Here is a 230,686-nt window from a genome sequence, read left to right as displayed (position 1 = left end):
ATTGGCGGCCCGGGCTTTGCTGGGTTACTTTCTCCCAGGAACTTTAGAATGAATCGGATTACACAATAGTGAGAAACGCCATGCAAAAACTCACCTGGGTTGTCGCCTGCCTGATGCTGGTTAGCGTTTGTGCAGACGCGCAAAAGCCGGAGACACCAACCTTTGCCATCGCCATTCACGGTGGCGCCGGCACCATTGAAAAATCGAAAATGACACCGGAAAAGGAACGCGACTACCGCGCCAAATTGGAGGAGGCAATCAATGCCGGCTACGGCGTGCTGGAAAAGGGCGGCTCTAGCCTGGACGCGGTAGTGGCGGCGATCAACATTCTTGAAGATTCACCCCTGTTCAATGCGGGCAAAGGGGCAGTATTTACCTATGAAGGCACCCACGAACTGGATGCCTCCATTATGGACGGTCGCGACCGCCAGGCAGGCGCCGTTGCCGGAGTACAGCACATCGCCAACCCCATCAACCTTGCGCGGATGGTGATGGAGGACTCGCCGTTTGTGATGCTTTCGGGGGAGGGGGCAGAAGCATTTGCCAAAAGTCGCGGTGTGCCTATGGTCGACAACCGGGATTTTGATACCCCGCAACGGCGGGAGCAGTTGGAGCGTGCCAGGGAAAAACTGAAAAAAGAAAACAAGCAGGACAAGGATTACCAAGCGGCGGTAGAGGCGTTACCGGCAGCGTTCAAAATGGGTACCGTGGGTGCGGTGGCGCTGGACAAACACGGGAACCTGGCTGCCGGTACTTCCACCGGCGGAATGACCGCCAAGCGTTACGGGCGTATCGGCGACTCCCCGGTAATCGGCGCCGGCACCTTCGCAGACAATAACTCCTGTGCCGTTTCTGCCACTGGCCACGGCGAGTACTTTATCCGCTACAACGTGGCGGCGGACATCTGTACCCGTGTTGCCTACCAGAACAAGTCCGTCGCGCAGGCGGCGGATGAAGTGATCAACCAGGTGTTGCTTCCGGTGGGGGGCACTGGCGGTGTCATCGTGCTGGATGCCAAGGGCAATATCGCATTGACCTTCAACACGTCGGGTATGTATCGGGGAAGCCGGGTGGCCGGACAGGCCGCCGAGGTGGCGATCTTCGGCAGCGACTGAGCACTGCATTGGTGCGGCTTGAAGGATGGCGTCCCCGGCCCGACTCGAACGGGCAGTCCGGACTTAGGAGGTCCGTGGTTTATCCGGTTAACCGACGGGGACGTGCTGCCCGAGTGGGCAGGGCGGCCATTCTAGCGCTTGGCGCGCCAGCTGTCATGGGCGCAAATCCAGACCCCACTCTTTGCTTTCAATCTCACCACTACTGCCAACTCCATCGGCTCGCCCAATATTGTGTAACCAGCGGTAACGCCGGAACAGTTTTGGTTACCGCAGTGCTCCGCTGACTGCCGGTGCTCTCCGGGATCATTCTGGGGAAAAACTGTCGCGAACTGGTAACAAATTGCAGGTATTTTTGCGCCAGTTGCGGTGCTTGTATGGAGACCTTTTCGCCGGTCCCTGATGCCTTTCCGGGGAACTATGTAACCCTGAGAAATGCCCCGTTTCCGCAACAAAAAAGTTGCTTGACCGGAAAAGCGATAGCTGGCTAATCTGCGATTGCACAACAAAAACAGACAAAGTGTTTCTGCCCTGGCAGATCGAGATTGTGGAGTTTTCTATGAGCGGCAACGTTATCGAAAATGACATGGATTTTGATGAATCCGAATCTTCTTTGGCAGAAGATGTTCTGCTGATTCCCAACAGTCCCAGGGATGCCCGCCGGATGGTCGAAGACAAGCTGGAGGAAATGCGTCTCAGAAGGGAGCTGATGGATTTTCAGTACGACTTCTAAGCCGGGTGGTTTTTTAATCAGGTCAATTTACACGCACCGGGTCCGGCCCGGGTACAGATGAAATTCTGTCGGGTAGCCTTCGGTAATACCACGACAGGTAGAAAAGGGTGCCATTGGCACCCTTTTCCAATTTGGGGGTTCTAATTTGGGGTGGAGGAGAGACTCTGCAACGGTGGTTGAATGTCCCCTGGGGTTCCACCCAAAGGACCGGTTTGCAGGTGTACCAGCGAGGTGTATATTGGTCGGGCCGATAACGGATTTCCGCATCGGTCGTCAACTGGATGAATTGGGAAGGGGCAGAAAAAGGACCTTCAGATGGTGGTTTCCGAGAGGTTTGAAAACCGGGTTACTTCGGAAGTTTCTGACAGCGGGGAAGCGCTGGTTATCCGTGTGGTCGGTAACTTTGACTTTAACTTGCACCGGGAATTTCAGCGGGCCTATCGCAATGTGGCACCGCCTCCCAAAGTTTTTCTGGTAGACCTTTCCGCAACCGATCATCTCGACAGTGCTGCCCTGGGTATGCTTCTGTTATTGCGTGACTACTGTGTGGAAATGGGTCGAGAAGGCTTTCAGCCCAGGGTTGAGCTGATGAATGCCAATGCCCATGTCTCCCACATTCTATCGGTGTCCAATTTCGACCGAATTTTTAGCATTCGCTGATCCCTTCCTACATGTCTGCGTTCCAGGTTCTCATAGTCGAAAGCGATGCCCGCGAGGGGGCAGCGCTGCGCCAGATCATCCACAACTGGCAATACACCAGCGCCAGCGGCAGCGCACTTCCAGCGTCGGTGCAGCTTGTCCCGGGTAGCATCGAGGCGCTGGAGATCTATGAAGAGTTTGCGCCCAATTTACTGATTTTTGGGCCGCGGGCAGCCAGAAATACCAGCAGTGACGAAATCCGGCAGTTGCGCCAGTGCACGGGGATTGAGCCGGTACCGATTCTCTTCGTTCTGGAGGAATCGGATGTCGGAGCCGAGGTAACCTTTTTACAGGATTGCGACGACATCCTCACCAAGCCATACAGCCCGGCGCTGGTGGAGCTCAAGCTGGCCTCCATTCGCCGGTTCTGCGAGTTCAGCCGCTCTCTGATGGCGCAGCGGGACCGGTTGCGTCGTCACCACGCCGACTTCCTTCAGGAGCAGGCCAACGCGCGGGAAATTTTCGGTAACCTCGGTAATGAGAGCTGCCTGGATGACACGCCCGCAATTCGCTATCACCTTTCTCCCCGCGCGGTTCTTAACGGCGATTTGCTGGCGGCCACACATGCGCCGGATGGCAAATTGGTGCTGATGTTGGGAGATTTTGCGGGTCACGGCCTTGCGGCAGCGGTGGGGGCGGTGCCCCTCACGTCAATTTTCTATTCGATGGTGCCGCGCGGCTTCTCCATGGCGCGGGTTCTGCGGGAGATCAACCGCAAACTCTACGGCATCCTGCCGCGGCAGATGTTCTGCTGCCTGGTCATGCTGGAACTGGATCCCCGACGCCAGCACTTGCGGATTTTGAATGCGGGCATGCCGAGCCCCTGCCTGAAGCGCCAAAGTGGTGAATTGCACCTGCTGGAGTCCCGCCACCTGCCATTTGGCGTGCTTTCTAGCGATCAGATCGATGCGGCAGTGGTCAACCTGCGGGTCCTTCCCGGTGACCGGCTGTACCTTTGGAGTGACGGCATTCACGAGGCACGCAACAGTAAAGGGGAGCACTTCGGTGAGTCGCGGTTGTTGCAGCTGCTGCAGGCCGATGGCGGGAATGGCTCTCAGGCATTCGATCAAATTCTGGTGGCGGTGAACGCGCATGCTGCTGAGCAGCATGACGATCTTTCCCTGGTCGAACTGGATCTGACGGATGCCTCCCTGCGGAGACGGGGTTACTCGGCAATGGATCCCTCTGGGGATCGCCGTGGCGGGCGTGTTGGACAGTGGTCGCTCAATTTCAGGCTCTCGCAGGAGGAGCTGCGCGCGGCCGATCCGCTGCCGCATCTTTTGAGTGTGGTCGGGCAGATGCCTGGCGCAGCCCGGTTTCAGGAGGACCTCGCCATTGCGTTGGGCGAGTTGTTCCGCAATGCACTGGAGCACGGCGTATTGGAGCTGGATTCCTCCATCAAGAGCACCGATGACGGTTTTATTCGCTATTACGACTTGCTGGCAGAGCGCCGCAGCCGCCTGAGTGACGGATGGGTGAGTATTTCGGTGCACTGTAGTGAGCACAAAACCGGCGGCCTCCTGACCTTGACGGTGGAAGACAGCGGCACGGGTTTTCCGGAGGTTCGTGCGCCGAGGGGCATCTATTCCGGGCGCGGTCTGGACTTATTGCAGACTGTTTGTCGTCAAGTGCACTACGCGCCGGGAAGCAGCCGGGTTGAGGCCGAGATCGCCTGGGGTGACGGTGATGGCAGTGCCAGTGACGACGGGAAAACCATGCAAAGCCCGTCAGTGCCGGTATAATACCGATTAGTTTTTCATCAGTTGCGGTGGGCAATGGCCTCAGAATCCCGAGAATACCCTGGTGGTTGTTGTCCCGCCGGGCAGTCGTTGATTGCGCGCGATCTCTCTTGCGAGCGGGACGGACGCCTGCTGTTTGCTGACCTCAATTTCACCCTGGCGCCGGGCACCGCCCTGCAGGTAGAGGGTGCCAATGGTGCCGGCAAAAGCACCCTGATCCGTACCTTGATCGGCAGCGCTAGCGACTTCCGGGGCGAAATTTGCTGGGGTGAACAAGCTTACCCGCGCGCGCTGACTGCCATGCGCGCCTCTCTTCTGTATATCGGGCACAACGCCGGCGTCCGCCGCGGACTCACGCCACTGGAAAACCTGGCCTGGTACGGTGCGACCCACGGTGATGCAATGGCGGCGCTCGAGCAGGTCGGGCTTTACGGCTTTGAAGATCTTCTCTGTCAGCAGCTGTCTGCCGGGCAAAACCGGCGGGTGGCTTTGGCGCGCTTGTATCTGCCAGGTGCTCAACCCCTGTGGATTCTGGATGAGCCACTGGCGGCGCTCGATGTTGCGGGTGTTGCCAGTCTGGAAGCGCAGATGAATCGACACCTTGAGCAGGGCGGGAGCCTGTTGCTGACATCGCACCAGCCGGTCGGGATTGCGCCACTGGCAAAGGTCAACCTGGCGGATTTCCAGCCCCAACAGAGCGATCTGGAGGTGGCCTATGGAGACTGAGCAGCTGGCGACGCCTTTATCGGCTTCCAAATCCTCTTCCACATCCAACCCTGCAGACACTGGGGCGTCCGGGATCAATTTGTCTTCCGCGAAATCAATACCGGTGGCGAATCCGGTACACGTTCCGGGGTTCCATACCCTGTTTCGAACCGAACTGACACTGGCGGTGCGGCGCCGCTCGGAAATCGTCAATCCGCTGCTGTTCTTCGTGACCGTTCTGGCGATGATGCCCCTGGGGATAGGGCCTGAGCCGGAAATGCTGGCGCGCATGGCGGCGGGGTTGATCTGGGTAATGGCTTTGCTGGCGACCCTGTTATCGCAGGAGTCACTATTTCGCGGTGATTATGAAGACGGTTCACTGGAGCAGTTGGCCCTGCAGGCTCAGCCGCTGTATTTCCCGGTACTGGCCAAGGTGCTGGTGCACTGGATGGTGACCGGTTTGCCGTTGGCGGTTCTGTCGCCGTTGCTGGGAATGATGTTGAACCTGGACGCCGCAGGTTACTGGCCCCTGATGGTCTCCCTGGCCCTGGGCACCGCCAGCCTCAGCCTGATTGGTGCCGTGGGCGCGGCACTCACGGTGGCATTGCGGCGGCCGGGCCTGTTGCTGGCGTTGATCATTATGCCCCTTTATGTGCCCGTGTTAATCTTTGGCACTGGAACAGTGCAGGCGGCGCTGGATGGCTACAGCTACGGCCCGCAACTGGCCATTCTCGGGGCCATACTGACCGCTGCGGCAGCACTGGCACCACTGGCTGCTGCGGGTGCTATCCGCATCAGCTTGGAAAACTGATTCTTTTCCGCACTTTATGGCGCCATGCGGTGCGCCATTTGGGTGAGAAAAGGACATAGGAGAAAGAAATTGTCCTGGCAATGGTTTCACAGATTAGGATCGCCGCGCTGGTTTTATCAGAAAACCAGTGCCTGGCTGCCGTGGTTGGGTGCTGTCAGCCTGCTATTACTGGCCGTAGGCTGCGTCTGGGGGCTCGGGTTTGCGCCGCAAGACGCTAAGCAGGGCAACAGCTACCGCATCATCTATATCCATGTGCCGGCGGCGTTCCTCGCCCTGGCCGGCTATTACATCATGGCAATCTGCGGTGCCATCGGCCTGATCTGGAAAATGAAGCTGTCGTTTGTGGTCATGCGTGCGGCGGCGCCTATCGGAGCGGCGCTGACCTTCATCTCGCTGTTCACCGGTGCCGTGTGGGGCAAGCCCACCTGGGGCACTTACTGGGTATGGGATGCGCGCATTACCTCCATGTTGCTGCTGTTCTTCCTCTACCTGGGGGTGATGGCCCTGTCCGGTGCTTTCAGCCGTGAGCAATCTGGCGATAAGGCCAGTGCACTGTTGGCACTGGTGGGCACGGTGAATATCCCGATCATTTACAAGTCTGTTGACTGGTGGTTCACCTTGCACCAGCCCGCCACCCTCAAGCTCACCGAAGCCAGCACCATCGATCCGAGTATGTTCTACCCGTTGATCACCATGATCGCCGGGTTTTACCTTTTTTATGCCTGGGTGCTGACCCTGCACACCCGCACCCTGATCCTGCAGCGCGAGTGGCGGACCCAGTGGGTGCGTGAGCTCATGGGGCAGCCCGCAGCGCAATCCAGCAGCGCAGCCAGGGCCTGAGGACGCAACCATGCAATTTCAATTTGATGGTTTGGCCAGTTTCCTGGCCATGAACGGACACGGCCCCTATGTCTGGGCCTCCTACGGAGTGGCCATTCTGGTACTGGGCACCCTGGCCGTCGCGCCTCTGCTGCGCCAGCGCAAGATGCGGCAGGAATTTGCCCGCCAGCTGCGCCAGGAAGAAGCCCGCCGCAGAGCCAAGGCGAGCCGCGAACAGCAGCCACAACCGGAACCGGCGGGCTGAACCCTTCCGCCAACCGAACTTTATTGATTAAGCAGGACAAGCATGCATCCAGCCCGTAAACAGCGCCTGATTCTGGTGCTCCTCCTGGTGGCACTCTCCAGTGCCGCTATTGGTTTTGTGACCTACGCCATGCGCTCGAACATGGACTATTTCTATGCGCCCAGCGCCTTTGCTGCCGGCGAAGTGCCATTTGAAAAGCGCATCCGGGCCGGTGGCTGCGTGGTACCCGGCAGTATCGTGCGCGACGGCAATTCACTCGATGTGAAATTTGCCATCACCGATGGCGAAGCCGAGCTGGAAGTGGTGTTCGACAAAATCCTGCCGGACCTTTTTGCCGAAGGTGAGGCTGCGGTTGTGACCGGCAAGCTTGAGCAGGGCGGTTATGTGCGCGCGGATCAGGTACTGGCGAAGCACGATGAGTCCTATACGCCACCGGAAGTGGCTGAGTCCATGCGCGGCGAAGTGACCTGTCAAGGGGGCGCCAAGATATGAGTCCTGAGCTGGGGCACTTCGCCCTGATTGTCGGCCTGTTGCTATCGGTGGCGCTGTCGTTAGTGCCAATCCTGGGCACCTATACCGGCCGGGTTTTGTGGATGGATACCGCTCGCCCCCTGTCATTGGGGGTGTTGACGTTTACCGCGCTGGCGTTTGTATGCCTGACGGTCGCCTTTGTGAACAGCGATTTTACCGTTGCCTACGTCGCCCAGAATTCCAACAGCATTCTGCCGATGGTGTACAAGGTGACGGCGGTCTGGGGTGGCCACGAGGGGTCAATCCTGCTGTGGTTGCTGATGCTCGCAGGCTGGACGGCGGCGGTGGCCCTGTTCAGCCGGCAGTTACCGGCGGTGCTGGTGGCTCGAGTGCTCTCGGTGCTGGGAATGCTGCTGATCGGTTTTTTCCTGTTCATCCTGCTTACATCCAATCCCTTTGACCGCATCCTGCCATTTCCGCCGGCGGATGGGGGCGACCTCAACCCGCTGCTGCAGGACCCGGGGATGATCATTCACCCGCCGCTTCTGTATATGGGGTATGTGGGTTTCTCGGTGGCTTTTGCCTTTGCCATCGCGGCACTGCTGGAGGGCAAACTCGATGCCGCCTGGGCCCGTTGGGCGCGCCCATGGACCGCGGTTGCCTGGTCTTTCCTCACCCTCGGTATCGCGTTGGGTAGCTGGTGGGCCTACTACGAGCTGGGTTGGGGCGGCTGGTGGTTCTGGGATCCAGTGGAGAATGCCTCCTTTATGCCCTGGCTGGTGGGCACCGCATTACTGCACTCACTGGCGGTTACCGAGAAGCGCGGACTCTTCCGCAGCTGGACCATTCTGCTGTCTATTTTTGCGTTCAGCCTGAGCCTGCTGGGAACCTTCCTGGTGCGCTCCGGTGTGCTGACCTCGGTGCACGCGTTTGCTACTGACCCGCTGCGCGGTGGTTTTATCCTGGCGTTCCTGGCCATCGTGGTGGGGGCTTCGCTACTTCTCTTTGCCCTGCGTGCACCCGCAGTAAGTGCCGGCAGCGTTTTTTCTTTCCGCGCGCGGGAGACTTTCCTGCTGGGTAATAACCTGGTGCTGGTGCTGATCATGGGGATGGTGCTCACGGGCACGCTCTACCCTCTGCTGGCGGACGCGCTTGGCTGGGGCAAAATCAGTGTTGGGCCGCCGTTCTTCAATCTGTTTTTTGTACCTCTGATGCTGGTGCTCTGCGTTTTGCTGGGCATGGGTATCCATGCAAACTGGAAAGACAGCCAGCTGCCCAAACTGGTGAAAGCCTGGAGTTTGCCGGCACTGGTCGCCGCAATCGGCGCTCCGCTGCTCACGCTGCTGGCCGGGGATTTTCACTGGGGCGCCATGCTCGGGTTGTTTGCCGGTTTGTGGGTCATTGCTGCCAGCGTGGCCGATATCCTGGCTAAGTCTCGCAATGCCGACTCCCTGTGGTCGGGCTTGAAGCGCCAGCGGGCCAGCTATTACGGTATGCATCTTGGCCATATTGGCCTCGCGCTTTCCGTGCTGGGCGTTGCGCTGACTTCCGTCTACAGCATTGAGAAAGACTTGCGGATGTCACCGGGGCAGAGCGCGGAAATGTCCGGTTTCGAATTCACCTTTGAGGGTGTGCGTCAGGTGAGGGGCCCCAATTACCGCGCTTCCGAAGGTGTGGTTGTGGTTCGCCGGAACGGTAAGGTTACCGCCGAGTTGCACCCGCAAAAACGCCAGTACCTGTCGGGTGGCAATGTGATGACCGAGGCAGCCATCGACACTACGCTGTTCCGCGACCTCTATGTCGCTCTGGGCGATCCGCTGGATAAAAGCCATATCGGTGGCGACTGGGCGGTGCGCCTGCAGTACAAAGCTTTCGTTGTCTGGATCTGGTTGGGTGCAGCGTTGATGGCTCTGGGTGGGGCAATCGCCGTTGCCGACAAGCGGTACCGCAAAGTGAAAGTAGCGCAGGCCAGCAAGGCGTCTGCGGTGGGCGGCCGCTCTCTCGCGGGAACTTGAGTCGCAGCAAGTCTGCGGCGTCTTATTCTGTCGGCTGCGCAGGCTTGCGTGGGTGTGGCCGGGAAGGCCGAAAAGAAGTAACTGGGAACACAAACCTGATGGCAAGGTTGAAACTTTTTTTACCGCTGATCATCTTCGCTGCGCTGGCAGTACTTTTCTGGCGTGGCCTGTCCCTGAACCCTCAGGATATGCCGTCGGCACTACTGAACAAGCCGGTGCCGGAGTTTGCGCTGCTGGATGTGGAGTCCAATCGTGAGCTGAAGAAGTCGGACCTCCCGCAAAAGCCGTTGCTGTTGAATGTGTGGGCGACCTGGTGTGTTTCCTGCCGGGTGGAGCATCCGTACCTGAACAAGCTGGCGGAAGAGGGGGTGCCGATCGTCGGTATCAATCTCAAAGACGAAAACGAAGCTGCGCAGAAATGGCTGGAAAAATTCCACAACCCCTACCTGTTTTCCGTGTCTGATGAGGAAGGGCGCCTGGCCATGGATCTCGGTGTTTTTGGCGCGCCGGAGACTTTCCTGGTGGACGCCGGCGGCACCATTCGCTGTAAACATGTGGGTGTAGTCGATGACCGCATCTGGCAGACCAAGCTACAGCCGTTGTACGAGCGCTTACAAACACAAGCCTGGGATGAGTTTTCCGGTGAGCTATCAGATTCCCTGCTCTCCCGTTGTCACTGAAACCGAAGAAAAGAAGAGCCGCTTTATCTGCTGGTTGGGGCCAGTAACCGATAAAGCGGCTTTTTTGCGTGTGCTGGAAAAAGTCCGCAGTGAGTATCCGGACGCCTCCCATCACTGTACCGCGCTGGTCATCGGTAATCCTTCCAACCCCGATACTATGCAGGCCGATGACGATGGTGAGCCCGGCGGAAGTGCCGGTCGGCCAATGCTGGAGCTATTGCTGAAGCAGGGGGTTGGCAATGTGGGCGCGATAGTGACTCGCTACTTTGGCGGCACCAAGCTAGGAGTAGGGGGCTTGATGCGGGCCTACCGCGGAGCGGTCGGCGCAGCCCTGCAGCAGGCGGAATTGAAAACATTTATCCCGTTGATCAATGCAGAGGTCTGTTGCGATTTTTCGGAAGAGTCGCGAGTGCGTTTTCTCACCTCTCAGCACCTGGGCAGCTGTAACGACGCCGCTTACAGTGACAAAGTGCAGTTGCCGATCCAGTTGCCCGCCGATCAGTGGCCCGCGCTCAAGGCACAGCTGCAGGCCGAAGGCATTGCGTGCAAGACGCTGGAGCCCCACTAGAAACCAGGCTGCCAGTAGCGATTCAGGCTGAAGTCTGGGTTGCTGTCGCCGATGCAATAATGTCTTCCGGTTTTACCCCTTCACTCAGTAATCTCGCGCCCCCCGGCAGCACCAGTGCTGATCCGGTGGCCATTGCCACCCGTTTGCCTTCTGCGTTCAGGATTTCGCAGGAGGAAACCCGCAGCTGCCGACCGCGGTGATGTACTTTGCCTGTCAGTGTTAATGGGCCCGAGTCAATATTGGCCGGGCGGGTAAAGCGAATATGCATGTCCAGGTTCGCGAAAATATCCCCGGCAGGCAGGGTCGAATAGACCGCAGCACCCATGGTGAAATCTGCCGCCCAGGCCAGCAGCCCGCCATTGATCGAGAAACTCCCGTTGGAAAACCAGGGTGACGAGGGGAGTGTTGATTGGCATACCCCATCATCAATTTGTGTGGCGCGATAGCCAGTGAAGTTCCAGATGGGATGTGAGCGCCCCTCGCGAATGGTCGCGCGCTGCAGTTCAATCGGGATGGCGTCCCCGAATTCACTCAAGGTACAGAAGTCCGATGGAGGCACGGGGCGGAGATAAGGGTCCTGCGGGTTGGTTGGTCCTAAATCTGGCGGCGGAAATTGTTCACTTTGATCCACCGGGAAGTCTGCAATCAGGCAGCGGGAACTTCCGAAGGCGAGGGTACGCCCCAGGTGGTCACTGATGCGCACCGTAGACAGGCCCACCTGGCTCCCCGAGTGCACGGTTTCTGCATGGCCAATAATGCTTGAGGTCTGCTCCGTTAGTGGACGCACATAACTGATATTGAGCTCCGATGTGGTCAATACCTTGGCGGGAGGAAGTGTGGTCCAGATCGCAGAGGCCAGCGGTGAATCCGCAAACAGTGCGTAAATTCCGCCCCAGTAAACCCCGGTGCCGTCCGCCAGCCAGGGGGTTACGGGCATGGAAAAAGTGGCCTTTCCCAGCCCGGCCTCGGTGGGGTGCATGCCGGTGATTCGCCAGATTGGTGGTAGGGGAAGGTCACCGTGTATGTAGCGCCTGAAGGTATCCAGCCCCGGTTGCTGCAGAGCCCGCAGATCGGCGATAGCGCCGCGGTAAGGTTCGTCGGTGATGTTCGCCATTACCATCTCCTTGAGTGACAACCTGATGTTAGGGTCCGCGATGCGCGGGCTCTACGCAAAATCCGGTGCCTTGCCTGCCACCGCACTGGCGTCCAATTTGTGCTCCTTTTGTGCGGCAGTGCATTCTCCGCAGATTTCTCGAAATTCCTGTCGCCAATCCCCTCTCCGTTGATTGACAGCGTTGTCAGCTCGGCGCAATTTTGACAGCGCTGTCGACCACGAGTTGAGAGTGTTATCTGTGCAATACGCCTCCAGAAGAGGCGACCGCCTCCGCTCCATCGAGCAAATTCTTTGCAGTACTGAATTCCCTAATCGGGGCCGGGTGGTGCACCCGGCTCTCCTCCGACTCTTCGACTGGGAGAAGAAGACAAGATGCAACAAACAACAATAAAAAGGATGTTGAAATCGGGCGCGCTGCTGTGTGGCTTGCTGGCCAGCACGGCGGTGGCGGCCTACGACTGCAGTCAAATTCCGGAATATCAGGACGGCGCCAGTTACAGCACTGGCAGCCAGGTGCAAAGTGAAGACACCGCTTACCAGTGTGATGTGGGCGGCTGGTGCAGCCAGGGCAGTGCTTATGCACCGGGAAGCGGTTGGGCCTGGAATCACGCCTGGAGTGACCTTGGTGCTTGTGACGCACCGGGCTCCAGCAGCAGTTCCAGCTCGGGAGGGACTGCGAGTAGTTCAGGTTCCAGTTCCGGCACCAGTAGCAGCTCGGGTAGCTCTTCCGGTGGAGGTGACTGTCCGCAGTATATAGCGGGTGCGGCCTACGCTGCCGGCGATGTGGTGGCGAATGCCAGCGGCTTCTATGCCTGCTCCGTCGCCGGTTGGTGTTCGTCCGGAAACAGTGCCTATGAGCCCGGAGTCGGCTGGGCCTGGGCGCAGGCGTGGAGCGCAACGACAGCAGAAGCCTGCGCCGGAGGCAGTAGTAGCGGTGGCGGCAGTGGTGGTGGCACAGTGCCGGACGCCTATTTCTGCGCGCCGGAATGGCAGACGGGCACCCTGTATACCGCCGGTAGTGTGGTTGCCTATCAGGGCGTCGCTTATCGCGCACTGGTGGATACTCACTCCATCGCCCCGGATAACACCGCCTACCCGGGTCAGTGGGAAACCGCGGGATACCCGGATGAAGCGCTTTGCCCGGTTCCGATTCCCAACACCATTGATTACGGTGAGCCACAGCCGGTTGAGGGCAACCTGAATGCCGGCGTGGTGAATGACACCGGATCCATTGCGGCAGCCCGTATTGCAGACAGTCAATCTACCCTCACGGGTACCCGGGGAGGGGTAAATCCATCCACCGACAATGGCGGCGATCATGGCGGCCTGGATGTCGACAACGGTGCGCGCGGTTCCAAGCTGGTTCCCGGTAACCTTGAGCTACAACACAATACCTACGACCTCAGTGCGGGAACCGAAATCGTTACCTATATCGGTGATTGGGCCATTTACGGTCGCCAGTACGATTTCACCAGGCTGCCCGCATCCAACCTCCACCGTATTGTGTACGGCTTTGCCGGTATCTGTTATCCCGATGCTAAAAATGAGCAGGACGGTGGATTCCCCACTTCGGCACCGGCCGCAGTCATGCGCACCTGCAACCAGAGCGGCCTGCCCGATGGTGCTGTGGCGGTAGCGGATTTTGAAGCTGCATTCCTGCGGGATGTCGGTGTCGCGCCCAATGGAGTGGTCGGCACCGAGAGCATGTACGAGCTCGACAAAGACAAGGTAGGTGGTGTTTTCGGTGTGCTTTATCAGCTGCGCCGGGAGAATCCGCAATTGAAGCTGGATCTTTCTGTGGGTGGCTGGACCCTGTCGGAAGGTTTTCCGTGGATGGCGCACGACCCGGAAAGACGCAAAGTGTTTGTGGATTCCGTGGTGCACTTCCTTGAGCGTTTTGATTTCGACGGCGTCGATATCGATTGGGAGTACCCCGGAAGTGATGGCGCCGTGGTCGGTATGGCGCGGGAGGACGACGGTGAAAATTACGTGACGCTTATTCGTGAGTTGCGCGCGGGCATGGACTGGCTGTCAGAAAAAACCGGTAAATCCTACCGCCTGTCTTCTGCTATTCCCGCAGGCCTCGGCCGTCTCGAAAAGATCGACTGGCCGCAGGTGCACCCCTATATGGATCGGCTATACGCCATGACCTACGACCTCACCGGTGCCTGGGAGCGGGAGCTGTCTCACCATACTCCGTTGTATACCAACCCGATGGCGGTCGGCTCGTCTGCAGGCACCTCTGCGGACTGGACGCTGAACTACCTGAAGAGCCTGGGCGTGCCCGCGAACAAATTGATGATCGGCGCCGCCAATTATCATCGCTCCAAAGCCACCAATCCCGGGGATATTTCCGAATACACCTACGGGCTGACGGGCTCCAGCAGTTACGGCGACAGCAACTGGACAGGGGCGGAGCTGATTCTTGGTGTGGCCGGTCTGGGCTCCTGGGAGGCCGGTGTAATCGAGGGATATGACCTCTACCAGAATTATCTGGATCGCACTATGGCGCCCCGCAATGGTTACTGGCTGTATACCGACAAAGAAGCCAATGCTGATTACCTGTTCAATGACAGTATCGGTGCGTTTATTTCGGTGGAAACGCCACGCACCGTTGCACTCAAGGCGCAGTACGCAAAAGACAATGGCCTCGCCGGTATCTTCTTCTGGATGGCAGAGCAAGACAATGGCTACAACCTGAATACGGTTAACCATGTGCTGAGCAATCCGCTGATCAGTAACAGCGCTGACGGCAACCCTGCGGACCAGATAGCGGTTTGCGGGCGTAATCTCACCGTGGCGGAATGTGAATCCCTGATCGCGCCACTCCAATAACAACCTCGTATTGATCAGGCACTGCGAAGATATTTTCGCAGTGCCTGGTTATTTTCATTGAATAAAAATAATGGTGAAGCTATGAAAACGGTTTTTACGACAGCCGCCCTTCGTTGGGGGTTGGGAATATTACTCTCCGCACTTGCCAGTGTTGCATCGGCAGTCGATTGCTCTGGTTTGTCTGCCTGGAACAGCGCGGATGCCTACGGCGGTGGCGCTCAGGTGCAGCATGATGGCATAGCCTATCAGTCGAACTGGTGGAGTCAGGGGAAAAATCCAGCGCAGTATTCCGGGCAGTGGCAGGAGTGGAGTGTTACCGGACAGTGCGATGGTGGCAGCTCATCCTCCAGTTCCTCATCCAGTTCTTCTTCAAGCTCTTCGTCGAGCTCTTCATCCAGTTCGTCATCTTCTTCCGGGTCCTCGTCTGGCGGTTCGTCCGGCGCCGGTAGTTGCACTGCGCCGGAATATGTCGCCGGCACTGCCTACGTGGCCGGGGAGCGGGTGCGGAATCTTGGCAATGAATATCAGTGTGATATTGCCGGCTGGTGCTCGTCGGCATCGGCCTGGGCCTATGCACCGGGAGAGGGAACCTATTGGGAGCACGCCTGGACCCAGGTGGCGAGCTGCGATGGTACGTCTAGTAGTTCATCCAGCAGTTCATCGGGTAGCTCTTCATCATCCGGTTCTTCGTCCGGTAGTTCTTCGGGAGGATCCAGCGGTGGTAATAGTGATCGGATCATCTCGGGTTACTGGCACAACTTTGACAATGGTTCTGGTGTGATTCCCATTGCCGAGGTGTCCGATGCCTTTGATGCAATCAATGTGTCATTTGCGGAGCCTACCGGTGCTGCGCCTGGCGAAATCGGCTTCACGCTGGATCCGCTGTTTGATGAGCAGCAGTTCAGGGCGGGGGTTCAGTCCAAGCAAGCGGCGGGCAAAAAAATCATTATTAGTATTGGCGGTGCCAATGGTCAGGTGCGACTGGAAACGGCTCAGGCGCGAGACAATTTTGTCCGCTCGATGATTGAAATCATCGATCGTTACGGATTTGATGGCCTGGACGTGGACTTTGAGGGGCATTCCCTTGAGTTGAATGCAGGTGATGTCGATTTCCGCAATCCGACAACGCCGGTGATCGTGCATTTGATCGAAGCACTTCAGGCATTGAAATCCCATTACGGTGAAGCATTCATGCTTACCATGGCTCCGGAAACCTTTTTCGTGCAGCTGGGCTACAGCTTTTATGGCGGCTCTTGTTCGGGCTGTGATCGGCGCGCGGGTGCATACCTGCCGGTGATTCACGCCATGCGCGATGATCTGGATTGGCTACAGGTGCAGCACTACAACTCCGGTGCCATCATCGGTCTTGATGATCAGTATCACACCATGGGCGTAGCGGATTTTCATATTGCCATGGCAGATATGGTGTTGACGGGCTTTAACGTCGGCGGCGATCCGAATTATTTCTTCCCGCCGCTGCGGCAAGATCAGGTTCTAATCGGGTTGCCGGCGAATGTGAACGCGGGTGGGGGATTTACCTCGGTGAGTGAAGTGCACATTGCACTCAATTGTTTGGTGAAGCTGCAGGGGTGCACCACCTACACACCGCATACCAGTACCGGTTGGACCGGACTGCGGGGGCTGATGACCTGGTCAATCAACTGGGATAAATTCAATAGCTTTGAATTTTCGACAGAGCACCGGGCGTATCTGGATTCGCTTTGAGTAAAGCATCCGTGTAAATGCAGTGTCCGCGTAAATATAAAAAGCTCACACCCCGGTGTGAGCTTTTTCTTGCTGCTCTGAGGCAGGAAGCACATACAAAAAAGGCCCACACTTTCGTGTGAGCCTTTTCTGTATGTGGCGGACCGGACGTCCGTCGAAAGGGGTATACCAATCCTTATAAATCCCTGCAAATCCCTGCAAGCTTGTCGCCATTTTACACTTCAAATATAGGCACGCTGCGGCCTTCAACCCTGCAAATCATTGCGCGGACCCTGCCAACCCCCTATATTCCCAGTCAACGCAATCGAGGTATACCCACAGGTATACCGGAAAGTACCAGCAAGGGGGAATCGTGGCCTACACAACCGACGCGCAGCGCAAGCAACTTTTGAAAGACGGCAAGCCGGGCATGTATAGCTTCGGGCAGAAACTTTTCCTGAAAGTATCCGGTGAAGGCAAAGGCAGTTGGGTATACCGATACCAGAAGGACGGCAAGCGCAAAAATCTGGGGTTAGGCGCCGCGGCACAGATCACGCTGGCGAAGGCCCGGGAACTGGTTGAGCAGTCAGCCGCCAAGGTAGCCGCCGGCACCGACATTGCCGCTGAACGAAAAGCGACCAGAGACGAAGAGAAGAAACAGCGGGCACTCGCCAGCGAACCCCCGTTCGAGAAACTGTATCTTGCGCACATTGAAGAGCAGGAAAGCAAGACCGACGAGCCATGGAACCCCTCGCACGCTCGCCAATGGCGTACCAGTTGGGAAATGTACATTGCACCAGTATTCGGCCAGAAGACCGCCCGCCAGATCACCCAGAAAGACGTGCTCGAAGTGCTGGACCACAAATGCGGGCGGAACTGCCCCGACGACTGCCCCCGTTCTCAGGTATGGATCAACAAGCACGAGAGCGGGCGCCGCACCCGGTCCCGCATGGACATCATTCTCACCGCGGCCCACCTGAAAGGCTTGCGCGACGATGAAAGCCCCGCCGCCAGTAAGACCATAGCCCCACTACTGCCGGAAGTGTCGAAGAAGAAGAAGGAAGGCGAGAACCACCCGGCACTCGCCTACAAAGACGCCGCCAAATTCTGGGCCGCGCTCGACCAGTGCACGGGCGCCGATGCCGCCTACCTGAAACTTCTGGTAATGACCGGCGTCCGCACCAAGGAAATTTGGTGGCTCAAGTGGGACGAGCTGGATTGGGACGATATGGTAATTCGTATCCCCGGCGTTGATCCGGTAATGAAGCAGCGCCGCACCAAAAACGGCAAACCCCACATTCTCCCGATCACCCCCGAAATGGAGCGCCTATTCAAGTCTCTCCCCCAGCGTAACAAGTGGGTACTGGCAGGCAGCAAGCGGGACCAGCCTGTAAACCATGACGCCGCCTATCTACTACAAAAGCGCCTACAGGAGTTTGGCCCGTGGGTAGATAAGAATATTCTCGACGAAAACGGCAAGCCAAAGCCGATCAGTATCCACGGATGGCGCTCCACCTTTTACGACTGGGCACTCGAAAAAACCGACGTGCCGGAAATCTGTGTGTCCCTGCAAGTGGGGCATGTCGTGGGCACCTCAGTACAGCGCCGCTACCGCCGCACCAACTTGGACGATAAGCGCCGGGAGTTGATGGAGAAGTGGGAGCGGCACCTAAAAAGCCGTGGCCGCCTGAAAGTGGTCGTTTAAACAAAATGGGCGCGGCAATCCGCGCCTTTTTTATTTCTAGAAAAATAAAATAAAAGGAAACAATTTAAATATCTCCCCTCTCAAAACTCCGCGCTATTCAAATGCCCAAGGCACGCCATTTGTTGTCAGATGATTGGGCCGCCTATTTATTTCTGTTTAAAACTGTTTACCCTTCGCACTTTTTCAGCGATCCCGCTGCAAAACGTGGCGCCATATTGTATTTGCGCAATCCCTGCAATTTGCTATCTATTGCTGCAAACCCTGTTTAAACGGTCTCACAGGACTACACCCCAAAGGAGCATGGACATGGAAGCGTCCCACCTTAAATTTCGCCGCAGGGCGAACAGAAAGCAAACCGCCGTACATTGCGGTGTGACAACCACAACGATTCGCAACTGGGAAAAAACAAACCCCCTATGGCCAAAGCCATACAAGCCTTCCGAGCAGCTTGTTCTATACGACTTGGATGAGGTGGATGAAGCCTTTGAAAAAATGCGTATGAAATAAAAAACCCGCTGCCTCGGGGGAAGCAGCGGGCCAAGCGTTTAAACACAAAACCAAAAAGATCAGGACGATCAGCGTTAGTTTAAACGCTCCCCGCACTTGCTTCCACCGTGGCGCCACTTTCCGCAAGGGAGGCGCACATGTCCTCAGACACTTCCACAAGTCGAGTGGAGCAATTTCTATCAGCGTTGCACGCGAGTGGCTATGCGCCTGTCGACGTGCAAGCCGATGGCCGCTGGCACCGATTCAAAACCAACGACGATAAGCACAAGCAGACCACCGGATTCTACAAAGTCGAGCCGGATTACAGTTGGGCTATCTATGGCGACTGGCGCCGCGACCCCGCGCATATTTCATGGAAGCCCGACGCGGATGAACTATCGCCGGAAGAGGCAAGGCGCAACCGTGAAGAGATCCGCAGGCACCGCCGAGAGCAGTTGCGACTAGAGCAGTTCAGACAGAGTGAAGCCGCAAGCGTTGCCAGCACTATCTGGAGCGCCGCACAGCCTTTATCCGCGTTTCCCTATGCACAGCGTAAGCGCATTCCCGTTCACGGCCTCAGATTGACGCAGAGCTACCCCAAACGGGATGGCTCTCCTACCCGCCGCGCTTATATGTTGATCCCGATCTTCGGGTTTGACGGAAAAATATGGTCGCTCCAATTTATCCCGGCCTTCGGTAATAAATTGTTTTTGCCAGACGGAAAGAAAAAAGGCTGTTATTTCCCCTTCGGGCCGATTGGCCAAACAGTAATTGTGGCCGAAGGCTATGCCACCGGCGCCACTATTCGAGCTGCAACAAAGCTCCCCGTGTTAGCGGCCTTCGATGCCGGAAATCTTCTCCCTGTTTGCCGAAATATACGCAAGCATTACCGCAGTACGAAAATAATCATTGCCGCCGATAACGATTGGGAAACAAAGGGGAACCCCGGTTTAAACAAAGCCCGAAATGCCGCAATGGACGTGGGTGCGAAAATTGTTTACCCGACGCAATCCGCGCTCCGCCCCGGTGAATCAGATTTTAACGACCTCTACCTTCAGTACGATAACCAGCGCCAAGGATTGGCCGAAATAAAAAAATGTTTCAAGGAGATTTGAAAGTGGAAGACAAGCACGAAACCGAAGACTATCAGGAAGATAAACCGCACAAGCTGGAAGGAAATTGTGACATTAAAGACTTTGTTTACTACGCCCCGGACAACAAATTTATCTACACCCCAAACAATTCACTATGGCCGCCAAGCGCTGTCAATGCGACCGTACCCCCTGTAGAGACTGGAATAGATGATGACGGGAACCCAATTTTTACCCCGGCGTCGAAGATCATTCCCGCCCAGCGAACGGCAGAGCAATTGACGTGGGCACCGGGCGAGCCTCAATTCATTAAAGGCAAATGGATGTTCGAGGGTGGATGGGATATAGATCCGAAAGCCCGCGTATACAACAGCTACCGCGACGGCCCCACTATTGATCCAAACCCAAAGACAGACGTGTCCAAGTGGCTGAAGCACTTGCAGCATATCTACCCGAACGACTGGCAACACATTCAGAGCTGGCTTGCATTCAAAACACAGAACCCCGGCGCGAAAATAAATCACGCTCTTGTGTTGGGCGGTCAACAGGGAATCGGCAAGGATACGATATTGCACCCGCTGCGATATGCCGTGGGCGACTGGAATTTTTCGGAAGCCTCACCGGAGAATATCGTGGGGAGGTTTAACCCCCACCTAAAGGCGGTGATTCTCCGTATCAATGAAGCCCGTGACCTTGGCGACGTGAACCGCTTCAAGTTTTACGAGCACATGAAACCGATTATCGCCGCACCGCCGGAAGTGTTGCGTTGTGACGAAAAGAACATGAAGCAATACGGAATCCCGAATGTAGTTGGCGTGATTATCACTACCAACCACCGCACCAACGGGCTTTACCTTCCAGCCGATGACCGCCGGCATTATGTGGCATGGTCCGAGACTCACCGCGATAACTTCAGTACCGCGTACTGGGATGAAATGTGGCGCTGGCTAGACGAACAAGGCGGGAAGCAAGCCGTCGCTGCGTATTTGAATAATCTCAACCTCTCCCAGTTTGACCACAAGGCGCCACCACCCCATACCGCCGCCTTCACCGCAATGATGGAGGCCGGCGTTAGCGCTGACAACGAAGACTTACAGGAGGTATTGGAAGCCCTCGACAAACCCAAGGCCGTGACCAAAGAGCAGCTTATTTCCCAAGCGGAGAAATCCCAGTTGCCGGAATTGGCCAGTTTCTTACGCGACCGACAAGCAGGCCGAAAGCTGGCCGTAGAGCTGGATGAGGCAGGCTACAGCCGTTGTAACAATCCGAACGCAGCTTCACACCGATGGTTAATCCGCGATCGGAAAGTAATTGTGTATACGCGCAATGACTTACCACCTCATGTTGCACTTGCGGCGGCAAAAGCATTACAGAACAGCCTCAATAAATTAGAAATTGTGCGGTAAATAGACCGCGCCACCTGACCATCGAGCCACCAACCCAGATGGCTCGATGACCCCGTGGCTCGATCTTTTTACCGCACATTTTTTTCCCGTAGCGTTTCAATCAACAAAAAGGAGGACATAACCGACAACTGTTAATCCTGATGCCAAGGAGGGCAATCATGGAATACCACCGCAGAAATTTGCGACTGGCCATCACCGCCGTGGAGGACGCCGCGGAAGTGACGCAGAAAGCCGCAAATACCCTAACCAGTCAATTCAGTGACAGGAGTTTGGTGCCTGAAGTGTACGCACTCCATGGCTCCATTGAGTTGCTTCAATCGCTGATTGATGACCTTAAAACAGCCGCCGATTACTACACGGCAGCATAACCACCGGCCCCCGCTTCAGGGGGCTGTTTAAACAGATTGGATTTACCGATAAGTGTTACAGATAACGAATCGCTGAAGGCCCCACCGCCCGTAGGTTTCCGGCATTTTGTGCCACAGAGTTATTTGCCACAGAGCGCTATCACCGCAGAGCGCAAACACATTGCCGATCCGGTCACAAATAGCGCTTTAAGGGGATATTCCCGCCAGATAGAATAGGCGCATAAATTGACACTGGGGTAAACCATGAAACGACTTTTCGCCGCCGCACTACTCGCGCTTTCTTCACTAGCAGCTAGTGCGTATGACCTCGATATTGGGCAACAGAAAGAACTCGATTACCGAGTATCCATTTTCAACACCGAAGGCTACCAGCCATTTAGCCAAAAGCTCCTAACCTCTCTTGTTGCGATTGAGTTGGATAAGTACGGAATTCGCGGAAAGGATGTGTCAGGGAAAAGCCCGACTCGCGCGACCCTAACTGTAATGATTCAAGTTATTGGTGATGAAAGTTTCAACACTGAATCAATAGAGCTGGCGCTGCTTCACCCCGCGACATATACCGTCGACGGAGAGGAGCGCAGCGGCGTAGTTCAAAGTGCAGTTTCCGTAAACGGCGCACAGAATGGCGACGCAGATCAAGGATTGTTTAATGAGGCAATCAGAAGCAGAGCCGAAGAGTTCATCCAAGAGATAGCGCGAAGTAACGGATTCCAGTCGGTAGAGTGACCGCAAGCCCGCCAAAGAGCGGGTTTTTTATTGCCTGTTTGTTTGTACAGTGGGATTTAGTTGCACACATTCCGTTTAAGGCGCATATTCCAGCAACTGGAACTTTTTATTGTGCAAGCAAGGATGCGAACACCATGACTAATGCCAGTGTTGAAAAGGGTGACTTGGCCCCGCCCCCCGGGAAAGGGCGCCCCGGCCTCAAGCCCGGCCAAACTACCAGCACCTCGTTTAAACCGGGTTTCGATTCCCGCCGCAATCTCAATGGCTGTTACGGCAAGTCTGGCCGTGATGCAGCACAGACCGCCATGAAGATTGCCCGCAAACATTCCATTGAACATATCCAAACCTTAAACGCCATTGCCAAAGACAGCTCAGAGCCTGCCGCTGCGCGTATCGCTGCGATTCGGGAGCTAGGGGCTATCGGTGGACTACAGAAGGCAATAGAGCGCTCAGAAGCCGCTACAGAAGCCGAGAACCCACAGGAGTTATCACGGGAGGCACTGTTGCGAATCCTGAATGAAGAGCTGGCGGAAAGAACCATAGAGGGGGAGTTGGCGGAGCTATCGTCCGCCGAATAGAGATAAAAAGCGCCTGTTTTAAAGGGCCGATATAGAACACAAAGCCCGGTATACCAATCCGTATACCTCCAATCAGGAGATCCGCCATGGAAGGCAGAACCCTAACCCAATCCATTGCAGCGCAATCGCGTTTAAACAGGCAATCGTTTATGGCTGCCTGCTTGCGCGAACAGGAGCGTCGCGAGTCCCGCACCGGAATGATGGCTGATGCGCTGCGAGGCCGTTTAAACGCTCCGACTGAAAAAATCGAAGAGGCCCCCCGGGTGCCTTTGAAGTCCGCGCCCGCTACTGGCGACTTAGCCCCCACCAAAATTTCCACAACTAAAACACCCACGGCGCATAAAACTTCATTTATCGACTGCCAAAAAACCCCGTTTAGTATCGCGACAATCCTGACCAAACGCGCCCCCAATGAACCGGTGGCCGACGTGTTGGAGTTTCCCACATGAACCGGGCGCAGATAGTCGCGCAGGAACTGCTAATCAGGGATGCGGCAAAAGAGTCGATTTATCCGTTTCTCGATTTGATGCGGGAAACCGGCCTGCCTGACTTCATTCACAAACCCGCCGAACATCACCGGCTGATGATTGAAGTTATTCACGACATGGTGAACGGCAAAGAGGACCGGGCAACGTTCGCCTTTCCTCCCGGTGCGGCAAAGTCGACATATACGTCAATCATTGCCCCCGTGTGGTTACTGGCAAAAGATCCGACTTTGCAGATTGTGTGTGTTTCCAACTCCCAATCCCTCGCAGAGTCATTCTCCCGCCGTCGACGGAACGCCATGCTTACAAAGCAATGGGAGCGCATTTCCGAAACGCAGTTGCTGGCCGACGCAAAGAGTCTGGAATATCAGGGAACGCCCGAAGGTGGTGGTATTCGCTGTTTGGGCGCAGGCTCTACCGTGACCGGCTTTCGTGCTGATTGGATTTTCGCTGATGACCTGATTGTCGGGCACGAACAGGCGTCCAGCCTTCAGCAGTTGGACAAGATTTGGAACTGGTTTCTCTCTGAACTCAGGAGCCGTTTAAAGCCAAATGGGCGACTCTTGATGGTCGGCACTCGATGGGCGCAGCTCGACCCCATTGGCCGCGCCTATGACCTGTACCACGACGAAATCGAAGAGTGGCGACATATCCGCGTGCCGATGCTCGCAGACCAGCCAAACGACCCGCTAGGGCGCCAAACAGGCGAGCGGTTATGGGCGGAATGGTTCACTGACAAGATGGTCCGAGACGCGCAGCGAGATCCCCAGATTTGGCAGTGTCTGTACCAGCAAACGCCGATGGACTACGAAGGCTCGTGGGTAGAGCCTGACAAGTTTCAGATAGTGCGCGCCCTCCCTGCCGGCCTGAAATATTACATTGGGATTGACCTTGCCTTGTCGATTCAAAAAGGGGATTACACCGTCATTGCGGTGGTGGCCATGGACGTGCAAAAAGGTTTGTACGTGGTCGATATGTTCCGCGACCAATGCAGCCCCGAAAAATCCGTACAGGCGTTGATTGCACTGGCGGACAAGTACGAACCTGCCGGCGTATTTATCGACAATGATGGCGCGTCAAAAGTCTGGGGCAACCTTGTCTGGCAAGCGACCCGCGACCGCGGCAAGGCCATACCGGTGCAGTTGATCCCGATGCAGAACAAAGACAAAGAGACCCGGGCCGCAGCGTTACGGGCATTCCTGTTAAACGGCGCGATTGCGTTTAAACAGGCTCTTTGGAATTCCGAGTGTTTTGATGAAATGGCGAAGTTTCCCGGTGGACGCCATGACGATATTGTCGACGCGATTGCCATAGTCTGCCGACAGTTTCCGAAACTATCCGCGCCCACAAACCCGGGCACCCGTGCGGCACAGATCCAGAGAATGCTAGTACCCCACCAAGGCGGATTTGCAATCAACAGCTCGCTTGATGAAATGTTCGAGGCTAGGGAAAAGCCCAGATATAACAGGAACAGAATATGAATATTTACGAACAGCGCCGCGCGTATGCACTTGAAACCGCAAAAACGTATGCACTTATTCGCAACGAAATTGCGAACCGTCAACGCTATGGTGAACAGGTGCCGCCGCAGCTTTACCAACAGCTTCAAAAACTGGAAACCGAAGCCCAGGAATTGTTGCCGCCGCAAATGTTGCAGCAAGCGGTACAGATTGCCAATGGTTTTGAATCGGAGTTAAACCGGCATTCTGAGCAGCAATATCAGGAGCTAGAGCAAGCGGAGATCACGAAAGCCGTAGACCGCGCCGCCGGTAAACTTTCCTCCACCATGAGCACAGAAAAGAAGCTCAACGGCGAACAATTCTCGAAGGTAATACGCGGCGAAAAGGTAAAACTTCCCACCGGAAAACCCACCTTCGACACCAAATCCATAGAGCAGATGATTCTCAAAGGTACGGGCAAGTCATTTGAAAAACGCGTTAAAGAATTAGACCACTTGGAGCAGATCAAGCGCAGCAGATCCGAGGAAGAATATCAGGCCGCGCTCGAAAGCTACAAAGCCACCCCCGAACAGGTGGACGTGTGGGAGCAGCACGGAATGCGGTTGTTAATGCTGAAACGTGAAGCCGAAAACCGCAAAGATGACCCCGAGTTTGAAGAGTGGCAGCCCGACGATAAATCCGTGCGGAAAGCTCAGGTTGCCGATTCATACATGGAGCACAATCACGAGATTCCAGTTTCTGAGGAAATCCACGATTCCTACCTGAACCACACCCAATTCAATGACAAGGGTGAAGAAGAACCGAGCCGGCTTGCAGACGTGGCCCGCGCCTTCGATTACCACGAAAAGGAGGCGCTCAATGGCTAGTCCTAAGAACCAGCTTTTAGACAACCAATTCGGCATTCCCCCGGAACTGTTCGACGCCCTCGCAGGTGGCGCCCGCGCAAAACAGGAAATGGGATTGGTACAGGGAAAGTATGACCAAGCGCAGAGCGATGCAAATGCCCAGCTCTCCGGCGTACAAGGGCGCGGAATGTCGGCAACGTCGCCAACGATAGCGCAAGCGATAGCCAATATTGCGCAGCGAAGCTCAGGAATTCAGAGAATGAAAAACCTAGAGGCGCAAGCGAAGCAATTAGGCGGCCAGATCAGCGAGGGGGATATTGCAAAACTCGGTTTGCAGCTTCGACAAAAACCGCAATCAAGCCAAGGCCGCTATAAGTATGACCGCAATGTCGGCACCTTCGACACTTGGACCGGCGAAACCGATGGCAGTACGGCAAGACCGGAAGAGACACCCGAGGAGAAGAGAAAGCGAGACTTGGATTCCGCAGTAGAAAAAGCGCTCGCTATTGACTCCGCCAAGCGCGACCGAGATTTAGCCGCGAAGCAGAAACAACAAACACAGGCTTTCAATACCTACAACACCGCTATCAGCGGATTGAAGGGCGCGCTCGCTGAAACTGCGCAAGGTCCAATTGCGGGAAACTTCCCGGCGTTTACAGCAAAGGCCCAGATTGCAGAGGGCGCACTTTCTGCAATGGCGCCGATTTTGAAAGACCTGTTTAGAAGTGCAGGCGAAGGCGTATTCACAAACGACGATCAACAGCGGTTAATGGCCATGCTACCAACCCGCGCCGATCAACCCTCAGCCGCCGTCGCAAAACTTCAGAATATTGATGCCATTGTGAAATCAAAACTAGGCATGAACTCTCCGCAACAATCCACCGGCGGCAAGTCATTGGAAGAGCGCGCCAAAAAATATGGGCTATAACCATGGCGGAATTACAAAGGCTCGAAAAACTATTGAAGGCTGCGCTCGATGCGGGCGACATGGATGACGCCAATTTTTTTCGGCGTGAACTGGTAACGCACCCAGACTATGCGCAACACCGAAAGGCAAAGCTCAACCAAATAGACGAGCAGTTAAACCCCGAAGCCGGCACCTACTTGCGCGATAACGCCCCAATGTTACAGAAGCCAGTTGGGGCAGTTCGCAGCGGATTGCAGGGGCTAACATTCGGCCTATCTGATGAAATTGCCGCAGGTATCACCGCGCCTTTTGTTGACGAATCGTATTCTGATATTCAAAAGGGATTCGATCAGGAGCAACGCCAATTTGCGGAAAAGAATCCGGTGCTTTCAACTACCGCGGAACTGGCCGGCGGCCTCGCTACAGGCGGAGCGGGTTTGGCAAAGTCTGGCGCAACCATGGCCGGTCGCAGCCCATTGGCTAGAGCGCTGGCCGCTACGGCAACCGGTGCCGCAGAGGGTGGCGTTTACGGCGCAGGCACGTCCCAGCAAGGCGAACGCCTACAAGGCGGCTTAGAGGGCGCAGCATTCGGCGCAGCAGCCGCACCAGTTGCAGGCGTAGCCGGGAAAGTTGCCGGTAAGGCTGGCGTCCCAGCGTTAGAGTGGATCAACAAAAATTTACTGGCCTCCCCGCAGCGTAACGCCGAGAAATTTCTGGCCCGCGGTTTGGCCACAGAGGGAACTAAACAGGGAATGTTAGCGCGAGCGCTGCGCGAAATGGGACCGAACGCCGTACTTGCCGATGTATCCACTTCTGCGCGCAATTCTCTTGAGGGAGTAATTCAGAAAGGCGACAACCCAAATATCGCCAACCAAGCCGAAGCGCTTTTGTTGAAACGCAATGCGGGACAACAGCCGCGACTGATTGGCGACCTTACAGAAAACTTAGGTATTCCCGAAAATGTCAGCATTCAACAAACGGTCGATAAATTGGGCAAGCAGCGTTCAAACACTGCCGGCCCGCTCTATCAGCAAGCCTACCAACAGCCACTACAACGCACGGAAAAACTCGATTCTCTTATGCGGGCACCGGCAGTACAAAGCGCGCTCAAGAGTGCCGAGACGATAGCCGCAAACCAGCGTATTGCAGGAGATCAAATTTCCCACATGCGTTTGTTTGATTTGGCCAAGCAGGATTTAGATGACCAGATAGGCCGTGCGTTAAATTCTGGCGAAAAAGGTAGAGCGCGTGACCTTATCCGCTTAAAGCAGGATCTAGTATCAGAACTCGATGAACAGGTTCCCGTATACAAAGAGGCCCGTGACATATTCGCCAATCATTCCGCCATGATCGACGCCGCCGAAATGGGCCGCCGTATTCTTAGGGAAGACGCGGATTACATGGACGAAGTGTTAAAGGGTATGGGTAACGCTGAAAAGGAAATGTTTCGTATAGGAGCCGGTCGCGCTATTCGGGATAAGTTGATGCAGGCCAGCACTTCAGGCGATGCAACCAAGCGCCTGAATTCCGGTTTGATTCGAGAGAGGATGCAACGTGCATTCCCTGACAAAGAATCATTTGACCAATTTATGAAAAAGGTGGAGGTGGAATCTAATATTTATTCCACCACAAATATTCTCGCCAATTCCGCTACTGCCCGTCGTCTAGCCGAGTTTAAACGACAAGAAGGCGTCGACCTTCCCGGTATCGAAGGCGGAGCTACCGGCGTAGCCATTGGCCTGTTTAAACGGCTTATGGGTGCGGGTTTGGATGATGAAGCAAAAGAAGAGCTGGCAAGACTCACCATGCAACGCCTTGGCGACGTCGACCTTGATGCACTGAATAAGGCAATCAATAAATCCACGTTGCGCGACTCGCAAAAGGAATGGCTCAGAACGCGCCTGCCAGAATTCGCAGCCGTGACCGCCGCGCCCTCAGCCAACATTTTGCACAATGCGCTTTCTGAGAATCCAACAGCTTCTAGGCAGCAAATGATGGCCGACGCACTCAGAGGAAACCGCCAGTGAAAATGGATATTGAACAGGTAGAGCAGATCCTTACCAGAGTGGTCGGTGGTTATCGCGAGCATTTTGAAGAGGGGCATGACTTAGATTTTGATGATTTTGCTTTCTCTTTGCCCGCCGTGATTGCGCAAGTATTGGAAAGCACCAATTGGAACCCCGACACCGTGGACGCCGCCCGGGACAAGTTTGTCGATCTATTCTCAGCCGGTGCAGAGAGATACCGCCACAGGTGCCGCCCCGGCAAGGACTTACACTGATGGCGAAGAACAGACCCTCAAACCTCCCGGCAGAACCGCGGCTCACCCCGCGAATGTCAGAGCTGGCGAATCCAACGCTGGCAGACCTGACCGATGGCGTGAACCCGGGCGGCTCCAACTCGAACGCCGATGGCGTGCACACCGGGAGCTATAACTTGCCGCAGGAACTCACCGCGGGATGGTGGCGCCAGATATATTTTGAAAATCTGTTCGGCCAGCATATCGGTATCGGGCAGAGTGCCCCGGAAGACGCCATATTGGTGCAAGGCGTTCAAACGCGATTCATACAGGCCAGCGCCGACATTCCCCCCGGGCAACCAGATCCCGCCACCGGCCTCTATAACGCCACCGGCCAGACCGTACCCGCCGGCGCATGGTTTTGGGGATTGGATGGCGTGCCGACTGCGCTGCGCGTGATTGGCGACCAGACCCCCAGAGTAACCGCCGATGGCACTTACCGAGTGGTGGCGTTGTGAGTGACGGATTGGAGGAGTGGACCCCGGACAATGCCAGCGGCTTCGGGAGAGCATGGAGACCCGGGGAGGAAGCCGTACCCTTACAGCGGCCCGATGACAGCCACAGGTACAAACTCAGGCCGCCCCGGAAGCCTACCTTTTATAGAGGGGAGATTGTTGGCCCGTACTGCCGGATAGATCGGGTATGGCTGACAGGAGAAGACAGACGGCAGAGTCGGCCCGCGCAGGGAATAGCGAAAGCCACCCCAATAGGACAGTGACCATGGCAGAGATTAAGCAGACCCCGATTGGCCACAAAGACGGCAAGCCAGTACCGCCACCAGTGAACATTGCTCGGGAAGGCAATCGCCACTACCCCCAAACTCCCGCCCAAAAGTCGGATTTGGGCAGATTTGGGCGCTGAATCGGCAAAAAAATTTCAGGCACAAAAAAACCGCCCCTGTCGGCGGTTTTGATGTACTGCAATCGAAGGTATACAGATTTGATACTGGGCAAAGCCCTTTGTAAAAAATCTAAGTAAATCAACGACTTACAGAGATAAATGGCGGACCGGACGGGACTCGAACCCGCGACCTCCGGCGTGACAGGCCGGCATTCTAACCAACTGAACTACCGGTCCGCATTCCTGTTTTCCCTTTGAAAAATCTGCCAAGCAGATGAAAGGGAAGTGGTGGGTGGTACAGGGGTCGAACCTGTGACCTACGGCTTGTAAGGCCGCCGCTCTCCCAACTGAGCTAACCACCCCGCGTCAGGAGCTGCGTATAGTAATGATTTTTTTTGGGGCGTCAACGCTTTCTGAAAATTTTTTTGAGATTCAAAGAGTTAAGCGGTTTGTGCGGCGGATGCGGGGGCTGTACCAAGTGGGCAGGAGCCAGTATTCACAACGGGTGTAGGGCTGTCGTGGCGCTGCTATAATCGGATCAATTTCCAAACGGCCACACTGTCCGCCGGAGAAAACCTGTGCCGAAAAAAATCACATATATGCCCCTGGCCACTGCGTTGACCTTGTTCATCCTCCTGGTCACCAAGGCTTCTCTCAGTCTGGCCTCGGTTGAAATCGAGCAGCTATCCACCCCGGAGTTGCAGGCGCGCTATCAGGTACTGATTGAGGAAATGCGTTGCCCTAAATGTCAGAACCAGAATCTTGCCGGCTCAGATTCCATGGTGGCGACGGATTTGCGACGGGAGATCCGCCGCCTGCTGGAGGAGGGCTTCAGCGATCAGGAAGTCAATGAATACATGGTGGCGCGCTATGGTGATTTTGTACTGTATCGGCCGCCGCTTCAGCGCAACACTCTGGCACTGTGGCTGGCACCAGGTGTGTTTGCGGCCCTTGGCTTGCTCACCCTGATTGTTATTGTGGTGCGTTCACGCAATGGTCGTGGCGGGCGCCAGGGTGACGAAACGGATACCTTGAGCCCTGAAGAGCAGCGGCGCTTGGCGCAGTTACTGGACGGCAGTGGGCACCGCGAGATAGAGAGCGGAATAGCGAACGGAATAGAGAGTGGAAGCAAGAACAATGATTGATCTCTGGTTGATGTTGGCGCTATTGCTGCTGCCTCTGGCCTTTTTTATTGCCTGGCCGATGTTTCGCCAGGGCAGGGGGCTCCCTGGTCCGGATCACAATCCAGAGGTATCTGCGCAGGCGGCGTTGTTCAAAGAGCACCTGGCAGAGCTGGACACCTCGCTAGCCACTGGTGCTATTGGCGATGCGCAATACCAGTCGTTAAAGGCGGAGCTTGCACGCAAGTTACTCGCGGAAGAGGGCGAAGGTTACCGTTTGCGTAAGCAGCATAGCGGCGGTCGCGGGCTGCTGTTCGGTCTGGCGTTTCTGTTGCCTTTCGCGGCGGTAGGCCTGTATTTCACCTGGGGCGCGCACAATGACCTGGCGCTTTACCGGGATATCGTCGCCAGCCAGGCGGGCGAGACCGATATGGTGGCCGAGGCGCGGATTACCCAGCATTTGCGAGATAGAGCCGAGACGCACCCGGAAGACCTCTCCAGTCGCTATGTACTTGCCCAGCGCCTTTTGGTCAGTAATGACATCAAGGGCGCGGTCGCGGAATACCGTTACATCGTTGCGCACGAGCCCCAGGCATCGAATATTCGTGCAGAGTTGGCTCAGGCGCTGTTCTTTGCCAGCGGCTCCCAGGTGACACCTGAGGTACTTAAAGAAGTCAGCCTGGTGCTGGAGGCTCAGCCCAACAACAGTACTGCACTGGGGCTGGCCGGGATCGCGGCTTTTGAGCAGAAGGACTACGCAGCGGCGAAAGCACACTGGCAGCGTGCCCTGTCGCAGATGTCGCCTGGCTCCAATGCCGCACAAGCCCTGTCTGCTGGTGTAGCCCGCGCGGAAAAAGCGCTGGCGGACGCCGGTGGCGCGGAGTCGGCCTCGGAAGCAGTTGTCGGCGCTGCGCCGGCACCGGCGGCTGACTCTGTGAAGGTGGCTGGAACCGCCGGGCAGGGCGCTGCGGAAGGTGGCGCTGGCGAAAACCGTATCTCGGTCAAAGTCACCCTCGCGAGCACCGTTCAGGCTGCTCCCGACACCCCGGTTTTCATCTATGCGCGCACCGCAGAAAGCCCTATGCCCCTTGCCATTGTGCGCATGAGTGCGGCGGATCTTCCGGCGGAGGTGGTGCTGGATGAGTCCCGGGCGATGATGCCCGGGCGCAGCCTCAAGACGGTAGATGAGGTGCAGGTGGTGGCGCGTCTCGCGGTAAGCGGCAATGCCCGGCCGGCACCTGGGGATTGGCAGGGAGAGGTGAAAGCTTTGCCGCGCAGTGACTGGTCCAAGCCGCTACATATTGCCATTGACCAGAAAATTTAACGAAATACTGGCCAATATCCCCGCTTTGCGGGGCTCTTTCCCTTCCCGGTTGCCAGACCGGGTTCCGGTGCTCAAGAAGCCGCCGGCGCGTACGGCCGGCCGGATCGGCGTCGGGTAAGCCCGGGTATCTGCTGAGCGCTATCGGGTGACCCGGTTAGCGCCCTTGAATGGTCCTGCGAATGGTCCTGCCCGGTCAAAAATAGCGCTGAAACCGCGCCCGCAGCCATGTACAATCGGCGGTTTGCAAAGATAAAACGGCGATTTGGCGGTCTTTTGGCCAGTTCGCCCCGGGTGGCTGGCAGAGTCCGTACTAGCGTCAGTACAGTTTTGTCGCGATCTAATCCTAATGACTACAACGAAGAGCGTTCGGCGGCCGTGAATGTTGGCTGTACGGGCGCCGGGTATTACCGAGTTTCAAGACCATGCGTTTGAAGTGCATCAAGCTGGCCGGGTTCAAGTCCTTTGTGGACCCGACCACCGTCTACTTCCCCTCCAACCTCAGCGCCGTGGTCGGCCCTAACGGTTGTGGTAAGTCGAATACCATTGACGCCGTGCGCTGGGTGATGGGTGAGTCGTCGGCCAAGAATCTGCGCGGCGACTCCATGACCGACGTTATTTTCAATGGTTCCAGTGGCCGTAAACCGGTGGGTCAGGCTTCCATTGAGCTGGTGTTCGATAACTCCGCCGGCAAGCTCACGGGCGAATACGCTGCATTCAGTGAAATCTCCATCAAGCGCAAAGTGACCCGCGACGGGCAGAATATTTATTACCTGAATGGTGAGAAGTGTCGCCGTCGGGATGTGACCGATCTGTTCCTCGGAACCGGTCTCGGCCCGCGCAGCTACGCCATCATCGAGCAGGGCATGATTTCCAAGCTGATTGAGGCCAAGCCCGAAGAGCTGCGGGTCTTTATTGAAGAAGCGGCGGGTATCTCCAAATACAAAGAGCGCCGCCGGGATACCGAAAACCGCATGCGCCGGACCCATGAGAACCTGGAGCGCCTCACCGATATTCGCGACGAGCTGGATCGCCAATTGTCGCGTCTGGAGCGACAGTCGGCGGCGGCGGAAAAGTACAGCCGTTTCAAGGAAGAGGAACGCACTCATAAGGCGCACCTGCAGGCGCTCAAATACCGCGATCTTGACGATCAGGCCAAAGCGAAGCAGCAGCAAATTGGCGAGCTGGAGCTGACCGTAGAAGAGCTGGTGACTCGCCAGGTGAGCTGCGATACCGGCATTGAAGAACGGCGCGTGGCCTATCACGACCTGTCCGACGCTTTCAACGAAGTGCAGGGGCGCTTCTACTCGGTAGGCGCTGATATTGCGCGCCTGGAGCAGAGCATTTCCCACGCCCGTGAGCGGAACGCCCAATTGCAGACGGACCTTTCTCGCACCGAGCAGGAGTACAGCGAGTCCCAGTCGCTGCTGGCGGCCGACCAGGAAAAGGCGGTGGAGTTCGATGCCGAGCTGGAAGTGATCGTACCGGATCTGGAAATGGTGCAGGCGGCGGAAGAAGAGTCTGCCCAGAGCCTGTTGACCGCCGAAGACCTGATGCGCGAATGGCAGAACGAGTGGGACCAGTTCAACCAGGGGGCCTCCGGTTCTCGCCAGAAGGCGGAAGTGGAGCAGTCTCGGATCCAGCACCTGGAAACCTCTACCCAGCGCCTGCAAGACCGTATCAGTAAACTGCAGAGTGAGCGCGAGAGTCTTGCCTGTAATGGTGACGACAGCGAGCTGGAGCAGCAAAACGAAGAATTGGCCGAGCTGGAAATGCAGCTGGCGGAGCTGCGCGAGTCTATTTCCGAGCAGACGGAACAGCAGTCAGAGTTGCGCCGTCGCGAAAGCGAAATTGCCTCGGACCTGGATAAAGAGCGTCTGCAGCTGCAAACCAGCCGCGGCCGCCAGGCCTCTCTGGAAGCGTTGCAGCAGGCGGCCATGGGGCAGGGCAAGTCCGTTGCCAGCTGGCTGGAACAGCAGAATTTACAGGATCGCCCGCGTCTGGCGGAGCAGATCAGTGCCCAGCCAGGCTGGGAATCTGCGGTGGAGACCGTGCTCGGTGCCCAGCTGCAGGCGGTATGCATCGATCAGCTTGAGTCATTGAGCGAATCCCTGGCAAGCCTCAAGGGTGGCCAGGCCGTGTTCGTGGATGGCCAGAGTGTAGCGGCGGCCGCTGCTGGCAGTCTGCCGAAACTGGCGGATGTGGTGCAGGGGCCGGCGTCCCTGATTGGCCTGATTGACGGTATCTACACCGCGCAAGATCTCACCAGTGCGCTGGCGCTGCGCAGTCAATTAAAGGGCGGCGAGTCCATAGTGACCCGCGATGGCCTCTGGTTGGGCCCCAACTGGCTGCGGGTCAGCCGTGGCACCGATGCCGAGTCCGGGGTTCTGGCGCGCAAACAGGAGCTGGAAGACCTTGAGCAATCCCTGGCGGTGTGTGAAGCACGTATCGAGGAACTGAGCGAGCAGCGCGAACAACTGCGTATCCGCGCCAGCGAACTGGAATCCGGGATTGAGCAGGCACGCAACAATGCAGAGCAGTTAAACCGCCGCACTGGTGATTTGCGCAGTCAGCTTTCTGCCCAGCGCGCCCGTCAGGAACAGATGGACGAGCGCCGCAACCGTATCGAGCAGGAAATCGCCGAAGTACGGGAGCAGAAAGACGCGGAAGCGGAGTCCATTTCCGAAGCGCGTATAGTGCTGCAAGAGGCCCTGGAGGCCATGAGCGACGATACCGATCGCCGTGAATCCCTGTTGGCGCGTCGCGAAGAGTTGCGGGAAACCCTCGACGCCGCCCGCCAGCGCGCCCGCGAAGACAAAGACCGCGCCCACGAACTGGCCATGCGCGAGCAGTCTGTGCGCACCCAGAAGGTCTCGCTTGAGCGCACTCTGCAGGTATTGCGGGAGCAGGTGGAGCGTCTGTCCGAACGCCGCGAACAGCTGCTACTGCAAATGGAAGAGGCTCAGGACCCATCCCAGGATTACCAGGGTGACCTGGAAGAGAAGCTGGGCCAGCGGATTGAAGTAGAAAACGAACTTTCCGAAGCGCGCAAGAAGCTCGAGGAAGTGGAAAGTGGCCTGCGCAATCAGGAGCAGGAGCGCCAGAAAGCCGAGTCTGCACTCCAGGGCGTGCGTGCCCAGCTGGAGCAGCAGCGCCTGGTGGCCCAGACCCTGGAAACCCAGCGCGGTGGCCTGGTTGAACAGTTGCACGAGTCCGACCACGATGTGGATACCCTGCTGGAGGAACTCCCGGAAGAGTTGACCATCGAAGCAGTACAGCAGGACATCGAGCTGGTGGCGGCGCGTATCTCTCGCCTTGGCCCCATCAACCTGGCGGCCATCGACGAATACAAGCAGGAGTCCGAGCGCAAGCATTACCTGGATCGCCAGCACGGTGACTTGACCGATGCGCTGGAAACGCTGGAAAACGCCATTCGTCGCATTGATAAGGAAACCCGCACCCGCTTCAAGGAGACCTTTGATCAGGTCAACAGCGGGCTGCAGGAACTGTTCCCGAAAGTCTTCGGTGGTGGTCACGCGTATCTGGAATTGACCGGCGATGATCTGCTGGATACCGGCATCGCGATCATGGCGCGTCCACCGGGCAAGCGAAACAGTACCATTCACCTGCTGTCCGGTGGGGAAAAGGCACTGACCGCGATTGCGCTGGTATTTTCCATCTTCCGCCTGAATCCGGCGCCCTTCTGTATGCTGGATGAGGTAGATGCACCTCTGGATGACGCCAACGTCGGGCGTTACGCGCGCATGGTGAAAGAGATGTCGGCGCATGTGCAGTTTATTTACATTACCCACAACAAGATTGCCATGGAGATGGCCGATCAGTTGCTCGGGGTAACCATGCACGAGCCGGGGGTGTCGCGCCTGGTATCGGTGGACGTGGAAGAGGCTGCGGAGCTGGCGTCTGCGTGATGAGTGTTGTGAAAAGCGCACCGAGTTGTGTTGATCGGAAGATCCCGGTGATATACAACCCGCGGAATGTGAGTGCACGGGTTCAATGGATGTGGGCGTAGGGAGAGGGGAGCACACATGGACAATTGGCTGATCAATTTGCTGGCACTGGTGCTGTTTGCAGTGGTGCTGGATGGCGCACGCCGTGCCTATCTCAAGCACCGGGACACGATGAAAGTGTCCCGCAACCTGTCTCGTTCCATGCGTCGGGATATGGGTGACGATTACGATGACGGTATTCTCTCGAGGCCGCGCTCCATAGAGCCGCCGGAGCAGGCCGTGAGAAAGCCACAGCAGCCAGCTGCTGCCGTTTCTACTGTCGGCCATGAAAGTACCGCGGCCCCTCAAGCGAGTGCATCCTTCACCGTCGAAAAAAAGCCATCGTTGCTGACAGATAGCGAACTCGAGCTGATCGATCCGGAAGAGGCCGAAAAGCGCCGTCAGATCGCCGCGGAATTGCCGGGTACCGTGCGCGTGGTACAGCGCCGCAAACCCGAGGATGCCAGCCAGGTAAACCGCCAGGTACAGCAGAATTTCCACTCTTCCCGCAAGCCGCTGGCCGGCAGCAAGCCAGAACGCAGGGACACGGACCCGGTTGATGCCCCAGTGGGCAAAGCGGCTCCGGTGAAACCGGCTCAGGCTTCTGTGCCGGAACAGGTTTCCCTCAACCTGGAAGAGCAGGTGCCGATGCTGATGGATTCGGTCGCGGACACCGAAGTAGAGCCTGCCGATGAATGGCCACCAGCGGAAGCGTCTGCGGTAGCGACCGCGTCTGCGGAAACACGCAACCCTGACCCAATGGCTGGTCTCGCCGATGAGCCCATACTGGCGGACCGGCGCGAGCCTTCCCTCGATGAGTCCGTTAGCCTGGAGTCGCTGCAACGAGTGTCCGCGCAGGACGACAGTGAGCAGTGGCGGGAGGCGGCGGACGAAGCCGGTGGGAAAGCTGGCGTGGTCGCTGCAGCGGCAGAAAAAGCGCGCGCGCTGAAACCCGGTTGGGCCAGTGCCGAGATCAAATTGCCGGAACTGAAGTTCCCCGAGCTGAAGAAAGGCCCGGCACAGGACTCCCGGACACCACAGGATGCGCCAGCCAAGGGTCGCAACAGCGGTCGCAACGGCAAGCGCGGCAGTGACGCGCGCAGCGAACGCCCGGTGGAAGAAGTGTTGATCCTGAATATCATGGCCCCCAAGGGCGATTACTTTGAGGGCAATGATCTTTTGCGGGTACTGCTTTCCAGTGGACTGCGCTTTGGTGACATGAACATCTTTCACTACCACTGCGGCGAGGCTGGAGAAGGCCCGGTGCTGTTCAGCTTGGCGAATATCGTCGTGCCGGGCACCTTTGACATGTCAGACATGGAAGATTTCACCACGCCGGGCGTCAGCCTGTTCCTGGCGCTGCCGGCGGAAGTGGAGGCGCTCAAGGCTTTCGATACCCTGCTAACCACCGCGCGGACGGTCTCCGAGCAGTTGGGTGGCGAGCTCAAGGATGAAAACCGCAGCGTGTTTACCGCGCAGACAGCGGAGCACTATCGCCAGCGGGTTATGGAATTCCAGCGCCGAAAAGCGTTGGCCAAAGCCCAGGCCTGAAATCCCCGGAACCATCGTAGGAGCCTGCGCTCAGGCTCCTAGATTCATGCTTTCGTAGAGCATGACCTCCTTTCCTGTGGCAAGAATTCCCCATTTTTGCGGATAAAAAATGACAAATACACTTCCCCCGGAAACACACAAGCGTGCTCTGGAACTGCACGATATTCTCAACCGTGCGAATTACCAGTATTACGTTCTGGATGCGCCGGAACTGCCAGACGCTGAATATGACCGCTGTCTGCGTGAGCTGCAGGCGCTGGAGCAGGAGTTCCCGCAACTTATCAGCGGTGACTCCCCCACGCAGCGGGTCGGCGCGGAGCCCCTGGCGGCGTTTACCCAGATACGTCATGAAATGCCGATGCTGTCGCTGGACAATGCCTTTAACGATGAGGAAATCGAGGATTTCGACCGCCGTATCCGCGACCGCCTGAACAACCAGGCACCGGTGGAATACGCCTGTGAGCCCAAGCTCGATGGTATCGCGGTCAGCCTGTTGTACCGCAACGGTGTACTGGAGCGGGCGGCCACCCGCGGTGACGGCACCGTGGGTGAAGATATCACGCAGAATGTGCGCACCATTTATTCGGTGCCATTGAAGCTGCTGGCGGACGACGTGCCAGCAGTGCTGGAAGTGCGCGGCGAAATTTATATGCCCAAGGCGGGCTTTGCGGCTCTGAACGAAAAAGCGCGCGCGGCGGGAGAAAAGGGATTTGTAAACCCGCGCAATGCCGCAGCCGGGAGTCTGCGGCAGCTGGATTCCCGCATTACCGCACAGCGTCCGCTGGAGCTCTGTACCTATAGTGTGGGGCTGGTGGAGGGGGGTGACCTGCCCGAGCGCCACTCGGATATTCTTGAACAATTAAACCGCTGGGGTTTTCGGATTAACAGCGAAATGGCCGTGGCCGAGGATATTCAAGGCTGTATCGATTACTACCGTAGACTGGGCGACAAGCGCGCACAGTTGCCCTACGACATTGACGGCATTGTTTTCAAGGTCAACAGCATACCGCTGCAGAAACGTCTCGGGTTTGTTGCCCGCGCGCCGCGCTGGGCAACCGCGTACAAGTTTCCCGCTCAGGAAGAAATGACCCAGTTGCTGGATGTGGAGTTCCAGGTGGGGCGCACCGGTGCAGTAACGCCGGTCGCGCGATTGCAGCCAGTATTTGTGGGCGGTGTGACCGTATCCAACGCGACTCTGCACAACCGGGATGAAATCGAGCGTCTGGGCGTGCGGGTTGGCGACACGGTGATCATCCGCCGCGCCGGTGACGTGATTCCCCAGGTGGTTTCAGTGGTGGAGAGCCGCCGCCCGGCGGATGCGCGGGAAATTGTGTTTCCCGACCACTGCCCGGTGTGTGATTCGCCGGTCGAAGCTACACCGGGTGAGGCGGTGGCCCGCTGTAGTGGCGGGCTGATTTGCAGCGCCCAGCGCAAGCAGGCGATCAAGCATTTTGCCTCCCGCAAGGCCATGGATATCGACGGGCTTGGCGACAAGATTGTCGAGCAACTGGTGGATGAAGGATTGCTCAATTCCGTGTCCGGGCTCTATCACCTGTCATTGGCGCCGCTGGTGGCGCTGGAGCGGATGGGCGAAAAATCGGCGCAGAACCTTCTGGATGCGCTCAAGAAAAGCAAAGCCACCACCCTGCCCAAGTTCCTGTATGCCCTTGGAATTCGTGAAGTGGGGGAGGCCACTGCGCGCAATCTGGCGCGGCACTTCGGGGACCTTGAGCAGTTGATGCAAGCAGATGTCGAGGCGCTGCAGCAGGTGGACGATGTGGGTCCGGTGGTTGCCCACTATGTCGCGGAGTTTTTTGAGCAGCCGCACAACCTGGAAGAAATTGAGGCGCTCAAACAGGCCGGTGTGCACTGGGATGCAGAGGTGCAGGAGGCGGGCTCGCAGCCACTGGCGGGCCAGACCTGGGTGCTGACCGGTAAGCTGGAGACACTCTCGCGCAGCGAGGCCAAGGATTACCTGCAGCGGCTCGGGGCCAAGGTGGCAGGCAGTGTTTCTGCCAATACCCATACGGTGGTGGCGGGGCCAGGCGCTGGTTCAAAATTGAACAAGGCGCGGGATCTGAATTTGCCGGTGCTGGATGAAGAGGGGTTAATTGCGATGCTGCGCGAGCAGGGTGTCGAAATTTAATCGCTCTGTCTGAAATGCGATCGGGTCGAAAATTTGGCGGCATCTGGCAGTAGAATTCTCCCGGTCGCGCCGTTACAGTTGGCGGAATAATTTTCGAATTGGCCCGCTGACAGCACTCATGGTGCTGCGGGATTAGCGTAGGGGTTAGCGCAGAGTGATTCAGGGCGATCAGGAATCCATTGTTTACGGTTGTATCAAAGACAGTAACAGCCTCACCGGCGGCAGCGACCGCCGCCGGGTTAATCGCGAAGCTGTTCTCGCCCTGCCGAGTGCCGACGAGTGGCCCTTTTTGTGCCGCGACATGTTCTCCATTCCCACCATTAAGGTGAAGCAATCCCAGTACCAGACCGATGTGATCCATTTCGGTGCTTCCTATCGCGCCGTGGAATATGAATGGAATCACTGGATCGAAAAATTCGAAGAGCTGCTGCGCAGCATGTACTGGGTGTCTGCCACCGTACACCTGGAGACCGAACTCTCCGGGACACACTCTTTCAACTGGGAAGCGGCCGGTCTCTATCACGAACCCGGCTGCGGCGACATGCAGGTACGCTGCGAGTGGACCCAGGAAGGGCGCGTCAGTATCTGAATCGCCGTTCATACGGCGCCCCTGCCAATTCCGCCTGGCACACGTTACCCTTGCGCTGATAGCAATTCCCCACCCCGTCTGTTGACCGACAGGATTTGCCTATGCCTGAAAAATCGCCCGGGACGCCCTCGGATAGCCATCCCCCCTCACCGGCAGAAAGCTTTCGTACCGAAAAAGACAGCCTGGGTGAAGTTCAGGTGCCCGTTAGCGCTTTCTATGGTGCCCAGACGCAGCGTGCGGTCGAAAATTTCCCTGTAAGTAATTACATCCTGCCTGAAAGTTTTTTGCGCGCGGTGGTTGCGATCAAAAAGGCAGCAGCCGAGACCAACCGCTGCCTGGGGCTGCTCGACGCCGAGCGGTCGCAGGCCATTGTGGCTGCCTGCGACCAGTTGACCGGGCAGGACTACCGCACACAGTTTCCGGTGGATGTATTCCAGACCGGCTCCGGTACCAGCACCAATATGAATGTGAACGAGGTGCTGGCGCACCTGGCGGCAGAGCAGGGGGGGCTCGCGATCAGTGCCAACGATCACGTCAACATGTGCCAGAGCAGTAACGATGTGATCCCCACTGCCATCCACCTTTCCGCCCAATTGGGTATACAGAACCGGTTGCTGCCGGCACTGGCACATTTGATTCTGGTGATTCGCGAGAAGGCGGCTGCGGTATCCGGCGTGGTCAAGACCGGGCGCACCCACTTGATGGACGCGGTACCCATTACCCTGGAGCAGGAATTGTTGGCCTGGGCAGTGCAGATCGAACACTGCAGTGAGCGTATTGAAGACTGCTTGCCACGCCTGTCGCAGCTGGCCCAAGGCGGGACAGCGGTAGGCACGGGGCTCAATGCCGAGGGTGAATTTGCATCCCTGTTCGCGCGCAAGCTGAGCAATAACTGCGGGGTTTCCCTGCGCCCGGCGGATAACCTGTTTACGGCGATCGCCAGCCAGGACACCGCGGTCGAGGTTTCCGGGCAGTTGAAAACGTTAGCGGTGGCGCTGATGAAAATTGCCAACGACCTGCGCTGGATGAACAGCGGACCCCTGGCGGGGTTCGGAGAGATAGCGCTGCCCTCATTACAGCCCGGTAGCAGTATCATGCCGGGCAAGGTCAACCCGGTAATCGCGGAATCCGTTGCCATGGTGGCGGCCAAGGTGATGGGAAATGACACCACGATTAGCGTGGCTGGGCAGAGTGGTAATTTTCAGCTCAATGTCATGTTGCCGGTGATTGCATTCAGCCTGTTGGAAAGTATCCAGATTCTGGCAGCCGCGGCACGTAACCTCGCCGATAAGGCCATCACCGGATTTACCGTAAACGAGGCGCGCATGCGCGAAATGTTGGGGCGCAATCCGATTCTGGTTACCGCACTCAATCCGGTCATCGGTTACAGCAAGGCCGCAGAAATTGCCAAAACGGCTTATGCCAGTGGCCGGCCGGTACTGGAGGTGGCGGTCGAGCTGACCGATCTTTCGCTGCAGGAGCTGGAGCAACTGCTGGATCCGGCACAGTTGAGCCGCGGCGGTATTCAGGGCAAGGAGTGAAGGCGCGTAGGGTGTAAGGGAACACAGGGTGTGAGGCAACGCAGGATGTGAAGGTGCAGGGCGTGCACCGGTGCGGCGGAAGCGGGATTAGCTCAGTAACAGAATGCCCAGCAGGACCGAGCCCGCAATCAGCATCATGCACTCCACCCACATTGCCAGTTTGCGCAACGTGCTCCTGTCTTCCCTTCGCAGCATATGTTTACGTTCACCCATAAGACTCATCTCCCTTACGCCCCGCGCCTGTTTCCTGAACAGTGGGTTCGTTGACAGCGGTGGGCCTATGCTGCACGATTCGGCGCCATCTGGGCCGGATACCGTGAGCGCCCACCGATTTCTATAGTATTAAGGGTAGTGTTGCCGTAAATCGTCGACCAGCCGTCCATTCGTTAGCAAAAGTGTTGTAGTTATGGCCATAAAACGCCGTCGTTCATTCGTCACCAGTGTGCTTGCCTGCGTCGCTTTTATTGCGGCGGCGATCTGGAGCTGGGATCTGCCGGTCGCAGATGTACTCAGTTATCTGGTGTTGATGCTGGTGTTTCTGGCAGTGATTGTCGCTGTTGCATTTGGATTCGGTGCATTGATCAATTGGCTGCGTAATCGCAAAGATAAGTAAAAGAGTTGTAATGGACCGCGACAACGATGATATCCGCATCCCCATTGCCTATGTTCAGCGCTTGCTGGACGAGGCCGCCCAGCACGGCTGCGACCGCGGCGAACTGCTGGCATCGGTGGATATTTCAGAGCAGGACCTTGAAGATACTGCGGCGTTTTCTGCGGTCAAATACGGGCGACTCTACCAGCGGGTAATGTGGCTATCCCAGGACGAGTGGTTCGGCATGCTCAGTGGCGGGCGGGTGCGTTCCGGGTCGTTTCGCCTGCTGTGCTTGACGGTAGTCAACTGCGCAACGGTTCGTCAGGCCATCACCCTCAGCGCAGAGTTTATGGAAATCTGTCGCGGATTCAGGGTCAAGCCGATTCTGCAGCCGCAGGGCGAACGCGACAAGGTGGTGATCCAGGGGATCAGCTCTCTGGCACCGGGCGAGTTCGAACAGCTTATTGCAGAGACTACTCCGGGAGTGATTCGCACCACCCTGGCGGTGTGGCATCGTTTCTATTGCTGGCTGGTTGGGCGGGAAATCCCCCTGGCCAAATTGCATTTTTCGTTTCCCTGCCCGGAAGAGTTTGCGGCTCTGGCACAAAGTGAGGCCGGAGAGTTGCTGTTCGATCAACCGGCCAATGCGCTGGAGTACGAGGGGCGCTACCTGGATTACCCGATCGTCCAGAGCCCCCAGACAGTGGAAGATTTTATCCGCACTGCGCCTTACCACCTGGTAATCAGTGACGGAAATGCCAACAGCATCAAGACCAAGGTGAAAACCATTCTGAACCGGGATGTGAGCGAGTCCATGCCCGCCGCAGAGGCGGTTGCCGAGCGCTTGAATATGTCGGTGACAACCCTGCGCCGAAAATTACAGCAGGAAAATACTTCTTACCAGAAGCTTAAAGACGAGTGCCGGATGGAAGCGGCGTTTCACTACCTGAGCTGCCCCGACCTCTCCAATACGCAGATTGCAGAGATGTTAGGGTTTGATGAGGCTAGCGCGTTTTTCCGCGCTTTTAAAAAGTGGACCGGGGTCACGCCGGGTGAATACCGCAAGAGCCCGCGTTCCACTTCAGTTGGTCTCTAGCGCCTTCCTAACATACATTAAAATACATGTATCTGGTGCGGCGGGGCCCATTGCCTCTCGCGTCGCACCGCATTTTTATGTCCAACTGGTCATGCCCATTTGACTGAATCATCAGTCAGTCAGCGTCCCATTTTTCTGTTTGTGTGACCCTGTCCTTATATTCGTTTTTGAATTCGTTCTGTTGCCAATTTCTATCCGGCGCCGCCGGATTTTGTTAGTGCTTTGGGCACTTTTCGCCATAGTGGCTATTGGGGAATTGGAACTAATATGAATAAAACCAAAAGTTGAGTCACAGGTTTGCGTGGCAGCTGTTGCCCCCTGGCTGAGACTCTCGGGCATAACAAACCCGATCCACAAAGTACAAATTGCGAAAGAGGGTACACAGAATGAGCGAGATCAAAATTCCGCTGCGCGACATGCGCTTTGCCATGCGCGAAATGTTGGGTTGGGATCAGCACTACGCGACTCTGGGCTATGAAGATGCCAGTCCGGACGTAGTGGACGCTATTCTGGAAGAGGGCGCCAAGTTCTGTGAGAACGTACTTGCCCCCCTGAATCAGATCGGTGATCAGCAGGGCTGTACCTGGAATGACGGTGAGGTCACCACTCCGGAAGGCTTCAAGGAAGCCTATCAGCAGTTCGTGGAAGCTGGCTGGCCGTCTCTGGCGCACAATGTGGATCACGGTGGCCAGGGTCTGCCGCCGTCTCTCGGCACCATTCTGAGTGAGATGGTGGGCACCGCCAACTGGTCCTGGGGCATGTACCCTGGCCTGTCCCATGGCGCCATGAACACCCTGGAAGCCCACGGTACTGACGAGCAAAAACACACCTACCTGACCAAGCTGGTCGAGGGTAGCTGGACCGGCACCATGTGCCTGACCGAGCCGCACTGTGGTACCGACCTGGGTATCCTGCGCACCAAGGCTGAGCCCAATGATGACGGGTCTTACGCCATCTCCGGTACCAAAATTTTCATTTCCGCCGGTGAACACGACATGGCGGAAAATATCGTCCATATCGTTCTCGCCCGCCTGCCGGATGCCCCTGCGGGCACCAAGGGCATCTCCCTGTTTATCGTACCCAAGTTCCTGCCCACCGCGGATGGCTCCGTGGGTGAGCGCAACGGTGTGAGCTGTGGCTCTCTGGAACACAAAATGGGTATCCATGGCAACGCCACCGCTGTGCTGAATTTCGACGGCGCCAAGGGTTACCTGATCGGCCCGCCGAACAAAGGTCTGAACTGCATGTTCACCTTTATGAACACCGCGCGTTTGGGTACGGCGCTGCAGGGCGTGGCACACGCGGAAGCGGGCTTCCAGAAGTCCCTGGCCTATGCCAAGGACCGCCTGCAGATGCGCTCCCTGAGCGGCCCCAAAAATCCGGAAGGCGCGGCCGACCCGATCATCGTGCACCCGGATGTGCGCCGTATGCTGTTGACCCAGAAGGCATTTGCCGAGGGCGGCCGTATGCTGGTGATGCTGTGTGCACAGCAAGTGGATCGCACCCAGGTAGGTTCTGACGAAGAGCGCAAAGACGCCGACGACCTGCTGGCGTTCCTGACGCCGATTGCCAAGGCATTCCTGACCGAAACCGGTTATGAATCTGCCAACCTGGGTATGCAGTGTTTTGGTGGTCACGGTTACATCGCCGAGTGGGGCATGGAACAGAACGTGCGCGACGCCCGTATCTCCACCATCTACGAAGGTACCACTGGTATTCAGGCGCTGGATCTGCTGGGCCGTAAAGTACTGATGAGCCAGGGCGAACTGCTGCGCAAGTTCACCAAAACCGTGCACAAGTTCTGTCAGGCGGAAGTGGACAATGAAGCACTGGCACCTTTCGTTAGCAAGCTGCAGGAAATCAACAAGCAGTGGGGCGAGCTGACCATGAACGTCGGTGTGAAAGCCATGGAAAACCCCGACGAAGTCGGCGCGGCTTCCGTGGATTACCTGATGTATTCCGGTTACGCCGTTCAGGCATACCTGTGGGCGCTGGCTGCCAAAGTGGCCAACGAGCAACTTGCAGCGGGTACCAGTGAAGAAGACTTCTACCGCGCCAAAATTGCGACCGCGCGTTTCTACTTCGACCGCATTCTGCCGCGTACCGCAACACACGCCAGCACCATGCTGAGCGGCGCCGACAACCTCATGAGTCTGGATGCGGAACACTTCGTATTCTGAACTTGATGTCAGCAAGACACCGCCACTGGCAACAGTGGCGGTGTTTTTGAATCTGGAGTCCACCAACGGCGGTGGAATCCGGCTCTAAGCAACAGCGGAGCTCCGATGCAATTACCGGCGCAAATCCTTGATCGGCTGCAGCGGCTAACTTGTTTGCCCAGTACCACTCGGGTACAGTTTCGATTGCCGGATGGCAGCGATTTTTACCTGCAGGTAAGCCCGCGCACCGGCGGCTCAGTCGCTTCTTGCGGCACCGCAGCGGCCGTTGAGGCGGTGCAGGCGATGGGGCTCACTGAGGCGCCTGACCTGGAACTGGAGATGTCGTACAAAACCTTGAACGACATTATCGATGGCGAATTGAGCGCGAGGCACGCGTTCCTCCTCGGAGATATTCGCTACACCGGTAACCGGGAGTTGGCAGCGGCGCTGGCGGACCTCTTTGCCGCCCATTGAAACTTTCAAAAATCGAAGCTTGCCAAGTTTGACGCTCGCAAAATTTAAGCTTTCAAAATTCACGGCTTCGAAATGACAAGCCGATTACCTCCGGCAGAATAGAAGCGCTACCGGATCAATGGTCCAATGACCTGCGGGGCTGGGAGCTACGGATCGGAATCGGCTACTAAAATTCAGGCGGGTTATTTGCCTAATTCGCTACTATTCATCGGATAACTAACAAAACTTACAATAATTGTCTGTCCGCAATGCCTGAGCCAGGGGATTTCAACTATATACGGACATGAAGATGTGACGCGGGTTAGTCCTGCGTGCTGCTAGCGCCTGCTTGTAGGTGACTGGTGTGCAGCGCTGTACTACCTGGAATTCAGGTTTGTCTGGCGCGCTTAACCCGTACATCCGTGCTTCTGGCGCTGGAAGCGTATCTTCAGTCTGTAACTTGAACGATAATCCCGGGTATCAGGTGTTGGTCGCGCTGGCGGACATCACCACAAAAACAACAGATTGGGAGAAATAAGTTGGACATCGATCGCAGTATTCTCGACGTGTTTACCAGTGCCACGGCCAAATACGCAGACCGGCCGGCATTTACCTGCCTGGGGCATACTCTGAGCCTTGGTGATATCGACCGACTCAGCGCCAACTTCGCCTCCTATCTCCAGAACAATACCAATCTGAAGCCCGGTGACCGCATCGCGGTGCAATTGCCAAATGTGCTGCAGTACCCGGTTGTCGTCTTCGGTGCGCTGCGCGCAGGTCTGACAGTCGTCAACACCAATCCGCTGTACACACAGCGGGAGCTCAAGCACCAGCTGAATGACTCCGGCGCCAAGGCACTGGTGGTGCTGGCGAACATTGCGGATACCGCATCGGCAGTCATTCCCGAGACCAGCGTAGAGCAGGTTATTGTTTCTGAAATTGCCGATTTACACCCGCCGGTCAAACGCCTGCTGATTAACAGCGTTGCCAAATACATCAAGAAAATGGTGCCGGAATTCAGCTTCGCCAATCGCGTTGATTTCCGCGAGGCCTTGTCTGCGGGCGCTGCCAAATCGCACCAGGATGTACAGCGTTCACCGGAAGATATCGCGGTACTCCAGTACACCGGTGGTACAACCGGCGTCGCCAAAGGTGCAATGCTGACCAACCGCAATCTGGTCGCGAACATGGAGCAGGTGCGTGAAGCGCTGGGTGATTCCATGAAGGAAGGCGAGGAGTACTATATTTCGCCTCTGCCGCTCTACCATATTTACGCCTTTACCATTCACTGCATGTGCTTACTCACCACCGGTAACCACTCGCTGCTGATTCCCAATCCGCGGGATATGCCGGGTTTCGTGAAATCCCTGAAGGGCAAGCGCTTCACCGGTTTTGTGGGGCTTAACACTCTGTTTAATGGCCTGATGCGCACGCCGGGTTTTGCCGATCTCGATTTCAGCAAACTGCACACTACCTGTTCCGGCGGCATGGCGTTGACTCGTGCAACGGCTGAAAAGTGGGAGCAGATGACCGGCTGCGTCGTGACCGAAGGTTACGGCATGACGGAAACCTCCCCGGTTGTCTCTTTCAACCCCGCCGATGCGGTTCAACTTGGCACCGTCGGTATTGCGGTACCCGGTACCGAGGTCAAGGTTACCGATGAGAATGGCAACGACTTGCCGAACAATACCCCGGGTGAGTTGTGTGTTCGCGGCCCGCAGGTAATGAAAGGTTACTGGGAGCGCCCGGAAGCCACTGCCGATACCATCGATTCCGAAGGCTGGCTGAAAACCGGCGATATGGCAGTGATCCAGGATGACGGCTACATCAAAATTGTCGATCGTAAGAAAGACATGATCATCGTTTCCGGCTTCAATGTTTACCCGAACGAAATCGAAGACATCGTCAGCGCCCACCCGAAAGTAACCGAGGCTGCGGCCGTCGGCATTCCCGATGAACGCAGTGGCGAGACCGTGAAGCTGTTTGTGGTGAAAGCCGACGACTCTCTTACTGCAGAAGAAGTGGTGAGCTACTGTCGCGAGAATATGACGGCCTACAAGGTGCCTAAAAATATCGAATTCCGCGAGGATCTGCCAAAAACCAACGTTGGCAAAATTCTCCGCCGCGAATTGCGCGACGAGGAACTGAAGAAAGTCGAGGCCACACCGGCCTGATAAGAAAAAGCCCGCAACTAGCGGGCTTTTTTGTGCCTGCTCGCAACGGCTCTGATTGCGCTATAAGTAACTGAGTTAATCAGAGGCGCGATATGGACGAAAAACACAATCCCCATGAGCTGATACACGACGAGCTGCCAAAGGAGCACGAGGATCCTCTGGTCCGCATGCTGCATGTGGCTATCAGAAGTTCGGTGCGAGTGCTGGCAATCCTGATGGCGCTGGTCATTTTGTGGGCTGTAGCGGATGTGGTGTTGGTGATGTACCAGCGCTTATCCACGCCACCGGTTTTCTTGCTGGATCACAATGACCTCTTTGATGTGTTCGGTGCCTTTATGCTGGTACTGATTGCGATCGAGATTTTCGTGAATATCCGGCTGTACCTGGGGACCAATGTCATACCGGTGCAGTTGGTGCTGGCTACGGCACTGATGGCAATTGCGCGGAAAGTGATTGTGATGGATCTGGACGATATCGACGTCATGTACATTCTCGGCATCGGCGTCGTCACCCTGTCTCTGGGGGTGACCTATTGGCTGGTGGCGAAAAAAGAACGACGGGAGCCGGCGAAGTAGGTAGTCTGTCTGGAATACACAAAAAAGCCCGGAAATTCCGGGCTTTTTTGTGTGCGGGTAGGGAGTTACTTGCGAGTGTTTGCGCTTTTGTCGCGAATCGCGCGGAACTCGTTACCCTGGTACCAGTTGGGCCAGTCGCGGCTGTTGGCGAGCGCCAGGCCGAGATCCAGGCCCAAGGCCAGGTCCAGCGCAGCCCCCTCCAGGTTCCACTGGGGGTCATACTCGTCACCGGGCTTGTGATAGGCGTGGGCAGTATATTCCTCACCTTTCTTTTGTGCCCACTCGCGGCCGTGTTCGAAGCTGTCGGTGCCGGAGTCAAAATACAGCATGGGCACGCCTTTCTTGGCCAGGCTGAAGTGATCTGAGCGGTAGAAGTAACCGCGCTCCGGGTGGTCTTCCGGTGCCAGGTAACGTCCCTGTTTGGCCGCAGCGGCTTCCAGCATTTTCTCGAGCTCACTGTTGCCGTAGCCCACCACAATCACATCGCGCATGGGGCCGAGCACGCCCATGGCATCGAAGTTGATACCGGCTACGGTTTTCTCCAGGGGGACTACCGGTTTTTCCGCGTAGTATTTGGAGCCCAGCAGACCGGATTCTTCGGCGGTTACCGCAACGAACACCATGGAGCGCTCGGGGGCCTGGGGCAGCTTGGCGACCTGGCGTGCCATGGCCAACAGGCCGGCAGTGCCGGTGGCGTTATCGACGGCGCCGTTAAACACGTGGTCCTGGCCTTCGGCGTTATCGTTTACACCGAGGTGATCCCAGTGCGCGGTGTAGATCACGGCTTCGTCGGGATATTTGCTGCCGGGCACCTTGGCCACCACATTGCGGGAGTTGGAGGTGCGCACCTTGCTTTTCAGGTCAATGCTGGCTGTCAGGTTAAGCGGCTTGGGTTGGAAGCCTTTCTGCTTGGCGGCGTTCATTTCCTGGGTCAGGTCCAGGCCAGCGGCGGAAAACAGTGCCTTGGCGGCATCGCCGGTAATCCAGGACTCAACCGCAACCCGGTCGGCATTCTTGTCGTCCGCCGCGAGGCTGATCTGGGCGCCGGACCAGCTGCCACTGACCACTTCCCAGGGATAACCAGCGGCGCCGGTTTCGTGGATGATGATGGCGCCTTCCGCACCCTGGCGCGCGGCTTCTTCGAACTTGTAGCTCCAGCGGCCGTAGTAGGTCATGGCGTTGCCATTGAACAGGTTCTTGTCCTGGGTGGCGTAACCGGGATCGTTCACCAGGATAACCGCGGTCTTGCCTTGCATATTCAGGCCCGCGTAATCGTTCCAGTCGTTTTCAGGGGCGACAATACCGTAACCCACAAAAACCAGAGGGCTGTCTTTCAGCTGGCTCTCGGGGATCTGATGCTGGGTAAACGCCACCATGTCGGTCAGCGGCTGCAGGGATTTGTCGAAGTTCTCGCCCTTGATCTCCAGCGGGGTGCTTTCGATCTGCATCTCGACCACCGGCACCTGCTGGAACCAGCTGGGCTGGCCCTGGTCGTCGGTCGCGCCTGGCTGCAGGCCGAGTTTCTTGAATTCGTCGGCCAGGTAATTGACCGTCAGTTCCTCACCCTCGGTGGCGGGGGCGCGGCCCTGGAATTTGTCGGAGGCCAGTACCGCGATGTGGCTGTGCAGATCTTTCGCCATCTCTGCCACTTCGGTTTGTTCCGCGTCGCTCAGGGTGGGCTTGTTGATCACCTCGGCGGTCGGCATGTCTTTTGCCGCCGGCGCTTCTCGTTCACTGGACTGCTCCACCGGAGTGGCGGTGGCAGGAGCCTGGGTGTTGCTGTCTTTGCTGCAGCCGCTGATGGCGGCCAGTCCGGAAAAGGCCAGCGGTAGCGCCAGTCTTCGCCAATGGGTTGGCAGGTGCATGGGGTTTCCTTTTGTTGGTTTTATATGTGTTGGTTGATTTCAGTGCGTCAGCGCTGCGTGCGTTAATCTGCCTTATTCATCACGCTGAGGGTTTCACGGATCGGGAACAGCATGTCCCGCGCAAGCTGGCGGCAGCGTGCCGGTGACCACCCTTCAACCGGGTCTGGCAGCTGGTCGTTATCCTTGAATGGCATTTCGAGTGTGAGGGCCAGGGTGCGGAACTGATGGCCACACCAGTTGGTTCCCACCGTCATATTGGCTTCGCCGGGTTTGTCCAGCGGGTAGCCGTGCTCGGTCTGGAAGTCCGGGCTGACTTTTTCAAACGCCTGCTTGAAGGTGTTTTCCAGTGCAGCATGTTTCTCGTCGTAGCCGGGAATGCCTTCACAGGCGGCGACAAAATTGAAGGGCAGGGCTTCGTCGCCGTGAATATCGAGGAACATATCGCCGCCGGTAGCGAGCATACGTTCCCGTACCAGGTAGACCTCCGGGCTGCGTTCCATGCTGGGCGATTGCCACTCCCGGTTCAGGTTGGCGCCAGCGGCGTTGGTGCGCAGGTGGCCTCGTACACTGCCGTCGGGGTTCATGTTCGGCACTACGTAAAATACCGTGTCTTGCAACAGGCTGAGCGCGTTGGGGTTGGATTCTTCCAGCAGGGTTTCCAGAAAGCCTTCAACAAACCACTCCGCCATGGATTCCCCGGGGTGCTGGCGGGCAATCATCCATACCTTGCGCTTGGCCATTTTCGGGTTGCCGATGGTGAGGAGGGTCATATCGCGCCCGTCCAGGGTCTGCCCCAGGGTCTCAACCGCTACCCGCTCGTCGGATTGGGCCCAGGCCAGCAGGTCCAGGTGGCGCTCCCAGGAGTAGGGCGCAAAGTATGCGAGGTAGATGCCTGGCTGATCCAGCTCAACGGTAAAATCGAGTACCTTGCCGTCATATTCGGCATCGATGCGGAACCAATTGTGGCGGTCGTAGGAAGCGCAAACCCGGTAGTTTTCCCAGCCTTCCGGATAGGCGGCCTTGCCAGCGTTGGCAATTCGCAGCGGATAGGATTTGCCTACTTCACCTTCGAGGCGAAAGTGGAACCACTGGTAAAAGTCCGACTGGTTGTCGATTCGGATGGCCAGTTCGATTGGGCTGCTGTTTTTATTGATGACTTTGATGTTGCCGCTGTCAAAGGCGCTGCTGATGTGCATGCGTGAGCTCCACAGTAATCTTGGGCGGAAGTGATTGAGAAAGTGGTTAACGTTGAAATCAGTGACGTTTGTGCTGGCTTTAGGATACAGCTTCGAGTCAAAAAAACAGGATAGTCCACGACAGCTTGAAGGAAATCACTGCTGGTTGCGACTTTATGAGAACAAAATTTTGACGCTGTGCGTTGTGAGAAGATTGGTGGCGCTGTATTTGTGGGTGTGTTTATCCGGCAGGGTGACAGCCAGAAAAAGCAGGAAATAACATGTCGGAAATTAAAAAGGCGCGACGCTCATACGAACGCCGCGCCTCTGCCATTCCATGGCGGCACCTGCTGAGACTACTGCTCCCTAAAATTTCTGGCGTCTGACCAATGACGACTTCTCACTGCCCCGGTCGCTGCGCGGTGCTTTCCACTACTGCACCAACAGAAACGTTTTACTGCTCCCTGACATTCCTCAGCAGGTGCTGTTTAAAGTTTAGGCAGGCATTTGCTGAGGCCGGGTCCAAAACAGAAACTTGGCGTAAAAACGATTACCTTTTAGACAGTTTATACAGGTAGTGCCAATGCGTGCCTGGGTGCGATTGGTGGTGGCTGAATCCGCGGTTCAATCCGCAGTTCACTCAGCGGTTCAATCAAAGTTCAGCTCACCATCTTTCCAGTACTTGGTACCTTTGAGGGTGGCCTGCAGTGCGACGCCGCTTTCTGTCAGCTGGTAGACACGCATGCCATCTGCCACTACTTCACCGCCAACGGCAACACCTTTGTCCTGTGCCTTGGCGGCGGCATCCGCATGGCCGCCGAAAGACCAGCCGTGTTCCACAAAACGGTTCATTACTTCGGGAGAATCGAAAACAAACAGAGCGCGGAAGTCCTTCACCCCGAGCCCGAGGCCGACACCCACTTCACCCATTTTCATATAGGTGCGTTCACCGGACTTGCCGACTGCGACCCCGTAGCCAGTGGAAGCGCTGGCAAACAACAGGTTGACGTTGACGTTGCTGAATACGGCATACCCCGGAGCGCGGGCGAGATCGCTGCGCAGGTCTGGCTTAAGGCGGTAGAGCTCGTCAAGCACCTGGCGTTCGGTCTGTTGGATGTGCTGACGCTGTTCATCGCGGGTCTGACCGGGAGCGGCGCAGGAGGCTAACAGCACGGCCTGCCCCAAAATAAGAACCAGGGCACTGAAGCGCAGGAAAGAAGGCATGATTGTTTCTCCGTTGGGCCCCAACTTGATTTCCTCTTGTGCAGTGGTGGATGAAAATCACCCGGGATTGCGCGGAGGTTATGGCTGGCCGGGGGCTGCTTCGCCAGATCACAGTGAGAATACCGGCGATATTCGGCAAAGCCTGCGACCTGGTGCACAAAGATACAATTGGCGCCACTTTCGGCGCTGATGGCAAATCGGGTATTCTTGCCGCCATCTATCGGAATACCTGAGGAATAAAAATTATGAAATCATCCATCAAACGCGGTATTGCCGCTTCCTGCCTGTTGACCCTGCTGTTGAACCTGACGGCCTGTGGCTATTTCCTTTACCCCGAGCGCAAAGGGCAGTCTGGTGGCCGGGTGGATCCGGTGGTGGTGATTCTGGACGGTGCCGGCCTGTTGTTCGGTATTCTGCCCGGTATAGTGGCCTTTGCGGTGGACTTCACTAACGGCACCATTTACCTGCCTGCCGGTGGTAGCTCAGCCATTGATCGCCACCTGACCGCGGTGGACGCGCCGGAAAGAGACGGCAAGCCGGTGATCGACCAGAACGGCCAGGCCTGGATTGAGCTGCCCCTGGAGGCGGTAACCGGTGAGCAGGGCTTTGACGCAAATGAGTCCGATGCGCAGAAACTGGATCAGGTCACCAGCGCCCTGGCCCGTGTTACCGGCCAGCGCGTGGCGGTAGCGGATATTTTGTGGCTGCAGGACCTGGCTGCGCTGCAACAGGCCCGCACGCAAGAGCAGGCTACAGTAGCCCGCTAACACACGCGATCGAGAAGAAGCCCTGTTCTGGGTGCTCATCTCTGCTGTCTGGGCTGGCGGCGCACGCAATGCGTCGCTACGCCCAGCTACGGAAGTCCCAGCCTCCGGCGGTGCCAAATTTAACGCAGTTTTTTCGTCGTCACGGCTAGCGTTTGCGCCCGGTGAGGGCGCCCATCAACCCCCGCATCAGCTCTCGTCCCACCTGACGCCCGAAGCTGGTGGCCATCCGGTTAAACGATTTCTCCAATGCACCTGGCGGCGTCGTTGCTTTCTTGGCGGGGCGGTTTTCCTTCTCTACGGATTTCCCGGCCTTTTCCAGCTGTGCGCGGCGTTGCTGCAACTGTTCATAGGCCGATTCCCGATCCAGTTTCTGGGCGTATTTCGGTTTCAGTGGTGAGGCTTTCAATAACGCGGCCCGTTCTCGCTCGTTGAGCGGTGACAGCCGGCTGGCCGGTGGGTGGATTAGCACTCGCGCTACCGGTGACGGCACGCCGTTGTCGTCCAGGCAGGATACCAGCGCTTCACCGACGCCTAACTCACCGATGATTTTCGCGGTATCCATGTGCGGCTTGGCGCGAAAGCTGTTAGCGGCGGCCTTGACTGCACGCTGCTCGTTGGGGGTGTAGGCGCGCAGGGCGTGCTGTATCCGGTTGCCGAGCTGGGCCAGTATGTCCTCGGGAATATCCAGGGGATTCTGGGTGATGAAAAAAATGCCCACGCCCTTGGAGCGGATGAGCTTGACGATTTGTTCCACTTCTCCGCGGAGTGTTTTCGGCAAGTCGTCAAACAGCAAATGCGCCTCGTCAAAAAACAGAACCAAACGCAGTGCGCTATCGCCGGTTTCCGGCAGGTTTTCGTAGAGCTCTGCCAGCAGCCAGAGCAGCAGAATGCTGTACACCGCGGGCTGCATATCACTGGCGTCCAGCAGGTGAATGTGATCGCTTTGGATCAGGTCGTTGAGATCCAGGGCCGGCTCTCCGAAGAGGGTGTCGGCGCCCTGGGTCTGCAGTGCCAGGAACTTGCGCTTTATCGCCCCTAGGCTGGCGGGAGAGATGGTGCCGTACTCCGGCAGTAGCGCTTTGCGATTCAGGTCGGCGTAGTTGATCAGCGCGAGCAGGTCTTTCCAGTCGAGTAGCAGTAATCCCTGCTGGTCGGCGATGTGAAATAGCAGCTGCAACAGTCCCTGCTGGTTTGCATTCAATTGCAGCATACGCCCGATCAATTCCGGCCCCAGTTCACTGGGTGTGGTACGCATGGGCAGGCCGCCGTGGCCCCAGAGGTTGAGAGGGAAGGCCCGGTAATAGTGTTGGTCCAGACCAAAGAGTGACAGGCGCTGCTGCACTTTGTCGCTGTCGCCGCCGGCCGCGCCGAGGCCGCTGAGGTCACCTTTGAGGTCGGTCACCAGGGTGGCGATGCCTCGCTCACGCAATTGTTCAACCAGATAGCGCAGGGTCACGGTTTTTCCGGTGCCGGTGGCACCGCAAATGATGCCGTGGCGGCTGAGCATTTGCGGCAGTAACACCGCTGGTGCCGGGCTGCCTGGGGCCGGGGTGTCTGGGGCCGGTGTGTTCGGGGGAAAGCTGGCTGCAGGGTCTAGCCCCAGTACTATTGGCGATTGTGCCTCCGGGGCCTGTTTGGACTGCTGGGACAGTTTGGCGTCGGGCGGCGCGGACATGGAATCTTCCTGTGGGCAGGTCTTGCCGGGTGTTCCCCCGGCGCTACCACCTAACTTTAGGTCAGCGATTCCTGGCGGGCCTGTCCCCAGGCGTTGACTCAGCGGTTTTTAAACGCCTTGGGGGAGAGGCCGGTCCAGCGCCGGAAGGCTTTGCCGAAGGCGCTTTCATCGCAATAGCCCAGCGCCGCCGCGATATCCACGTTGGTTTTCTCACCTTCCCGCAACCACTGGCAGGCGTAGTGGCTGCGCACCTCATCCTGTATGGCGCGGAAACTGGCGTTTTCTTCCAGTAGCTTGCGGCCCAGGTGTCGCGGGCTGATGCACAGCTGTTCTGCTACCTGTTCCCGGCTCAGCTGTGGCTCCTGTTGCAGTAAATGCGCCACCCGCAGCTGCAGGCTCTTGCTGGTGAGTGCCTTGAGGAGCGCGTCGGCTTCCGGCTTCAGTCTTGCCATTACCTGTCGGTCGGCGGCGACCAGGGGGATTTCCAGGTCCTGCGGACGCAGGCGGATACCGGATGCTTCCGCGTTGAACTGTACCGGCGCCTGTAATAATTGCTGGTACTGCTGTTGTACCGCCAGTGAGGGGGTGGGGTAGGCGAACTGTACGCTCTGGGGGTTGAATTCGCGGCCGGTCATGGCGCGGGCCTGGGCCAGGCAGATCGACAGCACGGTTTCCACCCGCAAACGTGCGCAGCGCAGATAGTTGGGTCGGTAACAGAGTTCTACATAAAAGCTGCCGCGGCGCATTTCAAACTGGCCACCTTCCCCCAGTAACGGGTGGTAGATCAGCAATTGCTCGAGGGCTGCACCGAGATTTTTCTGGGTCATCAGCAGGTAACCCACCAGTCCCATCTGGCTGCCCTGCATCGCCTGGCCGAGGCGAATGCCGAGGAGGGGGTCCGGGTGTGCCTCCTGGACTGCCAGCCAAATCTCCTCCTGCACCTGCATGGGTACCCGCTGCTCCTCGTTAATGGAGGTCAGGAGCTGCTTGGCCTCAGGTGGGAGTGTGAGCTGCAGGCGCTCGAGAGCGCTTATAATTGCCCGGGTATAGCTTAAAGTGACGCTTCTGCTGTCGGCTTTGTTCAAAATCGCTGTCCGAAATTAACCAGATACTGCCCGATTATGACGACGGTGCTTTCTGTTGTCACGTTATATTGAACGCCAACGTGAATTGGCAAGTGAGTCACGGGATTTTAATCCGGGAGCGCCGTGTGATTGACTGCGGCCGGCGATTAACGTCACTGTTGCTCAACCGGCAGACTCGAACTGGGAGAAGAATAATGAAACCCTTCGCCGTTATTGGTGCCGGCCCCATGGGGCTGTGCAGTGTACGCAATCTGAGCAAGCACGGAATCCCTTGTGTGGGCTTTGAGATCCACAGCGATGTGGGCGGCCTGTGGGATATCGACAGTCCCACCAGCACCATGTACGAATCCGCGCACCTGATCTCGTCCAAAAAAATGACCGAGTTTGCCGAATTCCCCATGGCAGACGAGGTGGCACTTTTCCCCCATCACAGTGAGCTGAAAGCATACTTTCAGGCCTACGCGCAGAAGTTCGACCTCTACCGTCACTACGAGTTTGGCACCGAGGTGCTGCACTGTGAGCGGTCAGGAGATGACTGGCAGATTACCACTCGCTGTAATGGAGAGGAACAGACCCGCACCTTCGGTGGCTTGCTGATCGCCAACGGGACTTTGCACCATCCGAATATGCCGAAACTGCCGGGGGATTTTGCCGGCGAGCTGTTGCACTCATCCGATTACCGCGATCCGACCATCTTTGACGGTAAAAGGGTGTTGTTGGTCGGCTGTGGCAACAGTGGAGCGGATATCGCCGTTGATGCGGCACACCGTGCGGCCAGCGTGGATATCAGCTTGCGCCGGGGCTATTACTTCCTGCCAAAGTTTATCGGCGGCAAGGCGACCGACGCTGTGGGCGGCAAGGTCAAGCTGCCGCGCTTTATCCAGCAGCGTATCAGTGCGGCCCTGTCGAAGTTCATGCTCGGGACACCGGAGCAGTACGGCCTGCCCAAGCCGGATTACAAAATGTTTGAATCCCATCCGGTGATCAACTCTCTGATCCTGCACCATATCGGTCATGGGGATATCAAGGCGCGCAAGGATATTTCGGAAGTCGACGGCCACAGGGTGACCTTCACCGATGGCAGCAGCGGCGAGTACGACCTGATTCTGATGGCGACCGGTTACAAGCTGCACTACCCGTTTATTGATCGCGACCAGTTGAACTGGGACGAATTTGCGCCGCGTCTGTACCTGAACGTCTTCCACCCGGAATACGACAATCTCTTCCTGATGGGCATGGTGGAGGCTGCGGGTCTCGGATGGGAAGGGCGTAACCGCCAGGCGGAAATGGTGGCCCTGTACATCAAGCAACTGGCGGCCGGTGCGGAATCCGCGCGCAAGCTCAAGCAGGTCAAGCGCGCCGAGGCCGGCAGCCGTGCCGACGGTGGCATGCAATACCTGAAGCTTGAGCGCATGGCGTATTACGTACACAAAGATACCTACCTGAAGGCACTGACCGGTCACACTCGGGACTTGCTGAAAGACTACTCGGTTGCGGATACTGAACGTTTTTCAGCCAATCCGGCCGCCGCGGCCCCTTGAGGTCGCCAGGACCATGAACGATTTGAACCCTGTAGTCACTGCTTCTCTCAGCAGCTCCCTGGACAGTTTCCAGATGTCGCCCGCTGCCCTGATCGCCCTGAACGCAATTCTGGCTTTTATGATGTTCGGGGTATCCCTGGGGCTGCGCACCGCGGATTTCCGCCGGGTACTGAGCCGTCCGGTGGCTCCGGTCACCGGCCTGGTGGCACAGTTTCTGCTGCTGCCGGCCATCACCTGCCTGGCCACCTGGGCGCTGGATATCAGTCCTGGCCTGGCTCTGGGCATGATTCTGGTGTCCTGCTGCCCCGGAGGGACCTTTTCCAATGTGATGACCTGGATTGGCCGCGCCAATGTGGCCACATCCGTCAGCATGACCGCCATTTCCAGCCTTGCCGCGGTGGTGATGACACCCTTCAATTTCGCCCTCTACGGCAGCCTCAACCCCCACACCCGTGAAGCCCTGCAGGCAATCGCCCTGCCGGCTGAAAATATGGTGCTGATGGTGGTATTGGTGCTGGCGCTGCCCATGGCGCTGGGGATGCTGGTTGGAGCGCGTTTTCCCCGCTTTGCCGAAGGCAGTGAACGCTACTTCCGTACCGCCTCACTACTGGTGTTCCTGCTATTTGTAGTGCTCTCTTTTAGCAAGCACTGGCAGACCGCGGTACAGATCGCGGGTTCGGTGCTGGTGCTGGTGATTGCGCACAATGCCCTGGCATTCCTGATTGGGGATCTTGCCAGTCGCGCCACGGGGTTGCCCCAGGGGGATCGCCGCGCCGTGACCATGGAGGTGGGGATCCAGAATTCGGGGTTGGCCCTGGCGATTCTGTTTACCTTCTATCCGGGCGCCGGTGAAATGCTGGTGATCGCCGGTTTCTGGGGCGTTTGGCACCTGGTGTCGGGGCTCTGCCTCGCGGGCTACTGGAACTTCAGCCAGCGCAAATCGATTGCGCCACTGGCCAGCCCCGCCGCGGGCGTTTCCAAATCGCAGTAGGCGAACATTCGCAGTGCCGCGGACAGTGCGGGCGCGTGCAAAATAATAAGAGCAGTAGTAATGAGTGATAAACGGGTATTGATTACCGGCGCAGCCGGTTACGTGGGGAGCCAGCTGGGGGCGTTGCTGAGCGAGGCGATGTCGGTTGTCGGCGTGGATATACAGCAGCGGGAAGTTGCCTTTCCGCTGTTTGTGATGGACATCTGTGATGCCGCGCTGGCGGAGCTGATGCGCGCCGAGCGGATTACCCATGTGGTGCACCTGGCGTCTGTCGTTTCGCCGGGACGTGACCGCGAGCGTGAATACCGCATCGACGTCGAGGGAACCCGCAACCTGCTGGATGCCTGTGTGAGTGCGGGCGTTGAGCACCTGACCCTGACCAGCAGTGGCGCCGCCTATGGTTACCACGCCGACAATGCACCCTGGCTCGAGGAAACCCACCTGTTGCGGGGCAACCCGGAATTCGCCTACTCCGACCACAAGCGCCTGGTCGAGGAGATGCTGGCGGAATACCGCCACAAGCATCCCCAGCTGAAGCAATTGATCTTCCGGCCCTGTTCCATTATCGGTGCAACGACCAACAGCAAAATCAGCGAGCTGTTTTCCGGGCGAGCCATTCTCGACCCCGGCGGCCACAATTCACCGTTTGTGTTCATCTGGGACCAGGATGTCATCCGGGCGATTGAGTTCGGTGTGGTACGCAGCGCGGCGGGCATATACAACCTGGCCGGCGACGGCGCACTGACACCGGCGCAAATCGCCCACTTGCTGGGCAAGCCGCGCCTCCGGCCACCGGTGTGGTTACTGAAGTTGTTGCTGGGTATCAGTTTCAAGTTGCGCCTTGGGAATGTGCAGCCGGCGCAGGTGATGTTCCTGCAGTATCGCCCGGTACTGTTAAACACCAGCCTCAAGGAAGACCTGGGCTACATACCGCAGAAAACGTCTGCGGAAACCTTCGCCTTTTTTGCGCGGGAAGCGCTGGGTGTCGACGTGGATTTGACCCGCTGTACTCCGCTGCAGGCCGAGCTGCCATTGGTGTCGGTCGCTGATTCGGCGGGAGTGGAGGTATGACGGTGCCATCTGAATGCCAGGCTCCCCCGGCGAATAGCGTGCGTGTATTCGTGGTCACTGGTGCCGCCGGCGGACTCGGTTGGGCGCTGGTGCAGGCGCTGGTGAAATCGCACCAGGGTGGCGGACCTATCCGCTTTGGCCTGGTGGACGTCGATGAAGAGGCGCTGGCGGCAAGGGCGAGAGAGCTGGAGGCACAGGATATTGATGCCGATATCTTTTTTGCCGATCTCTCCTGTGAGCAGTCCGTTGCTGCACTGTGCGATCGCTTGCGGGTGCTTTACCCGCGGGTGGATCTACTGGTGAATAACGCGGGTATCACCCACCGCAGCCTGTCGACGCAGACCGACAAAGCGGTCATCCGCCGTGTCATGGCCGTGGATTACCACGCGCCGGTGGAGCTGGCGCAAGGATTGATGCCGCAGTTGCGCGCGGCCGGTGGTTGCGTGGTCAATATCAGCTCTATGGCGGGCTGGATGCCGGTTTTGGGCCGGGCGGGTTACTGCGCCGCTAAAAGTGCACTGCACCAGTATTTTGAAACCTTTCGCGAAGAAGTGCGCGAGCAGGGCGTCAGGGTATTGATGGTTTACCCGAGCTTTGTGGCGACCAACATTGATAGCAACGCCCTTTCGGGGGATGGCGGCCGCGCGCAGCACGCCCAGAGCACTATCGGGCAGGTACGCAGTGCGGCCTGGATGGCGGGGAAGATTGTGCAGGCTTTGGCGGCAGGGAAAGAGCGATTGTTTCCCCGGGATAAGAGCCTGTTGGGGGCCTATCTCTACAAGCTGGCCCCGGGGCTGTTCCTGCGGCAGATGGTGAAAAACTTCCAGGTCGAGCTGGAAGAGGGTCGCAAGCTGGCCAACCAAGCCAATTGATGCGCTGACTAAATCGAGTGTGCTGCCCGCGGTCATACGGGCAGTGGCTGGTTTCCCATCGTTCTCCGCGTGTTCTCTGCGTGTTCTCTGCGCGGAGCGCTTTCCACACAGACAGTTCTGCTCTCTCCCCGCTGCTATTCACCCTCGCCATTCGCTGGTCAGCGAGTGGCGCCCATCGCAATTCTGCGATACTCGGCCTAAAATTCCCCTCAATTACTGGTTTGGAGAGTACTGTGCTTTCCTGCGGCCGTTTCGATGGATACATCGCGTCAACTGCGTCCCTTTTATGCCGTTAATCGACAGCCACTGTCATTTCGATTTCGATGCTTTTGCTGCTGACCGCCAGCAGGTTTGGGCACGATGCGAGGTGTTGGGGGTGCAGGGAATGGTGATCCCGGGGGTCAGTATCCCCCAGTGGCGACATCTGTTTGCGCTGGTGAACACCCAGACGGGCTGGTATGGCGCAGTGGGTGTCCACCCCTGGTGGGTGAAAGATCTGGCCATTGTGCCCGAGCGCCTGGCGTCTGCCATTGTCGAGCGGGTAGGGCGGGAGCGCTCGGGTGCCAATCGCTGTGTGGCGGTGGGTGAGTGCGGCCTGGATGCCAATATTGAAACACCGCTGGCAGAGCAGTTGCCGGTGTTTAAGGCCCAGATTGAGGCGGCCGCCGCGCTGAAATTGCCTCTGATTATTCACTGCGTGCGCGCGCACAATGAAATCATCCGGCTGTTGAAACAGTGTTACCTGCCGTGCGGTGGTGTGATCCATGCCTTTAGCGGCAGCCGGGAAATTGCCGAGGAATACTGGAAACTGGGTTTTTATCTGGGGGTGGGTGGCACCATCACCTATCCCCGTGCGGCCAAAACCCGTGCCGCGCTTGCGGCAATGCCGCTGGAATCCCTGCTGCTGGAATCCGATGCGCCCGATATGCCCCATGCGGGCCGCCAGGGGCAGCGCAATAGTCCGGAATATTTGCCGGCAGTGGCAGACACACTGGCAGATTTGCGCGGTATTACTTCTGCGGCGGTTATCGCTCAGACTGGTAACAATGCCCGGGCGCTGTTTGGTATATGAGGGGTGTGTGTGTTTCCGTTACCAGAAGTTTTGTTTTCCGTCATTGTTGCAGTAAGTCATTGCCTGTGAGTCATCGCCCGTGAGTTTCCCGCCCCAACGATTTTCACCAGAGAAATTCAAATCCCAATTTCCGCTGTTTAGTCAGGCGGAAAATCGTGACCTTGTGTATCTGGATAACGCGGCGACCACACAGAAACCAGCCTGTGTTATTGAGGCGATTACCGATTTTTATTGCCACAGTAACGCGAACACGCACCGCTCCAGTCACCGTCTCGCCCGCAAGGCCACGGCGATGGTCGAGCAGACCCGAAGCGCCGCAGCGGAATTTCTTGGCGCGCTCAGTGCCCGGGAAGTGATATTCACCCGGGGGGCAACCGAAGGCTTGAACCTGCTGGCGAACAGTCTTTGCGCTGGCTTACAGCCCGGTGATGAAATTGTGCTCACGACGGCCGAGCACCACGCGAATCTGGTGCCCTGGCAAATGATGGCGGAACGCTACCGGCTGGAAATCCGCTACTTGCCCGACGAGCGCGGTATCCCGCAGTTCCACCGCATGGCGGAAGTGTTGAATGAGCGCACGAAAATTGTCTCGGTTACCGCGGGGTCGAATGCGCTCGGTTTTCGGGTGGACCTGGAACGAGTGCGTAATACGCTTGCCTCCATGGATCTTGTGTGGGTGCTGGATGGTGCCCAGTTGGCGGCGCACGATCGTATTGATGTACAGGCGATCGGCTGCGATTTTTTTGTCTGTTCAGCGCACAAGTTTTATGGCCCCAGTGGTGTCGGGCTTTTATACGGGCGCGAGGCATTAATGCAACAGATGCCACCCTGGCAGGGGGGCGGTGAGATGATTGCAGATGTGGATCTCTACTCCAGTCATTACGCCGATCTTCCGCACAAATTTGAAGCCGGAACCTCCTCTCTGGCAGCGATCGCCGGACTGGGCGCCTGTATGGCGTTTCTCAGCGCGCAGGATCGCACGGCCATGGCCGTTCATGAGCAACAACTGCTGCGAGACTTACATGCAGGTTTGTCGCAGATTCCTGAATTGAACCTGCTGAGCATTGCGGAAAATAATCTCGGCATCGCCTCATTTACCCATCCGCGCTGTGCGGCAGTCGATCTGATGCAGTGGTTGGATGGGCGGGATATTGCGGTGCGTGTTGGGCACCACTGCGCGCAACCGCTGATGCGCGCCGCCGGTCACAGCGCGACCTTGCGGGCCTCGGTGGCCGCGTACAATAACGCGGAAGATGTCGCCAAGTTTGTTGCTGCGGTGGAAGAGTTTGTGCAGCAGCTCGACCGCGAAGACAGAAGTGCTCCGGCTGCGTTGGAAGTCCAAAATCTGGCGGAATCTGGCGCGTCGGAATGGGTAGTGGATGACCTCTCGATGCTGGATCTGGAATTGCTGCGCAGCCGCCAGAACTGGCAGGACAGGTACCGTACCCTGATGGCCTGGGGCAAGCAGATCTCCAGTAAAGCCAGTATTCGTAATGACGCCAATCTGGTGCGCGGTTGTGAATCTAGCGCCTGGCTGGTGCACCGCTGTGAGGCCGGTAAGCACTGGTTTGGCCTCGACAGTGACAGCCGGATCGTCAAAGGCCTGGGTGCGCTGCTGTTATCGCAGCTGAACGGGAAAGATCTCGCGGCACAAAATAAAGAGGAAGTGGAAGCGCTGTTTGTGGAGTTGGGGCTGGCGCAACAACTGAGCGAGTCCCGCAGCAACGGCTTTCGTGCGCTGCTGGAGCGCGCGTTTGCCTTGATGGCTTGAGGCTAGGGCTAGCGGACTAGGGCCTAGGATTTGATTGTTTCGCCGTATCCGGTTTAGCGCAAGATCCGCTCAATGGCCCGTGATGCAGCCACAAATCCAAAGGTTCCCGTCACCATGGTGGCCGCGCCAAAGCCGCCACTGCAGTCCAGTTTTACCCCGTTTTGCATGGCGCCTTTCTGCTGGCATACCTGGCCGTCCGGCTGCGGGTAAACCATCGGCTCCGCGGAATAGATCGCATCGATCCCGAATTGCCGTTTGCTGGATTTCTGGAAGTTGTGAAAGCGATACAGGTGCTGGCGCACCTTCGCCAGCATTGGGTCGCTGACCGTGCGTCCCAGATCCGCGCAGGTAATGCCCGCGGGGTTCTTTTTACCACCGGCAGAGCCGACGGTAATCAAACGGATTTTGCGCGCCTTGCAGTAGGCAATCAGGGCGGCTTTTACCCGCGCATTGTCAAACGCATCGATGACAACATCGATGGCCTCCCGTTCGGGTGCGAGAATTTCCGCAAAATTGTCGCTGGCAATAAAGTCTTCGCAGGTGTTCACGACAATTTCCGGATTGATCGCCTTCAACCGTTCCGCCATCACCGACACCTTGATATCGCCAACAGTATCCGCCAGTGCGTGAATCTGGCGATTGGTGTTGGTGATGCAAATGTCGTCCAGGTCGACGAGTGTCAATTTCCCGATACCACTGCGCGCCAGGGCCTCTGCAGTCCAGCTGCCCACCCCGCCAATACCGATGACGACCACATGAGCCGCGTGTAGTTTTGACAGCGCCTGTACACCATAAAGCCTGGCAATGCCACCAAACCGTTGCTGGTAGTCGTCGCTGAGGGGAGAGGTGGAGTCGCTGCTGGCTGGCGTGGAGAGAGGCATGGGGTGATGTCCGGAACTGCTTCCCGAGAAGGCTCCCGAGAAGGTAAAAGGCGATTGCGCCGCAGAGCTGGGATTGGCCGAGAGGGAGAGCGGGGCGCCGGTGGCGCCCCACCAGGTCTGCGTACTTAGTGTACGTGACCGTGGTCTACTTCTTCCGGAGTCGCTTCGCGCACGGAAACCACTTCGATATCAAAGTGCAGCTCGACACCCGCCAGCGGGTGGTTGCCATTAATGGTTACCTGGTCACCATCGACATCGATAACTTCCACTTCGATCGGCTGGCCGTCGGTGCTCTGGGCGCGGAAGGCCATGCCAACCTCCAGCTTCTCTACACCGCCAAAGGCGCTGCTGGGCAGGGTCTGGATCAGCTCTGGATTTTGCGGGCCGTAAGCTTCTTCCGGGGCAATCACGACGTTGAATTTGTCACCGGCGCTTTTGTCCAGCATTTCCTTCTCCAGCCCGGGGATGATGTTGCCCACACCCTGGAGGTACTTCAGCGGTTGACCACCCTCGGAGGAGTCAATCACGGTACCTTCGGCGTCTTTCAGGGTGTAGTTGATCTCCACCACACTGTGGTTAGCAATTTTCATTAGCAGTCTCTTGTATCTTGAGAGTGAGTTGTAGCGCTTACCGCTTACAGAAGGAAAAGCAAACGGGGATTAAAGGCTGTGTGAGGGTGCATTGTATGGGGCGACCCCAGCGCCCGCAACCGAAGGCGCGGGGCCGGGTTACCCGCGGCTGAGCCGTGGGAGGGGAGGGGTGGCTCAGGGGCGGATGACAGGAGTGGGGGCTGGCACGGGCCCCGGTGCCTCAACAGGCGATAGACAGGGGCGCTTCGCAGCTGTCGTACAGGTCGCTGGCGGTGGTTACCAGCTGCTGGCTGAAGCAGGGGGAAAAGCCCAGTTCCAGCAGCCGCGCCTCAAGGTATTCCAGCAGGGCTTCGAACAGTGCCGGGTTCAGGCCGCGCGCCAGGAAACTGGCGCGAGCGCTATGAATTGGTTCTGGCTGTGCGGAGAGTGCGTGGTTCAGGAACTGTGCCTGGCGATTGCGCTGCTTGCCGTGGTCTTCGGTATCCTGGGGCGCGAGATACTTGCCAATGGCCTGGTAGAACTCGCCGACGGTGTCATCGACAAACTGGCGGCCGCCGAGCTGTTGCAGAATACCCTGGCTGGCGCTGCCGGAATGATCGACCAGCGGCATCTGCGCTAGTTTTTGCGTACTGCTGGATACAACTCTCGGCATTGGTAGATCCCCCTGTGAGATGGTAAATCAGTGCGTTGCGGCGGCGCCCGTTTTGCCTCAATTCTTGACGTTCGCCGCAGTGTCCGGAGGTGTGAGACCGGTCTTCGGCGAGGGCTTGGGGCTGCCTGTCGCGATATGGGCGGCAAGATTACGGGAAGGACATACCCCTGCCAACGAATCTGCGTGAAATTGTCACAGTCTTCCACGGGTTGTTGAGAATGCGTTTAATTTGGTGCTATAGGGCGTTGTCTGTTGCTTCACTGGTACAGATTCTGCGGCCGCTGGTAGACTAGTTGGTTTCCGGTTCTTTACCCGCGGCCTCCGGTGGACGGCCAGGGTGTTTGTCCAGCTCTTATGTGAGGCATCCAATGGCGAGTATTTTCACCCAGATCATGAACGGCGACCTGCCAGGACATTTCGTGTGGCGCGACGAGCGCGTTGTGGCCTTTATGACCATAGCGCCGATCAAGCCCGGGCATTGCCTGGTGGTTCCGGTGGAGGAGATCAACCACTGGGACGATGTGCCGGCAGACACTTCCGCCCACCTGATGGCCGTGGCGAGCAAGGTGGCCAAGGCCCAGAAGCAGGTATACCAGCCCAAGCGGGTGGGGGTAATGGTGGCCGGTATCGAGGTGCCGCATACGCACTATCACCTGGTGCCCATCAACGAGATTGCGGATCTGGATTTTTCCCTGCAAAAGCCCGCGGAGCCCGCGGTGCTGGCGGCAGAGGCCGCCAAGTTGCGTGAAGCGCTGGTTGCACTGGGATACCGGGATAGTGCGGACTGAACGCGGGGTAGCACGGGGCAGCTCCGAGTGAGTTGTGGCCGCTGATCCGTTAAAAAAAAGGTGGTGGCTGCATCCAAATGCCGCGCTTCTGGCGTCACAGTAGCAATTAACATAAACAGGTATTCTGATCATGTTCTCCAGATTGTCGTTTTTTTCATCTCTTTTGCTCGCTCTTACACTGGGGGCGGGCGTTGCCCATGCGCAGGATGCCAGCCGGTCATTTGCGCTGGATGGTTTCACGGCCATCGCCCTCAAGGGAGGCGCTGACCTCAAGGTGGTGCAGGGCGCTACTTTCTCGGTGACCGCCCACGGTGTTGAAAAAGACCTGACCCACGCCAAAGCGGAGGTGGATGCCGATTCCGGTACTCTGGAGCTTTCGGTAGAGGCCAACAGCAAAAGCCTGCTGGGTGTGGTGACCGTGAGTACAGAGCCTGATGTGGAATTTCGCGTAACCCTTCCGGTGGTCAGCGCCATTCGTGTCACGGGCTCTGGTGATGCCCATGCGGACACCCTGGAGAGCGAAAAGCTCGACTTGCGAGTCACTGGTTCCGGCCTGATCCGCGTGGAGAAAGTGGCGGCAGAGTCCCTGAGCACAGGTGTGACGGGTTCTGGCGATATATTCCTGGCCACGGTGCTGGCGGTGAATGGTGCAGCGAACATCACCGGCTCTGGCGATATCAAAATGGAGAATTTTATCGGCGAAGATTTCTCCGCACAGATCAAGGGTTCCGGTGATATGGCCATTGGCGGCAAAGTGGCCAATCTGAACGTCACGGTGATGGGCTCCGGGGATTTCATGGGACGTACCCTAAGCGCGACCAAAGCCGGGGGTGCAGTGATGGGATCCGGCGATATCGTGCTCAAGCGTCCCGCCAGTGAATCCTTCTCCGTTATGGGTTCTGGGGATGTGGCGCTGGTGGATTGAAGCCCGGTAGACGTATAAGCCGCAAAAAAGCGCGAACCTTTCCGGTTCGCGCTTTTTTTTGGGGTGGCGAAGTGTGGCGGGCCCCGGAAAAGCGCCAGTGTGTAAACTTCAGGGTTGAAATGGTCGCGATCTAGCGCCATCTCCTGAGGGTGAAATACTTTATGTATGTCTCAATGTATGTCTCATCCGGTGGTGGGTAAATCTTGTTCGGAGTCAGGGAGCGGAATTGGTTAATTACAGATACATGCTGAGAGTTTCTCAAATTCGATGGGATCAGTTTCGAACAGCCTCAACCTGGGGGGATCAGCCTTGAGTGGTATTGATGAATCAGCCACAGGCGCTTCTCATGAAACTGGTCGCCTGCAGAAACTGCGGGATCAGTGGCGCCAGCTGCGCAAAGAGGCGCGCGATAAGTCCCACTGGGCCGCGGAGAGGCTGCTGGACAAGCGGATCTGTATCGGCATTACCGGCCTGAGTGGTGCGGGTAAATCTACCCTAATCACCAGTCTTATCTATCAATTGAGTCACCCCGACAGGGCCCAGTTGCCGGGGTTTGCCCCTGCGTTAAACGGCCGGCTGCTGGGCGCCGAGCTTCATCCGGCGCTGGATACCGGACTACCGCTGTTCGAGTACCCGCAATGCCTGGACGCCCTCACCGCCAACCCACCGCGCTGGCCAAAGTCCACCCGTGACCTATCGGCACTGGAATTACACGTCCACCTCCAGGGGCGCAGGCTGGGTCGGAATTATCGTCAAAAGCTTATCCTGGAATTTCGCGATTATCCCGGCGAGTGGTTGATGGACCTGCCACTGCTGCGGATGGATTTCGCCACCTGGTGCCGGCATCAGCGAGACCTTCTCGACAGCGCGCCGAGAGCGGATATTGCGCCAGAATTACTGGCGCAGCTTCGAGACCTGGCGCCAGATGCGACCGCGGACCCACGTCAGCTGGATAGCCTGTGGCAGAACTATCGGCAGTTTTTGCGCGACTGTCGCCGCGAGCGCAAATTGAGTTACCTGCAGCCGGGACGGGCGCTGCTGGACAATGACGAATATGGATTTTTTCCGCTACCGGCGCTTTCGCACCAGCCGTTGGCGGAACTGAACGCATTGCCGGAAGACAGCGTGTACAAGGTGCTCGCCCAACGGTATCAGGCGTATGTGGATGAGCAGGTATCGCCGTTTGTCGACAGCCACTTCCGGCACCTCGATCGCCAGTTGGTGCTGGTGGATTTGATCAGTACGCTGTTTGCCGGGGAAGAGTCTCTGGAGGATATGCGCAAGGCGTTTGGACATATTGCCGATACATTCCGTTACGGCAGCAATGGAATACTGCGCAAGCTGTGGCGGCCGCGCATCGATCGACTGGTCTTTGCGGCGACCAAAGTCGATCAGGTACTGGCCGCAGATCACGACGCGCTGCGCCAGTTACTGGGGCAGCAGCTACAACAGGTATTTTCCGGTGCGCGCCACCGTGGGTTGCCGCTGTACTGTGAGGCCATTGCCGCGGTGCGCTGTTCCAATGAAAGCGCTCGCGATGGCAGGCGCATGCTCGTGGGGCACGCCATGGACGGCAGTTATCTCGGGTTTGAAAATGCCGAAATCATGGCACACCTGCCGCAAGAGGGTGAATGGCAGCATTACTCCGGCGGTTTACCACCTCAATTGCGCCCGCCGATGGGGATCGGCCGTGAGGGTTATATGCCCCACATTCGCATCGATGCACTGCTGAATTTGCTGTTGGGAGATAAAGTGTGAAGTCAGACCCTGAATCAAAAGGTGGCAAGGTTCCGGAAGAGTCATCGACCTCCGCAGCCTCTGCGAGGATTGCCGGGGCCGAAAGTACAACCCGCCCGCGCCGCCAGACCCGTATCGAAAACCTGGACCTGGAAGAGCCACCGGCGCGGGATCGTGCCAGTACCCGGGTGGAATCTCTCGCAGAAGAGCCTGATCAGCTGCCGCGCTCTATTACGACGGGGGAATCCCTCCCCGACAAAATTTCGTTTTCCGAGCTGCGTCTGCCGGTATTTCGTTTACGCCTCTGGAAGCCCGCGTTGCTTGCGGCACTGGCGCTGGCGTTCGGAGCGGTATTCTGGGAGTTGCGCCAGTTTTTCTACTGGGCTGCCGAGATGCACTGGAGTCTTGGCGCCCTCGCAGGGGTGATTATTGGCGCTCTGGTGCTCACCATGGTCAGTGCAGTTTGGGAATATTTTCGTGCCGGCCGGCCGTTGCGGGAGCTGCAGAAAACCCAGGAGCTGGCGGCGCAGGTGCGCGATAGTCGCGCGACCGATGCGGTAGAGCCTCTGAACCGGCAGTTGCGAGAACTGTTCGCGGGCAAGCCGCAGGGTGCCTTGCTGTCCCGGGTACAGGCGGAAACACCAGATTACTACGACAATAGTGAGTTGCTTCGCCACCTGGAGCTGAATTTCTTCGAGGCCCTGGACCAGGAGGCGTTACGACGTATCGTTCGCCACGCTACGACCACCGGCGCGCTGGTGGGGCTCAGTCCCTTTACCACCCTGGATGTATTGGTGGCGCTGCGGCAGTCCATGCGGATGATTGATGATGTGGCGCAAATCTATGGCGTTCGCCCGTCTATCGTGGTGCGTTGGCGGCTGTTTAAAAAGATTCTGGCACTGGTCGCCTATAGTGGCGCCAGTGAATATGCCGTGAGCGAATTGTGGCCGGAGCTGGTCGGCGACAGTATGTTGAGTACCGTGTCTGCGCGGCTGGGGCAGGGTATGGGTGCCAGCCTGTTTATGGCGCGGATTGGTCTCGCCGCGGTGCACAGTTGCAGGCCTATTCCGTTTTCTGAAAAGCAGCGCCCGAAACTGGGGGCGCTTACCAAGCGAATTGCAGCGAGCCTGAAGGAGCGGTTTCTTGGGCGCAACCAGGTGCAGTGGCCTGAAGCTGGCTCCCCATTTACGGGAAATCCGGCGGATGTGGTGTCGGTAAACAAGCCCAAAAGTCCTAGAAAGTAGCCGTCTGCGCAGATTCGGAAATGAACTGGGCAGGGAGTGGCGGCTTAGGGTTCAACACCAGGGTGGTGTTTCAGCAGTGTTGAACCCCGAGCGAATGTAGCAGTAGGTGAGCGACGATATTCGTGGCGCTTACTGAAACTGCTTTTTCATCAGCATTCTGGTGTGGTGCTGGTCAACAAGTTTGGCCAGTGTCTCAAAGCGGCCTTTAACAAACGGGAGAGGGTTGTTGTTGCCAGCCCCGTCCGGGTACTCGACACCCTCGCGCACCAGTTGTAATTCCTTGGCCAGTGCGTTCATTGCATCAAAGATCGCCTTGGTGTTCTTTTCGTCGTGGAATACATAGTGTTGGTTGGTGTCGTTCAGGTAGTCGTTGCACTCGCCAAGCCATTCCGAGCGCTGGTTGAGAAAGTTGATGGTGTTACGAATACCACCCTTATATTCCGGCTTGAAGTTCTCGTTGATATATTTTCCCAGGCTACGCATGCCGGAGTCCACGAACTGCTCTACCAGACCATCGCAATAGCTGTCGGTAAGGTAAGACGGGTGGCTCTTGGCGTGAGCGGTGCTGCCAACAGCGAGTAAGCTCATCATCACTGCAGCTTTGAACGACAGCTTTCCGCGCTTGGCTGGGGAGGTTGTTTGATTGGAGTGTGTTGTTGAGAATACTGGCGTTTTCATTTTCAGCTGCCCTACTGTTGTTTTCGCTATCAGGCTTGTTATTGTGATAAACATCACATGAATATCGAAACGACGGTCTTATGTCAACGGCTTTTAAGCACCGTTTGTCACTAATGTGCTATTTGACGAACTGGTACACGTTTCTTGATGCGTTTTCGGTGTAGTAATCGAGCATTGATACACCTGCGGCTGAAAATTTGCACAGTTTGTACGCCCCTGTCTGCACTCGCGTTGCAGCAGGTAGCTGGGGGAATTTTGGTGGGGGCACAGTATATTTTGTGGGCGGCTTCGGTTGCGTTGCCAGCGAAAGGTCGGGAATTGAGATTGAGTGCCAGCCTTCGCAAAGTGCGCAGGCTGCCGGTAACAGGAGTGAATTTTGTCTGAGTTTGATTTTGATTTGTTTGTCATCGGTGCGGGCTCTGGCGGTGTGCGCGCAGCGCGTATGGCTGCTGCGGCGGGAATGCGGGTGGCGGTGGCCGAAGACCGCTATATGGGAGGGACCTGCGTCAATGTGGGCTGCGTGCCCAAAAAGCTATTCGTATATGCCAGCAGCTACAGTGAGGCCTTTGAAGACGCGGCGGCTTACGGTTGGGAAGGGCAGTCAGGTGCCAACTTTGTTTGGTCAAGATTGCGCGACAATAATGCGAAGGAAGTCGGTCGGCTTAACGGTATTTATCGCAACCTTCTCAATAATACCGGTGTGCAGATTATTGACGGCCGGGCAAAGCTTTCGGGGCGCCAGCAGGTGACGGTTGGTAGTGACAGCTATACCGCAGAGCGCATTCTGGTGGCGACTGGCGGTTGGCCGTTTGTGCCGGAATTTCCCGGTAGCGAACATGTCATCACCTCCAACGAGGTGTTTTCGATGGAGGATTTCCCGCGCCGGGTACTGGTCGTTGGCGGTGGTTATATCGCGGTAGAGTTCGCCGGTATTTTTGCCGGCCTCGGTGCAGAAACGCACCTGTCTTATCGACGCGAACTGTTTTTGCGGGGCTTTGATAAGGATGTGCGCAAATTTGTGCGCGACGAAGTCGGCAAAAAGTCTGTGCAGTTGCATTTCAACCACGACGTCACTGCGATTGAGAAGCAGGCGGATGGCAGCTTGAAGGTATGTGCTGCCGATGGCGGGGTCCTCGAAGTGGATACCGTGCTGTATGCCACCGGCCGCAAACCCAATACACAGGGGCTGGGCCTGGAGTCGCTGGGGGTGGTTGTACATAAAGATGGCACTATCGGGGTCGATGATAATTTTCGTAGTAGTGTGACTTCGATTTATGCCCTTGGTGATGTAACGGGAGGCCCTGAATTGACGCCGGTGGCACTGGCGGAGGCGATGGCGCTGGTGAAGCACTGGCAGAGTGGCAAAACGGCCGAAATTGACTACAACAATATTCCGACAGCGGTTTTCTGCCAGCCGAATATCGGTACGGTCGGTTTGACGGAGGAGGAAGCTCGGCAGGCAGGTATTCCGGTAGTGATCTTCAAATCGGACTTCCGGGCCATGCGTCACTCGGTCAGTGGGCGAGATGAGCGGACTTTGATGAAGCTGGTGGTGGATCGGGAAAGCGACAAGGTAATCGGGGTGCACATGGTGGGCCCTGATGCCGGGGAGATTATTCAGGGGTTGGCGGTGGCAATGAAGGCCGGGGCTACCAAAACCACGTTTGACCAAACGATCGGGATCCACCCTACGGCGGCCGAGGAGTTTGTCACCATGCGCACCCCGGTTGCGGAGTGACGTCTTAACGCACAGACGTTATGTCGCTGGAATAAAAAAAGGCTGTGACGGGTCGCCCGATCACAGCCTTTTGCGTTCTGGTTCCTCCTTGCTCGAGTGGCGTCGAGCATTGGGTCAGTTACCGGCGCTGGCTTCAGCGTGGGGCTGGAAGCTCCCGCTGAATGCCTTGGGTGAATTTTTAATCTCCCCCTGGTATTCAAAATGGCGTTTTTTGAATGTCCCGGTAAGGGACTCTCTAATAAGGGACTCTTGAATAACGGACTCTCAGAGTGCTAGCTCAAGATCGGCCCCAGACTAACTCCCACTTAACTCACTCGATAGACTCGTCGAGGGCGTCGGGGGTGTCGAGCACCGGCATCTGGTGTCGGCGGGTTTTGTGGCGGTCACCACGCTCTTTCAGGCAGCGCTCTGCGGAGCTGAACGCGGCGTTAACAGCGCGGTGGATGGAGTCGCTTTCGTTGGTAATGGTGACCGGATTGCCGCTCAGGGCAAGTTCCACGGAAGCTTTGTACTGCTTCCCTTTGTGCTTGTGTTGATGGGGGGCTTCGAGGACCACACGGCTTCGTATGATGTCGCCACAATAACGTTCCAGCTTGTTCAGCTTTTTAGATACGGTGTCCGCCAGGGCGGCAGATTTGTCGATATCACGGAACACGATGTTATCGTAAGGCGCAGATTTCATGGGCACATACCTCCGGTTATAAGGAATCCATGCAGGCCGCGATGCGCGGTTTGCTGAGATATAAGGTAGGGCGCCCTATAGGGAGAAGCCGCTCAGTTGGAACCGAATCACCAGAGGTCGCAGATCGGGTGGCTGCCTTGGCAGCGGAATTGGTGTTTTGCGCCCGGGTCGGTTTTCAACTGGGTCAGGATTAACTCCCTGTAACCCATAATGCGATTCTCAAAAAAAAAATCAAGCTCTCGAATCAATAAAATGTCATAAAAATTTGCTAGCCCCGGGGGAACTTTTTTGGAAGTGCGAATGTGCCGTTTTGCGGTGCCTGTCACTCTATGTTTCCCAAACTTGTTGGCATGGTCATTGCTGTGTTTTGGAGTCTGAGGTAAATTGGCAGCTCTTGCGCGAGTTACCGTGTGCCTGTTTTTATCAGGGCTGTACCTGCAGTGTGCGCAATGACTCTTTTATGCGCTTCTCGAAGTAAAAAAATCAAACAATGGACTTTTGACTATGGCGGTAAACCGTAGCTGCTCGCTGTTCTTTGCGGGCGTGTTGGGGGTAGTTGGCTGGTGTGCGTCGGTTCAGGCCGCGTCTTCTCTGACCGTGGAGCAGAACAAGCTTGCGCGTATGGAGCAGTCCATGGAAAACCGACTGGTAGAGCTCGAAGATGTCGAGAACGAAATGCTCGCGTACGACTACAAGTTGGAGCGTGCCCAGGAGTCTCTGTCTAAAGCCCGGGCTAACCACGAGCAGAGCCTGAAAGAGCTCAAGACGGCGGAGCGAGAGCACAAGTTGTCACCCAATACGGATACCGAGCGCGCCTTGCACAAGGCCAAGCATGCCTACGACATGGCGGAGCGCGGTGTTGACAGCCGCAATCGCCGCGTGGAAATCATCCAGTCGAACTTTGGCGAGCTGCAGACGCGGCTTCAGAAGTCCCGGTCCTCCGTAGCCGACGGCAAGTCCCGTCTCGCGTCACAGCAGGCTCTGGTGGATAAAATGGTTAAATCCATGCTGGACTCCGCGGAAGAGCAGAAGGTGGCGGCTGCAGCTAAGCCGGTGCGGAGCCCGGAGCCTCTCGCAAAACCCAGCATTCCCGAGCCTAGCCTGGCGGCCCTGACGCCGGCTGCGCCCCAAGTTAGTGCGCAGCCCCCGGTTGCAGATCCGGTGGCGCAGAGTGCCCCGGCGGTGGGCGCCGTTGAACGTGAAATAGACCCGGAGCTGGTTGAATATGTGCGCGGTGAGCGCGAGCGACTGGACAAGCTGCTCGGTGAATTGGCGGAAGGGGACGAAGGCAAGAAAACGTTCCGGCGCCTGATGCTGCGTGCCAGCGGTGAAGAAGATCTTGAGTTTGAATTTCTTGGTGAAAATCAGTACAAGCTGGTGGCGCCGGTGCACGCGGGCAGGGAAACCTATCGGGTGAACTCCTGGCGTTTCAGGCGCACCATCCCCGCCGAGGATGATGGTGAGCGCTACGTATTCATTTTTGACGCGCGCCGTCTGTCCCGCCCGCGACTGGTGATGTATCCCGAGTATGTGCTGTCCCAGCTCGACTGATTGACTCTGTATGTGACCTTATGGTCGCTGCCGAATGAAAGCCCGCATTGCGGGCTTTTTTTTGTCTGAAAATCGGCTTTTGGTCGACTCTGCACGCGAGTACAGAAGTGGCGGTTAATAGGGAGTTAGCTCGGGTAGTAGGGGGTTAGCTCGGGTAGTAGGGGGTTAGCCCTGAGGGCTTCCTTCCAGCGGTAGGGAGATCAGCGGGCGGTACTGGCTGCCACCCGGGGCAAGCAGGCTGTGGTAGAGGGTGAGGTTGCCCAATCGGCAGGCGAAGTCGGTGACTAGTGGTGGCAGCCGCGTGAAGCCGAGGTTGCTGCGGGCAAGGGTGAAGTGTGGGCGAAAGCTTTTGCGTTCGGGTTGCTTGCCAATTGCTGTCATCAGGTCGCGGCAATGTTGGTGTAAGGCGGACAGCTCCGGATTGGGTAAAAGCTCTGCGGCGAGTATTTTGGCGCGATCCCTGGGGAAGGGGTGGGTGCTGACGATCTGCCCATAGCTGGCTGCGGTGCTACTGGCGATGTCGCGAAGGATGGCTTCGATCGTGTCCAGTTGTTGGCAGCTGGTGTCGCCCAGAAACGCCAGGGTCAGATGGCGGTTGTTGTGGCTGATCCAGCGGTGATCCCTGGGGAGTCTCAGCTGCTGGCAGTGGCGGCAGGTGGCATCCAGAAAGCGCTGGGTGGCAATGTCTGGGGCAACACCGATAAACAAGCGTACGGTGTCGGTACTGTCTTTTTTTATTGCTTCCACTCAGGTATTCACCTCTGCTGTTGCAATGGGTGGCCGGATGTTCCTGTCGCGGGAACTGCCAACGGGCTGGCCCGTTTGAGTGCGTCCAAATGCAATTTTCATTTTTTTTGCTGAATGCCCTTGAAGGCGATGACGCTGGCCATATATCTATTCCTGAGGGCGGCAGGCTCGACAGAGGTGCCTCCCCGATTTCTGCAAAAAGCAGAACATCCAATGACCTGGTTTTTAGTACAGGTGTTAATTAAATATTGCTCTGAATTGAGGATATGACAATGCGTAATTTAGATCTTTCCCCCCTGTATCGCTCTGCTATTGGTTTTGACCGACTGGCAAGCCTGTTGGATTCCATGAATTCGACCGAGCAGAATCAACCGGCATACCCGCCCTACAATATCGAATTGACCGGGGACGACGCCTACAGAATTACGATGGCGGTAGCCGGTTTTGATCAGTCTGAACTGGATATCCAGGTGGAACAAAACCGCCTGACCGTCAGCGGTAAAAAACCAGCGGATTACGCTGGCCGTAATTTCCTGCACCGTGGTATTGCTGCGCGGAATTTCGAGCGCCGTTTCCAGTTGGCAGATCATGTGCGTGTTACCGATGCACAGCTGGTCAATGGCCTGTTGCATGTTGAGCTGGTGCGTGAGATTCCCGAGGCCATGAAGCCGCGCAAAGTGGAGATTTCCAGCGGTAACCTGCTGCAGTCTGAAAAAAGAGTCGAGCCCGAGTCGGCCGGCCAGAATACTGCGATTAACGCCGGGCGTGAACAAGCTGCCTGACGGTGAGCAAACACGTAAATGAGCAGTTGTCCCATGGCAACTGCCCACTGTGCCGCCATTCGGCGGCACAGTTGTATCATCGGGACAAGTTTCGCGACTATTACCAGTGCGCAAATTGCGCGCTGGTTTTCGTGCCTGCGACTTTCCATCTCTCTTCAGACGCTGAAAAAGCCTATTACGACCTGCACGAGAATAGCCTTGAGGACGCCGGGTACCAGCGCTTTCTGAATCGCTGTGCCGTGCCGTTAATTGAGCGTTTAGGCCCCGCATCGTTCGGGCTGGATTTTGGCTGCGGGCCGGCGCCATTACTTGCGAGGCTGCTGCAGCAGGCTGGCCACGAAGTTTCAACCTACGACCTTTACTATCGTGCGGATGCTGCAGCACTGGAGAAATCGTACGATTTTATTGTCAGCACCGAAGTCGTGGAGCACCTTTCCTCGCCGGACAGGGTGCTGGCGATGTTGTGGCGCCTACTAAACCCCGGGGGAATGTTGGCGTTGATGACCAAGCTGGTGGCGTCGCCTGAGCGCTTTGCCAATTGGCACTATATTCGCGATCCAACGCATATTGTGTTTTTCAGCAGGCAAACATTTTGCTGGTTGGCGGCATACTTCGAGGCCGAGCTGGAATTTGTGGCGTCCGATGTGATTATCTTGCGCAAACCAGCGTCGGCTTCAGGTGTTCACTTTGAATAATTTTGCGCGCACAGTTGTGCGGTATTCGCTGGGCGTTGTTGAGAGGAATTTTTTGAACAGGGCAGTGAAGTGCCCCATGTCCTGGTAGCCGACTTTCTCCGCTATTTCGTTCACCGACAGGTTGCTGGACTGCAGTAGTTCCCGCGCCATATCCACGCGGACATTTTGCAGGTATTGCAGGGGGGTCTGCCCGGTGGCGAGCTTGAAGCGGCGGTTGAACGAGCGCACGCTCATATCAAAGTACTTCGCCACTTCGCTCAACTTTACATCTTCACTGCTGTGCTGTTTCAGCCAGGTCTGCGCCTGAACGATTTCTTCATCGGGGTGCAGGTGTACGGCGCCCTCGGAATAAGCAATCTCCTCAAACGGTCGACGAATTTCATGCGAGAAATTTCGTTCAACATGACTGGCGATGGCGGGGCCATACAGTTGTCGGATCAGGTGCACGGTGACATCGGCGAGTGCGTTCACGCTGGCGGCGCAGAACAGCTTGTCTGCCTGAGTAATAAAATATTGCCGCTTGAGTTTTACCTGGGGGTAATCGGCGGCGAATCGTTCAAAGTAGTGCCAGTGCGTAGTGGCCGGTTTGCCATTGAGTAAACCGGCCTCCGCGAGAAAACAGACGCCGGTTCCAACAGCACTAATCGCTGCGCCTTTTTCTGCCTGGGTATTGAGCCAGTCCAGCAGAGCCTTGCTGCGGCGCAATGCCGGACGGGGGTTTCGCCAAAGGGCAGGCAGGTAAATGATGTCGCTGTCCGGAGCGTCGGCCAGGGCGGCATCCGGCGCCAGCTGAAAACCGGAGCTGGTTTGAACCGGTGCGCCATCTATGCTGACGGTAACCAGCTTCAATGGCGTGGCCTTGCCCTCCGTTCGCGCCCGGCTTTCCGCACCGCGCAGCATTTCCAGAGGCAGTACGGTGCCGGTGGTCAGCATCTGGTCAATTAGCATGAATGTGACGGTAGGCATAGGTAACTCTCTGCTTTGCCAGCGATAACTGTGGAGGCTGACTGCCTGGCGGCTTTGAGCGGACGATGGGTAAGTTCGCTCGAGTGTGAGCATCAGCCTTGTTGGCCAGATGCTCAAATTTGCTGGCCAGTATGCCCATAACGAGGCCGAATCGCCAGCCCCTAAACTGACCCACCATTAGATTTGTCCTAATTTATCGTTTCAGGCTGGAGGTCAGGATGCAGCGCCTACCCGTAATTACCGCTTTTGGGGGATTTAACCCCGCTGGTCGCAGTTCTTTCCATCGCGGTTACAAGCGGTTGGTGCTGGATAGTCTCGGCGAGGCTGAGCGTACGGACGTGCTGTCTGATCTCGCCGCCCTGATGGGGCTGCGCACTGGTGACGCCGCTACCGGGCCCTTGAGTCCGGAGCTGGAGCAGCAGGTACTGCAGGGCACACTGGTGCGGGAGCTGGAATCACGCTTCTACGATTATCGCCAGTGCCACTTTCACCAGCCTGCGGATCTGCAGAGCGCCGACGGCTTTGCCTTCGACATGTCCGCACGGCAGTTGCCTTCGCCACTGCCCGCCGATTGGCAGGTGGAGACTCTGGATAACGGCCGCGTGCGGGTACGCACCAGAGCGCTTTCCGTAATGTTGGATAGTCACCGTGAAATTGCGGTGGCGTCTGCCGGGCAGTTGCCCACCGGGTTTGAGCCGGGGCAGCAATACAATTCCCGTTTTCACCCCCGCGGCCTCCAACTGGCAATTCTCGGTGCCTCTGATGCGGTGCAGTCGCTCGGTATTGACTGGGATCTCGTGGCAGAGAAAGCCGGGCCCGACAAAATTTCCGTGTATGCCAGCTCGGCCATGAGTCAGTTGGATCTCAACGGCAATGGTGGCCTGTTACAGTCTCGTTTGCGCGGCGGCCGCGTGAGCTCCAAGCAGCTTGCGTTGGGTCTCACCAGCATGCCCGCGGATTTTGTAAATGCCTATGTGCTCGGCAGTGTGGGTACTACCGGTGCGGTTGCGGGTGCCTGTGCCACTTACCTCTATAACCTGCGTGCAGCGGTGGAGGACATCCGCTGCGGACGCGCACGGGTGGCCGTGGTGGGTGCGTCGGAAGCGCCACTGGTGCCAGAGGTGGTCGATGGTTATGCAACCATGGGGGCCCTGGCCAACCTGGATGGGTTACGCAAAATTTTCGGTAACGATATCGACTTCCGTCGCGCCAGTCGTCCCTTCGGCGACAACTGCGGCTTCACCCTGGGTGAGGGTAGCCAATGGGCGGTGCTGATGGATGATGAACTGGCGCTGGAGCTCGGTGCCCCCATTCACGGGGCGGTAGCCAATGTGTTCGTCAACGCAGACGGCCCGAAAAAATCCATCTCCGCACCGGGACCGGGAAACTATCTCACGGTGGCGCGGGCGATGTCGGAAGCTCGGGCGATACTGGGCGAAGAGAGTCTGCGCCAGCGCAGCTTTGTACAGGCGCACGGGTCCAGTACCCCTCAGAATCGAGTCACCGAATCGGCGATTTTTGACCGTCTTGCCGGTGCCTTCGGTATCGAGAACTGGCCGGTGTGTGCGGTAAAAGCGTTTGTGGGGCATACGGTGGCGGCTGCCAGTGGCGATCAGTTGATCAGTAGCCTTGGTATTTTTGCCCGCGGTATCCTGCCGGGGATCACCACCATTGACCGGGTGGCCGAGGATGTACACCACGACAACCTGTCCCTGTCCATGTCCCATGTCGAGCGCGACCCGGAATCCCTGGATATTGCCTTCCTCAACTCCAAAGGGTTTGGTGGCAACAACGCGACGGCCACTGTGCTGGCGCCGCATATTACTGAAAAGATGATCGGCAAGCGTCATGGTGAACGCGCGGTAACCGAGTTTCGCAAGCGCAATGAAGCGGTGGCGGAGCGTGCGCAGGCGTATGACCAGCGCGCCAGTCGAGGTGACCTGAATGCCATCTACCGGTTTGGCGAAGGCTTGATAGACGAGTCCGGCATCGCGCTGGATGGCGCCCATTTGAGTCTGCCTGGTGTGCCGGGGACAGTGTCACTGCCTGACGAAAATCCGTTCTCGGATATGGTTTAATCCTTGTGTGAGCCCCGCGAGTGCATTTGCGGGGCTCGCATTTTTCAGTGCACCTCCTCGTCGTATCCCTCTCTCGCATTCTTGTTTTTTGTAACCAATCCTTGCCTTTCTGCCGGTGTGCTCGCTCCTCAGTCTATATTTGCGTAGCGAAAATGTTCTCTTGGGCCGGGGGCATCTACGCTTTCAGGGGCTGCAGGTTTTCACTCTTCTTTTTCCGAACATCGGTCTATCTTGCGACGATGTGGTCATATTTTGATCTGCAGTGTGCTGTTATCACAATTCGGGCACCAAACCGGACAGTGGATATGGCAGAAATGGTATTCAAACACACGTTTGAATCTGGCTATACTTGGGCGCGTTGACTGAGCTTCGGGAATGCGTCATCAACTGCATAATGCTGGACGCAAGGATAATGAGTTTGCTCGCAGTACCTGGAAGTAAGGTGTTGCCGACCAGCCATTCTCTGTATTTCGACTTGGTCTTGCACAAACCAGACCCCCGGACCGGTTGTCTCAAAACTTGAAAATCCGGTCACCAATTAATGAGGTCAATAATGTTATTTAGTGGCAAAGCGCTATCCGTGCAGATGCTGGAAAACGGCATCGCGGAACTGAAGTTCGATCTGGAAGGCGAATCCGTCAACAAATTCAATCGCTTGACCGTGTCGGAGTTTTCCGACGCACTGGACGCGATTGAAAAGGCGAGCGACATCAAAGGCCTGTTGCTGACCAGCGGCAAAAGTGTATTTATCGTCGGTGCCGATATTACCGAGTTTGGCGGTGCATTTTCCGCCGGGCCGGAAGGCATCGCCGAGCTGATGAACAAGAACAACGAGAATATCAACCGTTTGGAAGACCTCCCTTTCCCGACGGCGGTGGCCATCAATGGTTATGCGCTGGGTGGTGGTTTTGAGGTTTGCCTGGGTTGTGACTTCCGCGTAATGGGAGACCAGGCCAAAGTTGGTCTGCCAGAAGTAAAGCTGGGTCTCATCCCCGGTTGGGGTGGCACGGTGCGTCTGCCACGTGTAGTGGGTGTTGATGTTGCGGCAGAGTGGATTGCTGCGGGCAAAGAGCAGCGTCCTGACGCGGCTTTGGCTGCGCACGCGGTTGACGCGGTTGTCGCTACGGCAAACCTGAAGGATGCCGCGCTGAAACTGCTTGGACGTGCGATCGCCGGTGAGCTGGACTACCAAGAGCGCCGTAACAACAAGAAGTCTCCGATCCCACTGAACGACACTGAAGCGTTGATGGCATTTTTCACCACCAAAGCGTTTGTTGGTCAGCAGGCAGGTAGAAACTACCCGTCCCCAGTGAATGCGGTGACGTCGATCGAGCAGGGCTATAAGGTTGGCCGCGACGAAGCACTGAAAATCGAGCAGCAGCAGTTCATTGCCAGTGCCCAGACCGACACGGCCAAGTCCCTGGTGGGTCTGTTCCTGAATGATCAGAAGGTCAGCAAGGTTGCCAAAGGCTGGGAGAAAAAGTCCGATAAGGAAATCGAGCGTGCAGCGGTGCTGGGTGCAGGCATCATGGGGGCGGTATTGCCTACCAGTCTGCTTATAAAGGCACCCCGATCAAGATGAAGGATATCGCCCAAGACGGTATCGATCTTGGTTTGAAGGAGGCCGGCAAGCTGCTGACCAAATTAGTGGACCGCGGCCGTATGACACCGGCCAAGATGGCGGAAACCCTCAATCGCATCGAGCCCACCCTGAGCTACGACGGTTTCGGTGATGTGGATATCGTGGTTGAGGCGGTTGTTGAAAACCCGAAAGTGAAGCACGCCGTGCTGAAGGAAGTGGAAACCAAGGTATCTGAAGATACCGTGATCGCTTCCAATACCTCGACCATCTCCATCGACTCCCTGGCGGAGCCGCTGTCCCGCCCGGAAAACTTCCTCGGTATGCACTTCTTTAACCCGGTGCACAAAATGCCGCTGGTGGAAGTGATTCGCGGCGAGAAAACCTCCGAAACCGCGGTTGCGCGTGTTGTTGCTTACGCCAACAAAATGGGCAAAAAAGCGATTGTTGTACGTGACTGCCCGGGATTTCTGGTTAACCGCGTACTTTTCCCGTACTTCGCAGGCTTTGCCATGCTGGTGCGCGATGGCGCCGACTTCCAGCAGGTCGACAAGGTCATGGAGCGTTGGGGCTGGCCTATGGGCCCGGCTTACCTGATGGATGTGGTCGGTATTGATACCGGTGTGCACGCTGAGAAGGTAATGGCAGAAGGTTTCCCTGCTCGTATGGGTAAAACCTTCACCGCGGCTTCTGACGTGATGTACGAAGCCGGTCGCTATGGCCAGAAAAATGGCAAGGGCTTCTACGTCTACGAAGAAGACAAAAAAGGTCGTCCGAAGAAAGTTGCGACCGAGGAAGTTTACGACTTGCTCAAGCCCCACGTGGCCGATCGTCGCGAATTTGAAAACGATGAAATCATTGAGCGCATGATGGTGCCTATGGCAACCGAGCTCGCGCGCTGCCTGGAAGAAGGTATCGTTGATTCTCCCGCAGAAGCCGATATGGCGCTGATCTACGGTATTGGCTTCCCGCCGTTCCGCGGCGGTATTTTCGCCTGGCTGGACAGCGTTGGCCTGGATAACTTCGTGAAAATGGCTGAGAAGTACAGCGACCTCGGCGAGCTGTATCAGCCTACCGAAGGTATGCGTGAAATGGCTGCCAGTGGCAAAACCTACTACGGCGACAAGTAAGGAGAGTTTCCATGAGTCTGAATCCTAGAGATGCCGTAATTGTCGATTATGCGCGTACCGGCATGGGCCGATCCAAAAACGGCGTATATCGCAATGTCCGCGCGGACGATATGTCTGCGGAACTGCTGAGAAAATTCCTGCAGCGTAACGACAAGCTGGATCCGAAAGAAATTGACGACCTGATCTGGGGCTGCGTGATGCAGCGCGATGAGCAGGGCTTCAACGTTGCCCGGATGATTGTGCTGCGTGCGGGTTTGCCGCATACCATTCCGGCGCAAACCGTTAACCGTCTGTGTGGTTCTTCCATGTCCGCGCTGCATACTGCAGCGGCCAATATCCAGGCCGGTTTGGGTGATGTCTATGTGGTCGGCGGTGTCGAGCACATGGGCCACCTGAACATGATGGAGCACGTGAGCCCCAACCCGATGCTGGGCCGCTACATGGCCAAGGCGGCCGGCTCCATGGGTATGACGGCAGAGTACCTGGCGATGATGCACGGTATTCAGCGTCAGCAGATGGATGAATTTGGTGCGCGCTCGCATCAGAAGGCTGCCAAGGCGACCGAAGAGGGCAAGTTCAATCGCGAAATTATCGCCATTGAAGGCCATGACGACGATGGCGTGCCGGTGCTGGTTGAGAAAGACCAGACCATTCGTCCGGAAACCACCGTGGAAGCGCTGGCGCAACTGCGTCCTGCGTTTGATCCCAAGCACGGCCAGGTGACCGCCGGTACCTCCTCGCAGATTACCGACGGTGCTTCGGTGATGTTGGTGATGTCCGCTGAGCGTGCCCAGTCCCTGGGGTTGACGCCGATTGCCAAAGTGCGGGAAATGGCGCTGGCAGGTGTGGATCCATCCATCATGGGTTACGGACCGGTACCCTCTACCAAGAAGGCGCTGAAGCGCGCTGGTCTCACCATCGAGGATATCGACAAGGTGGAGCTGAATGAGGCCTTTGCCGCCCAGGCGCTGCCTGTGCTCAAGGATCTCAGTCTACTGGACCAGATGGATGAGAAGGTCAATCTGTACGGCGGTGCCATCGCCCTGGGGCACCCGTTTGGCTGCTCCGGCGTTCGTATCACCGGTACGCTGCTGAGTGTTATGCAGAACGAAGGCGGCGATCTCGGCGTCTCGACCATGTGTATTGGTCTGGGGCAGGGGATTACCACCATTCTGGAGCGGGTGTAACCCATCCCTTCCGGTAAATCCGCGGGGCGCTTTCGGGCGCCCCGTTGCTTTTTCGGGCCAGGAATCGCCTCGGGAGCACTGGCTTCAGCGCGGTTTCGTGCGCTTGGTCGCACCCTCTGGTCATTTTGATGCACCGGAGGGCGTGCGATTGTTGAAGCCCTGTGTCGCCTGTGGCACAATCTGCTCCCCTCGTCGCAACCCCGGCAGGATTTTTCTTAAAAGTCCATTTAAATCAAGGGTTTAGCGGCGAGAAGAAAGTTTGGGGACGTGGTGGAATTGGTAGACACGCCAGATTTAGGTTCTGGTGCCGCAAGGTGTGAGAGTTCAAGTCTCTCCGTCCCCACCAAACAAAATTCTGCAGTCCGCGCCCATGGGTGCGGGCTGTTTGTATTTGGCGGTCGGGTATTTTCCCGGCGCAACGCAAATCGCCGACGCTCAATTGGCTCCCTGTAGCCCAGATTTGTAGCCCGGCATCTGTGAAGAGAAGAGTCTCACGAGGATTAACATGCAGGTTTCCATCGAAACAACTTCCGGTCTGGAGCGTCGCTTAACGGTAAATTTGCCGGCAGAGGTCGTTGATAAGGAAGTAGACAAGCGCCTTCAGCAGGCAGCCAAAACCGTACGGATCAATGGTTTCCGTAAAGGTAAGGTACCTCTGAACGTTGTACGTCAGCGTTTTGGTGCTGGCGTGCGCCAGGAAGTCCTGGGTGAAGTGATGAGCCGCTCTTTCTACGACGCGGTACAGAAAGAGCAGGTTAAGCCTGCCGGTCAGCCGAGCATCGAAGCCAAGAATGTAACTCCGGGTGAGAACCTGGAGTACGTGGCCACTTTCGAGGTGTACCCGGAAGTGACTCTGACCGATCTGGCGGAAGTGAGCATAGAGCGCCCGGTAGCGGAAGTAACCGACGCCGATGTCGACAACATGATCGACGTACTGCGCAAGCAGCAGTCCAGCTGGAAAGAAACCAAGCGCAAAGCGCAGAAGGGCGACCGTGTAACCATCGATTTTGTTGGCCGTAAAGACGGCGAAGAATTCGAAGGTGGCAAGGCAGAAGGTCAGCAACTGGTCCTGGGTTCCGGCAACATGATCCCGGGCTTTGAAGACGGCATCATCGGCATGAAGCCCGGTGAAGAGAAAGAAGTGGAAGTCACTTTCCCGGAAGACTACCAGGCGGAAAACCTGAAAGGTGCCGACGCTGTATTCACCATCAAGGTGACGGCTTCCGAGAAGCCTGAGCTGCCAGAACTGAACGACGAATTCTTCGCTTCTTACGGCGTTGAAGAAGGTGGCGAAGACAAGTTCCGCGAAGAAGTGCGTGGCAACATGCAGCGTGAACTGAAAAACGCAGCACTGAACAAAGTCAAAACCCAGGTAATGGACCAGCTGTTCGAGAAGCACCAGGTGGAAATTCCTGCTGCTCTGGTTCAGGGTGAAGTTCAGACCCTGCGTGGCCAAATGGTTCAGCAGTTCGGTGGTCAGATCAAGCCGGAAGATGCGGCCAGAATGCTGCCGGACACCATGTTTGAAGACCAGGCCAAGCGCCGCGTTGTGCTCGGTTTGGTGGTTGGTGAAATCGTTAAAGAAAACAAGCTGAATGTAGATGCCGATCGCGTAAAAGCGAAAGTTGAAGAGCTGGCGTCTACTTACCAGCAGCCGGAAGAAGTGGTTGAGTACTACTTCAATAATCGCGAGCTGTTGGCCGGTGTTGAGTCCGTGGTGCTGGAAGACCAGGTTGTTGATTTTGTGCTGGAAAAAGCCAAAGTCAGCGAAGTGGAAAGCACTTACGACGATGTGATCAAGCCCCAAAAACAGGGTTAAGTTCACAGAAAACGGCCACCTTCAGGTGGCCGTTTTTTCTTCTGTCGCTTTCTGCGGGATGGTGTGCCACCGCTTCCCAAGCGGTTCTGTCTGGCCCCTCTATTCACCCGGTTCCTTTCGTATAGTTTCTTGCACGGTTTCTCGCACAGTTTCCCCTCAATTTCCCAACTGGCTTTATCGCTGCTGAGCAGTTAAGCTCAGTTTGATCGTATTTTTCAGGGTTGTATCTTTTTTATACCGCTACATCCTGTGTCCGCCTAATACGCCGAAAAAGGAAGCATCGTATCCATGGCATATTTTGATAGTCCTGCGAATTCTGGTTTGATTCAGGCCACCGGTGGCCTGGTACCCATGGTCGTTGAGCAGACCGCTCGAGGTGAGCGCTCTTTTGATATTTACTCGCGCCTGTTAAAGGAGCGCGTGATCTTTCTGGTGGGGCCGGTCGAAGACCATATGGCCAATCTTGTGGTTGCCCAGTTGTTGTTCCTGGAAGCGGAAAATCCCGACAAGGATATCCACCTTTATATCAATTCTCCGGGCGGCTCGGTGACTGCCGGCATGTCCATCTACGACACCATGCAATTTATCAAGCCGGACGTCAGTACCATGTGTATTGGCCAAGCCTGTAGTATGGGGGCCTTTTTGCTGACTGCCGGGGCCGAAGGCAAGCGCTACGCGACGCCGAATTCTCGTGTCATGATTCACCAGCCAAGTGGCGGTGCCCAGGGGCAGGCGTCGGACATCCACATCCAGGCGCAGGAAATTCTGAAAATCCGCTCCCGCCTGAATGAACTGATGGCGCACCATACCGGGCGCAGCGTGGCAGATATCGAGCGTGACACTGACCGGGATCGTTTCTTGAGTGCTGATGAAGCCAAGGAATATGGTCTGGTGGATGATGTGCTTTCCCAGCGTCAAATGATGGGTAAGTGACGCGTAATTTTCTTTGATTCCGTGTCAAAAGACTTCCATTTCCCTCATGTATAGAAGCGCTTTCCCCCCTGTTCCCAGGGGGCGTGAGCGCTTGGTATCCCCCTCGTGGCCGGCCGTCCGGTGCTCGAGGATAAAAAAACTTGAAAAACCTGCCAAAAGGCCGCATCTTGCTTATGAACCCTATTTGCCGCCGCATTTTGGCGGGCTGCCAGACCACGGAGTACGTAGATGACTGATCAGAACAGCGGAGACGATAATGGCAAACTCCTTTACTGTTCCTTCTGTGGCAAGAGCCAGCAGGAAGTGCGCAAACTGATTGCGGGTCCGTCTGTTTATATTTGCGATGAGTGCGTCGAGCTTTGTACCGACATCATTCGCGAAGAAGTCCAGGAGTCCGTCGATGGCGATGATTCCCGGCTGCCCACCCCGCAAGAAATTACCGACATTCTCGATCAATATGTCATTGGCCAAGCGCGCGCCAAGAAGGTGCTCGCGGTAGCGGTCTACAACCACTACAAGCGTCTTCGTACCAGTAAGGGCGTTAAAGGCAAGGACGATGTCGAGCTGGGCAAGTCCAATATTCTTCTGGTTGGTCCTACCGGTAGTGGTAAAACCCTGCTGGCAGAAACCCTCGCGCGTCTGCTGAATGTCCCTTTTACTATTGCCGATGCGACCACCCTGACCGAAGCCGGTTATGTGGGGGAAGACGTAGAGAACATCATCCAAAAGCTGTTGCAGAAGTGCGACTACGATGTGGAAAAGGCTCAGCAGGGCATTGTTTACATCGATGAGATCGACAAGATTTCGCGCAAGTCCGACAACCCCTCTATTACCCGCGATGTATCCGGGGAGGGTGTGCAGCAGGCACTGTTGAAGCTGATTGAGGGCACGGTTGCCTCGGTACCGCCACAGGGCGGGCGTAAGCATCCGCAGCAGGAATTCCTGCAGGTGGACACCTCGAATATCCTGTTCATTTGCGGTGGCGCCTTTGCTGGCCTGGACAAGGTTATCCGCGATCGTTCGGAAAAGGGCGGTATTGGCTTCTCTGCAGAAGTGAAGTCCAAAGACAGCAAGAGCAACTTCGGGCAGGTTCTGCTGGACCTGGAGCCAGAAGATCTGGTGCGCTACGGCCTGATCCCCGAGTTTGTCGGTCGTCTGCCGGTCACTGCCACCCTGGAAGAGTTGGATCGCGCAGCGCTGGTACAGATTCTGACAGAACCGCGGAATGCATTGACCAAGCAGTATGCAAAGCTGTTCGATATGGAAGATGTGGAGCTGGATTTCCGCCCCGACGCCCTGGATGCGGTTGCGACCAAGGCCATGGAGCGCAAGACTGGTGCTCGGGGACTGCGCTCCATCATGGAGTCGGTGCTGCTGGAAACCATGTACGACATCCCCTCCATGGACAATGTCGCGAAAGTCGTTATCGATGAGGCGGTCATCAAGGGAGAGTCTGCGCCACTTCTCGTTTACGAGCAGGCAGAACCGCAAAAAGCGGCTCCTGAAGAGTAACAGCTCAATCACTGTGCCCCGCCCTGCGGGGCCAGGCGCACGAAAAGCCCCAGATGGGGCTTTTTTTGTGCCTGGGTGTTAGAGGAGGGCGGTTGGAGAGTGCCGGTATCTTGCCAATCTCCGTTTCTGTGCTATTAGGCTTCTGTGCTCTGAATAGGCCGACAACCGGAATCCCGGTATTTTGCGACCATCCCCGAAGGCCGTGAATTAAACTAATTTTGCTGCGCGTGCCGGCACGGGCTTGTTATTCTGAGGGGAGCCCCCAACATTAGCTTCTGAACTGGCGTAAACCGGAAGTCATGCTGATATGCCTTCCGGTCACGAATAAGTCGCCAATCCGGTGGTCAGTCGCCACCTGAAGGCCGAGAGGAGTTTTATGGACCAGCCATCCGAGACCTTGAATGAATACCCCCTGCTGCCACTGCGTGACGTAGTGGTCTACCCGCATATGGTTATCCCGCTGTTTGTCGGCAGGGAAAAATCCATCGATGCGTTGGAAGAGGCCATGCGCAGCGACAAGCAGGTGTTGCTGGTCGCGCAGCGCCAGGCTTCAGAGGATGATCCGGGCGCCGATGATGTCTATCGAGTCGGCACGGTTGCCAGTGTGTTGCAGTTGCTCAAGTTGCCCGATGGCACGGTAAAAGTGCTGGTTGAGGGCGGGCATCGGGTAAAAGTGGAGGAGATCCAGGAGGGGGATGGGCACTATCGTGCAACGGTTTCCCCGCTGGAATCCGAAGAGCTGCCAGAAGCCGAATCGGAGGCACTGGTGCGCTCTGCCATGTCTCAATTCGAGCAGTACGTCAGTGTCAGTAAAAAGGTTCCCAATGAGGTCATGACTTCACTGTCCGGCATTGATGAGCCCGGCCGGTTGGCAGACACCATTGCCGCCCATATGTCCCTTGACCTCCCGCAAAAGCAGGAACTGCTGGAAACAGTGAGCGTCAAAGAGCGACTTGAACACCTTCTGGGTCTGATGGATTCAGAAATCGACCTGATCCAGGTGGAAAAGCGTATCCGCGGCCGCGTGAAGAAGCAGATGGAAAAGAGCCAGCGGGAGTATTACCTCAACGAACAGATGAAGGCGATTCAAAAGGAACTGGGCGAGATCACCGAAGAGCCCAATGAAGTTGAAGAGCTGGAGCAAAAGATTGCCGATTCCGGCATGTCCGCAGAAGCGGAAAAGAAAACGCGCGCTGAACTCGGCAAACTGAAAATGATGTCACCAATGTCGGCGGAGGCATCGGTACTGCGCAGCTATATCGACTGGATGCTGAGTGTGCCTTGGAAAAAGGCCAGTCGTGTTCGCCATGACCTGGCGAAGGCTGAAGAAATCCTGAACAAGGATCACTATGGTCTGGAAGAGGTGAAGGAGAGGATTCTCGAATATCTCGCGGTGCAAAAGCGGGTGAAAAAGGTCAAGGGGCCGATTCTCTGTCTTGTTGGCCCGCCCGGTGTCGGTAAAACATCTCTGGGCGAGTCCATTGCCCGGGCAACCAACCGCAAGTATGTACGTATGGCGCTTGGTGGCGTGCGCGATGAGGCGGAGATTCGCGGGCACCGCAGAACCTACATCGGTTCATTGCCAGGCAAGCTGGTTCAAAAAATCTCCAAGGTCGGGGTGAAAAACCCGCTGTTCCTGCTGGATGAAGTGGACAAAATGGGGATGGACCATCGCGGCGATCCGGCCTCTGCGTTACTTGAGGTGTTGGACCCGGAACAGAACAAGGCGTTCAACGATCACTACCTGGAAGTGGATTACGATCTTTCTGACGTGATGTTTGTGTGCACCTCCAACTCCATGAATATTCCAGGTCCATTGCTGGATCGGATGGAGGTGATTCGTATCCCGGGTTACACCGAGGACGAGAAACTGAATATTGCGCAGCGCTACCTGATTCCCAAGCAGCGTAAATCGGCAGGCCTCAAGCCGGAAGAATTGGAGTTGACCGATGACACGGTGCGCGATGTCGTGCGCTATTACACCCGCGAAGCCGGCGTGCGCGGTCTCGATCGCGAGATGGCGAAAATTTGCCGTAAAGTGGTTACCGAGCATGTGCGTAAATCCACCACACACAAAGTGGTGGTAAAGCCTGAGCAACTGGAAGAGCTGCTGGGTGTGCGCAAGTTCGACTTCGGGCGTGCCGAAGAGGCGAACAAAATTGGCCAGGTTACCGGCCTCGCGTGGACAGAGGTTGGCGGCGAGCTGCTCACCATCGAGTCCTCTGCGGTATCTGGCAAAGGGCGAGTGATCAAGACCGGTTCTCTCGGTGATGTGATGCAGGAGTCCATTCAGGCTGCGTTAACGGTAGTGCGTGCGCGTGCGCAGGCGCTAGGAATACCTCCGGACTTCCACGAAACCCGGGACATTCACATTCACGTGCCCGAGGGAGCTACCCCGAAAGATGGTCCATCGGCGGGTATTGCCATGTGCACAGTATTGGCTTCGGTGCTGACCAACATTCCCGTGCGTTCCGACGTGGCCATGACGGGCGAAATCACTCTGCGCGGTGAGGTACTGCGTATTGGCGGTCTGAAGGAGAAGCTTCTGGCGGCCCACCGTGGCGGTATAAAAACGGTGCTGATCCCTGCAGACAATGAGCGGGACCTGAAAGACATCCCGGATAACATCCAGCAGGATCTGGTGATTAAACCGGTGAAGTGGATTGACCAGGTGTTTGAGTATGCACTGGAAAAAATGCCTAGCCCGTTGAGTGATGAGGAGTACTCTGCGTTGCAAAAGCAGGCTGAAGAGCGATCTCAGCGTTCTATACAAACACACTGATGGTGATGCGGGGTAATGGATGGCGTGAGTCCTGTTACCTCAACTCCAAAAGAGGGCCCTCGGGCCCTCTTTTGTTATATGTAGGCATGTTTGAACATCTTTTAACCGTATTTGTTTGATTGTTGCGGTGGTGTATTTCTTGGGCATCGCCGATTCATTTTCCTGTTAAAAAAACCATTGAACTGAGCGCTCAATGTCGCGTAGAGTACGCAGCCTGCAAAATTGCAGGTTAAAAAATAAGCTTGGCGCACATTGCCTGAGCAAGGGTGGATTAAAAATGTCCAGCTCCCCGCAAAGCCGCATGGTTCCTTGACCCACCAACGGGCAGTTGGTATAAAACGAGGCTTGTTGCGCTGCGGGGAAGCCGCAGGCGATTAATATTCGGCTGCAAAATTGCATGAATACGCCTCGTTAAAAGAGGCAGCAACAGACCTAGAATACATCCAAAAAATTTAGACCTAGAAACCCAGAAAGAACAGAGGGATATAGCGTGAATAAGTCCGAACTGATTGAAGCCATTGCCGCATCTGCTGACATTCCAAAGGCAGCTGCCGGCCGTGCTTTGGACGCCATGGTAGAAAGCATTACCGACGCACTGAAAAAGGGCGATCAGGTAGCTCTGGTTGGCTTTGGCACTTTCGCCGTGAAAGAGCGCGCTGCGCGCACTGGTCGCAACCCGCGTACCGGCGACCCGATTGAAATCGCTGCCGCTAAAATCCCGAACTTCAAAGCTGGTAAAGCTTTGAAAGACGCGGTGAATTAAGAAGCCTTGTAGTCAGCAAAGCTTCAAAGAGGCGTATCAGTGGGATGCGCCTTTTTTGTTTCTGAACGATTGAATTTTTCATTTGGATCTGCGGATTTAGACCGTATTCGGCCAAAGTCAGTAACGGGTAAATGCTATTTGCCTGGGCTGGGAGAGAGCTGGAATAACAATAAACAATGATCCAGATGTGTACTGATAAGAGTTAATTTCGGAGCTGAATATGCTTCAGTCCATGCGCGACAACCTGAAGGGAACAGCGGCGGTGATCGTTGCTGCGTTTTTCGGATTTATTATGGTGATCGGTGGAATTGATTTTTTCACCGGTGCCAGTGGTGGCTCGGCCGATAGGGTGGCCGAGGTCAATGGAGAGAAAATCTCCAACCTTGATTTGCAGCGCGCGATTCAAAATCGTCGCAGCATGATTGAAAGCCAATATGGAGACAGTGTCCCCGCAGATCTGCTGACGGATGAGCAGTTGCGTGGTCCGGTCCTGCAGCAGCTGGTCAACAGCTCTGTGATGCGCCAGGCGGCACAGAACAGTGGCATGGTAATGAGTGCCTCTGCTGTCGATAAAGATATCGTGCAGATGCCGGGCTTCCAGGTGAATGGCCAATTCGACCAGCAGATGTATCGCGACGGCCTGCGCCGCATGGGATACAGCGCGGCAGGCTTCCGCCAGCTCCTCGAGCAGGAAATGGTAATGCAGCAGTACGTGAGCAGCGTGTCTGACAGCGCCTTTACCACCCGTGCCGATGCAGAGCAGATCGTGTCTGTATCGATGGAAGAGCGGGACTTTGACTATGTAACCCTGTCGGCTGCTCCGCTGCTGGGTGATATCGAAGTGGCGGATGCCGAAGTGCAGTCCTACTACGATGCCAATCAAGGCAGCTTCCAGCGCCCCGAGCAGGTAGCGGTTGAATACATTGAGCTGACCCCGGAGTTGTTTGCCGCGAATATCGATGTGTCCGAGCAGGATCTGCGCGCGCAATACGACCAGGAAGTGAAAAACTTCGAGGCAAAAATTCGTCGTCACGCTGCGCATATCCTGGTGGAGAGCGGTGACGAAGCGTCTGCAGAAAAAGTGGCTGAAGTTCAAGCCAAGCTTGCTGAAGGTGCGGATTTTGCGGATCTGGCAAAGCAGTATTCCGATGACATCATTTCCCGCGAAGACGGCGGTGATCTCGGTTTTACCAGTGGCGATGTTTTCCCCGAAGCTTTTGAGGAGGCGCTGGCGAGTCTGGACGTCGGTCAGGTTTCCGGCCCGGTGCAGACTGATGACGGTACCCACTTCATCAAGCTGATCGAGGTGGCTGATGCTGAGCCGCCAAGTTTTGACGAACGCAAAGCGGCAATCTCTGCCCGCCTGCGCAGTGCGGAAGCCGAGCGGGAGTTTGTGGGAGCGCTCGGCCGCCTGGCTGACCTGGCCTACAACGCGGAAACGCTGGCCGGCCCCGCGGAAGAGCTGGGTGTCTCTGTGCAAAAAACACCGCTTTTCTCCCGTCAGGGTGGAGCCGGTATTACCTCGGATAGCAAAGTGCTCGCTGCCGCCTTCTCTCCGGAGGTGATGGAAGATGGTGTCACTTCTGACGTTCTGAATCTTTCCGAAAATCACGCGGTAGTGCTCAAGGTGGTTGACCACAAGCCGGCGGGCGCTAAGCCGCTGGAAGAGGTCAAGGCGGAAATTGTCCAGCGTCTGAAGCGAGAAAAAGCCAGCGAGCAATTGGTGGCAAAAGCGGAAGCGATTCAGCAAAAAGCGGGATCTGAGTCCTTTGACGAGGTTGCGACCGCTGAGGGCCTGACACTGGAAACCAGTGAAAAAACCCGACGTGGCGGTTTTGGTGCTCGTGGAGAGGTGGTCAACCATGTCTTCGGAATGGATGCACCCAAGCCGGGAGCCAAGACTCTGGGACACTTTGGCTTGCCTAGTGGTGACCGAGTGGTTGTGCAGTTGCGGGCGGTGCGCGAGGGCGACCTCTCCCGTCAGAGCGCAGAACAGCGCGACGCGCTGATGCAGCAACTGGCGAGCATGCAGGGTACTTCCGAGCTGGCCGCAGTGCAGCAGTATCTGTCCAGCAAAGCGGACATCGAAGTTTCCGGCGAGGGTGCTCAGGCAGAGTAACCGTCGCTTGGGACTTCCCGATTTGCAGGCACAAAAAAACCGGCGTATTCGCCGGTTTTTTTGTGCCTGCAATCAGCTGGTGACGATCCCCTCTGCTCTGTTCCTCGTGCTGTGCGCGCCGGAGGTTTCAGGCGTGCACAGCATTCGGGTTTGGGTAAGCGTTCGTCAGCCGTTGGATGCGCTGTCTACGAAGAGGGTCAATCGCTGACCCGGCTGAAGGTAGCCTTTCTTGCTGATTTTGTTCCAGCGCACAATGTCGCTGATATCGATGCTGAACTTGCGCGCGATCCGGTAAAGAGAGTCGCCATTGCGTACCCGGTAGGAAACTTTGCGGGTTGTTCGGCTGCTTTGCTCGGTCTGGCTGCCACTGCCGGAGTAGGCGACGAGTTTGTGGCCTGGGCGGAGGGTGTCGCCGGGCGCCATGTTGTTCCAGCTGGCCAGTTCGCGCACTTTGACATCCATGGATCGGGCAATGCCCCAGAGGGTGTCTCCCGGGCGAACGGTGTAGCTGGTTTTCTGTCCTTTTCCGGATGACTGGCGGCGCTGTACACGCTGGTCGATCGAGTAAGCGTACTGGGCGCTGGGGCCGGAAGCGCTGGGGATCAGGAGTGTCTGTCCGGCGCGGATACTGCTGCCGCGGAGTTTGTTGGTCTGCTGAATTGCGGCAATGGTGGTTTCGTAGCGGCGGGCAATGACCGAGAGCGAGTCGCCGCGGGCGACAGTGTAGCGCTGCCAGCTTACCCGTTTATCCGCCGGTAAATTCCCCAGGGCTTCGACAAACTGCGCACTTTTATCGCTGGGAATGAGCAGTTGGTGGTTGCCGTTGGGGTCGGTCGCCCAGCGGTTATACCCGGGGTTTAGCAGGTAGAGTTCTTCAATTTCAATTCCCGCCAGCTCAGAGGCCTGGGCCAGATCGATCTGGCTGCCGACATTCACCGCCGTATAGTAGGGGGTATTGCCCACGTCGTGCAGGGGAACTTGGTAACGCTCCGGGTGCGCCACCACTTCGGCAAGCGCGAGTAACTGGGGTACGTAGCGCTTGGTTTCCCGGGGCAGTTTCAGATCCCAGAAGCTGGTGCCTTTGCCGCTGCGTGCATTGCGCTCGATGGCCCGTCGAACGGTCCCTTCGCCGGCATTGTAAGCAGCGAGTACCAGCAGCCAGTCATTGTCGAACTTGGCTGCCAGGTAATTGAAGTATTCAGACGCGGCGCGAGTGGATTCCACGACATCACGGCGGCCGTCATACCACCAGTTCTGATCCAGGCCGAAAGATCTGCCGGTAGCGGGAATAAACTGCCACATTCCGGAGGCTTGCGCATGGGAGTAGGCGAATGGGTCGTAGGCGCTTTCCACAATGGGTAGCAGTGCGAACTCCAGGGGGACGTTGGCCTGATCCAGCTGCTCAGCTACATGGAAGATGTAGCGGCGAGAACGTTCGGTCACTCGGGCCATATAGCCCTGGTTGGAGGAGAAATACTTGACGTAGTCTTGGACTTTCGGGCGTTGGATCTCGCGATCGAGGGAGAAGCCCTGTCGCAGTCGCTGCCAGATATCCTTCGGTGGCAGCGCCGGTTCGGCCGCGCTCAGAATGTTCTGGCTGATATCCTGAACCTGGCTGTTTTCGACCTCGCCAGCCCCGGGGGTGGTGTGGCTCGAGCTGCCGGATTGCGGCGCAGAATCGAGTTGCGCGCAGGCCCCCACTGCCGTTGCCAGAATTGCAACGGCAAATTTCTTATAAACCATGCTGGTGTCCGCAGTCTGTCGTTATCTTTTTGCCAAGCGTGTAGCGGGCGCCGTCCAATCAGGGGCGCCTGTCGCCTGAATTATCGATTAATACGCTTGAGCTTTAATTTGTAATTGTCTGATTCTAAAGAGGGTCTTTGGTTCCGGTCAATGCAAATTGCCTAAAAATTGTCCTTCCAGTGTCGTAAAGTGGCGAATATTTCTACAGCGGATGGGGCTTCCCCGGCACCATGTGCGATCGCCTGTGTCCGTACCGCGTCAGCGCTGGTGCGCAGGAAAGGGTTGGTGGCGAGCTCCAGCGCAATAGTGGACGGCAGTGTCGGCAAGCCGCGCTGGCGTATTGCCTGTGCTGCCACCTGGCGCTCGGTGACCTCCGTGTTGGCCGGGTCAGCGGCCGCGGCAAATTTCAGGTTGGAGAGCGTGTACTCGTGGGCGCAGTAGACCCGGGTTTCCGGGGGTAGAGCGGCGAGCTTGGACAGTGAGTGGTGCATCTGTTCTGGTGTGCCCTCGAACAGACGTCCGCAGCCGGCTGCAAAGAGGGTGTCGCCGCAGAAAAGGTGGGTAATGGCACCATCCCGAAGTACCAGTGCGATGTGGTCGAGGGTGTGACCGGGTACCGCGATAACGTCCCAGTGGCAGCCCATCAAGTCTAATGTATCGCCATCATTCAGGGGGTGGGTGACACCTGCAATACTGCCGGGGCCATAGACCGGGCAGTCGAACGCCTTTTTCAGCGCTTCGACACCGCCAGTATGGTCGAAATGGTGGTGGGTCAAAAGGATGCCCGTTAGCGGCGAATCCCCCAATGCCGCCATCACTGGCGCGGCATCCCCGGGGTCTATCACCCAGTTTTGCTGGGCGTTTTCGTTACCTGTTTCGCTACTTATTTCGCCACTTTGCTGCAAATGCCAGATATAGTTATCGCTAAATGCAGGAATTGGGTGGATTGTGATCATTGCTGTGTCCCGCTAACCTACTGGATGTCGCAACCTTAACATAGAGAGTCCAGCTGTTTGGGACCGCTGACCTGACGGGTCCTGCGGTTGGCAGTGTTTTTGGTCGCTTGTGACCCATAATTCGAGGAGCCGCAAAAGGAGCTGCCAGATGGGGCGGAAATCGGAGTTTACATCTCTGTTCGAGCGCGGCGGTGCTCAGTTGCCGCCGCTATCTCAGTCTTGCCCGGAGCTAAGCGATTGGTTCAAGGGTGGCTTGGGCCAGGAAATTCTCACCCAGCAGCTCGCCTTGGTTCAGCCGCTGGTAGAGCGCTTGTTCGGCTACCACCTGATGCAGGCCAGTGTAGCGGAGCAGGTAGACTTTGCGGCCTGTAGCCGGATCAATCACCGCTTTCGCCTGAGCCCTTGTGTTGAGGGTGGTGGCGCGGCGCTGGTGGAGTTCGAACAGCTGCCGCTGCCAGCGGAATCTATCGATGTGGTGATTTTGCACCACATGCTGGACTTTGCTCCCCATCCCCACCAAGTGTTGCGCGAAGCGGCGCGGGTGCTGATTCCTGGGGGACACATGGTGCTGATCGGCTTCAATCCCTTTTCGCTGTTGGGGCTTACACGTATCTTTGGGTCCTCGAGCATCTACCAGAAGGGCAATCAGTTGCGCGCGGCGCGGGTGGCAGACTGGATGAATCTGTTGGACCTGCAGGCGGCACCGGTCGAACGGGGTTTTTTCCGGCTGCCATTGCAGCACCGTGACCTGCTGGCCAAGACGGCCTGGATGGAGCGCTTGGGTAACCGCTGGCACTTGCCCTGGGGTGGCTTTTACCTCATAGTCGCGCGCAAAGAAGTCGCACGTATGCGCACCATCAAAATTAACTGGCGCGGTGAGAAAAAGCCTGCTTTGAGTGTGGTGCCCAGCAGTCCTCGAGTTGCCGCCAGAGATCGCCACCAAAAACGAACGCGCTGAGTGCAAATGCTTGCATCCAATGCGGCGTATCCTTGTCTTGAATACAATTCGAATTACAAGAGCCCGGTTTGAAACAAGTTACCATTTATACCGATGGCGCCTGCCGGGGAAATCCCGGCCCGGGCGGCTGGGGAGCATTGCTGATGAGCGGCGGTGCAGAAAAAGAGCTGTGCGGAGGAGAGTCACTGACCACCAATAATCGCATGGAGCTGATGGCTGCCATCCAGGCGCTGACTGCTTTGAATCAGCGCTGTGCGGTAGACCTGCACACGGATTCCCAGTACGTGCGCCAGGGGATAACCGGTTGGATCCACAACTGGAAAAGGAATGGCTGGAAGACCGCCAATAAAAAGCCTGTGAAAAACGCCGATCTTTGGCAGGCCCTGGATGACGCCATCGCCCATCACGAAGTGCAGTGGCACTGGGTAAAGGGGCATGCGGGAAATCCGGGCAACGAGCGCGCCGATGAACTTGCAAACCGCGGAATTGATGAGTTGGGGGATTAATCCGATGCGCCAGATAGTACTGGATACCGAAACCACAGGTCTGGATCCTAAATCCGGACACCGGATTATTGAAATTGGTTGTGTCGAACTGATCAATCGGAAGTTGACTGGTCGCCATTATCATCAATACATCAATCCGGAGCGGCAGGTAGATGACGGGGCCATCGAAGTTCACGGTATCACCAATGAATTCCTGGTTGATAAGCCTGTCTTTTCTCAGGTTGCTGATGAGTTTATGACCTTTTGCGATGGTGCAGAGTTGGTCATTCACAATGCCCCCTTCGATGTGGGCTTCATCAATGCCGAGTTGAAACGGCTTGGCAATCCTCGCTGGCAGAATGTAGCGGCGCATTGCGGTGTGCTTGATACCCTGGCATTGGCCCGGGAAAAGCATCCCGGCCAGAAAAATAACCTGGATGCGCTGTGTAAGCGCTACTTCGTAGATAACTCCCAGCGGGATCTCCACGGCGCATTGCTCGATGCTGAGATCCTGGCGGATGTCTATCTGATCATGACCGGTGGACAAACGGATCTCGCCTTGGCGGGGGCCGACAAGGGTGGTGATGAAGAAGAAAGCAAAACCGAACAGATGGAGGTGGGCTCCATTCGACGCTTGAGTGCAGAGCGTGCCCGCCTATCCGTGCTGCAGGCCAGCCCTGAGGAGCAGGAAGCGCATGCGCAGTTTCTCGGTTTGCTGGAAAAATCTGCGGGTAAGCACTTCTGGTAAAACGTATTGATGCTAGGGGAAACCCAGCGTTCTGCGAAATACAAAAAAGGGGCCCTTTGGGGCCCCTTTTTAATTCGTGCTTAAATTCCGGCAGTGGGATTCAGTTAGCTCGCTTAGATGGCGTAAATCACACAAAGCATGGCCACAATGCTCAGCACGATGGTGTAAGGCAGAGCCATAATGACCATGCGACCGTAGGAAAGGCGGATTAACGGCGCCAGTGCAGAGGTGAGCAGGAACAGGAATGCCGCCTGTCCATTGGGTGTGGCAACACTCGGCAGGTTGGTGCCGGTATTGATGGCGATGGCCAGCTTGTCAAAATGCTCGCGAGTGATATCGCCTGCCGTGAGCGCGGCTTTCACTTCGTTGATGTAAACCGTTGCCACGAATACGTTGTCACTGATCATGGATAAAATGCCATTGGCCAAAAACAGCATGCCTGGCTGTTGCTCCGGTTCAAGGCCAAGTACAAAGTGGGTGACCGGCTCAAACAGGTGCTGTTCATGGATGACCGCTACGATGGCAAAAAAGACTACCAGTAGGGCGGTGAAGGGCAGGGCTTCTTCAAAGGCATGGCCGATACGCGCTTCCTGAATGACGCCGTTGAATGCCGTGAGCAGTACGATGATCATCAGGCCGATGATACCCACTTCAGCGACGTGGAAGGCCAATGACAGCACCAGGATCACTGCAACAATGCCCTGCACCCACAGCTCCACAACATCCCGCTGGGTACGTTTCTGTTCCTGTTCTACCGCGAAGTTGGAGAGTACTTCGCGCACAGCGTTTGGCAGCTTTGCCCCGTAACCGAACATTTTGCTTTTTTCCAATATAAAGCAGGTCAGGAGGCCCGCGAGCAGCGCGGGCATGGTGACCGGTGCCATATAGAGGAAGAAGTGCAGGAAGTCCCAGCCCGCCTTTTCCGCAATCAGCAGGTTTTGCGGTTCGCCAACCAAGGTACAGACACCGCCCAGTGCAGTACCGACGGCGCCATGCATGATCAGGCTGCGGAGGAAGGAGCGGAACTGATCCAGATCTGAGCGGTGGTATTCCACCACTTCTTCATCGGAAGAGTGGTCGTGTTCCGGGTGGGTTTGTCGGTTTGACGCCACTTTGTGATAAACCGCGTAAAAGCCGACGGCGACACTGATCAGTACTGCGGTAACGGTCAGTGCGTCGAGGAATGCGGACAGCACCGCGGAAACTCCGCAGAACAGTAGGGATAGGGTGGTTTTGGAGCGTACGTTGATTAACAGTTTGGTAAATACGTACAGCAGCAGGTTCTTCATAAAGTAGATGCCGGCCACCATGAACATCAGCAACAGGATGACCTGTATATTGTCGGTCACTTCGCGATACACCGCGTTGCTGCTAGTCATGCCCAGTAGCACGGCTTCAATGGCGAGAAGGCCCCCGGGCTGCAGCGGGTAGCACTTGAGTGCCATGGCCAGGGTGAATATAAATTCACCGATCAGCACCCATCCGGTAATAAATGGTGAGGTGGTGTGCAGCAGGATGGGGTTGATGATCAAAAATACAGCAATGGTCAGCTTGTACCAGTCGGGTGCTTCGCCGAGGAAGTTCTCGCTGAAGGCTCGGCCGATGCCGCTTCCGGAACGTGACAGGGATTGGTTTAGGGTGTTCATTATGGGTTACTTCCTTGGTTCTCCGTGAGCCCCGTCCCGATACTGCTGGGGGGTCGCCCCGGAAACCTACCCAGTTCCGGGGGAAAATTCAATTGGTTTAACCAGTTGCCACCAGCAAGGGTAAGTTTTGTTGATTGATCGATGGAAATTGAGTCCATAAAGATGGATTCTTGGGCGGTTTGGTATAAATTGCCCTAGCTGCCGGGGTTTTGTACACGAAACCGAATGCGCAAAGCTGTATATTGGCGGCTTTGCAAAACCGCTCCGTGCAACTGCCGCCTGATGGCTCAGTTATCCTAGTAATGGCCGCGGAGTGTGCTGGATGCCCCCGATTACCGGGCGGGTAAAAATATAAAGACAATTGCAGTGGTGTAGGCATTGAGTGAATTGCGCGAAATCAACCTGACGTCCGTTAGCCTGGTAAAAGAAGAGCTTGTGGCAAGTATTGAAGGTGCCACCGGTTACCTGGATCAGTTTGCGGCCGATCATGGCAACAAGCAGGCACTTGAGCAGTGTATTCAGCGGCTGCGGCAGGTCGCCGGCGTGCTGCAGATGGTTCAATTAACGGCAGCCGAGCTGCTGGCCCAGGAAATGCTCACCGCGATGGGAGACCTGCTGCAAGACCGACAGCAGTCACCAGACGAGCTGCTCGAAGGTGTCGGTACCGCTTTCTATGTGCTGACCCGCTATCTGGATTTTGTACAGAACCGGGCCAGCGCTCGTCCAGAGTTGCTGGTGCCCTATATTAATAGCCTGCGACTCGCGCGGGCACAGGCTCCGGTACCTGAAAGTCACTTCCTGCGCTGCCGTCTGGATGCAAATATGCCGGGAGCGGTGTCCTCCGCGGTCATGTCAGAAGATCTCAAATCCTTTGTACGCCGGTTCCGCCATATGTATCAGGTGGGACTGCTGGCGTTGCTGAAAGGCAAGCCTCGCGGGCCGGCGTATACCATGATGTCGCGCGCGTTACAGCGTATTGCCAGCGTGTGTGCCGGGCGTCCAAACGGCAAGCTTTGGTCTGTTTCGGGTGCGGCTATCTCCGCGATGGCGGACCGCGAGATGTTGGTCAATCGCCAGCGGGTTATGGTGTTCAGTATGCTGGATCGACGCCTGCGCAATATCTGCCGCGATGGTGACGCCGCGCTGGATCAGCCGGCGCCGCCGGTATTGATTAAAGAGTGCCTCTATTGGTTGGCTTTGTCCGGTCCGTCCGGACATGGGGAAAGGCTGTTGCAGGTGTTCGGCGTCAAACCGCTGGGCTATCGCGAGCCCGAGCTTGAGCGTGACAGAGCCAGTCTCGGCGGCCCGGGTGCTACGGCGATTGCGGCGGTTGCCAACGCCCTGGATGAGGAGCTTTCCGGAGTGCGCCGGATGCTCGATGATGCCGAGATGATCGGTGTCAGTAACCTGGATGAAGAGGGTGGTCTGGTAGACACCCTGCGTAAAATTTCCAACACCCTGATCCTGCTTAATTTCCGCCGAATAGGTGAGAATTTGGGCGGCTCGCTTACTGCATACCAAAGCTGTGCCGCTGCGGGTGGGCGTGCGGCAGACAATGCATTACAGCAGCTTACCAATCAGATTCTGACGGTCGACGGCACCATTCGCGCGCTGCGCCAGACTTCTACGATCGAGTTGGATGAAACCGGACAGGCGGATATTGCACTTGAGCGCAGTCAGTTGGCAGAAGCGGAACTCGCGGTGCTAAAAGAGGCCGAAGCGGGCTTGTCGCTGATCAAGCGGGCGCTGGCCTCTTATGCGGATTCCGGCTTTGATCATGGCCATATTCGCAATGTCTCCACCACCCTCAACAGCGTGCGCGGTGGCTTGGTGGTTCTGAGTCTGTCTCGCGCGGCGGCGGTCGTGGAGCGGTTGGTACATTTCGTCGATGCCGTGATCGACCAGAAAAATGTCGCTCCGGCGGTAGAGCAGTCCCTGGAAATTTTTGCCGACGCCATCATCAGTCTTGAGTATTACCTGGGTGAAGTGAAACTGCATCGCCAGGCCGACAAGCAATCGCTGGACCTTGCGGTGGAAAGTCTCGAGGCGCTGGGTTATCCGGTGGAAGTTGCCTGAATGCCGGCATTGGTGCAGTCTGGGATCGGTTAAGGCATTCTGCGATCTATCGCTATGACAAATTTCAGCCCTGCCGGGAGCATATGGCCGCTCCCTGCGTTTCAATGGCATATCCTTGTATCCCATGGGGAAATCCTCTGTGGGCCGCAAGGCCCAATGCACTCTGAATTCCCCTTCGTGTTGCCCGTGCAAGCAGGCACCCCGGTCAGTCACTATCTCGGTGAGTGGCAGGGGGCTCCGTGTGGCGTCCATCACTTGCCGATTCGCGTCGACATTCCCGGTTTTGAATGGCGGGGCTTGAGGACCTTCCTCGGGGCCGTGGACGAACAGCTGTTTTTTCTCATTGGCCGCGCCACGCAAGTAGTGAATTGGGATCTGGATCATCAGTACTGTGGTCGCTGTGGACTGCAGACGGAATACCACCCGAAAGATCGCGCACGCGTCTGCGAACACTGCAGTTTCGCGGTATATCCTCGTATTTCACCCTGCGTCATCATGCTGGTGACCCGTGGCGATGAGTGCCTGCTTGCCCGGCACACTCACCACCGTCACGCCATGTATACCGCACTGGCCGGCTTTATCGAGCCGGGTGAAAATGCTGAGCAGGCGCTCGCGCGGGAAGTGCGTGAAGAGGTGGGGCTCGAAATTGCGAATCCACACTATGTCGGTAGTCAGTCGTGGCCATTCCCGGGGCAATTGATGATCGGGTTTCTGGCGGAAACCACCGGCGGTACGCTGACACCGGATCGCGACGAAATTATGGATGCCCGCTGGTTTCATCGGGATGAGGTGCCGGAGATAATCCCGCCCGCCGAGACACTGTCGGGACAATTAATCCGAACCTTTACAGGAAATAGCTGATTTCAGGCGTAAACGGGGACCAAATTCATGTATATCGCCATAACGTTTTTGATTGCGTTTATTGCTTTGCTGCTGGTTTTCTGGGGCGGCAAAGTGTTGCTGAAAGGCAACTGGTTAATGGGTTTTTTACGGGGCACCGTCGGATTGGTGTTGCTGGCGGGAGCCCTGCTGATCGTGCTGGTGGCTTTGGATGTCTATAGTTACCGAAACCTGGCGAACGAGCACAGTGTTGGCACTGTTTCTTTTGAACGTCTCGGTGATCAGCATTTTATGGTCAAGTTTGCCGATGAGGATGGTATTTCCCAGGAGTTTGAGCTCCACGGTGACCAGTGGCAGTTGGATGCGCGGATGCTGAAATGGAAGGGAGCACTGGCGCGCTGGGGGATAGAGCCTGCGTACCGACTTGATCGGCTCAGCGGCCGTTACCTGACCTTGCAGGATGAGCGGAATAAAGAGCGCTCTGTTTACGCCCTGGATCCCAGCGACCACGGTGTGGATATCTGGAGCTGGCTGCGGGAAACCAATAACCGGCTGCCGATTGTTGATGCCGTTTACGGCAGCGCGACTTTCTTGCCGATGCAGGACGGCGCCGTATACGAGGTGCGTATCAGTCATACCGGCCTGTTGGCGCGGCCGCTAAACCAGCAGGCTCAGTCAGCGCTCAATGAGTGGCAGTGACCAGATTTAACATGCTGCCTCGTAAGGCGAGTCAGTAGTAGGCCGGCGACAACCGGTTTTGACGAAACGATAATCAGGATTTTGGGGGTTGAGTGGAATTTCTTAGTCAATACGGATTGTTTTTGGCCAAAGTGGTCACAATCGTCGTGGCGCTGTTGGTCGTCATCGGTATTATCGTGGCCAATCGTGCCCACGGGAAGGACCGGCAACCCGGTCATATTGCCGTCACGCGCCTGAATGACCGCTATGAGGATATGAAAGAAGTTCTGCTGGAAGCGGTTATGGACAGCGCTGAATTTGACGCGCGCAAAAAGCAGCAGGAAAAAGACCGCAAAGCCGAAGAAAAAGAACAGGCCAAGAAGCGCAAGGCAGAGCTGAAAGCAAAGGCCAAGGCGGATAAGGCGGCAAAGAAGCAATCGCAGTCTGAGGCGCGCGAAGTGAAATTGCCGGAGCAGGCCGAGGCTGATGCAGAAGCGGGCTCGGTAGCCGTGAGCGGTGAGAAGGTCGCAGAGAGCGGTGAGAAGTTAGCCGGAGAAGACGACAGCAATCTTCGCAAGCGTTTATTCGTGGTGCACTTCGATGGCGATATCAAGGCCAGTGCGCTTTCCAATCTCCGTGAGGAAATTACCGCGATTTTGCAGGTTGCCGAAACGCGTGATGAGGTCGTGGTGTGCCTGGAAAGCCCTGGCGGTATGGTGGCCAATTACGGTCTGGCAGCGAGCCAGTTGGCGCGCGTGCGCAGTGCGGGGGTCAAGCTCACGATTGTGGTCGACAAAGTGGCCGCCAGCGGCGGTTATATGATGGCGTGTGTGGCGGACCGGATTCTTGCCGCACCTTTTGCCATGCTGGGGTCAATTGGCGTCGTTGCCCAATTGCCGAACTTTCACAAATTGTTGCAGCGCAACGATGTGGATTTTGAACTGTTTACCGCTGGTGAATACAAGCGCACGGTGACTATGTTCGGGGAGAATACCCCGGAAGGAAAAGAGAAATTCCAGAGTGACCTGGAAGAAATCCATACCTTGTTCCAGCATTTTGTTTCCGAATATAGGCCACAACTGGATATCGCTAAGGTGGCAACCGGAGAGGTATGGTTTGGTCAGCGTGCACTGGATCTGGCGCTGATTGATGAATTAAAAACGTCCGATGAGTATCTGACTTCACGGGCGCAAAACGCCGATCTTTATCAGGTGGAGTACAAAGAGCGTCAGAATATCGCCAAGAAATTTGGCTTTGCGGCGCAGTCCGGTATCGAGAGCGCGCTGGCAAGACTGCTTTCGCGACTGGCAGCCTGGCGTCATCAGGCACAGTAAACGCTTGCTGGGGCCCTGTGGGGCTCTTGTAGCGAGCGGGAGCGGATTGGCGGCGCGGCAAAACAAGGGAATTGGAAATGACGGACAACACATATCGCGCGATGCTGGTGGAAGAGGTAGCTGCGGGCAAATACGATCAGGGTATTGTGGATCGCCCGCTGTCGGCGCTGCCGGCGAATCCCGTTGTCATTGATGTTTCCCATTCCTCCCTGAACTACAAGGATGCACTGTCTGCGTTCGGTAATCGCGCCGTCACACGTGACTATCCTCATACCCCCGGGATTGATGCCGCGGGCAAGGTGTTACGGGACGACAGCGGTGCCTTCACCAAGGGTGCCCAGGTACTGGTTACCGGTTACGACCTTGGTATGAATACGGCGGGCGGATTGGCGGAACGTATCGCTGTTCCCTCTGACTGGGTGACGCCATTGCCGGATGGCCTGTCCCTGCGCGAGGCGATGATTCTTGGCACCGCTGGTTTGACCGCGGCCCTCTGTGTCGAGAAGTTATTGGAGTCCGGGGCGAAACCCGCGGATGGCGAAGTCCTCGTGACAGGTGCCACCGGTGGTGTTGGTTCCATTGCGGTAGCCCTGCTGGCGAAACTGGGGTTCCGGGTAGCGGCGGTTACCGGCAAGCTGGAGTCCGCCGAGTTCCTGACCGGGCTGGGTGCCTGGAAAGTGCTCGACCGTGAGACGCTGGCGCCTTTTGCCAACAAGGCCATTGCCAAGCCCCTGTGGGCCTGGGCGGTGGATACCGTGGGCGGCGAAACCCTGTTCAATGTCATCAAGTGCCTTAAGTACGGCGGCGGTGTGGCAGCGTGCGGCATGGCTTCCGGTGCCCAGTTTCAGGCCAATGTCTTCCCGTTCATTCTGCGAGGTATCAGCTTGCTCGGTGTCGACAGTGTCGAACTGCCGCTGTCCAAGAAGGCCGAGGTCTGGGAGAGGCTCGCCGGAGACTGGTATATCGGTGAGCAGCTGGAAAAAATTGCGGAAGATATTTCCCTGGATCAGGCGCCGGAATTTCTTGCGCGCCTGCATCGCGGGCACGGGATCGGGCGTTATGTTGTGGATATGACCAGGTAGTGTTTATCTGGTCAAATTATGTGAATCCACGCGCAATATGCAGTCTCTGTCGTGCCATCCCCGTCTGGCGCCTGCTATGCTGAATAGCAACAATAACTTTGAATTGGGAGCGAACTCCCCCAGTCCGGGTGTTTTCGAAACCCTGTTCCCAATATTGTCGATCTGGTAGCAAACTTTGTCGGTCAACCTTCCGCCCACTTCACAGTCACACGATGCCGGTGCTTTGGTGCTATCCGGTGGTGGTGCCCGTGCGGCCTATCAGGTGGGGGTACTCAGGGCGCTGGCAGAGCTCACGCCCGAAACTGAACCCCATCCCTTCAAAATTGTCTGTGGTACGTCGGCAGGTGCGGTCAATGCGTTGCTGCTGGCGAGCCACCCGGGTACTTTCAAAGAGGCGGTGGCGCGCCTGTACGATTTGTGGATGGGGCTGACGGTCGACAATATTTATCGCAGTAACTGGACCAGTTTGCTGGGCAATATCCTGACGATCTCGGCGTCTTTGTTCAATCAGGGCGTCGCCCGGCGCAGGCCCCTGGCTCTGCTGGATAACGGTCCGCTGCGGGAACTGGTTACTGAGGTGATCCCATTCGGGAATATACAGCGCAATATCGACGACGGGCGCCTGCGCGCCGTCAGTGTGAATGCCATGTCGTACAACCAGGGGGAATCGGTCAGTTTCTTCCAGGGGGGCGAAGACTTGAAAGAGTGGCGACGTTTTCGCCGCTGTGGTGAACGCACGGCGCTAACCGTGGAGCACCTGATGGCCTCGGCGGCGATTCCCACTCTGTTTCCGTCGGTGAAAATTGGCGATGAATATTTTGGCGACGGCGCAGTGCGCCAGCTAGCGCCAATCAGTCCCGCGCTGCACCTGGGTGCCAGCCGGGTGTTTGTGGTGGGCGTGTCCGATAATCGTTCGCCGGTGCACTGGGGCAAGCACCGCAAGGTCGCCCGGCATTCACCGTCGCTGGCACAGATTGGCGGGCAGCTGTTCAACGCCGCCTTTATCGATAGCCTGGAAGGTGACCTGGAGCATATGGATCGGGTCAACCTGTTGCTGGATGCGGTGGACGAAAAAGCACTGGCGGAACTGGCACCGCTGCGGGCAGTGGAGTCTGCAGTGATTGAGCCCAGTCAGAGCCTGGACCGCCTCGCCGGTCGCAAAGTGCGCTATCTGCCACCAGCACTGCGCTGGCTGTTTCGATCCACCGGAGCCACAACGTCCGGTGGCGGCGCCTCCGCCGCCAGTTATCTACTGTTTGAAAAACCCTATCTGGGTGAACTGATCGAACTGGGTTATCAAGATGCCATGTGGGAGCGGGACAAGTTGCGCAATTTTTTGCGCCCACGTACTCAACTGGTGGAAACTCAGCAAAAAGGCCTTTTTGGAATCCGGGTGAAACCGGCAACGGAAGCAAGTAATGGCAATACTCCCTCCTGAATCTTCCTTTCTCCGTCGCGGACTGATCGCGTCTTTGGCACTGGTTCTTGCTGCCTGTGGCAGCCAGGGTGTACAGGATAGTGGCAGTGGCAGTGGCGGGGCGCTGCGCCAAGCGAACCAAAGTGAATACCGGCAGCTGTTGGCGGAAGCGCACCAGCTGAGTTTTACCCTGGACTTTGATCGCCTGCGGCGAGCCTTTGTGGAATCGTCGGAATACAACCCCTATGGCGGCGTCAAACTGCGGGGTTTACCGGAAGCCTACAGCTCTGTGGAAGCCGCGGATTTTGATGGTTGCCTGCGCAATGTGGACAAGGTGCTCAAGTACAATTACATGAGCCTGGAAGCCCATATGATCGGTGTTTTGTGCAGCGGACAGGCGGGCGATTTTGATCGGGAAGATCAGCATCGCTATATGGTGGAGGGATTGATGACCTCGATCGAAAGCAGTGGCGATGGCAAAAGCCAGGAAAGTGCCTTTTTGACGATCAGTACATCAGAGTTGCGGGGCTTTGTACGTCTCAAGGGCCTGCAGGTTCTGGATCAGTCCATCGTGTATGACAAGCAGGGCATCTACGACAAGATGCAGGTGCGCGACCCGGAATCCGGGGAAGAGTACCCGCTGTTTTTTAATGTAAGCCAGCAGTTCGCCCAGGCTGCAGGCGAGGAGTAGTCCCCCTCATCAACGTTGCGCAATTCGCAGGCTGTAGTCGCAATGATTACAGCAGGAATTGCGCAAGTTTGTCCCAGTCGAAGCGGCGGGTCTGGCGGTCGCTGAACAGAATCTCCACCCGCGAATCCTCCCATTTGATCACCCGTCCGTAGCCCAGTTTCTGGTGGCGAATACTTTCCCCCAGTTGCGGTTTTTTCTGTGCGGCTCGCGGCGCATTGATGTCCGGGTTGTAGTCGCAGGCTTCCAGGTATCGCAATGCCAGCCGGGTGATGGGAACGCCGGTAGTGATATTGTCTGGCCGCTGTTGCAGTGTTTCCCCAAGTAGCCGGCACAGTGGCAGGTGCATTTCATCGATGAACAGGGAGGGCTTCTGATCAGCGTCTTGTGGCCCGCTGTTTTTGGGTGCAGCGCTGTCGCTGGCGACTTCCGGTGTCAGCAGGAAAAGTTGTTTGCGCGCCCGTGTCATGGCTACATACATCAGGCGGCGCTCACTCTCCGTTGATGCGGGGGTGGAGAAGTCCCTCTGTGGTTGATAGGGCATATTGTGCACTGTCAGGGAGGGAATAATGACCTGATCCCATTCCAGTCCTTTGGCCTGGTGCATGGTGGTTATCTGGATGGCATCCGGAGTCTCTGGAGATTCCTCGCCGTCATGGTTGAGTTTTTTTTCTCCACTTTGCTGCTGGCCTTGTTGATGCTGCTGTTGCAGTTGCTGCAGGTGTGCCAGTGCCTCTCTGGCCGGCAGGCGCAATTGATCCATATACTGGCAGAACGCCAGAATGGTCTGTTGCCGCTCCTCTGCTTGCTGGCGATTGAAGGCGTCCTCGCCGATTCCACTCAGATAGTCGAGCTCGCCCAGTTGTCGGCGCAGCAGCTCACCGCCGTGGCCCCGCCACTTTTCTACCAGCTGTAGCAGTTCGGCCCGTTGTCGCAGGCGTTTGCACTGGGCCTGGCTGAGGGATTCGGGGATCAGTGTGAGCAGCTTCTTGCCCCAGCCACGTTCAAACTGTGCGAGCTTGTCACAAATAGGCTCGAGTACCGCGCGTGCGATTCGGATATGCGGCGCGGTCAACCACTCGTAGAGTCCCTGGCTGCGACGCTTGATTGGCTGCTCCGCAAAGCGCCCTGCCGCAATATTGAGGCTCCAGAATAGTGGTCGCAGCTCCCGTCGCGACAGCACCGTATTGCGGCTGCCCGAGCGGTAGGGAATGTTGTTGGCCAGCAGTGCCAGCTCCAGGGGAGCGGCGAGGGACCACAGCCGCACCAGAATGGCCATGTCCCGCAGTGATTGACCGCTGTTAATACTGCGTCGCACATGTTCCACCAACCATTTGCCTTCGTTGTTGGTGGTTACCTGCTGCAATTGCGTTTCTGCTTTCGGGTTGCCGGAAATACAGAAAATGTCTGCGCGCTCGCGGTTGTTGTGAATGAAGTGGTTGGCGGCCAGAGACAGGCTGTGGCCGTAGCGGAATGTGCGGCTCAACTGGTAGACGTTGGATGGGGGGAAATCCCCATCGAACAGCCTGAGCAAAAATTCTGGCCGTGAGCCTCGCCATTCGTAAATGGTCTGGTCAGGATCGCCAATGGCAATCACGTTGCCGGATTTCCCATAGAGTACCCGCAGCAAATAGTGCTGGATTTCATTGATGTCCTGGTACTCGTCTACCAAGATATCCTGGTAGTAACTACCGTATTCCTCGGCAATTTCCGGTTGCAGGCTGAACTGGATGGCGGGGTCGTAAATCAGGTCCGCGTAAGTCACGGCCTTCTGTTGACGCCGCCAGTCTTCGAAGTGGCGGAATACTTTCAGAAAGTACATGTACTCGTCGCCGAGCTTGAGCTGCTGGAAAGCGTTCAAATCACCGCTGAGGATGGTTTTGGTGTAATCGATAAAGAACTCTGCCGCTTCGGTTTCCGACTGCTTGCGTGCACGAATATCTTCCAGATCCGCCGGCGCCGCACAGGCCTCGATGGCTTTCCAGATCTGCAATTGCACCAGCGACTGGGGAAGCGGAGTGAGGTTGGCATGGTTGATGTGACCCCGGGCGATCATCCGCTGGTACAGCCGGTAGCCAATACTGTGGAAGGTATTCACCGCCGGTGCCCGGTGCCCCTGGTGGATGTCGTCTGGCGTTTCACACTCGGTGCGACAGAGGTCTTGCAGGCGCCTGCTGAAATCGTCCCGCGCCCCGCGGTTGTACATGAGAACCAGCATATGTTGCGGGTTGATCCCTGCATCCAGGCGGTTTTTGATGTAGTGAAGCAGGGCCGTGGTTTTCCCCGAGCCCGCCACGGCGATAATTTTCGCGTGTCCACCTGGGTGATTGGCGATGGCCAGTTGTTCTTCCGTGAGGAGTGCGGTATTGCCTGACATGAACGCTCTGTACTTCCGGGTTGGATTTTGTGGGTCGGTATTCCGCAACGGATATTGCGAATCGGGCGCCGTTTTGATGAGTACTGGATATTTTGCCAGTATTGTTCGTGGTCGTACAGTTTCTGGAAACACCGGTCGCGGCTATGCAGTAGTTTTCGGCGGGGCGTGCTTAAGGGTGGGGGCTTCCGCTTTCCTGGCTGGTGCTGAGGTCGTCTCCATCCTCTGCAGGGGCTTTGTCTGCGGCTTCCTTTTCATGTTTTTCTTTCTGCAGGGCCAGTTCGGCGATGTAGGTCGACAGAAAGATCCTTCCGGTCAGTTTTTCCAGTAGCTTGGAGCGGCTGAGTCTGTCGAGCACGGGCCCTTTGACCTCAGTCAGGTGCAGGCGAATATTCCGGTCCCGCAGGTCTTTGTTGATTTGGTGCAGCCGTTCCAGTGCTGTACTGTCGATGCGGCTGACGGAAGAGAGGATAAGTACCAGTTCCCGGGTGTCGGGGTGGCGCTTCAGTTCGCTCAGCAAGCGATCCTCGACCGCGCTGATGTTACTGAAAAACAGGCTCTCGTCGATTCTGAGAAAGACAATGTCCCGGTGGGTTTCCACGTCGTAGCGCAACACATTGCGGAAATGCTCGGTGCCCGGCATACGACCCACCACGGCAATGTGTGGCCGGCTGCTGCGCCAGATCAGGGTGGCAAACGACAGGCCAATACCGAGCGCGATACCGACTTCCACACCGAACAGTAAGACACCGACAAAGGTGCACAACATGGCGATACCATCGGTGCGGTCATAGCGCCAGTTATGGATGAACCCCCGAAAATCAAACAGGCTGGCGGCAGCGACGATGATGATCGCGGCCAGTACCGTCAGTGGCAGTTCACTGAACATTCCGGTGAGGTAGAGCAGCACTGGCACCATCAACAGTGCGGCCAGTACCCCGGCGAGGGGCGAGACGGCGCCGGCTTCTGCGTTGACCGCGGTGCGGGAGAAGCTGCCGGCGACCGGTAACCCGCCCGACAGGCTACTGGTGATATTGGCGGCGCCGAGCCCCAGTAGTTCGCCATCGGCATTCAGGCGTTCTCCGCGCCGCGCCGCCAGTGCCTGGGCGATCGAGAGGCTCTCCACAAATGTCAGCAGGGCGATGATCAGCGCCGGTAACAGCAGGCGGTAGATCAGGTCCCAGTTCCAGTCCGGCGCAACCAGTTTGGGGAGGCCCGCGGGAATGTCGCCCACGATATCGAGCTTGTCGCCCAATTTAAGCCAGTGGACCAGGGCGATGGCGCAGAGCACCAGCAGCATCGGCATTACCCGGGCCGCCAGTCGTGCAAATTGTTTTGGCGTTCCCAGGCGAAACAGCAGCATTGGCAGCCACAGGCGGCTGAAGATCAATATGGTGGCGGTGGCCACACCAAATGCCATGGTGGGCAAATCGGCGTCCGGCAAGTGCTCCAGGATATGAAATAACTTTACCGAAGCCGTCTCGCCATCGGCTTTTACCCCGAGCAGTGCGGGGAGCTGACCGACGATAATCAGCGCTGCTGCGCCGGATACAAAGCCACTGATGACCGGGTGGCTCAGGAGGTTGGAAAGGGCGCCCAGTTTGAACAGGCCCATGGTAAAGAGAAACGCACCGCTTAATAGGGTGAGCAGTATGGCGGCGCTGATGTATTCGGGACTGCCAGTTGCCGCCAGGGGACTTAACGCGGAAACCGTCATCAGTGATAGAACTGCGGCGGGGCCCACAGACATGGCACTGCTACTGCCAAAAACCGCATAGGCGATCAGGGGGATCAGGCTGGCATATAGTCCCACGTGGGGGGGCAGGCCCGCCAGCAGTGCGTAGGCCAGTCCTTGGGGAACCAGCAGCATGCCGGAAACCAGCGCCGCGGTGAGGTCGGGAAGCAACCACTGGCGACGGTAGTTTCTAAGCCATTTCGGAATCAGTCGGGTTGCCCGCATCACTTGTGCAGTTATGGTCCTGAGGGCGGATGAAATTCACCGGGGAATTTCATCAGGATAGCCCCTGGTGCGGGTACGGGGCCAGTTTGGCCCCGTATGGTGTGGTCAGGCCTGACGGCTCTCTTAACGGCTCTCTTAACGGCTCTCTTAACGGCTCTCTAGACGGTTCGCGTGGCGGCGCTCCAGCCCGCGGAAAACCAGCATGCCGGTCACCATGGCCAGCACAAACACCAGTCCACCGGTCTCCAGGGCGCCCGTAGCCACAATACCCGGGCCTGGGCAGAAGCCGGCGAGACCCCAGCCGATGCCGAATACCAGGCTGCCAAGCAGCAGGCGCTTATCGAGCTCGCGTTTGCCGGGGAGGTTCATCGGCCCGCCGAGCACGGCTTGTTCGCGCTTCTTCGCGATTGCAAAGGCGGGCAGGCCCACGGCGATGGCGCCGCCCATGACCAGCGCCAGCGATGGATCCCAGGCGCCGAACAGGTCGAGAAAGCCGAGGACTTTTTCCGGGTTGGCCATACCGGACAGCAGCAGTCCGAAGCTGAAAATCAATCCGGAAACAAATGCGGAAAGAGCGGCTTTGTTCATCACTTTATTCATGGTTTCAGGCTCCTACGATATGGCGAATGACATATACAGTGGCGAAGCCGCCAAACATGAAGGTCATGGTCGCAGCCAGTGATCGTGGGGACAGTCGCGATAGGCCGCAAACACCGTGCCCGCTGGTACAGCCGGCGGCATAGCGGGTGCCGATGCCCACCAGCAGGCCAGCGGCGATCAGTACCGGGTAACTGGCGCGGATCTCGATCGTCGGCAGGGCGAGAAACAGGCCCCAGATTGCCGGACCGGCAAGCAGTCCCAGAATAAAAGCGAACTGCCAGCCACGGTTACTGGATCCGTCGCGTGCGTTACTGAGCAGGCCGCCGAGAATGCCGGAGATTCCGGCGATACGCCCATTCATCAGGATCAGCCAGGCGCTGGCGAGCCCGATCAGGACGCCGCCGGCGAGGGCGGTCAGAGGGGTAAATGCATTCCAGTCGATGTTCATGGTGCTGAGTTACTCCGCGCAATACAGTTGATACAGGGTTTGTAGCAGAGACAGGACTTTCGGGTCGGCTACCTGGTAGTAGACCCGCTTTCCCTCCTTGCGGGCTGTGACCAGACCTTCCCGTCGCAAGACCCCCAGCTGTTGCGACAGGCTCGGCTGGCGAATGGCCAGTCGCTCCTCGATGTCGCTGACGCACAGCTCTTCCTGGCTCAATTGGCACAGCAGCAACAGTCTGTCCTGGTTTCCCAGGGAGCGCAGCAGCAGCGACGCCTCTCCTGCAGCGGTGCGCATTTTGTCGAGCTGGAAATCACTGGTATCGGGCATGGTGGTTTTACGGTTGAGTTTGCTTCTGGCAAATCTGGTGGTTTCACTAATGTTTACGTAAAAAATATTATATTGAAAAGTATAATATTGGAAGGTATATTTCCCGTGGTTATTAATTTATTCCTAAATCATCTATAGTCCTTCCCATGATGGCTAGACGGGAGCAGACCATGACCGCAACAGACACTCGCCCGCTTGTGCAGGCCTTTCTCGATCCGGCGACGGAGACTTGGAGTTACGTGATCTACGACCGGGCCGGGGGTACCGCGGCGGTGATTGACGCTGTGCTGGACTTTGATCAGGCATCCGGGCGTACCAGTACCGAAGGCGCCGAGAAGATTGTCACCTTTGTGCGTGAGCAGGAGTTGACTGTTGACTGGGTGCTGGAGACCCACGCCCACGCGGATCACCTGTCTGCGGCGCCTTTCATCCGCGAACAACTGGGTGGCAAGATCGCCATTGGCGACCATATTCGCCAGGTCCAAGGCATCTTCCGCGACGTCTTCAACCTGGAAAAAGAATTCCTGGTCGACGGCTCCCAGTTTGACCACCTGTTCCACGATGGCGACACCTTCAACATTGGTGATTTGGAGGGGCGGGTGATCTACGTCCCCGGACACACGCCGGCGGATATGGCCTGGTTGATCGGCGACGCCCTATTTGTGGGTGACACTCTGTTCTTGCCCGACGTGGGCAGTGCCCGCTGCGATTTCCCTGGGGGCGATGCCCGCGTGCTGTATCAGTCGGTGCAGAAACTGCTGTCACTGCCGGAAGGCACCCGTATGTTTATGTGTCACGACTACCCGCCAAACGGGTCACGTGAGTACGAGTACGAAACCACAGTGGGGGCGCAGAAGTGCAGCAACATCCACCTACACGATGGCATCAGTGAAGACGAGTTCGTGAAAATGCGCCGAGAGCGCGATGCCACCCTGGGAATGCCGCGGCTGATCCTGCCATCGATTCAGGTCAATATCCGTGCCGGGCAGATGCCGCCGGCGGAAGACAATGGCACCGTGTACCTCAAGGTGCCCATCAACAAATTGTGATTGTCGGAGTGATCGAATGATGGATTGCAAACAATTGGACACGCAGGTATCCGTCTCGGCGGAGCCGGCACTGGAAGAAATGGTGGCCCTGGCAAAAGCCGGAGTGGAAGTGGTTGTGTGCAATCGCCCGGAACAGGAAGCGGAAGGGCAGCCGTCCTTTGCCGAGCTGGAGCAGGCGGTTGTGGCGGAGGGGATGATGTTTGTCCCCATTCCGTTTTCCCGCGGCCAGATGCAGCGGGCGCATAGTGAAGCGTTTGCCAGGCTTTTGAGCAGCGGCAAAAAAGTGCATGCGTTCTGCCGGACCGGCAACCGCTCGTGCAACCTGTGGGCTGCGGCCGGCTGCCTCAATGGTGCAGACAAGAAACTGCTGCAGCAGGCCGCGCAACAGGCGGGCTTCGATATTAGCGGCGTGTTGGTGACCTATTAAGGTTTCTCCCGAGGAGTCATACCGGTGAACGAGGTATTCAAAAGCGGCTCCGGGCGCCTTCTGAGTCGATTCCTTCCCGCAGCTCGCTGGCTCCCCAATTACTCCCTTGCGGCTCTGTCCAAGGACTCGCTGGCAGCGGTAATTGTTACCATCATGCTGATCCCGCAGTCACTGGCTTACGCCTTGCTGGCGGGACTGCCGGCGGAAGTGGGGCTCTACGCGAGTATCGCGCCGCTGGTGGCGTATGCGTTGTTCGGCAGTAGCCGCACCCTTTCCGTGGGGCCGGTCGCGGTTGCCTCATTGATGAGTGCCGCTGCACTGGGACAGGTGGCCGCACAGAGCTCGGCGGATTACCTGCTGGCAGCCATGCTGCTGGCAACACTGTCCGGCCTGTTTCTGTTATTGCTGGGTGTATTGCGCCTTGGTTTTCTCGCCAATTTCCTTTCGCACCCGGTCATCTCCGGTTTTATTACCGCGTCCGGCGTGCTCATTGCATTCAGCCAGCTGAAACACCTGATGGGGATTTCTGCGCAAGGCGACAACTTGCCAGAGCTGCTGCACTCCATGTTCACAGGGCTCGGTAACCTCAATCTCTACTCCCTGTTGCTGGGTGTTGGGGTTGTGCTGTTCCTGTTCTGGTCGCGCAGTGGCGCAGTACGGCTTTTGCAGCGACTGTCTCTGTCACAAAATTCCGCGGCACTGCTGGTAAAGGCAGCGCCGGTAGTTGGGGTGATCATCACCATTTTCCTCGCGGTAGGTCTAAATCTCGAGGACAAGGGCGTGCAACTGGTAGGCGCCATTCCCAGTGGGTTGCCGAGCTTTGGCTGGCCGAGTTTTTCACTGGCACTGATTGAGCAGCTCTGGATTCCTGCAATCATGATTTCGATCATTGGCTATGTGGAATCCATCTCCGTAGGCAAAACCCTGGCTGCCAAGCGCCGTCAGAAAGTCGATATGAACCAGGAGTTGATAGGACTGGGCACGGCGAACCTGGCCGCGGGATTTTCCGGCGGTTTTCCTGTGACTGGTGGTTTTTCCCGTTCCGTGGTCAATTTTGATGCGGGCGCCGAAACGCAACTTGCCAGTGTACTAACCGCCATCGGTATCGCGCTGGCAGCGATGTTTTTGACTCCTTATCTCTATTACCTGCCGAAAGCCACCCTGGCGGCCACTATTATCGTGGCGGTCCTGTCCCTGGTGGATTTTTCCATTCTGCGAAAGACCTGGCGCTTTTCGTCCGCCGATTTTTTTGCGGTGCTGGTCACCATCGTGATCACCCTGCTGTTCGGCGTGGAGGCGGGGGTGTCCTGTGGGGTTGGAGCCTCCGTAGTGTTGTTCCTGTATCGTACCTCCAAACCGCATATTGCCGAGGTGGGACTGGTAGAGGGCACCGAACATTTCCGCAATATCAAACGGCACAAGGTGCTCACGGTGCCGCAGATTCTCGCGATTCGTGTGGATGAAAGTCTGATGTTTTCCAATGCGGCCTTTCTGGAAGAGCGCATTTACGCGGATGTCGCGGCCAACCCGGCAATCCGCCATGTGATCCTGATCTGTAGTGCGGTGAATGAGATCGACTGGAGTGCGCTGGAAACCCTGGAATCCGTCAATCTCCAGTTGGCGGAAAGCGGCGTCTGCCTGCATCTATCGGAAGTGAAGGGGCCGGTGATGGATAGCTTGGAGCGCAGCGGGTTCCTGAAGGAAATTTCCGGTAAAATTTTCTTCACCCAGTACCAGGCGTTTACCGAACTGCGTGATAACTCTTCCGGCTGTTCTGGGTAACCGCGGGATGTCAGGGCGAAAACAGGTAGGGAAACAGTGCGCGCTTCTCGCTGTCCGTCAGCGCTTCCACCCGCAGGATATTGTTGTGGGGAATACTCTCCGGGTCGGGGTAGTTTTTTAAGCCCCGCTCCAGGCTTTCTTCCCGCAACAGGTGAAGAATAGGGTAGGGGGAGCGATTCGTGAGGTTTTCCCCATCGTCCGGCTGGGTGCCTGCGAACTGGTAGTGGGGGTGAAAGCTCGCGACCTGATAGGTGCCCTCATAACCTTCGCGCTGTATAAGCAGCTCGGCTTCCCCCAAGAAAAAATTGTAGTGGTGAAAATCTTGCAGGTGGGTGGGCAGGATCAGCAGGGTCGTTTCCACTTCCTCTGGTGACGTGCGGTCCAGAACCTGGAACTCATCCTGCAGTTCCTCCAGCAACACCTGGTCACTGGTGGCATCGCTCACCACAAAGCGAATTTGACCCGCGCGCATGGGCTTGCGCGCGAATGGGCACAGGTTGAGTCCGACTACTACGTCCTGCAACCACTGTTCGACCTGGGCGATGACGGGGTCTGTATCTGTCATGGCAAAAACTGCGGTATTACCACATCAGGTCGTCGGGAATCTCGTAGCCCGCGTAGGGATCATCCTCGTCTACGACAGTGCTATTCTCCGGCGGCTGGACAACCATGGCCGGATTGCGCTCGGCGATTTTGTCGGCAATGACGCGCGGCACCAGCTCGAACTGGTCTCCCTCTCCCACAATCAGAAGTCGTCCTGCAGTGAGGTGTTCCTGTACCGCGCTAGAGACGTAGATCTTTTTCACTTTCTTGTCGAAGGTGAAGTGGTAGGCGATGTCGTCCTGGCCTTTCGCGCCCTTGGATTGTTTGTTGCGCTCGATCAACTGCTTGATCTGGGCGGCGATCGCCTTTTGCTGCGCGGCGGCTTCGCGTTCGGCATTCAGCTCCCGGTCGCGGGCAATCTTGGCTGCGCGCGCTGCTTCCGCAGCCTGTTTGGTCTCATCGACCTGGGTTTCGCCAGACTTCTTGGCCACTTTGTTCTGTTTGCGCTTTTCCTTGCTGATCTGCTTGGCTTTCTTGCCATCTACCAGGCCTGCCTTGAGCAGTTGATCCTGTAGTGATGCCATGGACACATACCTTTGATCGGGTTTCGAGTGATCGGGTTTCGAGATGGTGTGGATTCTAGCGGATTTGTGAGAAAGATCGCAGGGGGAAGATAGTGGGGGAGGGGCAAGTCTGGGGGATTCGAACGCTACAGGGGTGTCGAAAAGCGGTATCGCCCCGCAGTGCGTCGCAGTCTGCGGGGCGAAGGGGCTGATCAGCCCTGTTTGAATACCAGTTTGACTGTCACCGGTACGATGGGGCTGATGCTGTCGAGACCCGCCACCTCACGCAGCTTCTCAATGCCTTCCAGCAGTTTGTAATTGCCGGCATTCACAATAATGGGGGCATTGGTGGTTACCTGTACCTGGTTACCCGCGAGGCCGGTCACCTGGAGGTCGGCCTTCTCGGTTTTCTGCTGGCCGTGCACATCCACAGTGACATCCGCACTCACCGACATGGACTGCCCGGGCTGAAGGTCCTTCAGCTTCGCCGCGTCCACACTGGCGGAGATGGTCGCTTTGGCAAACTGTGCTGTGTCAAACAGCAACTTCTGCATGCGTTCATTGCGAATCGGGATATTGGTCTCGACACTCGCGAGATCAATGGTTAGCTCAGCCTTGCCGGCGTCGGAAATACTACCGCTCAACCCCTTGAAGTGGTGGGTTTCGGCGATGGTCGATTTCTTTACCGACACGAAGTTGACACGGGAGTCATCGCCGACCAGTTGCCAGTCGGCAAAGGCAGATACGGGTAGCGCGAGCAGGGCGGCAATGGCGAGAGACTTAAAACGCATCGGGTAATTCTCCTGTTCCAATCGTTTGAGGTGCCTGTATATTCCGTGACCGGGACAGACTGCTGAGTTCTGAGGCTAAACACTATCAGTCGCGAATTCCAGTGGCCAGTAAAGGATTGTTAAAGGCCTGTGACCCAGGCTCCACATAACCGTCGATTAGGCGCCCGAATCGAGGCCAGGGGCCATCACCACAATCCGCACCGCAATCCGCACTGCAGTTTGATCCATGGTCTGAGTCAAAGTCGTGACCAGCGCATTGTATGGCGGATTATCCATCGTCCTGTATTGGCGGTACCTGTATTGACGGTACTTGTATTGACGGTAATTGCACCGACAGAAAATCCAGCATGGCTTCATTCACCCTGTCTGGCTGCTCCAGGGTAGACAGGTGTCCGGCGTGTTTGATCACCACAAATTTTGCATCTTTCAGTCGCTCGGCGATCGCTGCGGAGCAGGGTGGCGGCAGCGAGATATCTTCCTCGCCAACAATCACCAGCGCCGGTTGGGAAATTGCCACCAGACGGGATTTCAATGAATCTCGGCCGCACAGGGCGTCGACCATGTTTTGTATGGAGACGAGTGGCATCGCGGCAAACTTCTCTTTCCAGTGTGTCACCAGGTCCGGCTTTTCACGCAGGGTGTGCCGACCGAACATCAGCTTGCTCACAATGTTCAGCATCGGGCGGATTCCCAACAGTTTTGTCAGCAACACCAGTGTTTTGTACTTGGCAATCTTGAAACGGGTTTCGGTACCCGCGTGGGTGTCCAGCAATACCAGGTGGCTGACCCGCTCGGGTACGCTAAACGCGGCACGCAGTGCGATCATGCCGCCAATGGACAGTCCCGCCCAGGTGGCACTTTGAATGCCTTCCTGGTCCAGTACCGCCACCACATCGTCCACCAGATCATAAATATCCAGTGTGGCGTCAGCGACGTCGGAGCGACCGTGGCCGCGGATGTCGATATTGATTACCCGGAAGTGCCCGGAGAGCATCTTTACCTGTGGTGACCACATTTCCCCATCGCACAGGAAACTGTGAAGAAGGACAATGGCCGGACCGGATCCGTGACACTTATAATAGATTTGGTAATTTTTATTATTGGCAAAAGACATTCTGTATTCATCATCCTTGTTGCGGTGATCTCACTGTAGAGGAATGCTTCTGTGTAGGTAAGGGGCATCAGGTGAAAGCGGACGGAAGGCGAGAAAGCAGGGTAGACAAAAAAAGCCGGCTGGCGCCGGCTACAAGCAATCATTGAGGATGTTTCCCAGATATGGCGAGCGGGGTGCGCCCGCCGGGAGATGACCGGACACCGCTGGGAAACCGGTATCCGGGTTTGGGTCTAGTATTGTGCTCAACTCGCCATCGACAGGTTTTCTTCCGCTTCGTCACTGACAGAAGTGCGGATCAGATGGTCGAAGGCTGCCAGCGCGGCAGTGGCACCGGCGCCCATGGAAATCACAATCTGCTTGTAGGGCACGGTCGTCGCATCACCTGCAGCGAATACGCCGGGCATTGAGGTTGCACCGCGATTGTCGATCTCGATCTCGCCCATACGGTTCATGGCCAGACCACTGTCTTTCAGGAACTCGGTATTGGGTACCAGACCGATCTGAACGAACACACCGGCCAGTTCCAGTATTTTGCTCTCGCCACTGATGCGATCGGTGTACTGCAGGCCATTCACCTTGCTGCCATCGCCGAGTACTTCGGTAGTCTGGGCATTGGTAATGATGTCGATATTCGCCATCGAGCGCGCCTTGCGTACGAGTACTTCGTCGGCGCGCAGCGTATCGGCGAACTCCAATACCGTCACATGCTTGACGATACCGGCGAGGTCGATGGCCGCCTCGATACCCGAGTTACCGCCACCGATCACCGCCACATGCTTGCCCTTGAAGAAGGGACCGTCACAGTGCGGGCAGTAGGCGACACCCTTGGTACGGTACTCGGCCTCACCGGGCACGCCCAGTTCGCGCCAGCGGGCACCGGTGGCCAGCACCACGGATTTACTCGCCAACGTAGCGCCGCTCTCCATTTGCAGCTCGATCATCTGTTTGCGTCTCAGCTCGGCCGCACGCTGACCGGTGATGATGTCTACACCGTATTCTTTCACGTGCTGTTCGAGGCTCGCCGCCAGTTTCGGGCCCTCGGTGTAGGGTACCGAAATAAAGTTTTCTATTCCGACGGTGTCCATCACCTGGCCACCGAAGCGCTCTGCCACCAGACCGGTGCGGATGCCTTTACGCGCCGCGTAAATCGCCGCTGCGGCACCGGCCGGGCCACCGCCCAAAACCAGTACGTCGTAGGGCTCGCGCTCGTTCAGCTCTTCCGCCTTGCGCGCTTCGGCACCGGTATCAATCTTGGCCACGATTTCTTCCAGGCCCATACGGCCCTGGCCAAAGTGTTCGCCGTTCAGGTAGACCGCGGGTACCGCCATGATCTGGCGCTCGTCCACTTCTTCCTGGAACAGGGCGCCGTCGATCATCTCGTGGGTGATGTTCGGGTTCAGTTTCGCCATCAGGTTCAGGGCCTGAACCACGTCCGGGCAGTTCTGGCAGGACAGCGAAATATAGGTTTCAAAGTGGAATTCACCCTGGATGTTGCGGATCTGTTCCTGCAAAGCCGGATCTGCCTTGGATGGGTGGCCGCCGGCCTGCAGCAGGGCGAGCACCAGGGAGGTGAATTCGTGTCCCATGGGGATGCCAGCAAAGCTGACGCGCGGGGTTTCTCCGGCGGGGGCGATGGCCATGCTCGGAGTGCGCTTGCGGCTCTCCTGCTTCAATTCAATCTTGCTGGAGAGGTCGGCGATTTCGCTGGCGAGGTTGTTCAGTTCAACAGCTTTTGGGCTGCTGTCGGCGGACACACTGATCTCGATCGGAGTGACGATATTCTGCAGATAGGTGTCCAGTTGTTTCTTTACGTTTGCGTCCAACATCGGTGTGTCCTGAAATTTGATTTGTTTGCTGTGCTTTGCTGCGAAGGTGTCGGTACCGGGGGCAGCTTTGTGAGACCGTCTGCGGCCAGGACGGCCGCAGCCGAGCCCCCATGGATGGGTTTACGGCGTGTCTCACAAAGCTGCCCCCGGTAGCGGCACCGCCACTGAACTCAGTTCAGGGGGTGGCGGGCCTGGCGGCCCGCTTGGATATTTAGATCTTGCCTACGAGGTCCAGGGAAGGAGCGAGGGTTTCTTCACCTTCCTTCCACTTGGCTGGGCACACTTCACCCGGGTGGGCGGCAACGTACTGGGCGGCCTTGATCTTGCGCAGCAGGTCCTGGGCGTCGCGGCCGATACCGCCAGCGTTGATCTCAACGATCTGGATCTTGCCTTCCGGGTCGATGACGAAAGTACCGCGGTCCGCGATGCCTTCTTCCTCGATCATCACACCGAAGTTGCGGGTGATTTTGCCGGTGGGGTCGCCGATCATCGGGAATTGGATCTTGCCGATGGTTTCGGAAGTGTCGTGCCACGCCTTGTGGGTGAAGTGGGTATCGGTGGAGACGGAGTAGATCTCAACGCCCAGCTTCTGGAATTCGGCGTAGTTGTCCGCCAGGTCACCCAGCTCGGTCGGGCACACAAAGGTGAAGTCCGCCGGGTAGAAGAAGACCACAGACCACTTGCCCTTCAGGTCCGCGTCAGACACATCGAAGAAGTCACCAGACTGGTAAGCCTTGGCGTTGAACGGTTTGATTTCGCTGTTGATGTAGTTAGCCATGGTATTTCCTTATCTCCTGAGAGAATTTTTGCCCCGTCGTTTTGGGGCCGTTTTTGAAAACAGGTTATCGGGTACGGGAGAAATACTATTGGATGTGAGTTGTTGATAAAAATTATTGATTTTAATGGTATTGATAGTTTTACCTGATCATTGTTTTTTGTCTGATAGTTTTAGGCCTGGTTGGCTCTTGGGGCGGGGTGCCGCAGACTCTTACCGGGTATAGTCAGGGCGCCAGTGGAGCGAAGACGGTATGGTCACAAATTCAAGGAACCGGTAGATGATGAAACAAGCAGGGGGCGAGGCAGCCGTGGCCGTGCAAGCAGAGAAGGATGAAAAAACGGTGCGCGCGGAAAGTGTGTCGACAAAGCGGATCCTGATGGCCGCACTCGCCGTGCAACTGGTGGCGCTGGCCATTGCCGGGGTCGGGCTTTACTTCAGTGATGTGACGGTGTTCTGGGGCATCAGTGCCGGGACTTTGTCGAGCGCGTTCGGGGCTATTGCATTGGGCATAGCGGGTGCGCTTGTGAGCTACTGGGTTGGCCGGGGGATTACCCGCTCGCATACCGGCGTCGGCGCGACGATGCGGGCCCACTGTGAGGCGCTGCATAGCGCATTCCGCCATTTGAGCTGGTGGCATATCGGCGTATTGGCACTGGCTGCGGGTGTTTGTGAAGAGTTGCTGTTTCGCGGTTTTTTGCAGCCCTGGATAGGGTCTTTCAGTACCCCACTGGTGGGGCTGGTGGTGGCGTCTGTGATTTTTGGTTTGTTGCACTACGCCTCGTTTATTTATTTTTTGATCACGGCCGTCATGGGGCTGCTGCTTGGCGCCGTGTACTGGCTTAGCGACAGTCTGCTCGCGGTCATTGTCTGGCACGCGGTGTACGATTTGATCGCGCTTGGCGTATTGGTGAAGTTTCCGCAGGTGCTTGGGCTGGGTGAGTCCCCTGTAGACTCCGGTCACTCAAAGCCAAATCTGTAACGGGAGCGCAGCGAGTAAACCCGTTACCATCAGTGCAAGTAGGGCAATCAGGCCGTCGTGCGCAACCAGTGCCAGCCCGAATGCCATCAAGGCAAGACCGGCGATGCTCGCCGAGAAGGGAAGAATTTCCATTACCGGTAGTGCCAGTGCCAAAGCGGTACAGACCAGAGCAATCAGGTAAGTACCGCCGCGATGCACCAGCCAGGGCAAGCGTGGTTGCAGCCAGCGGTCAACAAACATCGCCGGTCGTTGCAGCCAGCGCAGGCTGCGCTGAAATTTGGCGCCGTTGATCGATTTTTGCAGCATCCACTGGGGTAGCCAGAAATGGCGGCGCAGTAACAGCATTTGTAGGGAGGCCAGCAAGATCAGCAGGCCCATTACCGTCGGCATTCCCGGGATGCCGGAAAGCGGTGAGAAGAGTATCAGCCCGGCTACAAGAATCAGGGGCGCGAAAGAGCGCTGCCCCAGCGCTTCCAGTACCTGGGCGAGGGTAACGCGGTCACGCCCTTGCGAACGCTGTTCCAGCTGCCGCAGTAGTTGGTTCAGGTTATTGATCTCTTCCTGCATCAGGGGGCGCCGGAATTGTTCTGGCGGCGATTGTTCTGGCTGTTGATGGCGGCGTGACGCTCGTGCCAGTCCAGTGCAAATACGGTGAGCGCCGGAAGCAGGGTCAGCGTTATGATGGTCGCACCGATAATACCCGCCATCACAATGACGCCCACCCCGCGATAGAGCTCGGTGCCAGCACCGGGTAAAAACACCAGCGGCGCCAGGCCACAGATGGTGGTCATGGTGGAAATGGCAATGGGGCGCAGACGGGAATCCACGGCTTCGGATACCGCTTCTACGGCGTGCATGCCCTCATCTTTCAGGTTGGAAATCGCCCGGTGCACGATCAGTATCGGGTTGTTCACCACCGTGCCCATCAGGATCAGGAAACCCAGCATGGAGATCATGTCGAACGGCTGGTGAATCCCTTCAAACCCCATACTGCGCAGAATGGCCCCCACCAGGTTCAGCAGCGCGAGGCCGGCAATACCACCGGCAATACCCAGTGGAATCGTGGTCATGATCAGTAGTGGATAGCCCCAGTGCGCAAAGATCGCCACCATCAGCAAATAGATGATGGCGAGCGCCACCAGATAGTTGCTCCCCAGTGATGCGCGAGTGGCATCCAGCTGATCTGCGGCACCGGAGATGTTCATGGAAACACCGAGCGGCACCTGGCCGTTGTCGCGCATATATTGCACAAGCTCCGAGCGCACAGCCTCCACGCCAGTTTCCAGGGCGACGGAGCGCGGTGGAATGATATTCAGGGTGACGGTGCGGCGGCCATCAATACGGCGTACCGTGGCGGTATCGACCGTTTCCTCGATGTGTGCAATTTCCGACAGTGGCAGTACGGCGCCGGTGGGGGTGTAGACGGAAATCTGCTCAAGGGTTTCGATGGTCGCTTCCGGCCCCTGCTGGCTGTAGAGGTACATATCGATCTTGTCGTCGTCGAGAAAAAACTCGTTCACGAAAGCGCCGTCGGTCAGTGCCGCAACGGCAAAGCCGATATCCTCCGCCGTCATGCCCACTTCCGCCGCGCGTTCCCACCGGGGTTTTACTTGCAGTAGCGGTTGCGCCAGGGACAGGCTGGTGGGCTGGGTTTGGATGTTCGGATTATCGAAGATCTCCTGGGCACGGCTGTAGGCGGTACGCGCCACCTGGTAAAGATCGGCGAGGTTGGCCCCGGAGATGTCCAGGCTGACACTGCGGGTGCCCCCATCATTGCTGCTAATGATGGAGCCGCGGGTAGCAAAGGCACGCATACCGGGATAGCGCTCGTACTTGCGCACGATAATCTCCATCAACTCGTCGATATGCCTGGGGTCTTTGGTTTCAGCAATGATCCGCAGGCGCTGTGGAGACACACTGATAATGAAAAATTTCATTGCCGGCACCTCGGCCTCGCCGGCATTAAATAGTTCCGGATCCTGATCCACAAATGGCAGAAAATAATCCTGTAATTCGAGGCCAATGGCGTTCATGGTGGCGAGGTTGTAGCCCGGCGGTGCGTTCATACTGGCGAAGGTTTTCGCTTCTTCGCCCTCGGGTAAATATTCCGCCGGTGGTGTCAACAGCAGGGCAATGGCGAGGCTGATGGCAGTGATGAGGGCGATGCAGTAAAGACGCCTGGTAGCGGTAGCAAGCAGCCATTGAATCCGTCCCACCACCGCGTGACGCAAGCGGCTGTGGGCAATGGTCTCCTCTGTGTTCTCCTCTATGGCCTCCTCTATGTTCTCCGCGCGGTTGCCGTCAAACTTGAGGCGTGCGCTGGCCGTAGGGATGACGGTAATGGCCACCAGCATCGACACCAGAATGGACGCGGAAATGGCGATGGCGATGTCGGAATAGAGTTGCCCGGCCTCTTCGGCAATAAACACCACCGGCAGAAACACCATCACGGTGGTCAGTGTCGATGCGAGTACCGCAGGCCACACCTTTTTAACACCGGTAATTGCCGCCTGCAGCCGATCCAGTCCTCGGCGACGTTCCAGCTCGATACTCTCCAGCACCACGATGCTATTGTCGAGGGTCATGCCGATGGAGAAGGCCACACCGGCCAGTGAAATGACGTTAATGGTGCGCCCGGCCAGCAGCAGGCCGATAAAGGCGGCAATAGTGCAAATGGGAATGCCCACTACACCCAGCGCGGTCGTGCGAAACGACCGCAAGAACCCGTACATGATTGCGGTGGCAAGCAGGGCACCCAGCAGCAGATTCTTCCAGACGTTGAACACCGACGCTTCCACATAGCCCACATCGTCGGCGGTGAGCGCCATCGTCATCCCCTGGGGCTCCAGAAGCTCGCGATTGATCCGCGCCACCTCATCCACCATGGCCCGCTTGATATCGATGACATTGGATCCACTTTCCCTGCGTATGGACAGGAAAATCACCGATTGCCCGTTCACATAGGCGCGACTGCGGATCTTGAAGTGATCCAGCTGGATTTCGGCGACATCACCCAGGCGCACAATACCGTCGCCATCTCGGCGCAGGATCAGTGCGCGTAGCTCTTCCAAGTCTTTGAAGCGGCCGAGGGTCCGCAGCAGGTAACGGCGCTTGCCGCTTTCCACTTCGCCACCGGAGATATCCCGGTTGCGCGCGCTGATCGCTGCGCGCACCTCGGCTAGCGTGAGGTTGTGTTCGGCCAGCCGCTCAGGCTTGAGGCGGATCTGGATCTGCCGTTCGGCACCGCTGCCCACATCCACCTGGGCTACCCCCGGGACGCCAGACATACGCGGGCGCACATTGTCTTCCACGTAGTCCCGCAATATATCCATGTCCAGATTGCGCGGGTTGCCGGGCAGTGGGGAAATCCGGTAATACATAAACGCATTGGACGAAAAGGAAGTGGCGTAAACCCGCGGCTCGTCGACATTTTCAGGGTAGGAGGGTACCTGGGTGAGGGCATTATTGACGCGAATCTGGGTTTCCAGGATGTCCACCCCGAAGGGGAATTCCAGCTCGATATCCGCGGAGCCTAGGTCAGCGGTGGACTGCAGTTCCTGCAGGTAAGGAATGTTGCGCAGGTATTCCTCCTGCTCGATCAGGATTTCCTTTTCAATATCCTGCGGGGTGGCGCCGGGCCAGCTGGTGCGGATGGAGATGGTGCGCACTTCGAGGTCTGGAATCATCTGCACCGGGATGCGAAAGGCCGCGACCAGGCCAAGGATCGCGATGATCAGCACGGCTACCGTCACCAGAATCCCGTTTCTGACGATCCACTCGAACATCAGCTTCCGTCCGCTCCCGCAGCGGTAATTTGCGCCCGTTTGGGAATCACCTTCTGTCCTGCCTGCAGGCCTTCATTGCCCCGTACCACGACCCGCTGGCCGGCTTCCAACCCCGACTGGATTTCAATCATGCCATTGAAGCTGAGACCGGTGGTCACCTGCTGCTCCTTTACTGCCACCGGCTGCTCCCAGTCACTGCCGGGGGCGGTGACCCAAACTGTAATGCGCCCGTCCGGGTAGCGCAGTACCGCATCCCGGGGTACGGCAATACCCTGCTTGTGATTTTTCAGCTGCAGCACCGCGGAGGCAGACATACCGGGAATCAGGGCTGGATCCTCCCCCCCGGCGCCGCGGGCAACGATGGTACGCAGCAGAAAGGTACGGCTGCCACTGCGACTGATCGGGATTTTGTGTTCCACCCGGGCCGTGAAGGTGTCACCGCTGTCAAGCGTCACCCGAATACCCGTCTGTGGCTGAATCCGGGAAAAGTAGCGTTGTGGCACCTGGAAGTCCGCGCGCAGGGAATCCGTATCCACCAGCTCGAACAGGGCGGTGCCAGGCTCTACCCATTCGCCGACTTCTATTTGACGGAGACTGATGGTGCCGGAGAAGGGTGCGTTGACCTGATGACGCCGGAGCAGGGCGCTCAGCCGCTCGGTTTCCACCTGTGCCGCCTGCAACTGCGCGCTGCGCTCGCGGACTTCCGAACCAAGGCTCTCGACCTCTGTTTCCGCCACATGATTGTCGCCCACCAGTCTCTCCAGCTCCGCCAGGCGTCGGCGGCTGTCTGCCAGTGTTTCTCTAACCCGCGCGACTTCAGCCAGCGCGGCATCGCGACTGATGCCGCTGAGCTCCGGGTCAAGCGTAAGCAGTAGGTCGCCTTTTTTAACCCGATCGCCAATGTCGGAATGAATATCCTGAATCAGCCCAGCGACTTCCGCCGACAGCAGTGCCTGTCGCAGTGGATTGATGGTGCCGGTGACAGGCACTTCCTCGACAAGCGGTTGCTTGCGCGCAATGACCGCTTCAACCGCAATGGGTCTTGCCTCAGCAGGCTCATTGGCTGTACTGACTGAGGAAATGACAAGCAGGGCAACGGCAAGGAATCTGGTTAACCACATAAAGGAAGATCGGAAAAGGTATCTCGCTAGTGTAGTAATCGTCCGGAGGGGCATCAGAAGCGACGGGACTGAAGAGAACCATCTCAACGAATAAGCAAAAACAATAAGGCTAATTTGTGCTGTTTATCGATGGGGCGGCACTTTCCGATATATCTAGTTGTACGGCATTTGTTGGCGCAGGATGGCTTTTCTTGCGCGCTCAGTGCTTGTGTCAGTGCCTATAGTCAGAACTAACCAGTTTCAGGCAACTCGCTGACTTCTCTCAGGAGACACACCAATGATCAAAAAAGTGATTCCCTTATGTACCGCCATTGCGATGACAGTGGCGACACTCTCCGCCAGTGTTTCCCTGTGGGCACAGGAAGCGCCCGCGCGCGGCGAACCCAAGCCCAATAGTTTCTGGTGGCCGGATCAGTTGGACCTGTCACCACTGCGCGATCACAGCAAAACCTCAAGCCCTATGGGAGAGGATTTTGATTACGCCAAAGCATTCAACAGTCTTGATTTGAATGCGGTGAAAAAGGATATCGAGAAGGTGCTCACTACGTCCCAGGACTGGTGGCCCGCGGACTACGATCACTACGGCCCGCTGATGATCCGTATGGCATGGCATGCTGCGGGTACCTACCGCGTGGGTGACGGTCGCGGTGGTGCGGGCGGTGGCCAGCAACGGTTTGATCCGCTCAACAGCTGGCCGGATAACGTCAGCCTGGATAAGGCCCGCCGATTGCTGTGGCCCATCAAGCAGAAGTATGGCAAGTCCATCTCCTGGGCGGATCTGATGATCCTAACCGGTAACGTGTCGCTGGAATCCATGGGTTTCAAGACCTTTGGCTTTGCCGGTGGTCGTGAGGATGACTGGGAGCCGGAGCTGGTCTACTGGGGTCCGGAAACCCAGATGCTGGATTATGAAAAGCGCTTCAAGGGCAAAGACCTTGTGGACCGCAAACTGGCGGCCACGGTAATGGGCCTGATTTACGTAAACCCGGAGGGCCCGGGTGCCAACCACGACCCGAAATCGGCGGCAGAGCGGATTCGCCTGTCCTTCGGTCGTATGGCCATGAATGACGAAGAGACGGTCGCACTGATTGCTGGTGGCCATGCCTTCGGTAAAACCCATGGTGCGGTCAAGCACGATTGCGTTGGCAAGGAGCCTGCCGCAGCCCCGATAGAACAACAGGGATTCGGCTGGAAAAACAAATGCGGTAAGGGTAATGCGGAAGATACCTTTACCAGTGGCCTTGAAGGCGCCTGGACCATCACTCCAGCCCAGTGGAGCCACAATTTTCTCGACAACCTGTTCCGCTTTGAGTGGAAGCAAACCAAAACCCCTGCAGGCGCCACGCTGTGGATTCCCACGGATCCCAATGCCGCCAGCATGGTGCCGGACGCGCATCTCAAAGATAAGCGTCACGCACCGATCATGCTGACAACGGATCTGTCACTGAAGGAAGACCCCGCTTACCGCAAGATCGCCGAGCGTTTCAAGGACAACCCGAAAGAGTTGGAAGACGCCTTCGCCCGGGCTTGGTTCAAACTGACCCACCGGGATATGGGGCCCAAGGCGCGATATCTGGGCTCTGAAGTGCCCAAAGAAGATTTATCGTGGCAGGATCCTGTGCCAGCGGTCGACTATACACTCCTGGACGAGCGGGATGTGTTGAAGCTGAAAAGCGAAATTCTGGCCTCCGGACTTACCGTACCGGAGCTGGTGCGGACCGCCTGGGCTTCAGCTTCCACTTTCCGTGGCTCTGATATGCGCGGTGGCGCCAATGGGGCGCGTATTCGTTTGGCCCCCCAGAAAGACTGGCCGGTGAACAATCCGCAGGAACTGAGCAAAGTACTGGGCAAGCTGGAATCCATCCAGCAAGGGTTTAACAAGTCCCTGTCTGGCGGTAAACAGGTTTCACTGGCAGATACCATCGTGCTGGCCGGTAACGCGGCTGTAGAGCAGGCAGCGAAGAAGGCCGGGCACAATGTGCATGTGCCCTTCAAGCCAGGTCGAACCGATGCAACCGTCGAGATGACCGACGTCGAATCTTTTGGCTGGCTGGAGCCAATGGCCGACGGTTTCCGCAATTACTATGGCAAAGGTAACTCTGTATCGCCGGCAGAAATGCTGGTGGATCGCGCCGATCTACTGACCCTGACCGTGCCTGAAATGACCGTACTCGTGGGTGGTATGCGTGCCCTTGGCGCTAACACCGGGAATTCCAAACTCGGAGTGCTCACAGACAAGCCCGGAACCCTGACCAATGACTTCTTTGTGAACCTGCTCAGCATGGATTCTGAGTGGTCCAAGTCTTCGACAGGTGATGGTATTTACGAAGGCAAGGACCGCAAAACGGGTAAGGTGAAGTGGACCGCGACGCCGGTCGATCTTATCTTTGGTTCAAACTCGGAATTGCGCGCAGTCGCAGAGTATTACGCCATGGAAGATTCCGATCAGGCGTTCGTCAATGATTTCGTCGAAGCTTGGGCTAAAGTCATGAACCTGGATCGTTTTGACTGAGTTAAGCAGTGCAACGCACCGCACATCAATTCAAGTGCGAACAGTGAACAACAGGCGGCCAATCGGTCGCCTGTTGTTGTATTTGGAAGGGGAAACCTGACATTGAATAGGGAAGCAGGATGGCAGGTGCCTGATGGGGGTGATGATCCAGTGGCAGCCTGTTTGCGTATGATTAGCTTGAATTCTTGAACGGACGTGACGGAGTAGATGAAAAAACTGACAGTTAGACTTTGCTTAATTTGCTCTCTGTTATTTGTTGCGGGTGCCAGTGGCGCTGAGCTGGAAATACGCGTTTCGAACACGCCTGCAGATGGCACCCTGGTGTTTCAGGTATACGACAACCCAGACGCCTTCGGCGATTTTCGCAGCCCACGCTCCGAGTCCCGCTTGCCGGTGAACCCGGAAGGCATCTATCGGCTCACCGGATTGCCATCCGGCGCCGTGGCCTTGCTGGTCTATGCCGATCGCAACAACAATCAGGCTCTGGACCGAACCTTTATTGGCATCCCCAAAGAGCCCATCGGTCTGTCTAACGGCTACCGCCCGAAAGGGCCGCCCAGTTTCCAGCGGGCGAGCTTTTCCCTGTCAGAAAGCGAAACCAAACCCTTAGAGATTGAGTTGTACCAGGTGTTGGGTGAGTCCGGTCAGTGGGGAGTCGGCCTCGGCGTTATTGGCCGCAGCAGCCCCTATGTGGGCTCAGACTCCGCGGTTACTCAGGTAATCCCTGCCATCACATACTTTGGCGAACGCCTGCAGTGGGTGGGCCCGAGCCTGCGCTACGGGCTCTGGGGTAGTGACACCTTCCGTTTCGCGGTCAATGCCACTTACCGGGTCGGCGCTTATGAAGAAAACGACAGTCCGATTCTGGCCGGGCTGGGTGACCGGGATAGCACCCTTATGGCCGGGGTAGGGCTGGTTTACGACGGCCCCAATCGAATCGACGTGGATTTTCGCTATCAGCACGATGTACTGGACCGATTTGGCGGCGGTACTGCAGAGCTGCGGGTATCGCGGGGATTCCAGACTGGCAATGTCAGCTGGGGACCTTCGCTCGGCCTGAATTGGCTCAGCAGCGACCTTGCCAACTACGATTTTGGTGTGCCGACCTGGGCCGTGCTACCCGGGCGTCCAGCTTATGATGTAGGGAGTACCGTGACGGTGGAGGCGGGTATCGGTGGAATGCTGGAAATCACCGAGCACTGGCGCCTGGTTCTGGATATAAACGCCGAATACCTGGGGGACGATATTTCAGACAGTCCGATTGTCGGTGACGACTATGTACTCAAGGGATTTGCCGCGATTACCTATACCTTCTGAGATTCTGTGCCTTAACGCCTCTAAAACAGCCCCATCTGGGGCTGTTTTTCGTTGAAGTGCAGGGCGGGAGCTTCTGGCAATCGGGCATTCAGGAGTTCGCTCCAGAGTGTGACCAGACGCAGCGCGTCGCCATTGTCGGGCATATGGATAAATACAAAAGGCCGCACGCCCTGTTCGATCCACTGGGCGACACGCTCTACCCACGGTGCCAGGTATTCGCCGTTGCTCTCAAGTACCGGATGGCCGATATAGCGAATGACCGGTGGCGCATCCACCGGTAACAGGTGCACCGGCACATTGGGCTTCTTGCGCTGGGCGTCAATGATCGCGGGGCTGTCCGCCTTTGCCGCGAACAGGCCGCGGCTATCCAGGCACACCCGGGCAGCCTTCCGCTCACGCAGCCCCCGGTTCAGCGCCCGCTCGGCGTCACCTTTTTGAAAAAATGCCGGGTGGCGAACCTCAACGGTGCAGGTCATTGGCGCCGGGAGCTGATCCATAAAGCGCCACAGGTTGCCTAGGTGCTGGGGGCCGAAGGTGGCCGGCAATTGCAGTAGAAAGGGGCCCAGCACATCGTTCAGGGGGGAAATAATCTCCAAAAAGTCTCGCACCTCTTTCTCCGGCGGCGCCAGCAACTGATCGTGGCTGATACTGCGCGGGAACTTGAGCAGGAAGCGGAAGTTTTCAGAGACCTGGCTTCGCCACTGAGTGCATTGCGTCCGAGTCGGGGTTGCATAGAACGTGGTATTACCTTCCACGCAATTCAGCACCTGACTGTAGCGTTCAAGAGGCGTGGAGCCCGCCGGTAATCGAGCGTTCCATGCCGGGTGTTGCCATTGTGGGCAGCCGAGGAAATAGGGGAGATTCATGGATTTGCAGTGATAAATATTCCCGCGCAAATGTAACGAGAGAGATCCGCAAGTCAAGTCTGCACTTTTACTTTTAAATCATTAGAATGCGCGGCCTTTTGGCGGGTCATATTTTGGTGAACAGGTGATTCACCATCGACCCGGGCATTTGAGTTCGAAGAGGTTGACTGAAGTTCTATGATCGTATTTACCCTGACCAATGAAGACACGGATCAAGTATGGGTGGGCACCGCGCGCGACGGGGTATCCCCGGAAGCCCGTTTTCAGCAGATCCAGTCCGCCGTTGCACTGGGAATCGATCACCCCTTCTTTGAAGAACTCAAGAAATTCGGTGTAAGCGCCTTCACCCCAAGCCTGTTCGCCGTTGCTGAAGACCGTATGGAGCTACAGGAGCTGGTGGAAGAAGCGCTGGACTCTTTGAATGCCAAGAGTCTTGTTGGCATAAAAACGGTGAAACCCGGTACCACCAAATCCGCACTGGCCCCCAAGCCCAAGACCCGAGTGAGCCGAGTAAAACCTTCGGCCAGCGCAGCTACCAAGCCAAAAGCGGTTAAACCCGTGAAAGAAAAGCTGGCAACCGGTCGCACCGGCAGTGCAGCCAAAGAGCGTGCAATCAAAGCGGGTATCGAGGCGGAAAAAGCGCGCATAGCCGCCGCCAAAGCCAAAAAAGCCCAGGACGAGGCGGACGAAATGAAGGCCATTCTGGCCGGGTTGGATGCCCGTGGATCTACGCTTTCCCGCCGCTGAGGAAATCGGGGGGCAGGGCGAAGGTTCGCTTTGCCCCGCTCTGCCTAATATGCATCGGGGCTGTACTCACAAGCAGTCCTTAACACCCGTCATAAATTTTCGTCATAGAAACCCGCGCGATCCAGTGCCTCCCGGATCTCAGTTACCGTCGCATTGCTGAGCTGGCGGTAGTCGGGGTAGGGTGTCAGCAGTATCTGCTTTTCAGGATCGAGGGCAACGTCTGGCGCCGCTCGCAGAGGCTTCGCATTGAGGCCGTCAATGCTAAAGCGCTGCAAGTTGTCCTTCCCTCCAATCCAGTGCCACGCGTCCAATTCCTGCAGGCGCACGCTAAAGCACAGTGCCGTGTGCTCGAATAAAACATCATCCCTGAAGCTACGCCACTCCTCATGAGGGCTGGCAACCTTGGCCAGCAGCGTCACAATTTTTCGCCAGTGGTTGGAATTGTTTGCCATCAACCGTTGGGCATCGGGCGCATTTATCAGCTCATCCAGGCCCTCAGGGCGGTGGGGCAGGTAGAGAATGAGGGATGGTTCGGGCGATCCCAGGTAATTTGTATGTCTCACAGTAGCGTGCAGGTTGCTCTGGATTCCCGGTGGAATGCAGCGATCAGTGAATAACGCAGGAATTGCGAGCAGGTGGTCAGGTAATCCTTGATCCAGAACTGGATATCTTCAGGATCCAACTGGTGATCATCTGTGATGAACTCACATTGCACTACATCCCGCGAGTCTCGCACTTTGTCATCATCGGTGACAACAATGGTCAGTGTCGAGGCATTAGCGTCCCAGCCGAAAAGCATAAACCTGGAATCGTCGCGGATACCGTTCTCCAGGAGATCGCAGGCTTTGTCGACACAAGCGCTGATCGCTAGTGGTATGTCGCTAGTGGAGCTGCCGTTAAAGCTACTTTGATGGATGACGTGCTGAGTCTTATCTCCCGTTGTGTCTTGTAGCAGATCGTTGTTGTGGCATGCGGTCCAATATAATTTCATGGTCTTTTCTCAATACGCGGCCTATGCAAATTCATTGTTACCCGCCCTTCATCTGTTGATCGTAGGTGCTCACCAATAGAGTCTTTCGTGGTTCGATGTTGCAGCCAACAGCTGAAAGCTCGGTAGAGGAAACAGCCCGGATCCGGTCTGGAAGGTTGCTCCCACATCTTGTATCGAGTTTTCGCTATCCGGGAAGTGACAGGAATTTGCAAAAGTTATCAATTTATCGCTTTTATTGAAATTGATTTAATTGATATCTTTCCGATGGTGGACGTCGGATCTATTCGCAAAATGTGATCCAGATCGGATTTGGGGAGTTTTACATAAATGGTGTTATTACCTGCATTTACCTTTTTTATGATTGATTGTTGCTGTGTAAATGGGTGCTTCGGATTCGACTTGAGAGAGTAGAATACCTGTAGTTTTGAATTTTCCGGAGATAGCATTTCCACCTTCAGGATGTGTTGCTTATCACTTGAAAATTTCAGGTTCTTAATAATTATTTGTGGGTCTGTGTTTTGAGATTCGATATTTAGTATCGAAACGTCGCCAGTATCAATTTTAGTAGCATTTCTAAGAGTGGTTGATCGAAAATCACTGTTAAAAATTAGATTGTTACTTTGTAAAAACTTGTTTTGGAATAACTCTTTCGATAAAAATTCGCCAGCCCTTGGGGTGTGGGGCAGTTTTCGCTCAACCCATTCCTCAATTATTACGTCTGGCTCATATTTCTCGACAAGGCTTTCAATTGTTGAGGGGTCAAGCCTTTCCCAAATAAAAGTCGATGCGTAGAACTTTCTTGCGAAGTAAGGTTCCAGTGCAGTAAAAAAAGAATCTCTAAATACGAGAACTTTCAGCTTTTCAGTCTCGCAAAGATATGAGTGAGTTTCCCTTTGTGATGCATTTTGAGGGCTCTTTTGGGGGGCGCAAGTGCTGTTGAAGATTGGGAGTGGATAGGGATCATCTGGAACATTTAGGCCCGCTATTTTTGAAAGGTCTCCTCCAGATTTGGTTTTTAACTCTAAGTCAAAAAGCTCTGGTGAAATTTTTCCGGGGAATAGATTGGAAATATATGAAGCTAACTCAAACTGAACTAAATTTGCTGCGTAGTGGTTCCAGTGTGTGTCAGATTTATAGTATACGTCATGACCCTCCTTTTCTTGGAGTAATGCGCTTCTAAAGTCAATTGTTCGCACGCTAGAATTTTTGCCGAGAAAATCGTAAAGCTGGTCAGCGGCGGAAATGGAATTGACTTTGTTAAAGTGGCTTGGTAGCTCCTCTGGGTAAATTGTGTGCTTATTAGGTGCTATGAAGAAGATATACTCCACTTTTTTGGTTTTCAGCCAATTGCTAAGGGATGAAGCATACTCAGAAAATGCTTCGAGTTCGGCGCTGGAGTATAAGTTCTTATTTCTTGCATCGCCGATAGGGTCGTCATATCCAGAATAGCCAATTTTGTTAGAGCCTAAGAAAAGCCAACCATTTTTCCCTTTAGTTACATGCTCTGATGGGGAATCCCCGATTAGTGATTTGGTGGAGTTGAATTTTTGAGAAAGCCAGTCTCGGAATCCAAACTGGTCGGAATAGTAGTTGGAGAAACTCTGTGGCCAAGTCGCTAGCTCCCTGGCTGATGAGGGTGGCTCGGGGAGCTGTTCTAGTGTTCTATTTTCTGTGGTCGATTTGTCTTTATCTTCTTCGATTGCCCAAATAAAGAGTGGCGCGTATATTCCGATCAAAAAGAATAGTGCTATAAAAATTTGGGTATTTGCGAAAGCTTCTTTCTTAAACATGGCGTTCTTTTAAAATCTGAAATATATAAAAGGGTTGTAAGTTGAAGAGGCAATTTTAATTGCGCACAAATAGGAAATGAAAATCAGGGAGCATATGTTAAGAACTCCGGCTGTATAAATTCCTGGTAGGCTATGTGCTGAAGGTTTCTCTGAGAAAAACGTTTTTATTTTTCCAAGTAGTGGAGTGCTTAGGATTACTCCCAAAAACAGGGCAATAAGGGCTTCATTGGTCAGGATCTCAAGGGGGTGGATTGATAAAGCATTTATGTTGCCCAGGCCAAACATGGCGGCTAAGTAGTCTTGTGACTGGGCGAGGTTTTCTGAGCGGAAAAATACCCATCCTAGAGTGACAATCAATAATAAGTATACGTGTTGTAAAGGCCTCCATAGTCTGTCAAGGATTCTCGAAAACCCAAAGTGCTCACAAGCTAAAAAGAATCCGTGAAATAATCCCCAGACAATAAAATTCCAGCTGGCTCCATGCCAAATCCCTGTCAAAAGAAATACTGTTACTAGGTTGAAGGCCACTCTTGGTGTGGAAGCTCTGTTGCCACCAAGCGGGATGTATACGTAGTCCCTAAACCAGGTAGACAGCGAAATATGCCATCGGCGCCAAAACTCGCGGACTGATCTTGCGATGTAAGGGAGATTGAAGTTCTCCAAAAATCGAAAACCTAGCATTCTTCCCAGACCTATAGCCATGTCTGAGTAACCGGAAAAATCGAAAAAGATCTGTAGTGAATAGGCGATTATCCCAATCCAGGCAACTGGGGTAGTGAGTTCGTTACCGGAAAGTGAAAATGCTGCATCTGCTACTTCACCAAGAGGGTTTGCGATGAGCATTTTTTTAGCAAGACCAGTGATAAATCTGTGGGCGCCACTAGAAAACAATTCTACGGAGTGTGAGCGATTGATAATTTGTTTTGAAATGTCGACATATCGAACTATAGGCCCTGCAATGAGTTGCGGGAAAAGAGATATATATAGGGCAAGGTGGAATATGTTTTTCTGGGCGGGAATTTTTTTTCGATAAATGTCCACTATGTAAGAGATTGCTTGGAAAGTGAAAAATGAGATTCCAAGTGGTAAGTGGATCGGTTGTAGCTCTATTTTCGGGATGTCTACTAGTGATAAAACTTGGTTAATGTTGTCTGCTAAAAAATTCGCGTATTTGAACGAAATTAATAGTAATAAATTGGCGGCGATGGCGATGACGATTGAGGCGCGTGATAGATTGTGGTTATCTGTTTCCTGTGAGCGATATATTGCTCTTCCGAGGACATAGTTAATGGCTATGGATATAAGCATTACAAGGATGTAAAAAACTTCGCCCCAAGCGTAAAAAAGTAAGCTCGCAAATAAGAGTACGGAATTTTTCAGCTGCTTGGGTGAGCCGTAATATATCAGCAGGAGAATAGGGAGGAACCCGAATAGAAATATTGGGGACGAAAAAACCATTGTATTGCCTGGTATGTTATCAAGTAAAAGTTGATCTGGACGAAAATTGATCGCTCGAAGGCGCTTTCGTTATTGTAAGTAGATAAATTTTTCTTTTGGTATTGTCGCATAATTCAGGGGCGCCGCCGACATGTTCGTGGCGTTTGATATTTCGGAGTTATGCAGGGCAAAAAAAAAGCCCTACCGGTTAGGGTAGGGCTTTTCGATTTAGGCTGTTGCTTTAAATAGCAACTTCCTGAATCTCGGTCGCGGCAATGCGCTTACCTTCTTCGGCAGACTTCTGGAAGTCTTCGATCTGATCGAAGTTCAGGTAGCGGTAGATTTCCGCAGACATGGAGTTCAGGTTCTGGGCGTATTCCTGGTATTCCGCCGGGGTCGGCAGTTTGCCCAGGATGGCGCCTACAGAGGCCAGTTCCGCGGAGGTCAGGTACACGTTGGCACCGTCGCCGAGGCGGTTCGGGAAGTTACGGGTAGAGGTGGACAGCACGGTGCTGTTCGGGGCTACACGCGCCTGGTTACCCATGCACAGGGAGCATCCTGGCATCTCGGTGCGTGCACCGGCGGAGCCGTAGATGTTGTAGTAGCCTTCTTCCATCAGCTGGTGCTCGTCCATCTTGGTAGGCGGAGAGATCCACATACGGGTGGAGATACCACCTTTGTGTTGCTGCAGCAGTTTACCGGCGGCACGGAAGTGACCGATGTTGGTCATGCAGGAGCCGATGAATACTTCGTCTACCTTATCGCCAGCAACGTCAGACAGCAGCTTGGCGTCGTCCGGGTCGTTCGGGCAGCACACGATGGGCTCTTTCACTTCCGCCAGATCGATTTCGATCACAGCCGCGTATTCCGCGTCGGCGTCGGCGCTCATCAGTTCCGGTTTTTCCAGCCAGGCTTCCATGGCGCGTGCACGACGCTCCAGGGTGCGCTTGTCACCGTAGCCTTCCGCAATCATCCAGCGCAGCAGGGTGATGTTGGAACGCAGGTACTCGGCGATGGAGTCTTCCGGCAGCTTGATGGTACAGCCAGCGGCGGAGCGCTCGGCGGAAGCGTCGGACAGCTCAAACGCCTGTTCTACGGTCAGGTTGTCCAGACCTTCGATCTCGAGGATGCGGCCGGAGAAGATGTTCTTCTTGCCTTTTTTCTCGACGGTCAGCAGGCCTTCCTGAATCGCGTAGTAAGGGATCGCATGTACCAGGTCACGCAGGGTGATGCCCGGCTGCATTTCGCCCTTGAAGCGCACCAGTACGGATTCCGGCATATCCAGCGGCATTACGCCGGTAGCAGCGGCAAACGCAACCAGACCGGAACCGGCCGGGAAGGAGATGCCCATCGGGAAACGGGTGTGGGAGTCACCACCGGTGCCCACGGTGTCCGGCAGCAGCATGCGGTTCAGCCAGCTGTGGATGATGCCGTCGCCCGGGCGCAGGGAAACGCCGCCGCGGTTCATGATGAAGTCCGGCAGGGTGTGCTGGGTGTCGATATCAACGGGCTTCGGGTAAGCCGCGGTGTGACAGAACGACTGCATGGTGAGGTCAGCCTGGAAGCCAAGACACGCCAGGTCTTTCAGTTCGTCGCGGGTCATCGGGCCAGTGGTGTCCTGGGAGCCAACGGTGGTCATCTTCGGCTCGCAGTAGGTGCCCGGACGGACGCCTTCCATACCGCAGGCTTTACCAACCATCTTCTGCGCCAGGGTGTAGCCCTTGCCGGTGTCGTTCGGCTGCTCTGGCAGGCGGAACAGGTCGGAAGCGCCCAGGCCCAGGGATTCGCGGGCTTTGGTGGTCAGACCGCGGCCAACGATCAGGTTGATACGGCCGCCGGCCTGTACTTCGTCCAGCAGTACGTCGGACTTCAGTTCGAACTCAGACAGCACCTTGCCGTCTTCGGCCAGGATCGTGCCTTCGTAGGGGCGGATTTCGATCACGTCTCCCATGTTCAGGTCGTCAACCGGGGCTTCGAACACCAGTGCGCCGGCGTCTTCCATGGTGTTGTAGAAGATCGGCGCGACTTTACCGCCGATACAGATGCCGCCGCCTTTCTTGTTCGGTACGCCCGGCAGGTCGTCGCCGAAGAACCACAGTACGGAGTTGGTGGCGGACTTACGGGAAGAACCGGTACCGACTACGTCACCAACGAAGGCAACGGGAATGCCTTTGGCCTGGATTTCTTCGATCTGGCTCATCGGGCCGGTAACGCCGTGCTCTTCCGGCGTGAGGCCGTCGCGGGTCATTTTGTACATGGCGCGCGCGTGCAGGGGGATGTCCGGGCGGGACCAGGCGTCCGGGGCCGGGGACAGGTCGTCGGTGTTGGTTTCGCCGGTCACCTTGAAGACGGCAACCTTGATGCTCTCGGCAACCTTGTTGCGCTTGGTGAACCACTCGCCGTCGGCCCAGGACTGGATTACAGCCTTGGCCACTTCGTTGCCGGCTTTGGCTTTTTCTTCCACATCGTGGAAGGCGTCGAACATCAGCAGGGTGCCTTTCAGCTGCTCGCCGGCCAGTTCGGCCAGATCTTTGTCGTCCAGCAGTTCAACCAGAGTGGCGATGTTGTAGCCGCCCAGCATCATGCCCAGCAGTTTGGTCGCGTGTTCTTTGTCGACCAGCGGGGACTCTGCTTCGCCCTTGACGATCGCAGTGAGGAAACCGGCTTTAACGTAAGCCGCTTCGTCCACACCCGGTGGGACGCGGTTGGTGATCAGCTCCAGCAGTTCCTGCTCTTCACCCGCGGGCGGGTTTTTCAGCAGTTCTACCAGGCCGGCAACCTGTTCGGCGTTCAGCGGCTTGGGTGGGATACCTTGTTCGGCGCGCTCGGCGACGTGTTTGCGATAGGCTTCAAGCACGGAAATGTCCCTCTTGTGTGTGGGGTAAAACCAACAGCGTTGTGAAGTCCGGTAGGGCGAAATCTTCTCGACCGGACGGTATGTGTAGATCAGTGGCCGTTGGAAACGGGTGGCGAATTCTACAATGAAACAGATATGCCTGTTAAGTTCGTTGAAAAATCAATAACTTACGCGAATTTTCACCATTCATAAAATAAATAACGGTCGCAAAGCGAGCGTTTTAGAAGTGAGAATTAATCGCACTTGCGGTCGGTTGTATCCATCTTATGAATGGGAAAATCCACTGCAAAAAATGCTATTCTCTGCGGCACGATTTCACACTGATTTTTATTCGACTGATCGTTCAGAAACCTCGGTCGCAGCCGGCAAAAGAACACAAGGTATTCCAGCTTCATGGCGATATATAAGAAAGTGCGCACGCCCTGCATCGGGGTCTGCTCCACCGGGATTGGCGATAACGTCTGCCGGGGTTGTAAGCGCTTTGCCCATGAAGTCATTGACTGGAATGGCTATTCTGACGAGCAGCGGCGCATTATCGCCGAGCGTCGTGAAGGTTATCTTGCAAATGCCGTCCGCAGTCAGCTGGAAATTATCGATCGCAACCTGTTGTTCTCCCAATTGCGCCACCAGCAGATTCGGTTTAATGAAGACGAGAACCCCTATTGCTGGGTGTTCGAGTTGCTGCGTGCCGGTGCCAGCCAGATCAAGGACCCTTCGGAATACGGACTCGCACCCACTGCGAGCGCTCGCGGCGTACCGCTGAAAGAAGTGCGTCGCCGGATCGACGAGGATTTCTATGCGCTGTCTGAGTCTTATTACCTGCGCTTTGTCGCGCCGGGGCTGAGGACTGCCTGAGCCCGGTACCTTAACGTTTGCCCCGATGGTTGAATACAGGGAGTCGCGCCATCAGCCCACAATCTGACGATTATCGTCGCGCTTTGTTGATTCGCAATCCGGGTAGCCGCCAGGGGGGCAGCGCAAATCTGGATGCCGGGCTTGCGCGACTCGAAGCGGCGGGTATCCAGCTGAACCCAGTGATCTCAGAGTCTGCGGCGCAATCCTGTGAGATCATCCGTCAGCGGTGTAATGACGTTGACCTCGTAATCATCGGTGGTGGTGACGGCACCATCAGCTCCTGCGCACGGGCGTTGCTCGAGTGTAAGTTACCTTTTGCCATACTTCCTCTCGGTACTGCCAATGATCTTGCGCGGTCGCTCGCGATCGAAAGTGTCGAGCAGGCAATTGCTGCCATCTGTGATGGACACACCGCCGAGATAGACCTGGGCGTGGTCAATGACCATGTGTTTTTCAATGTCGCAAACCTCGGTCTGGGTGTGCAGGTGACCGAAGAGTTGACACCGGAAGTAAAGCAGCGCTGGGGGGTGTTCAGCTATCTGAAAGCACTGGTGTCTGCATTTGCGCGGCATCGTCAATTCAAGGTGGAGCTGCAGATTGATGGCGAGCGTCATGTGATGCGCTCGATTCAATTGGCGGTTGGCAACGGACGTTTTTATGGCGGCGGGAATATTGTGCACCAGGAGGCGACCATCGATGACGATCTACTGCATTTGTACAGTCTGCGTCCGCAAACATTTTGGGAGTTGCTGACCCTGGCGCCATTACTGCGTGGAGGGCGCCACGATATTGCGCGCCGAACCTTCGCTGCGTCAGGTCGTGACATCCGGATTTCCACTGGCAGTAAACCGATGTCGATCCATGCCGATGGCGAGCCGGTCAGCGAGACTCCGGCGCACTTCTCAGTAAAGCCCGGTGCCCTGAACGTGGTGGTGCCGTCAGGCTCTCCTTTATTGAAACGGTGAAACACAGATGGGTATTTTCCGCAGCGATGTTCAGGTGGCCCTCAACGACTTGCATCTTGCCCTACAGGAAAGTGCGGATCACTACCGGTTTGCCGCAGAATTTCTTAGCGAGTCGCCGGCATGTCAGGTGTGCGAGCAGCTGGCGGGTGCGCGCGAGGCGCTTGCGGTGAAAGTGGCGGATTTGATTCGTGCGGCCGGTGAATTGCCTGGTGAGCCGGACCGGGACCTGGAGGCGGCGGCGCAGCTTCGCCAGCAATTTGAAGCCTTGTTTTCCGAAGATGCCGCAGCTGGCGTGGTTCGCCAGCGTATTCGGTCTGAGATGGACCTTGAAAACTTGCTCAAGGGTGATGTTGTGTCACCGCTTGAGGCCGAGCATGCTGCGCTGTTACGTGATTGCCGGAATAGCGCTGAGCGGGCCCTCAAGCTGATGGCACCTCTGGCGGATCCGGAGACGTAAGCGTATTAATTGCCGGTGTGCAGGTGTACGCGTAACGCTGGCAGAAATGGTTCAGTGGATATTTTCAAGTCGCGCCGCTGCCGCCGTCTGCTGACTGGCGGCTCGTGCTCAACCCGAGTGTGTTCTGGCAGTCGCCCGTCGCTTTCTACCAGCACCGGCATCACGGAATAGCCGACCTGGCGGTATCGTTCGCCAGTTACTTTACCTGTAATTCCAACGTCACCTTTAACTTCAACTTCATCGTAAAAAATTTCAGCGACCTGCAGGTTGGGGCGGCTCTGTACCTGGACCTGGCGCAGCAGCTGATGCTGGCTGGGGTGCAGTCCTGCCAGTAACTGGCGCTGGTATTGAATACCGGAATCCAGTCCTTGCGGGTCCAATTGGATCAGCTTCTTTTCACACCAGTCCGCCGTGACCTTGCGTATCGACTTGCGGGCCTTGATCCAGCTCAGGGCAATGGCGTCGGGTCTGAGTGGGCACAAGAGAATCTGGCGGTAGCTCTGGCGCAGATGGGTGCGCGGGTGGCCCGCGTCTGCCAAGGCGTCGCGCAATCGTTCGTTGCGCTCGAGGGTAGGGCGGTCGGACAGGCAGGTTTTGATGTTGCCGGTAAGCTGCTGAAAAGCACCCTTGGCTTCATTCAGGGATAGGGCGAGCGCGATGACCTTGCCCGGAACGGCGAGTACGCCGGGGATCTGTAGCGTCTGCCGGGCGTCGCTCAGCTCGGAACCCTCACTGTAATCCAACAAGGCGAAGAGGGATCCCGCGAGGCGGAAGGGGGTATCAAAGTCCTGGTTCAGTGCTAGCGCAGCGTCATGGGCGAAGCCGGGTTGCAGCAGGTAACTCTCCCATTGGCGGTCACTCTGCTGAATGGCTTCCAGCGCGGATTGCAGCTCGGTGGCGCGCCGGTGTAACTGATCAAGCGCCTCCGGGAGCTGCTGCAAGAGGGCTGGCAATCGCTTTGGTGTAAGTTCGGTGTTGGCGACCTGGGACAATTTTGCTGGCCTAAAGAGAATGTGAGGGTAAATATTAATCCACTTATTAAGCCGTTATCAAATTATCGTGACTACACCGCCACACAAACTTGCTCCTGTGCCCCCGTCCTGGTTATCCAGTTGCGGGGGAGGCGCTATAATGCGCGCCCTGCAGGGGGGCGTGCGCGGATCATCGCCCGGTTCACCCGCTGCTGTCTCTCACCACCAATTAGCGCTAGTGCCCATGTCTAACGAAGTGCCCGATCTTTCTGCCATACACGAATTTCTGTTGTGCCCGACACCGGATGCATGGGTTGAGGCCGCGCTCGCGGAGCCGGAAATGATGCTCGTGGATCACGCGAACTGTGAGAAAAAGGCCGCGGGCACAGCGCTGAACTTGATGTTCCGGTATCTGGACAATTTCGAGTTGCTCAACAAGATGTCGCGCCTGGCGCGGGAGGAGTTGCGGCATTTCGAGCAGGTGATCGCGCTCATGAAAAAGCGGGGGATCGCGTACCCCCATGTGAGTGCGTCCCGCTATGCTGCGGGATTGCGCAGCGAGGTGCGCAGTGCGGAACCCGGGCGCCTTGTCGATACGCTGATCTGCGGCGCCATTATCGAGGCGCGTTCCTGCGAGCGGTTTGCGCGCATTGCGCCGCACCTGGATGAGGAATTGCAGAAGTTTTATCTGTCACTGCTGAAATCCGAGGCGCGACACTTTCGCGATTACCTCACCCTTGCGCAAAAGGCGACCGACGAAGATATCGCACCGCGGGTGCAGTCTTTGCTGGAAGTGGAGCGCGAGCTGATCCAGGGCGGTGACGGAGAGTTCCGCTTTCACAGTGGCGTACCGGGGTTGGCATAGTGGTGGTGTAGTGGTGGTGTAGTGGTGGTGTAGCGGTGATGTAGTAGCGCCGTTGCTCAGCGGTTTACGGTGACCACATCCCCCAATCTGTCTTCAATAATCTCCCGCAGGTGCGCCGCCAGTTCCCGGTAAAAATGCCGGGCCGGTGCACTGGCGCGCCACACCAGGCCGTGCTGCCGTCGAATGGGTTTCGCCTTCAGCTCACTCACATGAAGTGCTTCCGGATTGTGCATTTCAGAGTGTACGTACAGTCCGGGCAAAAAAGCCACGCCCAGTCCCATCACCACCATCTGGCGCAGAGTGTCCAGGCTGGTCCCTTCGTAATCTCTTTGCAAATGGGCGCCGAGACGCTCGCAGATTTCTTGTACCTGATGGTGAAAGTGATGCTGGTCTTCCAGGGTCAATACCTTTTCTCCGCGCAGCTGGGAGGGCGTCACCTGGGCCTTGCCCGCAAGACGGTGGTCTGCGGGTACGACAAATTTCAGTGGCTCGGTAAATAGTGGTACTACCGCCAGGTCATCCCGGGTCACCGGGAGCGGGACTATCGCAATATCGTAGGTCCCGTCCGCCAGTCCCTGTAGTAGCAGCCGGGGAGGGCCTTCGCGCACATACAGCTTGAGGTTGTGGTGTTTGGCGTGCAGCGCCGGCAGTACATTCGGCAGGAGATACGGGCCAAGGGTCGGGGGTACCCCAAGTTTATAAGTGCTCTGGTGCCCCTGGCTGATCAGTTCTGCTTTGGCGGAAAACTCGCGCATGGCGAGGATTAACTGGCGCGCCTGATCCAGCAAGTCCCGGCCTTCCGGCGTAAGTAGTGTGCCAGACCGGGAGCGTTCGAACAGTGACAGGCCCAGGGTGCTTTCCAGTGCCCGGATCTGGGTGGTGAGTGCCGGTTGGCTGACCCCCAATTCTTCCGCCGCGCGGCGATAACTTGCACGTGACGCAATGGTCACAAAGTACTGCAGCTGCTTGAAACTCGGGGGGTTCACGCTTTTGGGCATGGGCGCTCCAGGTGACGTTGATAACTATGTGTTATCAGCAAATGGTATTTTAACTTATTGAACTATCACAAAATAATGGATTCGAACCTGATTGCCCAGTTTTGTTATTCAGTAAGGAGTTTTCATGGAACATGTAATTTCTGGCGTAGCGAAGTTTCAGAAGGAAGTCTTCCCGTCAAAGCAGGAGCGTTTTTCCAAGCTGGCGGATGGCCAGAATCCCGAGGTCTTGTTCATCACTTGTGCGGACTCCCGTATTGACCCGAACCTGGTAACCCAGACTGAGCCGGGTGAACTGTTTATCTGCCGCAACGCCGGCAATGTCGTGCCTCCCCACAGCAGCCAGACTGGTGGTATGACGGCATCGATCGAATTTGCCGTGGCGGCGCTGGGTGTGTCCCATATCGTGGTTTGTGGTCACACCGATTGCGGTGCCATGAAGGGCGCGATTGCGCCGGAAAAACTGGAAACCCTGCCGCACGTCAAGGAGTGGCTGGGCCACTGCCGTTCTGCCACGGAAGTGGTGCGCGGTCGTCACGGTGATCTGTGTACTGATCACCTGGACGAAGTAACTGCGGAAAACGTCATTCAGCAGCTGCAACACCTGCGTACCCACCCTGCGGTAGCCAACGGTATCGCCAATGGTGGAATCACCCTGCATGGCTGGGTGTACAACATCGGTAGTGGTGAGGTGTTGTGCTTCGACGAAGAGACTCGCGAATTCAAGCCGATGGAAGAGCGTTACCGCTCCCTGTTCGGTGAGTTGCCAGAAGCGGTAACCGGTGGAGCTTGTGGCGCCTGAGGCGCCAAAACTCTGTCGCACGATATTTTATTGCCTGGATTGGTAGCGTTTTTGCAGGGAAGTTGAGTAGTTTCAAGAAGGTTTAGCTGTCATGAAGTTTGATTTAACCAATTTGCGCGGCGACATTACCGGCGGTATTACCGCCGGTGTTGTTGCGTTGCCCCTGGCGTTAGCCCTGGGCGTGGCCTCGGGTCTCGGCCCTATGGCCGGTATGTATGGTGCAATTGCCGTAGGCTTTTTTGCTGCGCTGTTTGGCGGTACCGGCCCGCAGATTTCCGGGCCAACTGGTCCGATGGTGGTGGTGCTGGCGGGGCTGTTTGCCAGTCTGTCTGGCGATGCTTCCCTGATTTTTACCGCGGTGATTCTGGCGGGTGCCCTGCAGGTCGCCTTTGGTGTGCTTGGGGTCGGCCACTATATCCGGCTGGTACCTTACCCGGTGATCTCCGGTTTTATGACCGGTATCGGTGTGATCATCATTATCCTGCAGTTGAACCCATTGCTGGGGCATGCTTCCCCTAGCGGGACTCTTGGTGCCCTGGGTAATGTACCCGAGGCGCTGTCGGACATTCACCCTGCCAACCTGCTGTTGGGCCTTGCCACATTGGCGATGGTTTACCTGTGGCCGGCAAAATGGGGGCGCTTTGTGCCTGCTCCGCTGGCTGCGCTGGTAGTGGGTACCGTCATTGCCTTTTTTGCGCTGAACGTACCTGTTCTCGGCAGTATTCCCACCGGTTTGCCGGAACTCCATATGCCGGTATTTGGTGGTGACCAGATGATGCTGGTTATCGAGGCGGCCATTATCCTGGCTGTTTTGGGATCCCTGGACAGCCTGCTGACCTCACTCGTAGCGGACAACATGACCCGCACCCGGCACCACAGTAATAAAGAGCTGATCGGGCAGGGTATTGGTAATGCCGCGGCGGGCTTTATCGGTGGTATTGCCGGTGCCGGTGCCACCATGCGGACTGTGGTCAATATCCGCTCCGGTGGCCAGACCCGCATTTCCGGCATGGTGCACTCGCTGGTGCTGCTGGCGGTAGCGCTGGGGTTAGGGCCTTTGGCCGAAAACATTCCCCAGGCAGTACTGGCCGGTATCCTGGTGAAAGTCGGTCTCGACATCATCGACTGGAAATACCTGAAGCGCGCCCACCAGGGCCCTCGCTGGGACCTGTTGCTGATGGTGCTGGTGCTGGGTATGACCGTATTTGTCGACTTGATTACTGCAGTAGGTGTTGGTGTGGTGCTGGCAGCCCTGGCTTACGTGAAGCAGGTGGCAAGCCTGCAGATCGAGCGTCTGCGCAACCTGCCTGAGCATCTCGACAGTGAAGAAGACAAGGCAATTTTGCAGCGCAATCGCGACCGTATCGCGCTGTTTGAATTCAGCGGGCCTCTGAGCTTCGGCGCTGCGGCCGATCTCGGTCACCATGTCCGCGAGCAGAGTGCGTCAGGCTCCAAGGTGTTGATTCTGGACTTCTCCGCAATGCCGTTCCTGGACCTGTCGGCTGCCATGGCGGTGGAAACCATTGCCTCCGATGCTCGGGATAGTGGCAAGCAGCTATTCCTCGCAGGGATGAATGAAGAGGTGGAAAAGGTGCTCAAGGGCCTGAACGGACGCGTGCCAGCCAATAGCAGCTTCGCGGATCGGAGTGAGGCGCTTAAGGCGGCTGAGGCGGCACTGCAAGTGCCGGCTTCAGGAGCCACTGGCGGCCTGTCAGCTGCTGCCAGCTAACCGGTCCTTGTCTTGCGGCGCTGAAGTTTAAGTGGTGCCGCATAACCCGTGTCAGGGTTGTTGCCGGAAGTGGTGGCAACTCATGCGCGGTAAAAATGCCGCGAGGAGTTCTGTAGAGCACTCCTTGCGGCATTTTTTATTGGGCTTGATTTTTGGGCTTGATTTTTGGGCATGGTTTTTGGGTGTCGTTTTTGGGTGTGGTTTATTCGATCCCGCTAACGCTGCTCACCACCGCTCGCGGTGCCAGTTCTTCAAGAATGTCTTCCAGATCTATCAGTGCCCAGCAGGGGCGGGCGCCAGGGGCGCGATAGTGACCCCGCACTATTTTTCTCGCCATGGCCGCGGCAGGCGCCGCCGGTATCCAGGGGCCGTCACCATTCAGTCCCAGAATCTCCCAGCGTAAACGATATGCCCCCTGGGCTTTCGCTCCTTTGTCTGTCGCTTCTCCATCCTCAATTTTGAGTCCGGTGATGTCCAGTTGCATACCGCCGTGGTCACTGCCACCTGGCCAGTGTGCAGCCAGCCAATGGCCGATACGAGCCATCAGCGGGCGCGGGGCGGGGAAATAAGTGGGCAAATCCAGTCGCGCCAATCGGGCGCATAGCGCCAGTCCAAACTGGAGGGGGGCTGGCTGCACTCCGGTACCGAAGCGCAAGTCCTGAACCTGTGGCAGCTGCTCAGGGATCAGGCGCAAGTCCGGGACCTCAAAGTTGCACACCCAGCGAGGTCCGACCGGGTGGCCGATCTCGACCTTCCGGAGTTCATCGCCCACGTATGTGCTCATGATGGCGCCGTTGCGGGGGGTACCGAACTTTTGGCCCAGGGATTCCAGTCCGGAGCGCACGGTGGCCAGTCCGCGGCGAATTCGGTGCGCGGGTGCGATGCTGATCTCGATACTGTGAATTTTTGAAAAGCTGGGGCTGAGGGCGGCGATGACCGCCGAGCTGAGGGCGGGCAGGGTGCTCGCACCACTGACTACACTGCAGTTTGCCGCGCGAGCGGCGGCGTCCAGTTCGCGGATGCCGCATACAAGGTCGGCGCTGTCGGCGATATCCAGGTAGTGAATGCCGTTCTCGATACAGGCATTGGCCACATGGAAGCTCTGCGCCTTAAATGGGCCTGCGCAGTGAATCAGTAAAAGTAGGTTGAGGCCGCGCAGCTGTGCTGCCAGATTGATCGAGTCGTGCTCTAGTCGCAACCCTTCGATATTGGCGTCGGGATATTGTTGTTGCAGGCGGTTGGCGAGGAGTTCGGCTTTGAAGCGGTCATGGCCGCCAATAAGGATCTGGATATCGGGTTCAGTGGCGAGCATTTCGGCAACGCGGCTGCCAAATTCCCCGTATCCACCGAGTATCAATACCCGTTTGTGCAGCGTTTTTAATGGTGACAAATGGTTGGCTCCTGATCCCTGGCGCGCTGATGGTCAATTCGCTTTGGGCTAGTCTGCCGTGGGCCAGTGGATCAGTTCAAGTCCATTTTTGTCGGCGCGGATACACCAGCCCTGGTCGCCCCAGTCTCCCAGCACGATGCGCTCGGCGGCCTGGCCGTCGATGGTCAGCGGGTGGCGGGCAGGGCGGTGGGTGTGGCCGTGAATCAGGGTGTGGACCTGATGCTTGCGCATTTCCCCCATCACTTCGTCCGGCGTCACATCCATGATGTCTTCCGCCTTGCGGCTATTCATGGATTTGGAGACGGCGCGAATCTGGGCGGCGATCTGGCGGCGCTCTTCCAGGGGCTTGGCAAGCAGGGCCTGCTGCCATTGCGGGTTGCGTGCCTGTTGCCGGAAGGCCATGTATTCCTGGTCCAGCGTACACAGGCTGTCGCCGTGCATCAGCAGGACCGGGCTGCCGGCCAGCTCGACCAGGCTTGGATCTGGGAGCAGGGTGGCTCCGCAGCGTTGGGCGTAGTCTTCGCCCAGTAGGAAGTCCCGGTTGCCATGCATCAGGTAGAGGGCGGTCCCCTTGTCGCTGTATTGGCGGAGTTGGCGCGCAACTTCGTCAGCCAGGGGGGCATCGTCGTCATCGCCGATCCATACTTCGAAAAAGTCGCCGAGGATGTACAGGGCTTCGGCATTGGCCGCCTCACCCTTGAGGAACGCGAAAAAGGCTCGGGTGATGTCCGGGCGGGTTTCGTCCAGGTGCAGGTCTGAAATCAGGTAGGTCGCCACTGGTTACTTTGCTCCGCCCGTTCGGCCCGATTACTTGTCTGCGTAGGCGTCAGAAACGGATACGCCAGTGATTTCAATGGTTTCGGTCGGTACGTCCTGGTGGAAGCCGTTGCTGCCGGTGGCAACTTCCTTGATCTTGTTGACCACGTCCATGCCTTCGACGACTTTGCCGAAAACGCAGTAGCCCCAACCTTGCGCATCCTTGGAGCGGAAGTTCAGGAAGTCGTTGTCGTTCACGTTGATGAAAAATTGCGCAGTGGCGGAGTGCGGATCCATGGTGCGGGCCATGGCCAGGGTGCCGGTGTCGTTTTTGAGGCCGTTGTCGGCTTCGTTTTCTACCGGGTCACGGGTCGCTTTTTGATCCATGTTCGGGGTCATGCCGCCGCCCTGGATCATGAAGTTGTTGATTACCCGGTGAAAGATGGTGCCGGTATAGAAGTCGTCGCGGCAGTATTGCAGGAAGTTGGCGGCGGACTTGGGCGCCTTGTCAAAATCCAGCTCAATGTTGATATCGCCGTAAGTGGTGTGCAAAGTGATCATAAAATGTCCTTTCCGGGGTCGGTTTGGGGCGGCATGATACTCTGTTCACAGACCGACGCAAACCGCACCGGCTCGCGACATAGAAGCAATGAAAACCCCATGCGGCGGCAGTCATCTGCGTTATAATCCGCCGCTTACTTCGAGTAGTTGATTTTAGAGAAAGCTATGACATCCGAGAGCAAGCCCGCTCACTTTTTACAGAATATCATCCGCGAAGATCTGACCGAGGGTCGTGTCAGTCAGCTGACCACCCGTTTTCCGCCAGAGCCCAACGGCTACCTGCATATCGGTCACGCCAAGTCTATCTGCCTGAATTTTGGCCTAGCCAAGGAGTTTGGCGGTCAGTGCAACCTGCGCTTTGATGACACCAACCCGGCAAAAGAAGAAGAGGAATACGTAGACGCGATCAAGCGTGACGTCTCCTGGCTGGGCTTCGAGTGGGCAGGGGATGTCAAGTACACCTCGGATTATTTCGACCAGCTGCACCAGTGGGCCATCTACCTGATCGAGCAGGGCAAGGCGTATGTCTGCGACCTGTCCCCGGATGAGGCGCGCGCGCACCGCGGCACCTTGAAAGAGCCGGGCAAAAACAGCCCCTACCGTGACCGCTCTGTGGCCGAGAACCAGGATCTGTTTACCCGCATGACTGCTGGTGAATTTGATGAGGGCAGCTGCAGCCTGCGCGCCAAGATTGATATGGCGGCGCCGAATATCAATTTGCGCGACCCGATTATCTACCGCATCAAGAAAATTGCTCACCACCAGACCGGTGACAAATGGTGCGTGTATCCGAGCTACGACTTTGCTCACGGTCAATCCGATGCGCTGGAAGGGATCAGCCACTCCATCTGTACCCTGGAGTTCGAAGACCACAAGCCGCTGTACGACTGGTTTATTGAAAACCTGCCGGTACCTGCGCGCCCGCGCCAGTACGAATTTGCGCGTCTGCACCTGAACTACACGGTCGTGTCCAAGCGCAAGCTGAAGCAGCTGGTGGACGAAGGTTTTGTAGATGGATGGGACGACCCCCGTATGCCGACCATTTCAGGCCTGCGTCGCCGTGGTGTTACACCTGCAGCGATCCGCCAGTTTTGCGAGATGATCGGGGTAACCCGCGCCGACTCCACGGTGGATGTGGGAATGCTGGAATATGCTATCCGCGACGACCTGGACAAGAATGCACCCCGCGCCATGTGCGTGATGGAGCCGCTCAAGGTCACCCTGACCAACTACCCGGAAGGTCAGCAGGAAATGTTGAGTGCTCCCGGTCACCCGGTGCGCGACGACCTGCCAGCGCGGGAGCTGCCGTTCACCCGCACGGTGTATATCGAGCAGGAAGACTTCCGCGAGGAAGCGAACAAGAAATACAAGCGTCTGGTACTGGGCAAAAAAGTGCGTCTGCGCAATGCCTATGTGATTCAGGCAGATGAAGTCATCAAAAACGATGCCGGCGATATTGTCGAGATCCTGTGTTCCGTGGATTTGGATACCCTGGGCAAAGACCCCGCTGACGGCGTCAAGCCAAAAGGCGTAATCCACTGGGTGTCTGCGGACAATAATGTAGACTGCGAGGTGCGCCTGTACGATCGCCTGTTTAATGACGAGTCACCGGATGTAGGCGACAAGAATTTCCTCGAGTCGGTAAACCCGGACAACCTCCAGATTCTTTCGGGTTGTAAAGCCGAGATCGGCCTGGCTGAAGCCCAGCCGGAAAAGGGCTACCAGTTCGAACGCAACGGTTATTTTTGTCGCGACAGCAAGTTCGGCACCCCGGAAAAGCCCGTGTTCAACCGCACCATCGGCCTGCGGGATTCCTGGGCGAAAGAGCAGAACAAGTAGTTTCGGGACAAGTTAGCTGGAACCTTCGCAAATAAGTTAGCGAGATAAGTCGCAACTTCCCAAGGTGGGTAGGCGCAGCCTACCCACCGGATCACTACCAGAATAGATAGCGGAAAGAGATGTCTCTCAAGCTCCATAACACCTTCTCCGGTGAAAAAGAAATCTTTACACCCCTGCAGGAAAACCGTGTGCGCATGTACGTGTGCGGCCCCACGGTCTACAACCGTGTGCATATCGGCAACGCCCGCCCGGTGGTTGTCTTCGATACTCTTTATCGGGTACTGAAGACTCTATACAGTGATGTGGTCTATGCGCGCAATATCACCGATATTGACGACAAGATCATGAAAGCGGCGCGGGAAAACGGCGAGGAAATTGCCGCACTCAGCGCGCGCTTCGCGCAGGCCTATGTGGAGGATATGCAGGCGCTTAACAACCTGCAGCCGGACGTCACTCCCTATGCCACCGAGCACCTGCCGGAAATGATCGCCATGATCGAAAGTCTGGTGGAAAAAGGGCATGCATACGCAGCGGAAGGGCATGTGCTCTTCGCCGTGGAATCCATGGACGGCTATGGCCAGCTTTCCAAGCGTTCCCTGGACGATATGCTTGCCGGTGCGCGGGTAGAAGTCGCGCCTTACAAAAAGTATGCCGGTGATTTCGTGCTCTGGAAGCCGTCTTCCGATGACGAGCCCGGCTGGGATAGCCCTTGGGGCCGCGGACGCCCGGGCTGGCACCTTGAATGTTCGGCAATGATCAAAAAGCACCTCGGGGATACCATTGATATCCACGGTGGTGGTCGCGACCTGACCTTCCCGCACCACGAAAATGAGCGCGCACAAAGCTGCTGTGCCAATGGCGTGGATTTTGTGCGCTACTGGATGCACAACGGTTACGTAAACATCGATGGCGAAAAGATGTCCAAATCCTTGGGCAACTTTCGTATGGTGAACGACCTGCTGACGCAATACCCCGGTGAGGTTCTGCGTTTTGCGCTGCTGTCGGCCCACTATCGCTCAGAACTGAACTTCAGCGCAGATCTGCTGGATCAGGCCTGGCGCACCCTGGATGGCCTCTACGGCGCCTTGCGTGAGAGCCAGTCAGTGGAACCCGCAACGGCAGATTTGACTGGCTCTGCATTTTTGGCTGCGCTGCACGATGACCTGAACACGCCCATCGCAATCAGTGAGTTGCACCAGCTGGCCAAGGAACTGAACAAAGCGGAAAGTGCAGATCAGGCGCTACTCAAAGGGCAGCTGCTTGCCGCGGGTGCGTTGCTGGGTATCCTGCAGCAGGACCCGGAAGCCTGGTTCAAGCAATCCCGGGGTGGGGACGAAATCAGTGAGTCGGAGATCGAGGCCCTGATTGCCGAGCGTCAGCAGAGTAAAAAGGATAAGAACTACGGCCGTGCTGATGAGATTCGTCAGGAATTGAAAGCCAAAGGCGTAGTGCTGGAAGACAGCCGCGAAGGCACCAAGTGGCGCAGGGAGTAATCCCTCGCCGCCACTGCCAATAAACATCGACAAAATATCAGCGGATAACAACATGAAAAATTTACTGACCATTCTCACTGCCACTATCGCTGTCCTGACCCTCACCGCCTGTGAACCCAAGCGCGGATCCGATGCCTGGTGCAAGAAAATGGACGGAATCCCCAAGGGGGAGTGGAGCTTCAATGACGCTGGTGATTACACCAAATACTGTGTGCTGAACCAGAAGCCTGAAGACAAGTAAGCGTCAGCTCCAAGGAAAACTGCCCGTTGTTTTTTGCAGATTCCTATCAGCACTTTTTCCGACCGCTCACCGGTAAGTACCGGGAGCAGGTGGTGGAATGCCTGCGCCTGTTGTATGAGCGGCTGTATACCGCCAAGGCCGACTACGGCGAGTCGCTGACGCGCGAGCAGATCCTGGAGACCTTTGCCGAAGCGCTCACCCGCGCCCCGCAGCTGGACAGCGACGGTGGCGCCGAGCCGGAAGGGCGCTTCCGCAATTTGCGCGAGCAATCCGTCTGGGTACTCAATACCCTGGTGGAGTTTGGCTGGCTGGAAAAGTTGGTCGACAGCGCTACCCTGACGGTTTCCTTTCCCTTCAGCCGCCGTGGCCGTCTGCTCACCCAGCCGATGGTGGAGCTGAACAGCACTCGCGTGCGCACCCGGCACCGCAATACCCGCAATACCCTCAATGCGCTGGAAGCCTTTGCCAGCCGCGGTGAAGTCTATGATCTGATCGATGCCTGGGAGTATTCCGAGCGTATCGTGGCGGATTTCACCGATATGATCGCCGAGCTGGAAGAGCGCAAGCGTGAACTGGTGCGGGAAGTGGAGGCGCAGATCCTGGTTCAGCAGGCCACGGATGAATTCTTCTCGTTCATGGAAAGCCGTTTCCAACCGGATCTGGCCATTCGTCTCTCTGCCGATAGCGTAGAGAAGCACCGCGATAGTATCACTCGGGTTATTACCCTGATCCGCCGCAAAGACAATGCAAAGAAAGCGGAGTGGGAGCGACGCCTGCGCCAGCAATTGCCAGAGCTGCACGTGGAAACTCAGTCCATTCTCTGGTTGATGCTGGACACCATTGAAGATCGCATGCGCCGCGCCTGTGAAGTCAAACTGCCTGCATTGCGCCACGCGCTGCACGGTTTCACCAAACGCGCGGAAATTATCATCCGCCAGCTGAGCTACCTGCAAAGTACCAGTGAGGGAGCCTTCACGGATCTCTGCAAAGATCTGGGTGAATCACCACAGCGAGACCAATTACTGTCAGCACTTGGCGATCAACTTTCCGCATTCCAGCTGCGGTTGTTTGATCCGCGCCAGGCGGTGTTGTGGCAGCGCAACCGCCGCCAGCCGGTCAACACGCTGGTTGAGGATGATGTCCCCATGACCGACGACGGCCAGCGGGAAGTGGTGTTGCAACAGCTGCTGGATCAGGCGTTCAATTTCAATAGTAGCGATTTACGCAATTATCTGGCGACGGCCCTTGGCCGTGGCCAACGGGTAAACAGTCGCGACCTGCCATTGCGGGATGCCCGCGATCTGTTGGCCATGAGTCACGCCCTGGAAGCGGCCGCCGTGTCACAGGATGGCAGCGGGCCTTTTGTGCAGGTGACCTTCACCGGTGAGAAGGCCAGCAATGACTATTTTGCAGAATTTGATGAGTACTCCCTTGAGTTAAAAGGGGAGCAAAAAGAAGAGTGAACAGGTCGTGATTGAACAGGCTCTCGAAGAAGCCCTGGCCCAGTGCCGGGTGACCCGCAACGAGTTTTCGGAATTGCTGGTGCGGCTGTTGGATTACGGGGTGATCTGCCGCGACGAAAGCAATGTGGAAACCCTGCTTTACGACCGCTTCCAGCGCTGTGAGGCATTGATCCGGGAGTGGTTGGCGCCTCTGGGGCTGCGCCTGCAGCACGATAGCCGCTTCCAGTTTATCCGTGTCTATCCGCCGGGGGCAGAAGTGCCCGGAATGCCGGATCAGGAGGAGCCTCATCACGGCGGCTTCCGTGCACGCCTCAGTCAGCAGGAAGTGGCGGCAATTCTGGTACTGCGTGTTGAATACGACAAGTCTCTGCGGGAAGGGCAGGTAGACGACCAGGGCTGCGTAGCTTTGACCCTGGAAGCACTGGAGCTGGGTTTGCGCAACCTGCTGAAAATGTCACTGCCCGACAAACTCGCAGAGCGTAAGCAATTGTTGAAAAAACTGCGGCAGTTGCGCCTGATCCAGTTCAATGGTGAAGACAGCGAAGCGGTGGCAGAGACCCTGCTGCGGGTACGGCCTACCGTCGCGCAGTTTGTTAGTGAGACTGCACTGCAGCAATTGCTGGATACGCCGGAAGCATCCGACGTTGGCCAGGACAGTGTGGCGGCAGTGGAAAGAATTACCCCGGCCAGTGAAGATCACAGCCTGTTCGCTGCAGAATCCGAGTCCTGAGGTGCAAGCCCGGGGCAAGACAGTATAAATACACCTATTTCTCGAGCGCACGAAACGTATGTTTCTGAAGAAACTCATCCTGATCAATTGGGGCAATATTCCACAACTGGAATACGACTTTGGCCCCATCAACCTGTTTTCCGGTGGCAATGGCTCGGGTAAAACCACGGCGGCAGATGCGATCCAGACGCTGATGACCGCAGCCCACGATACCCTGTTCACCTTCAACCCCGGTCAGGACGAAACCACGCAGCGTGGTCGCGGCGGTAAACAAGTTCGTACGCTGGCCTCTTATGTACTCGGTTGTGACGATGGCAGCTACGCCCGCCTGCAGCCGACGGACTGCTATATTGCTGGCAATTTTTATCCCACCGAGGGCGAGGATGGTGAGCCGTTTACCGCCATCATGGCCATCCGTGCCCATCTGGATACCAGCACCAAGCCTGCGCAGGCGCGTCAGGACAGCCTCAAGTTTTTCCTGATCCCTGGCGAGCAACTGGCGCTGGGCGACTTCGTCAAAGAATATAAAGATGGCAAACATCTGTTGCCGTTGGACAAATTTTACAGTGTCGTCAGCAAACAGTTCGAGAAGGTCGAGCAGTACGATAAAAAGAAAGCCTACCTGCGACGCCTCTACGGTGCCCTGCGGGGGCGCAAAGATGCGGTTCCAGACCGCGAGGCGACCCATGCTGCGCGCACGTTTGCCAATTTCATGGCGTACAAGCCTGTAAAAAGCATTAACGATTTTGTTGCACAGGAAGTGTTGGAAAAACGCGACCTGGGCGAGGCCATTCGCTCCGTTTCCGAACTGATGAAAACCATCCATGGAATGGAGCAGGAGGCGCGCGAAATCGTTGACCGGGTAGATGCACTGCAACGCATCGCGGAAACCGCTGACCTGTACAGCGAGCAGTGGCGTCAATTGCGTGTGCAGGAGTACCTGCAGGCCAAGCACCAGCAGCTGCGTGTACAGAAAACCTACCTGCAAGGCAAAAATCGCCAGAAAGATACCCGTGCAGAACTGGAGCGCACCGCGCAGGAAATTCAGCAGTCGGAACACCGTACCCGAAGTTTGAGTGAGCAGTTGGTAGCAGTGCAGGCTCAGCGCCAGGGGATCGCCGCGCTGCGCAGCAAAGATGAACTGGATCAGAAGATTACCGCAGCAAACCGGAGTCTTTCATCCCTGGCAGCGCCGCTGGCAGCGCAGCAGCAGTTGTTCGCAGCGAACCAGTCTGCCGCCAGCGATTTGCTGTCACTATTGGCCAGTACTTCGGTTTCCCTGGAGATCCCTGCTTTTAGTGATGGGAGCTTGCTGAAGTCGCTCAAAGCCGTAGGGCGGGGTGACGATCTGCCGCAACTCGAGGGCCTACTGGGTAAGGACTGGATCGACCTTTCTGCCCAGGAGTCGGTACGCGATCAGGTGGTCGCTGCAGAGACCTTGCAAAACCGTCTGGTGCAGCAACTGACTGCGGCGGATGCCGGTGAGGTCACTCTGCGCGACCAGGTCAATGAACTGGTGTCCCGCGGTGAGCTGAAAGTGCAGCAGTTACAAAAGCAGCTGCACGGGCAGGAATCCCGGATTCACCATTTGCAATCCAATCGCGTCCGCTACCCGCAATATGTAGACCAGGCGCTGGCTGCAATCCGCGAACAGTGCCCGCAGGCCGAGCCGCAGGTGCTGTGTGATTTTGTCGAAGTGCTGGATGAGCGCTGGCAGATGGCGGTCGAAGGTTACCTCGGCGGGGCGCGTTTCTCGATCATCGTTGACGCGGATTACGAGGCAGAAGCCATTAGCATTGTGCGGGCCATGCCCGGGCGGAGTAACCGGGCCCGCGTAATCCAGGGCGACAAGGCCAGGCGCGATGCCGAGCGTATGGAAGCGCCGAAGCAATCCATCATTGATTTGATGTCCTTCAGTCACAAAACCGCCGAGTATTACCTGCGCGCCTCATACGGCACTGTGCTGCAGGTGCGTGATGCCCAGGAGCTGCGCAGTACCCGGCGTGGCTTGACCGCCGAAGGCTTGGCGAGCGGCAATTACAGTATGTGGCGCTGTGACGTGGATGACAGCGAACTGGTATTTGGGCAGGGTGCCCGCGCCAGAGCGCTGGCAGCACAAGAGAAGGCGTTGCGTCGCCTGCTGACGGAGGCCGCCCAGGTCAATGAGCAGCAACAGCAGCTGCGCCAGCTCGCACACGCGGTGCGCAGCTTTACTGCCTTGCAATTACTGGAATCCGTGGATGCGGCGCTGAATGCCCTGCGCCAGCGACGCAATGCGGAGCAGGCCCTGGGCAACCTGGATCTGGACGACGGTCTGGAGCTGGAGCAACAGGCCAATGCGCTGCATGAAAAGCTGGAAGCGGAGCGACAGCAGGGCGCCAGCCTGCAGAAGCTTGCGGGCAAGCTGGAAACCAATCTCGATAATATTGGCAAGCAATTGCATGCACTTGCCGCGCAGCTCGATCAGCTCGATGAATCGCTGTCGGACTGCGAGGCCGGGGTGCAGCGTATTGTTCAGATCGCCCCCGATTTTGATGCGGAAGCCACCCTGCAGCTGGCCGATGACCAGGCGGCTCAGGCGGGGGACGGGTTCGACTTCTCCCAGGATATCGCCGAGTGGCAGGGGCTGTTGCAGAAATACAGTCATCAGCTATTGAAAGGGGTGATGGACTACAACAGTAGCTGCAGCACCGGGGATACCCTCGCATTCGACCCGGACTTTGCCAGCGGCCACAGTGAGGGGCAGTTCAAGCTGGTCTGCCAGTTGGTGGATCAAGTGACGGCGTTGCGCAATCGCCTCAAGAACAACCTGCTGGTGGATCGCCACGAGCAACTGTTGGGCTTGAAGAAATCCTTCAATACCACTTTCGTTACTCACCTGTGCCACGCGATCTATCAGTCGATCAACGACGGTAAGCGGGTGCTGGACGACCTGAACCAGGAGCTGGAGCACCACCGCTTTGGTGCCGACCGAGAGCGTTTCCGCTTCGATTACCGCTGGGTTCCTGAATTCAAGGAATACTGGAGCTTCTTCAAGGCAGTGATCGAATTGCCAAATCTGGGGGAAGAGCAGAGCCTGTTTGACGCGGATCTTTCGGTCAAGCACCGGCAGGTGCGTGACAAGCTGTTGGCGATGTTACTGAGTGAGGATGAGCAGCTCGCCCGTCGAGAGCTGGATCGCATCAGCGACTACCGCAACTACCGCAACTACGAAATCTACAAAGAGCCTCAAGGCAAAGAGCCGATCGCCCTCAGTCAGTACGGTACTGGCTCCGGTGGCCAGTTGGAAACGCCGGCCTATATCATCCGCTCCGCCGCAGTTACCTCGGCCTTCCGTTTTAACGATGGCAACAGTCACCTGAAAATGGTGCTGGTAGACGAGGCCTTCTCGAAAATGGACGAATCCCGCTCCCGGGAGGTGATCCGTTACCTGACCGAGACCCTTGGGCTGCAGCTGCTGTTTATCATGCCCAGCAGTAAATCCGGTCCTTTTATGGACCTGATTTCCAACCAGTTCGTATTCAGCAAATGTCCGGCAGCAAAGCCGATCGGTGAGCTGAATACCCGGGTTTACGTCGACCGTAAAGTCTGCAACCAGGAAAAGATTGCCAAACTGTGGGCCAATCACCGCCGGACAATTCGCCAGCAGGCGAGCCTGGAGTTTCTCGACCTGGTGGATGAACAGACTCCTTGATTCGCTAAGCGATCGATTTGGATGATAATGGGTCTTCTGGTCACTTTTTGAGCTTGAATTTTACGCGCCAGTTCGCGGAAGATATCCCCTGTTCCGGTAATATTCCTCGGGTTATTACAATATGACTCGCATAAGCAGGGGAGGCTTGGATGCGTCAGTTTTCGATTTTGTTGGTCTTCGTGGTGGCCTTTGGGGGCGCTGCAGTGCTGTATGAGCAGGAAAGTCGCAAGGTGAAGGGCGTTTTGTCCCAGATTACCGATTTGCAGGCCAAAGTGGGGGATATGCAGGCGGAGATCAACCGTCTGAATGGCGAGCTGGAGGCGGTCAAGTTGGCCGAGCGTCGCCGCCCTAACCTGAACAGTATTGCCAGCCGTGTGCTGAAAAACGAACCTGCAGCGCCGGTTTCCAGACCAGCGCCGACGGCGCAGCAGCGTGGACTGATGGCCAGTGACGTCACGGCTGCTGCCCCGGCGATTCGCGGCCGCGGTGAACCGGAAGAAGAGGGTGAGTGGTCCAAGCCGACGGTGGATGCTGAGGCGTACCAGTCACAATCGGACAGCGGTGAATCTGTGACGGATCCGTATCAATAACGCGAACGCCATCATTCCTGCGCTGAACTTCTCGTACAGTTAGCGACACCGTTATCGTTACAATAGAGCCCGCTTCAATAGCGGGCTTTTGATTTTGGGGCTGGCGGCTTGCCGATACATTGATTTACCGCAGAATTAGCGGAAAATTTTCGGACGTGGAATTTTTATGACGACAACAGCATTTTACGACTCTCTTTGTGCGCAACTGGCCGGGCTTTTGACCGGCGAACGCGATTGGCTGGCGAATACCGCAAATGCCAGTGCGCTGCTATTTATGGAACTGCCAGACATAAACTGGGCCGGCTTCTATTTCCTGCATGGCCAGGAACTCACCCTGGGGCCGTTTCAGGGGAAGCCCGCGTGCACGCGGATTGCCGTCGGTGCCGGGGTTTGTGGTACCGCGGTTGAAACCGGGCAGTCGCAGTTGGTGAAAGATGTACATCAGTTCCCGGGGCATATCGCCTGCGACGCGGTTTCCGCTTCGGAAGTGGTTGTGCCGCTATACCATGGCGAGCGCTGTATTGGTGTATTGGATATCGATAGCCCCTCTGTGGCGCGGTTCACGGATCAGGACCTGGCTGGTATAGAGGCGTTCGCCAATGTCCTGTTGCAGCATTCAGATTTGCCATAGGGTAGGGGTTAAGTACTTGGGACTCAGGAAGGTTGGGGCACAGGGATGGCGCTGGTTTGGGAAAAGCAGGTAGGGGGTAACCGGTACCAGGTTCGCAAACATGGGGCCAGTGTCCGGCTTTACAGCAATGGTGTTTTCCATTCCCAGTGGAACCCGAGAGACCCACTGAAAGGTTCCCTTTGGGAGTTGTTGTTACTCCCCGCGTTTTTTCTCCCTGAGAAACAGATACAGCGGGTATTGCTACTCGGAGTGGGCGGTGGTGCGCTGATCCGGTTGCTGCAAAAATTTGTCCAGCCTGAATCTATCGTCGGGGTGGATATAGATCCGGTACATCTGACGGTAGCCCGCCGATATTTTGGTGTTCAGGGTGTCGAGTTGGTTTGTGCGGATGCCCGGGAGTTTATCGCGGGGCTGGATAGCAGTAATACGAGTGCGCCCTTTGACTTGATCGTCGATGACCTGTTTGGTCATAGCAACGGTGAGGTGGCGCGCGCGTTTGAGGCGGACGGTTACTGGTGTAGTAAGTTGCTGCGTCAGCTTTCCCCGGCTGGCGCAGTGGTCAGCAATTTTGTCAGCCGCCGTGAACTCCTCGCCAGTGGCTGGCGTCAGGCGGCAATTCGGGAGCGCCTCCAGGGTGCCTGGACTGCGCAGTCGCCGCTCTACGATAACTGTATCGGTGTCTTCAGCCGTGTACCGCTCGATAAGTCAAATCTTCTCACCCAGGCTCCGGCGGCCATAAATCCCAATAATCCCTTCCGAAAGCTGGATTCCCAACTGCGTGCTCTGCAGTGAGCGGGCAGGTTGATTGGCGGGTGAATGATCCTTGTGACTATACTGGATTTAGGCAGTTGTTTTCCCGGGATCAATTGATGCGATACAAGACCTTGGAAGATGTGATTCAGGAGGGGAGGGAGTTTCACCTGAAGCTGAGCCGGCAGTACGAAGAGTTCGAGGTGTTGTCCGCCAATGAGCGGGCGTGCCTATTGCTGGACCAGTTAAAGCGGCGGGAAGTTTCCATGATGCATACCTTGGAGAACTTCCGCGAGGATATTGGTGATGGGGCTTTGCATACCTGGGTGCAGTTCGCACCGGAGGGGCGTGAGCCCGAGTTTCTGCAGCGGTTGCGCAATATCGACGTCAGCGATGTGGAAGCGATTGGCCAGCTGGCCATGGATATAGAGATCTACCTGGCGGATCAGTATCGGGACTTGCTGCTGGGAGCCGATACGCCGTCGGCCAAGCATGCACTGGAGCGACTGCTGGAGCTTGAGCAATTGGAGGAGCACACGCTCTCCATGAACCTGTTCAACCTGCGAGATTACTGAGTATTCGTCTGCGATTCTTTTCGAGGGTTATTTGTCGAATTGCAATCGCCGCTTCAGCTTTTTGTCAGGCGGTAGACACAGAAGCCTTTTTCTTTATTCAGTAGTTCTGCGCATTGGAAGATACCCTGTGCCTTCTTGCCGAGGGGAATAAATTCATTGACCACGAAAAGCGCGATACCCTGCGGGCGTAGAATACGCGCTGCCTGTTTGAGGAATCGGTCGGTGAGATCGCCCTCCACCTGGAACCCCTGATGAAAAGGTGGGTTGCAGATCAATAGATCGGCGCTGCCACTTTCGATCGCAGAGCCGGCATCGCCTGCTACTACCTCACCTTGAATTCCCAGTTCCTGGAAATTTTTCTGGCAAGCCTGTATCGCTGCGGCATTATTGTCTGTGGCCTGAATGTATATTGCCTGCGCTTTCGGCAATTGCTGTGCAAGCTGCGTAGAGAGATATCCGTAGCCGCAGCCTAGGTCTACCACTTGCGCATTGGTACTGGGGTGGTGTTCTGCAAAATGTGCGGCCAGCAGGGCGCTGCCCGTATCGATTTTGTTCCAGCCAAATAATCCCGGTTTTGAATAGAGTCCACCCAAACTTTCCAGTGGGCGCAGCAGCGGGTAGTCGCTGTCGTCCAGCCGCTGGCCAGTTTGGGACTGCACCTTGCTGATGCTCAGATAATCGCTGCCGTGCTTCTGTAACTGTTTACTTGCACCAAACCGCTGGGCGGCTTTTTGTGCGTAGGTTTTGATTCCGCTGTTCTTGCTGCCAATCAGCAACAGCTCACCGCCGGGCTGCAGGAAGTCCGGGGCGCAATTGATGATGTGGTGCACCGCGGCCTTTTCTTTGGAAACCGGGTACAGGATTCGGGAGAAGCGTCCCTCTACCTCGAGGGTGGTGCTCTCTGCAGCACTCTCAAGGTCAAAGTCATTGAAGCTGGCGCGGATGCCGATTTTTGCTGCTGCTTGCACTATATCCCAGCGGTTACTGATCAGCCTGCCGGGAAATGGCTGGCTGTTGCCGTTTGTATTGTCGACCAACAGCGCTTTGCTGTTTTCATCGGCAATCCACAGCGCGTTCTCGTCGCACTCGCGCAGTAATTGTGAAAGTAGGGCAAGCATAGGCTCGGCAGGCGTTACCAGAGTGGGTTAAAGGGAGTCTGTTCCGATACCGGCAATTTCTTCAGTGCTCAGTGGACGGTAGTCCCCTTCGAGAAGGTCTTCTTCCAGCACGATGTTGCCAATACGTTCGCGATGGAGTTCCAGCACTTTGTTGCCAAGAGCGGCAAACATCCGTTTTACCTGGTGGTAGCGGCCTTCACTGATGGTAATGCGCACTTCATTGCGGAAAAGGATTTCCAGCTGCGCAGGCTTGGTGCGCTTTTTCTCATTATTGAGCCAGATCCCCTTTTCAAATTTTTCGATCGCGCCGTCTTCTATCGGGTCCGCCAGTAGGGCGTAATAGGTTTTTGCGCAGTGGTGTTTGGGGGAAGTAATCCGGTGAGACCACTGGCCGTCATCAGTGATCAGTACCAGTCCCGTCGTATCGATATCCAGGCGCCCGGCTATATGCAGCTTGTGTTTGTTCGGCTCGTCCAGCAGGTCGAGCACGGTCGGGTGCTCGCCGTCTTTGGTGGCGCAAACGTAGCCGAGGGGCTTGTTGAGGATAAAGTAGCGCGGACCGGCCTCGGTGAGTAGATCGCCGTCCAGGCAGAGTTCGTCGGTCTCACGGACCTTGGTCGAGGGATCGGTCACCGCCACACCGTTGACGGTGATCCGCTCCTGTTTGGCTGCCCGCTTTACTTCTGCCCGGGAGAGGTCTGTGACTTGGCTGATCGCCTTGTCGAGACGCAGGGTCTTACCGTCAGCCAATCTTCTTTTCGCCTGAGTCGACAGATTGATAGATCAGGGTATTGATGGTCATGGGGCCAACGCCACCGGGAACCGGCGTGTACGCGGCAGCGCGATCCACCAGAGGGCCCAGTTCGATATCGCCTACGCCACCGGGGTGGTAGCCAGCATCTACAACAACAGCGCCGTCTTTGATCCAGTCCGCCTTGATGAACTCCGGGCGACCAACGGCGCCGACCAGGATATCGGCGCGGCTGATGTGATCCGCAAGGTCTTTGGTGCGGGAGTGACAGATGGTCACAGTGGCATTGGCATTCAGCAGCATCGCCGCCATCGGCTTGCCGAGGATCGGGCTGCGGCCGACGACCACGGCGTGTTTGCCAGACAGTTCGATGTTGTAGGCCTCCAGCAGGCGCATGATGCCCTTCGGAGTGGCGCAGCCGTACGCCTCTTCACCCATGGCCATGCGGCCAAAGCCCAGGCAGGTCACGCCGTCCACATCTTTTTCCAGGGCGATGGCGTCAAAACAGGCGCGCTCATCGATCTGCTCGGGAACCGGGTGCTGCAGCAGGATGCCGTGCACATTCGGGTTGCTGTTTAGCTCTTCGATTTTCGCCAGTAACTGTTCGGTAGTAGTAGAGGAGGGGAGTTCCACCTGCATGGAGTCCATACCGATGCGGCGGCAGGCGTTGCCCTTCATCTTTACATAGGTGGCAGAGGCGGGATCGTCACCGACGAGAATAGTGGCGAGGATCGGGGTCTGGCCGCCACTCTTCTCTTTTAGTGCGGTGACGCGGGCAGACAGTTCTTCTTCGGTTTTCTGAGCAAGAGCCTTGCCATCCAGAACCAGTGCAGACATAGGAGTTTCTCAACTTGAACGAGGAGTGCGGCGCAGGCACGCACTCAAAGCGTAGTAGTCAACTTCGGCACTAACGTCGGTACTGAGGGATGTATCAGTACCCAGCGCTGGCGTTGGTTGAAGGTTGGTTAAAATTAGTAGCTTAATAAAGGGGCGGCATTTTCGCACAAGCTGCGAATATTTTCCCTATAGAGTCACGCTGGATCGGCCCGTCACAGGCGGTTATCTGCTCAAAGGCTAAACTACTTTAAAAAGAATGGCTTAGCGGCGTTGACACCCTAGGGGGGCGCAAGTAATATGCGCGCTCTCGAACAGGGGGCGACTCCTGAGAAGAGAATCGGGGCATAGCGCAGTCTGGTAGCGCGCCTGCTTTGGGAGCAGGATGTCGGGGGTTCGAATCCCTCTGCCCCGACCATTTTTTACCGGGTTTTCTTGCGCCCGTAGCTCAGCTGGATAGAGCATCCGCCTTCTAAGCGGATGGTCGCAGGTTCGAGTCCTGCCGGGCGTGCCAATACCTCTATAGGTAGGGATGGTTCGGTGGTTGTCGGATGTGCCGCTGCCAACTGAGAGTCGCAGGGCTATTCCGGCCCATCAGTACAGCTGATGGGCGTAAAAATCGCCGCAAAGCGTTTGTAGCAGCGATTTTTACCCGGCTGTGCTTTGTGCCAGTTCGGGATGTTGATGTCGCCACAAGGCATCAATCAAAACTTTATCAATGGTGGCCGTAGCTCAGTTGGTAGAGCACAGGATTGTGGCTCCTGAGGTCGCGGGTTCGATCCCCGTCGGCCACCCCATATTTGACCTCTGGTCCCGAAAACCCGGCTATATGCCGGGTTTTTTGGTTTTTGGACGGTATTGTTCTATGGGTTGCCTTTACCAGTAGGGTGGCGATCTAGGATAATGCGCGCCAGTTTTGTGATTTCGGCCTAAGTATTGGCCGGACTTATCCATTTGCAGACATACGAAATCAATACTTAGGGGACGAATGTGACGGAAGTAGTCGAGCGTAAAGCAACCAATGTTCACTGGCATGACGGTGAAGTAACCCGTGGCGACCGTGCTGCTATGCTGGGTCATAAAGGTGTGACTCTGTGGTTTACCGGACTGTCCGGTTCTGGCAAGAGCACTGTTGCGGTTGCGGTGGAAAAGGCGCTGACTGCCCGTGGTGTGCTGAGTTACCGCTTAGACGGCGATAACATCCGTCTCGGTATAAACTCTAATCTGGGTTTCTCCGCGGAAGATCGTCAGGAAAACATTCGCCGTGTGGGTGAGATTTCCAAGTTGTTCGCTGACACTGGTGTTGTCGTATTGAGCAGCTTCATCAGCCCTTACGCAGAAGACCGAGCCCTGGTGCGTAAGGTGCACGAAGAGGGTGACCTTCCGTTCATGGAAGTGTTTATCGATTGCTCCCTGGAAGCGGCGGAAGAGCGTGACCCGAAAGGCCTGTACAAAAAGGCGCGCGCTGGCGAGATCCGTGGGTTTACCGGTATCGACGACCCCTACGAGGCGCCGGCCAATCCGGAATTGCACCTCCGCACTGACCAGATGACCCTGGAAGATGAAGTGGAAGCGGTCATTAAGTCGCTGCAAGAGCGTGGCATTATCATCTGATTTGCGACGGCTTCGTTTTCGTTATTGAGGTTGCAGCAGGTCGTCAGAGTCCTCTGGATTGATGTGTTGCAACTTCCAGTTTTCGGGGTAATTTTTCATTTAATTGCTCCGAAAATTCGTTCAATTTCCTCCTGTATTCCCCATCTCCTTGAATAGAATTCTGGGCCACTCTCTCCTCGGAATTTTCTTCTAGTTTACTCCTCCGCCAAGTCCCCAACGGTTTTCCCGGCGCCACATATACTGTTGCTGTGCTTGCAGGTTTGATCCGGCAAAGCACAGGGAACAGGACGTATTGGCGTACGGAGGCAGCTATGGCTTGGAGCGCACGGAAGATTACGGCGCGGTATTTGACCCGGCGATTACTGGCTGGTGTCGCGGCTTCATTTTTTGTGCTGTTGGGGCTTGGGTTCTGGTACGCCTACGAAAAATTGCCGCGTCTCCCGGGTGTGCCTAAAGCTCCTGTGGTTGGGGTACCCGCTGGTGCGCTTGATCACAGGCCGGCACCGGCCTACGCCGGGGATCACCCAAGAAAAAGTGGCCGTCCCGCAGAGTATTTTCCATTTCCCATCGCCATTGGTGAAACAGGGCCGGTAGAGACCCTGTTTGCCGGGCCATCCAGCTATCCGTTTCTTTGCGGTGAAAACGCAGTTACCGAGCTCCAACCTTTGGTGGACAACCACAATGGTGAAGGTGTCCCGGTATTTTCATTGGACGAGGCGGGCAATAAGACCGACGAAGTCATTGGCTACAGTCGGGATTGCAGCCATGCCACCTCAGTTGCTTACTTCTATCGCAGCACTCTGGACGGCAACTTTCATCCGCTCGAGAAGGCGCAGAATGATATCGATCTGGTGACCGTCAATGGCCAAACCACGGAGTTTGTGGTGCGGCTGGAGACGGGCACTATCAATCGATTCTTTTATGCCATCGCGGCATTGCGGGGTGATGGAGAGACACCGGAAAAACCGAACACTAGCAACTGGAACAAGCGGTTGATTTATCAGTTTCGCGGTGGCGTGGGAGTGGGGCGGCAGCAAGGTGACATCAGCAGCCGTTCAATCATTGATCGCCGTGCTGACCAGTTGGCACGCGGTTATGCGGTGGTCTACTCAACGGCTAACCAGACGAGTAATCACTACAACATCTGGCTGGCGGAAGATACGGCGCGTCGCCTCAAAAAACAGTTTGCTGCTTTGTACGAGGAGCCGTTGTATACCGTAGGCATCGGTGGCTCTGGTGGCGCCATCCAGCAGTATCTGCTGGCTCAGAACGCCCCGGGGGTGCTCGATGCTGCACTGCCACTTTACTCCTACCCCGATATGGTCAGCCAGACCATTTACGTTTTTGATTGTGAGCCGCTGGAGTATTTCTTTGACGTGGTGGCCGCGAAAGATTCTCGCTGGCAGGATGTGTCAGAGCGTGAGGCGGTGATCGGCCTGGCAACGCGGGATGAATTCGAACATCGCTTCAGGATTCTTGAGAATGCCGCGGCACTTTTCGATGGTCGTTACCGCGGTGTTGCTAAAGGTTCTTCGGAGTGTGTTCAGGGGTGGCGTGGCCTGGTGCCCCTGGTGAACAACCCGAACTTTATCCATTTCAGTAAAAGTTTTGCGGATCCGGTGGCCAAGAATACCCACTGGTCCCATTGGGAAGACTTGCGGGATTTCTATGGTGCGGGTGCCGATGGCTATGCCAATAGTGCCTGGGACAACCAGGGAGTGCAGTACGGTCTGGAAGCGCTCAAGGGCGGCCGGATCAGCATCGACGAGTTCCTGCGTATGAATGCCACTATCGGTGGTTGGAAGCCGCCGGAAGACCAGGGCGGCGAAAAGCTCTGGTTTATGAACGGGGATTTGTTCCCGGTAGACCTTTCTGTCTGGAGTGAGCACAACATGAACCTGGGCAGCCTGGATAATCCGGCGCCGAGGAATGTCGCCAGCGTCGAAGCTATCGAGGGGATTTATCGTTCCGGGCACGTGTTTCTGGGGGATGTCGAAATCCCGATTATCGATGTGCGCCACTATCTCGATGGCGAGCTGGACATGCACCACAGTCTCGCGTCTTTTTCCAGTCGGGAGCGTATTCGCCGGGCCCGTGGTCACGCCGATAACCAGCTGATCTGGATGAGCCACAAAAAGTACAACCCGGTCGATGAAGCGTTAGATATTGTTGATCACTGGATGCAAAAAATTATCGAGCATCCCGAGCGAGGGGTGGCGGGCAATCGGCCTGTGGAAGCGACGGACCGTTGTTTTGATCGGTCGGGCAATGTTTTGGCTGCAGGTCCCAGCGTTTGGAATGGTCGCTGGAACCGGAAGCCTGACGGTGCCTGCATGCAGCGCTACCCCATTCACAGTACGCCGAGGCAAATGGCAGGGGCCCCAATTACCGGGGATGTTTTCAAGTGCGCTTTACAGCCCGTCGAGCGAGCCCTGGCGAAAGGGGTTTATGGCGAAAGTTCTGCAGCCATTGTTGAGCACATTGCTGACATGAAGCGAATTTTCCCGGACGGCGTTTGTAATTACAGCGCCCCAGACCTGGGGCGGCCGAAAGATCGACTGTTTCAGCATGGCGGTGATGTCATTATTGCGGGTCATCTCGTTGGGGCAGACTATCGCCAGCTGCCCACAGAGCTGGCGCAAGATTCTGAGCCGGAATCCGAAGGGCAGGACGCTGAAGTGAAAGCGACGCCGGTTTCCGTCAACGGGAAAAGTGCTGGCGAAGAGAACTAATGTCCCACTGAAAAAATGCGCCAAAAATATTTCAAAGTTTTTGGCGCATTTTTTGTTGACACAAAATTTTGGTTCGGTATTATGCGCCTCGCTCTCGGGGGATAACCCCAGAGCAAAAAGGAAAGCTTCTGAAGAAGTTGCCCGAAATGGGTGGTTAGCTCAGTTGGGAGAGCGGCGGCCTTACAAGCCGTAGGTCACAGGTTCGACCCCTGTACCACCCACCACTTCCTCAAAGGAAGTCACTACCGCGGACCGGTAGTTCAGTTGGTTAGAATGCCGGCCTGTCACGCCGGAGGTCGCGGGTTCGAGTCCCGTCCGGTCCGCCAGATACAAAAAAGGCCCTGCTCGCAAGAGCAGGGCCTTTTTTGTATCTGCGGATTGCTGGGTGAGAACCCCGTTCGACCAAATCGCAAAGCGATTTAGGGCGCCGAAGGGTGAGCGGCAAAGCCGCGAATCAGTCCCGTGCTGATGTGGCATTAGCCCCTACGGTGGGCACCAGCAAGTTTGCCAATTGTCCAAAAATGACATATATTTTGGTCATATGTCCTCTATCTTCAATCCGGAGGCAAAATGGCCAATCCAGCCCATACCCCGCAAGCGACAGAAGATCAGGTCCTTCTGGAGGCAACCCTAAATACCGCCAGTCACCTGGGCCTGAAAAAGAAAGAGCTCGGCGAAATCATCCATCTGGACGACCGCACTCTGCGCCGCCGCAACGGCCTGGCGCCCCAGAGCGCAGAGGGGCAGTTGGCGCTGCTTTTAGTGCGTGCCTATCGGTCGGCGTTTGTCTTGATGGGGGCGAAGAGGGTGCCAAAACCTGGTTTGCCACTGCCAATCGCGCCTTGAACGGTATCCCCAAAGAGCTGGCCTGCCGTATTGACGGGCTGGTAAGGATTGTCACTTACCTAGATGCCATGCGAGGCAAGGTTTGAGTGGCTTCCGCGACAAGATTCTCCAATCTGCCACCCGTCTGATTGGTCGCCTGTACCGGATCATCGAGTCCCAAGAAGAAGTGGCGACCAGAAGCCTGGTGGATAGCCTGCAAAAGCAGGCGGTTCTTGAAAACCTGCTTGAGCAGAGTAAACCCAGTCGGCTACCTGGTAGTGAGCAACTGCATTACCTCCTGGCCACGCCATTCCGTTACCCTCCGCTCCCCTGGGGCTCGCGCTTTGGTGGCACCGCAGAAAGCGGGATCTTTTACGGTAGTAAAACGGTCACCACGGTACTGGCCGAGGCCGCTTACTACCGGTTGCTGTTTTTGAATGACATGGTTGGGTCGGTGGCGAAGCCGGTGACCAGTTTCCATCAGGTTTTTTCGGCCAAATATTGTGCAGACCCCGGGGTAAAGTTGCAAAGTGAGCACTGGCAGGCGTTTTGGCCACAGCTTACCCAACCGAGTGAGTACAGTTTTTGCCAGAGCCTCGGGGCACAGATGCGAGAATGTGGCATCAAAGGTTTGGAGGCTCCCTCCGTGCGGGCCCTGTGTGCAGGCTTGTCGAGTTTGCCTCTGAGTGGCGGGGAAGGGGTGAATGTGGCACTGTTTGCCCCTGAAGCGCTTTTAAGAAGGCCGCCCACGATTGAGGCGGAGGTCACAGCGGAGTCGACCTCCGAAGGCGTCGCCTTTCTGGTTAAATCAGGAAACAGCGTGGAATCAAGGCAGTTCGACCGCGCTGACTTCCTAGAGTCCGGCCAGTTGCCATTGCCTGCCTAACGTAGAGCCCCTGAAATGATCCGCTATCTGAGCGAGCTGAGTCTCGAGGCCTTTATCGAGGCTGCCCGCAATGTTCCCTATCAACAAATCAATTCGGACCTCTTTCCGGGAATCGACCTGTGGATTCGCCGGGATGACCTTATCGACCCTCTGATTTCCGGCAACAAGGCCTACAAGCTGATCTACAACCTGCTGGAAGCGCGGGCGCAGGGGAAAAACACCATCGTAACCTGTGGTGGAGCCTGGTCGAATCATCTGCACGCGACCGCGGCTGCGGGCCAGCGGTTTGGATTCAAAACCGTTGGGATAATCCGCGGGGAGCGCCCGCCAGTGTTGAGTGCCATGCTGCAGGATGCGGAGCGGTTTGGGATGGAGTTGCGGTTCGTCTCGCGCGCTGAGTATCGTAAACGGTATGACCCTAGCTTTTTGGCTCTAGTCGGGCAGAAATTGGATAATTCTTGGTTTGTGCCAGAAGGTGGTGCGAATATTCAAGGTGCGAGAGGTGTCCAAATTTTAGGCAGATCTATCAATGAGGTCAGCCCCACACGATTCGACGAGTATTGGCTGGCCTGTGGTACCGGTTTAACTTTAGGTGCATTGGCAGCTGTATTACCTGGGGACTGCACTGTTTACGGTGTCCCAGTGCTTAAAGCAGAGAGAGCTATTCGTGGAGATGCATTAGATTGGGCGCAGAGGTTGTCGAGCCATCATTGCAAAATTAAGTTAATCGAGGGGGCTCACTGTGGCGGCTACGCCAAAGTAGACACGCGGCTCGCGAAATTTATCGAAACATCTGGAAGCTTGTTAGCGGTTCCGTTAGATCGAGTTTACGGCGCTAAAGTTGCCCTCCAGCTAAATCTAGCTGGAGGTTTGTCTGGTCCCGCTTCTGAACGGGTTCGAAAAGAGAGAAGAGTTCTAATGATTCACACCGGTGGGTTGCAGGGAGAGCGAGGGTCGGTTGATTTTCAACCTGTCAGTACAATAAATGTACAGTCATTATAAGGTTCGACGTGAACGGCGCCGTTCGGCATAATTACGTCCTTTGTTACATAGTGTAAATGACTAATAGGGGGCTTCGTGCGTAAAGGGATCATTCTTGCCGGCGGGACGGGTAGTCGGCTGTACCCATTGACTAAGGCAGTAAGTAAACAGCTGATCCCAATATACGATAAACCAATGATCTATTACCCCCTAACTACTCTTATGTTGGCTGGGATTAAAGACATTCTTATTATTTCGACACCGCAAGATCTGCCCGCGTTTCAGAGCCTTCTGGGATCAGGAGAGCTTTGGGGGTTAAACCTCTCATACGCGGAACAGCCTTCACCGGATGGTCTCGCGCAGGCATTTATTATCGGAGAAAAGTTCATTGGTGGGGATGACTGTGCACTCGTTCTAGGAGACAACATCTTCTACTCCCACGACTTCATGAACTTATTGAGCAGTGCAACCTCAAAGGTAAGTGGCGCCACTGTATTTGGTTACCATGTTAACGACCCACGAGCGTATGGCGTTGTTGAATTTGATGATGATGGTCGCGCACTTTCAATTGAAGAAAAGCCGGAACATCCAAAGTCAAAGTATGCTGTGACTGGCCTTTATTTCTATGACAACCAAGTAATTGACATTGCAAAATCTATAGTGCCATCAGCTCGCGGTGAGCTTGAGATCACAGACGTGAACCGAGCCTACTTGGAAGCAGGGACATTAAATGTTGAAGTGATGGGGCGTGGAGCGGCTTGGTTAGACACTGGTACTCATGACAATCTACTCGCGGCTAATCATTTTGTGCAAACTATCGAGGCCCGACAGGGGCTCAAGATTGCTTGTCCGGAAGAAGTCGCCTATCGAATGGGATATATCTCGGCAGAAAAGCTGCAGCAATTAGCTCAACCGCTACTAAAAAGTGGATATGGAGAATATTTGCTGCAAGTTATTGAAGACCGGGTATTTTAATTGTGAACGTTGTCGATACGAAGATACCTGAAGTAAAGGTTCTTAAGCCCAAGGTATTTGGCGATGAGCGAGGGTTTTTTATGGAGACCTTCAGGGAAACGTGGTTTCGTGAAAATGTCGCTGATGTGACTTTCGTTCAAGATAATCACTCAAAGTCATCCCGCGGAATTTTGCGTGGGCTGCACTACCAGTCAAAGCACACGCAAGGCAAGCTTGTAAGAGTTATTAGCGGCGAAGTCTTTGATGTTGCCGTAGATATCCGTGATGGTTCTCCTACTTTTGGGCAATGGGCTGGCGCCTACCTTTCAGCGGAAAATTGTCATCAGCTTTGGGTTCCGGCAGGTTTCGCTCATGGCTTTTATGTAACATCAGAATACGCCGAATTTGTTTATAAATGTACCGACTATTATCACCCGGAAAGTGAATATAGTTTACGCTGGGATGACAGTGATATTGGTATTGCGTGGCCTTTGCAGGAAGGTAAAAAACCCCAGTTATCTGAAAAGGACAAGTGTGGCTTGACCTTGGGCGAAATACCGAGACTTCCTTATGAGTGTTGAGCGACGTAAAGCCCTTGTCTTCGGTAAGAATGGCCAGCTGGCATGGGAGTTGCTACGAACGGCACCTGAAGACTTTGCCGTTACGGCATTAGGTAGCAGGGAAATAAATATTCTGGATGCTGCCCAAGTAACTGAGGTTATAGAGTCGTATGCGCCGGATCTTGTCATCAATGCTGCTGCATATACTGCCGTTGACAAGGCAGAGGTAGAGCAGCAAGCGGCGTATGATCTAAATCAGCGAGCTGTTGCCAATATTGCTGAAGCTTTAATTGGCCACGTTAATACAGCCTTTGTTCATGTTTCGACTGATTTTGTATTCAACGGACAAAAATCTACTCCCTATACAGAAACTGATGACGCGAATCCAATTAGCGTATATGGAGCTAGTAAGCTCGCCGGTGAGAAAGAAATTCAGAACCGTAATTTGGCTCGTGCACTGATTTTGCGGACATCCTGGGTGTACTCCAGCCATGGAAATAACTTCGTAAAGACCATGCTGCGTTTGATGTCCGAAGGTGAGCGTGCCCACTTAAACGTCGTAGCCGATCAGATTGGCACGCCCACATGGGCATTCTCATTGGCGCGAGCCATTTGGCATGCAGGGCACGCCGATTTAGAGTCCCCTGAACCAAGCGGCACTAAAATTTCAAATTGGACCGATGCAGGAGTTGCCTCTTGGTATGACTTTGCGATTGCAATTCAAGAGTTGGCAATTGAAAAGGGATTACTTGAAAAAATAATTCCAGTTTACCCGATTCCGCAAATAGATTTCCCCAGTCAAGCTCCTCGCCCAGCATTTAGTGTATTGGACAAAACGAACCTTAATAGAACTTTTGGTCAAGATTTATGCCATTGGCGTAAGCAATTAGCAATGATGCTAGATGAATTATCTGGAAAATGAGCAGGCGTGCTCCGGCGCGTGGATAACCTCGAGTAAGCGCTCCTAAGTCATTAGGGGGCCCCTCAACCTTTTAGATGGTGCCGTTCAAGGAATTTAGTCAATCCAAAGAAGATGTACGGCAGGATGGTTTCCCAAAATATACTAAGAAGCAAAGTTTAAATACCACTTTTTGTTTGGCTGTACGGACCCTGGGTTGGTCAGTAAGGGGAGAACAGTGTCAGAATTCCATAGTATCGGCTTGATCGGTCGCCATGAAAGCGACAGCGCCGTGCAGTCGCTAAAGCGATTGAAGACTTTCCTGGAGAAAGGTGGTTATCAAGTTGTTCTTGACAATGAAACTGCAGCCAGCTTTGTCGCTGATGGCGTGCGAGTAACTTCCAAGGAAAAACTTGGGGAGCTATGCGATTTAGTTATAGTGGTTGGCGGAGATGGTAGTCTTCTGGCGGCTGCCCGCGCACTGGCTAAATTTAGTGTTCCCTTGTTAGGAATTAACAGAGGTCGACTAGGATTTTTAACGGACATTTCACCCGATGAGATTGAGACTAAAGTCGGAGAGGTGTTAGCGGGAAAATACATGGCTGAAAGCCGCTTCCTCTTGGATATGTCCGTCTCAAGGGAAGGGAAGCCCATAGGTAAAGGGTCTGCTTTGAATGATGTGGTTATTCATCCAGGTGAATATATCCGAATGATTGAGTTTGACCTTTTTATCGACGGACAATTTGTATATACACAACGCTCTGACGGTCTGATTATTTCTACCCCTACAGGTTCTACTGCGTATGCCTTGTCTGGAGGGGGACCAATTATGCATCCCAAATTAGATGCTATCGTTGTTGTCCCATTAAACCCGCACACTCTTAGCAGTCGACCTATTGTTGTTGAAGGAAGTAGCGAATTCAAAATTATCATTGGCGATGAAAATGTAGCGTTGCCGCATGTTACCTGTGATGGGCATGAACAATTCATTACTCAGCCCGGAGATGTAATTAGAATCCATAAAAAGCCTCACCGGTTAACACTGGTGCACCCCATAAAACATAATTTTTATGAAACTTGCCGCTCAAAACTTAATTGGCAAGTTAAATAGTAAAGCAATATTGACGACTTCCGAGAAGTCTTAGATGAAGTTTGGTGATGTAACTTGAATAAAATTGATTATAGTGGTCTAACTGCATATCTTTTTTGGTCTGAAATGCGGTCTGACTTAAACCGCTACCTATTAGGCCCCATATGGTGGGTATTGGAGCCGTGCCTTTATGTTGCGGTTTTTTATTTTGCATTTGCTCATCTGCGAGGTCAGAGTGACCATGTGTTTTCACTTCTTTGCGGCATTAGTGTGTGGCACTGGATTTCCTCTGTTATTAATCAAGGGGCCAACTCGTTAATAAAGAAGAAAGGAATCTTAAGAAGTTTTAGTGTTCATCCAATAATATTTCCTATTTCAACTCTTTTGGTTCACACGTTTAAGTTTGCAGTTGTAATGATTTGCGTCATTACAGTGCTCTGGTTAAACGGAGTGTTAAATTTCGCAGGGTTCCCGAGTTTTCTTTTATGGATTTTGGTTTGCTTGGTCGTATGCTTTTCATATTGTGTGAATTTAAGCCTCATAATTCCATTCGCACCTGACCTCCAGTTAATTATTTCCAGGGCAATGATGCTCCTAATGTTTTTGTCAGGAGTGATTTTTCCTATAAAGAATATGTCTCATAGCGTTCAAGAATTTTTGATTTGGAATCCGTTTGCGCACTTAATTGAGTCAGGGCGTAAGGTGTTACTTTATGGTGAGAGCCTTGATCCCCTCTTTATGGCGACAATCGTCGTAATTCACATACCTTTTTTGTGGATTGGTTTCTTTTTGTTAGGAAAGTTGCGTGGTGAAATACCCAAGCGATTAATTTAAGGTGTTCGATATGCGACTGCTACGATTAGAAAATATCAGTCTTAACTACAGAGAAGGAATTAATTTATTCAATCGAGGTAAAAAAGTTGCCCTTAAGAATCTGACATTGGATATAAATAGTGGTGAGAATATAGGAATCTTAGGGCGCAACGGAGCTGGGAAAAGCACATTACTTAAGCTTTTGGCTGGTATTTACAAGCAAGATGGAGGGCGAATATTAAAGAGTGGGGACTTAAGAGTCTCTTTTATCGGCCTTCAAAGTGGTTTTGTTCCTTATATGAATGGAATTGAAAATGCCACACTAACTGGTCTCTTAATGGGAATGACGAAAAAAGAGATCGACAAAAAGCTTGAGTCAATCGTCGCATTTTCTGAATTGGGGGAAGCGATAAATCGACCGATTTTCACATACTCCTCAGGGATGCGAGCGAGACTTGCATTTGCCGTATCAGTTTTTTCTGATCCAGACTTATTACTAATTGACGAGGCAATGTCTGTAGGTGATAGCCGTTTCAGGGAAAAATCTAAAAAAACAATATTGGAAATGATAAAGGGAGACGCTGCGGTTGTACTTGTTTCTCATGAACCTGGATTGGTCAGCAGTCTATGCAAAAAAGCTGTTTGGTTTGAACAGGGGGAAGTTAGAGAGCAGGGAGAATGTTTGTCGGTAGTAGAAAGTTACACCGCAGCTCTTCATAAAAAGCCGCCTGTCGATACGAATGAGTTGGTGGTATAAATGCCGCTCAATAATGTGACCGAAGTTAATGTCTGCCGGATTTTAGTAGGGGTAATCACTTATAATCCAAATAAGGAAACACTTTATTCCCTTATTTCAAACCTGGCCGCCCAGCCATATGACATACTTATTTTCGACAACGCCTCCAATAGCCAAGCTGAACTGAGTAACATCTTTAGCCAATGGGACAATGTAATTTTTCTTCGGTCAGAAGCCAATATAGGACTTGCTTCCGCCGCTAATAGAATCTTTGAAACTGGAACAGCAGGGAAATACGACTTTGTTGCACTGTTTGATCAAGACTCACTTCCAGAGAAGAATTATCTTAGCGTTCTCAGGTCACAATATTATGAACTAAAAAGGCATGGAAAGCCTGATATTGCCGCAATATCTGGTACTCAATTATGCAATTTTAGTGGCACGCGTGCGCCGTTTATTCGTTACTCGGCTTTTTTTCCTACGAAAGTATATCCTAGTCAATTTGAAGGTTCAGGTAAATTTGACTTTCTTATAACCTCTGGCTGCCTTTTTCCCTTATCAATAATTGACGCTGTCGGTCCATTCGACGAAGACCTGTTCATCGATAACGTTGATGTGGAGTGGTGCTGTCGGGCAAGAAGCCTAGGCTACGAATTGGTAGGTACAAATGAAACTTCGTTTTCGCATAGTATTGGGGACGACGTATATAAATTATTTGGTAAAATTGTAGCCAGACGCCATTCACCAATACGTAGTTATTATTCTGTACGTAATCTCTTAGCGTTAAGTAAACGGAGATATGTCAGTGCGGCTTGGAAAATTAACGCAATTGTTCGCGCGCTCGCTAAGTCAGCTTTAATTATTCTGTTAAGCAAGGAGAGAGTGAAATATTCACGAGAGATTTTCCGCGCGTTAAAAGATGTAAAAAATATCTCTACCTCCCCTAATTACAGGAAGCACGACTAATAAGGGCAGTGGGAGTATAGAATTATGTTGAGAAAAAAAACAAATGATCTAGTTGTCGGTCTGGTTACTCATAAGTCTTGTTTAGTCTTGCTTGAGCAGACCCTTAGTTGTCTTGTAACGGCTGTGAATGAATTGGCAGGCAGTGTTCTCGCTAGCCAAGTAAAAATTGTAGTCGTTGATAATTCGGACGACTATGGATATTTGGAGAGCCTGAGAAAAATATTAGCGATGCCAAAATTTGATGATGTCGCTATTGAATTGCTTCATACCGAAAATCGAGGCTTTGGCTCCGCACATAACCAAATTATAAATTCCAATGTTGCAGATTTCTATTTAGTTTTAAATCCGGATGTGAAATTTGAAAGCAGTGCTCTAGTCTGTGCAATAAGTGCATTAGTAGAGCAGGGCGCAGATTTAGTAGTGCCTAAGGTATTTGATGCTGCTGGAAATGAGCAGCCTCTTCATATACACGCGCCCAGTCCAATTTATATATTAATCCGAGCATTCGCGCCCACGTGGATTCGAAAACTTCTCGCCGGGTATACGAAGAAAATAGAGGATGTCTCGATAAATTCTATCATTCCCCGGGGAAGCCGAATTCTTTTTTCTGGCTGCTGTATGTTATTTCGGCGAAATTCCATTTTAAGTCTAAATGGTTTTGATGAAAAATATTTTCTGTACTTTGAAGATTATGATCTTTCTCTGCGGGCCCTGAGTAAAGGCCCGGCAATTATATCCGGCGAATTTTCAATCATTCATTATGGTGGGGGAGCATCAAAAAAGAGCTGGACCCATAGAACTCAGTTCATTAAGTCTTCACTAAGATTCTACAGAAAATTATATTTAACCGGATTTGAATCTTGATTATGTTTGGCAATCTCTCACGTATTCGATTTAAGCTTACAGTTGAACTGTTTAAAATTGCCCGACGTATTCCGTTAGGGGTTGTGTTCAAATTAAGGAACTATCACTTGGTTCAGGCGTTGTTCCGCTTATTAAAGGATGAGGCTCATAGAGAGCGTTTCTCTTACCTGCGCTTAATTGATCTTCAACAGAAAAAAATTGCCAAACTTAGCGATAGAAGTAGCTCAGCGTTAAGTTTTACGGTGCTAATTAAAGTAGGCTTAGGAAACGTCGAGCTTCTAACGAGAACACTCGATAGTTTAATGAAGCAGCGCTACTCTCGTTTAGAAATTTATGTGATAGCAGATCCCACCCTGATTCATCAAGTGGAATCACAACGGGGTGATCGCGACGTAACAACGTGTACATTAAGTGAACTTGATAATGTAGTGCAAGTTAATGTATCAAGGGAGAATTATATATTCTTTATGGATTCTGGTGATTTATTGCATGAAAACACCCTGAGAGTTATCAGTGATTCTTGTGTAGAGTCCAATTATCCGCCGGCACTTTATACTGACTCGGATACATATGGCGAGAATGATATTAGGACGGAACCAAGATGTAAGCCAAAATGGTCACCAGATTATTTTTTAGAATATAATTATATAGAGAAAGGAGTTTTTTTTAAGCTCGGCAGTATCCCTTCAGGATTTGAAAAATATCTCGAAACATCAGTTAGTGAAGCAAATTACTGCACTTTGCTAGATTTGTTTTTTAACGGACCAAACGATGTAGTTATCTCCTCCTTAGCCTACATTCTCTACCATGAGAACAGAGATAATGTGCGAAAACCACCTTCGAGACTTGCAATTCAACGCCTTACCGAATTAGGTCAAGTCTGCGGTTTTAATATTAAAAATCACAAGGACAATCAGCGCCAGATAGAATGGCATGCAAACGTAGAGAATTGTTTTGTAAGTATTATTATACCCACTAAAGATAGAGTAGATCTCTTGAGTCAATGTATTGATTCAATATTGGGGAAATCTACTTTTCAAAATATCGAAATAATTGTTGTCGATAATGATTCAGTAGAATCTACGACGGCCAGCTATCTGAAAGAAATTAGCAAGAATTCAAAAATCCGCGTGATTTCTTACCCTGGAGAATTCAACTTCTCTGCGATTAATAATCATGCAGTAAAGGCGGCGAAAGGGCAGTTAATCGCATTTGTAAATAATGACATCGAAGTAATCACCCCCGATTGGTTAAACATATTGGCTTCGCATGCTCTTCGCCCTGAGATTGGATGTGTAGGAGCTAAACTGTTGTATCCAGATGGTTCAGTTCAGCATGGAGGTGTTGTTATTGGTATCGGAGGCGTTGCTGGGCATGCTCACAAGAGAGCACCTGGCGACTCTAAAGGTTACATGAATAGATTAGTCACCTCTCAGAATTACTCTGCTGTAACAGGGGCCTGCCTGGTTGTTAGAAAGAAAATTTTTGAAGACCTAGGAGGTTTTGATGATGAAAACCTTAAGGTGGCATTCAATGATGTTGACTTTTGTTTAAAAGTTCGGAGGGCCGGATACCGTAACCTCTGGTCGCCTGCTGCTGTACTTTATCACCATGAATCAGTATCACGAGGTGATGATCGAAAAGGCGCTGCGAAGCGACGATTTGAAAGTGAAATTAAACATATGAAAACCGTCTGGAATACCGATTCTGAACACGACCCAGCATATAATCCAAATCTGGCGAGATATCGCGAAGACTTTGGTTTAATAACACTAGATTAATGTAAAAATTGCAACCTATCAGAAAGTAGCTTTAAATGCGTGTATTGATTTGTGGATTGAGTAAAACTGGCACAACGTATCTTGCTGAAAAAGTTAAGCGATCTCTCGAAGACTATCTTGGAAGGGTGGTCCAAGAAGTTTTTGAACCTAAAAGCATCGAAATTACTAATGGCGGTTTGTATTATGGACATAAGACCTACCAAAAGTTATCGAAACCAGAAGAGGTAGTTAAAGTCCTTGCGGACAGTGGGCCATCATCTGAGTCTATTATTGCGGCACAGAATTTTTTTGATAAAAAAATTATGATTGTGAGGGATCCCAGGGATCGCTTAATTAGTGGTACATTTTACCGATGGCACTCAGGACATAATCCTGATCCGGAAAAATTTCATCGAAGTCTTCGGCTAACGAAGCATAAAGAAAAGAACCCTGAGGATATACCCTTTATGTTTCTTTTCAATCAAAACCCCATTTTTTTCTGTCCTGGTAAAGCGGACTTTGGGGCATCCTATAGAAGTGCACTCCGCCTGATGGATGACCTTGATAATGACTGGTATATCATTAAGTATGAAGATATTGTAGACGGGAACTTAAGCGGACTTGGTGAATATTTGGGGTTAAACATCGCTGACAAAGTTTCGGTATCGGCTGGGCGCGCTCGCGTCGCACGAAGTAAGTCATATGGTAACTGGAGAACATGGTTTACTGAGGTCGATGTAAATTATTTCAAGCCGATATTTAAAGAGTACATGGAAAGGAATGGCTATGACTTCAGTGATTGGGAGCTAAGTAAAGTTTCTGAGCTTCCCTCTAAAGAGGGATCAGAGTATATGCTGAAAATTTATAGTGCAAACCAAAAAAGAAATATTTCGCTAAGCAGAATTCATCAGAAACTTGTGCCATTGGCTCAAAATATTTCAAAGCGAGTTTCTATGAAAGTCGCCCGTTCTGATTTTATATATAGCAATTTCCCGAAAGTTCCTGAATCTAAACCCTATTTCTTTATCCATATCCCAAAGACCGGAGGAACTAGCTTTCGTGAAGCATTAATGATGCGAGTAGGGGCTATTAATATAGTTGAAGACTACCGAGGGCATGTGGATTATAGGAAGTCGCTTGTCTATGAATACATTGACCAAAAGAATGACTTTGACGGTTTTTTTAAACGGTTCTCAGAGCTGAGGAACCCATGGTTGGTTGGGCACACAGATTTAGAGCGTTACTCCAAACTATTCGATTCTGAACAAATTATCACCTTTGTCAGGCACCCGGTCGAAAGGATAATATCCTCATATCGTCACAAGGTTCGAACAAAGCGACTGGAGTGTAGTTTTGAAGAATTTTGCCACACAAATGAGTGCCAAAACTATCAGTTTAGGAAATTGAGCGGCCGACCATTAAAAGATATTGGCTTTGTTGGAGTGACAGAGCGATATCAAGAGTCAATTCGATACTTTAATTGGATGACTGGGCTCGATCTTCCGGTATTTGCATCAAATCAGGCACCTAAGTCAGCAGATTTTGATATACCTGGAGATCTCTATGCTGAATTGTGCCAATTGAATAGCTTAGATTTTCAGATCTATGAAGAGGCCAATGCGCTGTTGGACTTGAAATTGAAATCTATTACTTAATTAACTGAAAGTATTGACCACCGGTAGTTAATGAGACTAATTATTAGTTAAAGAGTTTTTTATGTTTGTGCGAGAAGAGTTATCCGTTAGCGACATTAAACACAAAGTTCTGGAAAGTGGGTTTGTTGCTTTTAGAGGGTGTAGAACAAATAAACCGCTAGAAATTTCTCTCGATAAAAAAGCTAGATTTGTTCGTCTAAGTTTACAGGCGCTTGAGTCCTTCCACCTCGATGAAATTGAGATCTATGACAACACGGGAGTAAATATAGCTATTGGAAAGCCCACAATAATAAGCTCCATGTACAACGACGATCCCAGGTATAACGGGAGCGGAGCTGTGAACGGTACACGCAAAGGTGGCTGTGGTTTTCACACCAAGCGAGAAGAGTCTCCCTGGATTGTCGTCGACCTCGGAGCTGTCTACCAGCTCTCAAAAATAAAAATTTTCAACAGGGATGATGACTATTTTGTCCGCGCGCTGAGTCTATGTATTGATTGCTCTGTGAATCTCTATAAATGGATTCTCATTCATGATAACTGGAGCGCTTTAAAAGTGATAAAGGGCAGCAAGGTAACTCCGAGAGAGGAGGCACTTTATCACGCGTGTGTTTTTGAGCCAAAGATTCCTCAACAGTTATTAAAGAAACTTAAGTCTACTGATCACAATGCTGCGAAAATGCTACTTAATGATGTCAATAGCGTGATTAGTGATCAGGGATTGGCCTTGGCGACCCACGGGTTCAGAAAAACGTTTGACTTGATCGGTGACGAGGCCAAACAAGTAATCTACGAAGAACTTGGTCAAATTTTAAAGTGGCTTAATGAAGACTTTGGAGTAAACGCGTTTATTTCATCCGGTACCTTACTCGGAATTATTCGCGACGGAAAGTTAATTGCTCACGATGATGATGTCGATATTTGTTATATTAGTAATTTTTCTGAGCAGAGTGAAATTCTTTCCGAACGAGAGAGGTTGGTTGAATTCCTGATATCCAAGGGATGTAAGCTGAAGCGCTCTGGCGTGGCACATTACTGGTGCTCTACGCCCAAATCTGTGAAATTGGATATTTTTACCGGATGGGTTGAAAATGAGCGTTGCATTATGAACCCTCTGAATATTGACGGTTTACCAAAAAATGCAATATTTCCCCTAGTCAAGCGTGATGTAAGCGGTGAAGAACTGGTTGTCCCATCGAACCCGGAAGCGTTACTGGAATTAAATTACGGTACGAACTGGGAAACTCCTGATCCATTGTGGGTTTTCGACTGGACACATGCTAAAAGAAACTATAATTTTTTGTATTTTAAATAAGTAGAGTATCTATGAAGACAGTGGTTACATTTGGAACATTTGATGTTTTTCATGTCGGACATATCAATTTATTGCAGCGTGCATCGGCGCTAGGCGATACTCTTATTGTTGGCGTTTCTACTGATGAACTGAATTATAGTAAAAAGCAGCGTTACCCTATTTACAAGCAGGAAGACAGAGCAAAAATTATCAATAGTTTGAGGTATGTTAATTTTTGCTTTTTTGAAGAATCGCTGGAAAGGAAAGCAGAGTATCTACAGTATTATGGCGCTGATGTTCTAGTGATGGGTGACGACTGGAAAGGTAAGTTTGATCAATATAGTGAAATTTGCGAAGTGGTGTACCTTCCTCGGACTCCCTCAATTTCTACCACTGAAATCATTGAAGTAATTGGCAGTTAATGATGGGAGGGTTTGAAAGCCTTAACTCTTCTCATTTATATATTTAGGCTTTCTAGGGCTGTTTCAGATTTCTGGAACAGCCCTTTGTGACAAATCGTCGAATGATTACTGCAGTTGTTGAGAAAGGCTTTGGAAGTGCTCGCTTTCAGGTAGCTCTTGATCTTTTAGGAATTGTGAGTAATTAAGTGTGTTCTTGTGTCTGGTAGTGTCAAAGTTATCAGCATCAGCTTGAGTCCAGCGTGACTCTTGAATTAGCTTCTCCGAAGACATTTTCATTACATTGTTGTAGTTGATGAATGGAATCCCAGTAGTTACAGCTAATTCTTCGGTCCTTGAATCAATAGATATAACTTTACCTGGTACGCCGACCTGAATGGGTAGCGCTACACCGTGATATCTTGGACCTATAACTTGAGAGAATTTTTTGCTGTATTGCATCCAGTTTTGTGCATCTGCAAAATAGACCGAGTTTATCGCTATCCATTCAATAATACTTTCGATTTTTCCTATGGATGAATAAGTACTTTCGATAGCATCAACTTGAGCTGGCGACAAACCATCAATGTTTTCCAAAGCAAGATCAAAAAGCGCTTTAGGGTGCTGTAAAATATAGTCGCCGTTGTACTTGTCAACTATTTCAACTAAAAGCTTTTCGATACTTCTGGAGGGATGAAAAGGATTGCCCGCTGCAGTGAGGATTTTATTAGCCTTTCTTTTATTCTGGTGCTGTAAGCACAGCTGACCTAAATTAGTCAGTGGGGAAATAAACTGCGATGGACAACCGTATGGATTTGAGTCATAGCCATAATGGCTAATTACTGATGAACTGAACACTCCCCGGGTTAAAAAATTACTCTTTTCAGGGTTTGCACGGAGTGAGGCGGCCACACTAAAAAACTTGATTGTCCCCTCCGGAAGGTCGGGAATGTCACCGAGATGATCGGCTTGTGCACCTATACCAATAAATGTTGATGGTAGGTCAAATTGAGCGAGTCGATCAGCCCATCCGGAAAGGTCAGCATGTGTCCCAAGTTGGTTCGCGCAGCATACGACAATGTGATCCAGGTTTTGATGGATTGAACTTGGGTTATCTCCCCAATGGATTAGCTGTACTTTCCCACCAAGGATTTTTTTAACGCCCTCTACAAACGCGACATTTCCCGTATTCCCACCGGTAGCCGTCATCCATTCCGATGAGCTACCAAAAGCAAGTCTATTTTCAATAAAAGACTTGTCATGTACTAAATTAGTAATTAGACCTATACGCATTCTATTACTCTACTGTCCTTGAATTTCATCTATTGTAGCTTCTTCTATCAAGAGGCTCTGAATAAGCTGAACGTGCTCCTTAAACGGAGACGCGTTACCTGCCGTTTTTGAGTACCAATAGTCGAATACTGAGGGTTCTGTCGCTTCGACAATTGCTTTTGCTAAAGCCGATGCATTTCTTGCTTCGAATGTAAGCCCGGCTTTCCCTTCAATTTTTTCCTTCATCCCACCGATATTGGACCCTATCAATGGCCGTCCAAATGAGATGGCTTCCTGGATAACTACGGGTGAGTTTTCCCACCATATAGAGGGGATAATTACCCAATCAGTTTCATTCATTAGTGACTGAAGTTCATGGGGCTCGTACTGGCCACGCAATACAACACAATCGTCAAGTTTTTCAATCGTCTTTAATATTTTATCTTTAAAGTCTGGGCGTTGGTGATCTAAATTGGCACCATGAATGTCTATACGAAGGTGGCTTCTAATTGATTGTGGTATTAGTACAAGTGCTTCTAAAAGTACATCGACACCCTTGTAAGGATTAATTTGCCCAAAAAAGGCAAATCGATTTCGTTTTTCACCAGCAACTAACTCCCTGGGGGGGAGCCTTTGTTGCTCGGTAAGTACGTTTTCAATAACAGAGAATTTACTTTCTGGTAGTCCCCATTCAATATATCTTTTGGCTAAAAAAGCACTCGGAGATACGAAGTGATCAACGCAATCGAATTGATCCTGAATATATTGCTTCCTCAGGAAAAAATCAGGTGCAGTATGCTGAGGAAAACAACGATGGCAATCAGCTTCTAATGCATTCTCGCAAAGTTCCAGGGTTCCACTTTTAACCATTTGCCCATTGTGTAGGCAAATTGCCATGTACTCATGTACAGTGAATACAACTTTGGCTTGTGGAGAAAGTTGCTTAAAGAGACGAAATATCTCGATGCCAATATGAGCATAGTGGTGAATATGGATGAGGTCCGGCTTAAATTCATCTGTGATTTCTTTCAAGCAGTCTCTGAGGTTCTTTGTATCGGATGCTGTCAGGTTGAACCAATCATTGATACTGCTGTGAAATAGAACTTGATCCGGAGCAATTCGATTTAGATTGCTACCTTGCTGCGGGATACTATCTGTTCGAGCAACATATAGGCAATTGTAACCCGCGGACTTTAATAAGCTAAATAGGTTCCAACTGGCAACCTCGGCGCCCCCTTTCATGTATTTCGGGTGCCCGTGGGAAACAAACATAATATTTTTCATGAATTCTTTACCTGCATGAATTCTGGAAAATGCGTAAAAATCTGGGATGTCCATTTCTGATTGTAAACAAGCGCATTGTATATAGTGAGCTTGTGCTTCCAGTCTCCTGGCTCCACTAGATTTTGAGACTGGCGTTCCAAGTGGTAAATTTCGAGGTCACGACGAATAAGATTCTTCTTTCCTATTTCGATAATTTTCAAACAGAGATCGGAATCTTCAAAATCGCCTAAAATGTAATCTGCCTCAAATCCTCCAACTTTTTCGAAATCTTCTTTCCTTAGCGCGATGCAAGCTGCTGTAAGCAAAGGACACTCTTGGGTAGGCGGGAGTTCCGGCGCCAGCTCAAGATCTACCCCTTTACGGGGATGGTCATTAAATAGAATACCCGGGTACTCTTTAATGCGCATCGGTGCCATGCCATCGTGTTGAATACTTTGATCTTCAAAGAGCAAGCGTGTTCCAACTATTCCTACTTCCTCACTCTCTAGCGTGGAAACTAGGCTATCTGCCCAGTGCGATGTTAAAGGCATTATGTCGGAATTAAGGAGAATTAAATTCGCTGAATTGGCGTGCTTTACGCCAATATTATTTGCTCGGCCATATCCAACATTCTGTTCCAGGGATAGGACGGAGAATGGGAACTGGAATATCTCAAAGACTTCCCCGGCCAGCGCATTCACATCTTCTACTATATTGGGATCGTCAACAACAAAAAGAATTTCGTGGTTTCTAAGCTCTTTTTGTCTACTGAATCGAGAAATTTGGTAACGTAAAAAGTCAAATCGCCCATATAGCGGGATAATAATGGTTGATTTTGGTTGCGCGGGTTGCTTACCGAAATCAACCCTTTTACAAGAAACTTGGGAATCATGCCGATAGAGTTTCGACAAAATAGGACTGATCACATCAGTGAAGCCATTGATATGCTCTGCAGCCAATGGATTCCATCCGTTCAGAGCTTTGATAAGGCTATCTTTTTGATTTTCCAAAAGTAGCTGCGTACTCTGAATTGGAAGCCCGATGGAATGATCAACAAAATTAACTCTTAATGTTAATTTATTCGCTTCGCTTTCTGATAGGGTGTTTGGAAATTTAATGCTGCTTAAAAAGCCTCTACAACTACTTTTGGAAAATTTATCCTTAAGTGCACTTTCGACGTCTGTTCTTCTCGTCCAAATAATAGCTTTTTCTGTACTGGCTATTACTTTCTCACTAAGGAGAAGATCAGCTGAGGTATATGCAGATTTACTGGCAAGCCAGCCATTCACGAACAGAACATCGTCCCCTAGTAGAGAAAAATCAACATGGCCTTGTGAGTCGTGATGTTTGCTCTTGACAGCATCTTTAAGAGGGTCTTTCTTGATGCCAAGCGATGCTCCCGAAGATTTCTCGTTTGTGACGGGGTATAACTTTTGGCTGCCTCTGCGAGATACAAATGAAATGTAAAGCCCGGAGAGATCATTCAGCGTGCTGCAGTGAATGTTAAATCCCGTAGCTTCCATCCGGTATGCCGCAGTAACATCTTCTCGTGGATGGGTTTCGATTGAGCTATATACTTCTCTTCGCTGTTGATCAACCAAAGAAATACTTCTTAATTTGCTCGACGCATACCACCCAGTGATAGTGATTCCATTGCGAGAAGCCGTTGCTTGGTCGAGGCAAAATTTAGGAGCCTTAAATGGCCTTAGCCTATTTTTAATTTGTTGTAACATTCAAAAATAATCTTCTAATTTAGTTCCACAGTGAAATTAAGAATCTGCAAGATATTATGTATATTATATCTTTCTAAATGTTAAAATAAATTAGAAGCACAACATTAATTTTAGCTTCACTAATTTTTTTAAGATTTAAGCAGCTACTTCTTTTAGATAATATATGGCTAATGAAATGATCTTTGTTTAAAGGTTTGGCCTAACGCATAACTGAACTCCACCCGCCTTATTGCGATGCCATTTTGAAGCTTGCTTTCGAATCACTTGCAGAAGTGGGTCAATTTTACCAATTTGTATGCTAGCCGTATATATGCTCTGGGTTTGTTTTTCACAAGCTTCTACCATTATGGAGCCTCAAGGCGCTGTCTGGCGGTCTTTTTATTGCGCAAATTGATTGCTGGCAGGGCGTATTTTTAAATTTAGTGCTGCTATGTCTTTGTGGCTTGCCTTCATTGGTGGGCTATGGGGTTTACCAAGAGTGTGTATTCATACTTAAGCACTCGCGCTATCTAATGTACCTGGCTTTGGCTTTGGCTTTGGCTTTGGCTTTGGCTTGAGCGGAGCGAATTGTGCGTTGGGCACTCTCCGCTTTAGGCTTTTGTTTGGTTTCAAGCTTGTGACTTGATTTCTTCCAGATTATTCGTTTATCGGTGTAAGCCGCTTTGTAGTGTGTTTGCTAGGGAGGGTATATGCAGGTGAAATATCTCGAGGCCCTAGAGGGGTGGTAAAAAGGAGGGGAGTAGCTTAAAGAGAGATGCCGCGGATAGCGGCATCATAAAATAGTCTGCTCTATTGCCTATTTGTAATCGAACTTCACTCCAACACTTTTATTGAGGAGCTCTTTCAGTATCACGAAGTTAGATGTGCTGCTCAATATAGATGTTGCAGACTTCAGGAAACTCCAGTTTTCTTCCAGTAAATTCTCATTGATGGCTTTTTTGATTGTATTTATTTTCTCATTTTGGTTTTCTAATGTCGTTATTTGGTGATAAATCTCTGCGAGTGGGCTGATGTTAGTATTTCGTAGCAATTTTGTGAAATTCGAATATTGCTGTACAAACGTGGTGTTGCTTTGGCGGTCGAGCGAGCCAATAGCCTTTCCTGGATTTGAATAATTTTCTATATCTAGAGAGTATCCAAAAAAATCAAAATCACTAGAATAGATACTTTGTACTAGTGCGATCTCTTCGTCTCCGTAGTACTCTAATAGCTTATTTCCCGCGTTGCGGGCATGTGGGGCGCTATGGACATATGGGATTGACTTAGACTCCAAGAAGCTTTGGACGGATCCCTGTTCTTCCAGAAAGCCGATAAATGAATATGGTACGATTGTGGGTAGTAGGTTGTGGAACTGGGGCCTAAAATGAGGGTCGAGGTTGTGTGGACTTGTTGACTTTAGCGCTTTCAGAAAACTTAAAAAATTAAACTGTTCTTTAGTGGTGCTTCTGGGAATCCCAAAGTCACGGCAAAACGGCCACCAAATGTGTCGATCCGCTCCCTTGCCAATCTTATCGAGATATGCCGAAAGGACACGACTATATGGGTTTCGTACAATTGTGAAAAAATCGTATTCAGGAGCATTTACTCCTAAATCTGAAAGATAGGGGAATGGCGACTCTCGTCTAATGTGAACATTTTCAGGCTCTTGCCCTTTTTCTAGCTTCCAAAGTGATTTTTTAATGCTAGAGCATGCGACCTTCGGATTCTGCCAGTATATCAATTTTGCACTAGGAGATGGGTGACAGAACCATTCGATTTCATCTTTTCGTGGGAATAGCTTTTCCATTATCTACCATGAACTAATAGTTGACCGCTAGCCCATTGATTTGGGCCAGCGGTCAAGTTTTAAATTTCAGCGTTTACGCTTGCTTTAACTTCTGGTTGGCTTGCGCTATTCTTGCGCTGGTTTTCTGTCCAATATGAAATACATGGAATCTTAGATCGATCACATCGTGATTCATACTTCTTGGCAATCTCGTTGACTTCAGCAAGTAGCCCTTCGGAAAGATAGGTAGGCTTTAGCCCCATCTGCAGGAAGCAGTCATTTGCCACGAAAAGATCATTCTCATCGGCTTCATTTCGCGGATTCGGCATTAACTTGAATTCGGTGCCAGAAACATCGGAAATCATTTTCGCCAAATCCCGCACTCGGTGAGTCTCGGTCATCTGGTTGAAAATTCGAACCTTCTCTCCTTTCGCCGGCTCGTTTTCCACTGCAAGGCGAATACACTGAACGGTGTCACGGATATGGATGAAGGCGCGTGTCTGGCCTCCAGTACCATGCACGGTTAGCGGATGGCCTACTGCTGCTTGCATAACAAAGCGGTTCAGTACCGTGCCATAATCGCCATCGTAGTCGAAACGATTGGTGAGATCTTCATGGCGATTGGTTTCATCGGTATTCGTGCCCCAGACAATTCCTTGGTGGAGATCGGTTACACGGAGGGCGTCATTCTTATTGTAGTAGGCAAAAAACAGCTGATCTTGTGTTTTGGTCATGTGGTAAATGCTGCCCGGGTTTACCGGGTACAGAATTTCCTTTTCAACCTCTTCGCCTTCATCGGTAGTCATTTTTACGGTCAGGTATCCTTCTGGAATTTTCATTCCTGCAGTGCCGTACCCGTATACACCCATGGTTCCCAGGTGAACAAGGTGAATATCCAATCCGCTTTCAACAATGGCCGCCAGCACATTATGGGTGGCATTTAAATTATTATTGACGGTGTAAATTTTGTGTTTCGCCGTCTTCATTGAATACGGCGCTGCTCGCTGTTCTGCAAAGTGGACAATTGCGTGGGGTTCGTACGCGGTAATCAGGTCGAGGACTTCCCGGTACTCATGTGCAATATCAATGTTATAAAACCGAATGGTTTTTCCGGTTTCCTCTTTCCAGCACTGCAGGCGTCGCTCGATAGACGCAATGGGGGTAAGGGAAGTAACACCGAGTTCATTATCGATATTTCTCCGGGATAGATTGTCTACGATAACAACCTCGTGCCCATGTTGCGAGAGGTGTAGTGCTGTAGGCCAGCCGCAAAAGCCGTCTCCGCCTAAAACTAAAACCTTCTTCATAAAAATACTCCTATCTAAATTAAGTGGATGCCACATTCATCTCGTTCATTCTTCTTGGTCGGGTCAAAATAATTGCCCGGTGACATGATCGAATTGCGAGACTTGTATTCGTTAACGTCCTTTTGTGTCCAATAAAGAATCGGCGAGAACTTTATTGTATTTTGTGCAACCGAAAAGCTTCGAAGTTTTTTTCGATTACTGGTTTCCTCTGCTCTGATGCCTGTGATCCAGAGGTCAGGCTTGAGTTCGTTGAATGCTCGAGTAAGAGGTTCAACTTTAATCATTTGGTTGAACGCTTCTCGATGCTCATCACTGGCCAACGGATCCAGCCCCATGACACTGGTTAGAAAAGCATGTTGGTATTTGGGGCTGTATGCCTTTAAATTGATTTTCTGTGTCAAGACTAATTGCTTGATGTACTTGTAAGTATCCGGATGTGTAAACCCGGTATCTATCCAGACAATTGGGATTTGCGGAATAGTCTTAAGGCAAAGTTCAATCGTCACGCCTGAGTCATAGCCAAAACTTGAAGTAAGAATTGGCTTTTTGAAATGCCCGTTGCAATAACTAAGGGCTTCGACGGCAGACTCTCTTTGATCGAAGCGTTCATTAAGGTGCGCGCACAGGTCTTCTAGTTCGAACTTGGTCATTTTAGACTTCTTGCTATTTTTCTGGGTAGAGCAGTATCGAGGTGTCTCTGACTAATACCTTTCTTGAAGTGGCCTGTGTATTTTGGCTGACTTCTCTGCGGCGTTTGAAATGGATTGTACCTTTCGCAACTTTATGTATGTATCCCTTTCCAAGAGTTTCACAGTTCCAGTGCCAGTCTTCATACGCGAATCCGGTGTTGAGATCTCTATCGCAGTACGGGGATGATAAGTAGGCATCTTTATGCGCCAAACAGAGAGCGTCCCAGGGGTTACCGGATCTTAAAAACATCGGGTCAAAGCTATCTTCTTCTTGGTCGGCTTTCATCAGGATGTTGTTACTACCGCCGAAAAACCAGTTCATTTCTGGGTGCACAATGTACTTGTTGCTTTTTCGGGCGATTTCCATGGCTTTAATAATCCAGTTTTCACTCCACAGGTCATCTCCGTCGAGGAAAGCAATATAGTCTGTAGAGACCTTTGTGCACGCTAGGTTTCTTACCTTTCCTTGGTCGCCAAAGTCGGTCTCTACAACATCAAAATCCAACTTTTCTGCGAGCTCTTTTGCAAAGTCAGCGGTGGTTGTGTCTGCTTTGTCCAGATACATGATGGTCTGGCAGCGTATTCCTGCCGACTCGGCCTCACGCGCTGCGGCTAAAAGACTATTGATTGTTGCACCGAGAAGAAAGCCTTCATTGTGCGCTGTAACTATGAGAGTGATTTCGTGTTCGTAAGTCTGCATGTCTTAGGCTCCGGCGCTTAATGTATCAACGACGGCTTGAGAGAAGATCTCCTGTTCGTACGCTGCCATGGCTTTACCCTGTAGTTCTTCCGCTTTCCCGAAAGCAAATTCATTATGATCAAGTAAATAACGTATTTTCTCTATGTAGGGTGCTGGTTCATCGATATCTTGTTCCGGCACCAAGAACTCAGGGAATTCGGATAGTAATTCAGGTATAGCGCCCGCGGCGGAGGCTACTACAGGGATGCCGGCACTTGCGACATCGAGCATTATCGTGGGCATTCCATCCCAAAGACTCGTGTAAAGCCAAACATCACACACCTCGAGGGGGAGTTCTGAAAAATCTCCATATTCGCCCATTGGTTTAATGTTTCGCGGTTCGTCTAAGTTCTGGTCGGGAGTATCTAGGACTGCTTTCCCCCAAACCCAGAATTCTACATCCGGCATCCCCTGAGCAATTTTGAGGAGCAGGTTAAAATTCTTTTGCCTGTCAAATCGACCGGCCCAGAAAACGCGTCGCTTACGGTTCCGTATTTTTAAACCTTCCTGACTCCGAATCGTGGCTACGCCAATTTTTTCGTGTATAGGTGTGCGGAGGACTAGAATTTTATCTGCATATTTCCCAGTGAGATGGTGATCTTGAACGATCTCGTCTTTCAATTTTTGGTTATCGACAAATACCCAATCATGAATTGGGAAGGTTTGCGTGAAGAACTCTTGGGGGTAGCCAGTTCTAAGGCCCGATTTGGTTCTGTCTGAGCAGAAAAGATAGGAAGTAATTGAAAATAGGGTTTTGAGTTGTTTTCCGTAGGCGTGCAGTGTTTCCCAGCAAAGACGGGAGTTCACGTTATAGATAAACTTTGTATCAACCCCTCTTAAAAGCAAAATAAGCGCCTGAATCTTTGCATCTGAAGCAAGATGTAACGTGTGCTCATGAAAGTTGAAAATTGTTACATCTGTAGGAAACCATTCTGGGTGCTCAAAGGTGGTACCATCAGTTGTAACGATGCATAGGTTTTCACTACCAAACTGTTTGGCGAGAACGTGGGCGAGGGCGCCGGAAACGCGAGCCGCGCCGCTCATTCGGCAGTGTGGGATGAGCATTATTGCTTTATAGCGAGTTTTAGGGAGGCTCTTAAATATTGCCATGTCGGCAGAATAAAGATCGTTTGCCGGGTGGTTAAGCATCGGTTGTAAGATGCTCCGTCCTTTGCCTTTAAAGTTGACCCTCGGCTCATACGCTTCGACTTTTTTTAGCTGCTCCTGAATTTCAGGTGCGAGTAATCTTTCGCTTAAGGCCTCATTTTTTTGCTCTAGATCTGCTAGTAATTCCAATTTGGTTTCGCTATCTATATAGATGGCCTGGGTAGCAATGCCCTTGCTTTCCACTCGCAAGCCTTTTAGCGCTGAGAGGACTGAAGATGTTTTGTGTGGCAGTTTGTTTACGGCAGCATATCTATCAGCGTTAAACAGGCTGGATCCATTGCGGTTCTCATGTATCCCGTGGTTAAAATAATGCTGTAGAAGACGTTCATCGGAAAGATTGCTTAAATCTCTATTTTTCTCTCGGTAGTAGTTCAGTGAGAAGAACGGAGTGAAACGCACCGGCAAGTTGCGTCCGTTTCTAACCCAGTGCAACAATTCCCGGCCTTCGGGGATGTGCAGCTCAGGGTATTCGGAAAGCAGAGCTTTTCGATACACGCTTGGGTTGAATAGAAGAGAAAAATTTTCATCCTGTGAGAGAAGGTTGATAATGCTCTCAGGATTGCTGGCTCTAATTGCTGCTTTGAGTTCTTCGTTTTGGAAGAAGCCTATTATTGATTTTAAAAATTCAATATCTTTAGTTGAAAGTAGGGCGTTTCGGTACTTTTCTTCTACAATATGAGAGGGAGCGCAGTCGGGAATTGAGCTGTTAGGTGAGCGCCCCTCTTTGGCGCCATGCAGCACAAAGTGCTCAAATGCCCACATCTGAGCTTCTTTCACGTCAGGGTATTGCTCGAGGTATTGTGATTCATCAAATAGTCGAGTCGGTGCAAGTTTCCGCTTTCTTCCGGCATCCAGCCAATGAATAAATAAGCTCTTTAAGTCCGTGTTTATGCCGATAGTTTCGCTCAGTTCATTTTGAACCAATTGTGCGTCAAACAATGGAATGTGGGTCACTTCGCATGGCAGTTTTACGCTCCATAGCTCTCCATTTTCAACTGTTTCTAGGTCTGGAAAGTAAGCTTTTGCAACGCGCAGAGCGCCAATAGAGATATTAAAGTGCATGTTGTGACTCTTATACTGCTGACAAATCTAATTGCTTTTCTTTGAGTGGTCTTGCTTGAAATGCTCGGGAGCACTCACGAATTGCATCCATTAGTGAATAATGAGGTTTCCAGCCTAAGTCCTTTTCAATCTTACTGGAATCCAAAACTATACGGTCAAGCTTGTAGCTGCTGAGCCGGCTATGATTCTCGATGTTTAGTTTTGTTTTCGTTTCTTGTTCTACGAGCTTTATAATGTCTTCAAGTGTGGTAGCTAATCCCGAGCCAACGTTCCATATTTCATTTCCCTTGAATGTTTCCGCTAATGACATTGCTCGGCATACATCTGCAACGTGAATATAGTCACGTGCTGACTGCAGGTTTCCTACAATCTTGAAGGGGGTATTGTTAATGGCGGAATTAAATAACGCCGGAATTACGCCTTGCCTGTGATTCATCTGCTCAGAACCAATCGGATTGCTGGGGCGTAGAATGCTATAACTGACAGAATTGTTACGGGCAAAGTACTTGATTGACTCTTCAATCATTACCTTGCCAATTGCATAGGGGGTTTCCGGAGCGGTTATCTGTTCCTCGGTTGCGCGCGCCTTAATTTTGGTTCCGTAAACCTGGCCGCCCGAGGATAGGTAAATTATTCTCAGGTTTGGGTTAACGGAAAGTGCGTGCTCCATGTATCTTTGAAACTCAACTACATTCGTCTCGACTTCTTTCGATATGGATTGGCAATTCCTTGGGGCAGTAGCAGAAGCCAAGTAAAAAATTGAATTTGCTGCCTGGATCTTTGCTTTGAATCTGGCGGAGTAAAATGTATCCCTGGACACCAAGTTATCGTCGCTTTTGCGAGGTGCACGAGAAACGGCGATGTATTCTTGCTGCTGCTGATCTAAGTGAGCCTGAAATGCAGTCCCAATGAAACCAGAGCCCCCGATTAATAGTTTCATTATCTATCCCTACTTAGAGGTAGCGTAATTGTGCTCAGAATCAAGTCGCGAATATGGGCAGGCTATATATTCCTGCCCGAGTGCCGACTACTCTGAGCGTAAATAATTCCAGGCTTCCCAGCCGATTCCACAGCTTGACGGGTCGCTTTATTTTTATTGTTTATATTTAGTATTTCGCGACCGACTCGCTGCTTTTATTCGATGATTGCTTCTTGCTCGGTACCCAGGCGGGAAAGCTGGTACGACCCATTGAGAACGTTATTCCACCAGATTGTGTTTTCCAGATACCACTTAACTGTTTTACGAATACCGGTTTCAAAGGTTTCGCTTGGAGCCCAGTCGAGCTCATTTTTTATTTTTGACGCATCAATTGCATAGCGCAGGTCGTGCCCGGGGCGATCTTTTACAAATGTAATTAGATCTTTATAAGACTGAATACCTTGAGGCTTAGTGGGGGCCAATTCCTCCAGAAGCTGACAAATGGTTTCAACGACCTCAATGTTTCTTTTTTCATTGTGGCCGCCAATATTGTAGGTTTCTCCCACTTCGCCTCTCGTGACAACCGTATAAAGTGCACGAGCGTGATCTTCCACGAAAAGCCAGTCCCGAACTTGGGAGCCGTCGCCGTAAACAGGCAGGCTTTTTCCAGCGAGAGCATTTAAAATTACGTGCGGAATCAGTTTCTCGGGAAAATGGAAAGGTCCGTAATTATTTGAGCAGTTTGTAATTATTACGGGCAGGCCGTAGGTTCGCCCCCACGCTCGGACCAAGTGGTCTGACGAGGCCTTACTCGCGGAATAGGGGGAGCTAGGCGCGTAAGGAGTTTCTTCGGTGAAGAGCTCATCAGTGCCTTCGAGATCTCCGTAAACTTCATCTGTTGAAATGTGGTGAAAGCGGAATTTTTCCCGTTCTTCCTCATTCAACGACTTCCAGTATGTACGCGAGGCTTCAAGTAGGGTGTAGGTGCCTACAATATTGGTTTCAATGAAGGCTGAGGGGCCATCAATAGACCGGTCTACGTGCGATTCTGCCGCGAGGTGCATAATGGCAGTAGGGTGATACTTTTCCAAAAGCCGAGAAAAGGCTTCCTGATTACAGATATCTACTTGTTCAAAGTGATATCTCGGGGATTGGCTCACGTCCGCCAGTGACTCCAGATTTCCCGCATAAGTCAACTTGTCAATATTGACTACTTGGTCATCTGTGGATTCAATAATGTGCCGTACAACGGCACTGCCGATGAAACCGGCCCCCCGGTAACAAAAATGGTCCCCATTTGGTACTTCCTTTAGGATGGGTCTATGCCCAACTCACTGAATTTTAAGCTATTTCCGGCGAACAAGTTGAATACTATCACCGCCTGTTGGCACGGTACACCCAGTCTCTGGGGAACGTTCTTTATTTAAATAAAGTGGTTATCTTTCGTTCGTTATGGTTGTTTGTTGGGCGGAATTGAGTGCTAATTACCAAAGAGCTTGGGTAGTGAAGAGCCTGGGTCGCAAGGAGTAGCTTTGATTTTTTTGTTGACTAAGCGGTTAACCAGAATAAGTAGTTGCTGCCGATTGATCGGCTTTGGTGGGGTTTTATATATCGCGTCATTCAATAGGCTGATAGCTCGATCCAGCTCTTGATTGTCTGAATAATAATCAGCTTCAGTTGTGGAGCTCTTCTTAAATTCTTGATGAGTTTTGTCGTGCCATTCCTTTAGCGTAGACAGTATCTCTTGCGGGGTGGCACCGTCTATTTTGCTCAAAAGCTCAACCTCCTTGAGCTTCAGATCTTTTTTCGGCTCTTTTTCTTTTTTTCGGCTATTAATTGTTTTTTGTGACCGAAAAACATAAATGATCCACAGGAGATGTGACGCAATTGCCGCAATAGCAATTTTCTGCCAAAAGCCGGGCTCGACAGGCACTGTAGTCGGGGCAGTTGTAGGTGCTGTATCAGCTTTCCCTGGTTGTGCTGCATTGGTCAGAGGTGCTCCCGAGACATGAAACCGGAACGCTGGCAATTGCGTAGCTCTCTGGCGACCAGACTTGCTATCCCACCAGGTAATCGTGATCGGCGGCAATTGGTAGTCGCCGGGCTTGGTTGCAACTATCGCGGTTGTTTCAATACGGCTGCCGGTAATGCCACTAGTACTCGGCTGATCCTCTTTCTGTGGCTGGTCCGGATAGGTTTTGAGTCCTTCGACATCCAGCGCGGGCAGGGGAGGGAGTTGCGCCGCGCGTAAGCCTTCGGCCCGTAATGTAATGATGCGAGTGATGGGTTCCCCGACTTTGAATTCTTCGGGATCCTTACTCCAGCTCTGCACCATACCCAGGCTGGCTGCCGGCAGCCAGTGAGAGCCGCTGTAGCTGTCGGGTTTGGGTTTGACCTGGACGCTTTTTGCTTCGGAGCGCAGGCGGATACGCTGGGCGTTGCGGTTGAACAGGGAGAAGGGGTCTCTGCGGCCGGTCACGGCTACATAATTGAGGGCGGGAATCTGCAGCTCGCCGGAGCTTTCCGGAAATACGGCATACGTTAGTTCGTAGACGGCATGGCCGACTCCGTTGATTCTGCGTTCGAATCGCTGTTCGTCGACCTTTTCTACGTGGGCACCGGCAATCTGCAATGGGTCGGTAGCGATATCGTGGAGCCCGACAGTTGTGTAGAGGCGGACTTTTACCAGTAGTTGTTCCTGGACGTAGAGTGTGTCTTTGTCCAGTTCTACCTCCAGAAATGCCTGACGGTCATTACCTGCGGGGGATTCGCCCGCTTTGTTGATGGTCATCGGGATGGCATCAGAGACCTGGCCATGCAGGTGCAGGGAAGGGACGAAGAGCTTGCCTTCTTTCAGTGGTGCGAGCACGACGGTCCACTCTACGAAGCTCTCCGCCTTGCCGTTGATAACGCGGTATTGGTTGGATTGCTGGCGGGATAGCAGTTCAAAATCCTGTTGCAGCAGGTTGAAGTCCGGCTGACCGCCACTCTGGTTGCCGCTGTAGCGCAGGGTGAGCGTGAAGGTTTCGTTAATGGCGAGCTCGTTGCGGTCCACGGATGCGGTGAGATCCTGTGCGCTAGCGGTGACGGATGTCAGCAGTAGAAGCAGGCTAATCAGCAGCTTGATTGCGTGCTCCGCAGGGAAACCGGTGAGCCGGTGTCCGCGGTGAGGGGTGGCGATTGTTTCTGCTGGGACTACCATCTTTGGGTGGCTCCGTTTTCCGGGGGCTGCCATTCGCCCGCGCGATAGGCGCGGCGGCGTTGCAGGCTTTCGTATTTGAATTTCTCGCGCATCAGGCCGGCGGGGTCGTCGGGGATCTGGCGCAGCCACTGGTCCAGAGCCTGTTGGGTTTCAGGATCTAGTGGGCTTTCCTCTTCGCCGGGCTGAGCCTGGGCATTTTGCTGTTGTGGCTCGCCATTCTGCTGGTCTTCGCTGCCCTGAGCTTGTTGCTCCTGCTCATTCTGGCCAGGGTCCGGCTGCGGTTCCTGCTGGTCCTGATTGCCAGTCTGTTGCTGCTCCTCTCCTGGCTGCTGCTGGGCATTCTGCTGGCTTTGATCGCCTTGCTGTTGATCCTGCTGCGTATTTTGGTCCTGCTGCTGGTCCTGTTGATTGTCCTGGTCCTGGTCCTGGTCCTGGTCCTGGGACTGGCCACTCTGCTGCTGGTTTTGTTGCTGCTGTTGTTGCAGCTTTTTGAGCTGTTCGGCGATGTCCCGGTTTTGGCGAGCATCCGAAAAATCGGGGTCTTCTTTTAGCGCTTTATCGTAGGCGTTGATGGCTTCGTTGAAGCGGCCTTGTTGTGTCAGGCTGTTGCCCAGGTTGTAGAGCCCTTGTGGGTCTGCGCTTTGGGAGAAGTTCTTGGCTGCAGCATCGTACTCACCGGCGCGATAGTTGGCGGTGCCGCGCCATTGAGAATTGTCGAATTTCTCTGCTGCAGACTTGGCGTCCCCCTGTTGCAGCATCTCTTCCGCTTGCTGATTGGGTGTCTTCCATAGGTTTTGCCAGGTGTCCGCCACGCTTTTCGGGGCGGCAGTGAGTAGCGAGCAGAGTGTGAATGCTGGAATTACACAGGCGAGGGTGCCGCGGCGGAACAGCAGAAGCGCCAGGGGCAGCAGAAGTAGCACCAGCCAGCGCCCTTCCTCTTGCCACTGATCAAATTCCCGCTCGGTCAATTGTGCTTGCTCCGGGGCATTGTTTTTGGGCAGCAGTGTTGCGATGTCATTGTCGGTTACGGAGATCTGCGCAAATTTGCCGCCGGTGCTTGCGGCCAACTGTGCCAGTTCCCCGCGATCAAAATTGGCGATGATGATGGAGCCACTGTCGTCGGTGACAAACCCGCTGCCGGTTGTTTTCGGAATGGGGCTGCCGTCGCCACTGCCCACGGCGAGGATGGACAGGCTGGCATCGCTGTTTTTGACTTCGGCTTCTACGGTGTTGACTGCCGCTTTGGCGATACCGTCCGTTACCGCCAGCAGCCGCCCGCGGCCATTGGCACCGTCTTTTATTAAGCGCAGTCCCGCCTGTACTGCCATTTCAATATTGCTCCCCGGCACCGGCATGATCCGTGGCGAAAGCGAGGGTACCAGATTGGCAATGGTGGCGGTGTCGTCGGTAAGCGGTGTGACTACGTGGGCTTCACCGGCGTAGGCAATCAGGGCGGTAAGGCCGTCTTTGCGCTGTTTTAGGATATCCAGGATTTTCAGACGCGCGCGGGTGAGGCGATTCGGCGAGAGATCGGTCGCCATCATCGAGGGCGACAGGTCCAGGAGAATCACCAGGGCGTCCTGGTTGCTGTAAACCGGGGTGGGCAGTTTGCGCCAGCTGGGGCCGGCCAGGGCAATGATGGCCAGAGTCAGCAGAGCGAATATCAGGGCAAATAGCCAGGGACGCTTTTCCCCGCCGCGCATCAGCAGGTGGGGGAGCAGGTCCGGATCGATGACTTTTTGCAGCTGGCCGCTAGCGAGCACTGTGCGCGCGAGTGCCCAGCAAACGACGGCGACCGGGAGTATCAACCATAAAAATTGGGGGCGCAGGAAATGGAACTCCTGCAGGCTGGCTAACAGGTTCACAGGGCCTGCCTCCTGTTCAGCGGGTGCTGACTACTACCTTTGCTAATGGAAGCTCTGCTTGCAATAAGATTGGCGGCAAGGGGAATCAGTGCCCAGGCCAGTGCCAGAAACAAGGCGAGTCCCAGGGGCCAGATATACAGGGATTTGAGTGGGCGATAGGTTTCCGCCTCCTGCTCTACCGGCTCCAGGCGGTCCAGCTCGGCATAGATATTCACCAGCTCCTGGGGATTGTGGGCGCGGAAGTAGAGGCCGCCGGTCTGGTCCGCGATGGCTTTGAGCGTCTTACTATCCAGATCCCGCGATGGGTTGACCCGGCGGGATCCGAAGCGGGATCCCAGTAGCCCGGGCTGTACCATTTCATCTGCACCCACACCGATGGTGTACACCTTGACCCCGGCCTGCTTGGCGAGCTCGGCAGCTTTCAGGGGGGCAACTTCGCCGGCGGTGTTGGCGCCGTCTGTTAGCAGGATGAGAACACGTTGATCGGCCGGGCGCTGAGTCAGACGTTTGACAGATAAACCAATGGCGTCGCCAATGGCGGTCCCCTGGCCAGCGAAACCGATCTGGGCTTCGGTTAACAGTGTGTCCACAGTCTGACGATCAAACGTCAGGGGTGCTTGCAGATAAGCGCGGGTGCCGAACAAAACCAACCCCAGGCGATCGCCGTTGCGACGCAGCACAAAATCCCCAACAACGTTTTTGACGGCGGTAATGCGCATGGCCGGGTTGCCGTTCAGAAGCATGTCCGGAGTTTCCATACTGCCGGAAATGTCCACTGCGATCAGCAGGTCGCGGGCGCTGCTGGTTTCTGAAATCGGCTCGCCGTACCACTGCGGCCGAGCCGCGGCGGTTACGAGCAGGCTCCAAAGTAGCCAGAGCAGTAACAGGTTGATTTGATTGCCCGGGGCGCTGCCGCCTTTTTGCGGCAGTTGCTGGTAATAGGGCACTTTGATTGCGCTGCTCAGGGGTTCGCTTTTCGGCAAAAGTCGGCGCGCCAGCAAGGGCAGCGGCAATAATAGAAACAGCCACGGCAGGGCAAACTCAAACACGACTTGCCTCCGGTGAATTGGGCGCGATGACGGCTTTGGCGCCCGCCAGCGTATCCGCGGGTATCGGCCTTTCGTGCTTGTGTGCCCAGTATATGGCGTAATCTCGCAGCGCTTCGACGTCGCTGCTGCTGGGCAGCTGGTCGCTGTACAGGTTTTCCAGTAAGGCGCGCTTTGCGGCTTGGGGGATTGGTTGATCCACCGAGGACTGTAAAAAGGCAATCCAGCGCTCACCGGTAAGGGCGGCGCAGGGTTCGCGGCCAAAGGTCACCACAGCGACCCGTTTCATAAGTATGTTGATCTCCTCCACCGCGCGCGGGTTGGCCAGGTCTACTGCTTGCAGCAGTCGTACGCCCTCGGAGCGATACAAGTTTTTCCGGCGCTTCTGCCGAAGGCGCAGAAATATAAATGCGGCGGCAAATATGAGTGCAACCAGGGTTCCGGCGAGGATCCACCAGCCAGGGGCGAGGGGCCACCAGCCGATGGCTGCGGGTTCGTGAATGTCTTTGAGTTGCTCTAACAGTGCCTGCATTTCCGGCGTCATTTGTGGCGCCGGCTGCGCGGTCTGCTGCTGTGCCATTAGCTTCATACCGGCATCCTGCTGGGGCTGGCACTTGGCGCCGGCGGTCGCTCACCGTAGGTGCTGAGCAATACCGGAACCACCGGTTGTGTGCTGTCAAAGTCGACCAGCGGCAGGCGTAGGCGCCGACAAAGCTGCGCAGTCTGCTCGCGCACCTGTTGCTGATGCCGGGAAAAGGCTTCTCGCTGTTGCCGGTTGGACCGGCCAAGAAAGGTGCGCTGGCGACCGTCACTGATGGTGAGGGCCTGATCTGGCAGTTGCTGCTCCAGCGGGTCGGTAATGCGAAGTACCTGAAGATCGGCGTGGCGGGTCAGCAGGTACAGGGGCTGCTCGCAGCTTTCATCCATGTCATGGCAGTCGCTGATCAGGAACACTGCGCTGCCGGGGCGCGCAACCCGGCGCGCTTCTTCCAGCAGGGTGCTGAGCGGCTGGCTGCCGTTTGCAGGGATAGGGCTTTTGAGTGCGGATGCCATTTCCACCATGCTGTGAATGGCCGCAAGTACCGCGTGATGGCTGCGGCGGGGACGAACGGTTTCCAGGTGTTGATCAGAAAACAGCAGGGCGCCGATACGGTCACCGTGCTGCAGGCCTGCCCATCCCAGAGCCGAAGCAATGCTGCAAGCGGCGACGGATTTGAAAGCATTCTGGCTGCCAAAGAACATCGGTGAGCGCAGGTCCAGCAAAATCACCACCGGCCGTTCGCGTTCTTCCTGGAACAGCTTGGTATGGGTTTTACCGGTGCGGGCGGTTACGCGCCAGTCGATGGAGCGCACGTCGTCACCGGGCTGGTAGTAGCGCACCTCTTCAAAGTTCATGCCGCGGCCGCGGTAACGCGTAAGCAGGTTGCCGGCCTGGTCGCTACGGTTTACCCGCGGCTTGAACAGGCGCAACTGGCGGGCGATATGCCGCAGGCGCACTAGTGGTGGCACGGCGGGGTAGGCGCCGCGGAGGTTCAGCTCATTGTGATTGAGGGCTTTCTGCACGTCGAATCCGCTGCGCCTGGTTAAATCGCCGGCACTTGTTGCAGCAAGCGGTGAATGACCTGGTCGGCACTGGCGCCGGCGGCTTCCGCCTCAAAACTGAGCAACAGGCGGTGGCGCAGTACATCCGGCGCAATCGCCATGACATCGTCCGGGGTTACATAGTCGCGACCGGCAAGCCAGGCGTAGGCGCGGGAGCAGCGATCCAGGGCGATGGTGGCCCGGGGGCTGGCGCCGAAGTCGAGCCAGGAGGCGAGTTCGTCGTCGTACCGCTGCGGTTCGCGGGTGGCGATGATCAGCTGGACAATATAGGTCTCAACGGCTTCGACCATGGTCAGGTCGAGAATTTCTTTGCGCGCGGCAAAAATGGTTTCCTGGCTGATGATGGAAGACGGCCGGTCTTCGCCGTGACTGGCCTCAGCGCGGGCCAGTTGCAGGATTTTGGTTTCCGCTTCCGCATTGGGGTAGCTGAGGTTCACCTGCATCAGGAAACGGTCGAGCTGCGCCTCAGGCAGCGGGTAGGTGCCTTCCTGTTCGATGGGGTTCTGGGTCGCCATCACCAGGAACAGGTCCGGCAGCGAATAGGTTTTGCGCCCGACACTGATCTGGCGCTCGGCCATGGCTTCCAGCAGGGCGGACTGTACCTTGGCCGGCGCGCGGTTGATTTCGTCCGCGAGAATCAGGTTGTGAAACACCGGTCCGTGCTGGAAGTGAAATTCGCCGGTTTCCGGACGGTAGATGTCGGTGCCGGTAATATCGGAGGGTAACAGGTCCGGGGTGAACTGCACCCGGTGGAAGTCACCCTCAATGGCATCGGCCAGAGTCTTGATGGCCTTGGTCTTGGCTAGGCCCGGCGCACCCTCAACCAGTAGGTGGCCATCGGCCAGTAATCCTATGAGGATCCGGTTGACCAAAGTCTCCTGGCCAATAATCTGCTGCTCTAGCCAATCACCCAGAATTTTTATCTGCTGGCGTGTGTCCATATCGTCACTTCTTTTGCCAATTTCCTGTTTCAATACGCTGCCCGAGCCGGGTGGCTATCTATCATCTTTATATATAGCCACTCGCCCGCCTCCTGAGGATGAGTCCGAGGATCAGTCGCGAACCGGTTGATTTTAGCGGCGGATGGCTGAGAGGCAACCGCTGTGCCGCTATGGGGGTTCGTCGTGGCTCCTATTAGGGTACTTCGGGCGGCAAAGTAGACAATTATTCTGTCGTTTTGTTCTACCTTGATACAACCTTGAACCAAAAAAATTTATTCACAGCGGTAATCAGTTAAGCCGCGATGGGAGAAAACACGTGAATATGGCCACGGTCATAACGGATAGCCGGGAGGAGCTGCTGGCGCAGGTCAGCGGGATCATTCGGGAGAAGCTGGGCGACAAGGCGGCGCCGGTTGTCGCTTTTGCAGAGCAGTTTCTGAACCAGTACGCACTTGAGGACCTGGCGGGGCGGCGTCTGGTGGATGTATACGGTTGCCTTTACACCTGCTGGGACTTTCTCCAGCAGTACAGCGGCGGCGAGCCCAAGATCCGGGTGTTCAACCCGCGCCTGGAGGACCACGGCTGGGAGTGCTCCCACACCGTCGTTTGTGTATTGCAGCGGGACATGCCGTTCCTGGTGGACTCGGTGCGGATGGAGATCAACAACCGCAATACCGTGATCCACTCCATCAAAAGTACGGTGATGCAGCTGCAGCGGAGCGAGAGTGGCCAGTTGGAAAAGCTGCTGCCTCCCGGAAGCAAGCAGGATGATGCCCGCCAGGACGACCCCAGGGTATCCAGCGAGGCGCTGATTTACCTTGAGATCAACCTGGATACCTCGGCCTCACACGCATCGGACCTGGCCCGTTCGCTGAAGGATATCCTCGGCGATGTGGAGCTGGCGGTCGACGACTATGTGCCGATGCTGGACACCTGCGCCGCGATGGAAGACCAGCTGCATGCCAGCATCGCTGATAACGAGGCCAATCTCGAAGAGGCCGCGGCTTTCCTGCAGTGGATGCGGGATGGCAACTTCACCTTCCTCGGTTACCGCGAATACGAATTCTGCCAGCAAGGCGATAAAAAGGTCCTGTGCGAGGTGGAAAACCGCCGCCTGGGGATCTTCAAAAACCTGCAGCAACCCGCAGAGCCTACGCCGGAGTATGCCTTCAATGAGGGCAAGCAGAAGTTCTACCAGGGGCCCAACTTCCTGACGTTTGCCAAGTCTTCCGTCAAGTCCCGGGTGCACCGGTCTGCTTATTCGGATTACGTCAGCATCAAGCGTTACGATGCCGCAGGCGAGGTGATCGGGGAATCGGCGTTTATGGGGCTCTACACCTCACCGGTGTACACCGAGAGCCCGGCCAAAATTCCTATCATCCGTCGCAAGCTGGCCTCGGTGATGGAGCAGAGCGGCCTGTCTCCCACCAGTCATGATGGCAAGGCGCTGAAGCGGGTGCTGGACACCTTCCCGCGGGACGAGCTGTTCCAGAGCAGCACCAAAGAGCTGTTCGATACCACCCTCGGCGTGCTCGCCATGAATGAGCGCGCGCGTCTGCGCTTGTTTATGCGCAAAGATCCGTTTGGCAAATTCGTCACCGCCATGGTTTACGTGCCGCGGGACCAATTCAACAGTGAGGTGCGCGAAAAGATCAGCGATCGTATCGCGAGAACCATTCACGCGCTGGACTCCGATTTTACGACCTATTTTTCCGAATCCATTCTCGCCCGGGTGCACCTTGTGTTCCGGGTGGATCCAAATGAGCCGGTGGACTTTGATGTAGCGCGACTGGAGGCGCAAATCGTGGACATTACCCGCAGTTGGGAAGACGTATTCCAAAAATCCCTCATTGAATCCCACGGTGAGGAGCAGGGCAGCCGCCTGATCAGTACCTTCGGTCAGGCCTTCCCCGCGGGTTACCGCGAGGACTTCGAGCCTCGTATCGCGGTACAGGATGTGGCCTTGATTCAGGAGATCAGCGCCGATCACCGCGTGGCCATGAGTTTCTACCAGCCGGTTGGAGCCGAGCCTGGTAGTCTGCGCTTTAAGGTATTCAACTGGGGCAGCGGCCTGACCCTGTCCGATGTGATTCCGGTACTGGAAAACCTGGGCCTGCGGGTGATGGGCGAGTTCCCCTATACCATTCGTCCCCGCGGCCAGCAGGATGTGTGGATGCACGAGTTCCACCTGGAATTTGGCTTGCCAACCCGCGTCGACGCCCAGGCCTCCCGCTCCTTGTTCCAGGATGCCTTCGCCGCAATCTGGGATGGCGTGGCCGAAAGCGATGCCTTCAACCGGATGGTGCTCGCCGCACGTCTGAACTGGCGCGAAGTGTCCATGCTGCGCGCCTACGCCCGCTACCTGAAGCAGACCAAGTTCAGTGCCAGCCAGTCCTATATTGCTGCGACTCTGGCCAACCATGTGGAAATTACGCGTAATCTGGTGGCCCTGTTCCGCGCCATGTTTGACCCGCGCATCAATTCCGCCGATCGCCAGGATCAGTCCCGGGTCGAGCGCCTGATCAAGAAGATTCACGATGGCCTGGATGCGGTAGACAACCTCAACGAAGACCAGGTGATCCGCCGTTATCTGGAGCTGATTCGCGGAACCCTGCGGACCAATTTCTTCCAGCTGGATGAGAACGACCAGCCCAAGGATTACATCTCCATCAAGTTCAGCCCGCGGGATATTCCGAATATTCCCGAGCCGCGCCCGGAATTCGAAATCTTCGTCTACTCGCCGCAAGTCGAGGGCGTACATCTGCGCGGCGGTAAAGTGGCCCGCGGTGGCCTGCGCTGGTCCGACCGTTTGGAAGACTTCCGCACCGAGGTGTTGGGATTGGTGAAAGCCCAGAATGTGAAGAACGCAGTGATTGTACCCAGCGGTGCCAAAGGCGGATTCGTGGTACGCAAACCACCGGTCGATAACAGCCGAGAGGCGCTGATCGAGGCGGGTATCAACTGCTACAAAACCTTTATCCGCGGTCTTTTGGATGTCACCGATAACTTGAAAGATGGCGAAGTCATCCCGCCGCCGCGGGTTATTCGTCGCGACCAGGACGACCCCTACCTGGTTGTTGCGGCCGACAAGGGCACCGCCACTTTCTCCGATATCGCCAACGGCATTGCCGCGGAATACGACTTCTGGCTGGGCGATGCCTTCGCCTCTGGTGGCAGCAACGGCTACGATCACAAGAAAATGGGCATTACCGCGCGCGGTGCCTGGGTCTCTGTGCAGCGTCACTTCCGCGAAATGGGCGTGAATGTACAGGCGGAAAATTTCTCGGTGATTGGCATTGGTGATATGGGCGGCGATGTATTCGGCAACGGCATGCTGCTGTCTGAACATATCTGCCTGAAAGGTGCTTTCAACCACCTGCATATCTTTGTCGACCCCAACCCGGATGCCTCCAGCAGCTTTGTCGAGCGCAAGCGCCTGTTCGAACTGCCGCGCTCTGCCTGGACCGATTACAACCTCAGCCTGATTTCCAAGGGCGGTGGTATTTTCGAGCGCCGTGCCAAATCCGTGAAAATAACCCCGGAAATGAAGCAGGCCTTCGGAATTTCCGAGGACCAGCTGACGCCGAACGAACTGATCAGTGCCATGCTCAAGTCGCCGGTAGACCTGATTTGGAACGGCGGTATTGGCACCTATGTCAAAGCCAGCAGCGAGAGCCACGCTCAGGTTGGTGACAAGTCCAACGACAACCTGCGGGTGAATGGCAATCAGCTGCGCTGCAAAGTGTTTGGCGAGGGCGGCAACCTGGGCATGACCCAGCGCGGCCGTATCGAGTTCTCCCTGAATGGCGGTCGCTGTAACACCGACTTTATCGACAATGCCGGCGGCGTGGATTGCTCGGACCACGAGGTAAACATCAAGATCCTGCTGGACAAGGTGGTGGCCAATGGCGACCTCACCAGCAAGCAGCGCAACCAGCTGCTGGAGGAGATGACCGAGTCGGTAGCCGAACTGGTGCTGGACAACAACTACAACCAGACTCGCGCTCTGAGCGTGGCGAGCTACCAGGTGGGCGACCGGTTTGACGAATATCGCCGCGTGATCAACGCGCTGGAGAGCGAAGGCCGACTGCGTCGCGCACTGGAATTCATCCCTGACAATGAAACCCTCTCCGAGCGTCAGAACAAAGGCCAGTACCTGACCCGCCCGGAACTCTCGGTACTGATTTCCTATGTGAAAGTGAAGCTTAAAGAAGAGCTGCTGAACGCGCACATCATTGACAATGAACGTGTGCAGGAAGCGGTTGTTTCCGCCTTCCCGCCCACCCTGGTGGCGCGCTACGAAGCGCTGGTCTACGACCACCAGCTGCGCCGGGAAATTGTCTCCACCCAGGTGGCCAATGAAATGGTCAACAGTATGGGGATTACTTTCTACCATCGCATCAGCGGTGCTACCGGTGCGGATATCGACACCATTGCGGCGGCCTATATCAGCGCTCGCGATGTTTACCTGATGCAGGAGTTCCAGGACGGCGTGGCGGCACTGGACTATCAGGTACCGGCGGATCTGCAGCTGCAGTTGATGAACTCCATGATCGGCCGGGTGCGCCGCGCGACGCGCTGGTTTGTGCGCAACCGCCGCGGTGATCTGGATCCGGCGCAAGAGCGCGACCTGTTCCAGGATTCCGTGCAGCGGGTAATTCGTGCACTGCCAGAAGTGCTGAGTGGCGAACCTCTGCGCGAGTGGCAGTCCCGCCACGATCAGCTGCTCGCAGCGAACGTGCCAGAGCAGTTGGCACTGCTCGCGGCATCACCGACCTATCTGTTCTCGGCTTTGGGTATCTCCCAGTCGGCACAGGTCAGCGATCGCCCGGTGGAGGAAGTGGCCAAAACCTACTTTGCCCTGGCAGATAAGTTGGGACTCTACTGGTTCGGTAACCAGATCATTGACCTGCCGGCGGAAACCTTCTGGCAGTCTCAGGCGCGGGAAACCAGCATGGATGACCTGGACAGCCAGCTGTCCAAGCTCGCCATTCACATTCTGCGCCTTGCGGGAGACGATGGCCTGGATGTGGACAGCGCGGTAAGCCGTTGGGTAGACGTCATGGCGCAACCCATCCAGCGCTGGGAGAGCCTGATGAAGGAACTGAAGTCTTCTCCTCAGGGTGATTTCGCCATGTTTACCGTGGCCCTGCGTGAGCTGATGTACCTGGCGAACGCGACTTCAGATCAGGAAACCCTGGCCTAATCGTATCCGGGCCGGTAATCCGACTGAGAAATTCAGTCCGGAAGTCCGTACAATATGGCGGCTCGCTTTAGCGGGCCGCCAATTTTGTATGGCCCAAATTCGTGCCGATGTCCTTTCGGGACACACACGAAATGCGTAACGAATGCGTTAAAGAATAGGAAGCCCATGTACCAGCACTTGCGCAAAGCCCTGTTTGCGTTGGATCCGGAGCGATCCCACCACCTCTCTATTGATGCCATTGGGGCGGCCGAGCGCCTGGGGCTCATGTCGCTATTCAGCAAGTCAGTACCGGATGACCCGGTTGAGCTGATGGGGCTGACACTGCCCAACCCGGTAGGCCTGGCTGCAGGTCTCGACAAGAACGCGCAGGCGTTTAATGGGTTTGGTGCGCTCGGCTTTGGATTTGTCGAAGTGGGTACTGTTACCCCGCGTCCACAGCCCGGCAATCCGTTGCCGCGCTTGTTCCGTCTGCCTGAGGCAGAAGGGATCATCAATCGCATGGGGTTCAATAACGAAGGTGTGGACTACCTGCTGGAGCGGGTCAAACACCGGCGCTATTCCGGCGTGCTGGGCATTAATGTGGGCAAGAACTTCGATACCCCGGTGGAGAAGGCGGCGGACGATTACTGCCTGTGCATGGAAAAAGTGTACGCCCACGCGGATTACATCACCGCCAATGTTTCTTCGCCCAACACCAAAGGCCTGCGGGACTTGCAGTTCGGCGATAGTCTGAGCCAGCTTCTCGATGCGTTAAAGGAGAAGCAGCAACAACTGGCCAAGCGCCATGATCGCTATGTGCCGCTGGCAGTGAAAATCGCTCCGGATATGGACGACGATGCCATCGCTCATGTTGCCAAAACCCTGCGTGACAACAATATCGATGGCGTCATCGCGACCAATACCACCATCGATAAATCCTCTGTGCAGAATCTGGAACACGGCGCGGAAGAGGGCGGGTTGAGCGGTCGCCCTCTGACCGAGCGCTCCACCGAAGTGATTCGCAAGTTGGCCGGCGAGCTAAAAGGGGAAATCCCGATTATCGGCGTGGGCGGAATTTTCGATGGCGAATCTGCTGCGGATAAAATCCGTGCGGGTGCCACGGCGGTGCAGATTTACTCCGGATTTATTTATCGCGGACCCGAGGTGATTCACGAGGCGGCAGCGGCCATCGCTGAATTGCACCGGGGGCGAGTCGTCAAGGCGTAATCCTCGCGTGGGCGACGAGGTTTGGTTGATACAAAAATCCCGGGAAATACCCGGGATTTTTTTGTAGCTATCGGCTACTTGTAACTATAGGTTGTAACTACCGGTTGTAACTGTCAGTGGTAATTACCGGCGAGCGGCTTACATATTGGCGATGCGCTGTGCCTGCGCTGCGCGCCCGAATCCGCTCCAGTAGTCCTGTCGCCCTTGGCGCCAGCCGTTTACCCACTCCTGATGCAAGGCCCCGTTTTCATGGGGGCAACTATCGTGATTTCTGCCCTCAGTGGCAGCAACGTAACCTTTGTGGAAAGCTCTATCGTTGGGATTACGTTTTTGGCGTTTCATAGATATGGCACCTCGATCTGTTTGCGATGTTCTCGCGATCAACTGTTGATCCCTATCTCCCCCTGATGTGGCGATTGGATCAATAATTTTCCCCCTCTGTGAATTCCAGCTTATTGTGGAAGTCGCCGTTGGAGAAGGGACTCACCGACAATTCATGAGCGGCTCACCAACTGGGACTCAGTAAATCAGATTCGCGCCAGATCCTGAACGATCGAATTTTTCTGAAAAAGGCTCGCTATAGGCGAAATTTGTTTAGAAATATGTCTAGAAAGACGGGATTTGTATAGCGAGTCGGGCAGTATTGCCGCAATCGGAAGAGTTCGGGAATGCGATCCCGGATTAAGGTATGCTTGCGCCACCTGATGCTGGCATGGCCAAAATGCCCGTGAGCGTTTTGCCAGAATAGCCGTTTTCACCCTGACAGAGATTGATTTTTTGACTGCCAAGTACCAATTTACCGCTACCTGTCCCAAAGGCCTGGAAAACCTGGTCGCCGACGAGCTGCGCACCCTGGGGGCATTGGTTGAGCGAGAGCAACCTGCTGCCGTGCGATTTACCGGGGATCTGACCCTAGCCTACCGGGTTTGCCTGTGGAGTCGTCTCGCCAACCGGGTGTTGCTGAATCTGGGGCAGTCCCGTATCGCGGATGCCGAGGGGCTTTACCGGGCGGTAGTGGATATCCCCTGGGAAGAGCACATCAGTCCCACTGGAGTTCTCTGGGTGCAGTTTTCCGGCACCAACAGTGAGATACGCAACAGTCAGTTTGGCGCCCAGAAAGCCAAAGACGCAATCGTCGACCGGCTGCGGCAGGCAACCGGCGCGCGACCGGATGTGGACAAGCGAGATCCTGATCTGTCGGTCATGCTGCGGCTGCATCGGGACAACCTCGAGATTGCCGTCGATCTCTGCGGCGACAGCCTGCACCGCCGCGGTTACCGCACCCATATTGGCGCTGCGCCATTGAAAGAAAACCTGGCGGCGGCACTACTGATACGTGCCGGCTGGCCGAAAATTGCCGCCGAGGGCGGAGCATTGCTGGATCCCATGTGCGGCTCCGGGACCTTTCTGGTTGAGGCCGCACTGATGGCCGCGGATGTCGCGCCCGGCCTGATGCGTGAGAGCTTCGGTTTCGAGCGCTGGCTCAATCATCAAAGTGACCTCTGGCTACCGCTGCGGGAAGAGGCACTTCAGCGCCGGGTAGCTGGGCTGGCAAAGACCCTCCCCGAAATCCGCGGATACGATGCCGATGCCAAAGTGCTGTTTGCGGCAGAGTCCAATATTGCCCGCGCAGGCCTGGAAAAACATGTGCGTGTCAGCTGCCGTCCGGTGGCCGCGTTTAAAGTACCCAGCCATACGCAGGTTAATCCCGGACTGGTTATTACCAACCCACCTTACGGTGAGCGCCTGGGTGAGCTGGAAGAGCTGCGGGAAACCTATGCGGAGCTGGGGCGCCAGTTGAAGCAGGAATTCGGCGGCTGGAAGGCGGCTATTTTTACCGGCAACCCGGAACTGTGCCACTCCACCAATTTGCGCTCCCACAAACAGTACAAACTGTTTAATGGCAGCATTCCCAGTCAGCTGTTGTTGTTTGAAATTCACCAGCAATCGAGCGCAGGGGAGAATGGGGCAGGTGAAAAAGCCCGGCCCAAACTGTCTGAAGAAGCGCAGATGGTGGCCAATCGATTGCAGAAAAATCTGCGCACCACTGGCAAGTGGGCGGAGAAAAACGGGATTGAAAATTACCGTCTGTACGATGCGGATCTGCCGGAGTTCTCTGCGGCCATCGATGTGTACCGCTCGTTGGAAGGGCAGACCTACGCGCATATCCAGGAGTACCGCGCACCGGCGAGTATTCCGGAAGAAAAAGCGCGCGGGCGCCTGGCGGATCTGGTGCGCGCCTGCCGCTCGGTGCTGGATTTGCCGGCGCGCAACGTGTCCATCAAAGAGCGTCGCCGCCACAGCCATAAGGAGAGCGGCAGTCAGTACCAGAAACGCGGTGAAGGCTCTTCCTCATTCTGGGTGAACGAGTACGGCGCCGAGCTGGAAATCAACCTGTGGGATTATCTGGACACCGGGCTGTTTCTGGATCACCGCCCGGTGCGCAATTACCTGCGCAAGCTGGCGAAGGGCAAAAAACTGCTGAACCTGTTCTGCTACACCGCCACCGCAACGGTACAGGCAGCGAAGGGCGGTTGTGTCGAAAGCACCAGTGTCGATCTGTCCAAAACCTACCAGGCCTGGGCGCAGCGGAATTTTCGCCAGAGCGGGCTGGATCCCTACCGCCATCAGCTGATCGAGGCCGATTGTCTGCAGTGGCTGGAGGCGGCGCAGCAAAACCGCCGTGGTCAGTACGATGTGATTTTCCTCGACCCACCGACCTTTTCCAATTCTGCGAAAATGCGCGGTGTGCTGGATATCCAGCGGGATCATGGGGATTTGATCCGACAGTGTATGGCACTGCTGCGACCCGGCGGCACACTGCTGTTTTCCAACAATTTGCGCAGTTTTAAAATGGATGGCGATGTGAGTGCCGAGTTTGCGGTAGAAAACCTTTCGAGCAAACTGTTGGACAAGGATTTTCAGCGCAACCCCAAGATCCACAATGTGTGGGAAATTACGGCAAAGTAGTAGGAGGGCGTGGCGCCGGCCAGCGGCGCCATTTGGAAGAATTCTGGAGCGATCTGGAAGGCTCTGGAAAGGATCTTTACAGATCCATCACCAGTCGGAAGCCCACTTCTTTTGAGCTCGCCTGATCACTCAGGCCTGTGCGGTAATCAGAACTGATATTGCGCAACGGCTCGCGCATGGAGCCGCCGCGCACTACCCGCAGTTCACAGTTTTTCAGCTGTACCGGGCGGGCATCGTTGCGGTGATTGGTGTAGTCGCCGAGGAAGCAATCCTGTACCCACTCGGCCACGTTTCCAGCGGTATCGTATACCCCAAAATCATTCGCCTTGTAGTTGCCTACCGGTGCGCTGGCGGTGGAAAACAGCGTATTGAATTCGCTGGCGCAACCGCGGCGGCAGTTAGCCTTGCCTTTGGCGCTGCCGCTGCCCCACCAGAAGGGCGTGTTGGTACCGGCACGCGCGGCAAATTCCCACTCTGCTTCACTGGCCAACCGGTACTTCTGGCCGGTCTGTTCACTTAACCACTGGGCGTAGCGCCGCGCGTCCTGCCAGCTGACATTGACTGCTGGTCGGGTTCCGCGGCCCCAATTTTCATCGCTGGGCAGAGAGCGCCCCGTGGCTTTGGCGTAGCGGTCGTAATCATTGAAGGTGATTTCGTGGGCGCCGATGGCGTAGGGGCGGCTGATCGTAATTTTGTGTTCCGGGCTGGTAAACGGGCGACCTTTACTGCCCATGGTGAAACTCCCAGGAGACACCACTACCATCTCTGGTCCCTGGCCTCCGGACTCCAGCGGAGACTGAAAGCTTCTGCCGGGGAAGTATTTGCGCTCCAGCTGCACCGCGAGATTAACGTCGGCCGAGTCGATTTCGATCCAGCGCCGCAGGGTGCTGTAGCCGGGTTTGCTCACCTCGATATCGTAGCGCCCGGGTTCCAGCGAGATGCCGGGCGAGTAGCGCGGCACTATGTTCATGATGCGAATGCGGGCATCGCCGGGCTGCACAGAAACCTTCAGTGCGTAACTGGGTGGCGCTTCTTCTGGTGTTTCTTCCGGCGTCCGGGGGGCTGCCTGGACTGTTGTGGGGGCGGCGCCGGGGGTATTCGCGTCCGTGATTTGGGCGGGTGCGTCTACGGATAAGGGCGTTGCCGGCTGAGTGGCGGCAGCGCGGCCATTTTCCTCGTGGTCAGCTTCCCGGCTCGTGTCCTGTGTTCTGAGGATGGGGCGCAACTGGTTGGCGAGGGTATCGCTGTGGTCAGTTGCCGCGGATGAATGCGCAGGCACCACAGGTCCGGGAATTTTCGCGACGGTTTCTTGAGGCGCGGGTGCCGGCTCTGGCAACAGGATTTGCGAGGTAATGCCCACGGCATCTTTGACCAGGCCGGGCTCGGTCTGCCACTGGAATTTTTGACTGAACAAACTGAAAAGTACCCAAACGAGCGTCAGACTCACGCATAGCATGCCCGCAAATAACCAGGACCGGCGTTTTACCGGTGCCACTTGCTGCTGCATTACCTGTTGAATGCGCATGATGGTTTGTTGCTCTGCACGGGGATTCTGTTCATGCAGCGGCTGGTGGCGCCAGCGGGCCCATGCGGCGCTCAGGCGGTCGCTGAGTGTGCCGTAAAGCGTCATCAGCAGGGCGCGCAACAGGCTGGAAACCCGCACTGAGGTATTGTTCAGCTTGGTGGTGGAAGTGGGCGTTTTTCCATCCAGTGCCGCGAGCAGCTGGTCGATGGCGTCCACCACATCGAGACCGCGCTGAAACCGGTGCTCCGGATCTTTTGCCAGGAATCGCTCGATCAGCCCCTGGTACAGGGAGTGGCGGGCGGGCAGGCGGGGAATGGGGTCGGTCAGGTGCTTGATGGCGATGGCGACCGCTTCCTCGGCCTGGAAGGGCACTGCACTGGTGAGCATTTCGTAGAACACCACCCCCAGGCTGTAGAGGTCAGCGCGGCCATCTACGGCAGCGCCGCGAGCCTGTTCCGGGCTCATATAGTGCGGCGTGCCAACAACCATGCCGGTATTGGTCATACGGGTGGTGCGCGCCACCGCGCGGGCGACGCCGAAGTCGGTGAGAACGGCGGAGCCATCTTCGCGGAACAGAATATTTTCCGGTTTTAGATCCCGGTGCACATAGCCCTTGTTGCTGGCGTGATCCAGCGCCATGGCGATCTGGCGGGTAATGTGTAGTGCTTCTAATGGCTCTATGGCGCCCTTGGTCAGCGCATCGGCAACGGAGCCGCCAGGGAGGTAGTCCATGGCGATGTAATTGAGGCTGCGGTAGCGGCCAATATCGTGAATGGCAACGATGTTGGGGTGGGAAAGCTGGCCAACAATATTGGCCTCACGCTGGAAGCGCTCGCTGAAAATCGGATCCGCATTCAGCACCGGCGACATGACTTTGAGTGCCACCTGGCGGCCCATGCTGCGCTGGGTTGCCAGGTAAACCGTGGACATGCCGCCCTGATTGATTTTCTTCAGGATCTGGTAGCCGGGAATCTCCAGCGAGGCGGCGCCGCTGCTGACAACTTCCATTCGAGCTTGTCCCTAATCTATCCGTTCAGCAGCTGCCAGGCTGCGTAAACACTGAGTGAAAAAACAATCGCAAGTGTAGCGATTCTCACAGCAAGTGTGCCCGCGAACGGATTGGATTGCCGGGACGTAGGTTGCCGGCGCTGTGTGCGGGAGTTCCGGTTTTCGGAATCTTTATCTTCGCTCGCGCTGTCTGGGGAGCTGATCACCTGCACGGTAATGTTGTCGCGACCACCGGCATCCAGTGCCGCCGCAATCAGCAGTTCGCTGGCGCGCTGGTTGTCAGTGTTGGTGGCGAGTACCTGGCAAATTTCTGCGGCAGTCACATCGTTGCTGAGTCCATCGCTGCACAGCAGCAGCTTTTGCCCGGGGTTCCAGGAAAAAGAGGCACGATCAATTTCGAGGCTGGGGTTAGTGGAGCCGCCGATGCAACGGGTAATGACGTGGCGGTTGGGGTGACTGGCGGCTTCCTGCTGGTTAATGGCCCCGGAATCTACCAGCATCTGGACATAGGAGTGATCCACTGTCAGCTGTTTGAGTGTTCCGTGCTGGCCGGCGTGGTGAGGGTCATTGTGAGGGCTATTTACCGCATCTGCGCTGGCAGGTGTCCATAGGTAAGCCCGGCTGTCACCCACCCAGAATATATGGAAGTAATTGCCGTCTTCGGCGACCACCACCGCGGTGGTGCCCATAGCGGTTGCGCTGTTCTCGTCACCAACGAGCAGGGCGTGTGCTCGTCTGAGCGCCTGTTCGTAATGGCGGTCGGTGGCAGAGGAACGCTGTATCTCTTCGACGACGGTCTGGCTGGCAATTTCACCGGCCTGATGGCCGCCAAGCCCATCCGCGACCACCCAGACGCCCCGGCTCTCGTCGCCCCAGAACGCATCCTCGTTCTGATCCCGGCGATATCCGGCATGGGTGGCTCCCGCACTGCGCTTCGTTACGCTGACGGCGGGTTGGCTCACGCCACTGGGGCGTTCCCGTACGTTGGCTTCACTCACTGGTATGCAACTACCTGTTACCTGTCGTTATTGTCGAAAGTGCACTACCGCGAAATTCCATGCGGCGTCCGACACTTCACATACTAGAGCCTGTGGGCATTGTAAGCTGCAAACCGAATCACAGGCTAACGAAAATGCCCGTGATAAACTTCTTCGCACGCTCTCCAGCACCTGAGCCTCAAATATCAAGGGGCCAAAGGCCCTTTTGGGCTCACTGAAAGATTCGGCAGGGGTCGTAAAACTGCCTCTGGTTAAAAATTGTACGCTGTCGCGCGCAATCAAGGAAGCCTAGACAATGCTAAAACTTTGTGACGTGAAAGATGCCAGCCAAAGTGTGTGGCTGGTGGCACCCAAGGTCACAATCGGCCGGGCCAGTCAGTGCGACCTGACGCTGGCTGACGCCGCAATCGCCAAAGTCCATGCCGAGATCCATGTGGAGGGCGAAGAGCTCGTACTGCACAACCTTGCGGGCAAGGGGCAGGTGTCGGTAAACGGCAAGGCGGTCGAGGGTAGTTGCCCTCTGCAGCGAAATGACCGGGTGCAGCTTGGCGGCCGCACACTCGCGGTGATTGACCCCAAAATTACCCGAATGAAGGCGGCGGGTGCCGCGTCCAATGTGTCTTGGGCGCTGCGGGCGAATCATCCGGCGATTGTTGGTCGGGTCTTTCCGGTGCGCGAGACCAGCGTTGTAGGGCGTTCGGATGATTGCGATCTCACCTTTGCGATGTCCCACCTGTCGCGTCGGCACGCACGTCTTGAAGTGCGTGAAGGCCTGCTGTTTGTGGTGGACCTGGGATCGGCCAATGGCACCTTCCTGAACAATCAGCGGGTCACCGAGAGCCGAGTGCGCCGGGGAGATGAGTTGCGCTTTGACAGCCTCAGCTTCAGTGTTGTGGGCCCGGCCGACGATCTGGACAAAACTACCGTGCGTCAGGCCGTGTCATTGCCGGATGCGGCGCAGCAGAGCGCGGCGCTTGGACAGGCGATACAGCGGGCTCGGGGTAGCGACAAGGCGCCTGCAATAGGCGGCGCACCGGGTTCCACTAATAACGGTTACCAGCATGCGGTGGCGAGTCCTGCCTATACCGAGTCTGCCGGCGGGAGCCGCTGGATTTGGGTGTGCGCGATTGTGGCTGGGGCTGCAGTGGCCGGCTATTTCTGGGCCCAGGCGCAGGGTATGCTCTAGGTCCCCTGATTGAGTGGAGCTAGCCCCGTGGCAGATCGTACATTGATTCTCTATACCACCCTTGGCTGCAGTCTGTGTGAGAAGGCCAAGGTGGAAATCTGGCCGTTACTGGAGCCATTCCAGTTGCGGCTTGTGCCGGTGGATATCGCGGACGATGCGGAATTGTCTCGCCTATTCGGCTGGAGTATCCCAGTGGTAGGGCTGGGGGATGTAACGGATGTGCTCTGCTGGCCGTTTACTGCCAGTGAGCTTGAGCAGTGGCTCGGGGAGCGGGTCAGTAAAGCCTGAGCTGCCGATTCTTAACTTTTTTCTTTCCTATTCATTTCTTCACCTCTGCATTTCTCCATCTCACCACCTTAATACCCTTCATATTTGCCCGGCCGCTGGGCCGGGCTCAGAGTCGCGCTTCCGCTTCGTTTTTCCGCAGTAGTGTTGATTTGTCGCCGCTGCGATAGGCGTAAATCACCGAGTAGGACAAGACGTTCTGCACATACTTGCGGGTTTCGCTGTAGGGAATGGTTTCAATCCATACATCAAACGGCAGCTTTTTGTCCGTGTCCTTGAGCCAGCCGGACACCCGCGTGGGGCCGGCGTTGTAGGCGGCTGCGGCAAGGAAGCGGTTGTTGTCGAAGCGGTTCAGTAACGAGTTCAGGTAAAAGGCGCCCAGATTGATGTTGGTATCCGGGTTCAGCAGGTCCCAGCTGCGCCGGTAGGGCACGCCCGCTTTGCGCGCTGTTGCTTCGGCGGTCGAGGGCAGTAGCTGCATCAGGCCCATAGCGCCGGCGTGGGATTTGGCATCATGGCTGAAATGGCTTTCCTGGCGGGCCACCGCCAGCACGAGATACGAGTCCAGAGCGGTTTTCTTGCCCATGCGTTTGGCGACATCGGTAACAATGTCAGAAAACGCCAGCGGGAAGCGCAACTCCAGGTCGTCCAGGTAGTCTGCCGCGAGAATGGACTGAATGGATTTGTGATACCAGCCCCAGGAGCTGGCGATCTTGCCCGCGGTCATCAATTCTTCTGTGGTCATTTTCTCGGTGGCGTAATCCCACTCACGCCGCGCGTGGTAAAACTCACCAATCGCCTGTAACTCTCTGGCCCGCTGCATATCCGCACGGTTGGCAACAGCATCGACCAGTTCGGGCGTAATCGGCGCCGGGCGGTCTACAAAACTGTATTCCTTGCCAATGGTGTCCGACGCCAGAAAGCCATAATAACTGCGCTCCGCCGCCGCTTTTTGGTACAGCTTGTCGGCCAGTGCCTGGCGCTGGGGATCTTTCTTGGTGTTCTGTTCATTGATGGCGCGGGCTTTCCAGTAAAGCCAGCGGTCCAGGTTCTGGTCGTCTTTGGGGAGCTGGTCTATCCAGAATTCCACCTGCGCCCAGTCCATTCCCCGGAGAGACTGCCGGATCAGCCACTCGGCGGTGCGTTGATCGTAGAAGCTCGGGTGGGACTTGATCAGCTTCTCCAGGCCTGCCTGGTCGTCCTGGCGGGCGTACTGCAGGGCCAGGTGCCGCAGGAATTTGTCTCGCTCTTCATCGGAAAACAGGTAGCTGGCGCTGTAGCGTTGCCAGGCCTCGCTGGCTTTGTCAGGCTCCCTTGAGGCCAGCCGATTCAGGCCGATGGCGACGATATCGCGGTATTCTGCGTCATCTTTGATAAAACGGTCGTAATTGAGGATTTGCTCCGGTTTGCGATACACATTGCGCATCAGCTCCGCGCGATTTGCAGTGCCTTTGTCCAGTTTGCGGGCGATGTAGCCAGCGAGGTCCAGATTGCCGGCTTGCACCGATAGTGCATGCCGCTTCCACGCGAGCGCCGGGGTGAGTCCGCCATCTTTCATCCAGCGGCTGAAAGCCGGGTCACACTCTTTGGGTTGGGAGGCACCTACGGTCCACAGCGCTTCAATCATTTCATAGGCTTGCTGCTTGTCACCGTGCCGGGATAGGGCATCGACGTAGTAGCAGCGCAGTTGGGTGCGCTTGATTTGCTCCGGGCGGTAGTACTTCAGGTAGGCGCTAAAACGCTCACGGCCGCCCAGTTCGCGCAGTACCCGCACGCGCATCCAGTCGCCAATGGCGGTGCCGTCATATTTTTCAAGGAATCGGTCAATATCGTCGTAGGGCAGGCGCGCAAGGTTTTTGCTGATCGCCCAATAGTCGATGTAGGGGAGTAGGGGGTAGTCGCTCAGCTCTTTCTTTAGCTGATTCAGGCGCCGCTGATCGTTGTGGGCGATGGCCATTCTGGCTTGCTGCAGTTTTTCGCGCTGGGCCACGGCGGCTTCCGCCTCTTTGATATCCTTGTTTTCTTTTTTCCGCCTGGCGGGTGCCGTTTTAACGTCTGCCACCGCCAGTTGTGGGGCTGCGGCGTCGGCCGTCGGCGTGTGTTGAGCCCGCGCCAGCCCCGGTATCGCGAGGCTGGCTATGGCGCATACTGACAGGAGAGCGGCGAGTCCTGTGCTGCCAATCGACATACTAAAAAACCCGATTGAGAAATCGCTTATTCGTGAGGCGGAGAATAAAGCGTAAAATGTCCTTTTTCACCCAAAACCATTGTAGTTGTTATTTATGTTGCTTCAGTTGGATGGCGTTTGTTTACGCTATGGCGTTCAGGTGCTGGCGGATCACGTCAACGCCAAAGTTGAGCGCGGAGATCGTATTTGTCTGGTGGGCCGGAACGGGGAGGGTAAATCCAGCCTGTTGAGCCTCATCGGAGGCAAAGGGGATCCGGACGAGGGTGAGATCATACGCCAGACCGGGATCGTCCTCGCCACCCTGGACCAGGCATTGCCCGAGGATTGCACAGACACCGTGTACCGCTATGTAGCGGAAGGCCTCGGTGACGTAGGCGGCTGGCTCGCGGAATACCGGGACAACCAGAACCCGGACCTGCAGGCGAAGATTGAAGGCGCCCACGGTTGGGAGTTACTGGCCAAGATTGACAGCGTGCTGGACCGCCTGGACCTGGATGAAGAAGCTCGAGTCTCCGATTTATCTGGTGGCTGGCAGCGCCGCGCCGCCCTGGCTCGCGCCCTGGTCACCGAGCCGGATTTGCTGATTCTCGACGAGCCCACCAACCACCTGGATATTGCCGCCGTGGAATGGCTGGAGAACTTTCTTGGCAGCTATCGCGGGGCGCTGTTGTTTGTCAGCCACGACCGCGCGCTGGCGGAACGCCTTGCGAACACCGTGTGGGACCTCGATCGCGGGATACTGCGGGTGTTCAACTGCGGATTTGACCGTTACCAGAGCGAAAAGGAAAAGTTGCTGGAGGAAGAGGCGCGCAACGACGCCCTGTTCGATAAAAAACTGGCACAGGAAGAGACCTGGATCCGCCAGGGCATCAAGGCCAGACGCACGCGCAATGAAGGGCGGGTAAGGGCTTTGCAGGCGCTGCGCAAGGAGCGTCAATCGCGCAGGGAGCGCCAGGGCGTGGCGCGGATGTCGCTGGATTCCGGTGAGCGCTCCGGTAAGCTGGTTGCGGAGATGACGGGTGTTACCTTCGGCTTTGAAAATGAGCAGGGTGAGACGATTCCGCTGGTCCGCGACCTGGATTTCACGCTGATGCGCGGTGACAAGGTCGGTCTTATCGGCCCCAATGGTGCTGGCAAAAGTACCCTGATCCGGTTGTTGCTGGGTGAGTTACAGCCCCAGTCCGGTGATATTCGACTCGGCACCAAGCAGCAAGTTGCCTATTTTGACCAGCGCCGGGACGTGCTGAACCCCGAGATGACGGTGATTGATAACATCGCCGAGGGGCGCGAAAACATCGACGTGGGCGGCAGCAGTCGGCACGTAATGTCCTATCTAAGCGATTTCCTTTTCACTGGTGTCAAAGCCAGAACCAAAGTCGGTGCGCTCAGCGGTGGTGAGCGCAACCGTGCACTGTTAGCCAAATTGTTCAGCCAGCCCGCCAATATTCTGGTGCTGGATGAACCGACCAATGACCTGGATGTAGAAACCCTGGAACTGCTGGAGCAGCTGCTGCTCGATTTCCCCGGTACGGTACTGCTGGTAAGCCACGACCGCGCCTTCCTGGACAATGTCGTGGAGAGCTGTCTGGCCTTTGAGGGCGAGGGTGTAGTGCGTGAGTACGTGGGTGGCTATCAGGACTTCGTGCGCCAGGGTGGACGTTTCCTGAGCGCGGAAGAGCAGCTCAAGTCGCGCAAGAAAGACAAAGCGGAAGACACTGCAAAGGAATCTGTGAGTGCAGCGCCAGAGCCGGTAAAAGCCGCCAAAAGTAAAAAACTCAGTTACAAGTTGCAGCGGGAGCTGGACGCCCTGCCAGGGCAGATAGAAACACTGGAAAACGATATTGCGGCACTGGAGGAAGCGATGGCCGCACCAGATTTTTATCAGCAGGAAAACGCCTTGGTGCAGGCAAAACTCCAGCAACTGGCGGAGTTGCAGCAGGCGCTGGAAGTCGCCTTTGAGCGCTGGGCAGAGTTGGACAGTATGTAGTCGAAACTACCTTGATAGCACGCTGTTTTTAGCAAAAGGGGCGCATTAGCGCCCCTTTTTAAGTTCGAATTAATAGGTTGTATTTCATCGCTGCCAAAACGCTCATTTGGGCGGCTAGAGCTTCACGCAATTGCTCACTCTTCGGGAGCGTGCACCCGCACCGCAAGCACATCGCAGCTGGCGCCGTGCAGTACGCCATTGGCGGTAGAGCCGAGCAGTAGTGCCAGCCCGTGGCGGCCGTGGCTGCCAATGACAATGAGATCACACCCGGTGTCTTCCGCCAGCCGATGCAGCTCCGTCGCCGGTTGCCCGAGTACCACATGCTGGCGCTCGGGGGCAATCTGGTGTGCCGCTGCCGCCCTGCGTAACTGTTCTTTTGCCTGATTTTGCAGTTGTTCCTGGACTTCAGAGAGGTCCATGGGGATGTCGCCGCCATAGGCAAACGTCAGGGGTTCGATGATATGCGCAAGGCTCATTTGCGCGCCGCTGCAGGCGGCAATCTGTGCAGCGCGATCCAGTACCTGTGCGGATTCTTTAGAAAGGTCCAGTCCAACCAGAATGTTGTTGTAGCCTGCCATAGTGTTCCCGCAATTTGGGTGAATTTCATGCGAGGCACCGCTTTATTGCGCTGTGCCTCGAAGCCTCTTTGAGTCTACTTTAAAAAAACGGACTTGACACAACCGCGGGCTAGTAGGGAAAAATGCGCGCCTGTCATCGATGGACGGTCGCCGTCGATCGGGCAAAACAGTGCCTTTTACATGGTTCGGACTCTTACCGCAGAAACAAATTACCGAAACCACTTAATGGCAAAGTCGTAGATTCAACCAATTCGACAGGGAAAGGTTATGGCTAGTTGGGTGCCTATCGTCGTTATCATACTTGCGGTTGCGCTGGTGATCGGGCCGGTTATGTGGCTCAAACCCAGTAGCCGCGATCGCAAACTGGCGGAGCTGCGCCAAGGTGCAGCAAGTGCTGGCCTCAAGGTGCAAATGCAACCCTTGCCCGCATCACAGGGCCAGGGCAATGCCGCGGTTTACTTTTCCCAGTGGCGCAACCCGAGGCGTCTGCAGACGGGGTGGGGGCTGGAATTGCAGCGTATGTCCCATGAAATGCATTTTGATGGGCTTTGGGACTGGCGCAAGGGACGGCAGCCGCCAGAGGCGGCAATGTCGCCATTGAAAGAGCTGGTGTCACTGCTACCCTCCGATGCGACGGCGATATTCGCCAATGACAGCGGCTTGGGCGTGCAGTGGCGGGAGCGCAGCGGCGATTCGGGATTCAAGGCAATTCAGGAGGGATTGGCGTCCTTGCGTCCCGTGATCGAAGAGGCGATTCGCCAGCCCCAGCGTGGCGAGTCCGAGTCCTCCTGAAAGTCGGCGACTGAAATGTCCGCTGGTTACCGGCTAGAAGTAGTCTACTGTTTCTAGCGATTAAGCGGATGCTCGTGCTTCTTTATTAGAGGGGGCGAGCGGGTTGAAGTGAGGGGCGTGTCAAGGGATGGCTGCAGGCAGTTCTTGTAGCGGCTTTTGGTGCAGAGTATGTGGTGAACCAACGGTCAAATTACCGGTCACAGGGGTTCACTTCACAGGCTAATTGGTCACCAAATTGTGACGCTTGCTTGACCACACCGGGGGCGAAGCATATATATTCGCGCAGCGCACTGCCAAAGCCGGCTGCTGCCGAAAGTGCTAATGCAGTAAATTTTTTATTAAAAATCAAAAGCTTATGGGTAAATCACTGGTCATCGTCGAGTCGCCGGCGAAGGCGAAAACGATCAACAAGTATCTCGGAAAGGACTTTGTCGTGAAGTCCAGTATCGGTCATATCCGGGATCTTCCTACTGGCGCCTCCAGCAAACAGCCGGTGGATGCCAAAGAGCGTGCTCGCAGAGCGGCGGAAACCCGCAAGCTGTCTCCGGAAGACAAAGAGATCTACAAGCGCAAGAAAAGCCGCGAGCAGCTGATCAAGCGCATGGGTATCGACCCGGATCACAACTGGGAAGCCCACTACGAGATCCTGCCGGGCAAGGAAAAGGTGGTCGATGAGCTGCGCAAGCTCGCCGCCAACGCCGATCATATCTATCTCGCGACGGACTTGGACCGCGAAGGGGAGGCCATTGCCTGGCACTTGCGCGAGTCAATTGGCGGTGATGACAGTCGCTATCGTCGCGTCGTGTTTAACGAAATTACCAAATCTGCGATTCAGGAAGCCTTTAAAGACCCGGGCCCACTGGATATTGATCGGGTCAATGCGCAGCAGGCGCGGCGTTTCCTCGATCGTATCGTGGGCTACATGGTTTCTCCGCTGTTGTGGGAGAAGGTCGCGCGCGGCCTTTCCGCTGGCCGCGTGCAGTCGGTCGCGGTGCGTCTTGTAGTTGAGCGCGAGCGTGAGATACGCGCGTTTATTCCCGAAGAATACTGGACCCTGTTTGCCGACACGCAAACCGCCAAGTCCGACGCCCTGCGCCTGGAAGTGAAAAAACAGGCCGGTGATGCCTTCAAGCCCACTAACGAAGAGCAGGCCATGGCCGCGCTGAAGGCGCTGCAGACCAGCGACTTCACTGTGAGCGCCCGGGATGACAAGCCCACCAGCTCCAAGCCCGGTGCACCCTTTATTACCTCAACGCTGCAGCAGGCTGCCAGTAACCGCCTGGGCTTTAGCGTGAAGAAAACCATGATGATGGCCCAGCGCTTGTACGAAGCGGGCTACATCACCTATATGCGTACCGACTCCACCAACCTGAGTGCCGAAGCCGTGTCTTCCGTGCGCGAATTTATTGGTGAGAATTACGGCGATAAATATCTGCCGGAAAACCCCAATCGCTATAGCAGCAAAGAGGGGGCACAGGAAGCGCACGAGGCGATTCGCCCATCCGACGTGCGGGTAAAGCCGAACATGCTGTCCGGCATGGAGCGCGATGCTGAGCGTCTGTACACCTTGATCTGGCAGCAGTTTGTGGCCTGTCAGATGACACCCGCCCAGTTTACTTCCACCTCGGTCGTGGTAACGGCGGGTGACTTTGAGCTGCGTACCCGCGGCCGGGTAATTCGCTTTGACGGCTTTCTGAAAGTGGCACCGGCGCAGACCAAAAAAGACGAAGACCTGGTACTGCCCGATATCAAGGTGGGTGAAAAGCTCAACCTCAAAAAGCTGGATCCGAAGCAGCATTTCACCAAGCCGCCGGCGCGTTTCAGTGAAGCGGCGTTGGTTAAAGAGCTGGAAAAGCGCGGCATCGGCCGGCCGTCCACCTACGCATCGATTATTTCCACCATTCAGGATCGCGGCTACGTACGGCTGGAAAACCGTCGTTTCTACGCGGAAAAAATGGGCGATATCGTTACCGACCGCCTGAGCGAAAGCTTCAAAAACCTGATGGATTACGGTTTTACCGCCAGCCTGGAAGAGTCCCTGGATACGGTGGCAGAGGGCAAAAAAGGCTGGAAAGACCTGCTTAACGAGTTCTATTCCGACTTTAGCCAGCGACTGGAAGTGGCGCAGGACAAAGAGGGCGGCATGCGCCGCAACTCGCCGACGGATACGGATATCGAGTGCAGCCAGTGCGGTCGTCATATGCAGATTCGCACCGGCTCCACCGGCGTCTTCCTGGGCTGTTCCGGTTATGCGCTGCCGCCGAAAGAGCGCTGTACCAACACCATGAACCTGGTGTCTGGTGAAGAAGCGGTGGATGCGGACAAGGACGAGGATGCAGAAACTCGCCAGCTGCGCGACAAGCGCCGTTGTGGCAAGTGCGGCACCGCCATGGACAGCTACCTGGTGGATGAACACCGCAAACTGCATATCTGCGGTAACAACCCAGACTGCAATGGTTTTGAGGTGGAGAAGGGCACCTTCAAGATCAAGGGCTATGATGGCCCGCTGATCGAGTGCGACAAATGTGGCAGTGATATGCAGCTGAAGTCCGGCCGTTTCGGCAAATATTTTGGCTGTACCAATGAAAGCTGCAAAAACACCCGCAAATTGTTGAAAAGCGGACAACCGGCGCCCCCAAAAATGGACCCGGTGCCCATGCCAGAGCTCGCCTGCGAAAAAGTCGAGGATACCTACATCCTTCGGGATGGCGCTTCCGGCCTCTTCCTGGCAGCGAGCCAGTTCCCGAAAAACCGGGAGACGCGCGCGCCTCTGGTGAAGGAGTTGCTGCCCCACAAAGATGAGATAGATCCCAAGTACAGCTTCCTGTTTTCCGCGCCCACGGAAGACAACGAGGGGCGGGATACGGTGGTCCGTTTCAGTCGCAAGACCCAGGAACAGTACGTTCAGAGTGAGGAAGAGGGTAAAGCGACGGGCTGGAAGGCCTTCTACAACAATGGGAAATGGGAAGTAGAAGCCCCAGCGAAGAAGGCTGCTGCAAAGAAAGCACCCGCGAAAAAGGCGGCTGCAAAAAAGGCACCAGCCAAGAAAGCTGCGGCTAAAAAGGCGCCGGCCAAAAAAGCGGCCGCCAAGAAATCCCCTAAAGAAAATTCCTAAAGGGTAGGCCTGTACTTGAGTAACCCCTATACCGGCACAGTGGCCTCGGCCCTGCGCAAATGCCAGATTCTGCTCCAGTCGCTGGATGAGCAGGGCAATACCGAAAACCCCTTCCTGCAAGCTGCTTTGCAGGAAGGGGCGTTATTGCAACTGTGGCGGGCATATCGTGCTTTTCTCGGCGAGCAGTCCCACCAGCTGGGTCTGGGCACTGGTGTTGTGCCGGAATCCGCAGCGGCGCTGCAGAGCCTGCTGACGGCCCGGGGCAAATTCAGTGCGGACGTCGGCGAGCTGGTGAGCTTGGCGGAAAACCCGGATAGCTGGTTTTACCCGCTGGCAGCTGCTTGGAGTGGGCTCTGGAAGCTTCCGGCTAGCGCCGGGCAGGGGCCTGACGGAGGGGCGGGCGTACAAACACTGATTCCGGTGCGGCAACTGGAAGATATGCCGGTCGCGGTGGACCCCGAGTGCCTCAACCGCTGGTTGCGGGGGCTTACCGAGCTGGTGCAGCGGCAGCGGGTACAAGGCGAAGAGTGGTAGCGCCTTCAGCGGGCGCCGCAGATTAATCACTTCCCCCTGTGTTACAATGGCGGAAAATCATGCTGTAACTGGAGAAGTGAATGTCTTCTGAGACCTACGAAATCATCGAGTTGTCCAATGGTGATGTGGCGCTGCGACGCGCTGGTCACAAGGGAGACCCGCTGGTGCGTATTCATTTCTCAGCGGAGAGCCTCGAGTTTTTACGTGAGCACAAGATTGCCATTGCCCGCGCTATGCTGGAGGCGGGAATTGAGGCGGTGCAGGATGTGAACGAGCTGGAAGCGGAGCCGGAATCCTTCGAGGAAGACGTGGATGTGACCGAGCACACGGTACACTGAGCTTGCTCGAACGTACCCCGCAGCGTCGGT

The 230,686-nt window shown here is 55.3% G+C and carries 191 protein-coding genes, 9 tRNA genes and 1 pseudogene; 132 read left to right on the top strand and 69 right to left on the bottom strand.

Features of this window, described 5'->3' with window-relative positions; all coding sequences use genetic code 11:
- Window positions 1-80: 80 nt before the first annotated feature.
- Window positions 81-1,115 carry an isoaspartyl peptidase/L-asparaginase family protein gene (locus GRX76_RS14515; protein ID WP_160153969.1) on the top strand — a complete coding sequence of 345 codons (1,035 nt, stop codon included), beginning with the start codon at window positions 81-83 and terminating at the stop codon, window positions 1,113-1,115.
- A gap of 26 nt (window positions 1,116-1,141) precedes the next feature.
- Here GRX76_RS14515 and GRX76_RS14510 read toward each other — a convergent pair.
- Window positions 1,142-1,217: transfer RNA gene (locus GRX76_RS14510), tRNA-Arg, on the bottom strand.
- Window positions 1,218-1,671: 454 nt separating this feature from the next.
- Here GRX76_RS14510 and GRX76_RS14505 point away from each other — a divergent pair.
- The 11 genes from GRX76_RS14505 to GRX76_RS14455 all read left to right on the top strand — a co-directional run bounded on the left by GRX76_RS14505 (window position 1,672) and on the right by GRX76_RS14455 (window position 10,617).
- Window positions 1,672-1,845 carry a PA3496 family putative envelope integrity protein gene (locus GRX76_RS14505; RefSeq protein WP_160153968.1) on the top strand — a complete coding sequence of 58 codons (174 nt, stop codon included), beginning with the start codon at window positions 1,672-1,674 and terminating at the stop codon, window positions 1,843-1,845.
- A gap of 315 nt (window positions 1,846-2,160) precedes the next feature.
- Window positions 2,161-2,505 (top strand): STAS domain-containing protein, encoded by a 345-nt coding sequence (locus tag GRX76_RS14500; protein ID WP_160153967.1) that lies wholly within the window; start codon window positions 2,161-2,163, stop codon window positions 2,503-2,505.
- 11 nt (window positions 2,506-2,516) lie between these two features.
- Window positions 2,517-4,286: a SpoIIE family protein phosphatase gene (locus tag GRX76_RS14495; protein WP_160153966.1), complete on the top strand. Its 1,770-nt coding sequence runs from the start codon at window positions 2,517-2,519 to the stop codon at window positions 4,284-4,286.
- 33 nt (window positions 4,287-4,319) lie between these two features.
- Window positions 4,320-5,009: a cytochrome c biogenesis heme-transporting ATPase CcmA gene (ccmA, locus tag GRX76_RS14490; RefSeq protein ID WP_160153965.1), complete on the top strand. Its 690-nt coding sequence runs from the start codon at window positions 4,320-4,322 to the stop codon at window positions 5,007-5,009.
- Entirely contained in the window at window positions 4,999-5,799 is an 801-nt protein-coding gene (gene ccmB, locus GRX76_RS14485) for a heme exporter protein CcmB (protein WP_236250383.1), read from the top strand. The genes ccmA and ccmB overlap by 11 nt, the downstream gene beginning before the upstream one ends.
- A 69-nt stretch (window positions 5,800-5,868) precedes the next feature.
- Window positions 5,869-6,639, top strand: a complete 771-nt coding sequence (locus tag GRX76_RS14480) for a heme ABC transporter permease (RefSeq protein WP_160153964.1) — start codon at window positions 5,869-5,871, stop codon at window positions 6,637-6,639.
- Between the two features lie 10 nt (window positions 6,640-6,649).
- Window positions 6,650-6,883, top strand: a complete 234-nt coding sequence (gene ccmD / locus GRX76_RS14475; RefSeq protein WP_160153963.1) for a heme exporter protein CcmD — start codon at window positions 6,650-6,652, stop codon at window positions 6,881-6,883.
- A 42-nt stretch (window positions 6,884-6,925) separates the two neighbouring features.
- Window positions 6,926-7,375: a cytochrome c maturation protein CcmE gene (locus tag GRX76_RS14470; protein ID WP_160153962.1), complete on the top strand. Its 450-nt coding sequence runs from the start codon at window positions 6,926-6,928 to the stop codon at window positions 7,373-7,375.
- Window positions 7,372-9,369 carry a heme lyase CcmF/NrfE family subunit gene (locus GRX76_RS14465; protein ID WP_160153961.1) on the top strand — a complete coding sequence of 666 codons (1,998 nt, stop codon included), beginning with the start codon at window positions 7,372-7,374 and terminating at the stop codon, window positions 9,367-9,369. The genes GRX76_RS14470 and GRX76_RS14465 overlap by 4 nt, the downstream gene beginning before the upstream one ends.
- 98 nt (window positions 9,370-9,467) lie before the next feature.
- Window positions 9,468-10,049, top strand: coding sequence for a DsbE family thiol:disulfide interchange protein (locus GRX76_RS14460; RefSeq protein ID WP_160153960.1), 582 nt, complete (start codon window positions 9,468-9,470; stop codon window positions 10,047-10,049).
- A complete protein-coding gene (locus GRX76_RS14455) occupies window positions 10,012-10,617 on the top strand; it encodes a YigZ family protein (RefSeq protein WP_236250382.1) in 606 nt (201 codons plus the stop codon). The genes GRX76_RS14460 and GRX76_RS14455 overlap by 38 nt, the downstream gene beginning before the upstream one ends.
- Window positions 10,618-10,639: 22 nt before the next feature.
- Here the strand turns inward: GRX76_RS14455 and GRX76_RS14450 are convergent, their stop codons facing one another.
- Window positions 10,640-11,731, bottom strand: a complete 1,092-nt coding sequence (locus tag GRX76_RS14450) for a PaaI family thioesterase (RefSeq protein WP_160153958.1) — start codon at window positions 11,729-11,731, stop codon at window positions 10,640-10,642.
- Window positions 11,732-12,127: 396 nt separating this feature from the next.
- Here GRX76_RS14450 and GRX76_RS14445 point away from each other — a divergent pair, with 396 nt between their 5' ends.
- From GRX76_RS14445 to GRX76_RS14370, 16 genes are all read left to right on the top strand, one after another.
- Window positions 12,128-14,566: a glycosyl hydrolase family 18 protein gene (locus GRX76_RS14445; protein ID WP_201276824.1), complete on the top strand. Its 2,439-nt coding sequence runs from the start codon at window positions 12,128-12,130 to the stop codon at window positions 14,564-14,566.
- A gap of 81 nt (window positions 14,567-14,647) precedes the next feature.
- On the top strand, window positions 14,648-16,291 hold the full coding sequence (locus GRX76_RS14440; protein WP_160153956.1) for a glycosyl hydrolase family 18 protein: 1,644 nt from the start codon (window positions 14,648-14,650) through the stop codon (window positions 16,289-16,291).
- 352 nt (window positions 16,292-16,643) lie between these two features.
- Complete coding sequence (locus GRX76_RS14435; protein ID WP_160153955.1) at window positions 16,644-17,975, top strand: integrase family protein; 1,332 nt, start codon at window positions 16,644-16,646, stop codon at window positions 17,973-17,975.
- 306 nt (window positions 17,976-18,281) lie between these two features.
- On the top strand, window positions 18,282-18,482 hold the full coding sequence (locus tag GRX76_RS14430) for a hypothetical protein (protein WP_160153954.1): 201 nt from the start codon (window positions 18,282-18,284) through the stop codon (window positions 18,480-18,482).
- Between the two features lie 137 nt (window positions 18,483-18,619).
- Complete coding sequence (locus GRX76_RS14425; protein WP_160153953.1) at window positions 18,620-19,576, top strand: toprim domain-containing protein; 957 nt, start codon at window positions 18,620-18,622, stop codon at window positions 19,574-19,576.
- A 2-nt stretch (window positions 19,577-19,578) separates the two neighbouring features.
- Window positions 19,579-20,958 (top strand): primase-helicase family protein, encoded by a 1,380-nt coding sequence (locus GRX76_RS14420; protein WP_160153952.1) that lies wholly within the window; start codon window positions 19,579-19,581, stop codon window positions 20,956-20,958.
- 158 nt (window positions 20,959-21,116) lie between these two features.
- Window positions 21,117-21,326 (top strand): hypothetical protein, encoded by a 210-nt coding sequence (locus GRX76_RS14415; protein WP_160153951.1) that lies wholly within the window; start codon window positions 21,117-21,119, stop codon window positions 21,324-21,326.
- A gap of 243 nt (window positions 21,327-21,569) precedes the next feature.
- On the top strand, window positions 21,570-22,052 hold the full coding sequence (locus GRX76_RS14410) for a hypothetical protein (protein ID WP_160153950.1): 483 nt from the start codon (window positions 21,570-21,572) through the stop codon (window positions 22,050-22,052).
- A 134-nt stretch (window positions 22,053-22,186) separates the two neighbouring features.
- Window positions 22,187-22,630 carry a hypothetical protein gene (locus GRX76_RS14405; RefSeq protein ID WP_160153949.1) on the top strand — a complete coding sequence of 148 codons (444 nt, stop codon included), beginning with the start codon at window positions 22,187-22,189 and terminating at the stop codon, window positions 22,628-22,630.
- Window positions 22,631-22,716: 86 nt separating this feature from the next.
- On the top strand, window positions 22,717-23,079 hold the full coding sequence (locus tag GRX76_RS14400) for a hypothetical protein (protein ID WP_160153948.1): 363 nt from the start codon (window positions 22,717-22,719) through the stop codon (window positions 23,077-23,079).
- Window positions 23,076-24,596, top strand: a complete 1,521-nt coding sequence (gene terL, locus GRX76_RS14395) for a phage terminase large subunit (RefSeq protein WP_160153947.1) — start codon at window positions 23,076-23,078, stop codon at window positions 24,594-24,596. Before GRX76_RS14400 ends, terL begins: the two co-directional genes overlap by 4 nt.
- Complete coding sequence (locus GRX76_RS14390; protein ID WP_160153946.1) at window positions 24,593-25,441, top strand: hypothetical protein; 849 nt, start codon at window positions 24,593-24,595, stop codon at window positions 25,439-25,441. The genes terL and GRX76_RS14390 overlap by 4 nt, the downstream gene beginning before the upstream one ends.
- Window positions 25,434-26,348 carry a hypothetical protein gene (locus GRX76_RS14385; RefSeq protein WP_160153945.1) on the top strand — a complete coding sequence of 305 codons (915 nt, stop codon included), beginning with the start codon at window positions 25,434-25,436 and terminating at the stop codon, window positions 26,346-26,348. Before GRX76_RS14390 ends, GRX76_RS14385 begins: the two co-directional genes overlap by 8 nt.
- Before the next feature lie 2 nt (window positions 26,349-26,350).
- Window positions 26,351-28,354 (top strand): hypothetical protein, encoded by a 2,004-nt coding sequence (locus GRX76_RS14380; RefSeq protein ID WP_160153944.1) that lies wholly within the window; start codon window positions 26,351-26,353, stop codon window positions 28,352-28,354.
- Complete coding sequence (locus tag GRX76_RS14375; RefSeq protein ID WP_160153943.1) at window positions 28,351-28,608, top strand: hypothetical protein; 258 nt, start codon at window positions 28,351-28,353, stop codon at window positions 28,606-28,608. Before GRX76_RS14380 ends, GRX76_RS14375 begins: the two co-directional genes overlap by 4 nt.
- Window positions 28,608-29,084: a hypothetical protein gene (locus GRX76_RS14370; RefSeq protein ID WP_160153942.1), complete on the top strand. Its 477-nt coding sequence runs from the start codon at window positions 28,608-28,610 to the stop codon at window positions 29,082-29,084. Before GRX76_RS14375 ends, GRX76_RS14370 begins: the two co-directional genes overlap by 1 nt.
- Before the next feature lie 542 nt (window positions 29,085-29,626).
- Here GRX76_RS14370 and GRX76_RS14365 read toward each other — a convergent pair.
- Both GRX76_RS14365 and GRX76_RS14360 read right to left on the bottom strand, forming a co-directional pair.
- Window positions 29,627-29,703, bottom strand: a tRNA-Asp gene (locus GRX76_RS14365).
- 49 nt (window positions 29,704-29,752) lie between these two features.
- A tRNA-Val gene (locus GRX76_RS14360) sits at window positions 29,753-29,828 on the bottom strand.
- Between the two features lie 216 nt (window positions 29,829-30,044).
- On the opposite strand from GRX76_RS14360, the gene GRX76_RS14355 reads away from it, so the two are divergent.
- The 7 genes from GRX76_RS14355 (at window position 30,045) to GRX76_RS14325 (ending at window position 41,742) form a co-directional block, all read left to right on the top strand.
- Window positions 30,045-30,611 carry a cytochrome c-type biogenesis protein gene (locus GRX76_RS14355; protein ID WP_236250381.1) on the top strand — a complete coding sequence of 189 codons (567 nt, stop codon included), beginning with the start codon at window positions 30,045-30,047 and terminating at the stop codon, window positions 30,609-30,611.
- A complete protein-coding gene (ccmI, locus tag GRX76_RS14350; protein ID WP_236250380.1) occupies window positions 30,589-31,911 on the top strand; it encodes a c-type cytochrome biogenesis protein CcmI in 1,323 nt (440 codons plus the stop codon). Before GRX76_RS14355 ends, ccmI begins: the two co-directional genes overlap by 23 nt.
- 422 nt (window positions 31,912-32,333) lie before the next feature.
- Entirely contained in the window at window positions 32,334-35,837 is a 3,504-nt protein-coding gene (gene smc / locus GRX76_RS14345; RefSeq protein WP_160153941.1) for a chromosome segregation protein SMC, read from the top strand.
- A 117-nt stretch (window positions 35,838-35,954) separates the two neighbouring features.
- Entirely contained in the window at window positions 35,955-37,466 is a 1,512-nt protein-coding gene (gene zipA, locus GRX76_RS14340) for a cell division protein ZipA (protein WP_160153940.1), read from the top strand.
- A 109-nt stretch (window positions 37,467-37,575) separates the two neighbouring features.
- Window positions 37,576-39,612: an NAD-dependent DNA ligase LigA gene (ligA, locus tag GRX76_RS14335; protein WP_160153939.1), complete on the top strand. Its 2,037-nt coding sequence runs from the start codon at window positions 37,576-37,578 to the stop codon at window positions 39,610-39,612.
- A gap of 154 nt (window positions 39,613-39,766) precedes the next feature.
- Window positions 39,767-40,201, top strand: coding sequence for a hypothetical protein (locus GRX76_RS14330; RefSeq protein ID WP_160153938.1), 435 nt, complete (start codon window positions 39,767-39,769; stop codon window positions 40,199-40,201).
- 101 nt (window positions 40,202-40,302) lie between these two features.
- Entirely contained in the window at window positions 40,303-41,742 is a 1,440-nt protein-coding gene (locus GRX76_RS14325; RefSeq protein ID WP_160153937.1) for an aspartate ammonia-lyase, read from the top strand.
- Between the two features lie 87 nt (window positions 41,743-41,829).
- On the opposite strand, the gene GRX76_RS19410 is transcribed toward GRX76_RS14325, so the two are convergent.
- Complete coding sequence (locus GRX76_RS19410) at window positions 41,830-41,955, bottom strand: hypothetical protein (protein WP_255461813.1); 126 nt, start codon at window positions 41,953-41,955, stop codon at window positions 41,830-41,832.
- A gap of 193 nt (window positions 41,956-42,148) precedes the next feature.
- Between GRX76_RS19410 and GRX76_RS14320 the strand changes: the two genes are divergently transcribed.
- From GRX76_RS14320 to GRX76_RS14295, 6 genes are all read left to right on the top strand, one after another.
- Window positions 42,149-42,355 carry a hypothetical protein gene (locus GRX76_RS14320; protein ID WP_160153936.1) on the top strand — a complete coding sequence of 69 codons (207 nt, stop codon included), beginning with the start codon at window positions 42,149-42,151 and terminating at the stop codon, window positions 42,353-42,355.
- A 10-nt stretch (window positions 42,356-42,365) separates the two neighbouring features.
- Entirely contained in the window at window positions 42,366-43,430 is a 1,065-nt protein-coding gene (locus GRX76_RS14315) for an AraC family transcriptional regulator (RefSeq protein ID WP_160153935.1), read from the top strand.
- 386 nt (window positions 43,431-43,816) lie between these two features.
- Window positions 43,817-45,610: an acyl-CoA dehydrogenase C-terminal domain-containing protein gene (locus GRX76_RS14310; protein ID WP_160153934.1), complete on the top strand. Its 1,794-nt coding sequence runs from the start codon at window positions 43,817-43,819 to the stop codon at window positions 45,608-45,610.
- 153 nt (window positions 45,611-45,763) lie between these two features.
- Window positions 45,764-46,063, top strand: coding sequence for an SCP2 sterol-binding domain-containing protein (locus tag GRX76_RS14305; protein WP_160153933.1), 300 nt, complete (start codon window positions 45,764-45,766; stop codon window positions 46,061-46,063).
- A 518-nt stretch (window positions 46,064-46,581) separates the two neighbouring features.
- Window positions 46,582-48,216, top strand: coding sequence for an AMP-binding protein (locus GRX76_RS14300; RefSeq protein WP_160153932.1), 1,635 nt, complete (start codon window positions 46,582-46,584; stop codon window positions 48,214-48,216).
- A gap of 92 nt (window positions 48,217-48,308) precedes the next feature.
- A complete protein-coding gene (locus GRX76_RS14295; RefSeq protein WP_236250379.1) occupies window positions 48,309-48,791 on the top strand; it encodes a phosphate-starvation-inducible PsiE family protein in 483 nt (160 codons plus the stop codon).
- Window positions 48,792-48,856: 65 nt separating this feature from the next.
- On the opposite strand, the gene GRX76_RS14290 is transcribed toward GRX76_RS14295, so the two are convergent.
- The 3 genes from GRX76_RS14290 to GRX76_RS14280 all read right to left on the bottom strand — a co-directional run bounded on the left by GRX76_RS14290 (window position 48,857) and on the right by GRX76_RS14280 (window position 53,055).
- Complete coding sequence (locus GRX76_RS14290; protein WP_160153931.1) at window positions 48,857-50,656, bottom strand: M28 family metallopeptidase; 1,800 nt, start codon at window positions 50,654-50,656, stop codon at window positions 48,857-48,859.
- Window positions 50,657-50,718: 62 nt separating this feature from the next.
- On the bottom strand, window positions 50,719-51,852 hold the full coding sequence (locus tag GRX76_RS14285) for a M14-type cytosolic carboxypeptidase (RefSeq protein ID WP_160153930.1): 1,134 nt from the start codon (window positions 51,850-51,852) through the stop codon (window positions 50,719-50,721).
- Between the two features lie 627 nt (window positions 51,853-52,479).
- On the bottom strand, window positions 52,480-53,055 hold the full coding sequence (locus GRX76_RS14280; RefSeq protein WP_160153929.1) for a hypothetical protein: 576 nt from the start codon (window positions 53,053-53,055) through the stop codon (window positions 52,480-52,482).
- Window positions 53,056-53,300: 245 nt separating this feature from the next.
- Here GRX76_RS14280 and GRX76_RS14275 point away from each other — a divergent pair, with 245 nt between their 5' ends.
- The gene (locus GRX76_RS14275) at window positions 53,301-53,822 is read left to right on the top strand and encodes a hypothetical protein (protein WP_160153928.1); all 522 of its coding nucleotides are present in this window, start codon (window positions 53,301-53,303) and stop codon (window positions 53,820-53,822) included.
- A gap of 145 nt (window positions 53,823-53,967) precedes the next feature.
- On the opposite strand, the gene GRX76_RS14270 is transcribed toward GRX76_RS14275, so the two are convergent.
- Together GRX76_RS14270 and GRX76_RS14265 are read right to left on the bottom strand one after the other, a co-directional pair.
- Window positions 53,968-55,497 (bottom strand): helicase HerA-like domain-containing protein, encoded by a 1,530-nt coding sequence (locus GRX76_RS14270; protein ID WP_160153927.1) that lies wholly within the window; start codon window positions 55,495-55,497, stop codon window positions 53,968-53,970.
- 98 nt (window positions 55,498-55,595) lie between these two features.
- Window positions 55,596-56,582, bottom strand: a complete 987-nt coding sequence (locus GRX76_RS14265; RefSeq protein WP_160153926.1) for an AraC family transcriptional regulator — start codon at window positions 56,580-56,582, stop codon at window positions 55,596-55,598.
- A gap of 194 nt (window positions 56,583-56,776) precedes the next feature.
- Between GRX76_RS14265 and GRX76_RS14260 the strand changes: the two genes are divergently transcribed.
- The 6 genes from GRX76_RS14260 (at window position 56,777) to GRX76_RS14235 (ending at window position 63,900) form a co-directional block, all read left to right on the top strand.
- Window positions 56,777-58,123 carry an NAD(P)/FAD-dependent oxidoreductase gene (locus tag GRX76_RS14260; protein WP_160153925.1) on the top strand — a complete coding sequence of 449 codons (1,347 nt, stop codon included), beginning with the start codon at window positions 56,777-56,779 and terminating at the stop codon, window positions 58,121-58,123.
- A gap of 13 nt (window positions 58,124-58,136) precedes the next feature.
- Window positions 58,137-59,114 carry a bile acid:sodium symporter family protein gene (locus GRX76_RS14255; RefSeq protein WP_236250378.1) on the top strand — a complete coding sequence of 326 codons (978 nt, stop codon included), beginning with the start codon at window positions 58,137-58,139 and terminating at the stop codon, window positions 59,112-59,114.
- A gap of 60 nt (window positions 59,115-59,174) precedes the next feature.
- Window positions 59,175-60,185 carry an SDR family oxidoreductase gene (locus tag GRX76_RS14250; protein ID WP_160153924.1) on the top strand — a complete coding sequence of 337 codons (1,011 nt, stop codon included), beginning with the start codon at window positions 59,175-59,177 and terminating at the stop codon, window positions 60,183-60,185.
- Entirely contained in the window at window positions 60,182-61,057 is an 876-nt protein-coding gene (locus GRX76_RS14245; RefSeq protein ID WP_160153923.1) for an SDR family oxidoreductase, read from the top strand. Before GRX76_RS14250 ends, GRX76_RS14245 begins: the two co-directional genes overlap by 4 nt.
- Before the next feature lie 286 nt (window positions 61,058-61,343).
- A complete protein-coding gene (locus GRX76_RS14240; RefSeq protein WP_160153922.1) occupies window positions 61,344-62,129 on the top strand; it encodes a TatD family hydrolase in 786 nt (261 codons plus the stop codon).
- 163 nt (window positions 62,130-62,292) lie between these two features.
- Window positions 62,293-63,900 (top strand): aminotransferase class V-fold PLP-dependent enzyme, encoded by a 1,608-nt coding sequence (locus tag GRX76_RS14235; protein ID WP_236250377.1) that lies wholly within the window; start codon window positions 62,293-62,295, stop codon window positions 63,898-63,900.
- A gap of 53 nt (window positions 63,901-63,953) precedes the next feature.
- Here GRX76_RS14235 and tcdA read toward each other — a convergent pair whose 3' ends face one another.
- The 3 genes from tcdA to GRX76_RS14220 all read right to left on the bottom strand — a co-directional run bounded on the left by tcdA (window position 63,954) and on the right by GRX76_RS14220 (window position 66,023).
- Complete coding sequence (tcdA, locus tag GRX76_RS14230) at window positions 63,954-64,781, bottom strand: tRNA cyclic N6-threonylcarbamoyladenosine(37) synthase TcdA (protein WP_160153920.1); 828 nt, start codon at window positions 64,779-64,781, stop codon at window positions 63,954-63,956.
- A gap of 125 nt (window positions 64,782-64,906) precedes the next feature.
- Entirely contained in the window at window positions 64,907-65,371 is a 465-nt protein-coding gene (locus GRX76_RS14225; RefSeq protein WP_160153919.1) for a peptidylprolyl isomerase, read from the bottom strand.
- 220 nt (window positions 65,372-65,591) lie between these two features.
- The gene (locus tag GRX76_RS14220) at window positions 65,592-66,023 is read right to left on the bottom strand and encodes a hypothetical protein (protein WP_236250376.1); all 432 of its coding nucleotides are present in this window, start codon (window positions 66,021-66,023) and stop codon (window positions 65,592-65,594) included.
- A 368-nt stretch (window positions 66,024-66,391) separates the two neighbouring features.
- Between GRX76_RS14220 and GRX76_RS14215 the strand changes: the two genes are divergently transcribed.
- The 4 genes from GRX76_RS14215 (at window position 66,392) to GRX76_RS14200 (ending at window position 70,717) form a co-directional block, all read left to right on the top strand.
- Window positions 66,392-66,811: an HIT family protein gene (locus tag GRX76_RS14215; protein WP_160153918.1), complete on the top strand. Its 420-nt coding sequence runs from the start codon at window positions 66,392-66,394 to the stop codon at window positions 66,809-66,811.
- Window positions 66,812-66,941: 130 nt separating this feature from the next.
- Window positions 66,942-67,736, top strand: coding sequence for a GIN domain-containing protein (locus GRX76_RS14210; protein ID WP_160153917.1), 795 nt, complete (start codon window positions 66,942-66,944; stop codon window positions 67,734-67,736).
- Between the two features lie 309 nt (window positions 67,737-68,045).
- Window positions 68,046-69,494, top strand: a complete 1,449-nt coding sequence (locus tag GRX76_RS14205) for a YcjX family protein (protein ID WP_236250375.1) — start codon at window positions 68,046-68,048, stop codon at window positions 69,492-69,494.
- The gene (locus GRX76_RS14200; RefSeq protein WP_236250374.1) at window positions 69,491-70,717 is read left to right on the top strand and encodes a TIGR01620 family protein; all 1,227 of its coding nucleotides are present in this window, start codon (window positions 69,491-69,493) and stop codon (window positions 70,715-70,717) included. Before GRX76_RS14205 ends, GRX76_RS14200 begins: the two co-directional genes overlap by 4 nt.
- 129 nt (window positions 70,718-70,846) lie before the next feature.
- Here GRX76_RS14200 and GRX76_RS14195 read toward each other — a convergent pair whose 3' ends face one another.
- Entirely contained in the window at window positions 70,847-71,395 is a 549-nt protein-coding gene (locus GRX76_RS14195) for a hypothetical protein (protein ID WP_160153915.1), read from the bottom strand.
- A 376-nt stretch (window positions 71,396-71,771) separates the two neighbouring features.
- Between GRX76_RS14195 and gorA the strand changes: the two genes are divergently transcribed.
- Window positions 71,772-73,133: a glutathione-disulfide reductase gene (gene gorA / locus GRX76_RS14190; protein WP_160153914.1), complete on the top strand. Its 1,362-nt coding sequence runs from the start codon at window positions 71,772-71,774 to the stop codon at window positions 73,131-73,133.
- Window positions 73,134-73,443: 310 nt separating this feature from the next.
- On the opposite strand, the gene GRX76_RS14185 is transcribed toward gorA, so the two are convergent.
- The gene (locus tag GRX76_RS14185) at window positions 73,444-73,815 is read right to left on the bottom strand and encodes an HPF/RaiA family ribosome-associated protein (protein ID WP_160153913.1); all 372 of its coding nucleotides are present in this window, start codon (window positions 73,813-73,815) and stop codon (window positions 73,444-73,446) included.
- A 504-nt stretch (window positions 73,816-74,319) separates the two neighbouring features.
- On the opposite strand from GRX76_RS14185, the gene GRX76_RS14180 reads away from it, so the two are divergent.
- Window positions 74,320-75,366: a hypothetical protein gene (locus GRX76_RS14180; protein WP_160153912.1), complete on the top strand. Its 1,047-nt coding sequence runs from the start codon at window positions 74,320-74,322 to the stop codon at window positions 75,364-75,366.
- Between the two features lie 165 nt (window positions 75,367-75,531).
- On the opposite strand, the gene thpR is transcribed toward GRX76_RS14180, so the two are convergent.
- Window positions 75,532-76,113, bottom strand: a complete 582-nt coding sequence (gene thpR / locus GRX76_RS14175) for an RNA 2',3'-cyclic phosphodiesterase (RefSeq protein WP_160153911.1) — start codon at window positions 76,111-76,113, stop codon at window positions 75,532-75,534.
- A 272-nt stretch (window positions 76,114-76,385) separates the two neighbouring features.
- On the opposite strand from thpR, the gene GRX76_RS14170 reads away from it, so the two are divergent.
- Both GRX76_RS14170 and GRX76_RS14165 read left to right on the top strand, forming a co-directional pair.
- On the top strand, window positions 76,386-76,895 hold the full coding sequence (locus GRX76_RS14170) for an Hsp20 family protein (RefSeq protein ID WP_160153910.1): 510 nt from the start codon (window positions 76,386-76,388) through the stop codon (window positions 76,893-76,895).
- A 26-nt stretch (window positions 76,896-76,921) separates the two neighbouring features.
- On the top strand, window positions 76,922-77,590 hold the full coding sequence (locus GRX76_RS14165) for a class I SAM-dependent methyltransferase (RefSeq protein WP_160153909.1): 669 nt from the start codon (window positions 76,922-76,924) through the stop codon (window positions 77,588-77,590).
- On the opposite strand, the gene GRX76_RS14160 is transcribed toward GRX76_RS14165, so the two are convergent.
- The gene (locus GRX76_RS14160) at window positions 77,570-78,556 is read right to left on the bottom strand and encodes a GlxA family transcriptional regulator (RefSeq protein ID WP_160153908.1); all 987 of its coding nucleotides are present in this window, start codon (window positions 78,554-78,556) and stop codon (window positions 77,570-77,572) included. The two genes, GRX76_RS14165 and GRX76_RS14160, sit on opposite strands and share 21 nt — an antisense overlap.
- 218 nt (window positions 78,557-78,774) lie before the next feature.
- Here GRX76_RS14160 and GRX76_RS14155 point away from each other — a divergent pair, with 218 nt between their 5' ends.
- The 10 genes and pseudogenes from GRX76_RS14155 to GRX76_RS14110 all read left to right on the top strand — a co-directional run bounded on the left by GRX76_RS14155 (window position 78,775) and on the right by GRX76_RS14110 (window position 94,458).
- Window positions 78,775-80,634 carry a beta-ketoacyl synthase gene (locus GRX76_RS14155; RefSeq protein WP_160153907.1) on the top strand — a complete coding sequence of 620 codons (1,860 nt, stop codon included), beginning with the start codon at window positions 78,775-78,777 and terminating at the stop codon, window positions 80,632-80,634.
- 553 nt (window positions 80,635-81,187) lie between these two features.
- A pseudogene (gene fadB, locus GRX76_RS14150) lies at window positions 81,188-83,343 on the top strand (fatty acid oxidation complex subunit alpha FadB).
- An 11-nt stretch (window positions 83,344-83,354) separates the two neighbouring features.
- A complete protein-coding gene (gene fadA, locus GRX76_RS14145) occupies window positions 83,355-84,530 on the top strand; it encodes an acetyl-CoA C-acyltransferase FadA (protein WP_160153906.1) in 1,176 nt (391 codons plus the stop codon).
- Window positions 84,531-84,791: 261 nt separating this feature from the next.
- A tRNA-Leu gene (locus GRX76_RS14140) sits at window positions 84,792-84,876 on the top strand.
- A gap of 159 nt (window positions 84,877-85,035) precedes the next feature.
- The gene (tig, locus tag GRX76_RS14135; RefSeq protein ID WP_160153905.1) at window positions 85,036-86,349 is read left to right on the top strand and encodes a trigger factor; all 1,314 of its coding nucleotides are present in this window, start codon (window positions 85,036-85,038) and stop codon (window positions 86,347-86,349) included.
- A gap of 288 nt (window positions 86,350-86,637) precedes the next feature.
- Complete coding sequence (clpP, locus tag GRX76_RS14130) at window positions 86,638-87,282, top strand: ATP-dependent Clp endopeptidase proteolytic subunit ClpP (RefSeq protein WP_160153904.1); 645 nt, start codon at window positions 86,638-86,640, stop codon at window positions 87,280-87,282.
- Between the two features lie 228 nt (window positions 87,283-87,510).
- Window positions 87,511-88,794, top strand: a complete 1,284-nt coding sequence (clpX, locus tag GRX76_RS14125) for an ATP-dependent Clp protease ATP-binding subunit ClpX (protein ID WP_160153903.1) — start codon at window positions 87,511-87,513, stop codon at window positions 88,792-88,794.
- Window positions 88,795-89,170: 376 nt separating this feature from the next.
- Window positions 89,171-91,576 (top strand): endopeptidase La, encoded by a 2,406-nt coding sequence (gene lon / locus GRX76_RS14120; RefSeq protein ID WP_160153902.1) that lies wholly within the window; start codon window positions 89,171-89,173, stop codon window positions 91,574-91,576.
- Between the two features lie 490 nt (window positions 91,577-92,066).
- The gene (locus GRX76_RS14115; RefSeq protein ID WP_160153901.1) at window positions 92,067-92,339 is read left to right on the top strand and encodes an HU family DNA-binding protein; all 273 of its coding nucleotides are present in this window, start codon (window positions 92,067-92,069) and stop codon (window positions 92,337-92,339) included.
- A gap of 220 nt (window positions 92,340-92,559) precedes the next feature.
- Window positions 92,560-94,458 (top strand): SurA N-terminal domain-containing protein, encoded by a 1,899-nt coding sequence (locus GRX76_RS14110; RefSeq protein WP_160153900.1) that lies wholly within the window; start codon window positions 92,560-92,562, stop codon window positions 94,456-94,458.
- A gap of 165 nt (window positions 94,459-94,623) precedes the next feature.
- Here GRX76_RS14110 and GRX76_RS14105 read toward each other — a convergent pair whose 3' ends face one another.
- The gene (locus tag GRX76_RS14105; RefSeq protein ID WP_160153899.1) at window positions 94,624-96,201 is read right to left on the bottom strand and encodes a LysM peptidoglycan-binding domain-containing protein; all 1,578 of its coding nucleotides are present in this window, start codon (window positions 96,199-96,201) and stop codon (window positions 94,624-94,626) included.
- Window positions 96,202-96,362: 161 nt separating this feature from the next.
- Window positions 96,363-97,157, bottom strand: coding sequence for a hydroxyacylglutathione hydrolase (gloB, locus tag GRX76_RS14100; RefSeq protein WP_160153898.1), 795 nt, complete (start codon window positions 97,155-97,157; stop codon window positions 96,363-96,365).
- A gap of 148 nt (window positions 97,158-97,305) precedes the next feature.
- Between gloB and GRX76_RS14095 the strand changes: the two genes are divergently transcribed.
- The 3 genes from GRX76_RS14095 (at window position 97,306) to dnaQ (ending at window position 99,348) form a co-directional block, all read left to right on the top strand.
- Window positions 97,306-98,115: a class I SAM-dependent methyltransferase gene (locus GRX76_RS14095; protein WP_160153897.1), complete on the top strand. Its 810-nt coding sequence runs from the start codon at window positions 97,306-97,308 to the stop codon at window positions 98,113-98,115.
- 68 nt (window positions 98,116-98,183) lie between these two features.
- The gene (gene rnhA, locus GRX76_RS14090; RefSeq protein WP_160153896.1) at window positions 98,184-98,621 is read left to right on the top strand and encodes a ribonuclease HI; all 438 of its coding nucleotides are present in this window, start codon (window positions 98,184-98,186) and stop codon (window positions 98,619-98,621) included.
- A 4-nt stretch (window positions 98,622-98,625) separates the two neighbouring features.
- Window positions 98,626-99,348 carry a DNA polymerase III subunit epsilon gene (gene dnaQ, locus GRX76_RS14085; RefSeq protein WP_160154978.1) on the top strand — a complete coding sequence of 241 codons (723 nt, stop codon included), beginning with the start codon at window positions 98,626-98,628 and terminating at the stop codon, window positions 99,346-99,348.
- A gap of 113 nt (window positions 99,349-99,461) precedes the next feature.
- Here dnaQ and nhaB read toward each other — a convergent pair whose 3' ends face one another.
- Window positions 99,462-100,994, bottom strand: a complete 1,533-nt coding sequence (gene nhaB, locus GRX76_RS14080) for a sodium/proton antiporter NhaB (RefSeq protein ID WP_160153895.1) — start codon at window positions 100,992-100,994, stop codon at window positions 99,462-99,464.
- A 378-nt stretch (window positions 100,995-101,372) separates the two neighbouring features.
- On the opposite strand from nhaB, the gene GRX76_RS14075 reads away from it, so the two are divergent.
- The 7 genes from GRX76_RS14075 to GRX76_RS14045 all read left to right on the top strand — a co-directional run bounded on the left by GRX76_RS14075 (window position 101,373) and on the right by GRX76_RS14045 (window position 109,112).
- Window positions 101,373-103,070, top strand: a complete 1,698-nt coding sequence (locus tag GRX76_RS14075; RefSeq protein WP_160153894.1) for a hypothetical protein — start codon at window positions 101,373-101,375, stop codon at window positions 103,068-103,070.
- A 156-nt stretch (window positions 103,071-103,226) separates the two neighbouring features.
- Window positions 103,227-103,931 carry an NAD(+) diphosphatase gene (gene nudC, locus GRX76_RS14070; RefSeq protein WP_236250373.1) on the top strand — a complete coding sequence of 235 codons (705 nt, stop codon included), beginning with the start codon at window positions 103,227-103,229 and terminating at the stop codon, window positions 103,929-103,931.
- A gap of 27 nt (window positions 103,932-103,958) precedes the next feature.
- Window positions 103,959-104,609: a cation/multidrug efflux pump gene (locus GRX76_RS14065; RefSeq protein ID WP_160153892.1), complete on the top strand. Its 651-nt coding sequence runs from the start codon at window positions 103,959-103,961 to the stop codon at window positions 104,607-104,609.
- 92 nt (window positions 104,610-104,701) lie between these two features.
- Window positions 104,702-105,922 carry a protease SohB gene (gene sohB, locus GRX76_RS14060; RefSeq protein ID WP_160153891.1) on the top strand — a complete coding sequence of 407 codons (1,221 nt, stop codon included), beginning with the start codon at window positions 104,702-104,704 and terminating at the stop codon, window positions 105,920-105,922.
- Window positions 105,923-105,999: 77 nt separating this feature from the next.
- Entirely contained in the window at window positions 106,000-107,004 is a 1,005-nt protein-coding gene (locus GRX76_RS14055; protein ID WP_160153890.1) for a YhdH/YhfP family quinone oxidoreductase, read from the top strand.
- Between the two features lie 175 nt (window positions 107,005-107,179).
- Window positions 107,180-108,442 carry a patatin-like phospholipase family protein gene (locus GRX76_RS14050; RefSeq protein WP_160153889.1) on the top strand — a complete coding sequence of 421 codons (1,263 nt, stop codon included), beginning with the start codon at window positions 107,180-107,182 and terminating at the stop codon, window positions 108,440-108,442.
- A complete protein-coding gene (locus tag GRX76_RS14045; protein ID WP_160153888.1) occupies window positions 108,423-109,112 on the top strand; it encodes a DUF4919 domain-containing protein in 690 nt (229 codons plus the stop codon). Before GRX76_RS14050 ends, GRX76_RS14045 begins: the two co-directional genes overlap by 20 nt.
- Window positions 109,113-109,158: 46 nt before the next feature.
- Here the strand turns inward: GRX76_RS14045 and GRX76_RS14040 are convergent, their stop codons facing one another.
- The 5 genes from GRX76_RS14040 to GRX76_RS14020 all read right to left on the bottom strand — a co-directional run bounded on the left by GRX76_RS14040 (window position 109,159) and on the right by GRX76_RS14020 (window position 114,815).
- Complete coding sequence (locus tag GRX76_RS14040) at window positions 109,159-111,486, bottom strand: ATP-dependent helicase (protein WP_160153887.1); 2,328 nt, start codon at window positions 111,484-111,486, stop codon at window positions 109,159-109,161.
- Window positions 111,487-111,655: 169 nt separating this feature from the next.
- Entirely contained in the window at window positions 111,656-113,443 is a 1,788-nt protein-coding gene (locus GRX76_RS14035) for a SulP family inorganic anion transporter (RefSeq protein WP_160154977.1), read from the bottom strand.
- 147 nt (window positions 113,444-113,590) lie between these two features.
- Entirely contained in the window at window positions 113,591-114,043 is a 453-nt protein-coding gene (locus GRX76_RS14030) for a YeeE/YedE family protein (protein WP_236250372.1), read from the bottom strand.
- 4 nt (window positions 114,044-114,047) lie between these two features.
- Window positions 114,048-114,491 (bottom strand): YeeE/YedE family protein, encoded by a 444-nt coding sequence (locus GRX76_RS14025; protein WP_160153886.1) that lies wholly within the window; start codon window positions 114,489-114,491, stop codon window positions 114,048-114,050.
- Between the two features lie 9 nt (window positions 114,492-114,500).
- Complete coding sequence (locus GRX76_RS14020; protein WP_160153885.1) at window positions 114,501-114,815, bottom strand: helix-turn-helix transcriptional regulator; 315 nt, start codon at window positions 114,813-114,815, stop codon at window positions 114,501-114,503.
- Between the two features lie 170 nt (window positions 114,816-114,985).
- Between GRX76_RS14020 and GRX76_RS14015 the strand changes: the two genes are divergently transcribed.
- Genes GRX76_RS14015 through GRX76_RS14005 form a run of 3 tightly spaced genes read left to right on the top strand, consistent with a single transcriptional unit; the run spans window position 114,986 to window position 118,073 of the window.
- Complete coding sequence (locus GRX76_RS14015) at window positions 114,986-115,864, top strand: MBL fold metallo-hydrolase (RefSeq protein WP_160153884.1); 879 nt, start codon at window positions 114,986-114,988, stop codon at window positions 115,862-115,864.
- Between the two features lie 16 nt (window positions 115,865-115,880).
- Window positions 115,881-116,291, top strand: a complete 411-nt coding sequence (locus tag GRX76_RS14010; RefSeq protein WP_236250371.1) for a TIGR01244 family sulfur transferase — start codon at window positions 115,881-115,883, stop codon at window positions 116,289-116,291.
- Window positions 116,292-116,315: 24 nt separating this feature from the next.
- Window positions 116,316-118,073: a SulP family inorganic anion transporter gene (locus GRX76_RS14005; RefSeq protein ID WP_236250370.1), complete on the top strand. Its 1,758-nt coding sequence runs from the start codon at window positions 116,316-116,318 to the stop codon at window positions 118,071-118,073.
- Between the two features lie 10 nt (window positions 118,074-118,083).
- Here GRX76_RS14005 and GRX76_RS14000 read toward each other — a convergent pair whose 3' ends face one another.
- From GRX76_RS14000 to ahpC, 6 genes are all read right to left on the bottom strand, one after another.
- Window positions 118,084-118,638 (bottom strand): DUF1415 domain-containing protein, encoded by a 555-nt coding sequence (locus GRX76_RS14000; protein WP_160153883.1) that lies wholly within the window; start codon window positions 118,636-118,638, stop codon window positions 118,084-118,086.
- A gap of 16 nt (window positions 118,639-118,654) precedes the next feature.
- The gene (locus tag GRX76_RS13995) at window positions 118,655-119,200 is read right to left on the bottom strand and encodes a DUF2058 domain-containing protein (protein WP_160153882.1); all 546 of its coding nucleotides are present in this window, start codon (window positions 119,198-119,200) and stop codon (window positions 118,655-118,657) included.
- A gap of 191 nt (window positions 119,201-119,391) precedes the next feature.
- Window positions 119,392-119,970, bottom strand: coding sequence for a YceI family protein (locus GRX76_RS13990; RefSeq protein ID WP_160153881.1), 579 nt, complete (start codon window positions 119,968-119,970; stop codon window positions 119,392-119,394).
- A 268-nt stretch (window positions 119,971-120,238) separates the two neighbouring features.
- Complete coding sequence (locus tag GRX76_RS13985; RefSeq protein ID WP_255461812.1) at window positions 120,239-121,084, bottom strand: alpha/beta fold hydrolase; 846 nt, start codon at window positions 121,082-121,084, stop codon at window positions 120,239-120,241.
- A 242-nt stretch (window positions 121,085-121,326) separates the two neighbouring features.
- Window positions 121,327-122,910 (bottom strand): alkyl hydroperoxide reductase subunit F, encoded by a 1,584-nt coding sequence (ahpF, locus tag GRX76_RS13980; protein ID WP_160153879.1) that lies wholly within the window; start codon window positions 122,908-122,910, stop codon window positions 121,327-121,329.
- Window positions 122,911-123,121: 211 nt separating this feature from the next.
- Window positions 123,122-123,688, bottom strand: a complete 567-nt coding sequence (gene ahpC / locus GRX76_RS13975; RefSeq protein ID WP_160153878.1) for an alkyl hydroperoxide reductase subunit C — start codon at window positions 123,686-123,688, stop codon at window positions 123,122-123,124.
- Between the two features lie 277 nt (window positions 123,689-123,965).
- Between ahpC and GRX76_RS13970 the strand changes: the two genes are divergently transcribed.
- Window positions 123,966-124,667 (top strand): CPBP family intramembrane glutamic endopeptidase, encoded by a 702-nt coding sequence (locus GRX76_RS13970; RefSeq protein WP_160153877.1) that lies wholly within the window; start codon window positions 123,966-123,968, stop codon window positions 124,665-124,667.
- On the opposite strand, the gene GRX76_RS13965 is transcribed toward GRX76_RS13970, so the two are convergent.
- The 3 genes from GRX76_RS13965 to GRX76_RS13955 are packed head-to-tail and all read right to left on the bottom strand — an operon-like array spanning window position 124,650 to window position 129,573.
- On the bottom strand, window positions 124,650-125,234 hold the full coding sequence (locus GRX76_RS13965; RefSeq protein WP_160153876.1) for an exopolysaccharide biosynthesis protein: 585 nt from the start codon (window positions 125,232-125,234) through the stop codon (window positions 124,650-124,652). The genes GRX76_RS13970 and GRX76_RS13965 overlap by 18 nt on opposite strands.
- The gene (locus tag GRX76_RS13960; RefSeq protein WP_160153875.1) at window positions 125,234-128,452 is read right to left on the bottom strand and encodes an efflux RND transporter permease subunit; all 3,219 of its coding nucleotides are present in this window, start codon (window positions 128,450-128,452) and stop codon (window positions 125,234-125,236) included. Before GRX76_RS13960 ends, GRX76_RS13965 begins: the two co-directional genes overlap by 1 nt.
- Window positions 128,452-129,573 (bottom strand): efflux RND transporter periplasmic adaptor subunit, encoded by a 1,122-nt coding sequence (locus GRX76_RS13955; protein ID WP_160153874.1) that lies wholly within the window; start codon window positions 129,571-129,573, stop codon window positions 128,452-128,454. Before GRX76_RS13955 ends, GRX76_RS13960 begins: the two co-directional genes overlap by 1 nt.
- A gap of 277 nt (window positions 129,574-129,850) precedes the next feature.
- On the opposite strand from GRX76_RS13955, the gene katG reads away from it, so the two are divergent.
- Both katG and GRX76_RS13945 read left to right on the top strand, forming a co-directional pair.
- Entirely contained in the window at window positions 129,851-132,085 is a 2,235-nt protein-coding gene (gene katG, locus GRX76_RS13950) for a catalase/peroxidase HPI (protein WP_160153873.1), read from the top strand.
- A 207-nt stretch (window positions 132,086-132,292) separates the two neighbouring features.
- Window positions 132,293-133,402 carry a MipA/OmpV family protein gene (locus GRX76_RS13945; RefSeq protein WP_160153872.1) on the top strand — a complete coding sequence of 370 codons (1,110 nt, stop codon included), beginning with the start codon at window positions 132,293-132,295 and terminating at the stop codon, window positions 133,400-133,402.
- A gap of 20 nt (window positions 133,403-133,422) precedes the next feature.
- Here the strand turns inward: GRX76_RS13945 and GRX76_RS13940 are convergent, their stop codons facing one another.
- Window positions 133,423-134,268 carry a DUF72 domain-containing protein gene (locus GRX76_RS13940; RefSeq protein WP_160153871.1) on the bottom strand — a complete coding sequence of 282 codons (846 nt, stop codon included), beginning with the start codon at window positions 134,266-134,268 and terminating at the stop codon, window positions 133,423-133,425.
- Between the two features lie 177 nt (window positions 134,269-134,445).
- On the opposite strand from GRX76_RS13940, the gene GRX76_RS13935 reads away from it, so the two are divergent.
- Window positions 134,446-135,015: a hypothetical protein gene (locus GRX76_RS13935; RefSeq protein ID WP_160153870.1), complete on the top strand. Its 570-nt coding sequence runs from the start codon at window positions 134,446-134,448 to the stop codon at window positions 135,013-135,015.
- 89 nt (window positions 135,016-135,104) lie between these two features.
- On the opposite strand, the gene GRX76_RS13930 is transcribed toward GRX76_RS13935, so the two are convergent.
- The 5 genes from GRX76_RS13930 to acnB form a co-directional block, all read right to left on the bottom strand.
- Window positions 135,105-135,578 (bottom strand): hypothetical protein, encoded by a 474-nt coding sequence (locus GRX76_RS13930; protein WP_160153869.1) that lies wholly within the window; start codon window positions 135,576-135,578, stop codon window positions 135,105-135,107.
- A complete protein-coding gene (locus GRX76_RS13925) occupies window positions 135,575-136,006 on the bottom strand; it encodes a hypothetical protein (protein WP_160153868.1) in 432 nt (143 codons plus the stop codon). The genes GRX76_RS13930 and GRX76_RS13925 overlap by 4 nt, the downstream gene beginning before the upstream one ends.
- Before the next feature lie 218 nt (window positions 136,007-136,224).
- On the bottom strand, window positions 136,225-137,796 hold the full coding sequence (locus GRX76_RS13920; protein ID WP_160153867.1) for a hypothetical protein: 1,572 nt from the start codon (window positions 137,794-137,796) through the stop codon (window positions 136,225-136,227).
- A 9-nt stretch (window positions 137,797-137,805) separates the two neighbouring features.
- Window positions 137,806-139,254, bottom strand: a complete 1,449-nt coding sequence (locus GRX76_RS13915) for an MBOAT family protein (protein WP_160153866.1) — start codon at window positions 139,252-139,254, stop codon at window positions 137,806-137,808.
- Window positions 139,255-139,474: 220 nt separating this feature from the next.
- A complete protein-coding gene (gene acnB, locus GRX76_RS13910) occupies window positions 139,475-142,090 on the bottom strand; it encodes a bifunctional aconitate hydratase 2/2-methylisocitrate dehydratase (protein ID WP_201276822.1) in 2,616 nt (871 codons plus the stop codon).
- 393 nt (window positions 142,091-142,483) lie between these two features.
- Between acnB and GRX76_RS13905 the strand changes: the two genes are divergently transcribed.
- The 3 genes from GRX76_RS13905 to GRX76_RS13895 are packed head-to-tail and all read left to right on the top strand — an operon-like array spanning window position 142,484 to window position 144,367.
- Window positions 142,484-142,945, top strand: a complete 462-nt coding sequence (locus GRX76_RS13905; protein ID WP_160153865.1) for a DUF1289 domain-containing protein — start codon at window positions 142,484-142,486, stop codon at window positions 142,943-142,945.
- Window positions 142,946-142,974: 29 nt separating this feature from the next.
- A complete protein-coding gene (locus GRX76_RS13900) occupies window positions 142,975-143,910 on the top strand; it encodes a lipid kinase (protein ID WP_236250369.1) in 936 nt (311 codons plus the stop codon).
- 7 nt (window positions 143,911-143,917) lie between these two features.
- Window positions 143,918-144,367: a hypothetical protein gene (locus tag GRX76_RS13895; protein WP_160153864.1), complete on the top strand. Its 450-nt coding sequence runs from the start codon at window positions 143,918-143,920 to the stop codon at window positions 144,365-144,367.
- A gap of 5 nt (window positions 144,368-144,372) precedes the next feature.
- On the opposite strand, the gene GRX76_RS13890 is transcribed toward GRX76_RS13895, so the two are convergent.
- On the bottom strand, window positions 144,373-145,308 hold the full coding sequence (locus GRX76_RS13890; protein ID WP_236250368.1) for a hypothetical protein: 936 nt from the start codon (window positions 145,306-145,308) through the stop codon (window positions 144,373-144,375).
- A gap of 274 nt (window positions 145,309-145,582) precedes the next feature.
- Here GRX76_RS13890 and GRX76_RS13885 point away from each other — a divergent pair, with 274 nt between their 5' ends.
- Window positions 145,583-146,203, top strand: a complete 621-nt coding sequence (locus tag GRX76_RS13885) for a tRNA-(ms[2]io[6]A)-hydroxylase (RefSeq protein WP_160153862.1) — start codon at window positions 145,583-145,585, stop codon at window positions 146,201-146,203.
- A 56-nt stretch (window positions 146,204-146,259) separates the two neighbouring features.
- Here GRX76_RS13885 and GRX76_RS13880 read toward each other — a convergent pair whose 3' ends face one another.
- A complete protein-coding gene (locus GRX76_RS13880; RefSeq protein ID WP_160153861.1) occupies window positions 146,260-147,201 on the bottom strand; it encodes a hydrogen peroxide-inducible genes activator in 942 nt (313 codons plus the stop codon).
- Window positions 147,202-147,325: 124 nt separating this feature from the next.
- Here GRX76_RS13880 and GRX76_RS13875 point away from each other — a divergent pair, with 124 nt between their 5' ends.
- Both GRX76_RS13875 and GRX76_RS13870 read left to right on the top strand, forming a co-directional pair.
- Entirely contained in the window at window positions 147,326-148,000 is a 675-nt protein-coding gene (locus GRX76_RS13875) for a carbonic anhydrase (RefSeq protein WP_160153860.1), read from the top strand.
- Window positions 148,001-148,091: 91 nt separating this feature from the next.
- The gene (locus GRX76_RS13870; protein WP_160153859.1) at window positions 148,092-149,729 is read left to right on the top strand and encodes a SulP family inorganic anion transporter; all 1,638 of its coding nucleotides are present in this window, start codon (window positions 148,092-148,094) and stop codon (window positions 149,727-149,729) included.
- 202 nt (window positions 149,730-149,931) lie between these two features.
- On the opposite strand, the gene GRX76_RS13865 is transcribed toward GRX76_RS13870, so the two are convergent.
- Genes GRX76_RS13865 through GRX76_RS13855 form a run of 3 tightly spaced genes read right to left on the bottom strand, consistent with a single transcriptional unit; the run spans window position 149,932 to window position 152,436 of the window.
- Window positions 149,932-151,119 (bottom strand): saccharopine dehydrogenase NADP-binding domain-containing protein, encoded by a 1,188-nt coding sequence (locus GRX76_RS13865; protein WP_160153858.1) that lies wholly within the window; start codon window positions 151,117-151,119, stop codon window positions 149,932-149,934.
- A 48-nt stretch (window positions 151,120-151,167) separates the two neighbouring features.
- On the bottom strand, window positions 151,168-151,896 hold the full coding sequence (locus tag GRX76_RS13860) for a UDP-2,3-diacylglucosamine diphosphatase (RefSeq protein ID WP_160153857.1): 729 nt from the start codon (window positions 151,894-151,896) through the stop codon (window positions 151,168-151,170).
- Window positions 151,897-151,926: 30 nt separating this feature from the next.
- Window positions 151,927-152,436: a peptidylprolyl isomerase gene (locus tag GRX76_RS13855; RefSeq protein ID WP_160153856.1), complete on the bottom strand. Its 510-nt coding sequence runs from the start codon at window positions 152,434-152,436 to the stop codon at window positions 151,927-151,929.
- A 165-nt stretch (window positions 152,437-152,601) separates the two neighbouring features.
- On the opposite strand from GRX76_RS13855, the gene GRX76_RS13850 reads away from it, so the two are divergent.
- The 10 genes from GRX76_RS13850 to GRX76_RS13805 all read left to right on the top strand — a co-directional run bounded on the left by GRX76_RS13850 (window position 152,602) and on the right by GRX76_RS13805 (window position 164,442).
- Complete coding sequence (locus GRX76_RS13850; RefSeq protein WP_160153855.1) at window positions 152,602-154,275, top strand: glutamine--tRNA ligase/YqeY domain fusion protein; 1,674 nt, start codon at window positions 152,602-152,604, stop codon at window positions 154,273-154,275.
- Between the two features lie 119 nt (window positions 154,276-154,394).
- Window positions 154,395-155,768, top strand: a complete 1,374-nt coding sequence (gene cysS, locus GRX76_RS13845; RefSeq protein WP_160153854.1) for a cysteine--tRNA ligase — start codon at window positions 154,395-154,397, stop codon at window positions 155,766-155,768.
- A 52-nt stretch (window positions 155,769-155,820) separates the two neighbouring features.
- Window positions 155,821-156,009 carry a DUF3012 domain-containing protein gene (locus GRX76_RS13840; RefSeq protein WP_160153853.1) on the top strand — a complete coding sequence of 63 codons (189 nt, stop codon included), beginning with the start codon at window positions 155,821-155,823 and terminating at the stop codon, window positions 156,007-156,009.
- 26 nt (window positions 156,010-156,035) lie between these two features.
- Window positions 156,036-157,472 (top strand): Wadjet anti-phage system protein JetA family protein, encoded by a 1,437-nt coding sequence (locus tag GRX76_RS13835; protein ID WP_160153852.1) that lies wholly within the window; start codon window positions 156,036-156,038, stop codon window positions 157,470-157,472.
- Window positions 157,473-157,479: 7 nt separating this feature from the next.
- Window positions 157,480-158,202, top strand: coding sequence for a DUF4194 domain-containing protein (locus GRX76_RS13830; protein WP_160153851.1), 723 nt, complete (start codon window positions 157,480-157,482; stop codon window positions 158,200-158,202).
- 58 nt (window positions 158,203-158,260) lie between these two features.
- Window positions 158,261-161,896 (top strand): ATP-binding protein, encoded by a 3,636-nt coding sequence (locus GRX76_RS13825; RefSeq protein ID WP_160153850.1) that lies wholly within the window; start codon window positions 158,261-158,263, stop codon window positions 161,894-161,896.
- Between the two features lie 149 nt (window positions 161,897-162,045).
- Window positions 162,046-162,486, top strand: coding sequence for a hypothetical protein (locus tag GRX76_RS13820; RefSeq protein ID WP_160153849.1), 441 nt, complete (start codon window positions 162,046-162,048; stop codon window positions 162,484-162,486).
- Between the two features lie 166 nt (window positions 162,487-162,652).
- Window positions 162,653-163,117 (top strand): GAF domain-containing protein, encoded by a 465-nt coding sequence (locus tag GRX76_RS13815; RefSeq protein ID WP_160153848.1) that lies wholly within the window; start codon window positions 162,653-162,655, stop codon window positions 163,115-163,117.
- Between the two features lie 45 nt (window positions 163,118-163,162).
- Window positions 163,163-163,909 carry a methyltransferase domain-containing protein gene (locus GRX76_RS13810; protein ID WP_160153847.1) on the top strand — a complete coding sequence of 249 codons (747 nt, stop codon included), beginning with the start codon at window positions 163,163-163,165 and terminating at the stop codon, window positions 163,907-163,909.
- A 77-nt stretch (window positions 163,910-163,986) separates the two neighbouring features.
- Window positions 163,987-164,442, top strand: a complete 456-nt coding sequence (locus tag GRX76_RS13805; protein WP_160153846.1) for a hypothetical protein — start codon at window positions 163,987-163,989, stop codon at window positions 164,440-164,442.
- 53 nt (window positions 164,443-164,495) lie between these two features.
- On the opposite strand, the gene GRX76_RS13800 is transcribed toward GRX76_RS13805, so the two are convergent.
- Genes GRX76_RS13800 through folD form a run of 3 tightly spaced genes read right to left on the bottom strand, consistent with a single transcriptional unit; the run spans window position 164,496 to window position 167,148 of the window.
- Complete coding sequence (locus tag GRX76_RS13800) at window positions 164,496-165,560, bottom strand: class I SAM-dependent methyltransferase (protein WP_160153845.1); 1,065 nt, start codon at window positions 165,558-165,560, stop codon at window positions 164,496-164,498.
- A gap of 27 nt (window positions 165,561-165,587) precedes the next feature.
- The gene (gene rsuA / locus GRX76_RS13795) at window positions 165,588-166,310 is read right to left on the bottom strand and encodes a 16S rRNA pseudouridine(516) synthase RsuA (protein WP_255461811.1); all 723 of its coding nucleotides are present in this window, start codon (window positions 166,308-166,310) and stop codon (window positions 165,588-165,590) included.
- Window positions 166,303-167,148, bottom strand: a complete 846-nt coding sequence (gene folD, locus GRX76_RS13790) for a bifunctional methylenetetrahydrofolate dehydrogenase/methenyltetrahydrofolate cyclohydrolase FolD (protein ID WP_160153844.1) — start codon at window positions 167,146-167,148, stop codon at window positions 166,303-166,305. The genes rsuA and folD overlap by 8 nt, the downstream gene beginning before the upstream one ends.
- Window positions 167,149-167,486: 338 nt before the next feature.
- On the opposite strand from folD, the gene GRX76_RS13785 reads away from it, so the two are divergent.
- From GRX76_RS13785 to GRX76_RS13680, 23 genes are all read left to right on the top strand, one after another.
- Window positions 167,487-167,563 (top strand) — tRNA-Pro (locus tag GRX76_RS13785).
- Between the two features lie 19 nt (window positions 167,564-167,582).
- Window positions 167,583-167,659: transfer RNA gene (locus GRX76_RS13780), tRNA-Arg, on the top strand.
- Between the two features lie 207 nt (window positions 167,660-167,866).
- Window positions 167,867-167,942 (top strand) — tRNA-His (locus GRX76_RS13775).
- Between the two features lie 193 nt (window positions 167,943-168,135).
- Window positions 168,136-168,759, top strand: a complete 624-nt coding sequence (cysC, locus tag GRX76_RS13770) for an adenylyl-sulfate kinase (protein WP_160153843.1) — start codon at window positions 168,136-168,138, stop codon at window positions 168,757-168,759.
- A 311-nt stretch (window positions 168,760-169,070) separates the two neighbouring features.
- On the top strand, window positions 169,071-171,491 hold the full coding sequence (locus tag GRX76_RS13765) for a DUF6351 family protein (RefSeq protein ID WP_236250367.1): 2,421 nt from the start codon (window positions 169,071-169,073) through the stop codon (window positions 171,489-171,491).
- Between the two features lie 148 nt (window positions 171,492-171,639).
- A tRNA-Val gene (locus tag GRX76_RS13760) sits at window positions 171,640-171,715 on the top strand.
- A 25-nt stretch (window positions 171,716-171,740) separates the two neighbouring features.
- A tRNA-Asp gene (locus GRX76_RS13755) sits at window positions 171,741-171,817 on the top strand.
- Window positions 171,818-172,061: 244 nt separating this feature from the next.
- Complete coding sequence (locus tag GRX76_RS19280) at window positions 172,062-172,337, top strand: antitoxin Xre-like helix-turn-helix domain-containing protein (protein ID WP_236250366.1); 276 nt, start codon at window positions 172,062-172,064, stop codon at window positions 172,335-172,337.
- Window positions 172,334-172,423, top strand: coding sequence for a hypothetical protein (locus tag GRX76_RS19490; protein WP_370463925.1), 90 nt, complete (start codon window positions 172,334-172,336; stop codon window positions 172,421-172,423). Before GRX76_RS19280 ends, GRX76_RS19490 begins: the two co-directional genes overlap by 4 nt.
- Window positions 172,420-173,202, top strand: coding sequence for an RES family NAD+ phosphorylase (locus tag GRX76_RS13745; protein WP_160153841.1), 783 nt, complete (start codon window positions 172,420-172,422; stop codon window positions 173,200-173,202). Before GRX76_RS19490 ends, GRX76_RS13745 begins: the two co-directional genes overlap by 4 nt.
- A 15-nt stretch (window positions 173,203-173,217) precedes the next feature.
- Window positions 173,218-174,204, top strand: a complete 987-nt coding sequence (locus tag GRX76_RS13740) for a 1-aminocyclopropane-1-carboxylate deaminase/D-cysteine desulfhydrase (protein WP_160153840.1) — start codon at window positions 173,218-173,220, stop codon at window positions 174,202-174,204.
- A 75-nt stretch (window positions 174,205-174,279) separates the two neighbouring features.
- Window positions 174,280-175,158 (top strand): glucose-1-phosphate thymidylyltransferase RfbA, encoded by an 879-nt coding sequence (gene rfbA / locus GRX76_RS13735; RefSeq protein WP_160153839.1) that lies wholly within the window; start codon window positions 174,280-174,282, stop codon window positions 175,156-175,158.
- A gap of 2 nt (window positions 175,159-175,160) precedes the next feature.
- Window positions 175,161-175,718: a dTDP-4-dehydrorhamnose 3,5-epimerase gene (gene rfbC / locus GRX76_RS13730; protein ID WP_160153838.1), complete on the top strand. Its 558-nt coding sequence runs from the start codon at window positions 175,161-175,163 to the stop codon at window positions 175,716-175,718.
- Entirely contained in the window at window positions 175,708-176,619 is a 912-nt protein-coding gene (rfbD, locus tag GRX76_RS13725) for a dTDP-4-dehydrorhamnose reductase (RefSeq protein WP_160153837.1), read from the top strand. The genes rfbC and rfbD overlap by 11 nt, the downstream gene beginning before the upstream one ends.
- 214 nt (window positions 176,620-176,833) lie before the next feature.
- Complete coding sequence (locus GRX76_RS13720) at window positions 176,834-177,706, top strand: NAD(+) kinase (protein WP_160153836.1); 873 nt, start codon at window positions 176,834-176,836, stop codon at window positions 177,704-177,706.
- Between the two features lie 54 nt (window positions 177,707-177,760).
- The gene (locus tag GRX76_RS19485) at window positions 177,761-178,519 is read left to right on the top strand and encodes an ABC transporter permease (RefSeq protein WP_160153835.1); all 759 of its coding nucleotides are present in this window, start codon (window positions 177,761-177,763) and stop codon (window positions 178,517-178,519) included.
- A gap of 10 nt (window positions 178,520-178,529) precedes the next feature.
- Window positions 178,530-179,255, top strand: a complete 726-nt coding sequence (locus GRX76_RS13710) for an ABC transporter ATP-binding protein (protein ID WP_160153834.1) — start codon at window positions 178,530-178,532, stop codon at window positions 179,253-179,255.
- Complete coding sequence (locus GRX76_RS13705; RefSeq protein ID WP_160153833.1) at window positions 179,256-180,200, top strand: glycosyltransferase family 2 protein; 945 nt, start codon at window positions 179,256-179,258, stop codon at window positions 180,198-180,200.
- A 24-nt stretch (window positions 180,201-180,224) separates the two neighbouring features.
- Complete coding sequence (locus tag GRX76_RS13700; protein ID WP_160153832.1) at window positions 180,225-181,064, top strand: glycosyltransferase; 840 nt, start codon at window positions 180,225-180,227, stop codon at window positions 181,062-181,064.
- 2 nt (window positions 181,065-181,066) lie between these two features.
- Window positions 181,067-182,845 carry a glycosyltransferase family 2 protein gene (locus tag GRX76_RS13695; protein ID WP_236250365.1) on the top strand — a complete coding sequence of 593 codons (1,779 nt, stop codon included), beginning with the start codon at window positions 181,067-181,069 and terminating at the stop codon, window positions 182,843-182,845.
- 35 nt (window positions 182,846-182,880) lie between these two features.
- The gene (locus GRX76_RS13690) at window positions 182,881-184,479 is read left to right on the top strand and encodes a sulfotransferase family 2 domain-containing protein (protein ID WP_160153830.1); all 1,599 of its coding nucleotides are present in this window, start codon (window positions 182,881-182,883) and stop codon (window positions 184,477-184,479) included.
- 61 nt (window positions 184,480-184,540) lie between these two features.
- Entirely contained in the window at window positions 184,541-185,791 is a 1,251-nt protein-coding gene (locus GRX76_RS13685) for a LicD family protein (RefSeq protein ID WP_160153829.1), read from the top strand.
- A gap of 11 nt (window positions 185,792-185,802) precedes the next feature.
- Window positions 185,803-186,192, top strand: a complete 390-nt coding sequence (locus GRX76_RS13680) for an adenylyltransferase/cytidyltransferase family protein (RefSeq protein ID WP_160153828.1) — start codon at window positions 185,803-185,805, stop codon at window positions 186,190-186,192.
- Between the two features lie 105 nt (window positions 186,193-186,297).
- Here GRX76_RS13680 and GRX76_RS13675 read toward each other — a convergent pair whose 3' ends face one another.
- The 16 genes from GRX76_RS13675 to GRX76_RS13600 form a co-directional block, all read right to left on the bottom strand.
- Complete coding sequence (locus GRX76_RS13675) at window positions 186,298-187,461, bottom strand: polysaccharide pyruvyl transferase family protein (protein WP_160153827.1); 1,164 nt, start codon at window positions 187,459-187,461, stop codon at window positions 186,298-186,300.
- Window positions 187,462-187,470: 9 nt separating this feature from the next.
- Entirely contained in the window at window positions 187,471-188,724 is a 1,254-nt protein-coding gene (locus tag GRX76_RS13670; RefSeq protein ID WP_160153826.1) for a glycosyltransferase family 4 protein, read from the bottom strand.
- A complete protein-coding gene (locus tag GRX76_RS13665; RefSeq protein WP_160153825.1) occupies window positions 188,721-190,436 on the bottom strand; it encodes a glycosyltransferase family 2 protein in 1,716 nt (571 codons plus the stop codon). Before GRX76_RS13665 ends, GRX76_RS13670 begins: the two co-directional genes overlap by 4 nt.
- 796 nt (window positions 190,437-191,232) lie before the next feature.
- Window positions 191,233-192,222 carry a sulfotransferase family 2 domain-containing protein gene (locus GRX76_RS13660; RefSeq protein ID WP_160153824.1) on the bottom strand — a complete coding sequence of 330 codons (990 nt, stop codon included), beginning with the start codon at window positions 192,220-192,222 and terminating at the stop codon, window positions 191,233-191,235.
- A 59-nt stretch (window positions 192,223-192,281) separates the two neighbouring features.
- Window positions 192,282-193,508: an NAD-dependent epimerase/dehydratase family protein gene (locus tag GRX76_RS13655; RefSeq protein ID WP_160153823.1), complete on the bottom strand. Its 1,227-nt coding sequence runs from the start codon at window positions 193,506-193,508 to the stop codon at window positions 192,282-192,284.
- Window positions 193,509-193,522: 14 nt separating this feature from the next.
- A complete protein-coding gene (locus GRX76_RS13650) occupies window positions 193,523-194,158 on the bottom strand; it encodes a phosphoadenosine phosphosulfate reductase family protein (RefSeq protein WP_160153822.1) in 636 nt (211 codons plus the stop codon).
- Window positions 194,159-194,171: 13 nt separating this feature from the next.
- On the bottom strand, window positions 194,172-194,897 hold the full coding sequence (locus GRX76_RS13645) for a glycosyltransferase family A protein (protein ID WP_160153821.1): 726 nt from the start codon (window positions 194,895-194,897) through the stop codon (window positions 194,172-194,174).
- Window positions 194,898-194,900: 3 nt separating this feature from the next.
- Window positions 194,901-197,165 carry a glycosyltransferase gene (locus tag GRX76_RS13640; protein WP_160153820.1) on the bottom strand — a complete coding sequence of 755 codons (2,265 nt, stop codon included), beginning with the start codon at window positions 197,163-197,165 and terminating at the stop codon, window positions 194,901-194,903.
- A 10-nt stretch (window positions 197,166-197,175) separates the two neighbouring features.
- Window positions 197,176-198,105, bottom strand: coding sequence for an NAD-dependent epimerase/dehydratase family protein (locus tag GRX76_RS13635; protein ID WP_160153819.1), 930 nt, complete (start codon window positions 198,103-198,105; stop codon window positions 197,176-197,178).
- 194 nt (window positions 198,106-198,299) lie between these two features.
- Window positions 198,300-199,400 (bottom strand): dTDP-glucose 4,6-dehydratase, encoded by a 1,101-nt coding sequence (rfbB, locus tag GRX76_RS13630; protein WP_160154970.1) that lies wholly within the window; start codon window positions 199,398-199,400, stop codon window positions 198,300-198,302.
- A 164-nt stretch (window positions 199,401-199,564) separates the two neighbouring features.
- Complete coding sequence (locus GRX76_RS13625; RefSeq protein WP_160153818.1) at window positions 199,565-201,286, bottom strand: BatD family protein; 1,722 nt, start codon at window positions 201,284-201,286, stop codon at window positions 199,565-199,567.
- Window positions 201,280-203,151: a VWA domain-containing protein gene (locus GRX76_RS13620; RefSeq protein ID WP_160153817.1), complete on the bottom strand. Its 1,872-nt coding sequence runs from the start codon at window positions 203,149-203,151 to the stop codon at window positions 201,280-201,282. Before GRX76_RS13620 ends, GRX76_RS13625 begins: the two co-directional genes overlap by 7 nt.
- Entirely contained in the window at window positions 203,148-204,200 is a 1,053-nt protein-coding gene (locus GRX76_RS13615; protein WP_160153816.1) for a VWA domain-containing protein, read from the bottom strand. Before GRX76_RS13615 ends, GRX76_RS13620 begins: the two co-directional genes overlap by 4 nt.
- Window positions 204,193-204,786 (bottom strand): DUF4381 domain-containing protein, encoded by a 594-nt coding sequence (locus GRX76_RS13610; protein ID WP_160153815.1) that lies wholly within the window; start codon window positions 204,784-204,786, stop codon window positions 204,193-204,195. Before GRX76_RS13610 ends, GRX76_RS13615 begins: the two co-directional genes overlap by 8 nt.
- A complete protein-coding gene (locus GRX76_RS13605) occupies window positions 204,783-205,760 on the bottom strand; it encodes a DUF58 domain-containing protein (protein ID WP_160153814.1) in 978 nt (325 codons plus the stop codon). Before GRX76_RS13605 ends, GRX76_RS13610 begins: the two co-directional genes overlap by 4 nt.
- 20 nt (window positions 205,761-205,780) lie before the next feature.
- Window positions 205,781-206,740 carry a MoxR family ATPase gene (locus GRX76_RS13600; protein ID WP_160153813.1) on the bottom strand — a complete coding sequence of 320 codons (960 nt, stop codon included), beginning with the start codon at window positions 206,738-206,740 and terminating at the stop codon, window positions 205,781-205,783.
- A 322-nt stretch (window positions 206,741-207,062) separates the two neighbouring features.
- Here GRX76_RS13600 and GRX76_RS13595 point away from each other — a divergent pair, with 322 nt between their 5' ends.
- Both GRX76_RS13595 and GRX76_RS13590 read left to right on the top strand, forming a co-directional pair.
- Window positions 207,063-211,946 (top strand): NAD-glutamate dehydrogenase, encoded by a 4,884-nt coding sequence (locus GRX76_RS13595; protein WP_160154969.1) that lies wholly within the window; start codon window positions 207,063-207,065, stop codon window positions 211,944-211,946.
- A 165-nt stretch (window positions 211,947-212,111) separates the two neighbouring features.
- Window positions 212,112-213,152, top strand: coding sequence for a quinone-dependent dihydroorotate dehydrogenase (locus tag GRX76_RS13590; RefSeq protein ID WP_160153812.1), 1,041 nt, complete (start codon window positions 212,112-212,114; stop codon window positions 213,150-213,152).
- A 138-nt stretch (window positions 213,153-213,290) separates the two neighbouring features.
- Here GRX76_RS13590 and rmf read toward each other — a convergent pair whose 3' ends face one another.
- Window positions 213,291-213,494 carry a ribosome modulation factor gene (rmf, locus tag GRX76_RS13585; protein WP_160153811.1) on the bottom strand — a complete coding sequence of 68 codons (204 nt, stop codon included), beginning with the start codon at window positions 213,492-213,494 and terminating at the stop codon, window positions 213,291-213,293.
- A 435-nt stretch (window positions 213,495-213,929) separates the two neighbouring features.
- Here rmf and rlmKL point away from each other — a divergent pair, with 435 nt between their 5' ends.
- The gene (gene rlmKL, locus GRX76_RS13580) at window positions 213,930-216,122 is read left to right on the top strand and encodes a bifunctional 23S rRNA (guanine(2069)-N(7))-methyltransferase RlmK/23S rRNA (guanine(2445)-N(2))-methyltransferase RlmL (RefSeq protein ID WP_160153810.1); all 2,193 of its coding nucleotides are present in this window, start codon (window positions 213,930-213,932) and stop codon (window positions 216,120-216,122) included.
- Window positions 216,123-216,198: 76 nt separating this feature from the next.
- On the opposite strand, the gene GRX76_RS13575 is transcribed toward rlmKL, so the two are convergent.
- Both GRX76_RS13575 and GRX76_RS13570 read right to left on the bottom strand, forming a co-directional pair.
- Entirely contained in the window at window positions 216,199-218,655 is a 2,457-nt protein-coding gene (locus tag GRX76_RS13575) for a bifunctional serine/threonine-protein kinase/formylglycine-generating enzyme family protein (RefSeq protein ID WP_160153809.1), read from the bottom strand.
- Window positions 218,656-218,672: 17 nt separating this feature from the next.
- Window positions 218,673-219,653, bottom strand: coding sequence for a PP2C family serine/threonine-protein phosphatase (locus tag GRX76_RS13570; protein WP_160153808.1), 981 nt, complete (start codon window positions 219,651-219,653; stop codon window positions 218,673-218,675).
- A gap of 295 nt (window positions 219,654-219,948) precedes the next feature.
- On the opposite strand from GRX76_RS13570, the gene GRX76_RS13565 reads away from it, so the two are divergent.
- Together GRX76_RS13565 and GRX76_RS13560 are read left to right on the top strand one after the other, a co-directional pair.
- On the top strand, window positions 219,949-220,839 hold the full coding sequence (locus GRX76_RS13565) for an FHA domain-containing protein (protein WP_160153807.1): 891 nt from the start codon (window positions 219,949-219,951) through the stop codon (window positions 220,837-220,839).
- Between the two features lie 27 nt (window positions 220,840-220,866).
- Window positions 220,867-221,127 carry a glutaredoxin family protein gene (locus tag GRX76_RS13560; protein WP_160153806.1) on the top strand — a complete coding sequence of 87 codons (261 nt, stop codon included), beginning with the start codon at window positions 220,867-220,869 and terminating at the stop codon, window positions 221,125-221,127.
- A gap of 106 nt (window positions 221,128-221,233) precedes the next feature.
- Here the strand turns inward: GRX76_RS13560 and GRX76_RS13555 are convergent, their stop codons facing one another.
- The gene (locus GRX76_RS13555; protein ID WP_236250364.1) at window positions 221,234-223,312 is read right to left on the bottom strand and encodes a transglycosylase SLT domain-containing protein; all 2,079 of its coding nucleotides are present in this window, start codon (window positions 223,310-223,312) and stop codon (window positions 221,234-221,236) included.
- A 94-nt stretch (window positions 223,313-223,406) separates the two neighbouring features.
- Between GRX76_RS13555 and GRX76_RS13550 the strand changes: the two genes are divergently transcribed.
- Window positions 223,407-225,299 carry an ATP-binding cassette domain-containing protein gene (locus GRX76_RS13550; RefSeq protein ID WP_160153805.1) on the top strand — a complete coding sequence of 631 codons (1,893 nt, stop codon included), beginning with the start codon at window positions 223,407-223,409 and terminating at the stop codon, window positions 225,297-225,299.
- A gap of 134 nt (window positions 225,300-225,433) precedes the next feature.
- On the opposite strand, the gene GRX76_RS13545 is transcribed toward GRX76_RS13550, so the two are convergent.
- Window positions 225,434-225,877 carry a universal stress protein gene (locus GRX76_RS13545; RefSeq protein WP_160153804.1) on the bottom strand — a complete coding sequence of 148 codons (444 nt, stop codon included), beginning with the start codon at window positions 225,875-225,877 and terminating at the stop codon, window positions 225,434-225,436.
- A 267-nt stretch (window positions 225,878-226,144) separates the two neighbouring features.
- Between GRX76_RS13545 and GRX76_RS13540 the strand changes: the two genes are divergently transcribed.
- The 4 genes from GRX76_RS13540 (at window position 226,145) to GRX76_RS13525 (ending at window position 230,656) form a co-directional block, all read left to right on the top strand.
- Window positions 226,145-226,669 carry a hypothetical protein gene (locus GRX76_RS13540; RefSeq protein WP_160153803.1) on the top strand — a complete coding sequence of 175 codons (525 nt, stop codon included), beginning with the start codon at window positions 226,145-226,147 and terminating at the stop codon, window positions 226,667-226,669.
- A gap of 355 nt (window positions 226,670-227,024) precedes the next feature.
- Window positions 227,025-229,784: a type I DNA topoisomerase gene (gene topA, locus GRX76_RS13535; protein ID WP_160153802.1), complete on the top strand. Its 2,760-nt coding sequence runs from the start codon at window positions 227,025-227,027 to the stop codon at window positions 229,782-229,784.
- A gap of 15 nt (window positions 229,785-229,799) precedes the next feature.
- On the top strand, window positions 229,800-230,318 hold the full coding sequence (locus GRX76_RS13530; RefSeq protein ID WP_160153801.1) for a DUF6586 family protein: 519 nt from the start codon (window positions 229,800-229,802) through the stop codon (window positions 230,316-230,318).
- An 80-nt stretch (window positions 230,319-230,398) separates the two neighbouring features.
- Window positions 230,399-230,656, top strand: a complete 258-nt coding sequence (locus GRX76_RS13525; RefSeq protein ID WP_160153800.1) for a hypothetical protein — start codon at window positions 230,399-230,401, stop codon at window positions 230,654-230,656.
- Window positions 230,657-230,686: the final 30 nt, after the last annotated feature.

It is taken from the genome of Microbulbifer sp. ALW1 (assembly GCF_009903625.1).
Lineage (GTDB): Bacteria > Pseudomonadota > Gammaproteobacteria > Pseudomonadales > Cellvibrionaceae > Microbulbifer.
The sequence above is the reverse complement of the archived record's forward strand: the minus strand, read 5'-3'. Positions and strand labels throughout refer to the sequence as shown.

What these genes read in the sequence shown, in the direction of transcription:
- GRX76_RS13945 (WP_160153872.1), top strand. Translation starts at nt 132,293, where the DNA reads ATGAAAAAACTGACAGTTAGACTTTGCTTAATTTGCTCTCTGTTATTT.
- ahpC (WP_160153878.1), bottom strand. Translation starts at nt 123,688, where the DNA reads ATGGCTAACTACATCAACAGCGAAATCAAACCGTTCAACGCCAAGGCT.
- GRX76_RS14285 (WP_160153930.1), bottom strand. Translation starts at nt 51,852, where the DNA reads ATGCACATCAGCAGCGCCTTTGACAGCGGCAACATCAAAGTCATCAAT.
- GRX76_RS13600 (WP_160153813.1), bottom strand. Translation starts at nt 206,740, where the DNA reads ATGGACACACGCCAGCAGATAAAAATTCTGGGTGATTGGCTAGAGCAG.
- GRX76_RS14390 (WP_160153946.1), top strand. Translation starts at nt 24,593, where the DNA reads ATGAATATTTACGAACAGCGCCGCGCGTATGCACTTGAAACCGCAAAA.
- GRX76_RS14410 (WP_160153950.1), top strand. Translation starts at nt 21,570, where the DNA reads ATGAAACGACTTTTCGCCGCCGCACTACTCGCGCTTTCTTCACTAGCA.
- GRX76_RS13660 (WP_160153824.1), bottom strand. Translation starts at nt 192,222, where the DNA reads ATGGAAAAGCTATTCCCACGAAAAGATGAAATCGAATGGTTCTGTCAC.
- ahpF (WP_160153879.1), bottom strand. Translation starts at nt 122,910, where the DNA reads ATGTTGGACGCAAACGTAAAGAAACAACTGGACACCTATCTGCAGAAT.
- GRX76_RS19280 (WP_236250366.1), top strand. Translation starts at nt 172,062, where the DNA reads ATGGCCAATCCAGCCCATACCCCGCAAGCGACAGAAGATCAGGTCCTT.
- lon (WP_160153902.1), top strand. Translation starts at nt 89,171, where the DNA reads ATGGACCAGCCATCCGAGACCTTGAATGAATACCCCCTGCTGCCACTG.
- GRX76_RS13680 (WP_160153828.1), top strand. Translation starts at nt 185,803, where the DNA reads ATGAAGACAGTGGTTACATTTGGAACATTTGATGTTTTTCATGTCGGA.
- folD (WP_160153844.1), bottom strand. Translation starts at nt 167,148, where the DNA reads ATGTCTGCACTGGTTCTGGATGGCAAGGCTCTTGCTCAGAAAACCGAA.
- GRX76_RS14415 (WP_160153951.1), top strand. Translation starts at nt 21,117, where the DNA reads ATGGAATACCACCGCAGAAATTTGCGACTGGCCATCACCGCCGTGGAG.
- GRX76_RS13990 (WP_160153881.1), bottom strand. Translation starts at nt 119,970, where the DNA reads ATGCGTTTTAAGTCTCTCGCCATTGCCGCCCTGCTCGCGCTACCCGTA.
- GRX76_RS13640 (WP_160153820.1), bottom strand. Translation starts at nt 197,165, where the DNA reads ATGCACTTTAATATCTCTATTGGCGCTCTGCGCGTTGCAAAAGCTTAC.
- dnaQ (WP_160154978.1), top strand. Translation starts at nt 98,626, where the DNA reads ATGCGCCAGATAGTACTGGATACCGAAACCACAGGTCTGGATCCTAAA.
- GRX76_RS13895 (WP_160153864.1), top strand. Translation starts at nt 143,918, where the DNA reads ATGGGTATTTTCCGCAGCGATGTTCAGGTGGCCCTCAACGACTTGCAT.
- GRX76_RS13675 (WP_160153827.1), bottom strand. Translation starts at nt 187,461, where the DNA reads ATGCGTATAGGTCTAATTACTAATTTAGTACATGACAAGTCTTTTATT.
- katG (WP_160153873.1), top strand. Translation starts at nt 129,851, where the DNA reads ATGATCAAAAAAGTGATTCCCTTATGTACCGCCATTGCGATGACAGTG.
- ccmA (WP_160153965.1), top strand. Translation starts at nt 4,320, where the DNA reads ATGGCCTCAGAATCCCGAGAATACCCTGGTGGTTGTTGTCCCGCCGGG.
- GRX76_RS14290 (WP_160153931.1), bottom strand. Translation starts at nt 50,656, where the DNA reads ATGCACCTGCCAACCCATTGGCGAAGACTGGCGCTACCGCTGGCCTTT.
- GRX76_RS13905 (WP_160153865.1), top strand. Translation starts at nt 142,484, where the DNA reads ATGGCGATATATAAGAAAGTGCGCACGCCCTGCATCGGGGTCTGCTCC.
- GRX76_RS13765 (WP_236250367.1), top strand. Translation starts at nt 169,071, where the DNA reads ATGGCTTGGAGCGCACGGAAGATTACGGCGCGGTATTTGACCCGGCGA.
- nudC (WP_236250373.1), top strand. Translation starts at nt 103,227, where the DNA reads ATGCACTCTGAATTCCCCTTCGTGTTGCCCGTGCAAGCAGGCACCCCG.
- GRX76_RS13695 (WP_236250365.1), top strand. Translation starts at nt 181,067, where the DNA reads ATGTTTGGCAATCTCTCACGTATTCGATTTAAGCTTACAGTTGAACTG.
- GRX76_RS14045 (WP_160153888.1), top strand. Translation starts at nt 108,423, where the DNA reads ATGGCAATACTCCCTCCTGAATCTTCCTTTCTCCGTCGCGGACTGATC.
- GRX76_RS13875 (WP_160153860.1), top strand. Translation starts at nt 147,326, where the DNA reads ATGGAACATGTAATTTCTGGCGTAGCGAAGTTTCAGAAGGAAGTCTTC.
- GRX76_RS14195 (WP_160153915.1), bottom strand. Translation starts at nt 71,395, where the DNA reads ATGAAAACGCCAGTATTCTCAACAACACACTCCAATCAAACAACCTCC.
- GRX76_RS13550 (WP_160153805.1), top strand. Translation starts at nt 223,407, where the DNA reads ATGTTGCTTCAGTTGGATGGCGTTTGTTTACGCTATGGCGTTCAGGTG.
- GRX76_RS14160 (WP_160153908.1), bottom strand. Translation starts at nt 78,556, where the DNA reads ATGCCTACCGTCACATTCATGCTAATTGACCAGATGCTGACCACCGGC.
- GRX76_RS13610 (WP_160153815.1), bottom strand. Translation starts at nt 204,786, where the DNA reads ATGAAGCTAATGGCACAGCAGCAGACCGCGCAGCCGGCGCCACAAATG.
- GRX76_RS13935 (WP_160153870.1), top strand. Translation starts at nt 134,446, where the DNA reads ATGATCGTATTTACCCTGACCAATGAAGACACGGATCAAGTATGGGTG.
- fadA (WP_160153906.1), top strand. Translation starts at nt 83,355, where the DNA reads ATGAGTCTGAATCCTAGAGATGCCGTAATTGTCGATTATGCGCGTACC.
- GRX76_RS13595 (WP_160154969.1), top strand. Translation starts at nt 207,063, where the DNA reads ATGGCCACGGTCATAACGGATAGCCGGGAGGAGCTGCTGGCGCAGGTC.
- GRX76_RS13690 (WP_160153830.1), top strand. Translation starts at nt 182,881, where the DNA reads ATGCGTGTATTGATTTGTGGATTGAGTAAAACTGGCACAACGTATCTT.
- GRX76_RS14015 (WP_160153884.1), top strand. Translation starts at nt 114,986, where the DNA reads ATGACCGCAACAGACACTCGCCCGCTTGTGCAGGCCTTTCTCGATCCG.
- GRX76_RS14000 (WP_160153883.1), bottom strand. Translation starts at nt 118,638, where the DNA reads ATGACAGATACAGACCCCGTCATCGCCCAGGTCGAACAGTGGTTGCAG.
- GRX76_RS14325 (WP_160153937.1), top strand. Translation starts at nt 40,303, where the DNA reads ATGCCTGAAAAATCGCCCGGGACGCCCTCGGATAGCCATCCCCCCTCA.
- smc (WP_160153941.1), top strand. Translation starts at nt 32,334, where the DNA reads ATGCGTTTGAAGTGCATCAAGCTGGCCGGGTTCAAGTCCTTTGTGGAC.
- GRX76_RS14400 (WP_160153948.1), top strand. Translation starts at nt 22,717, where the DNA reads ATGGAAGGCAGAACCCTAACCCAATCCATTGCAGCGCAATCGCGTTTA.
- GRX76_RS13815 (WP_160153848.1), top strand. Translation starts at nt 162,653, where the DNA reads ATGACGACAACAGCATTTTACGACTCTCTTTGTGCGCAACTGGCCGGG.
- GRX76_RS14385 (WP_160153945.1), top strand. Translation starts at nt 25,434, where the DNA reads ATGGCTAGTCCTAAGAACCAGCTTTTAGACAACCAATTCGGCATTCCC.
- GRX76_RS13655 (WP_160153823.1), bottom strand. Translation starts at nt 193,508, where the DNA reads ATGAAGAAGGTTTTAGTTTTAGGCGGAGACGGCTTTTGCGGCTGGCCT.
- GRX76_RS14270 (WP_160153927.1), bottom strand. Translation starts at nt 55,497, where the DNA reads ATGTCCGCGCCGCCCGACGCCAAACTGTCCCAGCAGTCCAAACAGGCC.
- GRX76_RS13710 (WP_160153834.1), top strand. Translation starts at nt 178,530, where the DNA reads ATGCGACTGCTACGATTAGAAAATATCAGTCTTAACTACAGAGAAGGA.
- GRX76_RS14245 (WP_160153923.1), top strand. Translation starts at nt 60,182, where the DNA reads ATGACGGTGCCATCTGAATGCCAGGCTCCCCCGGCGAATAGCGTGCGT.
- GRX76_RS14255 (WP_236250378.1), top strand. Translation starts at nt 58,137, where the DNA reads ATGAACGATTTGAACCCTGTAGTCACTGCTTCTCTCAGCAGCTCCCTG.
- GRX76_RS14010 (WP_236250371.1), top strand. Translation starts at nt 115,881, where the DNA reads ATGATGGATTGCAAACAATTGGACACGCAGGTATCCGTCTCGGCGGAG.
- GRX76_RS13870 (WP_160153859.1), top strand. Translation starts at nt 148,092, where the DNA reads ATGAAGTTTGATTTAACCAATTTGCGCGGCGACATTACCGGCGGTATT.
- GRX76_RS14155 (WP_160153907.1), top strand. Translation starts at nt 78,775, where the DNA reads ATGCAGCGCCTACCCGTAATTACCGCTTTTGGGGGATTTAACCCCGCT.
- GRX76_RS13810 (WP_160153847.1), top strand. Translation starts at nt 163,163, where the DNA reads ATGGCGCTGGTTTGGGAAAAGCAGGTAGGGGGTAACCGGTACCAGGTT.
- GRX76_RS14320 (WP_160153936.1), top strand. Translation starts at nt 42,149, where the DNA reads ATGGCCATAAAACGCCGTCGTTCATTCGTCACCAGTGTGCTTGCCTGC.
- GRX76_RS13545 (WP_160153804.1), bottom strand. Translation starts at nt 225,877, where the DNA reads ATGGCAGGCTACAACAACATTCTGGTTGGACTGGACCTTTCTAAAGAA.
- GRX76_RS14370 (WP_160153942.1), top strand. Translation starts at nt 28,608, where the DNA reads ATGGCGAAGAACAGACCCTCAAACCTCCCGGCAGAACCGCGGCTCACC.
- GRX76_RS14030 (WP_236250372.1), bottom strand. Translation starts at nt 114,043, where the DNA reads ATGAATAAAGTGATGAACAAAGCCGCTCTTTCCGCATTTGTTTCCGGA.
- GRX76_RS13565 (WP_160153807.1), top strand. Translation starts at nt 219,949, where the DNA reads ATGCTAAAACTTTGTGACGTGAAAGATGCCAGCCAAAGTGTGTGGCTG.
- GRX76_RS14450 (WP_160153958.1), bottom strand. Translation starts at nt 11,731, where the DNA reads ATGGCGAACATCACCGACGAACCTTACCGCGGCGCTATCGCCGATCTG.
- GRX76_RS14280 (WP_160153929.1), bottom strand. Translation starts at nt 53,055, where the DNA reads ATGCCTTCTTTCCTGCGCTTCAGTGCCCTGGTTCTTATTTTGGGGCAG.
- GRX76_RS14040 (WP_160153887.1), bottom strand. Translation starts at nt 111,486, where the DNA reads ATGTCAGGCAATACCGCACTCCTCACGGAAGAACAACTGGCCATCGCC.
- GRX76_RS14095 (WP_160153897.1), top strand. Translation starts at nt 97,306, where the DNA reads ATGGGGCGGAAATCGGAGTTTACATCTCTGTTCGAGCGCGGCGGTGCT.
- GRX76_RS14460 (WP_160153960.1), top strand. Translation starts at nt 9,468, where the DNA reads ATGGCAAGGTTGAAACTTTTTTTACCGCTGATCATCTTCGCTGCGCTG.
- GRX76_RS14315 (WP_160153935.1), top strand. Translation starts at nt 42,366, where the DNA reads ATGGACCGCGACAACGATGATATCCGCATCCCCATTGCCTATGTTCAG.
- GRX76_RS14240 (WP_160153922.1), top strand. Translation starts at nt 61,344, where the DNA reads ATGCCGTTAATCGACAGCCACTGTCATTTCGATTTCGATGCTTTTGCT.
- GRX76_RS14055 (WP_160153890.1), top strand. Translation starts at nt 106,000, where the DNA reads ATGACGGACAACACATATCGCGCGATGCTGGTGGAAGAGGTAGCTGCG.
- GRX76_RS14505 (WP_160153968.1), top strand. Translation starts at nt 1,672, where the DNA reads ATGAGCGGCAACGTTATCGAAAATGACATGGATTTTGATGAATCCGAA.
- GRX76_RS13920 (WP_160153867.1), bottom strand. Translation starts at nt 137,796, where the DNA reads ATGTTTAAGAAAGAAGCTTTCGCAAATACCCAAATTTTTATAGCACTA.
- GRX76_RS13850 (WP_160153855.1), top strand. Translation starts at nt 152,602, where the DNA reads ATGACATCCGAGAGCAAGCCCGCTCACTTTTTACAGAATATCATCCGC.
- GRX76_RS14515 (WP_160153969.1), top strand. Translation starts at nt 81, where the DNA reads ATGCAAAAACTCACCTGGGTTGTCGCCTGCCTGATGCTGGTTAGCGTT.
- GRX76_RS13985 (WP_255461812.1), bottom strand. Translation starts at nt 121,084, where the DNA reads ATGTCTTTTGCCAATAATAAAAATTACCAAATCTATTATAAGTGTCAC.
- GRX76_RS14225 (WP_160153919.1), bottom strand. Translation starts at nt 65,371, where the DNA reads ATGAAAATTGCTAACCACAGTGTGGTGGAGATCAACTACACCCTGAAA.
- GRX76_RS14020 (WP_160153885.1), bottom strand. Translation starts at nt 114,815, where the DNA reads ATGCCCGATACCAGTGATTTCCAGCTCGACAAAATGCGCACCGCTGCA.
- cysS (WP_160153854.1), top strand. Translation starts at nt 154,395, where the DNA reads ATGTCTCTCAAGCTCCATAACACCTTCTCCGGTGAAAAAGAAATCTTT.
- GRX76_RS13820 (WP_160153849.1), top strand. Translation starts at nt 162,046, where the DNA reads ATGCGTCAGTTTTCGATTTTGTTGGTCTTCGTGGTGGCCTTTGGGGGC.
- GRX76_RS13805 (WP_160153846.1), top strand. Translation starts at nt 163,987, where the DNA reads ATGCGATACAAGACCTTGGAAGATGTGATTCAGGAGGGGAGGGAGTTT.
- GRX76_RS13635 (WP_160153819.1), bottom strand. Translation starts at nt 198,105, where the DNA reads ATGAAACTATTAATCGGGGGCTCTGGTTTCATTGGGACTGCATTTCAG.
- GRX76_RS14105 (WP_160153899.1), bottom strand. Translation starts at nt 96,201, where the DNA reads ATGGTTTATAAGAAATTTGCCGTTGCAATTCTGGCAACGGCAGTGGGG.
- GRX76_RS13825 (WP_160153850.1), top strand. Translation starts at nt 158,261, where the DNA reads ATGTTTCTGAAGAAACTCATCCTGATCAATTGGGGCAATATTCCACAA.
- GRX76_RS13855 (WP_160153856.1), bottom strand. Translation starts at nt 152,436, where the DNA reads ATGATCACTTTGCACACCACTTACGGCGATATCAACATTGAGCTGGAT.
- GRX76_RS14405 (WP_160153949.1), top strand. Translation starts at nt 22,187, where the DNA reads ATGACTAATGCCAGTGTTGAAAAGGGTGACTTGGCCCCGCCCCCCGGG.
- GRX76_RS13955 (WP_160153874.1), bottom strand. Translation starts at nt 129,573, where the DNA reads ATGTGGTTAACCAGATTCCTTGCCGTTGCCCTGCTTGTCATTTCCTCA.
- GRX76_RS13880 (WP_160153861.1), bottom strand. Translation starts at nt 147,201, where the DNA reads ATGCCCAAAAGCGTGAACCCCCCGAGTTTCAAGCAGCTGCAGTACTTT.
- GRX76_RS14470 (WP_160153962.1), top strand. Translation starts at nt 6,926, where the DNA reads ATGCATCCAGCCCGTAAACAGCGCCTGATTCTGGTGCTCCTCCTGGTG.
- GRX76_RS14495 (WP_160153966.1), top strand. Translation starts at nt 2,517, where the DNA reads ATGTCTGCGTTCCAGGTTCTCATAGTCGAAAGCGATGCCCGCGAGGGG.
- GRX76_RS14065 (WP_160153892.1), top strand. Translation starts at nt 103,959, where the DNA reads ATGTATATCGCCATAACGTTTTTGATTGCGTTTATTGCTTTGCTGCTG.
- GRX76_RS14295 (WP_236250379.1), top strand. Translation starts at nt 48,309, where the DNA reads ATGGACGAAAAACACAATCCCCATGAGCTGATACACGACGAGCTGCCA.
- GRX76_RS13840 (WP_160153853.1), top strand. Translation starts at nt 155,821, where the DNA reads ATGAAAAATTTACTGACCATTCTCACTGCCACTATCGCTGTCCTGACC.
- GRX76_RS13645 (WP_160153821.1), bottom strand. Translation starts at nt 194,897, where the DNA reads ATGCAGACTTACGAACACGAAATCACTCTCATAGTTACAGCGCACAAT.
- clpX (WP_160153903.1), top strand. Translation starts at nt 87,511, where the DNA reads ATGACTGATCAGAACAGCGGAGACGATAATGGCAAACTCCTTTACTGT.
- GRX76_RS13625 (WP_160153818.1), bottom strand. Translation starts at nt 201,286, where the DNA reads ATGGTAGTCCCAGCAGAAACAATCGCCACCCCTCACCGCGGACACCGG.
- GRX76_RS14380 (WP_160153944.1), top strand. Translation starts at nt 26,351, where the DNA reads ATGGCGGAATTACAAAGGCTCGAAAAACTATTGAAGGCTGCGCTCGAT.
- GRX76_RS13705 (WP_160153833.1), top strand. Translation starts at nt 179,256, where the DNA reads ATGCCGCTCAATAATGTGACCGAAGTTAATGTCTGCCGGATTTTAGTA.
- GRX76_RS13555 (WP_236250364.1), bottom strand. Translation starts at nt 223,312, where the DNA reads ATGTCGATTGGCAGCACAGGACTCGCCGCTCTCCTGTCAGTATGCGCC.
- ccmB (WP_236250383.1), top strand. Translation starts at nt 4,999, where the DNA reads ATGGAGACTGAGCAGCTGGCGACGCCTTTATCGGCTTCCAAATCCTCT.
- GRX76_RS14440 (WP_160153956.1), top strand. Translation starts at nt 14,648, where the DNA reads ATGAAAACGGTTTTTACGACAGCCGCCCTTCGTTGGGGGTTGGGAATA.
- GRX76_RS13575 (WP_160153809.1), bottom strand. Translation starts at nt 218,655, where the DNA reads ATGGAAGTTGTCAGCAGCGGCGCCGCCTCGCTGGAGATTCCCGGCTAC.
- GRX76_RS14465 (WP_160153961.1), top strand. Translation starts at nt 7,372, where the DNA reads ATGAGTCCTGAGCTGGGGCACTTCGCCCTGATTGTCGGCCTGTTGCTA.
- GRX76_RS14310 (WP_160153934.1), top strand. Translation starts at nt 43,817, where the DNA reads ATGAGCGAGATCAAAATTCCGCTGCGCGACATGCGCTTTGCCATGCGC.
- gloB (WP_160153898.1), bottom strand. Translation starts at nt 97,157, where the DNA reads ATGATCACAATCCACCCAATTCCTGCATTTAGCGATAACTATATCTGG.
- GRX76_RS14260 (WP_160153925.1), top strand. Translation starts at nt 56,777, where the DNA reads ATGAAACCCTTCGCCGTTATTGGTGCCGGCCCCATGGGGCTGTGCAGT.
- GRX76_RS14185 (WP_160153913.1), bottom strand. Translation starts at nt 73,815, where the DNA reads ATGAAATCTGCGCCTTACGATAACATCGTGTTCCGTGATATCGACAAA.
- topA (WP_160153802.1), top strand. Translation starts at nt 227,025, where the DNA reads ATGGGTAAATCACTGGTCATCGTCGAGTCGCCGGCGAAGGCGAAAACG.
- tig (WP_160153905.1), top strand. Translation starts at nt 85,036, where the DNA reads ATGCAGGTTTCCATCGAAACAACTTCCGGTCTGGAGCGTCGCTTAACG.
- clpP (WP_160153904.1), top strand. Translation starts at nt 86,638, where the DNA reads ATGGCATATTTTGATAGTCCTGCGAATTCTGGTTTGATTCAGGCCACC.
- GRX76_RS14500 (WP_160153967.1), top strand. Translation starts at nt 2,161, where the DNA reads ATGGTGGTTTCCGAGAGGTTTGAAAACCGGGTTACTTCGGAAGTTTCT.
- GRX76_RS13960 (WP_160153875.1), bottom strand. Translation starts at nt 128,452, where the DNA reads ATGTTCGAGTGGATCGTCAGAAACGGGATTCTGGTGACGGTAGCCGTG.
- ligA (WP_160153939.1), top strand. Translation starts at nt 37,576, where the DNA reads ATGACAAATACACTTCCCCCGGAAACACACAAGCGTGCTCTGGAACTG.
- GRX76_RS14445 (WP_201276824.1), top strand. Translation starts at nt 12,128, where the DNA reads ATGTTGAAATCGGGCGCGCTGCTGTGTGGCTTGCTGGCCAGCACGGCG.
- GRX76_RS13940 (WP_160153871.1), bottom strand. Translation starts at nt 134,268, where the DNA reads ATGAATCTCCCCTATTTCCTCGGCTGCCCACAATGGCAACACCCGGCA.
- GRX76_RS13700 (WP_160153832.1), top strand. Translation starts at nt 180,225, where the DNA reads ATGTTGAGAAAAAAAACAAATGATCTAGTTGTCGGTCTGGTTACTCAT.
- zipA (WP_160153940.1), top strand. Translation starts at nt 35,955, where the DNA reads ATGGACAATTGGCTGATCAATTTGCTGGCACTGGTGCTGTTTGCAGTG.
- GRX76_RS14425 (WP_160153953.1), top strand. Translation starts at nt 18,620, where the DNA reads ATGTCCTCAGACACTTCCACAAGTCGAGTGGAGCAATTTCTATCAGCG.
- GRX76_RS14110 (WP_160153900.1), top strand. Translation starts at nt 92,560, where the DNA reads ATGCTTCAGTCCATGCGCGACAACCTGAAGGGAACAGCGGCGGTGATC.
- rfbD (WP_160153837.1), top strand. Translation starts at nt 175,708, where the DNA reads ATGAGTGTTGAGCGACGTAAAGCCCTTGTCTTCGGTAAGAATGGCCAG.
- ccmD (WP_160153963.1), top strand. Translation starts at nt 6,650, where the DNA reads ATGCAATTTCAATTTGATGGTTTGGCCAGTTTCCTGGCCATGAACGGA.
- GRX76_RS13685 (WP_160153829.1), top strand. Translation starts at nt 184,541, where the DNA reads ATGTTTGTGCGAGAAGAGTTATCCGTTAGCGACATTAAACACAAAGTT.
- GRX76_RS13525 (WP_160153800.1), top strand. Translation starts at nt 230,399, where the DNA reads ATGTCTTCTGAGACCTACGAAATCATCGAGTTGTCCAATGGTGATGTG.
- GRX76_RS14035 (WP_160154977.1), bottom strand. Translation starts at nt 113,443, where the DNA reads ATGCGGGCAACCCGACTGATTCCGAAATGGCTTAGAAACTACCGTCGC.
- GRX76_RS14275 (WP_160153928.1), top strand. Translation starts at nt 53,301, where the DNA reads ATGAAATCATCCATCAAACGCGGTATTGCCGCTTCCTGCCTGTTGACC.
- rmf (WP_160153811.1), bottom strand. Translation starts at nt 213,494, where the DNA reads ATGAAACGCCAAAAACGTAATCCCAACGATAGAGCTTTCCACAAAGGT.
- GRX76_RS19410 (WP_255461813.1), bottom strand. Translation starts at nt 41,955, where the DNA reads ATGGGTGAACGTAAACATATGCTGCGAAGGGAAGACAGGAGCACGTTG.
- GRX76_RS13995 (WP_160153882.1), bottom strand. Translation starts at nt 119,200, where the DNA reads ATGGCATCACTACAGGATCAACTGCTCAAGGCAGGCCTGGTAGATGGC.
- GRX76_RS14170 (WP_160153910.1), top strand. Translation starts at nt 76,386, where the DNA reads ATGCGTAATTTAGATCTTTCCCCCCTGTATCGCTCTGCTATTGGTTTT.
- GRX76_RS13885 (WP_160153862.1), top strand. Translation starts at nt 145,583, where the DNA reads ATGTCTAACGAAGTGCCCGATCTTTCTGCCATACACGAATTTCTGTTG.
- GRX76_RS14180 (WP_160153912.1), top strand. Translation starts at nt 74,320, where the DNA reads ATGGCGGTAAACCGTAGCTGCTCGCTGTTCTTTGCGGGCGTGTTGGGG.
- GRX76_RS13670 (WP_160153826.1), bottom strand. Translation starts at nt 188,724, where the DNA reads ATGAAAAATATTATGTTTGTTTCCCACGGGCACCCGAAATACATGAAA.
- GRX76_RS13970 (WP_160153877.1), top strand. Translation starts at nt 123,966, where the DNA reads ATGATGAAACAAGCAGGGGGCGAGGCAGCCGTGGCCGTGCAAGCAGAG.
- GRX76_RS13540 (WP_160153803.1), top strand. Translation starts at nt 226,145, where the DNA reads ATGGCTAGTTGGGTGCCTATCGTCGTTATCATACTTGCGGTTGCGCTG.
- GRX76_RS14210 (WP_160153917.1), top strand. Translation starts at nt 66,942, where the DNA reads ATGTTCTCCAGATTGTCGTTTTTTTCATCTCTTTTGCTCGCTCTTACA.
- GRX76_RS13915 (WP_160153866.1), bottom strand. Translation starts at nt 139,254, where the DNA reads ATGGTTTTTTCGTCCCCAATATTTCTATTCGGGTTCCTCCCTATTCTC.
- GRX76_RS14430 (WP_160153954.1), top strand. Translation starts at nt 18,282, where the DNA reads ATGGAAGCGTCCCACCTTAAATTTCGCCGCAGGGCGAACAGAAAGCAA.
- GRX76_RS13665 (WP_160153825.1), bottom strand. Translation starts at nt 190,436, where the DNA reads ATGTTACAACAAATTAAAAATAGGCTAAGGCCATTTAAGGCTCCTAAA.
- GRX76_RS14250 (WP_160153924.1), top strand. Translation starts at nt 59,175, where the DNA reads ATGAGTGATAAACGGGTATTGATTACCGGCGCAGCCGGTTACGTGGGG.
- GRX76_RS13590 (WP_160153812.1), top strand. Translation starts at nt 212,112, where the DNA reads ATGTACCAGCACTTGCGCAAAGCCCTGTTTGCGTTGGATCCGGAGCGA.
- GRX76_RS14220 (WP_236250376.1), bottom strand. Translation starts at nt 66,023, where the DNA reads ATGCCGAGAGTTGTATCCAGCAGTACGCAAAAACTAGCGCAGATGCCG.
- GRX76_RS14025 (WP_160153886.1), bottom strand. Translation starts at nt 114,491, where the DNA reads ATGAACATCGACTGGAATGCATTTACCCCTCTGACCGCCCTCGCCGGC.
- GRX76_RS13925 (WP_160153868.1), bottom strand. Translation starts at nt 136,006, where the DNA reads ATGAAATTATATTGGACCGCATGCCACAACAACGATCTGCTACAAGAC.
- nhaB (WP_160153895.1), bottom strand. Translation starts at nt 100,994, where the DNA reads ATGAACACCCTAAACCAATCCCTGTCACGTTCCGGAAGCGGCATCGGC.
- GRX76_RS14215 (WP_160153918.1), top strand. Translation starts at nt 66,392, where the DNA reads ATGGCGAGTATTTTCACCCAGATCATGAACGGCGACCTGCCAGGACAT.
- GRX76_RS13650 (WP_160153822.1), bottom strand. Translation starts at nt 194,158, where the DNA reads ATGACCAAGTTCGAACTAGAAGACCTGTGCGCGCACCTTAATGAACGC.
- GRX76_RS13965 (WP_160153876.1), bottom strand. Translation starts at nt 125,234, where the DNA reads ATGCAGGAAGAGATCAATAACCTGAACCAACTACTGCGGCAGCTGGAA.
- terL (WP_160153947.1), top strand. Translation starts at nt 23,076, where the DNA reads ATGAACCGGGCGCAGATAGTCGCGCAGGAACTGCTAATCAGGGATGCG.
- tcdA (WP_160153920.1), bottom strand. Translation starts at nt 64,781, where the DNA reads ATGCCTCTCTCCACGCCAGCCAGCAGCGACTCCACCTCTCCCCTCAGC.
- GRX76_RS13800 (WP_160153845.1), bottom strand. Translation starts at nt 165,560, where the DNA reads ATGCTTGCCCTACTTTCACAATTACTGCGCGAGTGCGACGAGAACGCG.
- GRX76_RS13740 (WP_160153840.1), top strand. Translation starts at nt 173,218, where the DNA reads ATGATCCGCTATCTGAGCGAGCTGAGTCTCGAGGCCTTTATCGAGGCT.